The sequence below is a fragment of the Rhodococcus sp. IEGM 1354 genome (assembly GCF_030056855.1).
In the GTDB taxonomy this organism is placed as follows: domain Bacteria; phylum Actinomycetota; class Actinomycetes; order Mycobacteriales; family Mycobacteriaceae; genus Rhodococcoides.
In genome coordinates, this window is record NZ_JASHKT010000001.1 from 168,315 (window position 1) to 396,737 (window position 228,423).

The 228,423-nt window shown below is 64.6% G+C and carries 230 protein-coding genes, 1 tRNA gene, 1 pseudogene and 1 riboswitch (2 of these 233 running past the window's edge); of the genes and pseudogenes, 107 read left to right on the plus strand and 125 right to left on the minus strand.

All coding sequences use genetic code 11. The annotated features are described in order from the left end of the window. The 4 genes from recF to dnaA all read right to left on the minus strand — a co-directional run. Positions 1–326 carry the 5' end (the start) of a DNA replication/repair protein RecF gene (gene recF / locus QM588_RS00910; RefSeq protein WP_283310923.1) on the minus strand. The gene continues 907 nt to the left of window position 1, outside the view, so the window shows 326 of its 1,233 coding nt (coding positions 1–326); its start codon is at positions 324–326; its stop codon lies off the left edge, out of view. Next, entirely contained in the window at positions 327–1,253 is a 927-nt protein-coding gene (gnd, locus tag QM588_RS00915; protein WP_027494998.1) for a phosphogluconate dehydrogenase (NAD(+)-dependent, decarboxylating), read from the minus strand. Positions 1,254–1,357: 104 nt separating this feature from the next. Further along, positions 1,358–2,542 (minus strand): DNA polymerase III subunit beta, encoded by a 1,185-nt coding sequence (gene dnaN / locus QM588_RS00920; protein WP_032407801.1) that lies wholly within the window; start codon positions 2,540–2,542, stop codon positions 1,358–1,360. A gap of 649 nt (positions 2,543–3,191) precedes the next feature. Further along, complete coding sequence (dnaA, locus tag QM588_RS00925) at positions 3,192–4,724, minus strand: chromosomal replication initiator protein DnaA (protein WP_027495001.1); 1,533 nt, start codon at positions 4,722–4,724, stop codon at positions 3,192–3,194. A gap of 622 nt (positions 4,725–5,346) precedes the next feature. On the opposite strand from dnaA, the gene rpmH reads away from it, so the two are divergent. From rpmH to QM588_RS00970, 9 genes are all read left to right on the plus strand, one after another. Next, positions 5,347–5,490: a 50S ribosomal protein L34 gene (gene rpmH, locus QM588_RS00930; protein WP_026347786.1), complete on the plus strand. Its 144-nt coding sequence runs from the start codon at positions 5,347–5,349 to the stop codon at positions 5,488–5,490. 30 nt (positions 5,491–5,520) lie between these two features. Continuing rightward, positions 5,521–5,901: a ribonuclease P protein component gene (rnpA, locus tag QM588_RS00935; protein WP_032367623.1), complete on the plus strand. Its 381-nt coding sequence runs from the start codon at positions 5,521–5,523 to the stop codon at positions 5,899–5,901. Then, complete coding sequence (gene yidD / locus QM588_RS00940; protein WP_283310924.1) at positions 5,898–6,227, plus strand: membrane protein insertion efficiency factor YidD; 330 nt, start codon at positions 5,898–5,900, stop codon at positions 6,225–6,227. The genes rnpA and yidD overlap by 4 nt, the downstream gene beginning before the upstream one ends. A 4-nt stretch (positions 6,228–6,231) precedes the next feature. After that, positions 6,232–7,323: a membrane protein insertase YidC gene (yidC, locus tag QM588_RS00945; RefSeq protein ID WP_283310925.1), complete on the plus strand. Its 1,092-nt coding sequence runs from the start codon at positions 6,232–6,234 to the stop codon at positions 7,321–7,323. Between the two features lie 25 nt (positions 7,324–7,348). Next, positions 7,349–8,041, plus strand: coding sequence for a Jag family protein (locus QM588_RS00950; RefSeq protein WP_283310926.1), 693 nt, complete (start codon positions 7,349–7,351; stop codon positions 8,039–8,041). Positions 8,042–10,770: 2,729 nt separating this feature from the next. Next, the gene (gene rsmG, locus QM588_RS00955; RefSeq protein ID WP_032371601.1) at positions 10,771–11,448 is read left to right on the plus strand and encodes a 16S rRNA (guanine(527)-N(7))-methyltransferase RsmG; all 678 of its coding nucleotides are present in this window, start codon (positions 10,771–10,773) and stop codon (positions 11,446–11,448) included. A 76-nt stretch (positions 11,449–11,524) separates the two neighbouring features. After that, positions 11,525–12,526, plus strand: coding sequence for a ParA family protein (locus tag QM588_RS00960; RefSeq protein WP_027495008.1), 1,002 nt, complete (start codon positions 11,525–11,527; stop codon positions 12,524–12,526). A gap of 4 nt (positions 12,527–12,530) precedes the next feature. Beyond that, on the plus strand, positions 12,531–13,607 hold the full coding sequence (locus tag QM588_RS00965) for a ParB/RepB/Spo0J family partition protein (RefSeq protein WP_283310927.1): 1,077 nt from the start codon (positions 12,531–12,533) through the stop codon (positions 13,605–13,607). A gap of 235 nt (positions 13,608–13,842) precedes the next feature. Beyond that, positions 13,843–14,523 carry a GNAT family N-acetyltransferase gene (locus QM588_RS00970; RefSeq protein ID WP_283310928.1) on the plus strand — a complete coding sequence of 227 codons (681 nt, stop codon included), beginning with the start codon at positions 13,843–13,845 and terminating at the stop codon, positions 14,521–14,523. A gap of 38 nt (positions 14,524–14,561) precedes the next feature. On the opposite strand, the gene QM588_RS00975 is transcribed toward QM588_RS00970, so the two are convergent. The 8 genes from QM588_RS00975 to QM588_RS01010 form a co-directional block, all read right to left on the minus strand. After that, a complete protein-coding gene (locus tag QM588_RS00975; protein WP_032371397.1) occupies positions 14,562–15,755 on the minus strand; it encodes an N-acetylmuramoyl-L-alanine amidase in 1,194 nt (397 codons plus the stop codon). Between the two features lie 139 nt (positions 15,756–15,894). Next, positions 15,895–16,227: a thioredoxin gene (trxA, locus tag QM588_RS00980; RefSeq protein WP_008711582.1), complete on the minus strand. Its 333-nt coding sequence runs from the start codon at positions 16,225–16,227 to the stop codon at positions 15,895–15,897. Positions 16,228–16,273: 46 nt separating this feature from the next. Further along, entirely contained in the window at positions 16,274–17,263 is a 990-nt protein-coding gene (gene trxB, locus QM588_RS00985; RefSeq protein WP_032371600.1) for a thioredoxin-disulfide reductase, read from the minus strand. A 125-nt stretch (positions 17,264–17,388) separates the two neighbouring features. After that, positions 17,389–18,147, minus strand: a complete 759-nt coding sequence (locus QM588_RS00990) for a hypothetical protein (RefSeq protein ID WP_283310929.1) — start codon at positions 18,145–18,147, stop codon at positions 17,389–17,391. A gap of 59 nt (positions 18,148–18,206) precedes the next feature. Beyond that, positions 18,207–18,788: an RNA polymerase sigma factor SigM gene (sigM, locus tag QM588_RS00995; protein ID WP_283310930.1), complete on the minus strand. Its 582-nt coding sequence runs from the start codon at positions 18,786–18,788 to the stop codon at positions 18,207–18,209. 99 nt (positions 18,789–18,887) lie between these two features. Then, the gene (gene murJ, locus QM588_RS01000; protein WP_283310931.1) at positions 18,888–23,069 is read right to left on the minus strand and encodes a murein biosynthesis integral membrane protein MurJ; all 4,182 of its coding nucleotides are present in this window, start codon (positions 23,067–23,069) and stop codon (positions 18,888–18,890) included. Beyond that, positions 23,066–25,468, minus strand: a complete 2,403-nt coding sequence (locus tag QM588_RS01005) for a DUF6049 family protein (protein ID WP_283310932.1) — start codon at positions 25,466–25,468, stop codon at positions 23,066–23,068. The genes murJ and QM588_RS01005 overlap by 4 nt, the downstream gene beginning before the upstream one ends. Before the next feature lie 2 nt (positions 25,469–25,470). Continuing rightward, the gene (locus QM588_RS01010) at positions 25,471–26,055 is read right to left on the minus strand and encodes an NUDIX hydrolase (RefSeq protein WP_442972843.1); all 585 of its coding nucleotides are present in this window, start codon (positions 26,053–26,055) and stop codon (positions 25,471–25,473) included. A 92-nt stretch (positions 26,056–26,147) separates the two neighbouring features. On the opposite strand from QM588_RS01010, the gene QM588_RS01015 reads away from it, so the two are divergent. After that, entirely contained in the window at positions 26,148–27,614 is a 1,467-nt protein-coding gene (locus tag QM588_RS01015) for a CCA tRNA nucleotidyltransferase (RefSeq protein WP_283310934.1), read from the plus strand. 133 nt (positions 27,615–27,747) lie between these two features. Here the strand turns inward: QM588_RS01015 and QM588_RS01020 are convergent, their stop codons facing one another. Then, a complete protein-coding gene (locus QM588_RS01020) occupies positions 27,748–29,034 on the minus strand; it encodes an MFS transporter (RefSeq protein WP_283310935.1) in 1,287 nt (428 codons plus the stop codon). Positions 29,035–29,058: 24 nt separating this feature from the next. After that, positions 29,059–29,991, minus strand: a complete 933-nt coding sequence (locus QM588_RS01025; RefSeq protein ID WP_283310936.1) for an NAD-dependent epimerase/dehydratase family protein — start codon at positions 29,989–29,991, stop codon at positions 29,059–29,061. 117 nt (positions 29,992–30,108) lie between these two features. Between QM588_RS01025 and QM588_RS01030 the strand changes: the two genes are divergently transcribed. Both QM588_RS01030 and QM588_RS01035 read left to right on the plus strand, forming a co-directional pair. Then, complete coding sequence (locus tag QM588_RS01030; protein ID WP_283310937.1) at positions 30,109–30,798, plus strand: TetR/AcrR family transcriptional regulator; 690 nt, start codon at positions 30,109–30,111, stop codon at positions 30,796–30,798. Between the two features lie 54 nt (positions 30,799–30,852). Continuing rightward, the gene (locus QM588_RS01035) at positions 30,853–31,470 is read left to right on the plus strand and encodes a YqgE/AlgH family protein (protein ID WP_283310938.1); all 618 of its coding nucleotides are present in this window, start codon (positions 30,853–30,855) and stop codon (positions 31,468–31,470) included. 72 nt (positions 31,471–31,542) lie between these two features. Here QM588_RS01035 and QM588_RS01040 read toward each other — a convergent pair whose 3' ends face one another. Genes QM588_RS01040 through QM588_RS01055 form a run of 4 tightly spaced genes read right to left on the minus strand, consistent with a single transcriptional unit; the run spans position 31,543 to position 35,330 of the window. Further along, complete coding sequence (locus tag QM588_RS01040; protein WP_283310939.1) at positions 31,543–32,904, minus strand: glutamate decarboxylase; 1,362 nt, start codon at positions 32,902–32,904, stop codon at positions 31,543–31,545. 32 nt (positions 32,905–32,936) lie between these two features. Beyond that, on the minus strand, positions 32,937–33,932 hold the full coding sequence (locus QM588_RS01045; protein WP_442972844.1) for a bile acid:sodium symporter family protein: 996 nt from the start codon (positions 33,930–33,932) through the stop codon (positions 32,937–32,939). Positions 33,933–33,940: 8 nt separating this feature from the next. Continuing rightward, on the minus strand, positions 33,941–34,921 hold the full coding sequence (locus QM588_RS01050; protein ID WP_283310940.1) for a DUF1648 domain-containing protein: 981 nt from the start codon (positions 34,919–34,921) through the stop codon (positions 33,941–33,943). Positions 34,922–34,925: 4 nt separating this feature from the next. Then, positions 34,926–35,330 (minus strand): SdpI family protein, encoded by a 405-nt coding sequence (locus QM588_RS01055; RefSeq protein WP_283311764.1) that lies wholly within the window; start codon positions 35,328–35,330, stop codon positions 34,926–34,928. A gap of 68 nt (positions 35,331–35,398) precedes the next feature. On the opposite strand from QM588_RS01055, the gene leuS reads away from it, so the two are divergent. Both leuS and QM588_RS01065 read left to right on the plus strand, forming a co-directional pair. Next, a complete protein-coding gene (leuS, locus tag QM588_RS01060) occupies positions 35,399–38,221 on the plus strand; it encodes a leucine--tRNA ligase (RefSeq protein WP_283310941.1) in 2,823 nt (940 codons plus the stop codon). A gap of 123 nt (positions 38,222–38,344) precedes the next feature. Next, positions 38,345–39,583 (plus strand): lipase family protein, encoded by a 1,239-nt coding sequence (locus QM588_RS01065; protein ID WP_283310942.1) that lies wholly within the window; start codon positions 38,345–38,347, stop codon positions 39,581–39,583. A gap of 5 nt (positions 39,584–39,588) precedes the next feature. Here QM588_RS01065 and QM588_RS01070 read toward each other — a convergent pair whose 3' ends face one another. Beyond that, complete coding sequence (locus tag QM588_RS01070; protein ID WP_283310943.1) at positions 39,589–40,014, minus strand: pyridoxamine 5'-phosphate oxidase family protein; 426 nt, start codon at positions 40,012–40,014, stop codon at positions 39,589–39,591. Positions 40,015–40,105: 91 nt separating this feature from the next. Between QM588_RS01070 and QM588_RS01075 the strand changes: the two genes are divergently transcribed. Together QM588_RS01075 and QM588_RS01080 are read left to right on the plus strand one after the other, a co-directional pair. After that, positions 40,106–40,831, plus strand: coding sequence for a molybdopterin-dependent oxidoreductase (locus QM588_RS01075; protein WP_283310944.1), 726 nt, complete (start codon positions 40,106–40,108; stop codon positions 40,829–40,831). After that, positions 40,815–41,405: a cytochrome b/b6 domain-containing protein gene (locus tag QM588_RS01080; RefSeq protein ID WP_283310945.1), complete on the plus strand. Its 591-nt coding sequence runs from the start codon at positions 40,815–40,817 to the stop codon at positions 41,403–41,405. Before QM588_RS01075 ends, QM588_RS01080 begins: the two co-directional genes overlap by 17 nt. Before the next feature lie 21 nt (positions 41,406–41,426). Here QM588_RS01080 and QM588_RS01085 read toward each other — a convergent pair whose 3' ends face one another. Beyond that, positions 41,427–42,665, minus strand: coding sequence for a TetR/AcrR family transcriptional regulator (locus QM588_RS01085; protein WP_283310946.1), 1,239 nt, complete (start codon positions 42,663–42,665; stop codon positions 41,427–41,429). Between the two features lie 340 nt (positions 42,666–43,005). On the opposite strand from QM588_RS01085, the gene QM588_RS01090 reads away from it, so the two are divergent. After that, positions 43,006–43,239, plus strand: a complete 234-nt coding sequence (locus QM588_RS01090; protein WP_283310947.1) for a LuxR C-terminal-related transcriptional regulator — start codon at positions 43,006–43,008, stop codon at positions 43,237–43,239. Positions 43,240–43,461: 222 nt separating this feature from the next. On the opposite strand, the gene QM588_RS01095 is transcribed toward QM588_RS01090, so the two are convergent. Then, a complete protein-coding gene (locus QM588_RS01095) occupies positions 43,462–44,130 on the minus strand; it encodes an SDR family oxidoreductase (RefSeq protein ID WP_283310948.1) in 669 nt (222 codons plus the stop codon). A 13-nt stretch (positions 44,131–44,143) separates the two neighbouring features. Beyond that, complete coding sequence (locus QM588_RS01100) at positions 44,144–44,659, minus strand: DinB family protein (RefSeq protein ID WP_283310949.1); 516 nt, start codon at positions 44,657–44,659, stop codon at positions 44,144–44,146. Between the two features lie 107 nt (positions 44,660–44,766). On the opposite strand from QM588_RS01100, the gene ggh reads away from it, so the two are divergent. Then, a complete protein-coding gene (gene ggh, locus QM588_RS01105; RefSeq protein WP_283310950.1) occupies positions 44,767–46,104 on the plus strand; it encodes a glucosylglycerate hydrolase in 1,338 nt (445 codons plus the stop codon). Between the two features lie 10 nt (positions 46,105–46,114). On the opposite strand, the gene QM588_RS01110 is transcribed toward ggh, so the two are convergent. Then, positions 46,115–46,801 (minus strand): thioesterase domain-containing protein, encoded by a 687-nt coding sequence (locus QM588_RS01110; protein WP_283310951.1) that lies wholly within the window; start codon positions 46,799–46,801, stop codon positions 46,115–46,117. 140 nt (positions 46,802–46,941) lie between these two features. Further along, on the minus strand, positions 46,942–48,135 hold the full coding sequence (locus QM588_RS01115; protein ID WP_283311766.1) for an MFS transporter: 1,194 nt from the start codon (positions 48,133–48,135) through the stop codon (positions 46,942–46,944). Between the two features lie 139 nt (positions 48,136–48,274). Here QM588_RS01115 and QM588_RS01120 point away from each other — a divergent pair, with 139 nt between their 5' ends. Further along, entirely contained in the window at positions 48,275–49,156 is an 882-nt protein-coding gene (locus tag QM588_RS01120; protein WP_283310952.1) for a LysR family transcriptional regulator, read from the plus strand. 68 nt (positions 49,157–49,224) lie between these two features. Here the strand turns inward: QM588_RS01120 and QM588_RS01125 are convergent, their stop codons facing one another. Continuing rightward, complete coding sequence (locus QM588_RS01125) at positions 49,225–51,291, minus strand: PhoX family protein (RefSeq protein WP_283310953.1); 2,067 nt, start codon at positions 51,289–51,291, stop codon at positions 49,225–49,227. A 72-nt stretch (positions 51,292–51,363) separates the two neighbouring features. Further along, positions 51,364–52,425 carry a cellulase family glycosylhydrolase gene (locus QM588_RS01130; protein ID WP_283311768.1) on the minus strand — a complete coding sequence of 354 codons (1,062 nt, stop codon included), beginning with the start codon at positions 52,423–52,425 and terminating at the stop codon, positions 51,364–51,366. A gap of 330 nt (positions 52,426–52,755) precedes the next feature. Here QM588_RS01130 and QM588_RS01135 point away from each other — a divergent pair, with 330 nt between their 5' ends. From QM588_RS01135 to QM588_RS01150, 4 genes are read left to right on the plus strand one after another with little or no spacing between them, the layout of a single operon-like run. Then, positions 52,756–54,756: a hypothetical protein gene (locus tag QM588_RS01135; RefSeq protein ID WP_283310954.1), complete on the plus strand. Its 2,001-nt coding sequence runs from the start codon at positions 52,756–52,758 to the stop codon at positions 54,754–54,756. After that, positions 54,753–56,261: a hypothetical protein gene (locus tag QM588_RS01140; RefSeq protein WP_283310955.1), complete on the plus strand. Its 1,509-nt coding sequence runs from the start codon at positions 54,753–54,755 to the stop codon at positions 56,259–56,261. The genes QM588_RS01135 and QM588_RS01140 overlap by 4 nt, the downstream gene beginning before the upstream one ends. After that, on the plus strand, positions 56,258–57,763 hold the full coding sequence (locus QM588_RS01145; RefSeq protein ID WP_283310956.1) for a glycosyltransferase: 1,506 nt from the start codon (positions 56,258–56,260) through the stop codon (positions 57,761–57,763). Before QM588_RS01140 ends, QM588_RS01145 begins: the two co-directional genes overlap by 4 nt. Further along, complete coding sequence (locus QM588_RS01150) at positions 57,760–59,406, plus strand: ArnT family glycosyltransferase (RefSeq protein WP_283310957.1); 1,647 nt, start codon at positions 57,760–57,762, stop codon at positions 59,404–59,406. Before QM588_RS01145 ends, QM588_RS01150 begins: the two co-directional genes overlap by 4 nt. A gap of 10 nt (positions 59,407–59,416) precedes the next feature. On the opposite strand, the gene QM588_RS01155 is transcribed toward QM588_RS01150, so the two are convergent. From QM588_RS01155 to QM588_RS01170, 4 genes and pseudogenes are all read right to left on the minus strand, one after another. Beyond that, entirely contained in the window at positions 59,417–60,145 is a 729-nt protein-coding gene (locus QM588_RS01155; RefSeq protein ID WP_174557188.1) for an amino acid ABC transporter ATP-binding protein, read from the minus strand. Positions 60,146–60,150: 5 nt separating this feature from the next. Then, positions 60,151–61,866 (minus strand): annotated as a pseudogene (locus QM588_RS01160) (ABC transporter substrate-binding protein/permease). 125 nt (positions 61,867–61,991) lie between these two features. Then, the gene (locus QM588_RS01165; RefSeq protein WP_032367654.1) at positions 61,992–62,756 is read right to left on the minus strand and encodes an LLM class F420-dependent oxidoreductase; all 765 of its coding nucleotides are present in this window, start codon (positions 62,754–62,756) and stop codon (positions 61,992–61,994) included. Positions 62,757–62,828: 72 nt separating this feature from the next. After that, positions 62,829–63,338, minus strand: coding sequence for a TIGR04338 family metallohydrolase (locus QM588_RS01170; RefSeq protein WP_283310958.1), 510 nt, complete (start codon positions 63,336–63,338; stop codon positions 62,829–62,831). Positions 63,339–63,444: 106 nt separating this feature from the next. On the opposite strand from QM588_RS01170, the gene QM588_RS01175 reads away from it, so the two are divergent. From QM588_RS01175 to QM588_RS01200, 6 genes are all read left to right on the plus strand, one after another. Continuing rightward, positions 63,445–64,170 carry an ATP-binding cassette domain-containing protein gene (locus QM588_RS01175; protein ID WP_283310959.1) on the plus strand — a complete coding sequence of 242 codons (726 nt, stop codon included), beginning with the start codon at positions 63,445–63,447 and terminating at the stop codon, positions 64,168–64,170. After that, complete coding sequence (locus tag QM588_RS01180) at positions 64,167–64,928, plus strand: ABC transporter ATP-binding protein (protein WP_283310960.1); 762 nt, start codon at positions 64,167–64,169, stop codon at positions 64,926–64,928. Before QM588_RS01175 ends, QM588_RS01180 begins: the two co-directional genes overlap by 4 nt. 17 nt (positions 64,929–64,945) lie before the next feature. Next, positions 64,946–66,430, plus strand: coding sequence for an ABC transporter substrate-binding protein (locus tag QM588_RS01185; RefSeq protein ID WP_283310961.1), 1,485 nt, complete (start codon positions 64,946–64,948; stop codon positions 66,428–66,430). A gap of 3 nt (positions 66,431–66,433) precedes the next feature. Further along, positions 66,434–68,185 carry an ABC transporter permease subunit gene (locus QM588_RS01190; protein WP_283310962.1) on the plus strand — a complete coding sequence of 584 codons (1,752 nt, stop codon included), beginning with the start codon at positions 66,434–66,436 and terminating at the stop codon, positions 68,183–68,185. Beyond that, on the plus strand, positions 68,182–69,447 hold the full coding sequence (locus QM588_RS01195; protein WP_283310963.1) for an MDR family MFS transporter: 1,266 nt from the start codon (positions 68,182–68,184) through the stop codon (positions 69,445–69,447). The genes QM588_RS01190 and QM588_RS01195 overlap by 4 nt, the downstream gene beginning before the upstream one ends. 203 nt (positions 69,448–69,650) lie before the next feature. Next, positions 69,651–70,463, plus strand: a complete 813-nt coding sequence (locus QM588_RS01200; RefSeq protein WP_283310964.1) for a MerR family transcriptional regulator — start codon at positions 69,651–69,653, stop codon at positions 70,461–70,463. A 3-nt stretch (positions 70,464–70,466) separates the two neighbouring features. On the opposite strand, the gene QM588_RS01205 is transcribed toward QM588_RS01200, so the two are convergent. Beyond that, the gene (locus tag QM588_RS01205; RefSeq protein WP_283310965.1) at positions 70,467–71,285 is read right to left on the minus strand and encodes a DUF2786 domain-containing protein; all 819 of its coding nucleotides are present in this window, start codon (positions 71,283–71,285) and stop codon (positions 70,467–70,469) included. Between the two features lie 188 nt (positions 71,286–71,473). Between QM588_RS01205 and QM588_RS01210 the strand changes: the two genes are divergently transcribed. Genes QM588_RS01210 through QM588_RS01225 form a run of 4 tightly spaced genes read left to right on the plus strand, consistent with a single transcriptional unit; the run spans position 71,474 to position 74,803 of the window. Beyond that, positions 71,474–72,754 (plus strand): ABC transporter substrate-binding protein, encoded by a 1,281-nt coding sequence (locus tag QM588_RS01210; protein WP_032370043.1) that lies wholly within the window; start codon positions 71,474–71,476, stop codon positions 72,752–72,754. Positions 72,755–72,768: 14 nt separating this feature from the next. Beyond that, on the plus strand, positions 72,769–73,815 hold the full coding sequence (locus QM588_RS01215) for a carbohydrate ABC transporter permease (RefSeq protein ID WP_283310966.1): 1,047 nt from the start codon (positions 72,769–72,771) through the stop codon (positions 73,813–73,815). Then, positions 73,812–74,633, plus strand: a complete 822-nt coding sequence (locus QM588_RS01220; RefSeq protein ID WP_032367661.1) for a carbohydrate ABC transporter permease — start codon at positions 73,812–73,814, stop codon at positions 74,631–74,633. Before QM588_RS01215 ends, QM588_RS01220 begins: the two co-directional genes overlap by 4 nt. Next, positions 74,630–74,803, plus strand: coding sequence for a hypothetical protein (locus QM588_RS01225; protein ID WP_283310967.1), 174 nt, complete (start codon positions 74,630–74,632; stop codon positions 74,801–74,803). The genes QM588_RS01220 and QM588_RS01225 overlap by 4 nt, the downstream gene beginning before the upstream one ends. On the opposite strand, the gene QM588_RS01230 is transcribed toward QM588_RS01225, so the two are convergent. Beyond that, on the minus strand, positions 74,787–75,671 hold the full coding sequence (locus tag QM588_RS01230; RefSeq protein WP_283310968.1) for a LysR family transcriptional regulator: 885 nt from the start codon (positions 75,669–75,671) through the stop codon (positions 74,787–74,789). The genes QM588_RS01225 and QM588_RS01230 overlap by 17 nt on opposite strands. Next, positions 75,662–76,081, minus strand: coding sequence for an MmcQ/YjbR family DNA-binding protein (locus QM588_RS01235; protein ID WP_283310969.1), 420 nt, complete (start codon positions 76,079–76,081; stop codon positions 75,662–75,664). Before QM588_RS01235 ends, QM588_RS01230 begins: the two co-directional genes overlap by 10 nt. Positions 76,082–76,189: 108 nt before the next feature. Between QM588_RS01235 and QM588_RS01240 the strand changes: the two genes are divergently transcribed. After that, positions 76,190–76,540, plus strand: coding sequence for a nuclear transport factor 2 family protein (locus QM588_RS01240; protein WP_283310970.1), 351 nt, complete (start codon positions 76,190–76,192; stop codon positions 76,538–76,540). Between the two features lie 141 nt (positions 76,541–76,681). Here the strand turns inward: QM588_RS01240 and QM588_RS01245 are convergent, their stop codons facing one another. Both QM588_RS01245 and QM588_RS01250 read right to left on the minus strand, forming a co-directional pair. Further along, a complete protein-coding gene (locus QM588_RS01245; protein WP_032392609.1) occupies positions 76,682–77,764 on the minus strand; it encodes an inositol-3-phosphate synthase in 1,083 nt (360 codons plus the stop codon). Then, positions 77,757–78,347, minus strand: coding sequence for a PadR family transcriptional regulator (locus QM588_RS01250; RefSeq protein ID WP_027495058.1), 591 nt, complete (start codon positions 78,345–78,347; stop codon positions 77,757–77,759). The genes QM588_RS01245 and QM588_RS01250 overlap by 8 nt, the downstream gene beginning before the upstream one ends. 212 nt (positions 78,348–78,559) lie before the next feature. Here QM588_RS01250 and QM588_RS25770 point away from each other — a divergent pair, with 212 nt between their 5' ends. Then, entirely contained in the window at positions 78,560–78,685 is a 126-nt protein-coding gene (locus QM588_RS25770) for a DUF4235 domain-containing protein (RefSeq protein ID WP_283310971.1), read from the plus strand. Between the two features lie 11 nt (positions 78,686–78,696). Here QM588_RS25770 and QM588_RS01260 read toward each other — a convergent pair whose 3' ends face one another. Together QM588_RS01260 and QM588_RS01265 are read right to left on the minus strand one after the other, a co-directional pair. Continuing rightward, positions 78,697–79,539 carry a DUF1707 SHOCT-like domain-containing protein gene (locus QM588_RS01260; protein ID WP_283310972.1) on the minus strand — a complete coding sequence of 281 codons (843 nt, stop codon included), beginning with the start codon at positions 79,537–79,539 and terminating at the stop codon, positions 78,697–78,699. 25 nt (positions 79,540–79,564) lie between these two features. Next, entirely contained in the window at positions 79,565–80,380 is an 816-nt protein-coding gene (locus QM588_RS01265; protein ID WP_283310973.1) for a DUF1707 SHOCT-like domain-containing protein, read from the minus strand. Between the two features lie 99 nt (positions 80,381–80,479). Between QM588_RS01265 and QM588_RS01270 the strand changes: the two genes are divergently transcribed. The 3 genes from QM588_RS01270 to QM588_RS01280 all read left to right on the plus strand — a co-directional run bounded on the left by QM588_RS01270 (position 80,480) and on the right by QM588_RS01280 (position 85,210). After that, the gene (locus QM588_RS01270) at positions 80,480–80,911 is read left to right on the plus strand and encodes a DUF5318 domain-containing protein (protein WP_027495064.1); all 432 of its coding nucleotides are present in this window, start codon (positions 80,480–80,482) and stop codon (positions 80,909–80,911) included. A gap of 267 nt (positions 80,912–81,178) precedes the next feature. Further along, on the plus strand, positions 81,179–83,650 hold the full coding sequence (locus QM588_RS01275; RefSeq protein WP_442972845.1) for a transglycosylase domain-containing protein: 2,472 nt from the start codon (positions 81,179–81,181) through the stop codon (positions 83,648–83,650). 111 nt (positions 83,651–83,761) lie between these two features. Next, positions 83,762–85,210, plus strand: a complete 1,449-nt coding sequence (locus QM588_RS01280) for a glycosyltransferase family 87 protein (RefSeq protein ID WP_283311771.1) — start codon at positions 83,762–83,764, stop codon at positions 85,208–85,210. On the opposite strand, the gene QM588_RS01285 is transcribed toward QM588_RS01280, so the two are convergent. From QM588_RS01285 to QM588_RS01325, 9 genes are all read right to left on the minus strand, one after another. Continuing rightward, a complete protein-coding gene (locus tag QM588_RS01285; protein ID WP_228139318.1) occupies positions 85,185–86,417 on the minus strand; it encodes a TerD family protein in 1,233 nt (410 codons plus the stop codon). The two genes, QM588_RS01280 and QM588_RS01285, sit on opposite strands and share 26 nt — an antisense overlap. Positions 86,418–86,507: 90 nt before the next feature. Continuing rightward, a complete protein-coding gene (locus QM588_RS01290; protein WP_027495068.1) occupies positions 86,508–86,735 on the minus strand; it encodes a helix-turn-helix domain-containing protein in 228 nt (75 codons plus the stop codon). Beyond that, positions 86,735–87,334 (minus strand): DUF2975 domain-containing protein, encoded by a 600-nt coding sequence (locus QM588_RS01295; RefSeq protein ID WP_283310974.1) that lies wholly within the window; start codon positions 87,332–87,334, stop codon positions 86,735–86,737. Before QM588_RS01295 ends, QM588_RS01290 begins: the two co-directional genes overlap by 1 nt. A gap of 84 nt (positions 87,335–87,418) precedes the next feature. Further along, complete coding sequence (locus QM588_RS01300; RefSeq protein ID WP_283310975.1) at positions 87,419–88,153, minus strand: ESX secretion-associated protein EspG; 735 nt, start codon at positions 88,151–88,153, stop codon at positions 87,419–87,421. A gap of 2 nt (positions 88,154–88,155) precedes the next feature. Next, positions 88,156–89,553 (minus strand): PPE domain-containing protein, encoded by a 1,398-nt coding sequence (locus QM588_RS01305; RefSeq protein ID WP_283310976.1) that lies wholly within the window; start codon positions 89,551–89,553, stop codon positions 88,156–88,158. Positions 89,554–89,592: 39 nt separating this feature from the next. Further along, positions 89,593–90,396: an HAD family hydrolase gene (locus QM588_RS01310; protein ID WP_283310977.1), complete on the minus strand. Its 804-nt coding sequence runs from the start codon at positions 90,394–90,396 to the stop codon at positions 89,593–89,595. After that, positions 90,393–92,726 carry a phosphoribosyltransferase gene (locus QM588_RS01315; RefSeq protein ID WP_283310978.1) on the minus strand — a complete coding sequence of 778 codons (2,334 nt, stop codon included), beginning with the start codon at positions 92,724–92,726 and terminating at the stop codon, positions 90,393–90,395. Before QM588_RS01315 ends, QM588_RS01310 begins: the two co-directional genes overlap by 4 nt. Beyond that, complete coding sequence (locus QM588_RS01320) at positions 92,723–93,871, minus strand: HpcH/HpaI aldolase/citrate lyase family protein (RefSeq protein WP_283310979.1); 1,149 nt, start codon at positions 93,869–93,871, stop codon at positions 92,723–92,725. The genes QM588_RS01315 and QM588_RS01320 overlap by 4 nt, the downstream gene beginning before the upstream one ends. Before the next feature lie 29 nt (positions 93,872–93,900). Continuing rightward, positions 93,901–94,980: a hypothetical protein gene (locus QM588_RS01325; RefSeq protein ID WP_283311774.1), complete on the minus strand. Its 1,080-nt coding sequence runs from the start codon at positions 94,978–94,980 to the stop codon at positions 93,901–93,903. A 220-nt stretch (positions 94,981–95,200) separates the two neighbouring features. Between QM588_RS01325 and QM588_RS01330 the strand changes: the two genes are divergently transcribed. Together QM588_RS01330 and QM588_RS01335 are read left to right on the plus strand one after the other, a co-directional pair. Then, the gene (locus QM588_RS01330; protein WP_027495074.1) at positions 95,201–95,776 is read left to right on the plus strand and encodes a TerD family protein; all 576 of its coding nucleotides are present in this window, start codon (positions 95,201–95,203) and stop codon (positions 95,774–95,776) included. 126 nt (positions 95,777–95,902) lie between these two features. Continuing rightward, a complete protein-coding gene (locus tag QM588_RS01335) occupies positions 95,903–97,000 on the plus strand; it encodes a DUF475 domain-containing protein (protein ID WP_032373439.1) in 1,098 nt (365 codons plus the stop codon). Between the two features lie 31 nt (positions 97,001–97,031). Here QM588_RS01335 and QM588_RS01340 read toward each other — a convergent pair whose 3' ends face one another. From QM588_RS01340 to QM588_RS01350, 3 genes are all read right to left on the minus strand, one after another. Further along, positions 97,032–97,376 carry a response regulator transcription factor gene (locus tag QM588_RS01340; protein WP_283310980.1) on the minus strand — a complete coding sequence of 115 codons (345 nt, stop codon included), beginning with the start codon at positions 97,374–97,376 and terminating at the stop codon, positions 97,032–97,034. 151 nt (positions 97,377–97,527) lie between these two features. After that, positions 97,528–98,226, minus strand: coding sequence for a response regulator transcription factor (locus tag QM588_RS01345; protein WP_283310981.1), 699 nt, complete (start codon positions 98,224–98,226; stop codon positions 97,528–97,530). A gap of 52 nt (positions 98,227–98,278) precedes the next feature. Next, positions 98,279–99,682 carry a glycosyltransferase family 87 protein gene (locus QM588_RS01350; RefSeq protein WP_283310982.1) on the minus strand — a complete coding sequence of 468 codons (1,404 nt, stop codon included), beginning with the start codon at positions 99,680–99,682 and terminating at the stop codon, positions 98,279–98,281. 161 nt (positions 99,683–99,843) lie between these two features. Here QM588_RS01350 and rpsF point away from each other — a divergent pair, with 161 nt between their 5' ends. From rpsF to QM588_RS01385, 7 genes are all read left to right on the plus strand, one after another. After that, positions 99,844–100,131, plus strand: coding sequence for a 30S ribosomal protein S6 (gene rpsF, locus QM588_RS01355; protein ID WP_008711385.1), 288 nt, complete (start codon positions 99,844–99,846; stop codon positions 100,129–100,131). Between the two features lie 57 nt (positions 100,132–100,188). Then, positions 100,189–100,734 (plus strand): single-stranded DNA-binding protein, encoded by a 546-nt coding sequence (locus QM588_RS01360; RefSeq protein ID WP_027495079.1) that lies wholly within the window; start codon positions 100,189–100,191, stop codon positions 100,732–100,734. A gap of 42 nt (positions 100,735–100,776) precedes the next feature. Next, entirely contained in the window at positions 100,777–101,019 is a 243-nt protein-coding gene (rpsR, locus tag QM588_RS01365) for a 30S ribosomal protein S18 (protein ID WP_027495080.1), read from the plus strand. Positions 101,020–101,034: 15 nt separating this feature from the next. Beyond that, positions 101,035–101,490, plus strand: a complete 456-nt coding sequence (rplI, locus tag QM588_RS01370) for a 50S ribosomal protein L9 (protein ID WP_027495081.1) — start codon at positions 101,035–101,037, stop codon at positions 101,488–101,490. Positions 101,491–101,718: 228 nt separating this feature from the next. Continuing rightward, positions 101,719–103,998 (plus strand): SulP family inorganic anion transporter, encoded by a 2,280-nt coding sequence (locus tag QM588_RS01375; protein WP_442972846.1) that lies wholly within the window; start codon positions 101,719–101,721, stop codon positions 103,996–103,998. Between the two features lie 524 nt (positions 103,999–104,522). Further along, positions 104,523–105,917, plus strand: coding sequence for a replicative DNA helicase (gene dnaB, locus QM588_RS01380; protein WP_027495083.1), 1,395 nt, complete (start codon positions 104,523–104,525; stop codon positions 105,915–105,917). An 88-nt stretch (positions 105,918–106,005) separates the two neighbouring features. Continuing rightward, a complete protein-coding gene (locus tag QM588_RS01385) occupies positions 106,006–106,263 on the plus strand; it encodes a DUF3297 family protein (protein ID WP_032367678.1) in 258 nt (85 codons plus the stop codon). Positions 106,264–106,309: 46 nt separating this feature from the next. Here QM588_RS01385 and QM588_RS01390 read toward each other — a convergent pair whose 3' ends face one another. The 7 genes from QM588_RS01390 to QM588_RS01420 all read right to left on the minus strand — a co-directional run bounded on the left by QM588_RS01390 (position 106,310) and on the right by QM588_RS01420 (position 112,086). Next, positions 106,310–108,490: a heavy metal translocating P-type ATPase gene (locus QM588_RS01390; protein WP_283310983.1), complete on the minus strand. Its 2,181-nt coding sequence runs from the start codon at positions 108,488–108,490 to the stop codon at positions 106,310–106,312. 18 nt (positions 108,491–108,508) lie between these two features. Beyond that, positions 108,509–108,793: a DUF1490 family protein gene (locus QM588_RS01395; RefSeq protein ID WP_283310984.1), complete on the minus strand. Its 285-nt coding sequence runs from the start codon at positions 108,791–108,793 to the stop codon at positions 108,509–108,511. Positions 108,794–108,951: 158 nt separating this feature from the next. Next, the gene (locus QM588_RS01400) at positions 108,952–109,707 is read right to left on the minus strand and encodes a class I SAM-dependent methyltransferase (protein WP_283310985.1); all 756 of its coding nucleotides are present in this window, start codon (positions 109,705–109,707) and stop codon (positions 108,952–108,954) included. Positions 109,708–109,716: 9 nt separating this feature from the next. Continuing rightward, positions 109,717–110,199: a GNAT family N-acetyltransferase gene (locus QM588_RS01405; protein ID WP_283310986.1), complete on the minus strand. Its 483-nt coding sequence runs from the start codon at positions 110,197–110,199 to the stop codon at positions 109,717–109,719. Between the two features lie 15 nt (positions 110,200–110,214). Continuing rightward, complete coding sequence (locus QM588_RS01410) at positions 110,215–110,550, minus strand: hypothetical protein (protein WP_283310987.1); 336 nt, start codon at positions 110,548–110,550, stop codon at positions 110,215–110,217. A gap of 278 nt (positions 110,551–110,828) precedes the next feature. Further along, positions 110,829–110,969, minus strand: a complete 141-nt coding sequence (locus tag QM588_RS01415; protein WP_167669097.1) for a hypothetical protein — start codon at positions 110,967–110,969, stop codon at positions 110,829–110,831. Positions 110,970–111,153: 184 nt separating this feature from the next. Then, a complete protein-coding gene (locus QM588_RS01420) occupies positions 111,154–112,086 on the minus strand; it encodes a helix-turn-helix transcriptional regulator (RefSeq protein WP_283310988.1) in 933 nt (310 codons plus the stop codon). Between the two features lie 103 nt (positions 112,087–112,189). On the opposite strand from QM588_RS01420, the gene QM588_RS01425 reads away from it, so the two are divergent. Beyond that, positions 112,190–112,783 (plus strand): TIGR03086 family metal-binding protein, encoded by a 594-nt coding sequence (locus QM588_RS01425; RefSeq protein WP_283311776.1) that lies wholly within the window; start codon positions 112,190–112,192, stop codon positions 112,781–112,783. A gap of 85 nt (positions 112,784–112,868) precedes the next feature. Here the strand turns inward: QM588_RS01425 and QM588_RS01430 are convergent, their stop codons facing one another. Together QM588_RS01430 and QM588_RS01435 are read right to left on the minus strand one after the other, a co-directional pair. Continuing rightward, positions 112,869–113,330 carry a DUF6194 family protein gene (locus tag QM588_RS01430; RefSeq protein ID WP_283310989.1) on the minus strand — a complete coding sequence of 154 codons (462 nt, stop codon included), beginning with the start codon at positions 113,328–113,330 and terminating at the stop codon, positions 112,869–112,871. Positions 113,331–113,335: 5 nt separating this feature from the next. After that, complete coding sequence (locus QM588_RS01435; RefSeq protein WP_283310990.1) at positions 113,336–113,959, minus strand: luciferase domain-containing protein; 624 nt, start codon at positions 113,957–113,959, stop codon at positions 113,336–113,338. A gap of 180 nt (positions 113,960–114,139) precedes the next feature. Here QM588_RS01435 and QM588_RS01440 point away from each other — a divergent pair, with 180 nt between their 5' ends. Then, a complete protein-coding gene (locus QM588_RS01440) occupies positions 114,140–114,415 on the plus strand; it encodes a PLD nuclease N-terminal domain-containing protein (RefSeq protein WP_222073125.1) in 276 nt (91 codons plus the stop codon). Here the strand turns inward: QM588_RS01440 and QM588_RS01445 are convergent. After that, positions 114,408–115,802, minus strand: coding sequence for an aminotransferase-like domain-containing protein (locus QM588_RS01445; protein WP_283310992.1), 1,395 nt, complete (start codon positions 115,800–115,802; stop codon positions 114,408–114,410). The two genes, QM588_RS01440 and QM588_RS01445, sit on opposite strands and share 8 nt — an antisense overlap. On the opposite strand from QM588_RS01445, the gene QM588_RS01450 reads away from it, so the two are divergent. Further along, complete coding sequence (locus QM588_RS01450; RefSeq protein ID WP_283310993.1) at positions 115,801–116,742, plus strand: DMT family transporter; 942 nt, start codon at positions 115,801–115,803, stop codon at positions 116,740–116,742. The genes QM588_RS01445 and QM588_RS01450 overlap by 2 nt on opposite strands. Next, positions 116,739–117,959, plus strand: coding sequence for a pyridoxal phosphate-dependent aminotransferase (locus QM588_RS01455; RefSeq protein WP_027495099.1), 1,221 nt, complete (start codon positions 116,739–116,741; stop codon positions 117,957–117,959). Before QM588_RS01450 ends, QM588_RS01455 begins: the two co-directional genes overlap by 4 nt. A gap of 3 nt (positions 117,960–117,962) precedes the next feature. Here the strand turns inward: QM588_RS01455 and QM588_RS01460 are convergent, their stop codons facing one another. Continuing rightward, positions 117,963–118,160, minus strand: coding sequence for a helix-turn-helix transcriptional regulator (locus tag QM588_RS01460; protein ID WP_032367691.1), 198 nt, complete (start codon positions 118,158–118,160; stop codon positions 117,963–117,965). Further along, the gene (locus QM588_RS01465; RefSeq protein WP_283310994.1) at positions 118,157–118,564 is read right to left on the minus strand and encodes a hypothetical protein; all 408 of its coding nucleotides are present in this window, start codon (positions 118,562–118,564) and stop codon (positions 118,157–118,159) included. The genes QM588_RS01460 and QM588_RS01465 overlap by 4 nt, the downstream gene beginning before the upstream one ends. 178 nt (positions 118,565–118,742) lie before the next feature. On the opposite strand from QM588_RS01465, the gene QM588_RS01470 reads away from it, so the two are divergent. Continuing rightward, entirely contained in the window at positions 118,743–119,684 is a 942-nt protein-coding gene (locus tag QM588_RS01470; protein ID WP_283310995.1) for a DUF808 domain-containing protein, read from the plus strand. 14 nt (positions 119,685–119,698) lie between these two features. Next, a complete protein-coding gene (locus QM588_RS01475; RefSeq protein ID WP_283310996.1) occupies positions 119,699–120,169 on the plus strand; it encodes a GNAT family N-acetyltransferase in 471 nt (156 codons plus the stop codon). A 54-nt stretch (positions 120,170–120,223) separates the two neighbouring features. On the opposite strand, the gene QM588_RS01480 is transcribed toward QM588_RS01475, so the two are convergent. Together QM588_RS01480 and QM588_RS01485 are read right to left on the minus strand one after the other, a co-directional pair. Beyond that, positions 120,224–120,898: a DUF1109 domain-containing protein gene (locus QM588_RS01480; protein ID WP_283310997.1), complete on the minus strand. Its 675-nt coding sequence runs from the start codon at positions 120,896–120,898 to the stop codon at positions 120,224–120,226. Positions 120,899–120,916: 18 nt separating this feature from the next. Next, entirely contained in the window at positions 120,917–121,288 is a 372-nt protein-coding gene (locus tag QM588_RS01485; RefSeq protein ID WP_283310999.1) for a VOC family protein, read from the minus strand. Between the two features lie 62 nt (positions 121,289–121,350). Here QM588_RS01485 and QM588_RS01490 point away from each other — a divergent pair, with 62 nt between their 5' ends. Next, complete coding sequence (locus QM588_RS01490) at positions 121,351–121,785, plus strand: MarR family winged helix-turn-helix transcriptional regulator (RefSeq protein WP_283311000.1); 435 nt, start codon at positions 121,351–121,353, stop codon at positions 121,783–121,785. A gap of 2 nt (positions 121,786–121,787) precedes the next feature. Here the strand turns inward: QM588_RS01490 and QM588_RS01495 are convergent, their stop codons facing one another. From QM588_RS01495 to QM588_RS01505, 3 genes are read right to left on the minus strand one after another with little or no spacing between them, the layout of a single operon-like run. Continuing rightward, positions 121,788–122,597 carry an alpha/beta fold hydrolase gene (locus tag QM588_RS01495; protein ID WP_283311001.1) on the minus strand — a complete coding sequence of 270 codons (810 nt, stop codon included), beginning with the start codon at positions 122,595–122,597 and terminating at the stop codon, positions 121,788–121,790. A 30-nt stretch (positions 122,598–122,627) separates the two neighbouring features. Further along, positions 122,628–123,350, minus strand: coding sequence for a pirin family protein (locus QM588_RS01500; protein ID WP_283311002.1), 723 nt, complete (start codon positions 123,348–123,350; stop codon positions 122,628–122,630). Beyond that, positions 123,347–123,799 (minus strand): MarR family winged helix-turn-helix transcriptional regulator, encoded by a 453-nt coding sequence (locus QM588_RS01505; RefSeq protein WP_027495110.1) that lies wholly within the window; start codon positions 123,797–123,799, stop codon positions 123,347–123,349. The genes QM588_RS01500 and QM588_RS01505 overlap by 4 nt, the downstream gene beginning before the upstream one ends. 85 nt (positions 123,800–123,884) lie before the next feature. Here QM588_RS01505 and QM588_RS01510 point away from each other — a divergent pair, with 85 nt between their 5' ends. After that, complete coding sequence (locus QM588_RS01510; RefSeq protein ID WP_283311003.1) at positions 123,885–124,376, plus strand: VOC family protein; 492 nt, start codon at positions 123,885–123,887, stop codon at positions 124,374–124,376. Positions 124,377–124,409: 33 nt separating this feature from the next. Further along, a complete protein-coding gene (locus QM588_RS01515) occupies positions 124,410–125,192 on the plus strand; it encodes a pirin family protein (RefSeq protein WP_283311004.1) in 783 nt (260 codons plus the stop codon). Here QM588_RS01515 and QM588_RS01520 read toward each other — a convergent pair. After that, positions 125,189–126,754, minus strand: coding sequence for a Na+/H+ antiporter (locus QM588_RS01520; RefSeq protein ID WP_283311005.1), 1,566 nt, complete (start codon positions 126,752–126,754; stop codon positions 125,189–125,191). The genes QM588_RS01515 and QM588_RS01520 overlap by 4 nt on opposite strands. Before the next feature lie 32 nt (positions 126,755–126,786). Then, the gene (locus QM588_RS01525) at positions 126,787–127,590 is read right to left on the minus strand and encodes an SDR family oxidoreductase (RefSeq protein WP_032407909.1); all 804 of its coding nucleotides are present in this window, start codon (positions 127,588–127,590) and stop codon (positions 126,787–126,789) included. 35 nt (positions 127,591–127,625) lie between these two features. On the opposite strand from QM588_RS01525, the gene QM588_RS01530 reads away from it, so the two are divergent. The 3 genes from QM588_RS01530 to QM588_RS01540 are packed head-to-tail and all read left to right on the plus strand — an operon-like array spanning position 127,626 to position 130,006. Then, the gene (locus QM588_RS01530) at positions 127,626–128,426 is read left to right on the plus strand and encodes an ABC transporter ATP-binding protein (protein ID WP_442972847.1); all 801 of its coding nucleotides are present in this window, start codon (positions 127,626–127,628) and stop codon (positions 128,424–128,426) included. 26 nt (positions 128,427–128,452) lie between these two features. Next, positions 128,453–129,031: a hypothetical protein gene (locus tag QM588_RS01535; RefSeq protein ID WP_283311007.1), complete on the plus strand. Its 579-nt coding sequence runs from the start codon at positions 128,453–128,455 to the stop codon at positions 129,029–129,031. After that, positions 129,032–130,006 carry a hypothetical protein gene (locus QM588_RS01540; RefSeq protein ID WP_283311008.1) on the plus strand — a complete coding sequence of 325 codons (975 nt, stop codon included), beginning with the start codon at positions 129,032–129,034 and terminating at the stop codon, positions 130,004–130,006. Here QM588_RS01540 and QM588_RS01545 read toward each other — a convergent pair. Beyond that, the gene (locus tag QM588_RS01545; RefSeq protein ID WP_283311009.1) at positions 129,998–130,558 is read right to left on the minus strand and encodes a sugar O-acetyltransferase; all 561 of its coding nucleotides are present in this window, start codon (positions 130,556–130,558) and stop codon (positions 129,998–130,000) included. The two genes, QM588_RS01540 and QM588_RS01545, sit on opposite strands and share 9 nt — an antisense overlap. A gap of 10 nt (positions 130,559–130,568) precedes the next feature. After that, positions 130,569–131,075, minus strand: a complete 507-nt coding sequence (locus tag QM588_RS01550) for a GNAT family N-acetyltransferase (RefSeq protein WP_283311010.1) — start codon at positions 131,073–131,075, stop codon at positions 130,569–130,571. Positions 131,076–131,092: 17 nt separating this feature from the next. Here QM588_RS01550 and QM588_RS01555 point away from each other — a divergent pair, with 17 nt between their 5' ends. From QM588_RS01555 to QM588_RS01565, 3 genes are read left to right on the plus strand one after another with little or no spacing between them, the layout of a single operon-like run. Next, positions 131,093–132,058, plus strand: a complete 966-nt coding sequence (locus QM588_RS01555) for a D-2-hydroxyacid dehydrogenase (protein ID WP_283311011.1) — start codon at positions 131,093–131,095, stop codon at positions 132,056–132,058. Between the two features lie 54 nt (positions 132,059–132,112). Continuing rightward, complete coding sequence (locus tag QM588_RS01560; RefSeq protein WP_032370002.1) at positions 132,113–132,562, plus strand: SRPBCC family protein; 450 nt, start codon at positions 132,113–132,115, stop codon at positions 132,560–132,562. 27 nt (positions 132,563–132,589) lie between these two features. Continuing rightward, entirely contained in the window at positions 132,590–133,351 is a 762-nt protein-coding gene (locus tag QM588_RS01565) for a class I SAM-dependent methyltransferase (protein WP_283311013.1), read from the plus strand. Here QM588_RS01565 and lppU read toward each other — a convergent pair. The 4 genes from lppU to QM588_RS01585 all read right to left on the minus strand — a co-directional run bounded on the left by lppU (position 133,348) and on the right by QM588_RS01585 (position 137,333). Continuing rightward, entirely contained in the window at positions 133,348–133,947 is a 600-nt protein-coding gene (lppU, locus tag QM588_RS01570; protein WP_222075591.1) for an LppU family putative lipoprotein, read from the minus strand. The genes QM588_RS01565 and lppU overlap by 4 nt on opposite strands. A 106-nt stretch (positions 133,948–134,053) precedes the next feature. Further along, positions 134,054–135,283 carry a molybdopterin-dependent oxidoreductase gene (locus tag QM588_RS01575; protein WP_283311778.1) on the minus strand — a complete coding sequence of 410 codons (1,230 nt, stop codon included), beginning with the start codon at positions 135,281–135,283 and terminating at the stop codon, positions 134,054–134,056. 311 nt (positions 135,284–135,594) lie between these two features. Next, positions 135,595–136,434, minus strand: a complete 840-nt coding sequence (locus tag QM588_RS01580; RefSeq protein ID WP_283311015.1) for a DUF692 domain-containing protein — start codon at positions 136,432–136,434, stop codon at positions 135,595–135,597. Continuing rightward, positions 136,431–137,333 carry a TIGR04222 domain-containing membrane protein gene (locus QM588_RS01585; RefSeq protein ID WP_283311017.1) on the minus strand — a complete coding sequence of 301 codons (903 nt, stop codon included), beginning with the start codon at positions 137,331–137,333 and terminating at the stop codon, positions 136,431–136,433. The genes QM588_RS01580 and QM588_RS01585 overlap by 4 nt, the downstream gene beginning before the upstream one ends. A 160-nt stretch (positions 137,334–137,493) precedes the next feature. Between QM588_RS01585 and QM588_RS01590 the strand changes: the two genes are divergently transcribed. The 3 genes from QM588_RS01590 to QM588_RS01600 are packed head-to-tail and all read left to right on the plus strand — an operon-like array spanning position 137,494 to position 141,107. Next, a complete protein-coding gene (locus QM588_RS01590) occupies positions 137,494–138,753 on the plus strand; it encodes an HNH endonuclease signature motif containing protein (RefSeq protein ID WP_283311018.1) in 1,260 nt (419 codons plus the stop codon). 60 nt (positions 138,754–138,813) lie between these two features. Beyond that, entirely contained in the window at positions 138,814–140,112 is a 1,299-nt protein-coding gene (locus tag QM588_RS01595; RefSeq protein ID WP_283311019.1) for a lipase family protein, read from the plus strand. Positions 140,113–140,126: 14 nt separating this feature from the next. Beyond that, positions 140,127–141,107, plus strand: a complete 981-nt coding sequence (locus QM588_RS01600) for an endonuclease/exonuclease/phosphatase family protein (RefSeq protein WP_283311020.1) — start codon at positions 140,127–140,129, stop codon at positions 141,105–141,107. Here the strand turns inward: QM588_RS01600 and QM588_RS01605 are convergent. Genes QM588_RS01605 through QM588_RS01635 form a run of 7 tightly spaced genes read right to left on the minus strand, consistent with a single transcriptional unit; the run spans position 141,100 to position 143,950 of the window. Then, complete coding sequence (locus QM588_RS01605; protein ID WP_283311022.1) at positions 141,100–141,699, minus strand: hypothetical protein; 600 nt, start codon at positions 141,697–141,699, stop codon at positions 141,100–141,102. The genes QM588_RS01600 and QM588_RS01605 overlap by 8 nt on opposite strands. Before the next feature lie 13 nt (positions 141,700–141,712). Continuing rightward, positions 141,713–142,255: a DUF6286 domain-containing protein gene (locus QM588_RS01610; protein ID WP_283311023.1), complete on the minus strand. Its 543-nt coding sequence runs from the start codon at positions 142,253–142,255 to the stop codon at positions 141,713–141,715. Next, complete coding sequence (locus tag QM588_RS01615; RefSeq protein WP_283311024.1) at positions 142,252–142,644, minus strand: Asp23/Gls24 family envelope stress response protein; 393 nt, start codon at positions 142,642–142,644, stop codon at positions 142,252–142,254. The genes QM588_RS01610 and QM588_RS01615 overlap by 4 nt, the downstream gene beginning before the upstream one ends. Then, positions 142,637–142,816 carry a hypothetical protein gene (locus tag QM588_RS01620; protein ID WP_027495126.1) on the minus strand — a complete coding sequence of 60 codons (180 nt, stop codon included), beginning with the start codon at positions 142,814–142,816 and terminating at the stop codon, positions 142,637–142,639. The genes QM588_RS01615 and QM588_RS01620 overlap by 8 nt, the downstream gene beginning before the upstream one ends. Before the next feature lie 54 nt (positions 142,817–142,870). Continuing rightward, on the minus strand, positions 142,871–143,155 hold the full coding sequence (locus QM588_RS01625; RefSeq protein ID WP_283311025.1) for a hypothetical protein: 285 nt from the start codon (positions 143,153–143,155) through the stop codon (positions 142,871–142,873). Between the two features lie 19 nt (positions 143,156–143,174). Then, positions 143,175–143,465: an Asp23/Gls24 family envelope stress response protein gene (locus QM588_RS01630; RefSeq protein WP_283311026.1), complete on the minus strand. Its 291-nt coding sequence runs from the start codon at positions 143,463–143,465 to the stop codon at positions 143,175–143,177. Continuing rightward, positions 143,462–143,950, minus strand: a complete 489-nt coding sequence (locus QM588_RS01635) for an Asp23/Gls24 family envelope stress response protein (RefSeq protein WP_283311028.1) — start codon at positions 143,948–143,950, stop codon at positions 143,462–143,464. The genes QM588_RS01630 and QM588_RS01635 overlap by 4 nt, the downstream gene beginning before the upstream one ends. 121 nt (positions 143,951–144,071) lie before the next feature. Between QM588_RS01635 and QM588_RS01640 the strand changes: the two genes are divergently transcribed. The 8 genes from QM588_RS01640 to QM588_RS01675 all read left to right on the plus strand — a co-directional run bounded on the left by QM588_RS01640 (position 144,072) and on the right by QM588_RS01675 (position 152,780). Continuing rightward, on the plus strand, positions 144,072–144,629 hold the full coding sequence (locus QM588_RS01640; protein WP_283311029.1) for an RNA polymerase sigma factor: 558 nt from the start codon (positions 144,072–144,074) through the stop codon (positions 144,627–144,629). Beyond that, positions 144,614–145,072 carry a hypothetical protein gene (locus tag QM588_RS01645; RefSeq protein ID WP_032407901.1) on the plus strand — a complete coding sequence of 153 codons (459 nt, stop codon included), beginning with the start codon at positions 144,614–144,616 and terminating at the stop codon, positions 145,070–145,072. Before QM588_RS01640 ends, QM588_RS01645 begins: the two co-directional genes overlap by 16 nt. 173 nt (positions 145,073–145,245) lie before the next feature. Beyond that, positions 145,246–145,329 (plus strand): potassium-transporting ATPase subunit F, encoded by an 84-nt coding sequence (locus QM588_RS01650; RefSeq protein WP_072691966.1) that lies wholly within the window; start codon positions 145,246–145,248, stop codon positions 145,327–145,329. A 7-nt stretch (positions 145,330–145,336) separates the two neighbouring features. Beyond that, entirely contained in the window at positions 145,337–147,001 is a 1,665-nt protein-coding gene (kdpA, locus tag QM588_RS01655) for a potassium-transporting ATPase subunit KdpA (protein WP_283311031.1), read from the plus strand. Continuing rightward, the gene (kdpB, locus tag QM588_RS01660; RefSeq protein WP_032407899.1) at positions 146,998–149,010 is read left to right on the plus strand and encodes a potassium-transporting ATPase subunit KdpB; all 2,013 of its coding nucleotides are present in this window, start codon (positions 146,998–147,000) and stop codon (positions 149,008–149,010) included. The genes kdpA and kdpB overlap by 4 nt, the downstream gene beginning before the upstream one ends. A gap of 2 nt (positions 149,011–149,012) precedes the next feature. Continuing rightward, the gene (locus QM588_RS01665; protein ID WP_032407898.1) at positions 149,013–149,669 is read left to right on the plus strand and encodes a potassium-transporting ATPase subunit C; all 657 of its coding nucleotides are present in this window, start codon (positions 149,013–149,015) and stop codon (positions 149,667–149,669) included. Continuing rightward, positions 149,653–152,106 (plus strand): sensor histidine kinase, encoded by a 2,454-nt coding sequence (locus tag QM588_RS01670; RefSeq protein WP_052060808.1) that lies wholly within the window; start codon positions 149,653–149,655, stop codon positions 152,104–152,106. The genes QM588_RS01665 and QM588_RS01670 overlap by 17 nt, the downstream gene beginning before the upstream one ends. Beyond that, positions 152,103–152,780: a response regulator gene (locus QM588_RS01675; protein ID WP_032407896.1), complete on the plus strand. Its 678-nt coding sequence runs from the start codon at positions 152,103–152,105 to the stop codon at positions 152,778–152,780. Before QM588_RS01670 ends, QM588_RS01675 begins: the two co-directional genes overlap by 4 nt. 3 nt (positions 152,781–152,783) lie before the next feature. On the opposite strand, the gene ggt is transcribed toward QM588_RS01675, so the two are convergent. Both ggt and QM588_RS01685 read right to left on the minus strand, forming a co-directional pair. Continuing rightward, positions 152,784–154,706 carry a gamma-glutamyltransferase gene (gene ggt / locus QM588_RS01680; RefSeq protein WP_283311780.1) on the minus strand — a complete coding sequence of 641 codons (1,923 nt, stop codon included), beginning with the start codon at positions 154,704–154,706 and terminating at the stop codon, positions 152,784–152,786. 36 nt (positions 154,707–154,742) lie between these two features. Beyond that, a complete protein-coding gene (locus tag QM588_RS01685; RefSeq protein WP_283311032.1) occupies positions 154,743–156,965 on the minus strand; it encodes a putative bifunctional diguanylate cyclase/phosphodiesterase in 2,223 nt (740 codons plus the stop codon). Positions 156,966–157,163: 198 nt separating this feature from the next. Here QM588_RS01685 and QM588_RS01690 point away from each other — a divergent pair, with 198 nt between their 5' ends. After that, positions 157,164–157,874 carry a Clp protease N-terminal domain-containing protein gene (locus QM588_RS01690; protein ID WP_283311033.1) on the plus strand — a complete coding sequence of 237 codons (711 nt, stop codon included), beginning with the start codon at positions 157,164–157,166 and terminating at the stop codon, positions 157,872–157,874. Positions 157,875–157,883: 9 nt separating this feature from the next. On the opposite strand, the gene QM588_RS01695 is transcribed toward QM588_RS01690, so the two are convergent. Next, positions 157,884–158,873: an NAD(P)/FAD-dependent oxidoreductase gene (locus QM588_RS01695; RefSeq protein WP_283311034.1), complete on the minus strand. Its 990-nt coding sequence runs from the start codon at positions 158,871–158,873 to the stop codon at positions 157,884–157,886. A 291-nt stretch (positions 158,874–159,164) separates the two neighbouring features. Between QM588_RS01695 and QM588_RS01700 the strand changes: the two genes are divergently transcribed. Further along, complete coding sequence (locus QM588_RS01700) at positions 159,165–159,353, plus strand: hypothetical protein (protein ID WP_283311035.1); 189 nt, start codon at positions 159,165–159,167, stop codon at positions 159,351–159,353. On the opposite strand, the gene QM588_RS01705 is transcribed toward QM588_RS01700, so the two are convergent. Then, the gene (locus tag QM588_RS01705) at positions 159,350–159,508 is read right to left on the minus strand and encodes a hypothetical protein (RefSeq protein ID WP_222088597.1); all 159 of its coding nucleotides are present in this window, start codon (positions 159,506–159,508) and stop codon (positions 159,350–159,352) included. The two genes, QM588_RS01700 and QM588_RS01705, sit on opposite strands and share 4 nt — an antisense overlap. A gap of 254 nt (positions 159,509–159,762) precedes the next feature. Here QM588_RS01705 and QM588_RS01710 point away from each other — a divergent pair, with 254 nt between their 5' ends. Both QM588_RS01710 and QM588_RS01715 read left to right on the plus strand, forming a co-directional pair. Beyond that, entirely contained in the window at positions 159,763–160,650 is an 888-nt protein-coding gene (locus QM588_RS01710) for an SGNH/GDSL hydrolase family protein (protein ID WP_283311036.1), read from the plus strand. 61 nt (positions 160,651–160,711) lie between these two features. Then, entirely contained in the window at positions 160,712–161,353 is a 642-nt protein-coding gene (locus QM588_RS01715) for a LysE family translocator (protein ID WP_283311037.1), read from the plus strand. On the opposite strand, the gene QM588_RS01720 is transcribed toward QM588_RS01715, so the two are convergent. Genes QM588_RS01720 through QM588_RS01750 form a run of 7 tightly spaced genes read right to left on the minus strand, consistent with a single transcriptional unit; the run spans position 161,303 to position 169,047 of the window. Further along, complete coding sequence (locus tag QM588_RS01720; RefSeq protein WP_283311038.1) at positions 161,303–161,845, minus strand: winged helix-turn-helix transcriptional regulator; 543 nt, start codon at positions 161,843–161,845, stop codon at positions 161,303–161,305. The genes QM588_RS01715 and QM588_RS01720 overlap by 51 nt on opposite strands. A gap of 2 nt (positions 161,846–161,847) precedes the next feature. Next, complete coding sequence (locus QM588_RS01725; protein WP_283311039.1) at positions 161,848–162,351, minus strand: PaaI family thioesterase; 504 nt, start codon at positions 162,349–162,351, stop codon at positions 161,848–161,850. 46 nt (positions 162,352–162,397) lie between these two features. Then, positions 162,398–164,101, minus strand: coding sequence for an allophanate hydrolase (gene atzF / locus QM588_RS01730; RefSeq protein ID WP_283311040.1), 1,704 nt, complete (start codon positions 164,099–164,101; stop codon positions 162,398–162,400). Continuing rightward, complete coding sequence (locus QM588_RS01735; RefSeq protein ID WP_283311041.1) at positions 164,091–166,100, minus strand: 5-oxoprolinase/urea amidolyase family protein; 2,010 nt, start codon at positions 166,098–166,100, stop codon at positions 164,091–164,093. Before QM588_RS01735 ends, atzF begins: the two co-directional genes overlap by 11 nt. Further along, on the minus strand, positions 166,097–166,714 hold the full coding sequence (locus QM588_RS01740) for an urea amidolyase associated protein UAAP2 (RefSeq protein WP_283311042.1): 618 nt from the start codon (positions 166,712–166,714) through the stop codon (positions 166,097–166,099). The genes QM588_RS01735 and QM588_RS01740 overlap by 4 nt, the downstream gene beginning before the upstream one ends. Beyond that, positions 166,711–167,493: an urea amidolyase associated protein UAAP1 gene (locus tag QM588_RS01745; RefSeq protein WP_283311043.1), complete on the minus strand. Its 783-nt coding sequence runs from the start codon at positions 167,491–167,493 to the stop codon at positions 166,711–166,713. The genes QM588_RS01740 and QM588_RS01745 overlap by 4 nt, the downstream gene beginning before the upstream one ends. 6 nt (positions 167,494–167,499) lie before the next feature. Further along, positions 167,500–169,047 carry an amino acid permease gene (locus QM588_RS01750; protein ID WP_283311045.1) on the minus strand — a complete coding sequence of 516 codons (1,548 nt, stop codon included), beginning with the start codon at positions 169,045–169,047 and terminating at the stop codon, positions 167,500–167,502. Positions 169,048–169,234: 187 nt separating this feature from the next. Here QM588_RS01750 and QM588_RS01755 point away from each other — a divergent pair, with 187 nt between their 5' ends. From QM588_RS01755 to QM588_RS01770, 4 genes are read left to right on the plus strand one after another with little or no spacing between them, the layout of a single operon-like run. After that, a complete protein-coding gene (locus QM588_RS01755) occupies positions 169,235–169,936 on the plus strand; it encodes a TetR/AcrR family transcriptional regulator (RefSeq protein WP_283311047.1) in 702 nt (233 codons plus the stop codon). Next, entirely contained in the window at positions 169,933–170,598 is a 666-nt protein-coding gene (locus tag QM588_RS01760) for an SDR family NAD(P)-dependent oxidoreductase (protein ID WP_283311049.1), read from the plus strand. The genes QM588_RS01755 and QM588_RS01760 overlap by 4 nt, the downstream gene beginning before the upstream one ends. A 14-nt stretch (positions 170,599–170,612) precedes the next feature. Beyond that, positions 170,613–171,053 (plus strand): cupin domain-containing protein, encoded by a 441-nt coding sequence (locus tag QM588_RS01765; RefSeq protein ID WP_283311051.1) that lies wholly within the window; start codon positions 170,613–170,615, stop codon positions 171,051–171,053. Further along, complete coding sequence (locus tag QM588_RS01770; protein ID WP_283311053.1) at positions 171,046–171,870, plus strand: spermidine synthase; 825 nt, start codon at positions 171,046–171,048, stop codon at positions 171,868–171,870. The genes QM588_RS01765 and QM588_RS01770 overlap by 8 nt, the downstream gene beginning before the upstream one ends. Positions 171,871–171,892: 22 nt before the next feature. On the opposite strand, the gene QM588_RS01775 is transcribed toward QM588_RS01770, so the two are convergent. Continuing rightward, positions 171,893–173,245 (minus strand): 8-oxoguanine deaminase, encoded by a 1,353-nt coding sequence (locus QM588_RS01775; protein WP_283311054.1) that lies wholly within the window; start codon positions 173,243–173,245, stop codon positions 171,893–171,895. An 81-nt stretch (positions 173,246–173,326) separates the two neighbouring features. Between QM588_RS01775 and QM588_RS01780 the strand changes: the two genes are divergently transcribed. Continuing rightward, positions 173,327–173,623 carry a putative quinol monooxygenase gene (locus QM588_RS01780; protein ID WP_283311056.1) on the plus strand — a complete coding sequence of 99 codons (297 nt, stop codon included), beginning with the start codon at positions 173,327–173,329 and terminating at the stop codon, positions 173,621–173,623. On the opposite strand, the gene QM588_RS01785 is transcribed toward QM588_RS01780, so the two are convergent. From QM588_RS01785 to QM588_RS01800, 4 genes are read right to left on the minus strand one after another with little or no spacing between them, the layout of a single operon-like run. Then, complete coding sequence (locus QM588_RS01785) at positions 173,601–175,421, minus strand: bifunctional diguanylate cyclase/phosphodiesterase (protein WP_283311058.1); 1,821 nt, start codon at positions 175,419–175,421, stop codon at positions 173,601–173,603. The genes QM588_RS01780 and QM588_RS01785 overlap by 23 nt on opposite strands. Before the next feature lie 55 nt (positions 175,422–175,476). After that, entirely contained in the window at positions 175,477–177,846 is a 2,370-nt protein-coding gene (locus tag QM588_RS01790; RefSeq protein WP_283311059.1) for a lysylphosphatidylglycerol synthase transmembrane domain-containing protein, read from the minus strand. A gap of 9 nt (positions 177,847–177,855) precedes the next feature. After that, on the minus strand, positions 177,856–178,443 hold the full coding sequence (locus QM588_RS01795; protein ID WP_222090522.1) for a GNAT family N-acetyltransferase: 588 nt from the start codon (positions 178,441–178,443) through the stop codon (positions 177,856–177,858). Further along, positions 178,412–179,695 carry an MFS transporter gene (locus QM588_RS01800; RefSeq protein WP_283311062.1) on the minus strand — a complete coding sequence of 428 codons (1,284 nt, stop codon included), beginning with the start codon at positions 179,693–179,695 and terminating at the stop codon, positions 178,412–178,414. The genes QM588_RS01795 and QM588_RS01800 overlap by 32 nt, the downstream gene beginning before the upstream one ends. An 87-nt stretch (positions 179,696–179,782) precedes the next feature. Between QM588_RS01800 and QM588_RS01805 the strand changes: the two genes are divergently transcribed. Both QM588_RS01805 and QM588_RS01810 read left to right on the plus strand, forming a co-directional pair. Next, entirely contained in the window at positions 179,783–180,097 is a 315-nt protein-coding gene (locus QM588_RS01805; RefSeq protein ID WP_283311063.1) for an ArsR/SmtB family transcription factor, read from the plus strand. A 33-nt stretch (positions 180,098–180,130) separates the two neighbouring features. Next, entirely contained in the window at positions 180,131–181,300 is a 1,170-nt protein-coding gene (locus QM588_RS01810) for a macrolide family glycosyltransferase (RefSeq protein WP_283311064.1), read from the plus strand. Here the strand turns inward: QM588_RS01810 and QM588_RS01815 are convergent. The 7 genes from QM588_RS01815 to QM588_RS01845 form a co-directional block, all read right to left on the minus strand. Continuing rightward, positions 181,293–181,751, minus strand: a complete 459-nt coding sequence (locus tag QM588_RS01815) for a hypothetical protein (RefSeq protein WP_283311066.1) — start codon at positions 181,749–181,751, stop codon at positions 181,293–181,295. The genes QM588_RS01810 and QM588_RS01815 overlap by 8 nt on opposite strands. A gap of 74 nt (positions 181,752–181,825) precedes the next feature. Beyond that, positions 181,826–182,149 (minus strand): hypothetical protein, encoded by a 324-nt coding sequence (locus QM588_RS01820; RefSeq protein ID WP_032369979.1) that lies wholly within the window; start codon positions 182,147–182,149, stop codon positions 181,826–181,828. Between the two features lie 58 nt (positions 182,150–182,207). Further along, entirely contained in the window at positions 182,208–182,951 is a 744-nt protein-coding gene (locus QM588_RS01825) for an AIM24 family protein (protein ID WP_032369978.1), read from the minus strand. A gap of 9 nt (positions 182,952–182,960) precedes the next feature. Continuing rightward, complete coding sequence (locus QM588_RS01830; RefSeq protein WP_027495162.1) at positions 182,961–183,638, minus strand: AIM24 family protein; 678 nt, start codon at positions 183,636–183,638, stop codon at positions 182,961–182,963. Between the two features lies 1 nt (position 183,639). Continuing rightward, positions 183,640–184,248 (minus strand): AIM24 family protein, encoded by a 609-nt coding sequence (locus tag QM588_RS01835; protein WP_027495163.1) that lies wholly within the window; start codon positions 184,246–184,248, stop codon positions 183,640–183,642. Between the two features lie 76 nt (positions 184,249–184,324). Further along, positions 184,325–184,999: a response regulator gene (locus QM588_RS01840; protein WP_283311071.1), complete on the minus strand. Its 675-nt coding sequence runs from the start codon at positions 184,997–184,999 to the stop codon at positions 184,325–184,327. Continuing rightward, positions 184,996–186,624 carry a sensor histidine kinase gene (locus QM588_RS01845; RefSeq protein ID WP_283311073.1) on the minus strand — a complete coding sequence of 543 codons (1,629 nt, stop codon included), beginning with the start codon at positions 186,622–186,624 and terminating at the stop codon, positions 184,996–184,998. Before QM588_RS01845 ends, QM588_RS01840 begins: the two co-directional genes overlap by 4 nt. Before the next feature lie 104 nt (positions 186,625–186,728). On the opposite strand from QM588_RS01845, the gene QM588_RS01850 reads away from it, so the two are divergent. Genes QM588_RS01850 through QM588_RS01865 form a run of 4 tightly spaced genes read left to right on the plus strand, consistent with a single transcriptional unit; the run spans position 186,729 to position 190,148 of the window. Further along, entirely contained in the window at positions 186,729–187,709 is a 981-nt protein-coding gene (locus tag QM588_RS01850) for a Bug family tripartite tricarboxylate transporter substrate binding protein (protein WP_283311075.1), read from the plus strand. Next, positions 187,706–188,245 (plus strand): tripartite tricarboxylate transporter TctB family protein, encoded by a 540-nt coding sequence (locus QM588_RS01855; RefSeq protein WP_037172412.1) that lies wholly within the window; start codon positions 187,706–187,708, stop codon positions 188,243–188,245. The genes QM588_RS01850 and QM588_RS01855 overlap by 4 nt, the downstream gene beginning before the upstream one ends. Then, positions 188,245–189,762 carry a tripartite tricarboxylate transporter permease gene (locus QM588_RS01860; protein ID WP_283311077.1) on the plus strand — a complete coding sequence of 506 codons (1,518 nt, stop codon included), beginning with the start codon at positions 188,245–188,247 and terminating at the stop codon, positions 189,760–189,762. The genes QM588_RS01855 and QM588_RS01860 overlap by 1 nt, the downstream gene beginning before the upstream one ends. Continuing rightward, positions 189,759–190,148 carry a universal stress protein gene (locus tag QM588_RS01865; protein WP_283311078.1) on the plus strand — a complete coding sequence of 130 codons (390 nt, stop codon included), beginning with the start codon at positions 189,759–189,761 and terminating at the stop codon, positions 190,146–190,148. The genes QM588_RS01860 and QM588_RS01865 overlap by 4 nt, the downstream gene beginning before the upstream one ends. Positions 190,149–190,211: 63 nt before the next feature. On the opposite strand, the gene QM588_RS01870 is transcribed toward QM588_RS01865, so the two are convergent. Continuing rightward, positions 190,212–191,189, minus strand: a complete 978-nt coding sequence (locus tag QM588_RS01870) for an LLM class F420-dependent oxidoreductase (RefSeq protein ID WP_032368006.1) — start codon at positions 191,187–191,189, stop codon at positions 190,212–190,214. 59 nt (positions 191,190–191,248) lie between these two features. Here QM588_RS01870 and QM588_RS01875 point away from each other — a divergent pair, with 59 nt between their 5' ends. Beyond that, positions 191,249–191,626, plus strand: coding sequence for a VOC family protein (locus QM588_RS01875; protein ID WP_283311080.1), 378 nt, complete (start codon positions 191,249–191,251; stop codon positions 191,624–191,626). 6 nt (positions 191,627–191,632) lie between these two features. On the opposite strand, the gene QM588_RS01880 is transcribed toward QM588_RS01875, so the two are convergent. From QM588_RS01880 to QM588_RS01890, 3 genes are read right to left on the minus strand one after another with little or no spacing between them, the layout of a single operon-like run. Continuing rightward, positions 191,633–192,742 (minus strand): S1C family serine protease, encoded by a 1,110-nt coding sequence (locus QM588_RS01880; protein WP_283311082.1) that lies wholly within the window; start codon positions 192,740–192,742, stop codon positions 191,633–191,635. Between the two features lie 38 nt (positions 192,743–192,780). Then, positions 192,781–194,325, minus strand: a complete 1,545-nt coding sequence (locus QM588_RS01885; RefSeq protein ID WP_283311084.1) for a metallophosphoesterase — start codon at positions 194,323–194,325, stop codon at positions 192,781–192,783. A 10-nt stretch (positions 194,326–194,335) separates the two neighbouring features. Next, complete coding sequence (locus tag QM588_RS01890) at positions 194,336–194,722, minus strand: hypothetical protein (RefSeq protein WP_283311086.1); 387 nt, start codon at positions 194,720–194,722, stop codon at positions 194,336–194,338. A 34-nt stretch (positions 194,723–194,756) separates the two neighbouring features. Between QM588_RS01890 and QM588_RS01895 the strand changes: the two genes are divergently transcribed. Next, positions 194,757–195,590 carry a DUF72 domain-containing protein gene (locus QM588_RS01895; protein WP_283311088.1) on the plus strand — a complete coding sequence of 278 codons (834 nt, stop codon included), beginning with the start codon at positions 194,757–194,759 and terminating at the stop codon, positions 195,588–195,590. Positions 195,591–195,638: 48 nt separating this feature from the next. Here the strand turns inward: QM588_RS01895 and QM588_RS01900 are convergent, their stop codons facing one another. Continuing rightward, positions 195,639–196,439, minus strand: coding sequence for an IclR family transcriptional regulator (locus QM588_RS01900; RefSeq protein ID WP_283311089.1), 801 nt, complete (start codon positions 196,437–196,439; stop codon positions 195,639–195,641). Between the two features lie 149 nt (positions 196,440–196,588). Between QM588_RS01900 and QM588_RS01905 the strand changes: the two genes are divergently transcribed. Genes QM588_RS01905 through QM588_RS01920 form a run of 4 tightly spaced genes read left to right on the plus strand, consistent with a single transcriptional unit; the run spans position 196,589 to position 200,575 of the window. Then, on the plus strand, positions 196,589–197,449 hold the full coding sequence (locus QM588_RS01905) for an isocitrate lyase/PEP mutase family protein (protein ID WP_027495170.1): 861 nt from the start codon (positions 196,589–196,591) through the stop codon (positions 197,447–197,449). Further along, entirely contained in the window at positions 197,446–198,711 is a 1,266-nt protein-coding gene (locus QM588_RS01910) for a 3-isopropylmalate dehydratase large subunit (RefSeq protein WP_442972848.1), read from the plus strand. Before QM588_RS01905 ends, QM588_RS01910 begins: the two co-directional genes overlap by 4 nt. Next, entirely contained in the window at positions 198,708–199,259 is a 552-nt protein-coding gene (locus QM588_RS01915) for a 3-isopropylmalate dehydratase (RefSeq protein ID WP_032385138.1), read from the plus strand. The genes QM588_RS01910 and QM588_RS01915 overlap by 4 nt, the downstream gene beginning before the upstream one ends. Beyond that, positions 199,256–200,575 (plus strand): MFS transporter, encoded by a 1,320-nt coding sequence (locus tag QM588_RS01920; RefSeq protein WP_283311090.1) that lies wholly within the window; start codon positions 199,256–199,258, stop codon positions 200,573–200,575. The genes QM588_RS01915 and QM588_RS01920 overlap by 4 nt, the downstream gene beginning before the upstream one ends. Positions 200,576–200,823: 248 nt before the next feature. Here the strand turns inward: QM588_RS01920 and QM588_RS01925 are convergent, their stop codons facing one another. Next, positions 200,824–201,390: a TetR family transcriptional regulator gene (locus tag QM588_RS01925; protein ID WP_283311091.1), complete on the minus strand. Its 567-nt coding sequence runs from the start codon at positions 201,388–201,390 to the stop codon at positions 200,824–200,826. A gap of 117 nt (positions 201,391–201,507) precedes the next feature. On the opposite strand from QM588_RS01925, the gene QM588_RS01930 reads away from it, so the two are divergent. After that, positions 201,508–203,091, plus strand: coding sequence for an MFS transporter (locus QM588_RS01930; RefSeq protein WP_032367742.1), 1,584 nt, complete (start codon positions 201,508–201,510; stop codon positions 203,089–203,091). A gap of 69 nt (positions 203,092–203,160) precedes the next feature. Here the strand turns inward: QM588_RS01930 and QM588_RS01935 are convergent, their stop codons facing one another. The 3 genes from QM588_RS01935 to QM588_RS01945 all read right to left on the minus strand — a co-directional run bounded on the left by QM588_RS01935 (position 203,161) and on the right by QM588_RS01945 (position 206,526). Continuing rightward, on the minus strand, positions 203,161–203,907 hold the full coding sequence (locus tag QM588_RS01935; protein ID WP_283311093.1) for a GTP pyrophosphokinase: 747 nt from the start codon (positions 203,905–203,907) through the stop codon (positions 203,161–203,163). 421 nt (positions 203,908–204,328) lie between these two features. Further along, positions 204,329–204,484, minus strand: a complete 156-nt coding sequence (locus QM588_RS01940; protein WP_094611554.1) for a DUF6131 family protein — start codon at positions 204,482–204,484, stop codon at positions 204,329–204,331. Positions 204,485–204,576: 92 nt separating this feature from the next. Continuing rightward, positions 204,577–206,526, minus strand: coding sequence for a helicase-related protein (locus QM588_RS01945; protein ID WP_283311095.1), 1,950 nt, complete (start codon positions 206,524–206,526; stop codon positions 204,577–204,579). Positions 206,527–206,574: 48 nt separating this feature from the next. Here QM588_RS01945 and QM588_RS01950 point away from each other — a divergent pair, with 48 nt between their 5' ends. The 5 genes from QM588_RS01950 to QM588_RS01970 all read left to right on the plus strand — a co-directional run bounded on the left by QM588_RS01950 (position 206,575) and on the right by QM588_RS01970 (position 212,017). Beyond that, positions 206,575–207,288, plus strand: coding sequence for a type 1 glutamine amidotransferase (locus tag QM588_RS01950; protein ID WP_283311096.1), 714 nt, complete (start codon positions 206,575–206,577; stop codon positions 207,286–207,288). 9 nt (positions 207,289–207,297) lie between these two features. Further along, a complete protein-coding gene (locus QM588_RS01955; RefSeq protein ID WP_283311097.1) occupies positions 207,298–208,476 on the plus strand; it encodes an alpha-hydroxy-acid oxidizing protein in 1,179 nt (392 codons plus the stop codon). Continuing rightward, on the plus strand, positions 208,476–209,771 hold the full coding sequence (locus QM588_RS01960; RefSeq protein WP_283311098.1) for an alpha-amylase family protein: 1,296 nt from the start codon (positions 208,476–208,478) through the stop codon (positions 209,769–209,771). The genes QM588_RS01955 and QM588_RS01960 overlap by 1 nt, the downstream gene beginning before the upstream one ends. 73 nt (positions 209,772–209,844) lie before the next feature. Then, positions 209,845–209,937: riboswitch (TPP riboswitch) on the plus strand. A gap of 48 nt (positions 209,938–209,985) precedes the next feature. Next, on the plus strand, positions 209,986–210,747 hold the full coding sequence (locus tag QM588_RS01965) for a 3-oxoacyl-ACP reductase (RefSeq protein ID WP_283311100.1): 762 nt from the start codon (positions 209,986–209,988) through the stop codon (positions 210,745–210,747). 1 nt (position 210,748) lies between these two features. Next, positions 210,749–212,017, plus strand: coding sequence for an LLM class flavin-dependent oxidoreductase (locus QM588_RS01970; RefSeq protein ID WP_283311101.1), 1,269 nt, complete (start codon positions 210,749–210,751; stop codon positions 212,015–212,017). A gap of 9 nt (positions 212,018–212,026) precedes the next feature. On the opposite strand, the gene QM588_RS01975 is transcribed toward QM588_RS01970, so the two are convergent. From QM588_RS01975 to QM588_RS01985, 3 genes are all read right to left on the minus strand, one after another. Beyond that, complete coding sequence (locus QM588_RS01975) at positions 212,027–212,917, minus strand: alpha/beta fold hydrolase (protein WP_283311102.1); 891 nt, start codon at positions 212,915–212,917, stop codon at positions 212,027–212,029. Between the two features lie 12 nt (positions 212,918–212,929). Further along, positions 212,930–213,949, minus strand: coding sequence for a PDR/VanB family oxidoreductase (locus QM588_RS01980; protein WP_283311782.1), 1,020 nt, complete (start codon positions 213,947–213,949; stop codon positions 212,930–212,932). A gap of 83 nt (positions 213,950–214,032) precedes the next feature. Next, on the minus strand, positions 214,033–214,932 hold the full coding sequence (locus QM588_RS01985) for a metal-dependent hydrolase (protein WP_283311104.1): 900 nt from the start codon (positions 214,930–214,932) through the stop codon (positions 214,033–214,035). A 113-nt stretch (positions 214,933–215,045) separates the two neighbouring features. On the opposite strand from QM588_RS01985, the gene QM588_RS01990 reads away from it, so the two are divergent. Then, positions 215,046–215,561, plus strand: coding sequence for a hypothetical protein (locus QM588_RS01990; protein WP_283311105.1), 516 nt, complete (start codon positions 215,046–215,048; stop codon positions 215,559–215,561). A gap of 138 nt (positions 215,562–215,699) precedes the next feature. Here the strand turns inward: QM588_RS01990 and QM588_RS01995 are convergent, their stop codons facing one another. Beyond that, positions 215,700–216,167: a 2-isopropylmalate synthase gene (locus QM588_RS01995; RefSeq protein ID WP_283311106.1), complete on the minus strand. Its 468-nt coding sequence runs from the start codon at positions 216,165–216,167 to the stop codon at positions 215,700–215,702. Positions 216,168–216,396: 229 nt separating this feature from the next. Here QM588_RS01995 and QM588_RS02000 point away from each other — a divergent pair, with 229 nt between their 5' ends. Then, positions 216,397–217,599 carry an ATP-binding protein gene (locus QM588_RS02000; protein WP_032367752.1) on the plus strand — a complete coding sequence of 401 codons (1,203 nt, stop codon included), beginning with the start codon at positions 216,397–216,399 and terminating at the stop codon, positions 217,597–217,599. Between the two features lie 10 nt (positions 217,600–217,609). Here QM588_RS02000 and QM588_RS02005 read toward each other — a convergent pair whose 3' ends face one another. After that, entirely contained in the window at positions 217,610–218,791 is a 1,182-nt protein-coding gene (locus QM588_RS02005) for an alkane 1-monooxygenase (RefSeq protein ID WP_283311108.1), read from the minus strand. Between the two features lie 168 nt (positions 218,792–218,959). On the opposite strand from QM588_RS02005, the gene QM588_RS02010 reads away from it, so the two are divergent. Beyond that, the gene (locus QM588_RS02010; protein ID WP_283311109.1) at positions 218,960–219,826 is read left to right on the plus strand and encodes an alpha/beta hydrolase; all 867 of its coding nucleotides are present in this window, start codon (positions 218,960–218,962) and stop codon (positions 219,824–219,826) included. Positions 219,827–219,856: 30 nt separating this feature from the next. Continuing rightward, a complete protein-coding gene (locus QM588_RS02015; RefSeq protein ID WP_283311112.1) occupies positions 219,857–220,705 on the plus strand; it encodes a patatin-like phospholipase family protein in 849 nt (282 codons plus the stop codon). Positions 220,706–220,721: 16 nt separating this feature from the next. Here the strand turns inward: QM588_RS02015 and QM588_RS02020 are convergent, their stop codons facing one another. Together QM588_RS02020 and QM588_RS02025 are read right to left on the minus strand one after the other, a co-directional pair. Beyond that, positions 220,722–221,630 carry an amidohydrolase family protein gene (locus tag QM588_RS02020; RefSeq protein WP_283311114.1) on the minus strand — a complete coding sequence of 303 codons (909 nt, stop codon included), beginning with the start codon at positions 221,628–221,630 and terminating at the stop codon, positions 220,722–220,724. Continuing rightward, positions 221,617–222,303 (minus strand): dienelactone hydrolase family protein, encoded by a 687-nt coding sequence (locus QM588_RS02025; protein ID WP_283311115.1) that lies wholly within the window; start codon positions 222,301–222,303, stop codon positions 221,617–221,619. The genes QM588_RS02020 and QM588_RS02025 overlap by 14 nt, the downstream gene beginning before the upstream one ends. A gap of 106 nt (positions 222,304–222,409) precedes the next feature. On the opposite strand from QM588_RS02025, the gene QM588_RS02030 reads away from it, so the two are divergent. Then, positions 222,410–223,387, plus strand: a complete 978-nt coding sequence (locus QM588_RS02030; RefSeq protein WP_032367756.1) for an NADPH:quinone oxidoreductase family protein — start codon at positions 222,410–222,412, stop codon at positions 223,385–223,387. A gap of 21 nt (positions 223,388–223,408) precedes the next feature. Here the strand turns inward: QM588_RS02030 and QM588_RS02035 are convergent, their stop codons facing one another. Together QM588_RS02035 and QM588_RS02040 are read right to left on the minus strand one after the other, a co-directional pair. Then, on the minus strand, positions 223,409–224,764 hold the full coding sequence (locus tag QM588_RS02035) for an ABC1 kinase family protein (RefSeq protein WP_283311117.1): 1,356 nt from the start codon (positions 224,762–224,764) through the stop codon (positions 223,409–223,411). After that, positions 224,761–225,324 (minus strand): TetR/AcrR family transcriptional regulator, encoded by a 564-nt coding sequence (locus QM588_RS02040; RefSeq protein ID WP_045841613.1) that lies wholly within the window; start codon positions 225,322–225,324, stop codon positions 224,761–224,763. Before QM588_RS02040 ends, QM588_RS02035 begins: the two co-directional genes overlap by 4 nt. A gap of 135 nt (positions 225,325–225,459) precedes the next feature. Here QM588_RS02040 and QM588_RS02045 point away from each other — a divergent pair, with 135 nt between their 5' ends. Next, entirely contained in the window at positions 225,460–226,077 is a 618-nt protein-coding gene (locus tag QM588_RS02045) for a DUF998 domain-containing protein (RefSeq protein ID WP_283311118.1), read from the plus strand. On the opposite strand, the gene QM588_RS02050 is transcribed toward QM588_RS02045, so the two are convergent. After that, the gene (locus QM588_RS02050; protein WP_283311119.1) at positions 226,060–226,839 is read right to left on the minus strand and encodes an enoyl-CoA hydratase/isomerase family protein; all 780 of its coding nucleotides are present in this window, start codon (positions 226,837–226,839) and stop codon (positions 226,060–226,062) included. The genes QM588_RS02045 and QM588_RS02050 overlap by 18 nt on opposite strands. Positions 226,840–226,911: 72 nt before the next feature. On the opposite strand from QM588_RS02050, the gene QM588_RS02055 reads away from it, so the two are divergent. Continuing rightward, positions 226,912–226,985: transfer RNA gene (locus QM588_RS02055), tRNA-Met, on the plus strand. Between the two features lie 73 nt (positions 226,986–227,058). On the opposite strand, the gene QM588_RS02060 is transcribed toward QM588_RS02055, so the two are convergent. Both QM588_RS02060 and QM588_RS02065 read right to left on the minus strand, forming a co-directional pair. Beyond that, on the minus strand, positions 227,059–227,697 hold the full coding sequence (locus tag QM588_RS02060) for an LON peptidase substrate-binding domain-containing protein (protein WP_283311120.1): 639 nt from the start codon (positions 227,695–227,697) through the stop codon (positions 227,059–227,061). Next, a protein-coding gene (locus QM588_RS02065; RefSeq protein ID WP_283311121.1) for an alpha/beta fold hydrolase crosses the window boundary here: on the minus strand, positions 227,694–228,423 show its 3' portion. Its footprint extends 197 nt past the window's final position; 730 of the gene's 927 nt are visible here — the last part of the coding sequence; its start codon lies off the right edge, out of view; its stop codon occupies positions 227,694–227,696. Before QM588_RS02065 ends, QM588_RS02060 begins: the two co-directional genes overlap by 4 nt.

The window sequence follows — 228,423 nt, forward strand, 5'->3', positions numbered from 1 at the left end:
AAAATTTCTCGTGGACGACGCAGCGGGGACCTGTTCATCCTCGCCTTGTTCGCCTTGCCCTCGAGCAGTTCGACGTCGATGATCAACTCACGTCCGTGGTTGACCACGGCGCTGCCGACGAACGCGGTGGACGCACCTGCCCTGATCATGGGCGCATCGGTCGAGACCCGGTGCGAGGACAGCGTCGACAGATAACCGAGTGATTCCAGCAGGTTGGTCTTACCGTGTCCGTTGGGCCCGACGAACACGGTCGATCCCGGGCCCAGGTCGACGATGACGTCGTCCCAGGACCGGAAATCGTGAAGTTGCAAAGACCGGACGAACACTTACTCGGTGTTCTTCGGCGCGGGTGCGCGCAGTGTCTCGTCCGCATCCGCCTTCTTGACGGCATGACCGCCGAACTGGTTCCGCAACGCCGACACTGCCTTCATGGCAGGCGAATCTTCTTGTCGCGAAGCGAATCTCGCGAACAGAGCTGCAGAGATGACCGGGGCGGGTACGGCATGCCGAATGGCCTCCTCGACGGTCCATCGACCCTCGCCCGAGTCCTCGGTGTACCCCGAGATCTCACTGAACTCCGGATCCTGACCGAGTGCCTCGACCAACAGATCGAGCAACCACGACCGCACGACGGTGCCCTTGCTCCAGGCCCGCAGTACGCCCTGCACGTCCTGCACCAATTCTTCGGCCTCGAGGATTTCGTAGCCCTCGGCGTACGCTTGCATCAGTCCGTATTCGATGCCGTTGTGCACCATCTTCGAATAATGCCCGGCACCGACAGGGCCGGCGTGGACGAATCCGTCCGCGCGTTCCCCTTCCGGTCGCAGGGCGTCGAAGATCGGCATAGCGCGTGCAACGTGCTCGTCGTCTCCGCCGACCATCAGGCCGTAGCCGTTCTTCAAACCCCAGACGCCGCCCGAAACACCGGCATCGATGTATCCGATTCCCTTGGCGTCCAACAGTTCTGCGTTGGGCTTGTCATCGGTGAAACGCGAGTTTCCACCGTCGATCACCAGGTCGCCCGGTTCGAGAACATCCCCGAGCCCGGTGATGGTGTCCCGGGTGATCTGGCCGGAGGGCACCATCACCCACACCACCCGGGGAGCGGTGAGGGACTCCGCGAGACCGGCGAGCGACGGGGTGTCCGTCACCTCGGGCCTCGGGTCGTAACCGATGACCTCGTGGCCGTGCTCGCGCAGCCGCTCGCGCATGTTGAAGCCCATTTTTCCGAGACCGACCAAGCCCAGCTGCATGAGGAAGCGTCCTTGTCTGTGTCAGGTGTAAATCCGGTCGAGCGGGAGTGGAGTCGGCGGAACGACTCGTACGATCCCGCAGCTCCAACAGTAACCAGGCAGGATCAGCCCGGCAGCCTGACCGGCATCAACAGATAGGTGTACTGGGACTGAGGCGCCGCGAACTTACCGGAATCGTCGGGCACCAGCTCCTCGTCCGACGTCGGACGCAGCACTGCAGGCCGACTCGGGGTGGTGAAACCGAACGTGACCTTCTCGCTGTGCAAGGAGGACAGGCCGTCGATGAGGTACCCCGGGTTGAACGCAATGGTGAGCGCCTCGCCCTGGAAGTCGGCCGGCAGAGCTTCCTCGGCGCGGCCGGCATCGTCGCCGCCTGCCGAGAGCAGCACACCTTCGGCGTTGAATTCCAGACGCACCTGCGCACCGCGTTCGGCGACGAGAGCCACGCGCTTGATGGCCTCGACCAGCGACGCGATCTCGAGCGTCGCGACGGCGGTGTGCTCTGCCGGGAGCAACTGACGGAACTTCGGGAATTCCGCATCGAGCAGACGAGTGGTCGTGCGGCGCCCGTCGCTGACGATTCCGAGCAAACCGTCGCTCCCGATGGAGGAACCCGAACCGAGAGCGAGCTCGACGGGCGAACCCGCGTTGCCGCCGAGAGTCTTGGCCGACTCGGACAGGGTCTTCGCCGGAATCAGCACTGCAGTGGTGGTGTCGGCACCGGCGGGAGTCCAGTCCACCTCACGAACCGCCAACCGGAATCGGTCGGTCGCAGCCAGCACGACGTTGGTGCCGTCGATCTCGACACGGATACCGGTCAGCATGGGAAGCGTGTCGTCCTTGCCCGCCGCAATGGCGACCTGGGCAATTGCCTCGGAGAACACATCACCGGCCAGCGAACCGGTGTTGCTGGGCAACTCGGGTAGCTGAGGATAGTCCTCGACCGGCATCGTCGGCAGCGAGAATTTTGCGCTTCCGCAGTTGACGAGAACGCGAGTCCCGTCGACGGTGACGTCGACGGGCTTGTTCGGCAACGACTTGGTGATATCGGCAAGTAGCTTGCCCGACACCAGAACTCGTCCTGCGGTGGCCACTTCGGCCGAAACCTTCACCTGGGCGGAGACCTCGTAATCGAAGCCCGAGACCGTCAGACCCTGTTCGTCGGCAGCAAGCAGAACGCCACCGAGAACGGGAACGGGCGGCCGGGACGGCAGGCTGCGGGCCACCCACGCCACGGAATCGGAAAAATCTTCACGAGCAACGCGAAACTTCAAACTTCCAAGCTCCATCGCTCGGCATTTCCTCTCGTTCGGGGCATTCGTGTGCACAGTCGAGCGGTGCGACCACGATCGTCGCGGCTCCAACCGATGCAACGACGAGTCTGGCACATCCAGCGCAAGCACACCGTATGCCCTTCGAGACGAAGTTGAAAGCTCGGGCGAGGCCGCGAAGGGCACCGATGCGGTCGTCGGAAGGGGGCTGTGAACGGATCGTTCCCCAACACCTGTTTTCAAAGAAGTTCTTTCAAGGAGAAAACAGAAGTATTAATAGGTCCTGTGCAATCTGTGCATGGAGCCCTCGCGATGCTGGTGGCTAGGCGTGGTGTCGTGGGGATGAACTCGGGACCAATCTGCGGTTGACGGACGGCTGCCTGTGGACCAATCGCATCGGTGCACAGGCGCCCACATTCCATCCCCAGAACTCGACGGTTGTCCACATGGTTATCCACAGGTGTGAATCAATGGTCGACGGCTCCGAAATGTCATCCGAATCGGCCCGGAATCGGCCCGGAATCGATCCTCGATCGGCTGGGGATCGAGGATGATCGACGGCCGAGTCTGACCACAACGACCGCGATGACGGACGAGAACGGCGACGGCGCCGACCCCCGTGATGGGAATCGGCGCCGTCGCCGTCATGGCCGCAGAACTGGTGGAGCTATCGCTTCGAGCGCTGCTTGATGCGCGCCGTCAACTCCTGGACCTGGTCGTACACCTTGCGACGCTCGGTCATCTCCTTGCGAATCTTCTTGTCCGCGTACATCACCGTCGTGTGATCTCGGCCGAACGTCTGACCGATCTTCGGTAGAGACAGGTCGGTGAGCTCTCTACAGAGATACATCGCTATCTGCCGGGCCATGGCCAATGCGCGGGCCTTACCAGGCCCGCACAGGTCCTCGATGGAGGTATCGAAGTACTCGGCGGTAACGGCCATGATCGTGGCCGCGTTGATCTCCAAGCTGGACGAATCGGGAATCAGATCACGCAGGACGACCTCGGCGAGGGTGAGGTCGAGGGCCTGTCCGTTCAAGGAGGCGAATGCCGTCACGCGAATGAGGGCGCCTTCGAGCTCGCGGATGTTGCGCTCGATCCGGCTTGCGATCAGCTCCAGGACGTCGTGCGGCACGTCGAGTCGATCCATCCGAGCCTTTTTGCTCAGGATGGCGATCCGCGTCTCGAGCTCCGGCGGCTGCACATCGGTGATCAGGCCCCACTCGAAGCGGGTACGCAGCCGCTCCTCGAGGGTCGCCAACTGTTTCGGTGGTCGGTCGGACGAGACGACGATCTGCTTGTTGGCGTTGTGCAACGTGTTGAAGGTGTGGAAGAACTCCTCCTGGATACCTTCCTTGCCCTCGATGAACTGAATGTCGTCGACCAGCAGCACGTCGGTCTCGCGGTAGCGGCGCTTGAACGCCACCTTGCGGTCGTCACGGAGACTGTTGATGAAGTCGTTGGTGAATTCCTCGGTCGAGACGTACTTCACGCGCATCCCCGGGAACAGGCGCTGCGCGTAGTGCCCGGCCGCGTGCAGCAGGTGCGTCTTGCCCAGGCCCGATGCCCCCCACACGAACAACGGGTTGTAGGCCCGGGCGGGTGCTTCGGCAATGGCTACCGCGGCGGCGTGCGCGAACCGGTTGGAGGCGCCGATCACGAACGTGTCGAAGGTGTACTTCGAGTTGAGGCTGTTCGCACCCGACGACGGCGGCGTCGACTCCGGTGGTTTGGTGAAGTACGTCGGCCACGAGTTCTGGACGCTGGCCAGCGCCTCGCGCTCGTCGTCGACTTCCTCGTAATCGGCTGTCTCGGAGTCCGACGGCTCGTCGTCGCGGCTGGTCAGGACGCGGCGCCGGTACGTCGGGGAACTGACGGCATCGGGATACGTCGATCGCTCGGTTTCGAGTTTCTCGTCCTCGGGAGCGGAGATACGAACGCCGAGACCTTCGACACCCTGTCCCAGATGACGCCCGAGAGCTCCCAGGATGGGTTCGCGCAGGTCGCGTTCGATCGCTTCCTGAGCGAAGGTCGACGGGACGGCGAGCAGAGCGAAGCCCTGAGTCAACGTGAGCGGTTTGACCAGCGCGAGCCAGGCCTTCTGGCCCTTGGTCAGCGGCGACCCACTGTGTCGGTCGGACGTCAGCTCCGCGACTACCTCGGGCCAGATGCGCGCAAGCGCATCCGGATCGTCGTTCACGTCGATCCCTCCGTCGTCGAGCTTGTAGGTCTCGCCGGACTCCGACAACCGATTCGGTGCGGCGTTTCGAACCCGCGCAACCGCGTCGTCGGATAGCGTCGTCGATCGTGCGCCTCCGCGGCCGAGACCAGGGTCCTTCGGTGGACCCCGCAAGGTACGAATATGCCACCTGAACTGTGTTTCCACACAATTATCCACAGGTGTGGATAAACGACACCGATGTGAGCCCAACCGTCACCGAGTGGCGTGGTAGTACGTATACGACAGTCTGACCTGCGGCGATAGCCATTGTCAGTCGTTCGATCGCAGCAACGACCAGTTGCGCGGCGCCGCGGAACGACAGATGTCGTCGTCATTCGGCCGGCTCGAGGTCTCTGCGGTCCGGGGCCTGTGTATGAATCGTCGGGTCAGTCGGTTCCGAGCGAGTTTGACCACCGGTGACTCGATCAGTACTCTCGAACAGTCACCCAATAGCGAGGTGGCCGATGCTTGCTGGCTGCTCACAGTCTGTCTTCACTCGGATTTCTCGCTCGGGAGGCTAGCGAGTTCATCCGAACTCGCTGAGAACCTTTACAGCAGGCGCCGACAGATCGGCGTCGTCGAATCTCGAGGAGTGTTGACCGTGGCCAAGGGCAAGCGGACGTTCCAGCCGAACAATCGCCGCCGCGCGCGCGTTCATGGCTTCCGTCTTCGTATGCGTACCCGTGCGGGTCGTGCAATCGTTTCCGCACGTCGCGGCAAGGGCCGCAAAGAACTCACAGCCTGATAACCGTTCGTCCGACGCTTGGAGCTCGGGATGCTTCCTGAGCCGAATCGGCTGCATCGCGCACGTGATTTCACCGTGGTGATGCGTCGAGGACGCCGAATGGGTAGATCGGACCTGGTCGTACACGCAGTTGCGCGTCACGAGCAGGACATCGCATCCACCGTTCATGGGCCACGTTTCGGATTGATCGTCAGCAAGGCAGTCGGGCCGGCCGTAACTCGTCATCGAGTTGCGCGCCGGCTTCGGCATATCTGTGCCGAGGTGATCGACGGGCTCGCGGTGAACACCGACGTGGTCATTCGAGCACTTCCGGGTGCTGCGCATGCATCCTCGGCAGATCTACACGTTCAACTGCGTTCAGGTTTGAAGAAGCTCGGTCTACTCGAAGCTCCGAAGGGTCCGCCGTCATGACATTCATGGGCAACCTTCGTTCCATTCCTGCTCGAACTCTCGTCTACTGCATCGTGTTTTACCGGACCTATGTGTCCCCGATGCGGCCCCCTACCTGTCGCTTCTCCCCCACCTGCAGTGAATACGCCATCGAGGCGCTCCAGGTGCACGGGATGCCGAAGGGCTCGCTCCTGGCAGTCGTCCGCCTCCTCAAATGTGCTCCCTGGCACTCTGGAGGCTGGGACCCGGTGCCCGAACCCGGTAGGTGGCGCGCAACCGTCACCGAGCTGACCGAAACCGAAGAACACCACGATCTCCTGCGAGTGGAAGAACAGAGGAGTACATAGAGCCGTGCTCGACTTCATTTACTACCCGGTTGCCTGGATTCTCTGGGTGTGGCACAAGGTGTTCGGCTTTGTGTTCCAGGATCCCAGCAATGGCTTCGCCTGGGCATTGTCCGTCGTCTTCCTCGTCTTCACCCTCCGGCTGATCCTGTACAAGCCCTTCGTCAAGCAGGTCCGCACGACGCGGCAGATGCAGGAACTGCAGCCGCAGATCAAGGCGCTGCAGAAGAAGTACGGCAAAGACAAGCAAAAAATGGCCGTCGAGATGCAGAAGCTGCAAAAAGAACACGGCTTCAACCCGTTGATGGGCTGCCTCCCCGTGTTGGCACAGGCACCGGTGTTCATCGGCCTGTTCCACGTGCTTCGCTCGTTCAACCGCACCGGTACCGGTGTCGGGCAGCTCGGCCTGAGTCCGGAACAGAACCGCGAACTCTCGAATTATGCGTTCAGCGTTGCCGATGTTCAGTCGTTCCTGGATGCCCGCCTGTTCGGCGCTCCCATCTCGGCCTGGATCACCATGCCGCAGGATCAGCTCAACGCCTTCGCCGTCGGTCCCGACGCGACCATTCCGTCCACGTGGGTCATCGCGGCTGTCTCCATCCCCCTGATGATCATCGCGGCCGTCATGACGCACCTGAACTCACGTGCGTCGGTGGCACGGCAGAGCGCCGCAGCGGCCGCAAACCCGCAGTCCGCCATCATGAACAAGCTCGCCCTGTACGTGTTCCCGCTGGGTGTTCTGGTGTTTGGTGCGCTGTTGCCGGTCGCCATCTTGCTCTACTGGGTCAGCAACAACACCTGGACCTACGCGCAGCAGCACCTCGTGTTCGGCAAGATCGACAAGGAAGAGGCCGCCAAGGTAGCGGCCGCCGTCGAGAAGCGCTCGGAGAATGCGCCCAAGCCCGGAGTGAAGCCGGTCTCGACCACCAAGCCCAAGCCCGGTGCTCGGCCGAAGCTCTCGAAGATGGCACCGACAGGTGAAGAGTCCTCCACCGATGCCGGAACCACCGGGACGGAGTCCTCGTCGGGGTCGGCCACGCCGAGCAAACCGAGACCGCAGGCGAACAGGAACAAGTCGACCAAGCGCAAGCGGCGCTGACCGACACGTCGAGAGAAGGACGAACATGGCAGCGCACGCCGAAGAAGCACAGAACGACGAAGTACTGAACGCAGCAGCTGGGGATGGAGTGGGTGACGTGATGGTCGAGACCGATCAGGTGAGTGCTCTCGAGACGGAGTCCGACGACGAAGCAACCGTCGACGACGCCGTACAGAAGACGCCGTCGGTTCCCACGAGTGTCGATGACGTTGCGGACTCGAATGAAGACGATTCGGATGAGGACGACGAAGACGACGAGGATTACTTGGTCGAGGAAGGCGAAATCGCCGGCGACTACCTCGAGCAGCTCTTGGACGTGCTCGACTTCGACGGAGACATCGACCTCGATGTGGAGGGTGATCGCGCGATCGTCAGCATCGACGGCGGAGACGATCTCGCCAAGCTCGTCGGTCGCAAGGGCGAGGTACTCGACGCTCTGCAGGAACTGACCCGTCTGGCTGTGCAGCAGTCGACGGGCGAGCGCAGCAAGCTGATGCTCGACGTCGCCGGGTGGCGCGCCAAGCGACGCACCGAGCTCGGGAACCTGGGTGCCGAAGCAGCACGTCGAGTACTCGAATCCGGAGAGCGTGAAGAACTGACTCCGATGACTCCGTTCGAGCGGAAGATCGTGCACGACGCAGTCGCCAGGATCGACGGCGTTGCGAGCGAAAGTACCGGCGTCGAACCCGCTCGACGGGTAGTCGTCGTCAAGGCGTAAACACTCTCGGTAAGCGATGGCCCCCACTTCGGTGGGGGCCATTGTCGTTTGTGTCGAATGCTCAGTGTGAATTGCACAGATGTAATTTGCGGCGTGTGTAGCCGATCGGTTGGGCTCCGAGAGCGGAAAACAGTGGGTTTATCGGTATCGGACGCTTTCGTCACTGTGACGGGGCGGCAGCAGGGCCGGTTCTGTCCGTCATTCCACGTGACGGTCGATGTTTCACGTGAAACGAACGCTGAGGCAGATGCCGATCGATAGGTCGAGGCGTCTCCCCTTCTGGCGATTATGTCTAAGCAGATCACGCGACCGGATCTCGGCCCCGTTTAGTCGACAGCCGATGATCGAGGAATGCTTCACCGCTTGGTGGGGTCGAGGTGTCAACCAAGTCTTGGACCCCAGCCGATTGTGAGTAGTCGACACCACCCATCGTGCAGACGCTCAGAAGCGCCTACAGAGTTCTTTCGGCATCAACGCACGTGGTTGCTCAGTTCCAAGTCCGAGGAAGGAACCAGCCGCGGTGGTACAGCGGACGACACGACCGTCGGTTCGTTTGCCGCGATGCGCGCCCGCAGCGGGCACATCGTCACCGTGGCCCATTGCGCGACTACACGGCAGGCGGGCCTCCGTGTATCGGCCTGGCACACCGGGTTAGTTCGCGACCGCGAACTCTGCTGTCGTGTCGGAAGAAGGTGTACTCCTCAATTGCCGAAACGCGATCCGATGAAGACGTGAGCCGATCGGCGGACGGTGGGTTGTCGCTGTGCCGTGCTTGTTTCGCGAACACTCCGAGGTATGAGGCGTAGCAGTTGCCGTGTGGGCGATGATGACCTCGTTCTGGAATGCGACGGCGGAGTGTCCGGGGGCGGCGACGATGCAGGTGGTGTCGGATGATCATGGTTGGTTCGTGATGGCGCGACGGGTGGCGGGCGGCAGCGCGTAGTCGCCATCGGCCGCTTCACGCTCAGCTGGACTCACTACCCCAGCATTGGATCTCGAATATCTGCGAACGCGGGATCACTCATCGTGGGTGCATCCGGGCACCGCTTCATGGATACGACGGTGGTGTAGGGACAACCACCAACCCAGGTTGACCCGCCAGGGGTTTGGACGAGTGCGCGTGTTTCACGTGAAACAGTCACGCTTGTTGGTCAGCTGACATCTTTTCGAAACTGGGCTCGATACGACGACTGACGTCGGCTCGCTGCATGCGTCCGACCCCATTTGCTCGAGGAGGGATCGACGTTGCCGCCCTCGACCGCCGTGCAGTCGTCGTCTTCGAGTTGCGTCTGCGGGTGACGTGGTCCAACCGATCGGAGGCACCCGAGGGGCGCCTGCGAATCTGACGTCCAGACTTATCGTCAGCAGGACCCGTTGCAGAACTCAGCGCCGAGCCGGACTGACGGTTATCGAGACGACGGCGACGTCGACGGCGAACCTGACCCGCAGAGTCGGATCGTGTTTCACGTGAAACACGGTCTACGGCACGATCCTGCCGTCGAAGCGTCCGACGGTCTTGGATACGGTCCGGCCGATGCTCACGACGATATGTGGGCCCGGCCCGAGGATCAGTCCGAACCGGGCGTCGATCTTGCGACCGGTCGCTGGGTGCTCGCGACAGCCGGCCGTAACCGGGCGCGAGGAGCAGTCCGAGCCGCGCGGCGATCTTGCGACCGGTCGCTGGGTGCTCGCGACAGCCGCCGGCAGCCAGGCGCGAGCAGCAGTCCGAGCCGCGCGACATTTAGCGACAGGTTAAACGATTCCCGCAGCTGTCCAGTTGTACCGAAAGCGTGGGCACGCCAATCGCGGACGACGCCACGGCGGGTGCTCGTAAGAGCCGGTCCCAACGAGGGGTTGTGGGGTCGGCTTCGAGCTGGGTGCTGTGGGGCCAGGCGGCGGTCGGGAGTGAGTGTGACGCCTAGTGGGCTCGGTCGAGGCAACATCGATTGCGGTGTCAGTCGGGGACGAATCTGCCGACGCTGTCCGACCAGAGCGAGCTGCCCGGTTTCACGTGAAACGGCGGGGGGGCGCGCCCGACAGCACGGACACGGCTATCAGAGTTACGACTCGTCTCGACGAATTGGTTGCTCAAACCCTGGATGGATGGACGGATGCACTTCAGTGAACGCAGTCCTCGACGCCGTCCTTGGGGTGGCCTCATCGGATCGCCGGATTCTGTTGGACCCGTGATGGCGGTCGGGTCAGTGTGCCGGTGGGGTGCTTCCCTCGGCGAGCTCGCCGAGGGCCTATGGAGCAAGCGTCAAAGGCGCCCGTGCCGAGGACCCACGACGGCAGTGGGCGTAGGGAGGCGATGTACTTGGAGTCCCCAGCCTGACGCCTCCTTATCGGACGGGCGACGGGAACGGCTCCGGTACCGGATGGGTCTGGTCGTACGGGCATCTCGTCCACTATCGCCGGGACGGGAAGTCCTAGTCGATATCACTTGGTGCGCGAGTTCGTTGCAGGGCGCTGAGGACATTGGGTCGGTCGCTCCTACTGCACGCAACCGATGAGTCCCCAGCCGTCGGACCCTGGCACGGTTTCACGTGAAACACCGGCGTGCTCCGCAACGGCGAACTGGCGGGAAGGATGAACCGTCGAAAGAGCGGTCGCACGGATGGTGGCTCGCTGCGCGCGACCCAGCAAACTAGCGCTTCATGTCCCGGAAGCTCGCGACCTGTACGACTTACAGAGGTGTCGTTTGGCGATCCGTGCCCGAGCACGGGATGATGTTTCACGTGGAACAAGAAGCGTCGGATAGCACCGAGTTGATGGCCGTCGCCGAGCAGATGTTCGGAGATCGACTGGATCTCGCCCGGAGATATCACGAGTCCTTGGCTACCGCCGGGGTCGAACGGGGGCTGATCGGTCCACGCGAAGTGCCGCGTCTGTGGGAGCGGCATATTCTCAACTGCGCCGCGATCGGCGAACTGATCGACGAGGGTGAGACCGTGGTCGACATCGGCAGCGGTGCGGGCCTCCCCGGCATTCCTCTCGCCATCGCTCGACCGGATCTTCGGGTGACGCTCGTCGAGCCTCTTCTTCGTAGGACGGTCTACTTGGCCGAGTTCATCGACGAGCACGATCTGAACGTGTTGGTCGTACGCGGGCGGGCCGAACAGCCCGGCGTGAAGAAGGAAGCCGGCGGCGCGGATGTCGTCACGTCGAGAGCTGTGGCCCCGTTGGAAAAGCTCGCCAAATGGTCTCTGCCCCTCGTTCACGAACGCGGCAGGATGCTTGCGCTCAAGGGTTCCAGTGCGAGTGAAGAGATCGAACGCGACAGGACTTCCCTCACCCGTATGGGTGCTGGCAAGCTGGAGGTCGTGGAGTGCGGAGTCGGTCTTCTGCCGACGCCCACCATCGTCGTCAGGGCAGTCCGTGAGCCGCGGAGGCTCAGTCGTCACTGAGGTCCGATTGCGGGAATCGCCCCGCGTCGTTTGTATCGAACGTAGAACACATTCAGTTCCGCGCTAAGGAGCACATATGTCGGGTGGGTCGGATCCCGCTGTTTCACGTGAAACAGAGTCCAAGAAGAAGTCGTCGAACGCAGCTGCCAACAAGGCGGGGGTGACGAGTGGCTTCGAGTACACCAACTCGATCTCGACGGACGACACCCCGATCGGGGCCGCCGCGCACCGGGCCAGTCAGGTTCTGCACCCGGGATCGGTGACGCTGCCCAAGCCGGCGAAACGCCGTATGTTGACGATTGCGAATCAGAAGGGCGGGGTCGGCAAGACCACGACCGCGGTCAACCTCGCCGCTGCACTCGCGCTTCAGGGCTTGACGGTCTTGGTGGTGGATCTTGACCCTCAGGGCAACGCCAGCACGGCTCTGGGCGTCGAGCATCACTCCGGTGTGCCGTCGAGCTACGAAGTGCTCATCGGCGAAGTGAAGGCCAAAGACGCAATCCAACAGAGCCCGCACAGTGAGCGGCTGTTCTGCATCCCGGCGACGATCGACCTCGCGGGCGCTGAGATCGAGTTGGTCTCGATGGTTGCTCGGGAAGGACGCCTCAAGACGGCGTTGTCGGTCGAGGAGTTGGCCGGACTCGACGCCGATTTCATCCTCATCGACTGCCCACCCTCACTCGGTCTGTTGACAGTCAATGCCCTCGTGGCGGCAACCGAGGTGCTCATTCCCATTCAGTGCGAGTACTACGCACTGGAGGGTGTGGGGCAGCTGCTTCGCAACATCGAGCTCGTTCAGTCCCATCTCAATCCTGAGTTGCACGTCTCGACCGTCATCCTCACGATGTACGACGGCCGCACCAAACTGGCCGATCAGGTCGCCGAGGAAGTGCGCAAGCACTTCGGCGATGCCGTGCTGCGTGCCGTGATTCCGCGCAGTGTGAAGGTCTCCGAGGCGCCCGGGTACGGCATGACGGTGTTGGATTACGACCCGGGTTCGCGTGGAGCAATGAGTTACTTGGACGCCGGACGAGAGCTCGCTGCTCGCTCGGCCGGCATCGACGCACGAAAGAAGTAGGGACATGAGTCAAGCACGTAAGGGCGGTCTGGGGCGCGGACTCGCGTCGCTCATCCCCACGGGCCCCGATGCCGGACCGCGCCTCGGCAATGCAGCAGCCGACGTGATCATCGGTGCCGACCGCAACGCCAAGGACAAGCCGGATACGTCGACGAAGCCCAAGAAGGCAGCGTCATCGGACGACACAACAGAGACCGCAACGGCACCGACTCCGACGCCGCCGGTGCTGAACGGAGACGACCTCTCCCCCGTCGGTGCGGTGTATCGCGAGATTTCGCCGGACCGAATCGAGGCAAATCCCAAACAGCCGAGGCACGTCTTCGACGACGAATCCCTGGCCGAACTGGTGCACTCGATTCGCGAATTCGGTCTCATGCAGCCGATCGTGGTGCGTCGGGTATCCGGGTCCGCAGCTGCAGGAGATGCCAAGTATCAACTGGTCATGGGCGAGCGGCGGTGGCGCGCGAGTCAGGAAGCGGGCCTGGAGAAGATCCCTGCGATCGTCCGGGAAACCGCAGACGACGCGATGTTGCGGGACGCGCTGCTCGAAAACATCCATCGCGTTCAGCTCAATCCCCTCGAAGAGGCGGCGGCGTATCAGCAGTTGCTCGAGGAATTCGATGTGACGCACGAGGAGCTCGCGGCCAAGATCGGACGGTCGCGACCCGTCGTGACCAACATGATCCGTCTGCTGAAGTTGCCGATTCCGGTACAGAGACGGGTCGCGGCCGGTGTTCTCTCGGCGGGACATGCACGCGCGCTGCTGTCGTTGGACGCGGGATCGGATGCACAGGAATCGTTGGCTGCGCGCATCGTGGCCGAGGGTCTCTCGGTTCGAGCGACGGAAGAAGCCGTCACTCTGGCCAATCGCGAGGACGGTAAGTCCCCCGAACCGGCGCCGAAGCGCAAGCCGATCCAGATGCCGGGCCTTCAAGATGTGGCCGATCGCCTCTCCGATTCGTTCGACACAAGGGTGACGGTGAGTCTGGGCAAGCGAAAAGGCAAGATCGTCGTCGAATTCGGGTCGGTCGACGACCTTCAAAGAATTGTCGAGATGATGGAAGCTCAGAAGAAAAAATAGCCGCGTTTTTTCAGGACCAGTCATACCAGGTCGTAACGTCACTGTGACGTATGTCGACGACGGGTAGTTCTGAAAACGGCAAGCTGGGTCGAAAACTATTGTGATGCACTAGGTTTCGAGGATCTTCCCCGATCGTCAGGTAGCGCGACCCCGTCGCCTATTCTGGTCGAGGAGAGAATCGGCTCCCCACCGAGAATCGAGCGGTGGAACGACTGCACGGAGGCTGAGGTACGCGGTGTCGGCGATGGTGACCGGAGTGACCCTCGGCTCGTTCGAACATCTGCCGGCACATTCTCGGCGGTGTAGCTTCTGGGTCCTCGATCCCGCGTCCGACGGTGCGGCAGTGGACCTCGAATTCGAGAACGAGGTGTGGTTGTCGACGATCATGCTCGAGTGGGGATCGTGCGGACAGCTGTTGTCGGTGGACGGCAACACGATCGGGTGCGCGCTGTACTGCCCGCCGCGTGCAGTTCCTCGGGCGTCGACCTTCCCTACTTCGCCCGTCAGTCCCGACGCGGTCCTACTGACCCAGCTTCGTATCGATTCCCCGGCCGATGCGGATCTGCACTCGGCAACCCTGATTCAGGCTGTGGTTGGCGATCTCGTCAATCGTGGTGTTCGTGCCTTGGAGGCCTTCGGCATTCGGCACAATGCGGACGACGCGTCGCCGGCAATTCCCAACGCGACGGCACATGCGACGTGCTCGGCTGCGACATGCATGATCGACGCCGATTTTCTGGAGAAGGTCGGCTTCGAGGTGGTGGCGCCGCATCACAGGTTCCCGAGACTCCGCCTCGAATTGGATCGCGATCACGGGTGGAAGCAGGACGTCGAATCGGCGCTCGAGCAATTGCTGGTGGCGGCGAGTATCTCGGTGGTCGACATCGAACAGAAGTCGACGGTCGGAGCTCAGTGAACGACGGGCTCCGACCGGTGGCGCGGGGGCGCCGTCGATCAGGGACGGTCGGCGGCTGCGAGTTCCTCGGCCAGTAGTTCAGCGAACGTGAACGTGCCGGTCGGTTGGTCGTCCTGACCCAGGAGGTACAACCGTTTGACGGCGATCAGGATTGCCTCGGCGATGATGTCGCGGAATCGCGGATCGCTCAGTACTTCGACGTCGGATTCGTTGGTGAGGTAGCCGAGGTCTATCTGGATGGTCGGCATGTTGGTGAGCCGCAACAGATCCCATGTACGGCCGTGACTGCGGCAATCGAGAAGTGGTGTGCGAGCAACGATTTCGCGTTGCACGTAGCTGGTGAGGACCTGGCCGATCATCGAGGTGGATCCGTGCGAGTTACCGAAGTGGAAGCTGGCCACTCCGTTGGCCACAGGACTGGTGCTCGATGCACAGCGCAGCGAGATCATCAGATCTGCGCCCCAGGCGTTGGCGGTCTCCGCGCGGTCGGCCACCGACGGGTTTGTGCCCCGTGCACGAGAGAGGAACGTTTCCATTCCGGTCGCCGCCATTCGGCCCTCGAGGCGACTGGCCAGATCCCACAGAATTTCCGATTCGGAGACTCGTCCGAATGTGCCGTCGACGATGCGGCCGGTGTCGGCACCACCGAGATCGGGGTCGATGACGATTCGCTTACCCGTCAACTGTGGGCCCGATTTGCGTACGAGTTCTTCTTCGCTCATCGCGTGCGGCGATCCACCGGTGACGCGGGTTCCGAGGAGGTCGAGCGAACGCAGTGTCGCCGGACCACAGATACCGTCGGGTGCCAGACCGATCTCGCGTTGAAAAGACGACAGGCCCTCGTGCGTCTTCGGACCGAAGAAGCCGTCGACGCGCTCGTTGTAGAAACCGAGGTCCTGCAGGCGTGTCTGCAGGGTAGCGACGTCGTCGCCGTACAGCGGAGCGGACAGCTGGTAGATCAGCGTACGGGCACCGAGGTGGTAGGACGCTTCTTTGAGGGCGCGGTATGTGGCCGGTCCGACGACGCCGTCGACCAGTAAGCCGCGATGCTGCTGGAATGCGCGCACGGCACCGTCGAGAGCCCGGTCGAACACCGATCCCGGGGCCGTCCAGTGGCCGTCGTCCATCGGGCCGGGCGGAACCACGGCCTCGTGGAGGAAACCGAGTGCCGAGAGAGTGCCGCGGACCTCGGCGACGGCGGGTCCGGAATCGCCGTGACTGAGCTCCTGCATCCTGGAAAAACCCTCTCGATCGTCCTGACGGTCAACACGCACTTCGATGCGCTGATGTGCCGACGCCAAGCATCGGCACATCAGATGATTGTCGCAGAAAGACAGGCTTCTGCGGCAATCCACACCAAGCGTGGGTGAGTCAGATAACGCCTTCGAGGTCCTTGAGCAGCGCGGCCTTGCCCTTTGCGCCGACGATCTGCTTGACCGGCTTGCCACCCTGGAACAGGATCAGCGTCGGGATGGACATGACCTTGAAGTCCCGAGCCGCCTGCGGGTTGGCGTCGATGTCGAGCTTGGCGATGGTCAGCTTGTCCTTGTGCTCGGCAGCGATCTCCTCGAGCACGGGAGCGACCATCTTGCACGGGCCGCACCAGGTGGCCCAGAAGTCGACCAGAACGGGCTTCTCGCTGGTCAGAACGTCGTCGACGAACGACGCGTCGGTGATGGTGACTGTGCTCTTGTCGTCGGACATGTGAATCTCCTCGGTGTGGGTCTGCAACAGGTGGTGGGTCTACCGGTCAGGCGTTGACAGCGTCGACCGGCTGATCGGCGTGCTCGAGTGTGTTGGTGGTGATGTCGCCCTGCTCGGCCAGCCACCGCTCGGCGTCGATGGATGCGGTGCAGCCGGTACCCGCAGCGGTGATGGCCTGCTGGTAGACGTGATCGACGAGGTCGCCTGCAGCGAACACCCCTTCGACCGAGGTGGCCGACGTGGGCGATGCGATCTTGACGTATCCGGCATCGTCGAGTTCGACCTGGCCCTTGACCAGTTCGCTGCGAGGATCGTGGCCGATCGCCACGAACATCCCGGTGACGTCCAAAGTCGTCTTCTCGCCGGTGACTGCATGTTCCAGAGACAGGCCGGTGACGCTGGTGTCGCCGAGCACTTCGAGAACTTTGGTGTCGGTGAGGAAACGAATCTTCTCGTTCTTCTTGGCGCGCTCGAGCATGATGCGCGACGCGCGGAACTCGCTGCGGCGGTGCACGATCGTCACGCTGCGGGCGAAGCGCGTGAGGAAGGTTGCCTCCTCCATTGCCGAGTCGCCACCGCCGATGACGGCGATGTCCTGGTCGCGGAAGAAGAACCCGTCGCAGGTGGCGCATGCGCTGACGCCGCGTCCGAGGAGCTTCTCCTCACCGGGAATGGAGAGGTACCGAGCGGCTGCGCCCATCGCGAGAATGATCGCGCGAGCACGGTAGGTCTCGCCGCCCGCCGAGACGGTCTTGATCGGCCCGGTCAACTCGAGCTCCTCGACGTCCTCGGTGCGGATGTCGGCACCGAAACGTTGCGCCTGCTCGCGCATCTGCTCCATCAGATCGGGGCCCATGATGCCCTCGCGGAAACCGGGGAAGTTCTCGACCTCGGTCGTCGTCATCAAGGCACCGCCGAACTGGGTTCCCTCGAACAGGATGGGCTCCAGCTCTGCGCGGGCCGCGTAGACACCGGCGGTGTATCCGGCCGGTCCCGAGCCGACGATGATGAGATCGTGAACCTTGGGGGTACTCAATGCAGACCTTCCGATCTTGTGCGGCGTGTTCTTGGCGTCGACGCGAAAGTGCACTGAGCACTGCCTATCGACGTACATCTGGTCAACACCACCCTAGAGGCAGTTGTTCCCCGGTGAGAGATGTGTCAGCCGATATCGCGACGCGTGAGGACATCGGGGTTGCCGCCGCGGCAATCGTTGCCCACTGCCAGAGCGATGAACTGCGCCGGCCCGGCCCCGGCGAGGACGAGGAGAGTTCCCTGTCGGCCGTCGACCCGAACCTGACTGGATCCCAAGACGGCGGCGGTGGGGTCCACGCCGTTGGCGTGGAGACACGCGGCGAGGTCTGCCGGATCCGACAGGCTGCCGGGGTCTCGTTTACCGATGACGGTGAACGCGACGTTCGAGTCGAGATCGGTGGAATCGAGAACAAGGGATGAGTCGGGTGGCGTGGTCCCCGGCTCGGCTACGACGGGATCCGACTTGCCGGGGCCGTGCAGGACGGCAGCGAAGGTGACCGAGCCACCCGCGAGAAGTGCTGCAGCAGAAGCAATTCCGACGATGGCATGCCGGCGTGTACGCGCGCTACGTGGAGGTCTGCGAAGCGGAAGGACGTCGGCGGTACGGTCCGATGACGTCGGGTCGGCCAGGGTCTCGAGGGTGCGATCGATCTGCCGGGTGACGTCGGCGGGAACGGGCATCGTGCCGTTCGGATCCTCGCCCAACTCGTGCAGCCGAGCGGTGACGTTGTCCAGTGTCGCCAGTATTCGCATCGCCTCGGCGTCGGCACGCACCAACGGCCACAGCCGACTGCTGACGTCCTCGGGTAGTGCATCTGCATGCAGATCGGCCAGCAACTCGGGTGAGAACGGGGCACCGGGTAGAGCGTCGGTGTTCGACGACACGTTCCTGCCTCCCTTCGCCGAGTCTTCTTTCCCTCTCACACGGTTTAGACGCGAGGGGTCTAGATTCGGTTCCCTGCGTCCTTGAGGTATGCGAGCTGCGTCGACAACTTGAGTCTGCCGCGAGCGCATCGACTCTTCACGGTACCGGTGGGAACGCCGAGCAACGCTGCGGCGTCGGCCACCGAGTAGCCCTCCATGCCCACGACGACCACCGCCGCTCGTTGGTCGGGCGGCAGCGTCATCAGGGCCTGTCGGACGAGGATGCTGGTCTCGGATTCGGAGATTCGGTCCCGAGGCGACACCGGTTCGTGACTCTCGTTCTCGCTCAACGGAACCGACGGACGTGCCTTGTTTCGGCGAATGCGATCGAGGCACGCGTTGACGACGATCTTGTGCAACCAACTGCGGACTGCAGCGTCCGCGCGAAACGACCCGGCCGTTCGATGTGCGGAGAGCAACGCCTCCTGCAACGCGTCGGCTGCGTCCTCGGGTGTGTAGCTCGTGCGGCGTGCCGTGAGCCACAGGTGTTCCTGATGGCGATGGATCAACGTGGCGAATGCGGTCGGCTCACCGGCTGCATGAGCAGCCAACAATTCCGCATCCGTGCGCTCCCCCAGCGCCGAATCGATACGTTCGGTCATACGAAAACGGCTCCCCCCGTGTTAACGCATTGGGGGGAGCCTAGGCCATCGATACCGCGAAGTACGAAACGAACGCGATTTGCCTCTGTATCGCCGGTTTTACGTGTCGAAACCGATCCCGGAGATCGAGGTAGCGATGCGGCCACCCTGCTCTCCGAGGGTGGTGATCCACACCAGGACGTTGCCGGTGGGTTCGGCGCCGTCGAGTGCGATGTCGGTGCGGCCGTTCTGCAGAGTGGCTTCACCGAGCAGCGTGGTGTCGCCGAGGCTCGGGGAATCGTTGGGAGCGGACCTGATCTCGACGACCGTTCCCGGCGACGTCGATTCGATCCACGCGTTCTTCAACGTCGACGACGGGATGGTGACGAGCAGTCCGACACCGTTCTTCAGCGCCGGGAACTGCTGGAAGTAGGAGTCGGTGGTCCACGCCGTGCTGGGGTTGTTGTCGATCACGTTCGATGCCGTGCCCGGGTTGTCTGCAGAACCCTGCGGCGAGAAGACGCTGACATCGCTCATCGCGACGGGCCCACCCGTCGGTGCCGGGGGCGCAGCGGTGTCGCCGGCCGGCGGTGCGGCCGCCGGGGTCGTCAGTCCGAACTCCTGGCTGTCCAGCGGCGCATCGGTGTTGTCGCCCGCGATGGAGGTGAACAACCAATAGCCGGCGAACGCCAGAATCAGCACCGTCAGTGCGCCGAGAACGGCGATGGCGATGTTGGTTCGCGTCGACTTCGCCTTCTCTGCGGCCAGCTCTTCCGGGTCTGCGAGCGAGTGACCGCTGGCTCCCGGGGCACGCTGGCCCAGTCTCAGTGCCGGCATCAGGTCGGTCTTGTCGTTGACCACCGCGGCCTGATCGAGAACGTGCTGCACCGTCGCGGCGGTGCGAATGCCACTGTTCTGCTCGAGCGCTCGTACCGCGACGGCAGAGATCTCGAACGGAACGTCGGGGCGAATTTCGCGAGGCTCGCGCGGCGCACCCTTGTCGTCCCGATCGGCCGGACGCATGCCGCCGACGCTGCGCAGGGATGCCGCGTCACCGGGAACGACGGCTTCTCCGGTGGTGTCCGACAACGGCCAGCGTGCGGTGATCAGGGCGTAGAGCATGGCACCGAGACCACGGACGTCCGAACTGGAGTCGGCGTCCGCCAGAGTCGCGGGAAACGCCAGGACGGCGTTGCCGCTGGTGCTGATGCGTACGCGATCGGGGTGGTCGATCGACAGTGCGCCGCCGCTTCGGTGCGCAGCCTCGGCCGCGGCGGCCAGGACCTTGATCGCACGAGCGGCACCGGTGGGGGCAGGAACCGTATCGGCCATCTCACGCAGCGAGCGACCGGGAGTCCACTCGGCGACGACGATGCCGCCGGAGCTACCGCGCACCACGTCGAGCACCCGGGCGAGGCCGGGAGAGTTGATCCGACCGAGGCGCAGCGTCCGGGACAGGATTGCCTGCGGGCCCTGAGTGCGGTCGTTGGGTGACGCCGTGGACTGCTGATCGGCGTCGACGAACGTCAACGCGACCTCGCGGTCGAGCTTGACGTCGTGGGCCTGCCAGAACTTGAGTCCGCGAGCTCCACCGTGCGGTGCCAACAGGCGGTAGCGTCCGCCGGCCACCGACGCGCCGGGAATCAGTGTCGGTCCGCGAAGGGTGCGCCCGGGGGCGTCCGCGGTGGACTGGTCCTCGGCTGGTTTTTCGGCAGCTTTGTCCGTCGTCGGCTTCGGTGCTACTGGTGTGTCGACTGCCGCCGATTTCTTCGTCGCGTCCACCGGTGTGCTGTCGGTCTTCGGCTCGGCCTTGCTCGCGTCGTCGACCGGCAGCTTCGCCTTCGAGATGGAGACGGTCTTGTCGGACGGCTTGGCCGCCAGCGCTGCCTTGGAAATCGCGATCGTCTGATCCTTGGGAGCGGACGCTTTGGTTTCCTTCTTCTCGGTGGCCTCGGCACTCGACGCTGCCGCCGAATCAGGCGTGCTCGGCTTCTCCGAGGAATCAGGTGTTTTCGGGTCCGGTGTCTTCGACTCGGGTGCTTTCGACGCGGGTGTTTTCGACGACGCGGCAGACTCGGCCTTCACGGGCTCGGTGCGGTCCTGGGTGTCGACTTCGACTCCGCCGCTCGTTCGGTCGGCTTCGTTTGCTGGAGACTGTGCCGGCCCCCCAGCAACATCGTCGTCGGTCACTGTTACTCCTTCAGGCGAATATGCCCCGTGTTGTTCTACAAGCGGTCGACCTGCAGGGGCGTCTGCCCCCGGGTGCCGTTGACCAGGGTACGGGAGTCGATCCCGCGCAGTGTCCCATGTGGGCTCGGTTCGAATAACCGGAATCACGCTGGTTTCCGCGGCAGCCGGATCCGGCACCGAGTTGGACATCGCAGGCTCGGGCGGGGCCGGCCGTCGGAGGACTCGGCGGACGAGCCGGCTCAATGCCACGGTGACGGCGAGTACTTCGGGAATCTTGCCGAACCACAGGATGGAGAACGTGATGCCGAGCATGATGACGGCGTCCATCGCGACGCGCACGAAGTTTCCGATCCAGCCGTTCGCCATGGCGTCGAAACCGACGATCCGGTCGATGGCGAGCATGGCCGCGCCGCCGGCCAGCGATGCGATGAGAACCAGCCAGACGGTCTTCCCGACATTGGCCATCCGCAGGTTGCCGAGGCTCTTGTGCAGCAGGTATCCACCGATGACGGCACCTGCGGTGTAGCCGAGGCCGGTCGCGGTGCCGAGGAGCAACACCACTTGTTCCGGATCGGATGCGACGATCGGGGCGAGCAACGACAGGCCGATCTTGACGGCGGTGATGCCGAGGACGATCCAGGTGGGCGTCCAGGCCTGCTCGCGGGCGTAGAACACGCGCAGGTGGATCAGGACCAGGGCGTACGGGATGAGCGAGAACGCGGACCAGCTCACGGCCTCACCGAGCCGGTTGGCGTCGGGCGCAAACTTGCCGAACCCGTACAGCGCCTCGCCCACCCACGGGCCCGCGAACGTCAGGAAAACGACGATCGGGACCATCGCGACCATCGTCAGCCGAGTGGCGACGGAGAGGTCGTCGACCACCGAGGGTGTGTCACCGTTCGCGGCGTTGCGGCTGAGCCTGGGCATGATCGCCGTCAGCACGGTGACGCCGAGGATTCCGTACGGCAGCTGCAGCACGATCCAGGCCTGGGAATAGATCGTGGGGCTCGCGTCGTCGGCTCCCGACGAGATGTTGGTGGCGACGATCAGACCGATCTGACTGATGACGACATAGAGCACGATTGCGGCCGCCATCGCGCCGAACTTCTTCAGGCGCGCGTCGAATCCCCAGAGTGGGCGCAGGTCGATCTTCTCGCGGCGGAGCGCAGGGATCAGCGCCAGCACCTGGGTGATGACACCGGTGGTGACGCCGAGACCGATGATCAACAGCTGCGGGTTCGTCATGTCGACCGGGTTGACGGTGATCTCACCCGGCATCAGGAAGTAGATGCCGAACACCGCAAGTACCACGAGGTTGTTGAACACCGGGGCCCACGCACCGGGTTTGAAGTTCTGTCTGGTGTTCAACACCGCGGTGAGCAAGCCGGAAAGCCCGTAGAACATCAGCGCGGGCAACACCAGATAGGTGAAGGCGATGGTCAGGTCCTCGTTGACCTTCGGATCACCGTTGAGCATCAGACGCGCCAGCAGCGGCGCAGCGATGGTCGCGGCCAACGCCACGGTGCCGAGCAGCGCGACCGCGATGGTGAACAGGCGTCGGACGAAGTCACGTCCGCCGTCGGCGTCCTCTTGTTCTGCGCGTACCAGGACAGGAACGACGATCGCTCCGAGGACGGCACCGAGCACCAGCTCGGAAATCATGTTCGGCAGGATCGTCGAGACGGTGAACGCACTGGCCAGGCCGGCACCCAGGGTGGCCGTCATGGCTACTTGCTTGGCGAATCCGGTGATCCGGCTGACGAGGGTGGCCACCGCAATGGAACCGGAGGCGGCCAGCAACGACTTCTGAGGTCTGGGTTCGGGCTGCGGTGGTGACTCGTTGCCGCCCGGTGGAGTCTGCGGCGGAGGATTGTTTCCCGACGACGCGGCGGGTGGGTAGTCCTCGTCCCGGAATCGTGGGATGAGCTGAGTTGCGGTGTCGTCCGCTGCAGGTTGACCGTCGAGCGGGGGCGGTGCCGGATAGGAACGCATCTCCGGTCGCGGTTGCCGCTCCCAGGGGGCGGGTCGTGGGGGCGTCGTGCGCCGGAACACCTGCGCTGCGGGCATGCGTGACCGGGGCAGGTCGCCGTCGTACGGCATATTGCCTGTCATGGTCTCTCGTACCCTTCGTCGGCCGGGTCGGGTTGTCCTCGGAATCGGTGCCAGAGTCGGCGGCCTGCGAGCAACAGTAGGAGCGCACCGGCACAGGCGGTAATTATCGCGAGAGCTTGACCGTATGCGTTCGACCGCACCGACACCGTCGAGACCTCGCCGAGCCGGGTGCCGTCGAGGGTGGTGACGGAGAAGTCCACCGACAGATTGCGTTTGTCGTCCACCTCGGCGGGCACGGTGATAGTCCGCGATCCGCGCGCCGGCAGTTGGGTCACGCCGACGTCGCTGATCGTCATCTCCGGTGGCGCGTCTACTCGGAGCAGCACGTTGACCGGTACCGGTAGGTCGTTGCGGGCCACGAGCAGCAGCGGACTCTGCTCGGAGGCGAGTGTGTAGACGCCGCCCGGGGCCAGCACGGTCACCGATCCGTAGACGGTGTCGAGTCCGACGCGGGTCGCGGTGAGACGGGTGCGTGCCATGGCCGCGGCGTCCTCGCCCTCGGCGCCGGCGCGACCCGCGGTCGACAGGGCGCGGAGCATGTCCTCCCGCAGCGGGGCGGTGTACAGGCGCGGAGTCAGCGCGGACTGGGGATCCTCGACCAGCGACTGCGCCAGGGTGTCCACGCGTGCGCTCTGTGTTCGGACCGTGTCGACGGCGGCAGCATCGAGATCGGTCGGCACATCGATGCTGGTCACCGGGATTCCGGTGGGGGGCTCGGTGATCAGGCCGGGCAGCGGGCGAGGCGTCGCCAGGCCCGAACGCAACAGCGAGGACACCGTCGACAGAATTGCCGACGGTTCGTCTCCTCCCGCGGTCCAGTACTGCGGCGGTGCGACGGTCACCGTGCGACCGGGCCGATCGGTGCCGACGAGAGCATGGAAATTGACGGCACCGAGAGCGTCCTGCAGCCGTGCGGTGCGGGAGTCGGTGCCGAGGTCGAAGCGTTGATTCGCCGGGGTCAACGGCGGGGTCGACGGGGTGGTTCCGACGCCGGCCAGTGCGGCAGTGGTCGCCGAGTCGTAGTGGGTCGCGGCCAAGGTGCCGGTCGGATCGGCGGCGGTCGGCGCGGTGTCGGTGGACACCAGCAGAGACGTCGGCGACGACGTGGGTGGGCTGATGCTGTTGTCGGCGACGAGGACGGTCCCCGTTCCCGACGATCTCAGCGCGTCCGCAGCGCCCGCGTCGACGCCACCGGTGGCACTCCAGGCGAAGCCGCGTACCGAGCTGATGCCGAGGATGCCGTCGACGATGTCGGCCGGGGCGGTGACAGCGCTGCTGAGCAGCGAGGAATCACCGATATCGGCGACGGCGGCGAGGTCGGCCTGGGCGAACGGTAGGGCCGTCACACAGGTGTTCGACGCCAGTGCCTCGAGCCGCGTCAACCACTGGGCTGCGGCCCCGCTGCCGGAGCCCTCCCGCGCGGAGCTGGCCGGATCGGCCGGGTTGTCGACGACGAGGTAGCCGCGGGTCATGTTCGAGACGGTGACGAGCAGGTCGGGATCGATGCCGATACACAGGCTCGACGCCAGTTTGCCGTCGGGATCGAGACCGGGCTGCGTGGCGAACTCGAGGGCTTTGAGCAGGGTGTCGAGTCGACCACCAGCGGCGAGCTGGGTCGCGAGGTCGTCGTCGATCAAGCGCACTCGATCGTCGATGGAACCGGGGATTCCGGCCGCGAGTCGGGGAATGTCGGCGAGTGGCCACAGCACCGTCATCGCGACGGGGTTCCGGGTGTTGGGGGGCAGTGGCATCGCGTCGGGCGCTGCGGGGTCGAGCTGACCGGGATTACGCGGCAGTCCGACGACGGGTAGCAGGAAGCGGGCGTCGTCGAGTCGAGCCGTCCCGCCGTACTCGGGGGTGCCGTTGACGTTGAGCAGTAGGGGGTAGACGCCGGGAGCGTCGATCCCGAGTGAGGGCTCGGTACTGCTTCGTAACTGCATCGACAGATCGAACTGGCGGCTCTGGTCCTTCTCCAGCGACTCGGCGACCGTGACGAACGATCCGACGCGGTCGAATCTCTCCTGGTCGAGGGTCAGCGAGGTCCGCAGACCCGACGTGGTGTCGATGGCCGCGGCACCCTGCAGGCGAACGCTGACGTCGTCGACGCGCCGATCGCCGGTGTTCTTCACCGTGGCGCGAACCGTGACGAACGGATCGCTGCTGGTGGTCACCGTCGAGGGGGCGACGGTATCGATGCTCAGCGTCAGGAACGGATCGCCGGACTGCGTCATCGGGGTATCGGGGACGGCGCTGGTGGTCCCGCTGGTGTCCCCGGCGGAATCTGGTTGCGCCGCAGCGGTAGGGAGCTGTTCGGGTATCAAAGCTGCGGTACCGACGGCCGGCGCAGCAGCGAGGAAAAACGAGGTCAATGCGGCGGCAGCGACCTTCCGGGCCCGCACGATCACTTCCCGCCGGGCGTGGGTGCGTTCGTGTCGCCGCCGGTTGTGTGCTCGCCGTTCATGTCTTGGATCAGGCGGGTGGCGATAGCGGCGAGTTTGCGTTCGTCGGCGTAGGCGAGTCGGGACGGCAGTTCGCTCAGCGGTACCCAGGCGACTTCGGTGACTTCGAGATCCTCGTCGGACAGTTCACCGCCCATGAAGCGGAGGAGATAGTGGTGAACGGTCTTGTGGACGCGTCGGCCTTCGGTGACGAACCAGTAGTCGATGCTTCCCAGTGACGCCAGGACGGTGCCGCGGATGCCGGTTTCCTCGGCGACCTCGCGCATGGCCGTCTGCTCGGCGGTTTCGCCCTGCTCGATGTGCCCCTTGGGCAAGGACCAGAGCAAGCGTCCGCGCCGGTCGGTGCGGCCGATCAGGGCTGCGCAGCGGGTGGCAGGCGGGCCGTCGAGGCCGTCGACCACGAGGCCTCCGGCAGAGGTCTCTCGGACGGTCCGCAGTTTGGGTGCTTCGGTGTCGGCGCGTGCTTGACGCCGCCGCGGGTTGCGGCGGCTCCTGTTCGCACGTTCGGCAGCAGACACCCGATCCATACTAGTTGCCTCGACGCACCGCTCCGGGGTGCCGCACCGTGGCCGATGGCCGAGACGATCCGGTCGGTACTGCGCCAGTAGGCTCTTTCACCGTGGCCGATCAGTCCCTGTCTTCCGTTTCCCCCGAGCACACCGATGCCCGTCGGGAAAGATTGTTGGCTGCTGCTGCGGTGACGTTGCGTGAACTCGAGCCGGTACTGACCCCCCTCGGCTCGTTGTTCGCTGCCGCGGGCCACGAGCTCTACCTCGTCGGTGGGTCCGTTCGGGACGCGGTCCTCGGTCGTCTGGGAACCGATCTGGATTTCACCACCGACGCCAGGCCCGAGGTCGTCCAGACGCTGCTGTCCGGGTGGGCGGACCATCAGTGGGATACGGGCATCGCGTTCGGAACGATCAGTGCGGCCAAGGACGGCCAGCAGATCGAGATCACGACGTTCCGCACCGATTCCTACGACCAGGTCTCGCGTAACCCCGAGGTGCAGTACGGCAGCAGCCTCGAAGAAGATCTGATCCGACGCGATTTCACCGTCAACGCCATGGCCGTGCGGTTGGGCGCCGACGGCGTGCAGGAGTTCGTCGATCCGCTCGGCGGCATGGACGCGTTGCTCGAGGGCGTGCTCGATACCCCGTCGGCACCGGAAACATCGTTCGGTGACGATCCGCTGCGGATGCTGCGCGCGGCTCGATTCGTGTCGCAACTCGGCTTCTCGTTGCTGCCGCGGGTGCACAACGCCATCGTCGACATGGCCGACCAGATCGACCGCATCACCGCCGAGCGCATTCAGGTGGAGCTGGACAAGCTGATTCTCGGTGCCCACCCGATCGAGGGCATCGACGTGATGTGCGAGACCGGTCTGGCTCAGCGCATCATTCCCGAGGTGCCGAACATGAAGCTCGAGATCGACGAGCATCATCAGCACAAGGACGTGTACTGGCATTCGTTGACGGTGCTGAAGCAGGCCATCGATCTCGAGGACGGCGACCCCGATCTCGTATTGCGTTGGGCCGCACTGCTGCACGACATCGGCAAGCCCGACACCAAGCGTAACGAGCCCGGCGGCGGCGTCAGCTTTCATCACCACGAGGTCGTGGGCGCCAAGATGGTGCGGAAGCGTATGCGCGCGTTGAAGTATTCGAAGAAGATGATCGAGGACGTCTCGCATCTGGTGTTCCTGCATCTGCGATTCCACGGGTACGGCAAGGGTCAGTGGACCGACTCGGCGGTGCGCCGCTACGCCACCGATGCCGGCGAGCTACTGCCCAAGTTGCACAAGCTGGTTCGAGCCGACTCGACCACCAGGAACAAGCGTCGAGCTGCGATGCTGCAGGCCACCTACGACGATCTCGAAGAACGCATCGCCCGCATCGCGGAGCAGGAGGACCTGGCTCGGGTTCGGCCCGACCTCGACGGCAACGCGATCATGGAGCTGCTCGACATCCCCGCCGGTCCCGACGTGGGCAAGGCATGGAAGTACCTGAAGGAACTGCGCCTCGATCGAGGACCACTCTCGCGTGAGGACGCCGAGGCGGCGCTGCTCGAGTGGTGGCCGACGCACTAGCGCGTCCCGCGCACGTGCGCGGAACTTCGTAGCCCACTACGAGCTTCCACTCACGACGAGCGAAGCTCGGCCTCGACGAGACAGACGTTGTAGCTGTCCCACTACGAGATGGCGAAGTACAGCTCGTTCGCCGTCAGCGCGGTGCGCGCCTCGTGTCGAGTATCGCTGCGAGGAAGCCGACGGCGTAGATTCCTGCTCCGACGAACACCAGCTCGTGCGCAGTGGGGTCCTGGCTCAGCTCCGTGGCGTCGGGGCCGACGGCGAACGCGGCCGCGGCCAGGGCACCGACGAAAGCCACGTTGAACACGGTGTCCTGCAGCGCGAAGACCCGTCCACGATGCGCGTCGTCGATCTCGATCTGCATGGCCGCGTCCCCACTGAGTTTGACGGTCTGCCCGGCGATGCCGAGGAGAAAAGCTCCGAGCAGCAGACTGGTCTGGGTGAGGCCGGAGACGGCACCGACCTGAGCGGCGATGGCCAGGACGAGGGCCGTGGCGATGGTGCGGGTGCGGCCGAACCGCGGGACGGCGAACGGGGCGATGACGGCAGCGAGAAACATTCCGGTCGCCGTGGCTCCGACGGCAATGCCGAAGCCGGCGAGGCCGCCGGGCAGGGAACTCTGCGTGCTCTCCCGCAGCACCAGCACCATGATGAGGGTGTTGATGCCGAACACGATGCGGTGTGCCCCGATGCCGATCATCGCGGTGGTCACGCCCGGCGACCGCCACACCGCCAGGGCACCCGATTTCAGCCCGGCGGCAACATCTTTCAGTGGATTGTCGGTCCGGTCGTCCGTATCGGGACCGAGAGACCGCGGCGCGAACCGTGCGGCAGCGACAGCACCGACCACCGAGCCGGTCGCGGCCAGCCCGACGGCGACACCCGAACCGAGATCCCCCGCTCCGACGGTGCCGATCACCGCGACCGCCAAGCCGGCACCGGCCGCCGCGAAGCCCGAGCCGACGGTGGCCAGTACCGAGTTCATCGGCACCAGCCACGATTGCCGCACCACATGCGGCAACGATGCCGACGCGCCCGCGAGGACGAACCGACTGAGCCCGACGGTGGCCAGAGCCAACAGCAGCAGCGGCGTGGCGTCGACCCCGGCAAACAAGAGCCCGGCGGTAGCGGTGATGAGAACGATGCGAACGATATTGGCCCACAACAGAACCGATCGACGATCCCAGCGGTCCAACAGCGCACCTGCGAACGGGCCCACCAACGAGTAGGGCACGAGCAGAACAGCGAAACCGGCGGCGATCTCGGCGGGGTTGGTGGCGCGTTCGGGATTGAACAGGATGGCACCGCTCAATGCGGCTTGGAACAATCCATCACCGAACTGGCCGGCGAAACGAACAGTGGTGAGCTTGCCGACGCCCGGGGACTCACGTAGGCGGGTACGAAAGGAGGCGTCGTTCACCGACGGGACTCTATCCCGCGTCGGTCACACCGATACGGCGGGCTTGTCTGCCTTCCACCACGCGATCGTGGCGGCCGTGCCGTCGGCGAGCGGGGTGGGCTCGAGGCCGAGAACGCGCTGGCTGTGGCTCGAATCGAGGATGTAGGGGTAGCGGAACTGGTACAGGGTGTCCCCCAGCTCTTTCATCGGACCGGAAACGAGCCCCAGTGCTCGCATGACCCAGGCCGGTACGGTACCGATCTTCGGGCTCGGCAAGTGCGCTGCAGCAGAGTACATCTCGATCATCTCTCGCTGAGTCACCGCGGGAGCGGTGGGTGCATGCAGGACGGTGTTCCACGTGGACGGTTGTGCGGCCGCGACGATCATCGCGGCTGCGAAATCCGGCACGTACGTGAAGGAATGGGGTAGGTTCGCGGCCCCGATCACCCGAATGGTCCTACCGGCGAGCACATTGGCCACCACTCGTTCTCCCATGTGAGAGGTCAGTACCCGTGGGCCGTAGAAGTCCGAGGCGGCGACGCTGACGGTGGGGGTCGAGTGCGCGTCGCGTGCGGCCAGGAGTTCGGTGCGCACACCCAGCTTGCGGAACGTGGCGTTTCTGGGCGAGTCCTCGCGAATGGGCCCGTCGATCCGGCCGTAGGCGTAGAGACTTTCGGGGAACACGACGACCGTGCCCGTGGCCGCGTCGAGCACCCGCTTTTCCATCGCCTCGAGCTTGTCGCGCCACACCTTGTTCTCGTAGGCGGCGTGGGTGCAGTGATAGATGGCGGCTGCTCCGGCGACGTGCGCTCGGAGGTCGTCGGACTCGATGTCGACCGATCGCCGTTCGATGTTCGGATGCTGTGGCCCGCTGCCGGATCGAGTGAGGATACGCACCGTATGTCCCTGCGCGGCAAGCTGTTCGGCGATCGTCCAGCCGACGGGTCCGGCACCGGTGACGACGTGAAGTTCTGACATGGCTACTCCGATTCAGTGAACGAGAGCGGTGCTCTCTGTTGTATCGAGTGTGCACCTCGGATCGTAAGAAAGCAAGAGCAGTGCTCTCGGAAAAGAGCGGCAGTTACAGTAGCGTGCATGGCGAGCACTCCGCGTACCCGAGCCCGCGCCCAGACGCTGAGCGACATCACCCGCATCGGACGCGAGCACCTGGCCGCGGACGGTGCCGCAGCGCTGTCGCTACGCGCTGTCGCCCGAGATCTGGGCGTCGTGTCCTCGGCGGTCTATCGCTACGTCTCGAGCCGGGACGAATTATTGACGTTGCTCGTCGTCGACGCGTATTCCGAGCTGGGCGACGAAGTCGACGCGGCCGTCGAGGCGGCGGACGGCCCCGCCGACAAGTTCCGGGCGTTGAGCCGGACGGTGCGTCGGTGGGGACTGCGGGAGCCGGCCCGGTACGCGCTGCTCTTCGGCAGCCCCGTACCCGGTTACCACGCGCCCGCCGAACAGACCACCGGCCCGGGTACCCGGGTGATCACCACATTGGTCGCAGTCCTGCAGTCGGCCTGGGACATCCGCCGCCCGGACGTCGAACCGGCACCCACCGAGTTGGCGTCGCTTCAGGCAAGTTTCGAGGACATCCGCGCCCAGATGGAGATGGACCTGCCCGACGAGCTCATCGCCCTGGGCGTGATGGTGTGGGCGTCGCTGTTCGGTGCGATCAACTTCGACGTGTTCGATCAGTACGGCGCGACGACGTTTGCCGACCGGGACGCGTTGTTCGAGTTCCAGTTGGGGATTCTGACCAAGATTGCCGGGCTCGAGTAAGACCGAGGACTGGCCGTCGTGCTTGTGCCACATCCGGCGGTGTGCGGTGCCACAATGGCTGATGTGGCAGCGCATGCGGAGGAACCCGAGGACCGGACGGCGTCGGCACTGCACGATGTTCGCCCCGGCAGTCTGCTGGTGTCGTCCATCGAACTCGTGGAGCCCACGTTTCGGCGCACCGTCATCTACATCATCGAACACAACGACGCGGGCAGTCTCGGCGTCGTGATCAACCGGCCCAGTGAGACCGCGGTGCAGAACGTGCTGCCCGACTGGTCCGAGCTTGCCGCGAAGCCGCGGGCCCTGTACGTCGGTGGTCCGGTCAAGCGTGATTCGGCACTGTGTCTGGCGACGCTGCGCACCGGTGCGTCGATCGACGGTGTCGCCGGCCTGCGCCGAGTCGACGGCCGCGTGGTGATGGTCGATCTGGATTCCGACCCCGCAGACATCGAGCCGTACGTGGAGGGTGTGCGCATCTTCGCCGGGTATTCGGGGTGGACGTTCGGGCAGCTCGAAGGTGAACTGGACCGAGAAGACTGGATCGTGTTGTCGGCCTTGGCTTCCGATGTGATCGGCCCACCGCGCGTCGACCTGTGGGCGCAGGTTCTGCGTCGTCAGCCCATGCCGTTGGCGCTGTTGGCATCCCACCCGATCGACGTCGAACGGAACTGAGAGCGGCTGCGCCGCACGTGCGCGGAACTTCGTAGCAGGGGTCGAGTTTCCACTCACGACCCAGGACGCAACCTAGTGCGAAAAAGCCCGCGCGGTCGAGTGTCCACCTGATGTCAGTCCGTCGATCACCTCGTCGATGGCGATGCAGAGCATGCGACCCAGGTCTGCGCTGAAGCCCTCTCGGACGACAATTCGCAGTACTGCAACGTCGGTTGCGTTGTCGGGCATCGTGTATGCCGGTACCTGCCAGCCGCGGGCACGTAGTTCGTGGGACACATCGAACACGGTGAACTCGCAGTGGTCCTTCAGCATGAACGACAGCACCGGGATGGCCGATCCATTGGTGATCACCTCGATGTCCGGGTGCTTCTCGAGGTGTCGGCTGACGCGAACTGCGGTGTCGCGCAGTGCTTTCATGATGTCGGTATAGCCGGATCGGCCCAGGCGCAGAAAATTGTAGTACTGGCCGATCACCTGATTGCCCGGCCGCGAGAAGTTCAGTGTGAAGGTGGGCATGTCTCCGCCGAGGTAGTTCACGCGGAACACCAGTTCCTCGGGAAGGTCTTCCTGGGTACGCCAGAGCGCGAATCCGATTCCCGGATAGGTCAATCCGTACTTGTGTCCGCTGGCGTTGATGGACTTGACCCGAGGCAGACGGAAATCCCATTCGAGCTCCGGGTACAAGAACGGTACGACGAACCCACCGCTGGCCGCGTCGACGTGAACCGGTACGTCGGGTCCACCACTGCCGGCGATCTCGTCGAGGACAGCGCAGATTTCCTGTACCGGTTCGAGCTCACCGGTGAACGTGGTGCCGAGAATCGCCACGACACCGATAGTGTTCTCGTCCACTGCGTTCCGAACCTGTTCCGGGGTGATGACGTAGCGCCCGCGTTCGACGGGCAAGTACTTGGGTTCGACGTCGAAGTAGCGACAGAATTTCTCCCACACCACCTGAACATTGCTGCCCAACACCAGGTTCGGGTTTCCTGTCCCGGAGCCCTTCGCCCGCCAGCGCCACTTGAGGGCCAACCCCGCCAGCATGACTGCCTCACTGGATCCGATGGTCGAGACGCCGGTGGCCGACGACGGGTCCTCGCGGTCGAGGCCGGGTGCGTGGAACAGATCCGCGACGATGTTGACGCAGCGTTCTTCGATGGCCGCGGTGGACGGGTACTCGTCCTTGTCGATCATGTTCTTGTCGAACGTTTCCGCCATCAGCTTTTCGGCCTGCGGATCCATCCAGGTGGTGACGAACGTCGCCAGGTTGAGGCGTGAGCTGCCGTCGAGCATCAGTTCGTCGTGGATGTAGCGGTAGGCAGCGTCGGGGTCGAGTTGATTCTCGGGGAGTCGCAGTGCGGGTACAGGATCGGTGGCGAGCCGGCCGGTGTAGGCGGCAGAGACGACGCCGTCCGTGTGCAGTTTCCTGGGCATTGTCTTCTCCGATTTCTCGACTGACACCCAACCTAGTCCGCGACGACGGCCACTGGGCTCGGTTCCGGTCGACGCGCGAAGTGCTGAGCGATGACTGTGCACACCATCAGCTGGATCTGGTGGAACAGCAACAGCGGCAGGACGATCAACCCGATGGGCTGGCCGACGAAGAGCACGGCGGCCATCGGTAGCCCGCTTGCCAGGCTCTTCTTGGATCCGCAGAACAACAGCACCAGACGATCCTCGAGCGAGAAGCCGAACCACTTGCCTGCGTACCACGTGATCGTCAGAACGAGGGCGAGCAGCAGGATGCATACGGCGACGACGATGCCGATGCGCCACAGGGCGACCGAGGACCACACGTGTTGGTTCATCGACGCGCTGAAGGCGGAGAAGACGACCAGCAGTATCGAACCCCGGTCGACAAGTTTCGTCGATGCGCTGTGGCGGGTCAGCCAGCCCGTCACCCAGGGTCGGAGCAGCTGACCGACGGCGAACGGAAGCAGCAACTGCGCAACGATGTCGAGGATCGAGCTGGGATCGATGCTCGCCGAACCCGTGGTGGTCATCAGCGCGAGCACCAGCAGCGGAGTGACGAACACGCCGAGGATGTTGGAGAACGACGCGCTCACCACGGCACCGGCCACATTGCCCCGGGCGATGGAGGTGAAGGCGATCGACGATTGGACCGTCGAGGGCACCAGGCAGAGGAACAGCACTCCGGTGTAGAGGTCCTCGCTGATCAGACTCGGTTCGAGGATCCGCAGGGCCAGGCCGAGCGCGGGGAACAGCAGGTACGTCGACGCCAGGATCACCGAATGCAAGCGCCAGTGTTTGACGCCTTCCCAGGCGTCACGTGGGGACAGTCGCGCGCCGTAGATGAGGAACAGCAGCCCGATTGCGATGCGTGTCACCCAGCCGAGAACGTCCTCGGCGGTTCCCGACGCGGGGAAGATGCTCGCCAGCGCGGCGACCGCGAAGATGCTCAGGAGGAAGGGATCCAGGACGGTGTCGCGCAACGCTTTCACTGGGCCACTCAGTCCGCAATGGTGGTGCGGGCACGGTCGGTGAGGGTATTGAGCGTTCCCGCGATCGTGTCGGCGGCTGCGGTTCCGATGGTCAGTCGATCACCGTTGGCGAAGGTGACGAATGCCGCGGGCCCGGCTTCGGTGGCGACGGCGTAGTTACCGCGGCCCTTCGCTCGCAGACCCCACCCGCTGAAGTCCTCGGCCGGGTTCACCGTCCGCACCGAGGCACCGGTGATCTCGCCGATGTCGTAATCGAACGCCGCCATTCCCAGGCTCGAGACGTAGAGGCCGTCGCTGTCGATGTGCACGGTGAAGCGCAACAGGGACAGGATCAGGATGGTCAGCGGAACGAACAGAAAGATCGGCCACGGCGAATTCGAGAGGTAGCACGTCACGCCGGCTCCGGCCGCCGACAGTGCGATCACCGTGACTGCGGCGACGCGGCTCGCTCCGACGGGAACCACCAGCGGCAGTTCGAGGCCGCACCGAGGAAGGTCGGTGTGCAGGGTTGCCGTGGCGACGACGCGTTCGCGATGATCCCGCAGGCGCGACGCTCCGAACAGTCCGATGGCGAACCCGGCAACGGTACCGACGGCGATGGCCCAGCCGGGAATGGTGACGCTCTGCTCGGTGGGTAGGTCGAGTTCGCGTGCGAGGGTCGCGATCTCCAGCACGCCGATCGTCCCTACAACGGTGAGCCCGATGATCAACATCGTCCGACGCATGATCAGCAGCACTCGGGCCAGGGCCGCCACCGCGCTCACACCGCCGCCGACCAACACGATGACGATGGCGACGGTCCAGGCGTTGGCGAGCGGATTGGAGAAGTCGTCCGGCTCGGTTCCGCTGAAGTGAGTCGCCACCTGGTCCGGCAGGCGACCCTCCCACAGGTAGGCCAGGACGAGGCAGAGAGCGGCAACCGCGAGCGGGAGGACGACGCCGAAGACGACTCCGGCCGCATCGAAGGTGCGCAGACTCTTCTGTTTCATGCGCTCAGCTCGGCTGGCAGGCGTCCTTGAGGCTGCACGAGATGCACGATTGTCCGCATCCGTCGGCCTCGGCGGGTGCCGGCACTGCCGCGGCTGCGCGGGCACCGATGGATCCGCCGGCTGCGGCGATGAACAGCGCTGCAGCGAGGGCAACGACCACTCCGACGACCGCTGTGATGCCGTTCAGTGCGAGTGCGGCTACGCCGCCGATGGCCAGTACCAGCGCAGATGCGGCTGTGGTCGGGCCGGCGACACGGTTCGCGAGGACGAACGTCTCGTCGTCGCGCATTGCCTCGGGGGTACGGACACCGGCGAAACGATTGCGCGGGAGCCGGCCGAGCAGCGACAGGGCAGCGACAGCCCCGACGACGAGGGCGAGCACGAACAATACAACCGAGACGATGACCACCTGGCCAGGATACGGCGCAGCGAGGTCCTGGTACCAGGCGGGCCGCGTCACACTTTAGGCTGGTAGGTGTGACCGATTCCGTTGAAGCATCCACCGAGTCCGTTCCCGAGTACCGCTACACAGCCGAACTCGCCGGGCGCATCGAGGAGCAGTGGCAGGACCTGTGGGAATCGCAGGGCACCTTCGACGCGCCCAACCCGGTCGGAGCGCTCGCCGGAGACGTCCCGAAAGACAAGCTCTTCGTCCAGGACATGTTCCCGTACCCGTCGGGCAGCGGCCTGCATGTCGGGCACCCACTGGGCTACATCGCCACCGATGTCTTCGCGCGGTACCACCGCATGCAGGGACGCAACGTGCTGCATGCGCTGGGCTACGACGCATTCGGACTGCCCGCCGAGCAGTACGCCGTGCAGACGGGTACGCATCCGCGCAGCACCACCGAGGACAACATCGTCAACATGCGACGCCAGTTGCGTCGACTGGGACTCGGGCACGATCGTCGACGGTCCCTGGCGACGACGGATGTCGACTTCTATCACTGGACGCAGTGGATCTTCTTGCAGATCTTCAATGCCTGGTTCGACGACGAGCTCGGCAAGGCGCGCCCCATCTCGGAGCTGGAGGCGGAATTCGCCTCGGGTGAGCGGACCTTGGACGACGGCCGCTCCTGGGAGTCGCTGACCGTCGGTGAACGCCGCGAGGTGATCGATGGCTTCCGTCTGGTGTACGAGTCCAACTCGATGGTCAACTGGTGCCCCGGGCTGGGTACCGTGCTGGCCAACGAAGAGGTCACCGCCGACGGGCGTAGCGATCGCGGCAACTTCCCGGTCTTCCGAAAGAACCTGCGTCAGTGGATGATGCGCATCACCGCGTACTCCGATCGGCTGGTCGACGACCTCGAATACCTGGATTGGCCCGAGAAGGTCAAGACCATGCAGCGCAACTGGATCGGGCGCTCCCGCGGTGCGCAGGTCTCGTTCTCCGGGATCGAGGTGTTCACCACTCGCCCGGACACGCTGTTCGGTGCCACCTACGTCGTGCTGGCCCCCGAGCACGATCTGGTCGACGGCATGGTGGCCGAGCAGTGGCCGGCCGGAATTTCGGACAAGTGGACCGGCGGCGCCGCCACCCCTGCGGAAGCCGTTGCCGCATACCGCGCGTCGATCGCCGCGAAGTCCGATCTCGAGCGGCAGGAGAACAAGGAGAAGACCGGCGTCTTCATCGGTGTGTACGCCGAGAACCCGGTCAACGGCGAGCAGGTGCCGGTGTTCATCGCCGACTACGTGCTGACCGGCTACGGCACCGGTGCCATCATGGCCGTTCCGGGACACGACGCACGCGACTGGGAATTCGCGACGGCATTCGATCTGCCTGTGCGCGAGGTCATCTCCGGTGGCGATGTCACCGAGGCCGCCTACGTCGGCGACGGCGAGCTGGTGAACTCCGGTTTCCTCGACGGCCTACCCGTCGACGAGGCCAAGGCCGCTGTCATCACCCGACTGGAGTCGGAAGGCAAGGGCCGCGGCACAATTCAGTACAAGCTGCGCGACTGGCTGTTCGCGCGCCAGCGCTACTGGGGCGAGCCGTTCCCGATCGTCTGGGATTCCGAAGGCAACCCGCACGGACTGCCCGATTCTGCTCTGCCGGTCGAACTTCCCGAGATCGAGAACTACGCCCCGGTGTCGTTCGATCCTGACGACGCCGGCTCCGAGCCCTCCCCACCGCTGGCCAAGGCCGACGAGTGGGTCAACGTCGAACTCGATCTGGGCGACGGACTGCAGACCTACACCCGCGACACCAACGTGATGCCGCAGTGGGCCGGTAGCTCCTGGTATCAGCTGCGCTACGTCGACCCCACCAACTCCGAGGCCTTCGCTGACCCGGAGAACGAAAAGTACTGGGTGGGGCCGCGTCCCGAAATCCACGGACCCAACGATCCGGGCGGAGTGGATCTCTACGTCGGTGGCGTCGAGCATGCGGTGTTGCACCTGCTGTACTCGCGCTTCTGGCACAAGGTGCTGTTCGATCTGGGTCACGTCAGCTCGAGTGAGCCGTACCGACGTCTCTACAATCAGGGCTACATCCAGGCCTACGCGTACACCGACGCGCGTGGCGTCTACGTGCCTGCCGCCGAGGTCGTCGAACGTGACGGTGGGTACTTCTACCAGGACCAGCCCGTCAACCGTGAGTACGGGAAAATGGGTAAGTCGCTGAAGAACTCGGTCTCGCCCGACGAGATCTTCGCCGAGTACGGTGCCGACACCCTGCGCTTCTACGAGATGTCGATGGGTCCGTTGGACACCTCCAGGCCGTGGGCGACGAAGGACGTCGTCGGCGCGCAGCGGTTCCTGCAGCGCGTCTGGCGTTTGGTACTCGACGAGGTGACCGGCGAGGTTCGCGTCACCGACGCCAAGCCCACCGAGGACACGTTGCGGGTCCTGAACCGCGTGATCGACGGTGTGCACGCGGATTACGCTGCGCTGCGCGACAATACGGCCGGTGCCAAGCTCATCGAGCTGACCAACCACATCACCAAGACCTACCCCGACGGTGCTCCGCGCGGCGTGGTGGAGCCGTTGATCCTGATGCTCGCTCCCCTGGCACCGCACCTCGCCGAGGACCTGTGGAGCAGGCTCGGACACGAGAAGTCGTTGGCACACGGGCCTTTCCCGCGCGTGGAGAAGAAGTGGTTGGTCGCCGATACCGTCGACTACCCCATCCAGGTCAATGGCAAGGTGCGCAGCCGCATCACCGTCTCGGCCGATGCGACGAAGGACGACGTCGAGAAGACTGCACTGGCCGACGAGAAAATCGTTGCCCTGCTCGACGGCAAGGCCCCGACCAAGATCATCGTGATCCCGGGTCGCATGGTCAACATCGTCCTGAAGTAGCCCTCGCCTCCGCCGAACTCGAAGTCATGGATGAAAACCTGGCGATTTCCGTCCATGACTTCGAGCTCGCGGGGGTTTAATTGTTCCATGTCACTGGCTGGTAGAGGGTTCGCGGTGAGGCTGATGGCCTCGGTCGTTCTACTTCTCGGGTCCGCGTCACTTGTGAGTGTGCCTGTCGCACAGGCAGATCCGGGACCCGGCTCACCGGTTCCGGCCGACGATCCGTTCTACGATTGGGACGGCGGCCTGGACGTCTCCCCGGGAACGGTGCTGCGGTCGAGGCCCATGACGTTCCGCACCCCCACCCAGCCGACGCCGGTCACAGGCAGCCAGGTTCTGTACAGAACTACCGACCAGCAGGGCGACGGCGTCGTCACGGTCGCCACGGTGCTACGGCCCCTGGTCCCCGGGCCGACGCGGATCGTCTCGTACCACATGGCGTACGACGCCTTGGGCTCGCAATGCAATCCGTCGTACACCCTCAGCGGCGGGTCCACGAGTCCCATTGCCGGCGCGGAACAGGCGGTCGTTGCCGGTTACCTTGCAGCCGGCTACACCGTCGTCGTGCCGGATTACGAGGGCGAGGAGCTGGAGTGGACGATCGGGCGGCAGTCGGGCTACGCAGCTCTGGACGGCATTCGTGCGGCGCAGTCCCTCCTGCAGCTTCCGTCGAGCACGCCCGTCGGGATGATCGGATACTCCGGCGGATCCGTCCCGACGCAGTGGGGTGCCGAAATTGCTCCCGAGTACGCGCCCGAGCTGAATCTGGTCGGTGTGGCGGCCGGCGGGCTACCGGTCGACCTGGCTCGTAACCTTCCGTACGTCAGCGGTAACAAGCAGTGGGCGGGTGTCATCCCCGCACTGATCGTCGCCTACGAGCGTGCGTACGGCCTCGACCTGAACAGTTTCATCTCCGACTACGGCTTCGAGGTGATCGACCAGGTCGACCAGGAGTGCATTGCCCAGTTCGCCGACGACTACCCCACGCTCACCGACGCCTCGATGGTGAAGGCCCCGTACAACTCCCTGCTGGATGTACCCGAGGTGGTGGCGGCGATCGACGACAACATCATGGGTAGCCAGGGCACTCCGCGGACTCCGATGTTTCTGGCGGTCGGCCACGCCGATCCGATCGGCGATTCCGTCATGATCACCGGCGACGTGCAGGGACTGGCGTACGGCTACTGCGGCCGGGGCGTCGATGTGCAGTACGCACAGTACGACGGCTTGACGCACAGTGACGCCTTCCCGGTATTCGAGGCGCAGAGCCTGCAGTTCCTGACAGAACGGTTTGCCGGTGGGCCGACACACAGCAACTGTGTGACTATCCCGCCCGGCAATGCCTTGACCCCGACCTCGTAGTTCTCTCAGATGGCCCCGAGATCGGCAGACAGCCAATGTTCGGGGCGCAGGTAGAACACCACGTTCTCCTCGTGCTCTCGGTTGGCCATCTCGAGGTAGCCGTCGACCTTCTCCGGGGGCAGGTAGCGGGCCGCCATGGCGCGCAGCAACTCCGGGGTACTCGGCTCCTCTCGCGCGACCGGACCCTCGACGCTGACGTAGCGGATCGTCGGATCGGACTGCTCGATCATCAGGGTGAATCGCTCTGCAGTCCTGATCAATTGGGCCTTCTTCGACGTGGCACCGGTCAACACCCAGGCTTCACCGCCGGGCGTGTAGTCGTACCAGATCGGGACCGTCAGCGGGCCACGGTCCGCCCCGGCCGCTACCGAGAGGGCGGCGATATGCGATTCGGCCAGATACTCTTCGCGTTCTGTCTTCGACAGTGCCATGAATCAACCGTAAGACTTCCCCGGGCGAAGTTCCAGACCTGACTCGACGCCCTGTGTGGCTTGATCCGGGTGCGCCGTGGACAGTGGAGATGTGGCCGTCGAAAAATCGGAGATCGTGGGTAGCCCTGTGGGCCGCCGGTTAGTGCTGGGCCTGGTAGCGGCCGGCGCGGTGGGCATCGTGGGTGGGGGCGCGATCCAGAAGGGTCTCGCATCCGTACTCGGTCCGCTCGGAAATCACGATCCGACGGGACTGATCGGGCTGATTCCCGTCGGCGACAACTTTCGCTTCTATTCGGTGACGCAGGGCGCGCCGCGCAAGGACGAGAACTCCTATGCCCTGACGGTGGGCGGTTCCGTCGACACACCGCGCCCGTTCACTCTGCAGGACCTCCGCTCGATGCCGCAGACGTCGCTGGTGCGTGACTTCCAGTGCGTGACGGGATGGCGGGTACCCGAAGTGGCTTGGAGCGGAGTGCGATTGGCAGATATCCTCGATGCCGTCGGACCCACCGCGTCGGCGACGTCGCTGCGGTTCACCTCGTTCGACGGCACGTATACCGAGAGCCTGACGCTCGAGCAGGCCCGTCGCGACGACGTGCTGATCGCGTTGACGATGCTCGACGGCCCCGTCACCCACGATCACGGAGGTCCGGTGCGGTTGTTCGTCGCTTCGATGTACGGATACAAGAGTCTCAAGTGGCTTTCCGGAATCGAGTTGACCGACAACGTGGTCCCCGGCTACTGGGAGAAGCGCGGGTACGACATCGATGGCTTCGTCGGCGAGTCGAACGGACGTCGAGATGAACCGACGAGCTGACGACCGCGCACGGTTCGACCGAGTCGAGCGATACGTGCACTGGGCAGTCGGGGTCTTGGTGATCGTGTGCATCGTGACCGCGGCGATTCTGTACATCGGGTCGCTCGCGGTGCTTGTCGGCCATCGCCCGGTGGTGGAGTTCGTGCACGTGTGGTCGGGCTTTCTGCTGCCGATTCCGTTGATCGCCGGTGCGGTCTCACGCAGCTATCGCACGGACCTCGGCCGTCTCAACAGATTTGTCGCCGACGACTGGAAGTGGTTGCGTTCCAAAGCACGTCGACTCGGGGCGGTGGGGGTCGGGAAATTCAATGCCGGCCAGAAGCTGAACGGTGCCCTGAGTGCCGGGTCGATTCTGGTACTTCTCGGTACCGGCGTCGTCATGTACTTCTCCACGTGGAGTCCACTGCAGTGGCGTATCGGTGCAACATTCGTACACGACTGGTTCGCCCTGGGATTCGGGCTACTCGTCGCCGGTCACATCACCTACGCGTGGCGCGACCCGGAGGCAATGCGCGGCATGACACAGGGCACCGTGACCAGGGAGTGGGCCGAGCACGAGCATCCGGAGTGGTGATCGCAATTCTGTCCGGCGTTCTCACACCGGCCGAATCGCCACACCGGGCATCAATATTCGCAGAACACCGTGCGCCACTTCGGTTGCGGACTCCGCGGGACGTGTCAGGCAGCGGAAGAGAACGTTGTTGGTCAACATGATTGCGGCTTCGAGTGCCGGCGCGTCGTCGCTGAACACGCCGCTCTCACGTCCGCGTTCGAGTATGGGGACCACAGCGGACGGGAGGTAGAGGTTTTCGATGACGGTTGTGATGGTGCTCGGTTGTTGGAATTGCTCGAAGCTCAACGCGAGCAGCATGCCCGAGCTCATGGCTCGATTGTCGATCACGAACTCGCCCAACGAAACCAACGTGCGTTGCAGGGCGGTGGCGGGGTCGACTCCCAGACGTTCGTCGGCGCGACGGAGCCGGAGCACCCGGTCGAATTCGGGTTTCAGCGCCGCAACGATGATGTCGACCTTGCTCGGAAACAGTCGCCGAAGGTCTTCTACACGGATCTGCGCCGCCGCCGCGATGTCGGCCAGGGTGACCAGGAAGTAGCCGTTGTCGACGAACAGAGTTTCGGTCGCCGCGATCACGTCGGCCTCGAGGTCGGGCCGCAGAGCATCCGAGATGTCGCCCGGATCGGGTTGGGCGACGGTGCGGTCGGAATGCAGTGGGTCTATGGCCCACTGGAGAATCGAGTTGGTGGCCGATGCAACGTCGTCGGAGGACACGGAGCCCGGCGTGAGCACCTCTCGGAGCGCCAACCCGTCGAGCAGAGCCCCGACGACCGTCGAGAGGTTTGTCAGCGACAGTGGTTGGCGCAACGATCCGCCGTGAGCCTGCACCGCTTGGCCGATGGTGGATCGCAGGTCGGTGTCGAAGCGCTCGAACTCGGGGATTACGGCCTTTCGGGCACCGTTGTGGTCGGCAGCCAGCAGTACTGCAACGAGGCGACGTCGCATGAGGCCGGACGTGAGGTCGTCGAACAGCGCCGACACCGGAGCTTTCACGTTCTGGGTGCCCGCAGGAGCCGTCATACCGGTGTAATCCAGCGTGAGGTGGTCGAGGAGGTCTTCGACGAATGCTTCCTTGCCGCCGGACCCGCCGCCGCGTGAATTACCGGGGTACGTGTTGTGGAAAGTTTGGTGCGACAGGCCCGCGCGTTCGACGACGGCCGAGATCGAGAGCGATCGCGCAAGGTCGGTGGTGTCCATCTCACCGAGCAGGCGATATCCGGCTTGAAGGAACTGGTCCCGTGGGAGTGACTTCTGGTTCACCGACGACCGCCTTCGTCCACCTGCACCGCATTGTTTGGATTTCGAACTATAGCAATTGGATGGCTCGGATCCCGGTGTTTAGTTTCGACTAAAACATGGTGTAGCCCAACATACTTTATGGAGTAAAGGCTCGAATAAGCTTGTGTTGCATGGAGTTCGGCAACCGTGGTCAGATTCAGATCGGTCCGTAGGCCGATTGCCCGAGGAGGCCAAGATGGTAGCGACGAGTCATCGACCCCAGCTTCATTCGCGAGTCCCGGTGTCGAGCAGCGGCCGCTCTGCACTCGGTACCAGGCCCGGCGGAGCACGGCCTACACCTACGCCCACGCGGGCTGTGCCGGTGTACGCCTCACCGGGACTGACCGCGCGTGAGATCACCGTGCTGAAGGCCTGGCTGGATTCCGACTCCAAGGTCGACGTGGGCGCACGCCTTCACATCGCGTTGGGCACCGTCAACACGCACCTGACGAGAATCCGCGACAAGTACTCGCGCGTCGGACGCGCGGCTCCTACGAAGGCTGCACTCGTCGCGCGCGCCTTGCAAGACGGCATCGTGAAACTGAACGAGCTCTGAAGCGGCTCGTCCGCGTTGCTGAAACCTGTGGATGCGTTCCCGAGCTAGTTGGCAGTCGCCGCCCCACGGACCGTAAGCGATAAATCATCCGAGTGAATGAGAAGACCCCATTCGTCCACTGGCGAGGATGAAGAAGAGGGAGATGCAGTCGGTCTTGCGAACAACGCCGGGGACAAAGCTCATGTTGTGAGCGGAAACTCGACCCCTGCTACGAATTTCCACTCACCTGGTGCGGAGCACCACTTCCGTGGGATGAGCATCGGCGGGAGTATCGATTGCGTTGCGCACTGCACGGGCAACGGTGCTGGGCTGCAAGAACTTCGAGCCGTCGTACTCCCCACCCTCGTGCGCAACGATCTCTTGCTGCATGTCGGTGTCGATGCGTCCGGGGTGCACCGAGGTGACGCGCAACGACGGCTCCTCGAGGCGCAGCGCATCGGCGAAGGCGCGGAGTGCGAACTTGCTCGCCGCGTAGGCACCCCATCCCGGGTTCGCTCGGATGCCGGCACCCGAATTGATCAGCACCACATGCCCGTTGGCTTTGCGAAGGGCTGGCAGTAGCAGTCGAGTGAGTTCGACGACGGCAATGACGTTCACCTCGTACTGATTCCGCCAATCGTCCGCCGTCGACTCTTCGACCGTCCCGAGCGCCGCTACCCCCGCGTTGTGCACCAGGACGTCCAGAGAACCGATGTTCGACGCGGCTGCGGCCACCGCGTCCGCGTCGGTCAGTTCCACCGGCCACGGGGTGGACCCGGACAGCTCCGACGCAATCGGGGCGAGGGACTCTGTGGACCGACCACCCAGCAACACGTGATGGTCCGGAGCAAGCAATCGAGCGATGTGGGCCCCGAGACCCCGGCTTGCTCCGGTCACCAGTGCAGTAGGCATGACTCCAGGCTAACTAAAAGCTCATCCCCGCCTCGGACGCCCACGCCTGGGTGGTGTTCGCACCGTCGAGTTCCTCGCGGATGATGTCTGCGTGGCCGGCGTGCTGGGAGATTTCGCGGAGGATGTGCAGAACCGTGAATCGTGCACTCTGCCATATTCTTTCGGGTGCCCACGGCGCCGTCGGGACAGGTACCGACAGGTCGAGGTCCAGTGTTTCCAAGGCCGTCGAGGTAGCGTCGGCCACCTCTTCCCATTCGGTGATGAGTCCGGCGACGGTCTCGTTCTCGGCCATCACGTACTCGCTGCCGGCGCCGGCCATGTCGAATTCGGCCGTCTCGTCCAGCTCTGCGATCACTGTCATCCAATGGCGCTCGTTGCTGATCACGTGGTGCAGCAGTCCGCCGAGGGTCAGCTCGCTCGCGGTGGTGCGGGTGCGTGCTTGTTCCTCGTTGATGCCGCGGACGGTGATGAGAAAGTTCGCGCGCTGTTCGGCGAGCATATTCTGAATGTCGGTGTTCTCGGTGGCCATCGTTTTCCTCCTGGTAGCTGGTGAAACTCACACTAGGAGCGATCGCGGACACCTTCGGTCCGCAATCCAACCGAGCAGAAATCGGCCGCCGGACGCAAACTATCTGCATGGGCGATCGCGGTTTCACTTCCACGCAGCTGGCCGCACGTGCGGCGTATCTGCTCCGAGGCAACGACCTGGGCACCATGACCAGCGCAGCACCCAGGTTGTACCCGCACATGTGGAGCTGGGACGCCGCATTCGTTTCCGTCGGCTTGGCACCGTTGAGCGTCGAGCGGGCCGTCGTGGAGATGGACACCTTGCTCTCGGCGCAATGGAAGAACGGGATGATTCCGCACATCGTGTTCGCCAACGGTGTCGACGGTTACTTTCCCGGCCCCGCGCGATGGGCCACCGGAACGCTGGCGACCCACGCTCCGATGAGTCCGCAGACTTCCGGAATCACCCAACCGCCCGTCCACGCGATCGCCGTGCAGCGCATCCTCGATCACTCCAAGCGCCACGGCCGCACGACGCGAGCGGTGGCGGAGGAGTTCCTCGATCGCCGCTGGGGTGATCTGGTGCGGTGGCATCGTTGGCTCGCCCAGGCCCGCGACGTCGACGACAACGGACGCATCGCGCTGTTCCACGGCTGGGAGTCCGGCATGGACAATTCGCCGCGATGGGATTCGGCCTACGCCAATGTGGTTGCCGGAGAGATGGATCCGTATTTCCGCGAGGACAAGGCGGTCATCACCGACTCGTCTCAGCGGCCCAGCAATCTCGAGTACGACCGCTACATCTGGTTGGTGGAGGAGATGAAACAGGTCGGCTACGACGACGATGCGTTGAAGACCAAGATGAGCTTCGCCGTCGAGGACGTGTTCGTCAGTGCCATCTTCGCCGTCGCGTGCGACGTCCTCGCCACCATCGGGGAGGACCACTCGCGGCCGCGCTCGGATGTGCGCGAATTGCGCGGGTGGGCGGACAAGTTCCGCAAGGGAGTCATCGCGACCACCGACACGCGTTCGGGCGGGGCACGAGATTTCGATCTGCGGACGGGTCAGTGGATCGGCACCGAGACCATTGCCATGTTCGCGCCGCTGCTGTGCGGCGGACTGCCGCGCGAGCAGGAGCGCAATCTCATTCGAATCTTCGAGGGCACCCGGTTCTGCGGTCATCCGGATCTGCGGTACGCGGTACCGCCGTCGACGTCCCCGGTGTCGAAGGACTTCCGCGCTCGCGAGTACTGGCGTGGACCGGTGTGGCCGGTGATGACCTGGCTGTTCTCGTGGGCTTTCGCACGCCGTGGGTGGTCGGAGCGATCACTGACTCTGCGAGACGAGGGTCTGCGCCAGGCGAGTGACGGTAGCTTCGCCGAGTACTACGAGCCGTTCACCGGCAAGCCGCTCGGCAGCATGCAGCAGTCCTGGACGGCCGCCGCCGTGCTGGATTGGCTCGGATGAGCCGGAGGGGTCAGCCGAGGTAGCTGTCGACCAACGGGCCGACGACGTCGAACGAGGTGGCGTCGGGCACGAGGTACTTGGCGATCGTGCCGCAGACGAAGGGGTGCCACGCGGAACCGGAGTCGGTTCCAATCGAGGACACGGCGAGTATGTCACCGAAGTAGATGCCCGGCAGGTGCCGCTGCGCGAGTTCGTCGTTGTGCGAGGCAACGGCGAGCAACTCTTCGGCGTGGCTGCGATCGATCTCGTCGCCCATGGTTCCGAGCAGGTCGGCGCTGTCGGCGCTGGACCGAACGGGGTCGCTGTCGAGCAACGTCAGTGCACCGACGGTGACGCCGCGACTCTGCAGCTCGACGGCGATGGCGTGCGCGAGTACTCCACCGAAGGACGTGCCCAGCAGGTGTACGGCCCCGTCGGTCTGGATGCGAACGATGTCGTCGGCGTACTGCGAGGCCAAGGCGGCCAGGGACTCCGCGAGCTCTCCCGACGTCGGGACCTGGACGCCGTAGATGGGACGTGCGTCGTCGACGTGTGCTGCAAGCTCCGCATAGCAGTCGACCAGCCCGACGAGGGGGTGGATGCAGAACACCGGGTCGAGGTGGCCGGCCGTACGGATCGGTGCGATGGTCGGCACCGCGTAATCGGACGGGTCGAGTTCCGTGAGAGCCACGTGGATGCGATCGTTCACGACAGTCATGGGTGCGCCTCCGAGCCAAGAGAAGTAGTTCGTGTTTCTATGGTTTGTTCGTGCCGACTCTGGGTATGTCGCCGTCGGCAGCGTGAGTGTTACCCACGTCTCATCGAGAACGACTCAACCACGTCTCGGAACAGAACGCATTAGTGACTGTTCACCATCGTCGGCTCGGACCCACCGGGCGTCCCGCAGGTGTCTTCCCGCCGTTGACGGGCGTCCACCTGCAGATCCAGCAGCCAGACCAGCAGTGCGGCAATGGCGAACACGGCCCCCGCAGCGCACACTCCCGTCCACTCGAAATGCTTCCAAGCCAACGTTCCGACGGCAGATCCTGCTGAGGCACCCACGAAGTACGTCGTCATGTAGACGGAGTTGATTCGGGCGCGAGCAGCCGGTTCGAGGGCGTAGACGATGTGTTGGTTGCTCACGTGCACGCCCTGCAGAGCCAGGTCGAGGAGTACGAATGCGACCACGAACACCACCCAGTAACGGCCGCCCACGGCGAACATCGGCCAGAGTGCGATCAACAGAACCGCACAGGTTCCGCTGGCCCATTGCACCAGTCCGCGGTCTGCGAGTCGGCCCGCGACCGAGGCCATCAGAGCGCCGCCGACACCGGCTAATCCGATCAGTCCGATCTGGACGGCACCGAAACCGAATCTCGACGACAGCAACAGCGTCATCGTCGCGAACACCGTGCTCACCGACGCGAAGCCGAGACCGCCGAGCGCCGCACGTGTTCGAAGCCTGGGGTGGGTGCGCACCAGCCGAACCATCGACACCAGCGCCGAGCCGTAGGTGACGTCCGCCGTCACGGTGTTGCGTGGCAGCACCCGCCACAGGCCGGCCGCGGCGACCAGCATCAACACTGCTGCCACGCGGTAGACGCCCTGCCACCCCGTCACCGACGACAGCAGCCCCGAGATGCTGCGTGCCAGCAGAATGCCCGTCAGCAACCCGCCCATGACCACTCCGACGATGCGTCCGGATTGCTCCGGGTGTGCCATCGACGCGGCAAACGGCACGATCACCTGCGCCGCCACCGAGAACAGTCCAGCGATCGCGGTGCCGACGAGGAGCCAGGACAGGGCGGGGGCGAATCCGGTGATCGCCTGACCCGTCGCAGCGAGAATCATCAGTCCGACGCTCAACCTGCGGCGATCGACGACGTCGCCGAGGGGCACGATGAGCAGCAGACCGAGGGCGTAGGAAATCTGTGCGACGGTCACCGAGGTGGCTGCGGCTGTCTCGGACACGTCGAATTCGGTGGAGATGAGGTCGAGCAGTGGTTGGTTGAGGTAGTTGCCGCCGGCCGAGAGCCCGGTGGCGACAGCCATCAGGGCGACGACCGGGGTGCTCACGCCGGTGCGCGAGGTGCTTGCTGTCTTCACTTGGACAAGGGTGCTCGTTGTGCATCCAGCTGTCCAATAGAACGTTTCGCACGATCGATTGTCGAAACAGATAGAATTGTGAATCGTGGAACTCAGACACATCCGGTACGCCGTTGCGGTCGCCGAAGAGCAGCACTTCGGACGCGCAGCGGCTCGGCTACGAGTCGCTCAATCGGCGTTGAGCAGCCAGATCAAAGACCTGGAAAAAGAGCTGGGCGTGGAACTGTTCGCTCGCACGAGCCGAAGTGTCACCATCACCCCGGCCGGACAGATCTTTGTCGAACGCGCGCACAGCGTGCTCGGTGCCGTGTCCCGACTGGTGGCCGACGTCGCGCCCGATCCCGCGACCGCCATCAGGCGGCTGCGAATCGGCATGATCGCGCCTCTCGCCCGTGTCGACCTGGCCGCAGTGGTCGGCCGCATCTCCCAGCGATTTCCCAACACGTCGGTGACGTTGCTGCCGCGCCCGAGCGCCGACGTTCTCGACGGCATCGCACGCGGTGACCTCGATCTCGGAATCATCGGACTCGCGCCCGGACGCCCGCATCCCGGATTGGCGGTTACCGCCCTGTGGACGGAGCCACTGTCACTGTTCGTCGGCCCCGATCATCCCTGGGCCCAGAGGGATTCGATCCGGCTGGCGGACCTGTCCGAGACGACGATGATCGACCGGCCGGCGGGAAGCGAGGCCAGACTGCAATCCGATCATGCATTCACCCGCTCGTCGGTTCCTCGTGGACACATTCTGGAGGCCGATTCGGCCGACCTCATCGGTCAACTCACCGCAGCAGGGTTGGGTGTGACGCTGCTGCCGTCGTCCTTGGCGTCGATCCTCCCCGGGTTGCACATGATCGACGTCATCGATGCACCGACCCGAACGGTGTCGGTGGTGACCAACCCCGACCACGCGAATGCCGTGATCGCCGCGGTGGTCGAGGATTTGATCGCGTCGTCGGTGGCGCAGTGAACACGGCCCGACGCCCGTAGCCGAGTTGGTCGACTACGGGCATCGTGGCTCTGTCGAAACAGCCAGGGCTATGCGGACTTCCACACCGCGACGATGGACGGCCGCGGCTGCGTGTCGCCACCGTCGGGCCAGTGCGAGATCGGAGCGTCGGCGGTGGCGTCGTCGCTTTCACCCGGGTGCTGGACGCAGACCATGACGCGCTCGTCGGTGACGATGGGGCCGCAGGTCTCGCCGCCGGCGGGGACCGTCAGGAACTGACGTGTCTCGCCGCGACGGGGGCCGTCGAGCACCACGGCGAACAGGCCGTCGTTGGAGTCGAGGGCGTTTCCGTCGGTCGAGACCCACAGGTTGCCCTTCGAGTCGAACGCCAGATTGTCGGGGCACGAGATGGGGCTGACCTGACTCTTGTCGAATCCGCCGAAGTACGTGTCGGCCTCGTTCGGATCACCGCAGACCAACAACAGGTTCCACGTGAACGACGTACCGGCGTGGTCGTCGTCGAGTTCGAGTACCTGCCCGTTCTTGTTCTTGTTGCGGGGATTGGCCTCGTCGGCAGCCGCCTTGCCCTCGGTGCCGCGGTTGGAGTTGTTGGTCAGTGCGACGTACACCTTGCCGGTCACCGGGTTCGGTTCGAAGTCTTCGGGGCGATCCATCTTGGTTGCGCCCACGGCGTCACCCGCCTGACGGGTGAACACGGCGACTTCCTCGGCCGACATACCGTCGACGAGAGACTTGCCGCGGCCGTCCTCGCCGGTTTCGAGCAATGGAATCCACGTTCCGCTGCCACGGAATTCACCGTTGGAGGGCAGCGTGCCCGAGCCGTCGATCTCGTCGGGCGTATCACCGGTGAGGCTGGCGACGTACAGCGTGCCGGCGTCGAGCAAGGTCAGGTTGTTGCGCATCGCGGCCTGGCCGGTGCCGGGCATCATCTTTCGGCTCGAGACGAACTTGTACATGTAGTCGAAGCGCTCGTCGTCGCCGCTGTACGCGACCACCGTGCCGTCGTCGGTGACGTGGATGGTCGCGGCCTCGTGCTTGAACCGGCCGAGAGCGGTGTGCTTGATCGGTGCCGACTGCGGATCCCAGGGATTCACCTCGACGATGTAGCCGAATCGGTTGACCTCGTTGGGTTCTTGCGCCAGATCGAATCGCTTGTCGAAGCGCTCCCACTTACGTTCGCTGGCACCGCCTTCGACGCCGTAGCGCGACAGGCGCTTGGCCACAGTCGCATCCGTGACGCTTTCGGCATTGGCGAAGTACTGGTTGAAGTTCTCCTCGCCGGAGAGCACCGTTCCCCACGGGGTGAGGCCGCCGGAGCAGTTGTTGAACGTGCCGAACACCTTGGTGCCGGTGGGGTCCACGCTGGTCTTGAGGAAGTTGCTGCCCGCAGCGGGGCCGGTGACCAGGAACTCGGTGGTACCGGTGATGCGCCGGTTGTACTGGCCCATAGCGGGGGTGAGCTTGCCGGTGCCCGATTCGCCCTGCACCTGCACCACGGAAAGGCCGTGTGCCGCAAGGGCTACGTCGAACTGCTCGCGGGTGGGGTTCTCCGCGTCGTAGCCCTTGAACATTGCCGGTTCCGTGCTGTACTCGTGGTTGACCACCAACAGATGGGCGTTGGGCGTGCCCTCGATCGGCAGCAGGCCGGCGAAGTCGTTGTTGAAACCGAACTGCTTCTCCTGCGCCGCGCCGGTCTGCTTGTCGAAGTCGAAGGCCGGTGCGCCCGCGACGACGGCGTCGCCCCACCGTATGACGATGCCCTGCTCGTAACCGTCGGGAACGACGACGGCGTCCTCGGTGTTCGGTTCCACTGCAACGAAATCCACGCCGTCGACGGGCGGGGTGTCGGTGCCCGAGGTGCCGGACGCGCCAGTGGTTCCGCTCCCGGTCGCAGCAGGCTCATCGGTCGAACATGCGGCCAGCGCGCTACCCGCGCCGACAGCGAGTACGGCCATGGCCCCGCCCTTGATGACGCCGCGCCGCGACATCGCAGTCTTGACGATGTCGCCGAAGTACTGGCCCTTCGACGTATTGGGAATCTCGTGGAAACAGGCATCGCCGCACTTGTACTTGCAGGTCAACGATGATCGTTTGGAGCTTCCGTCGTGAACGGCGAACAGGGGCAGTGGCTTCATGTCACGGCACGCTGTCACCCAAAAGCGAAAGTAAAGGAACGTTCAGGTGAAGTTGGGGAGAACGAGGTTGCCCTAACGTCCGATCGTCTGCCACAGCGGATCGGCCGGTCCGATGTCGTAAGTGCAGTCCGTGGGCCGCGGATCCGGTACGAAAGCCCACAACAGCGCCCCTGCTGTACCAGCGGTACGCTGGCCGTCGATCTTCGCGACAATACCGGCTGCTCGAGAATCGACATCGCCACATGAACCGGCGAGTTGGCCGATCTCCCCGACCAACAGAGGTTTGCCCACCGCGGCGCTCTGAGTGATCCGCCGCTGCAACCCGTTCCACTGATCTCCGGGCAACGGCACGCCGTCAGCACCGTAATCGTGGTACTGCAACACATCGACGAAGGGCGACTGGGCGAGGTACTCGTACTCGTCACCCTGGCTTCCGCACTGGCCTCCGCCGGTGAGGCCCGCTGTGATCACAGTGCGAGGATCGACGGAGCGGAGCTGTTGTCCTGCAGTGTCGAAGAACGAGCGAAGCACCTCTGCAGCACCGGCCGTACACGTTCGGCTGGACCAGGAGCACGACGCATCCGTGCACGAACTCGTCTCCGGTTCACCGACCAGCTCCCACGCAGCCAACGCCGACGAGTCCTTCCACCGATTCGCAGCGGTGAGCATCCATTGCTGGAAGCTGATCTTCGCGGTCGAGCTGGGCGTGCCGGGGGCCGTCGTCCAGCCGTCGACGTACCACTGCCTGTCTTTGAAGACGTTTCCCTCGCACGCCCCGTCCTGGGGTGACAGCACCGGTACGAGGAGTTGATCGTGAGCCTCGGCGGCGGCGAAGACCGCATCCATCGGCCCGAAGTCGAGGGCACCGGTGAATCGGTTGATCGCCAATGCCTGAAAGGCGTCGAACCGGGTCAGCGAATGTGGAGGAAGCGCCTCGAAGTAACTGTCCAGGTCCACCATCGCCCCGCATCCGGCATTGACCGACCAATCGGTGGCGAGTTGGTAGGCGTTGAACCCGGTCGGCCACCACGGTCGACCGTCGAGTGCGAGACCATCAGTGCTCGCGGAGACACGAGCGCCGGCAACAGGTGCCGCCGTGGCGGTCTCGGCCATGCCCGGTACGACCGTCGACATCAGGACAGCACCGAGAACGCACTGAAGGACTTTCGACGCGATGCGCATCGCCGTAATGGTAGACGCGGATGCGGAGATTCCGAAGCCGTCGATGACGAACGGCTTCACCGAATTCGACTTCGTGCCAGAGGAAATTGTCGGCTGTTGATCGACCGAATCGACTAAGAGCGAACTGAATCGCCGTTACAATCGGAGAAACCGAATTCGACGGCGGATTTCGGCGCTGTTTACATGCTGTGAGTATCGTGATCCGACTGCGAAAGTCCTGCGCGCCAACAAGTAGCGCTATTGTCTTAACTTTCCGTTCATTTCGAAGACTGGACATTTCTCATGCGAATCGTGCGCGCTGCGTCTGTGACAGCTCTCGCCGTGGTCCCGATATTGCTTCCGGTGACCACAGCGTCGGCGCAACCCGGCGATCCGGACCGACCCACTGCTGCAAGCGCAGACGAGCTGTCTCGTTTCACCTTTCCCGAGTTGGGCTTGGGGCAGTCCACCACGGTCGACCTGACAGGACCGCGTACGAGGGTGACGGTGCCATCTCCTGCGGGGGCCGTTCCGTCGACCCTGAACGCGGTGCTGACCACGCCCGCATGGCTCGATCGCGGGTGGGTCGACGTCGAATCGGACGGGCGTCCGATCACTCGTATCGCCCTCGACGGCGCTGCCCCGACCACTCCGGTGTCGATTCCGCTGGCCGCTACGCGAACGGTCGACGGAGTGATTCCACTCGATCTGATCCCTTCCGTCATTCCCGACGATCGTTACTGCCCCGATCCCGATTCGGACGCGGTCCGATTGATCGATGCGACCGTCGACTACGCGGGAGTGCCGGCCGTCCCGGGGACCATAGCGGATTTCCTACCGGTGCTGCTGCGCAAATTGACGCTGTTCGTGCCCGCCGCGCCTGACCGCGAAACGATTACCGCAGCAACAATTGTGGCCACATCCGTGGTACACCACTACGGCGCGCAGCCGGTCCAGGTGGTAGTGCGCCCGGACAGCGAGCTTCAAGGGGCGGTACCCGACGGCTCGTTCGAGAGATCGATCGTGCTGACGAAGAACTCCGACGCCGGTGCCGAGTTGATCTACCCCGTCGAGCAGGCTCCCCCACGGTTGTACCTCGCCGGTACGGGATCGGATCTCACCGATCAAGCCCGGTTGATCACCAGTGATCTCTCCCAAATCGCAATCGGCACCTCGGCATTGGCCGGACCGGACGCACCACAGGCTCGACTCGCACCCGATTCGATCACCCTCGACGACCTCGGAATCGGAACCGTTTCCGGCACAGGAAGTTCCACGGCGACCGCATCTGTCGACATCGATCAGACGCGACTCGGACGATCGGCCGGGAACATGTCCGTGCACCTGATCGGCAGCTACACCCCGGGTGCCGGATCTGTGCGAGCCTCGGTCGACGGATCGCCACTCGAAGTCTGGGAGGCCGACGACACCGGCCGTCTCGATCGATGGATCGACATCCCGGATTCCGCACTCTCCCGCGTGGGGACTCTCGATGTTTCCGTCGACCATCCGTCGGCCTCCTCCGGCAGCTCCTGCGCTTCCGCCGCCGAAACGACTGTCACCCTGGCCGGTTCGACGCTCGTGCGATCCACCGATTCTTTGTCACCGGTGCCACTGGGATGGCGGTCGATGCCGCAGGCCTTGATGCCGCAGTTCGACATAGCTCTCGCCGACGAGTCCTACGCCGGAGTTGTCCGGGCTGTCACCCTCGCGATCGGCTTGCAGCGGCTGTCGAGCTTGCCGCTCGATCCCGAGGTCGTATCGATGGACCAGGCGCTCGACGGTAGCGCACCAGCCGTCGTGATTTCGCCCGTCGCAGAGCTTCCGGACTCGGTGACGCTGCCGCTGTCCTCGGTCGACGAGACGACCTTCCGAATCACGGACCCCGAGGCCGCGGGCGGTGCTACCGAGCTCACGGTGGATATCGCCGAGCCCTTGGCGACGATGCAGGTCACGTCGGTGCGCAGCAACGCCGTCCTCGTGGCGTCGTGGAATTCGGCACCGGACGAGCTCGACGGCATGTTGTCCTGGCTCGATGCCGATCCGGCGCGGTGGTTCGCGCTGGACGGCGATATCCTGTTCGCCGCGCAGAACACGGAGCCGATGTCGTTGTCCAGCAGTGCATTGTCCGGAGCAGACGGCGCGGCGGCGGCCACCGACGACGGGACCTCCGATCGGATGGTGGTGGTCGTCGTCGGAGTCGGCCTGGCGGTACTTGCACTCGGCGGCGTCGCGGCACTCGTGTTCACCGTCCGATCACGTCGTTCGGCGCGCGATCCGGGTCGACACAGCGGCTCGCAATGAGCGAGGACGGGCAGCTGCCGCGGTCTTTCACGCGGTTCAGGTTGTCTCGCGGCCCAATCGCCGTTCTGGTATTTCGGTGGTCCGTTCTGGTCGTCTGCGTGGTGGTGGCTTTCTTCTCCACCTGGGTGCGGCTTGCCCAGGAGGCGGCCGACGGTGCCATCACCGCATATGTTTTCGTGCTGCCGCTGCTGGCAGTGGTTGCGGCTCAGGGGGTGGCGCGGCGACGAGCCGACGAATTGCCCATCCACGACCGCCAGACCGACAACATAGTGGGCGGCATCGCGTTGTTGGTTTCCATCGCGATCAAAGCGCTGTGGCTACCCCGGTACGCAGACCAGTACGAACTAGCCCACTTGGATGTGTTGGCTGCGCTTGCCTTCTTCTTCGGCGGGGCGATTCTGATGTTCGGGCTGCGGCCGGTCGGACGATTCTGGTCTGTGTGGCTGTTGCTGTTGGCGTTGAGTCCGCTGGGCTACCGGTTGGTCGCCATCGGATTCGGTGGGAGCAGGTTTGCGTATGCGGCGGTGATGGTGCTGCTGGCCGGCATCGCAGGTGCCATTGCCGTCGGCCGAACTGCACGTCGGGGTTGGCTGGGCTTCGGATGCACGGTGTCGACCGGATTCGTCGTCGCCGCAGTCATGTTGGCCATGTGGCCGCAGGTCGACATCGTCTGGTTGCAGCTCGTCCCGACCGTCGGCGCAGCCGCGGTCACGGGAGGTGCCTTCTATGTCGTGGCCCGTCGCGGTCGGTTCGACGCCCGGCAGCCGCGCCGGGTCGGGTCGCTCACGGCGAAGTGGTCGCCGAGCTCGAAGGCTGTTGCGATCGTTGCTGCGGTAGTCCTGTTCTTCGTTCCTCTGCCCGGTCGAATGGAGTTGTCGTCGGTTGCGGGACCACCGGGACCGGTATCCGAGCCACTCGTGCCACCCGTTGGCTTCACCCGAACCGACATGCAGGAATTCGACTGGGTGCGGGCATTTTTCGGGCAGTCGTCGTCGTTGGTTCGACAAACCATGCGAGCAGACGTCGGAAATCCCGCATGGGATGTTCGTGGGCGGCCACGGACGGTGGTGGTCGACGTGTTGTCCACTGCGAATCGGGCCAGTCTTGCTGTGTACCCGGAGAGCACGCTCTATCGGCTCTCCAACACCCGTACGAGCCATCCGCTGCGTATCGATCTCGGTCGCGGAGTGACGGGCTCCTTGTACACCTCCGTCAGTGACGCTCTGTTGCTCACCTGGACGAAGCTCGTATTCGATTGGGAACGAGGCGATGTGGCGCAGCGCGTAACCATCATCAGCGTCGACAACCACGATGCCGATGCCGAGTTCCCACAACCGAAGCCCTCGATGGCGTCGAATCTCGGAACTGCAATCGGGACGTTTCTGCGTGGAAATGCGGTGTCCGTCGACGACGATCCGGAGTACAAGGATCTCGAACTGCTGACCACCTTCGGGACCGGGTTGCTTCGCCAGCAGTGGCGCTCCGGGGACGGTTCGGCGAGATGAACGATCCTCGGAGTTCGCGGCCGTCGCCGCCCCGCGTCGGCACCGAAACGGCAGAGTTCAAAGCGGCGGCGCTCGACGATGCCATCAACGGGCTCGCTGTCCGAAATCCGTTGGCTTCGGCTGCGATTGCTTTCGTGCCATGGCAGAAGTACACGGCGATCGTGGCTGCGGTGCTCCTCGTTGCCTGTGTGGTGTTCGCCCCGATCGGGACTCTGCTCGCGGTCACGGTTCTCTGCACCATCGGATATCTCCTGGCCATGATCGACCGCCTCCTGCTGTTCTCCCGCGGTCTCGACGCTGCCGCAATCGTCACCGTGACCGACGAGCAGGCGCGAGCGATTCCCGACGATCGGTTGCCGCTGTACACGATTCTGGTTCCGGCGTACGACGAGCCCGAGGTGGTGGGTGACCTCATCGCGGCGATGACGGGTCTGGACTATCCAGCCGAGAAGCTGCAGGTCCTGTTGCTGCTCGAAGAGGACGACGACGTCACCATCGAGGCCGCTGCGCGCAGCGGCGTCAGCGATCTCGTCGACGTCGTGCTGGTGCCTGCCGGCGATCCCCGCACCAAGCCGAAAGCCTGCAACTACGGCCTGCATTTCGCGACCGGGTCGATCGTGACGATTTTCGATGCCGAGGATCTGCCCGAGCAATTGCAGCTGCGTCGTGTCGTGGCGGCATTCGAGCGGCTGCCCGACACCGTGGCCTGTGTTCAGGCAAAGCTGGCGTTCCACAACGGTTCTCAGAATCTGCTGACCGGATGGTTCACCGCGGACTATGCACTGTGGTTCGGATACCTGCTACCGGGTCTGATGGCCAGCACGTCGCCGATCCCCCTCGGCGGAACCTCCAATCATCTTCGGCGCGATGTCATCGACGAGGTCGGTGCCTGGGACGGGTTCAACGTCACCGAGGATGCCGACCTGGGTGTCCGAATCGCGGCCTCGGGCTATTCCACGGCGGTGTTGGACTCGACCACCCTCGAAGAGGCGAACAGCGATCCGATCAACTGGGTACGCCAGCGGTCCCGTTGGTACAAAGGCTATTTGCAGACCTGGCTGGTGCACATGCGCAGGCCGCTCGCGACCGTTCGCGTGCTGGGACCGGTGGGCACCTACAGATTCACCCTGCTACTCGCGGGAACGCCCATCACCGCGTGCATCAACATGGTTTTCTGGTTCACCACGGCAGCGTGGATTCTCGGCCAGCCGACGCTGATTGCGCAACTCTTCCCGCCGTACATCTACTACTTCTCGTTGTTGTCTCTGGTGGTGGGCAACATCGCCACGATCTACATGTACTTGATCGCAAGCAGGGAGAGCGACAACGCCTACCTGTTGGTTCCGAGCCTCACGATGCCCCTGTACTGGGTGATGATGAGCGTGGCGTCCATCAAGGGCTGTTGGCAGTTGGTACGTAATCCGTCCTACTGGGAGAAAACCTTTCACGGCCTGTCCGGACCCGCGCCGGAGACCGGCCCCAGCGAGGAGCACACCCCATGACGTCGCGGACCCCAGCGGTCGTGTTCGGTACCGCTCTGGCGGGCTACCTGGCGGTGGGACTGACTCTGAGCATGCGGTTCGGCTACATGCTGGGGGATGCGCTGTCGCGAACCTCGGCCGCGCAGGCGGTGTTGCTCAGCCGGGATCCGCACGTCTCTGCCATCGGGTTCATCTTCACGCCGTTGACCGCGCTGGCACAATTGCCGATTGTCGCCTTCGCATCCTGGTGGCCGGGTATCACCCGGTGGAACATCTCGGGTATCGCCGTGTCGGCTGTGTTCATGGCCGGTGCAGTGGTGATGATCCACGGAATCTGCCGAGACCGTGGACTTCCCGGTCGTTACTGCCTACTGGTCACGGCGTTGTTCGCGGTCAATCCGATGATCGTCTTCTACGGAGCCAACGGCATGAGCGAGGCCGGGTTCCTGTTCTGTATGTGCTGGGCGGTGCGGCGATTGATTCGATGGGTCGGCACCGACGATGTGCACGATCTCGTTCTGGTCGGCATCGCTCTGGCTCTAGCCTTCCTCACCCGCTACGAGGGTGTCGTCCCGATAGCGCTCACCGCGGTGCTCGTGGCGGCCGTCACGGTACTCCGCCGGGGTCGAGTGCATTGGAAAGAGATGCGGCGCAGAGCAATTCTCGATGCTGTACTCGTTGCCGGCCCCGGTGCGGCAGCGTTCCTGGTCTGGATCACCACGAGCTGGTTGATCACCGGCGAAGCGCTCGCGCAGCTGTCGTCCAGCTACGGCAACGCCGCGATTCTGGCCCAGTCCGGTGGGTCCAGTGGAGACTTGCTGAGCACCGGCCTGTTCTCCCTCGCTGCAATGATTGCCTTGGGGCCGACGTTGGCGGTGTCTCTGCCGCTCGCGACGGTACTGGCGATACGTCGCCGGGATCTGGAGTTCTCGGTTGCCCCCGTGCTTCTGGGCGGGGTGCTCGCATTTCAGGCCGCGAGCTACATCACCGGCTCCACGTTCGGCTTTCTGAGATTCTTCGTGTGCGCCATTCCTCTGGCCGCTGTGGTTGCGGTGCAACTGTTTCCGGCCGGTCCAGACCTGGCCACCCGACGAGCGGGTGCGTACCGAAGGCACCGCCCGGCTTTGCCTGCCCTGCGTTCTGTTGCCGCGGCCGGGGTCGTCCTCCTCTGTGCACTCGGTCTTCCGGTCACCGGGTGGGCGATGATGCAGCCGTCGTTGTCGAGTCAGCAGTACGCGCTCGGGGCGCTCTTCGACCGAAATCCCTCGGCCGACGACCCTCGGGCTGTGGCAGCGCGGCGAATCATCGACTCGTTCTCCACCGAACGCCGACTCGCCTCGTATCTCGACAGTCAGGATCTACCCGAGGGCTCGATCCTGGTCGACACCGTCTACGGGTTTGCCGTCGTGGCGGCGTCGGAGCACCCGACCCGGTTCGTGATTCCTTCCGATCTGGACTTCACCAAGATTCTCAACGACCCGGCATCCGGAGGCGTGCGATATCTGCTGACCGTGCCGAACGAGGGCCGCGGGGTATCCGATGCGATCAACCGGCGGTACCCCACCATCTACGACAACGGCGCAGAACTGTATCCACTCGTTCTCGAAGTACCGAACGACGGTGCCGATCAACCGAACTGGCGCCTGTATCAGGTGCCCGGCTGACCGGTCGTCGCTACAGCACCTGCGAGAGAAACGTCTTCAGTCGATCGGTGTGCGGGTCGTCGAAGAGTTGCTCCGGTGTACCGGTTTCGACGGCGCTGCCGTGATCCATGAACAGGACCTTGTTCGACACCGACCGAGCGAAGCCCATTTCGTGGGTCACCACGACCATCGTCATGCCGCCCTTGGCGAGGTCGGCCATCAACGCCAGCACTCCCTTGACCAATTCCGGGTCCAGCGCGGAGGTGGCCTCGTCGAAGAACATCACCTCGGGCTTCATCGCGAGTGCTCGTGCGATGGCGACGCGTTGCTGTTGGCCACCCGAGAGGTTGCCGGGACGCGAGTCCGCCTTGTTGGCCAGGCCCACCAGTTCGAGCTGCTCCATCGCGGCCGCGCGCGCCGCATCCTTATTGAGCCCCAGCAGCTTCTGCGGGCCCAGCGCGATGTTGTCGGCGACGGTCTTGTGCGGGAACAGGTTGAAGTGCTGGAACACCATTCCGATCCGCTGACGAAGTTCGTCGGGGTTGTCCTTCAGCACCGACTTACCGTCGAGCAGGATGTCGCCCTGCTCGGGCTCGTGCAGGCGATTGAGGGCCCGCAGCAGCGTGGACTTACCCGAGCCCGAGGGCCCGATGACGGTGGTGGTCTTACCTGCGTCGACATGCAGGCTCACCCCACGCAGAACCTTGTTGGTGCCGAACGACAGGTGAATGTCCTTGCCGGTCAGAGAAACTGAAGTCACGTCGGCTACCTCTCCACCACGATGGATGTTTCGACGGGACCGAGGGTGCCCGAGGTGTCGGCCTTACCGGACCGCAGGCGTCGGTCGATGTAGTTGACCAGGTGCGTCAGCGGGATGGTCAGGATGAGATAGAACAATCCCGCGGCCAGCAGCGGCGAGAGATTGCCGGTCTGGGCGGCGGTGTCCTGGCCGACGCGGAACAATTCTCGTTGCGAGGCAAGCAGACCCAGGAAGTAGATCAGCGAGCTGTCCTTGATCAACGAGATGAACTGGTTGACGATCGCGGGCAGCACGCGCCGGATGCCCTGCGGTACGACCACCAGGTTCATGGACCGGCGGTAGCTGAAACCCAGTGCGCGGGAGGCTTCGAGCTGACCGGAGTCGACGCTCTGAATGCCGGAGCGGAAGATCTCACCGAAGTAGGCCGCTGCCATCAACGACAGCGCCAGGATGCCCAACGGGAACGGGCTTCTGCTGCCGGTGAATTGGGTCAGCGTCGGGCCGAACCCGAGGCCGATGAGCAGGATGACCACGGCGGCGGGTAGTCCACGAAAGATGTCCGTGTACACCCGCGCCGGCCACCGGAGCCAGCGGGTGCGGGAGATACCCGCAACCGCCAGCCCGAGTCCGATCACGGTACCGATCACTCCCGACGAGACCGCCAGAATGAGGGTGTTCGGCAATCCGACCGTGACCAGTTTGGGAATGGTCTCGCCGATCAGTTCCCAATCGAAGAACGTGTCGTACAGATTCGACAGAGTGCTCATGAGGTACGAGTGCCCTTACGACGCCGGCAGAACGGACGCCTTGCTGCCCGGCTTCCAGTCGGCGGGGACCTCACGGTCCGGGTACCACTGCTTCTCGAGCGTGCTCCAGGTGCCGTCGTCGACCACTGCATCGAGGCCGGCGTTCAGCGCGTCGATCAAGGGCTGGTTGTCCTTGGCGACGGCGTACGCGGTGAAGTTGGTGGTGTTGATGGTCTTCTCCAGGATGGAGACACCGTCCTCGGTCTTGACCTGACCGGTTGCCTGCTGCGACGGTGCGACCCAGGCGTCGACCTGACCGGACTTCACGTTCGCGTACGCGGTGTTGTAGTCCGGGAACCGCACCGGCTCGATGCCGAGGGTGTTGGTGACGTAGTCGTCCTGCACGGTGCCCTGCACCACGGCGATGCGCTGATCGGCGTTCAACTCGGCGATCGTCTTGATCGAGTAGTCGTTCTTCGCGACCAAGGCCATCTCGCCGAAGTCGTAACCGTTGGTGAAGCCGACGGTCTGACGACGGGCGTCCGTGGTCGAGATGGACGACGAACCGGCGTCGTAGACCTTGTTGTCGACCGCTGCGAGCAGGCCCGAGAACTCGGTCGCCGAGAATTCGACGGTGAGGTTCAGCTTGGCCGCGACGGCTTTGAGCAGCTCGTTGTCGAAGCCGGTGAAGTTGCCTGCGTCGTCGATGAAGATGTTCGGCGGCGCGTCCGACAGGGTGCCGACGTACAACGTCCCCGGCTTGATCAGACCGAGGTTCGCGGTGTCGATCTGATCGAGCGCGGTGACGCTGTCGGTCGTGTACTTGTCCAGCGAGGCCTGGTCGGAACCGGCCAGAGCGTTCTCACCGGTGCCACCCGAGCTTCCGTCGGAACACGCGACGGCTCCGAGCGTGAGTGCGAGCGTCGCAGCAACTGCTGCGATGGCACGGCCTCGTAAACGACGTGTGTTCAAGATGGAGCTCCTAGGTGCAATCGGGAGGGACGAACGAGGCTATCGTGCCGATGGAGGCACACGACAATCACATTGCAGTTGTATGAAGCAACCCGCTTGTTCCCGAAATTCCCTCACCTCAATCGCGTCTAGCGGTGTGCGTCCCGCCACGCGATGGCCTCGCCCAGTTCGGTGAGGTCGTAATCCGGTCCCCCGGTACCGACCGTGAACAGCGTGGCACCGGCGTCGACGAAGTCCTGAGCGGTGTCCGCGCCCGGCCACGAGACCGAGCGGGTGATGCCCGAGGTGTCCCGCCCGACGGTGGTGCCGTGCTCGGCGAGGATCTCGGATTTACGCTTCAGCGCATCGAGGTCGGCGAAGCTGTGCCAGATGTGGGCGTACTCGGCCACGAGCTTGAGAGTCTTCTTCTCACCGCCGCCGCCGATGAGGATCGGGATGTCGCGCGTCGGGGCCGGGTTACCGACGTCGAGGCGGTGCCGGATCCGGCCGAGGCTCTCCTTGAGCAAAGCCAGACGTGAACCGGCGGTACCGAATTCGTAACCGAAGTTGTCGTAGTCCTTCTCGTTCCACCCGGCACCGATGCCGAGAATCAGTCGGCCGCCGCTGATGTGGTCGACGGTGCGCGCCATGTCTGCCAGCAGGTCGGGGTTGCGGTACCCACCTCCGGTGACGAGGGCGCCGATCTCCACGTTCGACGTCTGCTCGGCCCAGGCCCCGAGCATCGTCCAGCACTCGAAGTGGGCACCGTCGAGGTCGCCGTACAGCGGATAGAAGTGGTCCCAGTTGAAGACGATGTCGACCCCCGCGTCTTCGGACCGCAGCACCGCGTCGCGGATCAGCTGATAGTCGGGTGCGTGCTGGGGCTGAAGCTGAACACCGATCTTGACGGTCATGTACGTCTCCTCGTCGTGTGGGCTGTCTCACCCATGATGCACCTCGTTTCCCGCGATGCACGTCGACCGAGATCAGCCGACTCGTACCCCGCTCTCGGCCATCATCGCCCTGAGGACGAACCCGGCCTCGGAGCCGACGATGTCGGCGACCAACGTGATGTAGCGATCGACGAACGCTCCGCCGTGCTGTTGCTCGTCCTCGTCACCGAAGTGGTGAGCCAGTTCGTGCAGCACCACCAGTTCGCGCAGCGCCCAGGCCCGATTGCCCTGATGCAGGGGTACCGCGATGGTCGCGGCGTCGCGTTCGTAGTGGGCGGCACCCGATCCGGATCTGGCCCGAACGGTCACCGTCCGACCGGCGTCGGGCCACGTAGTCGCGATCCAGTCCAGCGCCAGCACCGCATCGACGTAGCTCTGCACGGATTTCAACGAGGCGAACTTCCGCTCGATCGGCAGCGTGATCTGTGAGCCCAACACCGTCACGACGCGGTTCTCGCGCTCCTCGGCTCGATCGAACATGATGCGCACCATCTGTTCGGCGTCGTATACCGCCGACCGCTGCGCATCCCTCGGTCTGCTCACTCGTCCAGCTTAAGCAGGTCGAGTTGTTTCCGTACCGGCGCTCGCCTATGGTTCAAGTGACAACGATTGTCGAAGTCATTCCCACTTCCAGGCTCAGGAGTTCGTCGTGCTCGTCGTCGAGAATCTCCGCATCGACGCCGGACGCACCCGCATCGTCGACGGCGTCTCGTTCGAGATACCCACGGGTCGACGCGTCGGCCTGCTGGGCGCCTCGGGTTCGGGCAAGTCCTCCATCGCCTCGGCTCTGGTCGGATACCTCCCGCCGGGCATCACGTGTGCCGGTCGCGTCGTCGTCGACGGCCACGATGTCGCCGGTGTTCCGACCCCGCAGCGGCCGCGCACCGCGCGTCCGGCGATGGTCTTCCAGGACTCCGCGACGGCGCTCAACCCGATGGTCACCGTCGGCGGGCAACTACGCACGCCCGACGCCGCCACGCTGCTCGCGCGAGTGGGTCTGCACGACACCGCGCGTGTGCTGGCCTCGCACCCACTCGAACTCTCGGGCGGCCAGCGTCAACGAGTCTGCATCGCAATGGCATTGGCGCGCGAGAGCTCGCTGGTGATCGCCGACGAACCGACGACGGCACTGGACGTCCTGAGTCAGGCGCGCGTTCTCGACGCTCTGCGGCAGGTGCCGTCGCTGCTGCTGATCACCCACGACATCGCCGTCGCCGCGCAGTTGTGCGACCACCTGCTGGTTCTCGATTCCGGAAGAATCATCGAATCCGGTTCCACTGCAACGGTACTCAAGAACCCTCGCTCGGATCGAACGCGACAGATGATCGACGTGGCTCGGGCGGCTGATCCGTTCCGGCAGCTGGTTGCGTCGTGACCGTGGAGGAGCCGACCGGTTTGGTGGCCACGGCAGTCACGCGACAGTACGACCGGCACGGCACGTCGCACACGGCTCTGAATTCCGTCACGTTCGCAGTGCCGCCGACCGGGCGGATTGCCGTCGTCGGTGAATCCGGTTCCGGCAAAACGACACTGCTGCGCCTGCTGCTGGCCGTCGATGCCCCGAGCGGCGGAAAGATCGTGCTCGACGGACAGACCGTCCGACCCGGATCGGCCAGATCGCTGCGGTGGTTCCGCCGTCGCGTGCAGTACATTCCGCAGGATCCGGCAACCAGTCTCGACCCGCGCCGCAGCGTCCTCGACCTCGTCGCTACTCCGCTACGCCTGCTCGGTATCGAGGGTGATCGCCGAGCCAGGGCCACCGGCGCATTGTCTGCCGTCGGGCTCGATGCGCACTTCCTGGCTCGCCGTCCGGCCGAGCTGTCCGGCGGACAGAAACAGCGAGTCGCCATCGCCCGAGCTGTGGCCTGCGCGCCGCACTATCTGTTGGCGGACGAGCCGGTCAGTGGACTCGATCCCGACCTCAGAGAGCAGGTGCTCGATGTTCTTGCCGGCCTACCGGGTGCGCTGCTGATCGTCAGCCACGACCTGTCGGCCGTCGCACGGCTCTGCACCGAGGTATCGGTGATGCAGGAGGGTCGCATCGTCGAAACAGGGTCCGTCCGCGACGTTCTCACCCGGCCCGAGCACCAACACACCCGAGATCTGATCGACGCCGTCCCTCGGCTCACGTAAGAACAACAGGAGTTACATTGACCAGCAACATGTTTCGCATCGGCGCGCTCGCAGCAGTGGGCACGCTGACGCTCACCGGGTGCTTTTCCTCCAGTTCCGCCACCTCCGACGACGGCGAGAACCGCGTGCGCGTCGCAATGCTGCAGCCACCTCGATCGGGGCTGTCCCAGTTCAGTGACGACGCCTTCAAGCTTTCGCGCTGGTCCACGGCCGAGACGTTGATCGTTCTCGATGATCTCGGTGAAGCCGAGCCAGGCCTGGCCACCGCGTGGAACCGCGTCGACGACCGCACCTGGAACTTCGACATCAGGCCGGACGTCACGTTCCACAACGGTGCCTCGCTCGACGCAGCGGCCGTCGTGACCGCACTGACTGCAGCCACCCAGTCGGCACCCAAGCCGCGCATCCTCGACGGTGTCGACATGACGGTGACCGCAACCGACGCCGACAGCGTTGCCGTGACCACTGCCGACGTCGATCCCCTGATACCCCAACGACTGTCGAGCCCGCAGCTGGCCATCCTGGCACCCGAGGCGTACTCGACGGGCAGCAGCAACCCCATCGGAACCGGCACCGGGCCCTTCGTGCTGAAGGCGGTGAACGGTACGTCCACGGCCACTCTCGACCGCAACGAGAACTACTGGGGTGAGCCGGCGAAGATCTCCGGTATCGACGTCGACTTCGTGCCCGACGGTACGGCCCGGGCCGCGGCGCTGCGCAACGGCACAGCCGATGTGGTGGAAGCGATTCCGGTGTCGCAGGCTGCCAACGTCGACCAGGCGTTGGTACACGAGGTGCCCATGCCGCGCACCAACACGCTGTACCTGAACACCGCGTCCGGGGTCTTCGCGGATCCGGCGATGCGCGCCGCGGCACGCGAGTCCATCGACCGCGACCGCCTGGTCGACCAGGTGTACGAGGGCCGCGCCGACGCCGCGAACGGACTGCTCGGCCCGGCTCTGCCGTGGGCCGCCGATCGACCGGCCCGTACGCAGGCTCCGGCCGGCGACGCCGCAGGAAAGAAGATCACCCTCGCCACGTTCACGGACCGAGCCGAACTCCCCGAGGTCGCGGTGCTGCTGCAGCAGGAGCTCGAAGCCAAGGGCTTCGTCGTCGAACAGGTCGTGCGCGAATATCAGTTCATCGAAACCGATGCTCTCGCCGGCGCTTTCGATGCGTTCATCCTCTCCCGCGCCACCGTGCTCGACTCCGGAGACCCGGCCGCGTACATGTACTCCGACTTCGCCTGCGAGGGATCGTTCAACATCTCGCAATTCTGCGACCCGCAGGTCGACACCGCGCTCGCCGATGCCGCAGCCACCGATCCCGGCGACGCTCGCCGCACCGCGATCCTCGACGCCGAAAAACTGATCCTCGAAAAAGACGCCGCGGTTCCGCTGCTGCACGAACGCGTCATCCAGGGAGAATCCGAGAACGTGACCGGCGTGGCCCGCGATCCACGCGAGCGGACGCTGATCACCAACCAGACCGCCTTCGAGTAGGCAGTGAGAACGACTGCCTCACGGCTGCTCTCGGTAGCGGGCGTCGTACTGCTCGTCGGGATGCTGCCGTGGTTGTCCGACCGAGACCCCGCACTGAGCATTCTGCGGGCGCGCTCGGCCGAGCAAGAAGCGACGCCCGAGGCCCTCGCGGCCATCCGCAACGACCTCGGTCTCGACGCCGGGCCGCTACGGACCTTCTGGAACTGGCTCACCGGCCTCGCGTCGGGCAACCCCGGAACATCCTGGAACACCGGCAAACCCGTACTGCCCGGTGCACTCGAGGCACTGTCCGTCTCGCTGACCCTGATGGGTTTCGCGATGGCCGTCGCGCTCGTCACCGCCGCGCTCGTCGTCCTGCCGAGCATGCGGGCCGGGCTGCGCGGCACCCCGAAACGCACCGGCGGCAGCATTGCGGCCGCGCTGACGTCTCTGCCGGAGTTCCTGCTGGCATCGGTACTGGTGGTCGTCGGAGCGGTGTGGTTGTCGTTTCCGGCGTACGGGTGGAACGGGCCGGAATATGCGGTGCTACCCGCACTGGCACTAGGCCTTCCAGCGGGTGGCTTGATCGGTCGACTCCTCGCCGACGCGGTAGCCGTCACCTTCACCGAGGGATGGGTGATCACGTGGACGGTGGCAGGGTTCTCGCGGCGGCAGATCGCCGTCGCTGTGTTGCGCCGCGCCGTCCCCGGACTTGCGTCGCAGGTCGGTTTGATCATGGTGGCCATGACGGGCGGCGCAGTGGCCGTCGAAAAGGTCTTCGCCATACCGGGATTGGGACGATCGACTCTCGGTGACGCGCAGTCGCAGGACCTGCCTGCCCTGCAGATCGACATCCTGTTGTTGCTGGCCGTCAGTGCCGCCCTCGGTATCGCGGCGGAACTGTTACGCCGTCTACTGCTCGGCAGTGCACTGCACGAGAAGGCCATGCCGATTCCAGCCGGGGTGTTCCACCCCTCGTCGCGTCGGTGGATCGTCCCGATAGCAGCCGCATCGATGCTCGCGGTCATGGTTCTGGTGGGGCTGCCACGAGACGGCCAGATCACCACCCGTGAGAAGTTCGCTCGACCATCGTCGACGTTCCCGTTCGGAACCGACGCGTCCGGCCGCGACCTGCTCGCCCGAGTGGCGGACGGGGCTGTGCGATCGATCGGACTGTCGCTGGCAGTCACGCTGGCGGCCCTGTTCGTCGGGGTGCTGCTGGGGCTGATTCCCCGAGCGACCCGAGGGCTCGTGGAGGTCACCAATGCCGCTCCGCCCGTCGTGACCGGCATCCTCATCGCCGCGATCTGGGGTCCAAGTGCCGGCGGGGCGGCTGTCGCGGTCCTGATCGTGACGTGGGCTCCACTCGCCGCGCACACCGCGGCACTCGTCGACGAGGCGCGAGCGCAGCCCTACATCTCCATCCTGCCGACACTCGGTGCCGGTAACGGTCGAATCCTGTTCGGATCCATCGTTCGCGGAGTGCTGCCTGCCGTGTTCCGGCACGCCATGATCCGACTGCCCGGGGTCGCTCTGGCACTCGCCGCCCTCGGGTTTCTGGGCCTCGGTCCGCAACCTCCGACCGCGGATTGGGGACTGATCCTGTCCGACGGGGTAGCCGCCGTCGAGCGAGCACCATGGGTCGCGGCAGCACCGCTGGCGTCGTTGATCGCACTGGCCGTCCTCGCCGTCTCCGTTGCCAGCGCGACGTCGGGGCGGGTGAGAACGACCGGTAGCGTTGACGGCAAAGTCGATGTAGGAGGGCGCGTTACATGAGTTCGAGGACCGACAAGTCGCCGACGCGGTGGCGGTGGTCGTTTCTCGTCGACCTCGGGCGCGCCACGCCCACGGTGCGGTTGCTGGTTCTCACCCAGATGACGTTCAACATCGGCTTTTTCATGGTGTTGCCGTATCTGTCGGTGCATCTGACGTCCGATCTGGGACTCGGAGCGGCACTCGTCGGCGTCGTCCTCGGTATCCGAACGTTCTCGCAGCAGGGCCTGTTCTTCGTGGGCGGCACCCTCGCCGATCGGTGGGGCATCAAGCCGGTGGTCCTCGTCGGCTGTGTCCTGCGAGTACTGGGGTTCCTGGGCCTGGCTGTGTTCGATTCTCTCGCCGGTGTCGTCGCCGCGACGGTATTGGTCGGGTTCGCGGCTGCATTGTTCTCTCCCGCAGTGGAATCCGCGATCGCCATCGAGGCCGGTAAGAGCGAACGCAGCGGCGGCGCCACCCGGGTTCAGACCTTCGCGCTGTTGTCGGTGTGCAATCAGATCGGATCGTTCACCGGCCCGCTCATCGGATCTCTGCTGTTGTTGGCCGACTTCCGAATCGCATGTCTGACGGCCGCAGTCATCTTCGTACTCGTCATCGCCGCGCACATCAGATGGCTACCGCGCGAGCCCGGCGAACACCGCGACGATCCGTGGCTCTCGGGCTGGACCGACGTGATCCGCAATCGCACCTTCGTGCTGTTCGCCGTCGCCATGAGCGCGCAGTTGGTGGCCTACAACCAGCTGTATCTACTGCTCCCCCTCGAGGTCGAACGGGCCTGGGGATCCCAGACGGTACTCGGCTGGTTCTTCGCAATCTCCGCAGTACTCGTCGTAACGACACAACTACCGATCACCCGACGCGTCGCCGCGGTCTCGCCGCGCATCACGCTGCCGATCGGATTTGCCGTCATGGCAGTCTCTTTCGCCCTGGTGGCGGTCCTCAGCCCGCTGGAGCTGACCGGGCTCGTCGGCCTCGTTCCGGCCGCCCTGTTCGTGCTGCTGCTGGCGCTGGGTCAGATGATCGCGATGCCGCAGGCCCGGGATCTGGTGCCGCTCATGGCTGCCGAACGCCGACTCGGCTCCTACTACGGATTCATGGCCTCGCTCGGTGGGATCGGGGTACTCATCGGCTCGATCGCCGTGGGAGCGGTGATCGACGCCTCGCCCGATACCGGCTGGGGAGCAGCAATCCCATGGCTGGTCGCTGCCCTGTTCCCCATCGCCAGTGTCATCGGCCTGCGAATCGTGTTGGCTCGACTCGACTGAGTTGGTTCTGGTGTCGCCGGCTTCTGTCGGCCGCCCGCATTTTCCCGCCCCTTTCTTCCGCCCCCATCCCGCCGTCGTCCCCATCCCGCCGCCCCCATTTCCCGCAAACGCGCGCGCGTTTGCGGCGGCCTCGGCTACATCCGGCGTCACCCCTCCCCCTGGAGAGTCGAGTCTCCCCCACGGGGAGGGGCGAGAATGTGGGCATGAACGGATTGCTCACGATCGGCGAGTTCTCTCGAATCACGCATCTGTCGGTGAAGACCCTGCGTCGCTATCACGAGTCGGGTCTGCTCGAACCTGCGACGGTCGACGACCACTCGGGCTACCGGTACTACGCCACCGATCAGGTCGGGGTCGCGCAGATCATCGGTCGATTCCGGAAGATGCAGATGCCGGAGCGGGAGGTGCGGGCAATCGTGCAGACACCCGATCCCGATGCTCGCGCTCGACTGATCACCGAACATCTCACTCGACTCGAGCGCCAGTTGGACGACACCAGATCAGCCGTGACGGCGCTGCGACGATTGCTCGATCCCACTCCGCCCGCGATCGATGTCCGACGCATTCTCACTAAACAGTGCTCTGTCGCAGCAATTTCCGAGGTGGTCGACGTGTCCGACGTATCGGGCTGGTATTCGGACGCGATGGCCGAGATCGACGCGGTCGTGTCCGACACCACCGGGCCACCGGGTGGGTTGTACGAAAACGAGTTGTTCACCGACGGCCGCGGAGTCATGACGGTGTACGTGCCGACCGCAGATGCGTCGTCCGTGGGTCGGGTTCGGCCGTTGACGCTGCCTCCTGTCGAACTCGCGGTGACGGTTCACCACGGACCCCACGACGACATCGACGTCACCTATGGCGCGCTCGGCGTGCACGTGGAGACCAACGGCCTCGCCATTGCGGGACCGGTTCGCGAGGTCTATGTCGTCGGGCCGCGGGATACCGAGAATTCGACGCTCTGGCGTACCGAGATCGGATGGCCGGTGTTCACGGCATCACCGGCGGCACCGTAGAAGTCAGCGGCCCAGTTGCCGACTTGCGCCACCGATTTCTGCGTGGGCACCGATCTTCGCGTTCCGGCCCGCTCGATCGCCGGCCTTGCGTGCGCCCTCCGAGTACCCGGCGTTCGCACTCTGGCCTCGCCAGTGCCCGCGTGCGGTGGACGTCTGTCGGTAGTAGTCGCGTAGCTCGATCTCCTTGTCTCGCAACACCAGGGCGGTACCGGCACCGGAGCTCTCCTGCGCGATGGCCTTGGCCTCGGTGTCCTTCTTGACCTCCGCGAGCCGTTGACCGATGCGCGACGCGAATGCCGTCTGGAAGTTCAGACGTGCCGTCACGGCGGCGACGGGCACTTCCTCGCGTCGGGTGTAGCGGCGACGATTCTTGACCTCGGTGACGGTGCGGATGGCCGTCTCGGATTTGTAGGCACCGGACTTGATGTACGCGTCCGACGCTCGGACCATCTGAATCAGCAAAGAGGAGTACAGGGCCTCGGTGGTCTCGATGTCCGAGTCGAAACCGTAGGCGAACACCTGCGTCGACGATCTGGCGACGTCGCACTGCACATCGTTCGCATGAGCGATGGCGACGAACAGTTGAACGTAGGTCTTGAGTCCACGCTTGCCCGGTTCACCGATGGGGATGACCTTCTGGCTATGCGTCGCCTGCCGTTCGCGGGATGCGCTGTGCGAACGCGCCACCGCGAGATCCACCGACGCCGACGTGGCCAAACGCTGCGCGGCCTCCATGAAGGCCTCGGCCTCGTGGGGGTTGTCGGTGGACTCCGCCTGACGCAGCAATCCGCCGATTCGCGTCAGCATCTTGTCCGAACTCATGAGCGAAAGGGTACCGGGCACCTCCGACACGTCCGGGTTGACCGATTCAGGAACTCGATAATGACCCCTGCGCGGTGAGTTGTGTGCCACAGTACCCATCGACATATGTGTCGGGGGAGCATCACAGCACGATTCTGCGTGCCCATCTCCGGGCGCATACCACCGCGTAGAAGTAAGTGGAGAGAACAATGGCGTCTTTGATCACGAAGGTGGCAGTGGTTGCGACAGCAGCCACGCTGCTGACGCTCACCGGATGTTCGAGCGACAGCGGTTCGAGCGGCGATTCGGGTGCTGCATCCGAAAATGCCGACGGCCGTGGACCTATCACCTATGTAGAGGGCCAGGACACCACCGAGACCGGTGTCGTCCAGCAGATCATCTCGGAGTGGAACGCCGCCAACCCTGATCAGCAGGTCACCTTCAAGGAGCAGTCCGCCGACGCCGATCAGGCCCACGACGACTTCGTTCAGCAGCTCCAGGCGCAGCAGAGCGACTACGACGTCATGGCACTCGACGTCGTCTGGACCGCCGAATTCGCGGCCAAGGGCTGGCTCGTCCCGCTCGAGGGCGAATTCGCACTCGACAACGCAGGCGTTCTACCCGCGACCGTCGCGAGTGCGACCTACAACGGCAAGCAGTACGCCGCGCCGAAGAACACCAACGGCGGACTGCTCTACTACCGCAGCGACCTGCTCCCCGAGGCACCCACCACCTGGGCCGAGCTCACCGAGGACTGCCAGGTCGCTCGCGACAACAACATCGACTGCTACGCAGGGCAATTCGCGCCTTACGAGGGTCTGACGGCCAATGCGTCGGAGATCATCAACGCGCACGGCGGATCGATCGTCGGCGAAGACGGCAAGACCCCCACCGTCAACAGTCCCGAAGCCAAGGCCGGACTGCAGACTCTGGTCACCGCGTTCGAGACCGGCGTCATCCCGGCCCAGGACACCACGTTCAAGGAGTCCGACAGCCAGCAGGCGTTCCAGGACGGAAAGACACTGTTCCTGCGCAACTGGCCGTACGTCTACGGCACCGCCGCAGAAGAAGGTTCGGCTGTGGTCGGAAAGTACGCGGTCGCACCGCTTCCGGGCGTCACCGGAGTGGGCACCTCGACGCTCGGCGGATACAACGCCGCGATCAGCGCGTACTCCGAGAACAAGGCCACCGCGGCCGACTTCCTGCGATTCATGCAGGGCGAGAAGGCCCAGCGCATCATCGCCGAGGGTGCTTTGCCGCCCGTGCTCTCCTCGTTGTACGACGATCCCGCACTGATCGCCGCGATGCCGTACCTTCCCGCATTGAAGGCATCCATCGAGAATGCCGTTCCGCGTCCCGTCACTCCGTTCTACCCGGCCGTTTCGAAGGCCGTGCAGGACAACGTCTCTGCCGCCATCAAGGGTGAGAAGAGCGTCGACCAGGCGATCACGGACATGCAGGCCGGTATCGAAACCGCCGGCGCCAACTGATTTCGGGAGAACCAATGGCTGTACCTGCTGGTGTGACCAGTGGGGCCGCCGCAACCACCGCGGCCGGGGGCTCGTCCCCCGGCCGCGGTCGGCATGTGCGGTCCAAGAACAAGCGTTTCGGCCTGACGCAGGGTCGGGCCTGGCTGTTGATCGCACCGACGATGGTGATCCTCGCGATCGTCATCGTCTACCCGGTGGTCCGAGCCCTCGTGATGTCCTTCTCCAAGGATCCCGGTCTCGATCCCGCCACCGGTATGTTCGTCACCGGCGGCTCTGCCGGTTTCGACAACTACACGCACTGGATTCTGCAGCAATGCACTTCGGCGTCGGGCACGTTGGTGCCCTGCCCGCCGGGGACGCTCGGTTCTCAGTTCTGGGGCGCCGTCGGCAACACCGCGTTCTTCACGGTCGTGACGGTGTCCATCGAGGTCGTCATCGGCTTCGGAATGGCCGTCATCATGGGTAAGACCTTCGCCGGACGCGCCCTGTTGCGCGCGGCGATCCTGATCCCCTGGGCGATCCCGACGGCGGTCACGGCCAAGCTCTGGTACTTCATCTTCGCGTACGACGGCATCGCCAATCGCATTCTGGGAACCAACATTCTGTGGACCGGCGACGCGTGGCCCGCTCGTTTCGCCGTCATCATCGCCGACGTATGGAAGACGACGCCGTTCATGGCGCTGTTGATCCTGGCCGGGTTGCAGATGATTCCCGCCGACGTCTACGAGGCTGCTCGCGTCGACGGGGCGTCGGCGTGGCAGCGGTTCACCAAGATCACGCTGCCGTTGGTCAAGCCCGCGTTGATGGTGGCCATTCTGTTCCGCACCATGGACGCGCTGCGTATGTACGACTTGCCCGCCATCCTCACCGAGGGCAATCCTGCCACGCGGACCATCTCGATCCTGGTGGTGGATCAGATCCGGCAGGGCTTCAACAGCGCTGCGTCGTTGTCGACCATCTCGTTCATCTTCATATTTGTCGTGGCGTTCATCCTGGTGAAGTTTCTCGGTGCCAATGCCGTTGCCACTCAGGACAATCAGCGTAAGGGGCCCGGCCGATGAAGCAGGCTCGCATCTATCTCGGTGTCGTCGTCATTCTCGTCTGGGGACTGGCACCGTTCTATTGGATGGTCGTCACCGCATTCCGCGACCCGCGCTACACCTTCGATACGACGCCGTGGCCGACGCACGTCACGTGGGAGAACTTCGAGAACGCGTTGTCGACGGCGAACGGCAACAACTTTCTTCGTGCGGTGGGCAACAGTCTGATCGTGGGCGGCGCGACCACGCTGATCGCGTTGGTCATCGGCATCTTCACGGCATACGCGCTCTCGCGCATCGACTTTCGCTTCAAATACGTGGTGACGGGCATCATCCTGGGTGCGTCGATGTTCCCCGTCGTCGCACTGGTGACCCCGCTGTTCCAGTTCTTCACCAACATCGGCTGGATCGGCAGCTACCAGGCGATGGTCATCCCCAACATCTCGTTCGTCCTACCGCTGACGATCTACACACTGGCGGCGTTCTTCGCCGAATTGCCATGGGAACTCGAAGAAGCCGCGCGGATCGACGGCGCCGGGCGATTCCAGGCGTTTCGGCTGGTGATGCTCCCACTCGCCGCACCGGCCCTGTTCACCACCGCGATCCTGGCGTTCATCGCCGCGGTCAACGAGTACCTGCTCGCGAGCCAGCTCTCGAGTGACAAGACCGAACCGGTGACCGTGGCCATCGCGCGGTTCACCGGCAACGATCCGCTCGTAGTGCCATATGCCGCGATCATGGCCGCCGGCACCATCGTTGCGATTCCGCTGGTGATAATGGTGCTGCTGTTCCAGCGCCGCATCATCTCCGGACTGACGGCGGGCGGCGTCAAGTCGTGACGGCGCAGGACCACCTTCAGCTGCTCGCGGGGATCCTCGGGTTCTTCGCGCTGGTAGCTCTCGGTTTCGCCGTCGCCGGGATCGTCGGAGGAAATCCCGGCGTGCTGCCGTCTGTGGCGTTGCTCGGTCTGCTGGTGGCGCTGTGGTTCGTCGTCAAGAAGATTCGCTGAAACTCGTCGTCGCCACGGACACCAGTTCGGTCAGTGCCGGACTCATCGCGCTGCGCCACACCAGGGCCAGCAGGGCGGCGGTGTGCGAGTCGGTCAGCTCGACCGCGACGAGCCGGTTGCCGTAGAACTCGGCCATCGATCGGCTGAGGATCCCGACGCCGAGACCGCGAGCTGCGAGGTCGGCCACCGCGTCAGGTGCGCTGGCCTGCAACGTGATCGATGGTGACAGACCAACCCCGGCACAGTCTCTGTCGAACACCGCACGAATGCCGGTGCCCAGCGGGAGAGCGACTATCGGGTACTCGCACACCTCGGCGAGGGTCGCGTCCTTCTGCTCCGCCAGCGGATGCTTCGTCGGAACGGCTGCGACGATCCGCTCGTCGATCACCACCATCGACTCGAGTCCGGTGGGGGTCCGAGCAGCGATACCGACCAACGCAAGATCCAGCTCGCCGGATCGAACATCCGCGATGAGCTGATCCGAATTATCCTCCCGCAGAGCGAGTTCGACGCCAGGATGACCAGAGTGGAAGCGCGCCAACGCGTCGAACAGTTGTGGGACGGTGCAGGCGGTCACCATACCGATGCTCAGGGAGCCGCGCAGTAGCCCGGTTACGTCGTCGACGGACTGTTTGACGGATCCTGCTGCGGCCAGTGTGGCGCGAGCCTGCGGCAGAGCAGCCTGGCCGGCTGTGGTCAATGTGGCTGTGCCACCGGATCTGTCGATCAGCTCGGCACCGAGCTCCCTTTCGAGCGCCCTGATCTGAGCGCTGACACCGGATTGGCTGATGTGGACCCGGGCAGCGGCGCGGGTGAAATTCGCTTCCTCGGCTACAGCGACGAAATACTCGAGCTGCCTCAGTTCCATTGCTGTACTCCCAGATCGGGGCCCTCGCCGGCGTCGAGTCGGGCTATCACGCGCTTCGGTGCGGTGAGCCGGTAGCTGCAGTCGATCAGTTCGGCGGCCTCGGCCCAGACATCGCTGTCGGGATCGGACAGGTCGAATCCCACCCAGCCTGCGGGTCCGAGGTAGGCGGGATGGAAGTAGCGCGGCTCGAGTTCGCAGGCCCGCTGCTCTTCGGCGCTTTCGCACTTGACGAGGATCGACATGTCGAACTGGTCGCCGCCTTTGACGCCGCCGCCGAAGTAGACGAACACCGAGGTTGTGCGGAATGTTGGCCTGCCGTGCGAAATCTTCTCGGTCACGTCGGGATACGCGAACGCCAGAGCGCGAACGCGTTCGAGAACCGGATGCTTCGAGGTGGGATCGATGGCCACGCGAGAACCATAGCGCGTCTCGCCTAGCTGCGGCTATGAGTAAAAGTTCTGACGATCATATCGACCAACTGTTGGACTTCTGACCGGGCCGGTTCGAGACTCGAAGGCATGACACAGACACCCGAAGAAATTGCAGCAACCTACTTCGAGGCCTGGAAGGCGGAGGACTTCGACACTCTGGCGTCGATCCTGCACGAGGACGCAACGTTTCGCGGTCCACTCGGCACGGCCGACAGCGGCGAGGAATGCGTGGTCGGGTTGAAGGGAATGTCGCAGATCGTCACCGACATCGATATCGCGCACGTATTCGTCGATGGCCCGAACGTGTTGACGTTGTTCGACCTGCACACGTCGATCGCACCCCCGGCCCCCACCGCGAACTGGCAACGAATCGAAGACGGCAAAATCGTGGAAATCAGGGTGACCTTCGATCCGCGCGCCATCCTCGAGGCGGGATAGACGAACGCCCGCCGGTACTCAATGTGACATTTGGTGGCCCTTTCGGGGGTCAATGTCACATCTAGTGGACCGGCGGGCGTGTGGGTAGTGGTGCGGACGAGTGCCCCTGGGGGCACTCAATCACACCACTGCCGCAGGCACTTACGCGTCGATGATGAACGCTTCCAGCTGTTCGCGAGCGACGTCGTCGGCAAGCTGCTTCGGCGGGCTCTTCATCAGGTAGGCCGAGGCGGGGATGACCGGTCCACCGATGCCGCGGTCCTTGGCGATTTTCGCGGCGCGGACTGCGTCGATGATGACGCCGGCAGAGTTCGGCGAGTCCCAGACCTCGAGCTTGTATTCGAGGCTCAGGGGAACGTCACCGAAGGCGCGGCCTTCGAGGCGGACGTAGGCCCACTTGCGGTCGTCGAGCCAGCCGACGTGGTCGGACGGTCCGATGTGGACGTCCTTGGCGTTGAATTCCTTCTGCAGGTTCGACGTGACGGCCTGGGTCTTGGAGATCTTCTTCGATTCGAGGCGGGTGCGCTCGAGCATATTGAGGAAGTCCATGTTGCCGCCGACGTTGAGCTGCATGGTGCGGTCGAGCTGCACGCCGCGGTCCTCGAACAGCTTCGCCATGACGCGGTGGGTGATGGTGGCACCGACCTGGCTCTTGATGTCGTCGCCGACGATGGGGACGCCTGCGTCGGTGAACTTCTTGGCCCAGACGGGGTCGGAGGCGATGAAGACGGGGAGGGCGTTGACGAAGGCGACGCCTGCGTCGATGGCTGCCTGTGCGTAGAACTTGTCGGCTTCTTCGGATCCGACGGGGAGGTAGGACACGAGGACGTCGACCTTGGCGTCACGCAGTGCCTGTGCGACGTCGACTGCTTCGCCGTCGGCTTCGGTGATGGTCTCGCGGTAGTACTTGCCGAGGCCGTCGAGGGTCGGTCCGCGCAGGACGTGGACGTCCTTCGGGGGCACGTCGGCGATCTTGATGGTGTTGTTCTCGCTGGAGAAGATGGCCTCGGAGAGGTCGAAGCCGACCTTCTTGGCGTCGACGTCGAACGCGGCGACGAACTCGACGTCGCGGACGTGGTACTTGCCGAACATGACGTGCATCAGGCCGGGAACGGTGGCGTTCTCGTCTGCGTCCTTGTAGTACTCGACACCCTGGACCAGGGATGAGGCGCAGTTGCCCACACCCACAATGGCCACGCGGATTGCGTTGTTGTTCTCACCCATGGTCGGGTTCTCCTTCTGTCTTGACTGTCCTGTTTGGTGCTGTGTGGGACGGTGCTGGGTTGGGGGCGGCTTGCTCGGCTGCGATGACTTCGTTGAGCCAGCGCACCTCGCGTTCGCTCGATTCGAGACCGAGCTGGTGGAGTTGCCGGGTGTAGCGGTCGAGAGTTCCGTTCGCCTTGGCCACAGCGTCGCGGAGGCCTTCTCGGCGCTCCTCGACCTGGCGTCGTCTGCCTTCGAGAATGCGAACCCGAGCTTCTGCCGGGGTTCGACTGAAGAAGGCCAGATGTACGCCGAATCCGTCGTCGGTGTAGTTCTGCGGTCCGGTGTCGGCCACCAGTTCGGCAAATCGTTCCCTGCCGAGGGGGGTGAGCACGTACACCCGTTTTGCTCGTCTTTTCACGAGCAGTTCGGGACCGGCGTCCTCGGCGATGAGCCCGTCGGTTTGTAGTCGACGGAGTGCCGGGTACAGCGATCCGTACGAAAACGCGCGAAATGCTCCGAGCAGGCCGGTGAGCCGCTTGCGAAGCTCGTAACCGTGCATGGGTGATTCGAGAAGCAGTCCGAGAATTGCGAGTTCGAGCATGCAACTCCCCCTTCTCGAATCCAACGATCACATCCTGGCGATGCGATGAGCCACACTATCGGAGAATGTATCGCGCCGATACATGAAGTGACAAACCAATGGCCGGTTTCATCGGGTGAATCGGCATTCTCGGACGTCTTTTCCGGTGTTCTTCGCGGGTATCGACACGGGACGGCACCACCCCGAAGGATCTGCTTCGCTCCGTCCGAGAGGTGCTGATCGCGGCAGCCGTCCACGGTGCGGTGTTCGGCGTCGTCAAGGCCGCAGTCGACAGGCAGGGCTACCGAATACCGCGCCATCACGCACGAGAGCCCGAAATGGCTGCCGCAACGCAGTAAGTTCGCGCCGTCTAGCGGTCGACCGAGACGATGTTGCCCGCGAAGTCCGCTTCGACGCGGCCTCCCTGGTCGTCGTCGTTGTGTGCGGTGATCGAGATGCGCTGCTCACCGCGGGAATCGGTGATCATGACGTACTCGACGGCGGCGTCCGGGACCCCGACGGCGTCGGGCGTTCCCGCCACGAGGCCTGCCAGAACCCCGGAGTCGATTGTGGCCCAGTCGAAGAGTGCATCTTGGGCCCCGGGTGCCTCGGTCTCGTGATAGACCTCGAACCCCCCGGAGACGAACACCCGCTCTCGTCGGCCCTCTGCCGTCGGGCGATAGACATCGGCACGGTTGCCGTCCATCTGGACGAACACCTCGAGAACCTGCGAACTGCCGAAACGTTCCACGTAGCGTTCTCGAAAATCGTCGAGTCCGGCTGCGGTGTCGAAAACGAAGGGGCGGGCGATGATCGGCGTGACGTCGACCGGCAGGTCCATCGGCACGGTGGGGGCGACGCTGCGCGTCGTCGTGGACGCAACGACGGCAGCAGCCGGAACCGGTTCTTCGCCGGTCCTGGTCGACAGAAACACCACCAGCCCCACAGTCACGACGACGACCGAGCCGAGTGCCAGCACCAGCCGGTTCTTCGGTTCGGGTGTCCGCGGCGGTGGTTCCGGAAGGTCGATGTCGATTTGTAGGTCGGAGACCAGTCGTCGCAGATCGCGCAGGGTGATGGCTACCCGCGCACGTTCGCTGCGGAGCCGGTGCTCGTCGAAGGTGAGCTGGCCGTCGGCGTACGCGGAATCCAGAACGGTGGCGGTCAGCGCGCGGTCTATGTCGCGAGCGCGAAAATCGGGTCGCTGTGCCATCCTGCGGGCTTCCTTTCCGGACTGATTAGCCGAACGAAAACGGCGTGACACGCAGGAAGTTGCCTGCGGGATCGAATAGGAGAGTTCCGCTTTCCTGGTCGGTGTTCTCGGCGGACACGGATATCTGCGGGCCGTTGTCGCTGCCGCTGAAGCTCACGTTGTAGCTGTCGACGCGACTCATGTTCAGGCTCTCGGCAGCCCCCGCGATGATCCCCGCTGCCTTCGTCAGATCGACCGTCGCCAGGTCGATCTGAGGTTCGTCGAAGTCGCGAGTGCTCGAAAAGTTGTCGTCGTAGTCGTCGATGACGCCGTCGCGATAGGTGTAGCTGACTTGCTTCTGTGGCACCCCGGGTGCGGGTGCCGAGATAACGGCGTAGTCGTCGTACAAACCGAGTCGGTCGACAACAGACGTGCCGATCTTCTGTTGCAGTGCATCGACGATGTCCACCACGACTGCGGGATTCTTGTAGCCTGCCGCCCCGAGGTCCGATACGGAGTCATCTGTGTTCGAGCACGCGCGAATGCCGAAGGTGAGCGCCACGAGTGCGGCAACCGCAGGGACGGCGACTGTCATGAAGCCCAGGCGTGAGCCCTTCGCCGTCGTGATCGGATGCGCGAACTCGATCGGGTCGGCCATCGGCGGTAGATCGGTGTCGTTCTGAAGGTCCTCGATGAGGGCGTGCAGATCGGCGATCGTTTCGGCTTCCTTCGCCAGATCGATCCTTGCTGCGTGCTCGAAATCGGACAGCTGGCCGTCGGCGAGTGCCTCGTCCAACGTGGCGCAGGTATCGGTGCGATCCGCATCACGCGCTCGCGTACTGGGTGACAGTCGCGTCTGCACAGGTGGAGCATAGTTTCTCGGCCGGGAAATGGGGGTCGTTCGTCGTCCAGGCGGGGATCGCAGGTCTCCATCGACACGGCCGCACGTACTCTGGTTCTCGTGCGACTTCAGCGACAGGTGGTGGACTACGCCCTTCAGCGTCGGTCGCTGCTGGCCGAGGTCTACTCCGGTAGGACGGGCGTGGCAGCGGTCTGCGATGCAGATCCCTATCTTCTTCGTGCCGCCAAGTTCCACGGTCGCGGCAGCGACGTGGTGTGCCCGATCTGCCGAAAAGAACAGCTCACGCTGGTGTCGTGGGTGTTCGGTGAGAAGCTCGGACCCCTGTCCGGCTCGGCGAGAACGGCCGACGAACTCGGTCGGCTGGCTGCCACCCAAGAGGAATTTTCGGTCCATGTGGTCGAGGTCTGCCGCTCGTGCAGCTGGAATCACCTCGTCCAGTCCTACGTCCTCGGGGCCGTGCCCGCACCCAAGCAACCCCGTCGCCCACGATCGGGATCACGTCAACCGAACCGTCGAACTGCGAGTGAATGACACAATCGCTTCGCTGAACCCAGCCACCGAGAATTCGACGCGGCCGCCGAGATTACTGGAGATTCGTACGTGAGTTCCCCCTACGACAACAACCCGGGTAACAACGAACCTGGCCGTAGCGACTCCGGACGGCGCCCCGACGTGCCCGGACCACCGCGCGGCAGCCGCCATTCCGATCCGCCCGGACGTCGTCCGGTACCCCCACCGGGCCAACGTCCGGTGCCTCCTCCGGGTCAGCGCCCCGGCCCTCCTCCTGGGCAGCGTCCGATGCCACCGCAGGGTCGACCGCCGATGCCTCCTCCGGGACAGCGTCCGGGACCGCCTCCGGGCCAGCGCCCCGGCCCTCCTCCTGGGCAGCGTCCGATGCCACCGCAGGGTCGACCGCCGATGCCTCCCGCCGGCCAACGCCCGGGTCCGCCTCCGGGCCAGCGGCCGATGCCACCGCAGGGTCGCCCGTCCGGTGACGGTCGCTACGCCGCGGCAGGTGTCACCCGATCGGGATCCGTCCCGCCGCCACACGAACCGAACGATCCATCAGCTAGTTCCTCGGGCAACGAACCGCCCGAGCCCCCCGAAAGAGGTTCCGCCGCGAAAACGAAGAAGAAGTCCAAGTGGCGGGTAGTTCGACGCACGTTGTATGCGTTGGTCGCCTTGTGCCTGATAGTGCCGATTCTGCTTTTCATGGTGGCGTACACGCTGGTGGACGTCCCGCGGCCCGGTGACCTCAGGACCAATCAGGTTGCGACGATCTTCGCCTCCGACGGGTCGAGCGTGCTCGGCAAGGTGGTGCCACCCGAGGGCAACCGAACCGATGTCACGATCGACCAGATTCCGGAGCACGTACGTAACGCCGTGCTCTCGGCGGAGGATCGCGACTTCTATTCCAATCCCGGGTTCTCGGTGACCGGCTTCGGCCGTGCTCTGCGCGACAACGTGCTCGGACGTGACAGCGCGGGCGGCGGTTCCACGATCACCCAGCAGTACGTCAAGAATGCGGTGGTCGGCTCCGAGCGGACGTTGACGCGCAAGATGCGGGAGCTGGTCATCTCGTCGAAGATGGCTCGCCAATGGTCCAAGGACGACATTCTCGCGGCGTATCTGAACACCATCTACTTCGGTCGCGGTGCTTACGGCATCGCTGCCGCGTCGACGGCGTACTTCGGCAAATCCGTCGACCAGCTCTCCGTCGAGGAAGGCGCAGTACTGGCTGCGACCATCCAGCAGCCGTCCGGACTCGATCCGGAAGTCAACCCCACCGGTGCGCAGTCCCGGTGGAACTACGTGCTCGACGGCATGGTCTCGCAGGGCCAGCTCGATCCGACTCAGCGAGCGGCGATGCAGTATCCGCAGTGGGTCCCCATTTCTCAGGTCGATTCGGGTGATGCCGCCGACGCAGGTCCCAACGGTCTGATCAAGGCGCAGGTACTGCGTGAGTTGTCGGCTGTCGGGGTCAGCGATCAGGATCTGAACACCGAGGGTCTACAGATCACGACGACGATCGATCCGAGGGCGCAGGCCGCCGCGGTCGAGGCCGTGGACAACAACCTGCAGGGTGAGCCGTCGGAACTGCGGACGGCCTCGGTGTCGATCGATCCGCGCAGTGGCGCGGTCCGCTCGTACTACGGCGGCGCAGACGGTCGAGGATTCGACTTCGCGCAGTCCGGGTTGCAGACCGGATCGTCGTTCAAGGTGTTCGGCCTCGCCGCTGCCTTGGACCAGGGAATTCCGCTGTCGAAGATGTACGACAGTTCCTCGCTGGACGTCAACGGCATCCAGATCAGCAACGTCGAGGGCGAATCCTGTGGCACGTGCACCATCGCCGAAGCCCTCAAGCGGTCGCTGAACACGAGCTTCTACCGCATGATGCTCGGCATGGACAACGGCCCGCAGGCAATCGCGGACATGGCACACAAGCTCGGTATCCCGCAGGAGATCGAGGGCGTCGGCCCCACGCTGACCGAGCCCGACAACGCGGGCCCGAACTACGGAATCGTGCTCGGCCAGTACCAGTCGCGGGTGATCGACATGGCCTCGGCCTACGCCACACTCGCAGCCTCCGGCGTCTACCACACCCCGCACTTCGTGCAGAAGGTCGTCACGGCCGACGGCACGGTGTTGCTCGATCGTGCACCCGAGGCAGGTCAGCAGGTCGTCTCGCCGGCGGTGGCCGACAACGTGACCTCGGCGATGCGTCCGATCGCCGGGTACTCCAACGGTCACAACCTTGCGGGTGGTCGTCAGTCGGCGGCCAAGACCGGTACCGCGCAGCTCGGTGATACCGGGCAGAACAAGGACGCCTGGATGGTCGGGTACACCCCGTCACTGTCGACGGCGGTGTGGGTCGGTACCGAGCAGGGCTTGCCGCTCGAGAACAGTTACGGCGGTCCGATCTACGGATCGGGCATACCGTCGGACATCTGGAAGGCGACGATGGACGGCACGCTCGAGGGCACCTCGAACGAGACGTTCCCGACGCCCGAGGCCATTGCGGGGCAGGCAGGCGTCCCGCAGTACTCGGCACCGGCCGCGCCGACCACGACGGTGGCACCGTCCGCGCCGCCGCCCGTGACTCTGCCGATTCCGACGGAGATCTCGCCGCCGGTGGTCATCACGCCGCGGCAGGTCGAGATTCTGCCGGGCGTCACCATTCCGCTGCCGGGTCTGGCCCCGGCTCAGCCCGCACAGCCACCGGCAGCCCCCGAGCCGGCAGCCCCCGAACCGGCGACTCCCGGCCGGTAGCACCGAACGGTGACGACCGAACCCGAGCGCAAGGGCAGAGCCCTTGCCAGTCCTGGTCGCCTGGACACGGCGAGTGCAACGGACCGTGACGCACCCAGCCGTACCGATCCGATGACCGAGGAACTGTCCTCGGTCATCGGCGGGCCGGTGGGCGCGCACGCTCTTCTCGGTCGGCAACGATGGTTCACTGCGCTGCGGGTCATCCTGTTGCTCGCGGTGGTCTTTCTCTGCTTCGGTTGGTTCGCCAAGGCGGCGTGCATTCAACAGGCACCGGTGGGTCCGAACGGTGAACTCGGACTCGACTGGAGCGGCAGTCGCCAGTACGTGGCGATGTGCTATTCGGACACCGTGCCGCTCTACGGTGCCGAGCGGCTCGACCAAGGCGCGTTTCCGTACAAGAAGTCCTGGGAAGAAACCAAGGCCGACGGGTCGAGTCAGATCCGGTACATGGAGTACCCGGTGATTGCCGGCCTGTACCAGTACGGTTCGATGGTCGTCGGAAAGGCTTGGAACTCATTGAGTTTCCTGCCGCAAGCCCTGCCTGTGGTCGTCTACTTCAACGTCGTTGCTCTGGGATTGGCCGTCGCGTGGCTGGTCACCGTGTGGGCGACGGCGATCTCGGCGGGACGACGCATCTGGGATGCTGCCCTGGTAGCTGCCTCACCGCTGGTGATCGTGCATGGATTCACGAACTTCGACGCTCTCGCAACGGCATTCGCTCTCACCGGTCTGCTGGCCTGGGCCAAGAAGCGGCCCGTACTGGCCGGTGTATTGCTGGGCCTCGGCGGGGCCACCAAGCTCTACCCGTTGCTGTTCCTCGGGCCGCTGCTGGTGTTGTGCTGGCGGGCCGGGCGGATGCGCGAGTGGGGGCTGACCGCAGTGGCTGCCCTCGGTGCCTGGCTTGCGGTCAATCTTCCACTGGCCCTGCTGTATCCGACGGGGTGGTACGAGTTCTTCCGGCTCAATTCCGAGCGCGGAGCCGACCCCGACTCGCTGTACAACGTCGTCACCTCCTTCACCGGATGGACGGGCTTCGACGGCCCCCTCTATCCAGGGGACAAGCCGCTGGTTCTCAACGCAGTCACGCTGCTGCTCTTCGCCGTGGTGTGTGCGCTGATCGCATACATCGGTACGACGGCTCCGACCCGGCCGCGGCTGGCCCAGTTGGTGTTCCTGGTGGTGGCCGGGTTCCTACTGACCAACAAGGTGTGGAGTCCCCAGTACTCGCTGTGGCTGGTCCCTCTCGCGGTGCTGGCTCTGCCGCACCGTCGAATCCTGTTGGCGTGGATGACAATCGACGCGTTCGTCTGGTTCCCCCGGATGTACTACTACCTGGGCGTGGACAACAAGGGGCTGCCCGAACAGTGGTTCACCGCCACTGTGGTCGTGCGCGATATCGCAGTGATCGGCCTGTGCGCGTTGATCGTTCGGCAGATCTACCGGCCGTCGGAGGATCTCATTCGAAACGGCAGCGCCGTCGATCCGCTCGGTGGCGTGCTCGACGGCGCTGCAGACCGACCCGGTCGGCGTGCGGTCACATATAGCGGCCGAGCTGCTTGACGGCTTCACCGGCGTGCTTGGCCTGGATGCCGTCGCCGATGGCCTGTAGCTTCCATTCGCTGCCCTGGCGGTAGACCTTCGCCATCACCAAGCCGGTGAAGGGCATGCCGCCCTGGAGGGTGAAGCGGGCCAGCTCGGTGTTGGTGGTGTTGTCGACCAGCCGGCAGAACGCATTGGCGACCTGCTCGAACGTCTGGCCGCGGTACGAGGTGACCGTGAAGACGATGCCGGTGACGTGCTGGGGTACTCGCGTCAGATCGACGACGATGACCTCGTCGTCGCCCTCACCCTCGCCGGTCAGGTTGTCTCCCTTGTGCGTGATCGACCCGTCCTTGGCGTTGAGCTGGCCGTAGTACACGACATCGTTGACGTTGCGATCTGCCAGCATGATCGCCGACGCGTCCAAGTCGATGTTCGCCGCACGGCCCCCGCCGCCGAACAGTCCACCCTTCTTCGGGGTCGTCACCGGGTCCCAGCCGAGGCCCATGCGAATCACCGTCAGGGCCACGCCGCCGTCCTTGCGGAGAGTGACCTTCTGGCCCTTGGACAGACTGACGGGCTTGGACTTGGTGAGGCTGACTTCCGGAGCCTCGGAGCGAACCGGGGCGGGAGGCGCTGCAGGCGGAGCGGGAGGCGCGGCCGGGGCAGGTGGTGTCGGAGGCGCAGGCGGCGGGGTGGGTGCGGGAGCAGGCGCGTCGTCCACGGACACACCGTGATCGGTCACCAACGCGGCGAAACCACCCGCGTAACCCTGCCCGACGGCACGAACTTTCCAGCTCCCCTGACGGCGGTAGATCTCCAGTGCGATGACGATGGATTCGGAGCTCAGGCCGTCGATCGTGTACTCGTACAACACATTTCCCGCTGTGTCGCTGACTCGCGCGACCGGGGGTGCGGATCGGCCGAAGTTGCTCGACGCGTCGTCGAGGGTGATGACCGCACGGATCTGCTCGATGTCGGACGGAACAGCGCCGAGCGAGACGGCGAGCCGCGCCGGCCCGCCCTGCCCGGGTTCGAGGCGGACACCGGGGCCGGTCGGCTGATTGAAGAACACGAAATCGGCGTCCGTGCGCACCTTTCCGGCGTCGGTGACCAGAAGTGCAGACAGATCGGCCGGCACCGCCAGGGCGATGGACACGACGACGTCGCCGACGGTGAGGGGGCCGTTCTGACCCTTGGACAACGGTTGACCGGCCGGAGCAGACAATGTGGTGGACTCTCTCTCGAAGTGCTGGTTACCGTCATCCAATGTACTTGGTCGATTTGTCCGACTGATGTGACCGCGAAGGCCTATCGGTCAGATCTGGCGGAGAGTGAACAGGTCGCCAGGGGTGCAGCCGAGCACCCGGCACACCGCGGTCAGGGTGGAAAATCGGATGGCCTTGGCGCGGTCGTTCTTGAGTACCGACAGATTCACGACGCTGACCCCGGCGAGACGCGACAGCTCGGCGAGCGTCATGCCGCGGGCTTCGAGGATCTCGCCGAGATGACACACGACGAGATGGTCGACGAACTCCTCGGCCATCAGACCAGACCATCGGCATCGCGAGCGAGCTTGGAGCCCTGACGGAGCACTGCGTATACGAACTGCAGGACCACTGCGACGATCACGGCAAGCCAGAATGCGCCGAGGCTCCCTGCGGTATCGGTGACATCGGTCGTTTCGAGCGCGCTCTGAATGGCATTGGTACTCATCACTCGTAGGCCCCCGGTAATGACCGGGTACAAGACCAGGCAGACGGCAACCACAACCAGGTCGACGCTGGCGCGGGTGCTGAACGGAGTTTCCTCGATCACGTTGAGGAAGAACCGGTATGCGAAGAAGATCCCTATCAGAATGACGATTCCGCCGGCCACGATCTCGCCGTATCGCATGAAGTCGATCATCCCGATGAGCCTCTGGACGTCACTCTTGGCAACAGCGAGTTCGACGGCGTTGCCCGGCTGCAGCCGGCCGCCGAGCAATTCGATGGTCGGCGAGTTGTAGCGCGGCGTGACCACTGCGCTGACGTAATCCGAGGAGTGGTACTTCCAGGCCTTCCAGCCGGACCAGACCACTGCCGCTCCTGCGTAGAACACCATTGCCCATTTGTTGGCTCGTGCCGAACCCAGTCCGTATGCCATCCCGCCGCCTCCATATCGATAGTCGATAACAACGAATATCGATAACCTATCGAAAATCGATACGGTGTCAAGGGGTGAGCGGTGTCATCGGCGTAGGGCCGTCTCCAATTGCCGCCCGATTTCCGCGACGAACCGGGTGTGATCGGCGGGTACTACATCGATCGATGCGTGGGAACGAACGAGGTAGCGGCCGTCCCCGTCGAAGTCCATCCAGAAGAACGAGACGGCATCGGTATCGCGGCGGTGGTCGTAGGTGGCACCGCGCGCGACGATCACCTCGCCGACTGCCGATCGCGGTCGGGCGAAGAACGCCTCGAACTTCTCGTCCGCAGTCGCGTTTCGAGTAGCCGTGGACAGGATTGCGCCGCTCGATGTGGTTGCGGTGCAGGGATGTTCGAGCGTGTCGGCCGCACGGCGTCCGGCCTGCACGGTCGGCACGGAATCGGCGATCCGTACGGGGGCAGATGTCGGGGTCACCGTGTCGATCGTGACCGAACAGTCCGGCCCAGGTCGTTGGGTGAGGACAACCGCGAGATCGTGGGTCACCGCCGCATGAATACGTACCGGGCTCTGCCCTAGAGCGTCGGTGTCGCTTCGGCATTCGATGCGGACAACGGGGTCGATCACCACTGCGATGGCTGCCTCGAGCCGCTCGTCCACCAGCGTGTCGAGCCTTGCCGACGCTTCATGCCGCAGCCGTCGGAGCTGATCCTCGGTATCGACGTCGACGGTGACGGCCAGAGGGTAGGGCAGCCGATCCCGTCCGAATCGAGTGCAGAGCATCGCGAAGTCCATGCCGCGCATGGTCCACTGCGTCACCGTCAGCCGCCGAGCACCGGGGGTGCGACGAGTGGCAGGTCACCGATCAGTTCGCTGCCGTTGCCGACGTCGATCAAGTAGCCCGGGGTGGCGTGTTCGCCGTCGTTGTCGCCGGTGCCACGACCTCCCGCCGCGCCCATACCGCCCACCCCGGGCATACCGTGAGCCCCTGCTCGACCGGCCGCTGCCGCACTCGCGCCGCCCGGGCCGCCGCTGGAACCGCTGGAACCGATCGGCGACCCGAGAACAGAGCCGCCGTAACCTGCACCGGAACCCATACCGCCACCGGATCCGCCGCCTGAGCCGTTGAAGCTGGAGCCGCCGTAGCCCGAGCCGCCGTAGCCGGAGCCGCCGTAGCCCGAGCCGCTCTGACCTCCACCCAGGGAGCCTGCCCCCGAGGATCCGCCGGCTCCCACGTTGCTTCCGAGTCCCCCGGGTGCACTTCCGGTCCCCGGGCCACCGGCCGCGGCTGCCCGGGTTTCCCCGGACCGATCTGCAGGCGGCAACGTTCCGGATGGACTCGAACCCGATACCCCGGGGCCCGATTGTCCGGGCGCAGCGGCGCCGGCACCGGTCTGCTGCGCAGCCGACTGCGCTTCGGGATCTACGGTTCCTGCCGAGCCTGCACCCCCACCGGACGTCGCACCGCCGCTGCCGGCCGGAAAACTGCCTGCCGGGAAACCGCCTGCCCAGCCGCCGGTGGAACCACCACCTCCGCCGTCGACGGGATTGTGCGCCGTCGGCAGCACCGGAACGTTGGTGTCCGACAGCACCACGCCCGGTACGTACACCGATCGCATGATGCGACGCGCTTCGTTCTGCTGTTCCTCCTGCACTGCCGTCGCCGTTTTGGTAGCGAACGGAACGGGGAGCAGGGAACCGATCAGGGTGCTGCTCTCGGACGCGACGACCGGCGGCATTCTCGACTTGGTCTGCTCGAATCCTGCGTGTGCTTCGAGCAGCTTGTTCCCGATCAGACTCATCGACGTGGCCAGCGCGGACGCGGACGAGACGTAATCGCCTACGCCGCCGCGAACGGCGTCGGACATCGGCCCGGACCAGCCCGACGCCATGGCCGCCTCGATACCCGTTCGGAAGCCGTCGGATCCGGAGCCGGCGGCGGCCGAGAGGTCGTTCCAGTTCTGGGACGAGGTCGCGATGGGACCGATGGCCAACGACCCGACCATGCCCGCGATGTCCTCGTGCGACATCACCTCGAACGGTTCGGTGATCGTCACTTCGTTGGGTTCGTAGTCACCGCGGTAGTCGAATTCCCCGTTCGCTTTCTCGAACGCCTCCCCCAGCATGGTGCCGACGAGCTCGGGCCCCACGGGGGTGACGAATATGTTGGTGACTATCCCGTCGATCGTCGCTTCGAGTTCCTCGTACGGATTCGCCATGCCCACCCCTTGCCACGCGCCTGTCCCCCCGACGAACTGTTAGACGCGGTGCACAGTGGTTCGGTTCCGCAGCCACTCGAGAATTTCCTCGCTGGCCCGCACGCCGGAGGAATCGGTGACTGTCAACCCGGGCCGGGTGAACCCCAGCAGTTCGAGCTCGCCGTGCCGCGGCCGAACGGCCTCGTCGGCGGCCATGAGCATCTCGGCGTCGAGTGCGCCGTCACCGGCAGCGAACACGCCGGCCTCGGCATCCAGAGAACCGTCCTGAACCAGCCTGGAACGGACCTCGGCGACCGCAGAGCTCTTGCACACCGCGTTGGGCATCGTGTAGATCTTGCGACCCTGCTGGGAGACGTTCCAGTCGCGTGCCGCGCACCACTGCGACCAGTCCGAGACGAAGTCCGGCGGGACGGCGGTGACGTCGACGACGAGGTAGCAGAACAGGCCGTCGGCCTCGCGGTACTTGAGTACCCAGTCATCGGAGACCCTCGATCTCAATTCTGCGCCGATGCCGGCCAGGTCGAGATCGAAGCTGTTGCGCCAGGAGGTATCCGGCTCACCGTCGACGAGAATGTTGCCGCCGTTGCTGGTGATGGCGTACCGCCACGGGGCCCCCGGCAGGTCGATGCGCTGGAACTGTTCGATGGTCCGGGTCGTAGTCGGAACCACGGTGACGCTCTGGCTCAACCCGCGGAGCAACGACATCGACCGAGTGCTCATGTACGACAACGGTTTACCCTCGTACACCTCCACGCATTCGAACGTCTCGTCCAGTGGCACACCGAGCGCGCCCTCGGAGAAGATCATCGTGCGATCGAGGTCGACGGCGACGAGGGCGCTCACGAGGCATCCTCGGTGGAGACGTTCTTGATCAGACCCATGCACGAGTAGGCGAGGTCGGGTACCACGTCGACCGGTACTCCCCTGGCTTCGGCGAGCATCCGAATATGTTGGTGCTCGGGATCATTCGCGTCGCGTACCAGCACGCGCCACGGTACTCGGCGTAGCAGCACCCGCGTGGTCTCGCCGACGCCGGGCTTGACGAAGTTGACGTGCGAGATGCCGTACTCCTGGAGGACCTTCTCCACCGATGCCCATCCCGACCAGGTGGGGGTTCTGTCGGACGCGAGCACCGACGACACCGTCTCCGCGACCTCGTCACGCACGTCGTCGAATCGAGCTGCCACCGCGTCGAGTAGATGCCGTGAGACATCGTCGGGGGCGAGGTCCGAATAGTACTTCGCGCCGTGGAAGTCACCCGGCCGGATGAGACTGTCGTTGAGGACTGTTCGCGAAACGAGGCCCGAGACGGTCGAATTCAGGCAGGCCGACGCAATGAGAAAGTCGTCTCGGGTGCCGTAGGTGCGAGCGCAGTGTCCGGGATCGGCGAGCACGGCCAGATCGTCGTCGAACTCCGCCCCCGGGAAGTCGCGCAGCGCCGCCGTCAGTTCGCGTGCGATGGCACCTTTGCCGGTCCAGCCGTCCACGAACACCACCGAGCGTGAATCGTGGTGCTCGGCGAGGTAGCGCAGAGCGACGCTGTCGATACCCCGATCCCGCACGATGGAGACGGCGTAGTGCGGTATCTCGATGCCGTGGGCCGCAAAAGCCCAGCGCCGCATCAGAATTCCCACGGGAGTACCGGCCCGGGCCAGTGACGCGAGCACGATGTCGTGTCCGCGCTCGGCGAGCACCACCTCGGTGACGGTTCCGACGGCGACCGCCAGCCGCGCTGCACTCTCGTGCAGTACCTTCTCGAACAGTTCGCGATACGCAAGATCGGGTTGGTATTCCACCGGCAGCGATTCGGCGTAGTGCGCAGTGCCGGCCTGAATTGCCTTCTCACGCTCTGCCGTTGCCGCTTCCAGCGAGATCCCCGACAGGTCCTTGAGTAACCAGGTCACCTCGTCCGGCGCGTACGAGCCGAACTCGGGCCCACGCAGCGGGCGGGCACGCCTGGCGATCTCGAGCGCCCGCGGATCGGCACCGGTCACGACCACCACCAGCACGTCGGTGCCCGCCGCCGCGAGTGTCTCCGCCGCGGCGGTGAGTGCGTCGGTATCTGCGGGGGCATCGGCGACGAACACCAGGGTCGAGCCGGCCGCTGCGTCGGCGTTGTAGAGGTAGCGCAGAGAGGATTCGTCCTCGGGCGCTGCGAATTCGAAGCCCCGACGCAGTGGGTAGCCCGCCACGTCGAGTACGTAGGCGGGCGAACGGGTGGATGTCTGGAACAGTGCGCTGTGTCCGCGTCGTTGCAGCGCTTCCGCCAGGCGCAACGGTAGGTACATCAGCTCTTCGTGGCCGACGACCACGACCGCGCCCGAGTCGGGGAGTGACGCGTCGACGGTGGCCGCGACTGCCTCGATCGCGTCGTCGAACCCGGCCGCATCCGACCGGAGAAATCCGTGACGACCGCCGTCGGGTAGGGCTGCGGGCCAGTGCGCGTCGATGCGGCGTACCGAACCGGGCTGTGCAGCAACCGGATTGAACGTCGGGTCGGGCAGGTTCAGTACCGTCTCCACGAGCCCGGGTGCCAGCTCTACCGATCCCTGCGCGAGGCTGACGTTGTCGATCACGACGCCCAGTTCGGTGGCCGCTGCTGCGGTAGCGTCGAGATGTGCGGCGCTACGCATGTCGACCAGGGAGGCGATGACGTAGTGGGAACGCGCAGCCGTGGAATGGATCTGGCGAAGAGCGTCGAGTGCAGTGGCTCCGGTCGAGATCTCGTCGTCGACGAGAACGAGTGGTAGTTCGCCGCCGAGCAGATCGGCCGAGGTCGGCATCAGCAGATGGTCGGTGGCGTGCGAGTGCCCCTCCTCGAACTCTCCGTGTACCACCATGCCCGGTACCGTGCGGCGAGTCGAGTGCAGGTAGCAGCGCGCATCGAGGGCGGTTGCCACGGTGTGGCCCAATCCCGTTGCCGTTTCCGCAAATCCGAGGACGTCAACCTCCGAGCCGCCGACTGCCGCAGCCACCAGGGCGGCCAATTGCTCGCCGGCACCGATGACGACCTCCGGATCGACGGGTATGTGTTTTCCGAGCACAGTGGACACCAACAGGTGCGCTCGTCGAGGATTGCGGCGCAGGCCGGGACGCACCAGTTGCCGTGCCGTCCAGGACGACGAGGAGCCGGTGTCGGTCAGGACGATGCCGTCGGCCGGGTTGTCGGTCATCGCTGAGCCAGCGCTGTCAGGAGGTCCACGAATGTGATCCCTTCGTTGGTGACTCCGAACGCCCGGGCCCGGACCAATGTCTGCTTGGCCCAATTGCGGTGTGGCCCAAGCTCGTTCATTTTGTTCCGGTATCCGGAGGCTTGTGCGCCGCCCTGGTCGGACGCCAAAATGTCGAGGGCGTCGTGGTATTCCTCGTGCGTCACCGCGGACAATGCGTGGACGGCCGGAACGTGGGATGGATGGATGACGGTCTTGCCCTGGATGCCGTTGGCGCGGTCGAGGGCGACCTCGCGCAGCAGCGCGTCCAGGTCGCTGCTGACCAGTTGCTGCCGGAAGCGCACGGCTTCCTGATCGACGAACGGCGTCTGCCGCAGCAGTGGACGGAACATGCGTTCGTGGTCTGCGAAGTACTCCCACACCGGCCCGGTGATGACGAACCCCGATCCGTCGTTGCGGCCCAAGTGGTTGACGATGGCGCTGATGACGTCGGCGACAACACGAACGTCGTAGATCGTCAGGTCGCGGTCACGGCGAATACCGAAGGTGCCGCACATGTCGGTGGCTCCGATGCGGACGGCCAAGACGATGTCTCGGTACTGTGCCAGTAGCTCCCGGATGGCAACGAGTTCGGCGTCGCGTGTCTCGCGGTGGACCACTTCGGCCGACTCGAGAACCGGCATCGCCAACAAGCGTGTGTTGTGCGCGGTGGATGCGGCGAGTATCTCGTCGAGGTACTCGGCTCCGGTTGCGGAGGTGAACTTCGGCACGACGAATCCGGCAAGTCCTGCGGCCCCAGGAGCCAGGCCGGCGCAGACCGTCCGAATCTGTTGGGCCGTGCGGGCTCGGACGAACACCAGTGCTTCCGACCCCGAGAGTTCGTTCAGAGTTCGAATGGTGTTTTCCACCGCGTACTGCAGATCATGATCTGCGACTGCATCTTCGAGATCGATCACAATCGATCGAACGCCCTCGTCGGTGCGCTTGTGCACCGTCGCGGTCAGGTCCGCGCGGGTCGCGGGAATGTACAGCGTCGCGCCGAGTGCTGTTGCTACGACGTTGTTTCCGTCGCTGACCGCGATGTACTCCGGTTGCAGGAAGAACACGCGTTCGCGGGTGTCGGCGTCGAGATGGCGAAAGTGTTGCACCTTGATCCTTCGTGTGAATGCGGTCGGTGCTAGCTGCGCATGCGTTCGATCACGCCTGCGATGAAGTCCGAAATGGTAGCCAGATCCTGCAGATATGACCAGTAGTCGGGATGGGTACCCGTCAGTGCGTTGCTCGCCCTGTCGATCCGGGCGAGCTGAGCATCCAACACCGAGCCCCATTCGGCAACCAGACCGCGATTGATCGCGAGTTGTTGAGCGTCACGAAGTTTGAACCGGACCTTGTTCTCGGTCTCGCTCGGATCGGCTTTGACTGCGCGCAGCAGGCGAACACGATCGGTGACGGCATCGACCAGGTGCTCGGCATCGGTCAGGTGCGACCGGGCCTGGGCGACGAGATCCAAGGCTTGCTCGGGGTTGCCCGTGTCGAGAGCCGAACGTGCCGCTCGTAGATCCTCGTCGGCCTGCTCGATGTGGCGTGTGCTCGATCGTTCGTTGTGCGATAGATCTGCCGAGCTCTTGGCATTGAATTCGCGAAGCAGGCTCGAGAACGCCGGCGCGATTCCCTCGGATCTCGTTCGTACGGCTTCGATTCGGGTCCGCACCGAGACCAGTGCGGTTCGGGCCTCCTGCTGGCGTCCGGGAGCCGAGCGAACCGCCTCGCGCAACGCAGTGGACCTGTCACGGACGACGGCGGCCTGCTCTCGCGCTCGCAGCGGATCCCGTCGAACATCGTGCAATTGTGTTGTGGCGGAGTCCAGTTCGTTCCAGGCCTGCCGCAGTGATGGATAGGCGGCGTACTGTTCGTCGACCGTGGACCGCGCAGCGTCCGCCTCGGCCAGAGCGGCCTCCACCAGGCGCGGGGTGGCCGCGAACTGTGCCGAGGCGTGCTCGAGAGTATCGCGATGAGCCTCGTAGAAACGATCGACGGCGATGCTCGCGTCGTGGAGCAGCCGCGTCGCGTTGTCGAATGCCGACCTGGCCGTGGCAGTGGTGATTCCGTCGAACTGTTCGACGGCAGCGAGATACGCCGCTCCGGCGTCGAAACACAGCTTTTCGGTGTCGACCCATCGGCGGGCGAGTCCGTCCGCCGGACGCAGCGCGGTGGATGCCTCGACGCCGGCGGACGCGATGGACTGTCGCTTGTCCATGTCGAGAAAGGCGGCGACAGCGGCGTCCTGGGAACGACGCGCGGCGGCGTCCGATTCGGAACCTCGGCGAAACACCCCAGGCCAGCGACTTGTCACCTGTTCGATACTACCGACGGGAACCTCCGCATCACCGCGCTCGTTGGTCGAGTACGTCCAGAAACCGGACATTCCCACTACGGTTGTACCCGTAACGGGAAACCAATTGCGAAAGGACCTCTCAATGGGCGTCAGCCTCAGCAAGGGTGGCAATGTCTCGCTCACCAAGGCAGCACCGAACCTGACCGCGGTCGTGGTCGGCCTCGGTTGGGACATCCGCACGACGACGGGCACCGACTTCGACCTCGATGCCAGCGCCATCGCATTGAACTCGACGAAGAAGGCCCTGAGCGACGGGCACTTCGTGTTCTTCAACAACTTGAAGTCTCCCGACGGCTCCATCGAGCACACCGGGGACAACACGACCGGCGAAGGCGACGGAGACGACGAGCAGATCAAGGTCGATCTCGCCGCTGTGCCGCCGGAGATCGAGACCATCACGTTCCCCGTGTCGATCTACGATGCGGACGCTCGCTCGCAGTCGTTCGGTCAGGTGCGCAACGCGTTCATTCGCGTCATCAACCAGGCAGACAACTCCGAGCTTGCTCGCTACGACCTGAGCGAGGATGCCTCGACGGAGACCGCAATGGTCTTCGGTGAGCTGTACCGCAACGGCGCGGAGTGGAAGTTCCGTGCTGTCGGTCAGGGCTACGCGTCCGGACTCGCAGGCATCGCCCGGGACTTCGGAGTAAACGTCTAGTAAAGGCACTCCCAAGATTGGGGATACCCCCGCCTCGTCATTCATGATGGGCGGGGGTTTTTCCGTTTTTGTCCCCCAACTTGGTCGCGCCTGCGGGCTCTGCTCCTAGCCAGAAAGGCCACTGACGTGGTTATGAGAATCTTCGGCTGGTCGATTGCGGTCACCATCGTGTCCGTCATCGTGGCCTTCTTGTACGGCGGACTCGAGGCGATGATTCTAGTCCTCATCCTCGGCGTGCTCGAAGTGTCCCTGTCCTTCGACAACGCCGTCATCAACGCCACCGTGTTGCGACGGATGAGTGAGTTCTGGCAGAAGATCTTCCTCACCATCGGCATCGTCATCGCTGTGTTCGGCATGCGGTTGCTGTTCCCGTTGGTCATCGTCTGGGCTGCGTCGGGCCTGGGTCCGGTCGCCGCCATCGACCTGGCGCTCAACCCGCCCGCCGACGGTGCCGCGACCTTCCCGGACGGTTCGCCCAGTTACGAGACGCTACTCACCGACGCGCATCCGCAGATCGCAGCGTTCGGCGGCATGTTCCTGCTGATGCTGTTCCTCGGCTTCATCTTCGAAGATCGTGAGATCACGTGGTTGAGCTGGCTGGAGAAGCCTCTCGCCCGGATCGGTCGCCTCGATCAGCTCTCCGTTGTCGTCGCGGGCCTGCTGCTCGTGCTCAGCGCCGAATTCCTCGCCGACGACGACAAGATCTCCACGGTCATGGTCTCCGGCGTGCTCGGCATGATCACGTACATTGCCGTCAACGGTCTCGGCGAACTGTTCCACATCGAGGAAGAGGGCGAAGAGTCCTCCGGCGGCCCGAGCGAACTGGCGAAGGCGACCGGCAAGGCCGGCTTCTTCCTGTTCCTCTACCTCGAGGTCCTCGACGCGTCGTTCTCGTTCGACGGTGTCATCGGAGCCTTCGCCATTACCGCGGACCCGATCATCATCGCGCTCGGCCTCGGCTTCATCGGTGCCATGTTCGTTCGCTCGATCACGGTGTTCCTCGTTCGCAAGGGAACGTTGTCGGACTACGTGTACCTCGAGCACGGCGCGCACTGGGCGATCGGTGCCTTGGCCCTCATCTTGCTCGTGTCGATCGGCGTCCACATCAACGAACTGATCACCGGCTTCGTCGGAATCCTCTTCATCGGTGCCGCACTGATCAGCAGCATCCGGCGCAACAAGCGTCTCGAGAGCGAAGGTGTGGACACCGAAGTCCACGTCTGACCTTCACTTCGAACCACAACAGCTCGAAGACTTACAGCTCCGAGATGTCGACGAGTCCGTCCTGCAGGGCCCTGGCCACCAATGCGGCCTTGGTCGGGGCGGACCGTCCGACGGAGGTGTATTTCGCGCGGATACGCGTCAGGTGGGTGTTGACGGTGCCCAGCGACAGAAACAGTGCCTTTGCGACCTCCGTCTTGGAGTCGAGGCGAATCCAGCAGAGCAGTACCTCGATCTCACGGTCGGTCAGGCCGGGCCGCGTGGGGAACTTCTCTTTCTGCTCAGCGGGCGGCACCAGGCTGATCAGACCGCGAGCGAGCGGCGCGGCCGAGATGGAGTCGCCGTGTTCCGAGGGCATGGGATCGAGCAGTGCGGACATCAGTTCTCCCGAGGGCCGAGGCAGGTTGAGACGGTCTAAACCTGAGCCAACTCATTCTCACAGGTCGATCACAGACTCGCTGCCCTGATTTCTATGGGCATTTGAACCGTCAACTCCGAGAATGCGTCATGAGTCGCGCTCGAACCGGTCATCAGTCCTGCGAGGGGAGCTCGGGCATCGGGAGCCACCCGTCTTCGACCGCGCGTTTGTACAGATCGGTTTTCGTCGGTGCCGGACGCCCCGCCTCGGCGTATTTGTTGCGGATACGCACGAGGTAGTCGTTCACGGTCTGTTCCGACAGTCCGGCCAGGCGGGCGACGCGTCCGGCCTTCTCGCCCGACGCGTAGAGGGCAAGCACCTCGCGTTGACGTGGGCTCAGACCGACGTCGGGCAGTTGGGGATCGCCGTCGATCGCCGCGGCCCAGTCCGTGGTGACCACCTGCCCGCCGCTCGCGGCTCGCCGGATCGCGGACACGATGGCCGATGCGGGCGCGGACTTGCGCACCACGCCGAGCACTCCCGCGCGTGCAGCGGACCGGACCAGGAATGCGTTCTCGGCACCGGTGTACACCAGCACTCGTGATCCCGCGGCGTGCAACTGTTCCACGTTCGAGCGCGGAGACGATCCGTCGCCGAGGCGCAGGTCGAGTACAACCAGGTCGAGCGTCTCCCGGTGGGCGAGCAATTCGTCCACGGTGGAGGCCATGATCACCAGATCGAGATCGGGTTCGTCCGCCAGCATGGCCTTGAGGCCGAGCGCGACGGATTCGTGGTCCTCGATCAAACCGATCCGACGCACCGCGGCGGTGCTGTCGTCGGTGCTCCCCTGCGATTGCGACACCTGTGCCATGTCCCCGCCCCGCTCCGCGCCCTTGTCCCCAGCGCCCTGTTTTCCCGGAGCTCTAGTGCCCCGGTGATGCCGTCACAGATGTCGTCGACGGACGGGGCGACGTTACCGACTGCGAGTCGGTTTCGCCCGGTTGGGCAAACCGCAGGCGAGCGCGGGCGAACATCACGAACAGCACCACCAGCAGCAGCGCTCGCCCCCAGACTCCGACGAGTACGAAGAACTCCTCGTCGTTGGCGTCGACGCCGGAGGCCAGTGCAGCGAAGTACTTGAACACGCCGATCCCCATCGACAGATCGACCATCAAGTAGGCGGCGACGATTCCCCATGGGACCCGAAGCAACACGAGGAAGGGAAGCAGCCACAGCGTGTACTGGGGTGAGTGCACCTTGTGCAGCAGCATGAAGCCGCACAGCATCGACCCGCTCACGGCAACCCAGGGATAGGTGCCGATCACGTTGGCGCGCCGGAAGCCGAGCCACAGCGCGAGCGCGAACGCGACGAACACCAGTAGCGGCGAGGCCACGTCGACGACCTTCTGGAACGACGCTTCGGCGTCGCTGTACACGTCGGGGGTCATGCGGTCGTTGACGTACAGGTGGCGCAGCCCCCAGTACCAGATGGAGTTCGTCGTCAGATCCGCCTGGCGCAGCGACTGGAACGTGAAGGACGCACGCCAGCCCTCGTAACCGATGACGGCGAACGGCAGGTTGACTGCGACGACGGTGGCGATCGCGGCTCCCGCGACCTGCAGGCCGCCGCGTATGTCGTAGCGGCCACGGACGGTCTCCGGTTTTTCTCGACCGTTCGTTCCGCCGGTGACGACGTAGGCAATGAGCGGGAGCACGAACGCGCCCGGATAGATCTTGAGACAGAAGCCGATCGCCAGCAGTACCGAGGCCACAATGGCCTTGCGTCGCAATGCAATCGGCAATGTCATGACGAAGATCGCACCTACCGCAGAGGCGACGACCGGTAGTTCCCAGTTGTGGAAGGCGTACATCACCAGGGGTGGGGAGATGGACCACAGCAGCGCCGGCCACCCGGCCATCCGCCCGAGCATCCAGGCGGTGAGAAGACCGAACGGTGCAAGGATCAGTGCCGACGTCAGCAGGAACTGCGCGTCGGTGTGGGCCGGGATCGCGCCGAGCCACATCAGCAGACCGCTCAGAACCGGGTACTCGACCGTCCCTCCGGTGAGGATTCCATCGCTCGTGATGGCCCCGTGGATGTAGGGAAATATGTGATTGTCGATATCGCGCCCGAGCCACAGGAACTGGATGTCGGAGTAGCAGACGGACGAGTCCTTGATGGCGTCGAACACCGTGCTGCGCCCGGACTCGTCGAACGGTGCGACGGCGCAGCGGGCCTTGTTCAGATATCCCAGAATCAACCCGATTGCTGCCATCGCGACGACCACGACAACCGTCGTCGGACTGGCGCGGACCCCGGATCGCATGGTGCAAGAGTATGACGAGCGAATGCCCGACTGTGCGCCCAGAGGGAATTAGCAGGTCAGGGCCCTGTCGTGTATCTTCGAGGGGTTGCTGACGCAACGACCCTCCTGCCACGGATAGTCCGTGGCCGTTTTCACTAGTCCACAGGAGGTGATGAGGTCTTATGCGTCATTACGAATTGATGGTCATTCTCGACCCCAATCTGGACGAGCGCACTGTCGCTCCGTCGCTCGATACGTTCCTCAACGTCGTTCGCAAGGATGGCGGCACCGTCGACAAGGTCGATGTGTGGGGCAAGCGTCGTCTGGCTTACGAGATCCTCAAGCATGCCGAGGGCATCTACGCCGTTGTGAACCTCAACGCCGAGCCTGCCACCGTCAGCGAGCTGGATCGTCAGCTCGGACTCAACGAGTCCGTGTTGCGTACGAAGGTCCTGCGACAGGGCAAGTAATTGTCGGTGTCCGGCCCTAGGCTGGCACTCACAACGCTTACTACTGAAAGAGGAACCATGGCAGGCGAGACCGTCATCACCGTCATCGGAAACTTGACGGCTGATCCAGAACTTCGATTCACCCCCGCCGGTGCGGCAGTTGCCAACTTCACGGTTGCATCCACCCCGCGCACATTCGATCGTCAGACGAACGAATGGAAAGACGGCGACGCGCTCTTCATGCGCTGCAACATCTGGCGCGAGGCAGCGGAGAACGTTGCCGAGAGTCTGACCCGAGGCTCACGAGTGATTGTGAGCGGACGGCTGCGGCAGCGTTCGTACGAGACGCGCGAGGGTGAGAAGCGGACAGTCGTCGAGCTCGAAGTCGACGAGATCGGACCTTCACTTCGCTACGCCACCGCAAAGGTCAACAAGGCCAATCGCGGTGGAGGTGGCGGCGGAGGCGGCTTCAACTCCGGCTCGGGTTCCTCCGGCGGATCGGGCGGCGGCCGCTCGAACTCCTCGTCCAACTCCGGTTCCGGTGGAGACGATCCCTGGGGCAGTGCCCCGGCGGCGTCGGGCTCCTTCGGCGGACGTGGCGGAGACGAAGAGCCACCGTTCTAGATCCTTCGATCGAGAACAACCAGATGTAACGGAGAAAGACCCATGCCCAAACCGCCATTGCGCGACAAGGTGCTCAAGAAGAAGGCGTGTTCCTTCTGCAAGGAAAAGAACACGGCGATCGATTACAAGGACACGACGTTGCTGCGTAAGTACGTCAGCGATCGCGGAAAGATCCGTGCTCGCCGTGTCACCGGCAACTGCGTCCAGCATCAGCGTGACGTGGCCGTTGCCGTGAAGAACTCGCGTGAGGTAGCACTGCTGCCTTACGCCGCGACGGCTCGATAGAAAGGGGCGATTGGTATGAAACTGATCCTCACCGCTGATGTGGACAACCTCGGTGCGCCTGGCGACACCGTAGAGGTCAAGGACGGCTACGGCCGTAACTTCCTGCTGCCCCGCGGATTGGCCATCCAGGCCACCCGTGGAGCTCAGAAGCAGGTCGACGGCATTCGCCGCGCTCAGGAAGCTCGGGCCGTTCGCGGTCTCGAGCACGCCAACGAGCTCAAGCAGGCCATCGAGGGCCTCGAGTCCGTCACGCTGTCTGTCAAGACTGCCGGCGACTCGGGCAAGCTGTTCGGCTCGGTCACCGCGTCGGACGTCGCTTCTGCACTCAAGGCTGCCGGTGGACCGGTCGTCGACAAGCGCAGCATCGATCTGCCGAAGGCTCACGTCAAGAGCACGGGCAAGCACGACATCGTCGTGAACCTGCATCCCGACGTGACCGCCAAGTTCAAGCTGGAGGTCGTCGGAAGCTGATTTTCAGCTTTCGGCCCGAAACGGCTGCGAGAAACCCCACGAACTTCGGTTCGTGGGGTTTTTTCGTGCCATGTCACAAAATTCAACTGTCACAACGGTTTCCAAATTGTGAAGGATCTCTCTCGGTGCCATCTTCAGCCGAGGTTTGCGTACCCTTTACTTGGGGGCGACATTCCAAGCCGGAACACGATCGACCGACCTGACGCCTAGACGCCCGGAGGAACTGCCGTGACAACGACAGCAGAGCACGATTCAGAACCCAGTCCGAAGACCCGATCCGAGCCACCGTCTCGGGTCGGGTCGATAATGAAGTACGACCTCCCGGCCTCGTTGGTCGTTTTCCTTGTGGCAGTGCCACTTTCGATCGGTATCGCCGTCGCCTCCGGCGCTCCCATCATGGCCGGCCTCATCGCCGCTGTGGTCGGCGGCATTCTCGCCGGTATTCTCGGTGGATCGCCGATGCAGGTCAGTGGTCCGGCTGCCGGCCTGACTGTGGTGGTCGCCGAATTGGTCAACCAATTCGGTTGGGCTACAACATGTGCCATCACGGTATTGGCCGGCCTCGTCCAGGTTCTGCTGGGAATGAGCCGCATTGCTCGTAGCGCACTTGCCATTTCACCGGTGGTCGTCCACGCGATGCTCGCCGGCATCGGTATAACCATTGCACTGCAACAGATTCACGTGCTGCTCGGTGGTGAGTCGGAAAGCTCCGCGGTACAGAACCTGCTCGCCATTCCGCGTTCCGTGGCCGACGGCCAATGGCCGTCCATCGTCGTCGGCGGCATCGTCGTCGTGCTGATGTTCTCGTGGCCGCGACTGGCAGGAGTGTCCAGTGTGATGGCCAAGATCTCCAAAGTGCCTGCGGCACTGGTTGCAGTGGTCACTGCTACCGCGGTCTCGATCTTCTTCTCGCTCGACGTCGAGCGAATCGAGTTGCCGGGCAACCTCATCGAGTCTCTGAGCTTCCCGATCATGCCCGACGGTCACTGGGGCGCCTTCGCCACCGGTGTCATCACCATCGCGCTGATCGCCAGCGTCGAGAGCCTGCTGTCCGCTGTCGCCGTCGACAAGATGCACAGCGGCGAGCGCACCAACTTCGACCGCGAGTTGATGGCGCAGGGTGCGGGCAACATGGCCTCCGGTGCCATCGGTGGGCTGCCGATCACCGGCGTCATCGTGCGTAGTGCGACCAACGTCAAGGTCGGTGCCAAGTCTCGGGCGTCGGCGATTCTGCACGGCGTGTGGATTCTGATCTTCTCGGTGCTGTTCATCTCGATCGTCGAGCTCGTGCCGTTCGCGGCGCTCGCTGGTTTGCTCGTGATGATCGGTGTGCAGCTCATCAAACTGGCCGATATCAAGATCGCCAACAAGACCGGTGACATCGCTGTCTATGCAGTGACGGTGCTGGGTGTCGTGGCGCTCAACCTGCTCGAGGGAGTGCTGATCGGCCTGGCGCTCTCGATCATCCTGGTTCTGCGACGCGTGGTGCTGGCGAAGATTCGGGCCGAGGAAACGGTCGACGGAACCTGGCGGGTGACGATGGAGGGCTCGCTGAGCTTCCTGGCGCTGCCGCGACTGACTCGTGTGTTGGCCACGGTGCCCGCAGGCACGTCGGTCACCGTCCACCTCGGAGTCGACTTCCTCGACCATGCTGTGCACGACGCGTTGAACGAGTGGGTCCGTCAACACGAAGCGACCGGTGGTTCCGTGCGGGTCGAGGAGGTGGGCACGGCGTCGATGGCTGCGGCCACCGAAGGGCCACCGCGGCGCGGATCTGCGACGGTGCGCAGTTCGTTGGCACCGTGGCGAGCGTGGCAGCTCAAGAGCGACGACACGCAGGAGGATTCGCCTGCCGCTCTGCGTCCGGTGTTGAGCGGAGTGGCCGAGTATCACCGCACTCACGCCCCCAACATTCGTCCGCACCTGGAAGGTCTCACGGAGTCTCAGGACCCGGACACGCTGTTCCTCTGCTGCGTCGACTCACGCGTCATGCCGAACACCATCACCAGCAGCGGCCCCGGTGATCTGTTCACCGTGCGCAACGTCGGCAACATGATCCCCACCCAGGGTCAGGATTGCTCGGTGGAGGCTGCTCTTGCCTTCGGCGTCGACGAAGTGGGTACGTCGTCCGTCGTGGTGTGTGGCCATTCCGGTTGCGGTGCCATGAAGGCGATTCTCGGCGGGGCGGAGAACGCCGCCGACCCTTCGGTGGCCGAGTGGCTCGGGCACGGGAGGGCCAGCTTGGACGCGTTCCGCAGTGGGCACGCGGTGGGCCGTCAAGCGGCGGAGCTGGGCTTCGGGGAAGCCGATCAGCTGGCGATGGTCAATGTCGCGGTGCAGCTGCAGACGTTGACCCGCCACCGGGTGGTGGGACGTGCGAACGCGGAGGGTCGTCTGCGGATCACCGGCCTCTTCTTCGACATTCCGTCGGCGCGGGTCCTGCAGATCGGTACGAAGGAGATCACGGTGCTCGACCCGGCGCTCTGCCCGCAGAAGGCCGATCTCTGACGTCCAGTTCGAGCTACGTACGAGGGCCCGATTCCCAGACGGGAGTCGGGCCCTTCGGCTCGAAAACAAGCTTCAAGACTTTTTCGGTGCCGATTTCCAGCCAGTGTGACGTACTTCACCGTGGAGTTCACCCGGCATTTACTCAACACGCCCGAGTTGTCAATTCGGCCGACACGCCGCCCCCAGAACGATGCACAGGCAAAAAACTTTATGTACACGCCTTGACCTGCGTGAATAGTGCAAAGCCCGAAAGTTATACCCAGGTTATCCCCAGACGGTCAACACCGTTGTTCAACATCGTCCACATTTCATCCACAGATCCATCCACAGGCTGTGTTGTGACTCCTGCCGATACCGCTTAACGTCCCTCCAGCGTCTATCTCGAAGCCGTCGAACGGTGCCGGGGCAGCGTGGATCCGGTGCCGAACAGGACCTGTCGGTGCCCGGGGGTAGAACTTGCTTGACCGCACGTCCGGGTGTTATCCGGCCGTGCTCGGACTATGGGGAGAGGACGGCCGGTTCGCGTGGCAGTTGTGGACGATCGAGGACAGTCCGACTACTCCGGCTCCTCCTCCAGCGAAGGTCCGGGCGAAGACTTCGGGCGACAGCCGCCACAGGACATGGCCGCCGAACAGTCCGTGTTGGGCGGCATGCTGCTGAGCAAGGATGCCATCGCCGACGTGCTCGAAGTGCTCCGTCCGGGCGACTTCTATCGGCCGGCGCACCAGAACGTCTACGACGCCATTCTCGACCTCTACAGCCGCGGTGAGCCTGCCGACCCGGTGACCGTCTCGGCCGAGCTGGATCGACGCGGAGAGCTCAAGCGCATCGGCGGTCCGCCGTACCTGATCACGCTGACTCAGACGACGCCCACCGCCGCCAACGCCGGGTACTACGCCGAGATCGTGGCGGAGAAGTCCATTCTTCGGCGGCTCGTGCAAGCCGGTACCCGCATCGTGCAGTTCGGCTACGCCGGAGCAGACGGTCAGGACGTCGCCGAGGTCGTCGACCGCGCACAGGCAGAGGTGTACGAGGTCACCGAGCGACGTACCTCCGAGGACTTCCTCCCCCTCGAAGAGTTGCTGCAGCCCACGATGGACGAAATCGACTCCATCGCCAGTCGCGGCGGCATCTCCCTCGGCGTGCCGACGGGATTCGCCGAACTCGACGAGATCACCAACGGTCTTCACCCTGGTCAGATGATCATCGTCGCGGCAAGGCCTGGCGTGGGTAAGTCGACGCTAAGTATGGATTTCATGCGTTCGTGCTCCATCAAGCACGGCATGCCCAGTGTCATTTTCTCTCTGGAGATGAGCCGCACCGAGATCGTCATGCGTCTGCTGTCCGCAGAAGCGAAGATCAAGCTCGGCGACATGCGTTCCGGAAAGATGACCGACGACGACTGGACCAAGCTGGCCCGTCGAATGAGCGAGATCAGCGAAGCACCGCTTTTCGTCGACGATTCGCCCAACCTGACGATGATGGAGATTCGAGCCAAGGCGCGACGTCTCAAGCAGCGCAACGGGCTGAAACTCATTGTGGTGGACTACCTTCAGCTGATGTCGTCCGGCAAGAAGGTCGAGTCGCGTCAGCAGGAGGTCTCGGACTTCTCCCGTCAGCTCAAGCTGTTGGCCAAGGAACTCGAATGCCCGGTGGTCGCGGTCTGCCAGCTCAACCGTGGTCCCGAGCAGCGAACCGACAAGAAGCCGATGGTCTCGGACCTCCGTGAGTCCGGCTCACTCGAGCAGGACGCCGACATGGTGATTCTGTTGCACCGCCCCGACGCCATCGAGCGCGACGATCCCCGCGGCGGTGAGGCCGACCTGATCCTCGGCAAGCACCGTAACGGTCCGACCGCCACGATCACTGTGGCGCACCAGCTGCACCTGTCCCGATTCGTGGACATGGCGCGGGGCTAGGGACAGCGGCGCTGGTCCAACGCTAGTCGCGTATTCTTCATGGGGTTCAGACTCCAGCACCCAACGCAGCACATCGACGAAAGTAATCATGCCCGAGGACCAGAACACAGACGTTCCACCGAATCATCTCTCGATCGATCCGAGCAGCCGCTTCTACAACGAAGAGGTTCTTCGCCGCGACGTGGGCATTCGCTTCAACGGCGTCGAGAAGACGAGCATTCGCGAATACAACGTGTCCGAGGGTTGGGTACGTGTCGAGGTTCCGACCGCGAAGGATCGCTACGGAAACCCCATGCTCGTCAAGCTCAAGGGCACAGTCGAACCGTACTTCCGTGACGCAAAGTAGCGCAGTAGGTACCGAACACCTCGCCCTGGCGTTCGGTACCTACTGATCAGAGTCGATACCGGATCAATCGCGAACTGTTGCCGACCACCGCGACCGACGAGGCGTTGTGCAGGATTGCCGCCAGCACTGGGGACAGCGCACCACCGGCGCTGACCGCCAAGCCGAGAGCGTTGACAGCAATGGACATTCCGTAGTTCTGCCGGATGACCGACACCGAATGCCGGCCGAGGTCACGCACGTCGAGCAGACGCGACAAGTCGTCGCTCGCCAGAGCCACGTCCGCGGTCTCGACGGCAACGTCGGTGCCCGCCAATCCCATTGCGATTCCGATATCGGCGACGGCCAAAGCAGGGGCATCGTTGGTGCCGTCACCGACCATCGCCACGACATAGCCTGCGTCCTGCAGTTCACGGACTGCTTCGAGCTTTTCGTCAGGCATCACTTCGGCCCGCCACTCGGTGATACCGAGTTCCGCGGCGACCGCCGCCGCCGTCTTCGGGTGGTCGCCGGTGAGCATGATGATGCGTTCGACACCGTCGGCACGGAGCGCGTTCAGAACGGCGGATGCGTTGGTACGGACTTCGTCCCGGAGACTGATCAAGCCGACGAGTACCCCGTCGACGGCCAGCAGCAGCGGAGTCTCGGCCTCGTCCTGTAGCCGCGAAACCCATTGCTGCGCATCCTCGGACACCGCGACGTCCTCGCTGCGGAGGAGAGATGGACTGCCCAGGAGCAGTGTCCGTCCGTCTGCGACCGTCCGCATGCCGAGTCCGACGATCACCTCGCACTCCTCGTGCGGAGGGATGACGATGTGTCGTTCCTCGGTACTTCGAATGACAGCCTCTGCCAGAGGATGTCGAGAGTGGATCTCGGAACTCGCTGCGTAGGCCAGCACCTGCTCCGGTTCCCAATCATCCTGGAACGACACGACATTGGTCACCACGGGGCGTCCGACCGTGAGGGTTCCGGTCTTGTCGAACACGAAGGCGTCGACCCTGCCGGCCTGTTCGAGGTGCGATCCGCCCTTGATGAGAATGCCTCTGCGAGCACCGTTTCCGATGGCTGCGCTGATGGCGGTCGGCGTGGACAACCCCACCGCGCACGGGCACGCCACGAGCAGCATCGTCATGGCACGTCGAACATCGCGGGTGACGACGAGAGTCAGCGCCGACAGGATGAAGGACGCGGGGACGAAGCGTCGTGAAAAGTTCTCTCCCACAGTCTGAATCGGTGCACGATCTTCCTGCGCCTCCTCGACGCGAGAGATGATGCGGCCGATCGTGGTGTCGCGACCGACGGCGGAGGCACGCACGACGAGGCGGCCACGGACGACGACGGATCCCGCATGAATACGGTCTCCGGCGACGATCGACACCGGCAAGGTCTCGCCGGTGATCGCGGACTGATCCACCACCGCGTCACCGTCGACCACGGTGCCGTCGACGGGAACGCCCACGTGGTCGTGCACGACGACCTCGTCGCCGATCTCGAGTCGATCGACGTCGACGGAGATCTCGGAGCCGTCGGGCAGCCTGATCCAGGCGGTGTCCTGTGTGCCGGTCAACAGATCGGAGATCGCGCGTCGAGTTCGCTTGAGGGTCAATTCCTGCAGGTACTCGCCGATGTTCAGGAGCCACAGCACGGTGAGGGCGACGACGTTCTCGCGCAGCACGAGGCTGGCCACGGTTGCGGCGCTGACGAGTGCGTCGGTTCCTGCCGTCCTGTTGCCGGCCAGCGAGCGCACGGCTCCCTTGAGAAACGGGTAGCCGGTGAAGATCGTTGCGCCGGTGGCAACGAGACGGCTGGTGGGGCCGAGGATGGGCGGCCGACGGAACGCGTAGCGGCGAAGGCCGAGAAGGACCAGTGCCGCGCCGCCGATGGTCATCCGCAGGACGTCGCCGCTGGTCACGTCAGCTGAGCGCGGACTACGGACCGGGACCAGGGCCCAATTCGTCGAGCGCCCGGCATTCACCGCGTCGAAGAGCTCGGTCCTGTCGATGCGTGTGCGGGAGTACCAGATGACGACCGACGCCGTCCGGGGGTACGCGTGAACGGCGCGCACTCCGCGGATCTTGTCCACGTGGTCCTCGACCGCAACAGCACGGCCCGGACTGGAGCGGAGCCAGTCGACGCGGAGGCGAATGCGGCCGGCAGCGTCGGAGAGGATTTCGATGCCGTCTGCGTGTGTCGCGTCGATGTCGGCGGGGCGTTCGGCGAGCGTCGTCATAGTCGGGAGCAGTCGCGGTCAGTGCGCGTGGCCGTGGCCCGCATCGGAGGCCGTGGGCGGCTGAACCTCTTCGCCGATTCGGTCTCGGGCCTCGGCGACGACGTCGGATACGGCCAGTCGGGCCGATTCCGCGCGAACCTCGGCTTTGCGCGCTGCGCGTAGACCGAGCTCGGTGGCCGACACCGCAGCCTTGCGGACGGGGGCCTTCTCGTACAGCTTCTTGGCACCGTTGTACGCGGCGACGCCGACTGCACCCGTCACGACCGTCGATACTGCCTTCGCGACGATGATCGGAAACGCCATGATTGAACTCCTCGGGATCGATCCGGTTACCACTTATTGAGAATCATATTCGTTTCTATCGGCTGTGGCGACTTGCAGGTCGCACGGCCACCCACACGTCGATCGGGCCGGAGTGTCGTTCGGCGAGCCACTCGCACACGCCTCGGTCAAGGTGGATGTCATCGGTTCGGCCTTGTGGATCGGAAAGCCCTGGTCACGTAAGGCAGGTCGATGGTTGCAGACCCATGCAGCCCTAGCTCGTCGAACAAGGTGGCGAGATTCTGATCTATGCGGTTGCGCTCGTCGGCCGTCGCGGTGATGTAGAAACTGCGCGATCGAACCAGGTCGGTCAACAGCGATCGGTTCACCGTGCGAGGCCACGCCCATCGTCGCTCTTCGAGATGGTCGAAGGGCTCCGCTATCGGCGGCGGACCGTCGTCGAACATGGCCATCGCTCCGCCGCGTGAGACCACCGAGTTGAGGCGTCGAACCCAGGGGTGTGACTCGTCGCGAATGTTCCAGATCAAACCGAGCACGCCGCCCGGACGCAGGACCCGTCCGATCTCGCGTGACGCGGCCACCGGATCGACCCAGTGCCAGGCCTGTCCGAGCAGCACTCCATCGAGACTCTCGCCGTCTGTTGGGAGGGACTCGGCAGTGCCGACCAGGGTCGGGACACCCGGTACCGCGATGCGCAGGGCGTCGAGCATAGCGGGATCAGGGTCGACTGCAATGGCGTCGCAACCAGCGGCAACGATGCTGCGGGTGAGCTTGCCCGTGCCGGCACCGACGTCAGCGACTCGTGGACGACGATCGGACGCGAGAGCGGGCTCCAACATCCACGCGACTGCGTCCGACGGGTATTCGGGACGAGCAGATTCGTACACCTCGGCGGCGGTCCCGAACGACGTCGAGCTGTTATCTCGGCTAACCATAAGGTCACGTTACCCGTCCGGTTCGAGCTCGAGTTCGTAATAGAGAGCCTTCGGTCCCTCGCCGCGGCCTTCGTGGCAGTCGAAGCCGCGCTTCTCGTACACGTGGCGCGCTGCCTCGTCGTCTTCCGAGGTATTGAGGTCCATATAGGTCGCACCCCTGCCGCGTGCGTGCGCGATCACGTTGTCGAGAAAGATTGTGCCGTAGCCCTTCCCGCGTAGACCAGGCTGGACGTAGAACTCGGCGAGATAGGCCTCGATGTCTGCGCTGAAACTCCCGATCCGAAAACGCAGAACTGCTACACCGATGGCGGGAGTCCCGAACGTCAGCACGCTGGTGTCGCCGGACTTCACCAGAGTGTCGAGATGTGATGCAAGCCAATCCGGCTCGGGCACCGGGTAGTCGTACTCGCGATTGAAATCGATCAACAGAGTTGCGGCCTCGGTGAATTCGGCAGCGTCCTGGACAGGACGTGTACCGCTGACCGATGTCATCGACTTCTCCCCCCGTCAGTGATCCGGTTGAACGAGATTCTTGGCGTCGCGCAGTCCGAGACCGGGATGCATCTCTCGCAGCGCTTTCATGGCGTAGACAGTTCTGCCGCGTTCTTCGACTACCGCCTCGACATCCTCGGCAGGTACGGATTCGGGACCGATCTTCTCCGGAGCCGTCCAGGACCGGCGCTCTCCGTACCAGATACACACAGAGGCTACAGCCAGCACGGCCAGCTTCGACCAGTTCCAGGCAGATGGATCGGACACGATGTCGGTGATTGTCGAGAACGCGAGAAAGGCCAGCAAAGCGGCAAACCCGTAACGCTTCCAGGGTCGTTCGTGTGCCGTCATGCATCCATGCTGTCACCACACCCCGATGGAGGCAACGGCTCAGCGTCGCAATTCGGTGTCGAGTTGGACCAGTAACCCACCGAACCTCGTGCGCCCGTTGGCCGGTGGCGGGAAGCGGCGAAAGACCGAACGCAAGGTTGCGTCGGCTCGATCTTGGATCCATTCGCCTGCCCCACAACAGGTCTCCGCACAAAAGCGCAAGATAGAAGCGAGCGAGGTCTACCGGTTCGGGGCAGTCGATGGATATCCCTGCTACGTCGAGGTGTGGACGCGACATGTCACGAGAAGACGGTGGCCCCCAGCGTGACGACGACGATCACGAAGACGACCAGGAGTAGCCAGCCCTCCCAGGTGTGCGGGCTGATTCCCCAGCCGTACCGTTTCGGGCCGAACCACGTTCGGGGTGGATTGAAAGCCATAGCGCCGTCCTGACTGTTCGGAGTCGCGTTCACCCTACGAAATGATCAGGTTATTCGCAATGGTAATGACCTGGTCATCGGTGGTGCGCTGAGTGTCCATAATTCGGCTCGAGAATCGGGAAAGCGTGTCGGCCTAGTAATAGTGGACACTGAGCGCACCTTCCCAGAAGATCCAGCCGCGACGTCAGCTGTACAACCGCGCCGTTGCGGTAGCCCGTTGAGCCAGTTCGTCTCGAATTGCGTTGGGCTGCAGCACTGTTACCGCAGGCCCGCAGTGCCACAACGCCCCCACGGCGTGATTGTGGCCGGAGAACTCGATGACTGCGAGGCGTCGTCCGTCTTCCTGTACTTGGTCGCTGATCACTCGGACGACGTTCTTCGTCAACGACATCCATACCGATTCTTCTGCGACGCAGGTGATTTCGATGTGGGCCAAACTCGCGCGAAAGGATGCCCAGTGTGCCGCGAATGCCGCTTCCAGATCCACGACGGCACTGCGATGGGCAGGCTCGTCGAGGACGGTCAGGGAATCTATGCGGGATACTCGATAGACACGTTCGATTCCCTCTCGGGCGGCGAGCAGGTACCAATGATCGCCGGCGTAAACGAGCCCGACAGGGTCGAGGGTGCGATCGGACAACTCACCGCCGCGGTTGCGATACGACACCCGTATGCGCAGACCGTCGATGACGACACGTTGCAATTCCGGTAGATGGACCTCGGACTCGTGGGGATACGCGAAACCGTCGGGCCGGACCAGGATTCGTTGTGACGCAGTGCTTGCCGCCGCGCGGTGAGCGTCGGGTATCGCGGCGATCACCTTGCGCATGGCGCTCGCAAACGCTGGGGTGGCGACGCGTCCCGCGCCGGAAGCGAGCAATGCCGTCGCCTCGGCGGCCGTCAGACCGGTCAGCTCGGTGCGGTAGCCCTGCAGCAGGCTGATGCCACCACCGCGACCGCGATCGGTGTAGACCGGAATGCCCGCCGAGGACAAGGCTTCGATGTCGCGCAATACGGTGCGCGTGGACACTTCGAGCTGCTCGGCGATGTCGGCAGCGTTCAGTCTGCCCCGATGTTGGAGCAGCATGACGATGGACAACAACCGGTCTGCGCGCACCCGAAAAGTCTCTCACCAAAACATGACAGAAGATGTCATGTTCACCCGATCTACTTCTACCCAGCAGGCCACAACCGGCGGCCGCGAAACGGAAGGCGCAACAATGGACACCATCGAGACCACGCAGCAGACGGATCCGCGCGAGGTGTACTTCACGTCCGCCGCTTGGGTGAGCGGTCTGATCGGTGCGGTGCGCGCCGACCAACTGGACCTTCCCACCCCGTGCGACGAGTTCGATGTTCGAACGCTGGCCGGTCACCTCGTGGCCACGGTCCGAAGGCTGATTGCGATCGCCGAACTCGGGAGTCCGGACTCTGTGTCGCCCTTGTGCTCCGATCATGACGCCGCGTCCTTCGACACGTCGGTGACACAAGCCCGTGCCGCGTGGGCCGACGATGCATTGCTCGACGCCCCGGTCGCGGTCCCGTGGGGTGAAGTCCCAGGGCGATCGGCTGTGTGGGGATACACGCGCGAGCTACTACTGCACGGCTGGGACCTAGCGGTGGCGACCGGCCAGCCCGCAGAAGTGGACGACACTCTCGTCGAGCCAGTAGCAGCGGAATTCCATTCGATGCTTCCCGCGGATGCACGGGTTCCGGGAGTGCCGTTCGGCCCCGTCGTGGAACCGAGGCCGGAAGCGGGTTCACTCGAACGCCTGGCGAATTTTTCCGGTCGGTCGTCGGACGGTTGGGTGTAGTCACGAGTACTGGCTCTTGTGAATGACTTTCGACGAGACAGCGCAACATATGGCAATGCGCTGACTCAACGCCGAGCTGCTCATGTCACTTGTGGCGGCGCTCGAATCGTGTTTTCGCGGTCTCGTAGGCCGATCGAAGCAACTCCTCGACGTGTGGCTGCGTTCCAGATGCCGGATTGACGACCGATATCCATCCGGCAGTGCCGTATTGGGGATGCGCTGCGAGGGTGTCGTCGGCATCGGCTCGAGGCGCACGGTCGGCCTCGCGTGGCACTACCCCCAACAGTCTCTCGAATTCGTCCTTCGCTACAGGGACATTGACGCGGAAGGCGTCGGGACGATCCAGCCGAGACAGTTCGTCGCCTGGGTAATTCTTGGTCACGACGGTGGCGAAGGGCTGAGTACCGGTCGGGATGGTCCCGTCGGGTGAGTAGTAGAAGAACACGTCGCCCCAGGCGAGTTCGGGGGTTCCGTCGCCCTCGCAGGGACGCTGCGCCACTGTTCCGTCGAAGCTGCCGACCAGGTCGACGATGTCGTCGAGAGTCATGTTCTTCACCTCGTCGAAGTAGCTGTCGCGCGATGGATGATCTGTTCGATTCGATCTGCGTCGTCGGAATTTCTCGGTGCGTAGAGGAAGACGTAGGTTTCGGGAAGTCCGAGGCCAGGGCGTCCGGCGAGGGGGTGTAGTTCACCCCAGCCCGCGGAGATGACGGTCTGAGCATCGTCGGGCTGCATGACGACGTGCATCGATCCTTCGGTCTCGTGGACGTGGAGTATCTCGCCGTTGGTTCGCGAAATCCACGGTGCAGCAGCGGTGACATCCGTCAGATACAGCGCGTCCCCTCGCCTCTCGAAGTGGCTGCGCGCCAGGTGGTATCGATTGTCCGTGCGCGCTTCGGTAGCAACTGCGCCGGTGATCCTGACTGTCAGTCCGGGCGTAGCGCGGTCGGTGAGCTGGCGATGTGGAATCGGGTAAGGGGCGATCGTCGGACGCGGTCCTCTGCGTGGCTCGAGGTGCCAGTGCCGGCCTGCGCGCGACGCGCCGGCGACGGTCATAAGGTCACGTCGGGACAACGGTCGTAGCGCGGCGGCGATCAACCACCCACCGACGTTGGCCGGTAAGCCACCCGGCCCCAAGGCCCTCCACGTCTTGTAATCGTTCTTGACGGTCTGCACAAGTCCCCCCAGGTCGGATACGTCCGCACCACGGTAACCGGGTGACGACTCCGGCGGTAGACCTACATCGTCCGATGTACGACGAGATGCACGTGCAGACCGATGTGCAGGAACATTCGGGCCCATAGCGTTGTGGTCGTCAACGAAACAGCGAAGAACAAGCACAGCAGAGGAACCGTCATGCACGCCGCAGTACTACTTTCACAACAACATTCGACCACCGAGCAGGTACTCGGGTTCGGGCTTGGAACCATCGTCTTGGTGGCGGTGCTCGGCGCGGTCGTTCTGTTCGTCGCCGCGCTCGTCAGCATCCTTCGCTCACCCAATTACATTGTCGCAGGCCGTGCAGTGTGGATCTTCGTCGTGCTCGCGTTTCCGTTCCTCGGGCCACTGGTCTGGTTCGTGTGGGGTCGCACGTCGACGTTCGCCGTCGAAGCGTCGAACAGTCTCAGATGACCGATCCGATCGTCCGTGCCGCGTCCGGGAACTCACCGGCGTTCGAGCCCGCGTAGTTCAAACGCAGGAACTTGCCGGTGGGTTCGGCCGGGAAGTAATCGTCTCCCGCTCCGACGATGACGCCCGCCGATTTGCATTTGTGCACAACGTCTTCCAGGTCGATGTCGTCACGCAGGCGCATCCACAGATTGAGTCCGCCCCGGGGGATCCGATCGAGATGACCGCGAGGAGCGAACTCGATCAGGCTGTGGGCCAGTAGGTCTCGACGCGCTTCGAGTTGCGTGCGTAGGCGTCGTAGGTGTGTGCGCCAGGCGGGTTGGGTGACGACGTCGAGAGCGACGGTCTGCAGGATGCCGCTGACGTACATCGATTCGGCTCCCGTGTCGGCGAGGATACGTTCGTGGGCCGGGCCACGAGCGATCAAGCCTGCCAATCGAATCGACGGTGATACCACCTTGGTCAGCGAACGCAGGTACACCACATGTCCGCCGTCGTCTCGTGCGGCCAGTGGGCTGGGTTCGGCGGTGATGCCGAAATCGTGGGCGGAGTCGTCCTCGATCAGGAACGCGCCGTGTCGTCGAACGATGTCGAGCACACGTTCGGACAGGTCCGGAGACCACTGTGCTCCGGTGGGGCTGGCGAAGGTCGGTTGAGCGTAGAACGCCCGCGCGCCGGACTCGGCGAATGCCTGCTCCAGCGCGTCCGGGTCGGGTCCGTCGACCCCGGTGGGGACCGGGACCACGCGAACGCCCGCCTGCGTTGCCGCCAGAATTGCTCCCCAGTACGTCGGCGATTCCATGAGAAGTGGGCGTCCAGCACCGACGAGCGCCCGAAAAGCCGTGCTCAGGCCGGTCTGGCTGCCCGGGATGATGACCACGTCGCTGGCCGAGGGCGGCGTGACGCCCAGCGGGGTGGAAGCGCCCAGTTCAGCGGCGAACCAGGCTCGAAGCTCGGGCAAACCTGCGGTCGGCGGGCGGGCAATCACTGCGTCGGTGCGTGAGGCTCGAGTGAAAGCGGCGTGAACGAGTCGCTCCGGCAACAGCTCTCGGGCCGGGTAACCGGAATGCAGAGCGATCACGTCACTCGACGTGGACTGCAGTGCGGCGGGGAGTTGCAATCTGTTTCCGGGTGCACCGAGCGCGGCAGTCTGCCACCCGTAGTCGTTCGGGCGGGCCGTGTGCACGGTCTTGACGAATGTTCCGACGCCAGGCCGTGTTTCGATGACACCCTGCGAAATGAGGGTGCGCAGTGCTTTCTGCACCGTCACGGGGCTGGCCGAATGCTGGGCCACCAGCGCACGGGTGGACGGCAGCTTCGCCTCGGGAGGGGCGGTTGCGATCCACGTTCGCAGTGCAGACACGATCCGGGAACTGCTATCGTCGGACATGACACAGCATAGTAGCGCTACCCAGCTCGCGCCGGGTCTGCTATCCCGAGCCGGCCTCCTGTGGGGACTGGCGGGTGTCACGGCGTTCTCGTTCACCGTGCCGCTGACTCGGATCGCCGTGACCGGAGGACTGTCGCCGCTGTTCGTCGGGTGCGGACGCGCCGTCGTCGCCGCGGCCCTCGCTGCTGCCGCCCTGGCTCTGACCTCGCAACGGTTGCCACGCGGACGGCAATGGGTTCGACTGGGTGTCATCGCGGCCGGGGTCGTCATCGGTTTCCCCGTGCTCACGTCGTTCGCTCTGACCACCGCCTCCGCCGGCCACAGTGCCGTCGTCATCGCGCTTCTGCCGGCTGCGACCGCGGCCTTCGCCGTCGTCCGCGAGCGGCAACGCGTCCGGCCGATGTTCTGGTTGGTTGCGGCCATGGGTGCTGCGGTCGCTGTCGGATTCGCGGCCGTGCAGGGCGGCGAGGTCGCCGGACTGGGGTGGTCGGATCTGCTTCTCCTCGGAGCCGTCGTGGCGGCCGCGGTGGGATACGCGGAGGGCGGGCTGCTTGCGCGTGAACTGGGAGCGTGGCAGACGGTCTCGTGGGCGCTCGTCGTCTCTGTTCCGGTGACTGGAGCGATGACGGCGTTCGCGTGGTGGCATCAACCCACGAGTGGAGGTGTCGCGGAGTGGGCTGCGTTCGCCTATCTGGCCGTCGTGAGTATGTATCTGGGGTTCTTCGCCTGGTATCGCGGGCTGGCCATCGGCCCGATGTCGAGCGTGAGCCAGGTGCAGCTCGTTCAGCCGGTGCTGACGATCTGCTGGGCCGCGATTCTGCTCCACGAGGGACTGACGTGGCCGGTGGTCGTGGGTGGAGCCGCGGTCATCGTGTGTGCAACAGTGGCGGTCCGAACCCGGATGTCGCCGTCCGTTCGACAGGAGGAACTTTCGTCATGACGCGATCGATCGATCAGGCACGCAAGCTCGAGAATGTTCGCTACGACATTCGTGGCCGCATCCTGGACAAGACCGAGGAGCTCGAGGAGCAGGGGCACAAGATCCTGCGCCTCAACGTGGGCAACCCGGCACCGTTCGGTTTCGAGGCACCCGACGAGATCATGATGGCGATGATTCGCAATCTGCCTACCGCGCAGGGATATTCCGACTCGCGCGGCCTGTTCTCGGCGCGCACCGCGGTGGTGCAGTACTACCAGACCAAGGGCCTCAGCGACCTCGACGTCGGCGACGTCTATCTGGGCAACGGGGTCTCCGAGCTGATCACCATGACGATGCAGGCGCTGTGCAACCCCGAGGACGAGGTGCTGATCCCCTCCCCCGACTACCCGCTGTGGACGGGTTCGGTTGCTCTCGCCGGAGGCACTCCGGTCCACTACTTGGCAGACGAGACTCAGGACTGGGCTCCGGACTTCGAGGATCTGGAATCGAAGATCACCACCCGTACCCGGGCCATCGTCGTGATCAATCCCAACAACCCCACCGGCGCGGTGTACTCACGCGACGTTCTGCAGCGTTTCGTCGACCTCGCGCGCGAGCACGATCTGATTCTGCTCGCCGACGAGATCTACGAGAAGATCGTGTACGACGGTTCCGAGATGACCAATCTTGCAACTCTCACCGGTAAAGATGTGCTGTGCCTGACCTATTCGGGGTTGTCGAAGGCCTACCGAGTGTGTGGTTTTCGTGCCGGCTGGCTGGCGATCACCGGTCCGCGACGCCGTGCGGCGAGTTTCATCGAGGGCATCACGTTGCTGTCCAACATGCGCATGTGCGCGAATGTGCCTGCACAACATGCAATACAGACGGCGCTCGGCGGCCGCCAATCGATCGAGGATCTCCTGCTGCCGACGGGCAGATTGACCGCGCAGCGGGATCTGGCGCATCGCATGCTGAACTCAATCGACGGAATCAGCTGTGTGCAGGCTGCGGGCGCGCTGTACATGTTCCCCAAGCTCGACACCGACCGTTTCGGGATCGTCGACGACGAGAAGTTCGTCCTCGACCTGCTCGAATCCGAGAAGATCCTGGTCAGCCATGGGCGGGCGTTCAATTGGGATGTGCCCGACCACTTCCGGCTCGTCACCCTGCCCAACGTCGACGATCTCTCGACTGCACTCGAGCGGCTCGGTAACTTCATGAGTTCGTACTCGCAGTAGTGCTCAATTCGAATCCGGCTCGAACAATTCCTCGATCGTGCAGTCGAATGCTGCGGCAAGGCGGAAGGCAACGGGCAGGCTCGGGTCGAACCGCTCCTTCTCGATGGAGATGATCGTCAGTCGGGTGACGTCGATTCGCTCGGCCAATTCGCTCTGAGACCACCCCTTCTCGGTGCGACGACGTCGAACGTCGTTCTTCACTCGGACAGGGCCCGGTAGCGCGCGAACGCGTACCGCGCAGTGAACGATGCGAATGCCGCCAACAGCAAGCCCGTCAGCAGCAGCGTGGCCGGGGGATCGACGCGGGCGATGGACACCACCGCAAGAGTCAGACCCAGCACGGTCACGAGATCGGTGGCCGTACCGCTGGACGCGGATGTCGTCCAATGGCTTTCGATGCTGTCGCCCGAGGTGTAGGTCTGGTCGGCGGTGACCGGCGCGACGAACAGTATCCAGCCCAGCATTGCACCGAACGGGAGTGCGGTGAACCCGAACACCACCGCCGCGACCCCCGGTGCGACGGGCGAGACGAGCCAGGCGAGCAATGCCGTAGCCAAAGCCGTGGCAAGGCCGACAGCGGCCACCGAGATCCATCTGAGTGTCATCGATATGTCCTTCCGTGAATAGTTCACTATACGTATAGGAAACCATACATCCCGTGCCGATGTGTGGTCCACAGCGAGTTACTGGCGGTATGGTTCGAGCACGTGGATTGCCGGATTTCGGCGTCGTACCCAGCCCTAGGAGCCTGATCGTGCATTCGTCTTCACTCGGAGATCACTGATGGCCGGCGGACTGGTAGCCCTGCTCGACGACGTGGCCGCGCTGGCACGGCTGGCGGCAGCATCGATCGACGACGTGGGAGCCGCTACCGGCAAAGCGACGGCCAAGGCCGCCGGTGTCGTGATCGACGACGCAGCGGTGACCCCGCAGTACGTTCGCGGCCTTGCGGCCGAGCGGGAACTCCCGATCATCAAGCGCATCGCCGTCGGCTCGCTTCGCAACAAGCTGCTGATCATTCTGCCGATCGCCCTGCTGCTCAGTCAGTTCCTCCCATGGCTGCTGACGCCCATTCTGATGCTCGGTGGCTGCTACCTCAGCTACGAGGCAGCGCACAAGATCTGGGGAGCACTGTTCGGTCACGGCGATCATCACACCGAGGCAGAGGACGAGCCGCGGGACGAGGACAGCGTGGTGTCCGGTGCTGTGCGGACCGACCTGATTCTCTCCGCCGAGATCATGGTCATCGCCCTCGACACCATTGCGAGCGAGGGATTCTGGAGTCGCCTCATCATCTTGGCAGTGGTCGCGGTGGTCATCACCATCGTCGTCTACGGCGTCGTCGCACTCATCGTCAAGATGGACGACATCGGTCTGAAGCTGGCCGAGGGCTCATCCGGGTTCGTCGAGAAGTTCGGCCGCGGACTGGTCAAGGGCATGCCGAAGGTGATGGCAGTGCTGTCGGTCGTCGGCACCGCGGCCATGCTCTGGGTGGGTGGGCACATCCTTCTCGTGGGCATCGACGAGCTCGGCTTCCACCCCATCTACGAGCTGGTGCACCACGGTGAGGACGCGGTGCGCGGGGTCGCGGGTGTCGGTGGAGTGCTGGCGTGGATCGTCAACACTCTCGCGTCGGCAGTCATCGGTGCGATCGTCGGCTGCATCATCGTTGTTGCGCAGCTCGGGATCTCGAAGGTGCTCGCCAAACGGGCCGCCGCGAAGTAGTGCCTGTCTCGGCGATGTTCGCCGTCGTCCATCCCTCGTCGGAGCCGGCGCACGACATCCTGTTTCGCTACTACGCGGATGTCGTCGGCCGCTTCCATGGTCGGCAAGCGTCGGACGAGGAAACGCGTCGAGCGATGATCGACGAGCCGAGTGACGATCTCGTGGGTGATTCGGGGCTGTTCGTAGTCGCATACCTGGGCTCGACACTGGTCGGTTGCGGTGGTGCTCGTTTCGTCTCCGACGACATCGCAGAACTGACGCGGGTCTTCGTCGACGCGCGCGCCCGTGGAAACGGCGTCGGGGCGTCGGTCGTCGAGTTCGTCGAAGGTTCGGTCCGGCAATCGCGCCGCAAGACAATGCGATTGGATACGCGAGCGGACCTCGTCGAGGCCCGGGGCCTGTACTCCAAGCTCGGCTATCGGGACGTACCGGCGTTCAACGCCGAGCCCTACGCCGAGGTATGGCTGGAAAAGCGACTCCCCTGAACAGCTTTCGTCACCGACGGGCCAGCTCGAGGACCCGTCGCTCGGATCCGGAAATCAGTCCCGCCAGATGGCCGTGAATTCGTACCACGGACCGTCCAGGTGCGTGGCGGTGAAGTCGTCGAATCCCGCGGGCGGCCCACCTGGGGCGTAGGCCCATCCGGAGGAGCTCATGAGCGAGAAGCCGCTGTCGTCGGTGAAGTAGACCTCGCCGCCCGATGTGGCGCGTGCCGAGCTGATGTCGAACGGACCGATCTCGATGTGTTCGCGGCTACTCGAGGGCTGTGTACTCAGTTCTCGCGCAGCGGCCTCGAACTCGTCGCGATGGTCCAGCATGGAGTCCTGGGGCAGCAGTACCAAAACAGCCGCTGCCAAGGCCACCACCACCGGAGCCGGCGCTATCCACCACGACCATCGTCGATCCTGGCCGACGACGTGGAGGGTGCGAATCGCCCAGATGAGCCCGACGATCAGCAGCACCAGGATCGATGACGCTCCGGCGAGGAGCGGATCGAACCAGGCGAACGGTCCGTAGGGCGAGGGCCACCAGTTTCTGGACACGCACACCCACGTGACGGCGGCGATCGTGGTGAGCGCCAGCAGGATCGGTCCGGGCGGTTTCGCAGCTTTTCGAGGTGCGTTCGCCGACTCGATGAGGCGGTTCTTCAGTCGCTCGATGATGGTCGTGTTCCCTACGTGTCGGAGGTGGCATCCGCGCTCAGGGTCCCACATCTGTCGATGACCTCGGGACTAACTGTTGTGCACGGTGACGGCGTATCCGTCGGGGTCACGTAGGACGAAGGTCTTTCCGAAGGGGCCGTCGAAGGGCGCGGTCACGATCGTTACGCCAGCGGCGACGAGATTCTCGTGGAGCGCTTCGGCGTCGTCGCATACGAGCCAGAGGGCAACGCCGAGTCCCGGCTGCCCACTGTCGAGATCTGTTCCCGGAGCTGGGTTTCGGACCGCGAACGGTATCGGTGAGGTGGTGAACACCACCGCGCCGGGTGGTGCCTGGGGTGCGCGGACGAGGCCCAGCTGCGTTTCGTAGAAGTCTGCACTGACGGCGAGGTCGCGTACCTGGAGGGAGAGGAAGCTCGGTCCGGAAACGGTTGCAACGGTCATGTCGGGTCCTTTCGGTGGTTCGTCAAGATCTTGACGAGCTGAATGTATGTCAAGATATTGACATGAGTCAAGTGGACGTCGACACCTCCATCGGTCTGGCCCTCAAGCGAGCCACGTCAGCGCTACGTTCGGCGATGGACGAAGCGCTACGCGAACTCGACATCACGGTCTCGCAGTACTCGAGCCTCGAACACCTCGCGCACACGCCAGGCCTGTCCAACGCCGAACTCGCGCGCGCGGTGTTCGTCACCAGGCAGGCAACCCATCAACTGTTGGCCGGTCTCACACGCGGCGGTTTAGTGGAGATCGAGGGGACAGGTCGAGATCAGCGGCTGTACGTGACAACCCTGGGCAGGGAGCGCCTGCGGCAAGCGTCGGCCGCTGTCGCCGCTGTGGAACACGCTATGATTGCGTCGCTGTCCAAGACTGAGCGAGAAGTGTTGCACCGCAACCTTGTTACCTGTGCCGAGGCTCTGGACGAGCGCGAGCAGTCGTAACCTCAGTCGATCGAGTCGAGGAATTTCAGCATCGCCGCATTGAACTCGATCGGCCGGTCCATGTTGGCAGCGTGACCGCAGTTCTCCAAGACCACGGATCGACCACCCGAACTGAGTTTCGCGGACTCGGAAGCATGTGCAGCAGGCCAGAACTGGCTGTCGCGTCCGGCGATCATGAGGTACGGCCTATCGGTACCGGAGATGGTTGCGCGCCAGTCCTGCGCCGCATGATCGGCCAGTAGCGCCTTCATCGGGGCCGTGTCGGGTGATGCCATCTTCGGCATCGCGCGCAATGCAAAGGCGAGTTTCAGCAGTGCAGGCACGGACTTCCACTGCGGTCGGCCGTGTCCCGTATCGGGTATTCCGCTGTCGAAGAACGACGTTCGATTGCTGTCGGTCAGACCGTAGAAGCCGTTCGACCACTCGTCACTGTTCACCATCTTCGGTGTCTGATCCACCGACACGATGGCTCTGACGCGGTCGGTGCCGAACTGCGAGACGTACGACCAGATGGTGTTGGCCCCCATGGAACCTCCGATCAAGACGGCCTCGTCGACGCCCACCTCCAAGAGGAAATTCGCGATATCGCGTCCGTGCCGCTCCATCGACGCTCCGTGTGTCGGTGCATCGGAGGCGCCGTGACCCCGTCGATCGAGGGCCAGAACACGGTATCCGGCTCGCACCAACGCTTTCTGTTGCAAAATCCAGGTGGTCGCCGGTGCGCAGAAGCCGGCAATGAGAACCACGGCCGGGCCGGCGCCCTCGTCGAAATAGTTCAGGGAGACGGCATCGTCGGTGACAACGGTTGGCATGGTGAATCTCCCTGTGTCAGAAGAACCCGGTCAGGCGAAGCCGGCGTGCATTTCCCAGATCAAGATTTCGCTCGCCGTCGATGCTGTCACACGGTGACCTCCGGTGGCGGTGAGTCGGACTGCGTCACCCTGGGCAACGTCTCCGACGGCCTCGAACACTGCGGAACCGTCGGCGACGAAGACGTGACCGTACGGCGCGTCCGGGACGGTGACGGACTCCCCCGGTGCCAGTCGGGCGGCATGCAGCGTCGCGTAGCGGTTGCCGATCCGGACGCCGCCCCGGCCCGGCCTGCCGGACGCCACCGGAACCAGCTCGCCGCTCGCCAGCTGGTCCTGCACGTCCAGCTCTTCGTAGGAGGGGTCGGTTCCATCGGTGTCGGGTGGGATCCACATCTGCACCACGCGCAGCTTTTCTCGGCTGGTCCGGCTCGACGCATTGGTCTCGGTGTGGCGAATTCCGGTTCCGGCACTCATGCGTTGAACGAGACCGGGGTAGACCAGTCCCGAATTACCCTCGGAATCAGTATGTTTCAGCGTCCCCTCCAACACCCACGTGACGATCTCCATGTTCTCGTGCTGATGGGAGTCGAACCCTTCGCCGGGAAACACCGTGTCCTCGTTGTGCACCATCAGTAGCCCATGTGCATTGGCCGCCAGGTCGTAATTGCCGGTGGCGGGAAACGACTGCTTCGAGTCGAGCCACTCATTCCACCAGTGATGGCGTTGCGCACCGGGAACGAGAGTCGCGGTCACGACGCGTGGTTCCGCATCGCCGTGAAAGTCCGCGTCAGAGCCGCGAGATCGTTGGGGTCCACCAGGTCGAACATTTTCTCTCGCACTGCTTCGACGTGTCCCGGGCTGGCGGCGGCGAGGGTGTTCATGCCCGCTTCGGTGAGTTCGGCGGACATTCCTCGCTTGTCGTCGTCGCATTTGACGCGCGTGACCCAGCCGTTGTCGACCAGCCGACTGATGGCTCTGGTGACGCCGCTGCGAGTCGTGGTGACGGCGTCGGCCAGTTCGCTCATCCGTCGGCGACGGTCGGGTGCTTCGGACAGCACGACCAATAGCTCGAAGTCGGTGAAGGAGATCCCGGAGTCGCGTGTGAGTTGATTGTCGAGGTCGCGCAGCAGCAGCCGCGTCGCATCGAGGTATGCGCGCCAGGCCTGCTGTTCGTCGGCACCGAGCCACCGTGGGGAGTCCATGCCCCCATGCTAGTTGACAACGCAACTAACGGGTGTACTGTTCTCGGTAGTTGACGAAGCAACTACTTGACCGGAGGCTGAAGCGATGACCGAGACAGATCCACACACCACAGAGCGGGACCGCATCCGTCAGCAGTACATGAAGCCTGCTGGCGAGCGTCCGGCATCGTCGGCCCGCGGACTACACCACACTGCACTGGTCAGCAGCGACGTCGAGGCGACGGTGCGGTTCTATCAAGACCTGCTCGAGTTTCCTCTGACCGAGCTCATCGAGAACCGTGACTACCCCGGTTCTTCGCACTTCTTCTTCGACATCGGCAACAGCAACCTGCTGGCCTTCTTCGACTTCCCCGGACTCGACGTCGGTCCCTACGCGGAGGTGTTGGGCGGCCTGCACCACGTGGCCATCAGTGTCGAGCCCGCCCGCTGGGAGCACCTGCGCACCAAGCTGATCGACGCGGGAATCGAATTGATCGAGCACAGCGAGGTCTCGCTCTACTTCCGCGACCCCGACGGTGCACGGCTCGAACTGATCGCCGACCCGCTCGGTGAGATGTACGGCTCGCACGTTCTCTGAGAACCCACCTACTTCGAGATTCGAGGCAATGACATGACCTCTGCAGCAACCACACTCGACCTCCGCCGCGCCGACGACCGATTCAAGACCAAGATCGGCTGGCTGGACTCCAAGCACTCCTTCTCGTTCGGCAACCACTTCGATCGCGGTAACACCCACCACGGCGTCCTCATGGTCAACAACGACGACATCGTCACCCCGGGAATGGGATTCGATACCCATCCGCACCGCGACATGGAGATCATCACCTGGGTTCTGCAGGGATCGCTGGTGCACCAGGACTCGATGGGTCATTCCGGCGTCATCTACCCCGGCCTCGCGCAACGCATGAGCGCGGGCACTGGAATTCTGCACTCGGAGAAGAACGATTCCTGGCGACTCGGCGATACTGCCGGCTCGTATGCGGGTAAGCACGGCGATCCGGTTCGCTTCGTCCAGATGTGGGTCGTGCCCGACGAGCAGGGCATCACGCCCGGGTACGAACAGCTCGAGATCGACAACGAATTTCTCAGCGGTGGTTTGGTTCCCGTCGCCTCCGGCATGCCCGACCATGCTGATGACGCAGCCATCCGCATCAAGAACAAGTACGCCGCCATGCACGTGGCGCGCCTACAGCCCGGGCAGGCTCCGGTGGAGATCCCCGACGCACCGTTCGTGCACATCTTCGTGGCCGAGGGTGAGGCGATGCTCGAGGGCGTCGGACCCCTCGCGCAGGGTGACGCCGTGCGCGTCACCGGAGGTGGCGGCCAGAAACTGAGTACCGCGAGCGGTGCGGAAGTGATCGTCTGGGAGATGCACGCCGCGATCGCCGGTTAATCGGTCTCTCGGTGTGGCCGGAACGAGTGCTCCTCGTGATCGAGTTCGTGTTCGAGACTGCGCATGCTGTTGTCCGGTAGCCGGCCGACATCGCGCCAGCACAACAACTCTTCTCGCTCCACATCGAGGATTCGGCGGCGCGTACTCATCGCGGCAACCTGTTCCGGTGAGATGACCGCGTCGCCGACGTCTGTCTCGTCGAGATGATCGAGTCGGCGGTGGTACCGGTCGATGCGATGCTCGAGCTCGTTCCGAAGGATCTCGCGGCCCTCGTCATCGAGGTTCTCTTCGTCGGCGATGCGATCCAGTTGTGACAGTGCGGCTTTGGCCGATCCCTCACGTGCTTCGTTCCGCAAGCGGGCTTCGGCGGCGGGGTCCGCGACGACGTTCAACGCGCGCACCAATGGCGCGAAGGTAAGCCCCTGGCCCACCACGGTGACCAGTACCACCAGAAAAGCGCAGAACAGCAACAGGTCTCGGCTCTCGAACGGCTCGCCCGAGTCGATCGTCAGAGGGAGCGTGAACACAGCGGCGACGGTGATGACGCCGCGGGTGCCTGCCCAACTCATCACCACCGCCTCGCGTGGGGACAGCCCGGTCGTGAGCAACCACAGCGGACGCAGCAGGAGCACGCCGGCGAGCGTGACCGTGACCGCGAGAGCGATGGTCGTTCCCGAGTACGCCGAGAGGCCGCCGACCACAGTGGGCAACTGCTCGCCGATGAGCAGAAATACGAAGCCCTCGAGCAGCAGATCTATCAGTCGCCACACGGCGCTGGTCTGCAGTCGGCTGGCTCCGGAGATGGCGTGGCGGGTGTGGTGCCCGATCACCAGAGCCGCGACGACCACGGCGAGAACACCCGAGGCGTGAACTTCCTCTGCCGCCAGGTAGGCCACGAACGGCGTCGCCAGCGACACGATGTTGAGCAGCAGCGAATCGTGAAGGTAGCGCTGCACCAAACGAATCAGCAGGGCGACCACCAATCCGACGATGATGCCGCCGACTGCAGCCAACACGAACAGTCCGCCCGCGTGGACGAAGGTCATGTCCTGACTGGATATCGCCGCGATCGCGACGGTGAGCATCGTCAGCGCCGTCGCGTCGTTCAGCAGTCCCTCACCTTCGATGAGGGTGACGAGTTTCGGTGGGATGCCGGCGCGACGACCCACGGCAAGGGCAGCGACCGGGTCCGGCGGCGCAACAGCAGCACCGAGCGCCATGCCGGCGGCCAGCGTGATGCCCGGAACGAGCAACCACAGGCCGACGCCCACGAGGGCAGCGGTCGCCACCACGAGGGCAACCGACAGACTCAGGATCGTCCAGACGTTGCGGCGGATCGCGATCAACGAGGAGTTCAGCGCGGCGCTGTAGAGCAGCGGCGGAATCACCAGAGTCAGCACGATTTCGGGGTCGAGAACGATGTCGGGCAACGCCGACGCCGAGACGGCCAGGCCGGCCAAGGTCAACAACGCTGCCGCGGGCAGCGTCGTCTTCTTCGAGATCACCTGCGCGGCGACGATCAGACCCGTGGCGGCCAGGACCAGGCCGAGAGTTTCTATCACCCGGCTGTATTCCACCAGGTCAGGGGTTCAAACTATCTCTTCAGTCCGAACATCTTCGCGATCGTCTTCTCCATGAATGTCGCCGGCAGCAACCGTCGCGCCAGAAACACGACCGGTGCGTTGCTTCCTCTGGCGTACAAGGGTTTCGGCTTGTCGGCCTCGATGGCCTTCAGTACTACTTCGGCGACGTCCTCGGCGGAGATTCCGGTTCCCTCCTTACGATCCAGTGACGAGATCGCTGTGTGGAAATCGTCTCGGTGGACCGAATCCGCGGCGATGTACTTGGTGCGGCGTTCGCTGATTCCGGTGTTGATCGATCCCGGCTCCACGGTGGTCATCCACACGCCGAAGGGCGAGAGTTCCAGACGCGCCGCGTCGGAGAAGCCCTTGATCGCCGCTTTCGTCGACGCGTAGGACGAGCGATAGGCGAGGGGGAAGCTGGCCAGCATCGAGCCGACCATCACGATGCGGCCGTACCCGCGCTCGCGCATACCGGGAATAACATTCTGCGACAGCGTCACTGCGCCGAAGACGTTCAGTTGGAAGAGTCGTTCGATGGCGTCGGTCGGCAGTTCCTCGAACGGTCCCGACTGGCTCTCGCCCGCGTTGTTGACCAGAACGTCGACGGCGCCCAGCTCGGCAACGAATGCGCCGATCGACGTGGTGTCGGTCAGGTCCAGAGCTCGATACTCGACGCCTGCTGCCCGTTGATCGGAGGTCATCGAATCCGGATTCCGAGAAGTGCCGATGACTCGGTACCCGCGGGCGACCAGCGCCGACGCGACGGCCCTTCCGATGCCCGACGAAGCTCCGGTGACCACTGCGGTGCGATTCATGCCCAGATGGTACCGGTGCAGTCGGTTCGTAGCGCATGACGAAACCGCCCATACCGGCTAGTCTGTTACCCGTGCAAACGAATCCTCCCGCTTTGCTGCTCGAGCACATGTGCATGGCCTTCGGCCCCAAGATTGCGGTCGACGACTTGTCGTTGATGGTTCCGCCCGGGTCGATGTTCGGGTTGGTCGGCCCCAACGGTGCTGGTAAGACGACATGTCTGTCCATGGCGGTCGGGCTGCTCAGACCGCAGTACGGCCGAAGCCTCGTTTTCGGGCGTGACGTCTGGGCCGATCCGATCGCGGCGAAGGAGCTGCTCGGCGTGCTGCCCGACGGACTGACCTTGCCCTCCCAGTTCACCGGCCACGAGCTACTGACCTACATCGGCCGACTACGCGCGATGCCGGAGGACGTCATCGCGCAGCGTCGAGACGAGCTGCTGGACGCGTTGGGTCTCGCCGATGCCGGCGGGACCGTCATCGCCGACTATTCCGCCGGAATGACCAAGAAGATCGGACTGGCCTCGGCGTTGTTGCACGGGCCTCGGCTCCTGGTGTTGGACGAGCCCTTCGAGGCCGTCGATCCCATCTCGTCCACGACGATCCGCAACATCCTGATTCAGTTCGTTCGCTCCGGCGGCTCGGTGATCCTGTCCAGTCACGTCATGGCCCTCGTGGAACGGCTGTGCTCCCACGTCGGTGTCATCACCGGTGGTCGAGTCGTGGCGGCCGGAACGGTCGACGACGTGCGCGCCGGTGGCACCCTCGACGACGCCTTCGTGCGCCTCGTCGGTTCCCGAGATCAGAACCCGGACGGCTTGTCCTGGATGCGCTCGTGATGTCGGTCGGTCGCACCGTCCTGCAGATGCGAATCACGCTCTACCGCAGGCAGTTCAAGGGTGGACAAGCGGTGATCAAGACCGTGTTCGGAGTGCTGGGGCTGGCCTTCGCGGTTCTCGCATGCGTGATGGCGGCTCGAACCGACGCGTCGCAGGTACTGGTGGGCGGCACTGCAAGCCTCGGGCTGACCCTGACGGGCCTGAGTTGGGTGCTCTTCCCGGTGCTGTCGGGTATCTCCGACGACAACATCCAGCCTCGTCACTTCCAACTGCTGTCCGTCGATCCCACGCGCCTGGCCCGTGCGCTGCTGACCACGTCGGTGATCGGCATGGTGGTTCCGCTGACGATCGTCGCGACGGCGTCCATTCCGATCTACGCTCTGTCGCGGTCGGTCGCAGCAGTGCCTCTTGCGCTCGTGGCCTGGCCCGCGACGGTGGTGTTCTTCGTGACGCTGTCGAGGGTGGTGACGCTGGCCATGTCGCAACTACTCAAGAGTCGCCGGAGCCGCGAGTTCGCCCTGCTGGCGTTCGGCGCCGTCTTCGGAGGCCTGTACTTCCTGCAGTTCCCCATCACGCAGAATCTCGATCGTGTGCTGTCGGGTTAGGTGACGTGGCCGCTGACACTGGCTCATTCGATTCCCTTCGGCTGGGGCATCACCGGCGTCGATGCTGTGCTGGACGGCAATTGGCTGTTGGCGATCGGCGCGGTGGCGGGATTGCTGCTGCTGGACGTCGCATTGGTGTGGGCATGGCAGCGACTGGTTCTTCGCCACTTCGAGGGACGTGTCTCGACGTCGTCGGGATCGACCCGCAAGCAGACGTCAGAGAAGGGGCGTGACGGTGCAACAGGGTGGCGAGCAACGCGGGTCGGCGCGGTAGTGACCCGAGAGCTGTCCCTGTGGCGCGGTGATATGCGTCGTCGAAGTCAGCTGCTGTCGGTGCTGATCTTCGCAGTGCTGGCCGGCATCGGCCCGCTGGTGACCGACTCGATTCCGTTCAGCGCAGCCTGGGGTGCGTGGATCGCGATCTTCATGGCTATGGGTGCGGGATCGAATTCGTACGGTCTCGACGGCGGTTCGATGTGGCACCTGGTGATGATTCCGCAGGCTCTCCCCGACGACATCCGTGGTCGGCAGATCGCCTGGTTGATGGTTGCTACCCCCTTCGCGGTCGTTCCGGTCCTGGTGGTTCGAGTGTTCGGAGACCTAGGGCTCGACCGATGGGAGATCCCTGTCGCCGTGACGATCTCGATGCTCGGAGTCAGCGCCGGACTGACCGCCGTGAACTCCGTACGCGGTGCCTACCCGGTGCCCGAAGCTACGAAGTCGTTTTCGATGAACACCCGGGGGTCGTTCACCGGCAATGCATTCGTCTTCCTCATCCTCGGGATAATGGTCCTGGCCGTATCGGTCGTGCCCGCGCTGCTTCTCGCACTGCTGCTTCCGGGAGCGTGGGCGTATCTGTCGATCCCGGTGGCCGTAGCGATCGGCTGGCTGGGGATGTGGTGGGGCGCGCGGATGGCAGTCGGCACGCTGGTTCGTGATTCCGACAGAATCCTGAATTCGGTGGTCTCACGGTAGTGCGCGGATCGCCCGGCACGGGTTCCCTGCAGCGAAGGTATGCGGCGGTACATCGCGGGTGACGACACTTCCGGCTCCGATGACAGAGTTCTCGCCGATCGTGACTCCTGGACAGACGATGACGCCTCCGCCCAGCCAGACATTGTCCCCGATGGTGATGGGAAGAGCGCTCTCCCAACGAGATCGACGAGCGTCATGGTCCTCCATGGGAGGCAGCGCAGTCAGTAGCTGCGCGCGTGGACCGATCGAGACGTCGTTTCCGATCGTGATCGGAGCGCAGTCCAACAGAATCGCGTCGTAGTTCAGAAAGCTGTTGGACCCGATGGAAATGTATGTGCCGTAGTCGCATTGGAATCGTGGCATGATCCACGAGTCCTCGCCGATGGAACCGAGTAGTTCCTCGAGTAGGGCGCGGCGCTCGACGGTCTCGTCCGCGTCCGTCGCATTGAAACGATGCAGCAACTTTCCACCGGACACACGCGAGGCAACCAGGTCGGGATCGCCGTCTCGGTAGAGTTCGCCGCGCAGCATCCGATCTCGGTTCTCGCTCATGGCGGACACGCTACAAGCCGGTCGGCTTCTCGAACAGCGCCACGCTGAACCACGAACTGTCGCTGTCGAAGTCGCGACGGCCGACGTACTGGAAACCCTGCCGAAGGTAGTAGTTGCGTAGATCAGTGTTGGTCTCGGCGCAGTCAAGCCGTAGCAGCCCTCGCCCTTCCTGTCGGGTCCGCTGCGACGCCCACTCGAGCAACGACGTACCCAGTCCCGTACCGGCTTCGCTTCTGTCGATCACCAATCCGTGCACGTAGCCGGCGAGCACATCGGGGTCGGGCCAGATGCTCGAATCGGCCCAGATCAGTCGCAGGGCTCCGACAACCGGGCCACCGGGGTGACGTCGAGCGACGTAGAACTCTCCCGCGTCTACCTGGGCAGCAACAGTCGACAGCGGTACTTCGCGCGGTGCCCACTGATCGATGCTGCGGGCGGCCAACCAGTCCTCGGCGGCGTGCCGGAGGTCGAGTATCGTTGCTGCGTCGGCGGCAGACGCGAGTTCTACGGTGAGCACCCTGCCATCGTACGGAGGTGACGAGTCCTGTGGTGAACGTGCTTGTGGTCGAGAGTGATTCGGACCGAAAAGCCTTCCCGTCGATCGATGGAGTTCAGTTCCGGAGCTGCGCGATCACCGAACTCGTCGACGCTGTGTCGTGGGCGGAGGTTCTGCTGTTTCGCACGTTCGAGACAGTCGACCTGCGCAACGTGTGGCCGCACGCCGACAAGCTTCGCTGGATTCATGTGTCGAGCGCCGGGGTCGATCGGGTGCTCGATCCGGTTCTGCGGGAAACCCCCTGGATACTGACCAACTCCGGCGGCATTCTCGACCGTGCGATCGCCGAGTACGTCGCTGCAGGCATTCTGGCGTCGATGAAGAAGCTGCCCGAAGCGCTTCGGCGACAACGTGAGCGGGTCTGGGAGCATCGACTCACCAGTGGAATTCACAATCGGAGAGTGCTGGTCGTCGGTCCGGGCTCGATCGGCCGCGCGATCGGTCGTGTTCTCGGGGCACTCGGCATGCGTGTAGATGCGGCCGGCACATCCGAGCGGCCGGGAGACGCGGAGTTCGAGGAGATTCGTTCGGTGGACGGGTTAGCCTCTTACGCAGATGAATACGACGTGGTGGTGCTGGCAGCGCCGCTGACCGAGAAGACTCGCGGTCTGGTGGATGCGGAGGTCCTCGGGGCAATGCGTCACGACGCGGGGCTGGTCAACATCGCCCGTGGTCCCGTTGTCGACGAACAGGCCTTGTGTGAGGCGTTGGCTTCCGGGGCGATCGGATGGGCCGTGTTGGACGTCTTCGAGGTCGAGCCACTTCCGACGTCGAGTCCGCTGTGGGAGCTCGACAACGTGATTCTGACGGCGCATCTGGCCGGTGACGCCGACGACTTCGCCGATCGGCTGTGGACGCTGTTCGAGGACAATCTCGATAGGTACCGGCGGAACGAGTCTCTGGTCAATGTGGTGGACAAGCAGGCGGGCTACGTCCGCCGGTAGAAGCCGACGCCAACTTATGTGTAACATGCCGTCGCGTGTATTAGTGTCGGTGGAATGCGTGAGATAAACCATTCGGCGGTCGCGTCGACACCCCGCGATGCGGCTTTCGCCTACCTCGACGACTATCGAAACGTCCCGCGGTGGATGTTCGGGATCACGCGGTTCGAGCCGAGGAGTGAGACCACCTCCGGTCTCGGGGCGACGTACGACGCAACCATGCAGATCGGCCCCAAGTCGTTGAATTCGATCGTGCGCGTCACCGAATGGGTCGAGAACGAGCGACTCACGCTCGAATCGGTCGAAGGCCTGTCCAACTCCTCGACCTGGTCTTTCACGGACCTGGATGAGGGCCGGACCCGTCTCGACGTCATCTTCCGTTACAGCTTGCCCGGGGGCATCGCCGGTAAGGTTCTCGGTGCCGTCGTGGAGCCCGTCGTCGGGCAGGCAATTCGGCACACCGAGTCCACTCTCCGATCGCAGCTGGAAGCGGCCGAACATCGGTAGTCCCGAATAATCGGTACTCTGGCTAACGTGACGGACGAGCCGAAGCGACCCCGCGGATTGACCTTCGGCAGAGTCGCCGAGGACTACGACCGAGCTCGCCCCGGGTACCCATCGGCGCTGTACACGGATGTTCTGGCTGGCGGTGCAACGCGGGTGCTGGAAGCGGGAGCCGGGACCGGCAAAGCCACCGTCGCGTTGGCCGAACGCGGCGCTTCTGTGGTTGCGGTCGAGCCGGACCCGGGTATGGCCGAGGTGATCCGACGCCGCACCGAGAACATGGACGTCGATGTTCAGGTCTCCCGGTTCGAGGACTTCGTCTGCGCGCCGTCATCGTTCGATGTCGTCGTGGCCGCTCAGGCGTGGCACTGGGTCGACCGCGATCGAGGAGCCGCGGTGGCGGCTCGTGCACTGGCCCCCGGGGGATCACTTCGGTTGTGGTGGAACATGCCCGGTCAGCTCGACGGGCCGGTGTGGGAGTCGGTGCGGGCTGCGTACATCGCCACCGAGCCGGGCGCCGCACCGCTGTTGGCGCACTCCCTCGGCGTGCAATCCGACACCGCGGTACCCCGCGCGGCCGGCTTCGGCCCCTGGTCCACGTCGACGTACGAGTGGGTTCAGCGTTACTCCGCGGACGAATTCTGCGCGATGGCCGCGACATATTCGAGTCACCTGATTCTCACCGACACACGTCGGCAGGAAGTGCTCCGAGCGGTCCATGCGGCTATCGACAGCCACGGCCACCTGACCTATCACTACGTCACGCAGATGATGACGGCGACTCGCGACTAGGACACCGTCGTGGTGCAGACGACGAATTGCCGTGCTTCGTAGGCGAATCCGCCTTCGGGGCAGTCGTTGGGGTCCGCGGTACCGGTCTTGATCTCGGTGACCTTCTCGACGCTCGTCGCGCTGGGGTCTGCGCAATCGACTCGGGCGGGCTCGTCCATTCCGGTACTCGGCACGCTCATGCAGCCGTCGATCACCCAGTCGACGTCGAGGCACAGTGCGCCCTGCTCGACACCGTTCAGAGTCTCGTAGTACGTCTGGTTGACGTCGGTGGGGCACTGCTCGTTCTCTGCGGCTTTGGCGATGACCTTGTAGTTGGACTCCATGCTGCCGCATTCGGCGTTGTCGATCTCGGCGGCCGTCATCGTGCCACCGAGCTTGACGCACTGACCGATCTCGACGTCGATATCGGTGGAGCCACCGGCGTCGATACCTTCCTGGCCGGACACGTTGTCGGTGGTGGTGGGGGCTGCGGAACTGCTGGAGGCGGTGGTGTCTGCGGCAACGGCAGTGCCGGCGTCGGACGACGAACAGCCCGCGGCGAGCATCAGCGTGAGGGCTGCACCCGCGGCGAGAAGGCCTCGAGATAGTGCGTGCATCGTGGCATGACCTTATGGACTCGTCCAGACGAAGGAGTACTCCTTCGTCGGCAGCCCCGCGGGCCACCGATGAAAGATTCTCGACCATCCGGGCGGTTTTGCAAAGTCACGAACGGAACACGATGCGCGCCACCCACTTGGTGTTGTGCACACCGGGAAGCGCGGGAACGATGACGCGTGCCGGGTAGCCGTGATCGAGCGAGAGATCGACGCCGTTGACTTTCAGTGCCAACAGCGAATCGGGATGTAGCGCTTGATTGCCCTGCAGCACAGCACGACCGAAGGGGCCACCCTGTTCTATCGAGATGACTTCCGCGGACCTGGGTGCGGGTACACCTGCCAATGCTGCGAGTTCGGCCAATGGAACGCCCGTCCACCTCTGCGTGGTCGACCATCCTTCGACACAGGCAATGGGAAGCTCGGCGGTGTGCTGAGTCATCGACATCAGCCTGCCGCGGGAGAGCACCACCGGTTCGGTGTTCTCCGAGGTACTTTCGACGGACAGGGTCCAGTCTGCGCCCGTCTGTGCTTCGGTGACTCCGGCCGCCTCGGCAGTGCGATTGATCTGAAAGTCGTTGGGCCCGTCGCCGTACGACCGCCCACGCGGAAGGAGAATTGCCGCCTTGCGTAGGACGCCGCCGACGGTCTGCCCCACCGTCAACACGGCCACGAAACCCATTCCGGCGGCGACCAATCCGATCGCACCGCGTCGGCTCATGGTCTGGTGTGGCGGGGACGGCGCTTCGTTGCGGGCACGCAGGACGTCCATCAACGACTCGGAGCGAAGGGTCCGCCACATCAGCGGTACCTTGAGGCAGAGGTGCACAAGGAATCCGGCGATGAACACCCAGGCACCGAAGTAGTGAGCGGCGTAGAAGTCGAAGCCGAACACGTAGTCGTACTGGATGTTCAGCACGCCGGTCACTATCTCGAACAGCAGACCTCCGACGAGTGCCAGCAGCGACAGTCGCTCGAGTGCATGTGCCGGCGACCGCACCGGCGGCAGTTCGACGAGCTTGGGCATCACCGACCAGAGCTTGGCGATCACGAGCGGGACGATGATCAGGCCCAACCCGACGTGCAGGCCCTGCGTCAGCTGGTACAGCCAGGCCGGATTCGTCGGCCAGTCGAAGAACGGTAAGCGCAGCCACCCGACGGCACCTGGTTTGGCCTGGCCGAATTGCGGTCCGTACGCACTGTAGGACAGCAGGCCCGTCAGGATCACGACAGGCAGCGCTATGAGCAGCACCGCACCGAACAGCGACGTCAACCACGTGCTGCGCAGCGGACTGCGAAAGCGCGCGAGCGGGTTGGGGGCGTCGGCCATGTACGGCATTCGCTGCCCGACCCGTCCCGGATGTGTGGCGGCGAGTTCCCCTTCCTGTTCCATAGCTCGGTAGAAGGCCTCGGCATCCTCGGCCGTCGACACCTTGGGGCGGCTCGACGCCCATCGGCGGAACAGCATTTCGTATCGGTCGCCCAACGCCGAGGGCAGTGCCGGATAGCGTGCCGCGATCTCGGCCGCTCGCTTGGTCAGCAACGCCGCTCGAACAGTGTCCACTGTCGCAGAATCGAATTCGGCGGGCAGCGGCCCACCTGCCACGAGAGCGCGCACCAACTCTTCTTGACGGCGCGCCAGGTCGTCGTTCACCTCGTGTACCCGGACGTCCGTACCCCGGTGATGCGATCGAGTCCCGCGGCATCCGCGATCGCATCCAGTTCTGCGAGTAGCTCGGCCTCGGGTGGATAGTGACCGTCGCGTTCGAGCATCAGGGGCGTGCGATGCCCAGCCGTCGCAAAGGTCCGTAGTAGTTCGAGGACTTCGTCGGGCACGGGTGCAGTGTGGGTGTCGTGGTAGATGCCGCCGCGGACCGTGCCACCGGCGATGTGGCAGTAGGCAATTCGATCCAAGGGCAGGCGTTCGAGTTCACGCCACGGGTCGCGGGCACGATTGATCGCGTTCGCGTACACGTTGGCGATGTCGAGCACCAGACTCACGCCGGTGCGCTCGACGAGTTCTGCCAGGAACTCGCTCTCGGTCAACTGGTCTTCCGGCCAATCGAACAGGGCTGCAATGTTTTCCACCGCCAGCGGAACTGGCACACCGTCCTGTGTTCGTGCGATGTTTCGCGCGAGCGCCGTCAGGGCTTCGCGGGTGCGTGGTACCGGAAGCAGATGACCGGCCTCGATGCCGTCGGCGCGGACGAAGGCGATGTGCTCGCTCACCAACGGGGATCCGAGCATGGAGGCCACTCGTGCCAGCCGGTCGATACGGTGCTGTTCCACTGGCTCGGCACCACCCAACGACAACGAGATTCCGTGCGTGACGACGGGGACGCCCAGTGCGACTAGGCGATCGGGTGCCTGCTCACCGATCGATTCGGCGATGACCTCGCAGAACGCCAGCCCCGGGAGCCCCGAGACGATGCCGGATATCTCCGAGCGCCAACCGATTCCGAGCCCGACGGGCACTGCGTCGATGTTCAACCTCCACACCCTCCGCCGCCGCAGCCCCCACCGCCACCGCCACAACTGCTACTGCCGCCGTCGCCTCCGCTGCCACCACTGTCGCCGCCGAAGCCGAACGACGCGGCACCACCGGCCTGGGCGGTGCCGTAGCTGAGTGCACCGGCCATCGCCGGATCGAGCATCAGCAGGGCCCCTGCTCCGAAGATGGCTGCCGACATTCCGGCACGAGTCGGCCCGTAGGCGGTGAAGGACGGTCGCGCCCGGGGTGAAAGGTAGTCGTTCTCGGCGCGGAGCCGGCGCAGTTCGGTGTCGCCCGCAGCTGTTCGCCGGCGTCGACGAAGCAGAATCGGCAGCGCCGCGAACAGGACGAGCACGATCGCGAAGAGGAACCAGACGGGCTTGCCGTTCGCGGTTCCGGCGACGATGCGAGCAATTCCGACTGCGATGACGAAGAGCACCGGGAACACCCGTGTGCCGGCGGAGCCGCGTGCGCCGTGCAGCAGACCCTCGTCGACGAGAGTGCTCCGCAGTTGCGCACATGTGCCGGACATGTTCGCCACCAGTCGGGAGCGAACCAGAGGGGCCTTACCGCCACCGAGGCGTTCGAGAACGGTGCGGGTGAACCAGTCCAGCTGTGAGCGCTCGATGGCGCTCAGCTCGCGGCGCTTTCTTCCTTGCGAGTCGATGATCTCGGCACCGCGAAGTATGGCCAACGACGCCATCACTGCCTGGGAGTCGCTGGTGAGCACACCTACTTCGGGTGGCGTGAGCACGCGGCCTGCCGACGTCACCGGGGCCGATCGGTGAGCGGCTATCCAGTTCCCCGCCATCGTCAGGAGTATCGCGAGAACGGCCGCGAGCAGGTACCAGCGGAGAAAGTCTGTGCTGGGGATGCCCCAGGTGTCCGAACCGTTCATGGCCACACCCACTTTCCGTCGGATCCAGCATCTGCTGCTCAGTATCGGGCCCGTGGGCGAGAAAGCAACCCCGACAGCGTCCCCGCGGGGACGGGTGCGTCGGTTCCTCGGCGTTCTTGTCGGTACCTCGTCGTACTGTCGTCGAACATACATTCGACGGGTGGGGGCATTCATGGTCGAGATTGCAGACATCGAGACGGAGATATGCGCGCTGGCGGGCCAGATCGCGGCTGCATCTGCGCAGTATCTGATCCTGGTCGGTGAGTTCGATGCTCGACGTGGGTGGGCCGTGTGGGAGACGAGGTCCTGTGCGCACTGGTTGTCCTGGCGCGCCGGAGTCGATCTGCATACTGCCCGTGAGCAGGTGCGGGTGGCCAAGGCGATGCGCGAGCTGCCGTTGATCACCTCTGCGTACCTGAGCGGCACGGTGTCGTACTCGAAGGTGCGCGCGATGACCCGTGTTGCCACCGCCGACAACGAAGCGTCACTGCTGCAGAAGGCGCTCGATGCACCCGCCGCGCACATCGAACGTCTCTGCCGTGGTCTGAAGAAGGCGATGCGGCCGACCAGAGGCAACGGCGTCGACCTCGATCCGTGTGTGGGACGGTGGCGCTGGGACGACGAGGACGGCTCGCTCGTGGTGACGGCGCGCTTTCGGCCCGAGGACGGCAAGCGATTTCTGGCCGCTGTGACCAGGGCCGAGTACGAGCGCACCCGCACCGAGGTGGAATCCGAGGGTGACCGGTCGGCCCCGGCACCGGCGAATCCGGTTCCTGCGCTCGTCGCGATGGCGGAGATGGTGTGCGACGCCATCGATTCACCGGTCGTCTCACCTGCCGCGGACGTGTTGGTACACCTCGGAGACAGCACCGAAGCCGGGTGCGATCATGCTCATTTCGATGACGGGCCCGGGCTCGACGACGAAACTCTCGCTCAGGTGTTGTGTTCGTCGGTCATGCGAGTCGTCGGTCACGGCCGGTTGGGAAAAACGGTGCGGTGGAGTACTACTGCCAAAGCTCCGAGCCGAACCCAGCTGCGTCAGTTGATCATTCGCGATCGATGCTGCTCGGTGCCCGGATGCGGGCGCACCCGATTTCTGCATGCTCACCACGTCACCTACCGCTCGCGGGGAGGTGCGACGTCGCTCGACAACCTGGTTCTCCTGTGCGGCGAACACCATCGAGCACTGCACGACGGCTACTTCTTCATCGAATCCCTCGGCCACCAACGATTCACGTTCCGGCACCCATCGGGAGGAGAGATGGTTCACGCGCCGGCGTTGTCCGGAGATGCCGAGGTCCTCCGGCGGCGATATCAGCACATCGAACCCGACGCCATTGTCCCGAACTGGGGCGGGGAAGGCCTCGACCTGAGCTACGCGACCGACGTTCTGATCACCAACTGGCAGCAGGCTGCATGAAAAGGGCCCGTTCAGGGCAAGTTAGTGTGACGAAGAGACTCGGACAAGAAGCGGTGGGATATGAGCGTCGACAGATCGATGGCGGACGAACAGTCCTGGCCGGTGGAACCATGGCCGAGCTGCGAGGATGCAACCAGGCCTGAGAACGACCCGTTCTACGCCGCGCCCGAGGGTTACGAAGCAGCTCTACCGGGGACGATCCTCAAGGTGAGGCCGGTCGAGGTCGCGATGTTCGGCCACGTGCGCCAGCGAGTCGACGCGTGGCAGCTGCTCTACCGAACCGCCGATCTGGGCGGTTTACCGCAGGCCAGTGTGACGACGGTGCTGAGGCCGCACGATGGCGAACCGGTGTTGCTCTCGTACCAGTGCGCCATCGACGGCGTCGCGTCCTCGTGTTTTCCGTCCTACGCGCTTCGACGCGGCTCGAAGGCCCTCGGCGCAGTTCCTCAGTTCGAGTTCCTGCTGGTTCTGCATGCCCTTCGCCGCGGATGGACCATCTCGATCCCCGACCACGAGGGACCGGACGGACATTGGGGGTCGCCGCAGGAACCAGGATTCTGCACACTCGACGCAATCCGCGCGGCGCTGTCGTTCGAGTCGTTGGAACTGCACGAGAGCACACCCGTCGCATTGTGGGGATATTCGGGCGGCGGGCTCGCGACGTCGTGGGCCGCAGAAATGGCCCCCGAGTACGCGCCGGAGCTCGAGCTCGTCGGTGCCGCCCTCGGCTCCCCCGTCGGCGATCCGGGTTCTGCGTTCACCAGGCTCAACGCGACGCTGCACGCGGCTCTGCCGACGCTGGTTGTCGCGGGACTGCGACGCACCTACCCCGATCTCGATCGCGTGGTGCGTCAGTACGTCAGCGAGGACGGAATGCGCATTCTCGATTCCGTCGAATCCATGACGACCGTCCGCGCCGTCCGACGCCTGGCCCGGCACGACCTGGACAACTACATCGACATTCCGCTCGCCGACCTGCTCGCGTTGCCCGAGATCGTGCAGGTGTTCCAGGACATCCAGCCCGGTCGCACTGCGCCGTCGATACCGCTGCTGGTCGTGCAGGCCGTGCACGACCAGATCATTGCCGTCGACGACGTCGACGGCCAGGTCGACCGGTACCTCGAAGCCGGCGCACACGTGACCTACCTGCGAGATCGATTGAGCGAGCACCTGTCGCTGCATCCGCTCAGTGCGCCCCTGACCCTCGATTGGCTCGCGGATCGATTCGCCGGGCTTCCCGTCGCCGAGCCGGCGACCAAAACGGTGTGGTCGACGGCGTTCTCGATCGCGGCAGTACGGGGCTTGATGTCGCTGACCTGGACAACCGTCCGAGCATTGACCGTCGGCGTCAGGGCGTAGCTACTCTCGGTGCGATGCAGCGAACCTGGATACGGATTCTCACCGGAACGATCGCGACGCTGGGCATCGTCACCGGATTGGTCGCGATGGGCGCGTACTACACCGATACCCGCATCAACGTTCTGATCGCGCTGGCATCGTTCGTTCCCCTGATGCTCATCGCTGTCGTGGTCGGTGCTGTCGTCGCGCTGATCGGCAGGCAATGGATTCTGGCGGCGGTATCCGCGGTCGTGTTGGCAGCAGCCGCAGTGGCGTACGCACCTCTGTACATGGCCGACGCGGCATCCCAGGACGACGCGAGCGGCGATGCCGTCCGGCTGCGGGTGATGCAGGCCAACCTGATGGTGGGTAGCGCGGATCCGTCGGTCGTCGTCGGATCGGCACGCGACAACGCCGTCGACGTCGTCACAATCCAAGAGCTGACCGATGCGTCGGTGATCGGGCTACGGGACGCCGGCATGGAGCAGCTCTTTCCGTACAGCTACCTGCGCGCGTTGCCGACGGGCGGCGGAGGAGCCGGAATCTACAGTCGCATACCGCTGTCCGACAACCGCGAACTGGACGGCTACGGGCCGGTGAACCTGGCCACCGCCATCGACGTTCCCGGATCGGAGCCGGTGACGCTGCTGGCCGTCCATCCCGGCCCCGCGTACATCACCCCGGCCGATATCTGGACCGCCGAACTCGACACGCTCCGTGGCGATCTGGAGGCGGTGTCTGCCAGCGGCCCCGTCATCGTCAGCGGTGATTTCAACACCACGTATTCGCACAAGAAGTTCAGGAATCTGCTCGACGCCGGATATTCCGATGCCGCAGCACAATTGGGGATGGGGCTGATTCCGACCTATCCCACGGACAAGGGAACTCCCGCTGTTGTCGGCATCGACCACATTCTCACCAATTCCGGGCATGCCCGATCACTGGAAAGAATCGACCTCCCGGGATCGGACCACCACGGTCTGATCGGGGAGATCGAGTTCTCCGGTGTCAGCTGACGCGCGTCGACTGCTTGCGAGACTTTCCGCACTGCAACAGGATTCGAACCTTGGCTGGAGTTCCGTCGAGCGCGGTCACGATATCGTCGCGGGTCCGTGCTGCGGCGTCGGACACCCGCTCGAGGGACGTGACGGCCGGATCGAGCGTGGCGACGATCTCTACCACTCGCTGTCCCCTGTCCGAGACCGAACGACCCGAGGCCGTGACAACGCCGTCGTGACCTGCCAGCGACTTTGCTGCACTACGGGCCGCGGTGCCCAGGTCGACGCTGAGCCTGCCGTCGACATGCTCTCCGTCCATGTTCGCGACGTCGGCCGACGTGGATTCGAAGGCCACGGTCCCGACCGATCGTCGCGGCAGGTGCGCGAGCAACCACCACAGACCCAACAGGATCAGCACGACCGCGGCCACACCGAGAGCCCAGGGCCACCAACCGGCGTCGACGGCGGTGTCGACGAACGCGGCGTCCAGACGGTCGCGGCCGGTAAGCTCGCCGCGTTCCCACGCGATGGCTCCGCCGCCGAGAGCGATCAGAGCAAGCCCGACGACGGCTGTGCCGGTGCGGTCGAGCGATGCGGTTGCGCGTTTCACAGCTGCCGTCCTTTCATGAGGCCTGTCCTGTCGTTCGCACTCGGGTGCGGACCTTGGGTGCCGACGCGAGTGGGCGGAGGGCGTTGTCCACCGACGTCACGACCGCGGACTTCAGTGCCGAGGTGTCGGTACCGTCCACGGTGGATACGGCGACGGTGACCTTCTTGTTGCCTGCCTTGGCAGAAGCTGTGTCGACGCCGACAGAGTCGAGGGCGGCAGATCGAGCTACGGCAGCGACGTCGCCCTTACGAAGCCAGACGCCCTGTTCGGTGAGGGCACGGTGCGTACGACGACGTGGGCGAAGTGCCACGAACACGAGAACGAATCCGACGACGACCGCGGCGATACCGGCGGGCAGCATCCACTGCTGAGCGGTGAGCCCATCGAGGTTCGACGCGGCCGGGCCGACCCACTCGGAGCCGTCGAGAGCGCCCAGCTTCAGCAGCGCCTCGCGGCCGAGCACGACTCCGGCGGCGATGAGAACGAGAGCGAACAGGACGGCCGGAACAGCTGCGGTGGGGTTGGCCACCGGCTTCTTGCTGGCTTCGTCTTTCACTGCACTCTCCCTTCTTCGCTGGTGGGCTCGGCCGGTACGCATTCGACGGTGACGTCGACTCGGTCGACGGTGTAGATACCCAGTTCGGACAGATCTCGGGCTACAGCGGCGCGAACGTTCGCAGCCACCTTCGCCAACGGGGAGGGCCAGGTGACTCCGACGGAGACCTTCGCTCGCACGCGCTCGCCGGTGATCGTCACATTGGCCTTCGGCAGATCACGCCCGCCGAGGAGGTGCAGTCCGGGCTGGCGGTCGGTGACGGAGTCGGTGCCTCGGGCTGCCAGGACGGCCAGGCGTTCGACTGCTTTGTGCTTGATTTCGAGGGAACCGCGCTCGCCGGGGTCCGCGAGCGTCCCCGGGGCTGCCGGTGTCTCTGCTGTGTCAGTCACGACCGCGACCACGCATGATCGAGTTCAGGTCGAGTTCACCGTCGATGTAGCGGCCGACGAAGAAGCCGAGTCCGCCGAGGACGATGGCGATGAGGAAGCCGGTGAAGCCGCCGGCTGCTGCGGCGATGGCCAGCAGAAGTCCCACGAACAAACCGATGGTTGCAGTGGTCATGGTCTTGATCTCCAGTCAGAGTGTTCGGAATCCGAGGTGTCGGATGTCGAGGGTTCAGATGTCGAAGTAGTTGCGTCGAGTGACGCGTTTGCGGAGCCGGGCGATGCGTTTCGGCAATGTGCGCAGTGGAGTCGGTACCGAGGACGAACGGAACGCTGTCGGTGCGCTGGCAGTGTTGATCGGAGTCGACGGAAGTACGGCGAACCGGCGGTCGACTTCGGCCAGCTCTGCCATGTACCGGGCGGGATCACCACCGATGTCGGGGTGGTGTTCTCGGGCCACAGCGCGCCGGGCCGCCTTGTACTCGGCGGCCCGGTCGCGCGCTGAATGCTCGTTCACCTGGTCAGACTCGCACAATTCAGACCCGCACGACGTCCTCGACGGTGACGTGCACGGGCCCGTCGACCATTGCCGCGACGGTGCTACGCACTGCCTCGGCGGTCTCCCGTACGGCGACGCCGAATTGGAGAGTGACGTGTACCTCGGTGCCGTCGTCTGCGATCCGGACGCCGGCGACGCGGCGTCCGGGTAAATAGGTCGCAGCCTCGCCGAACATGCCGCCGTGCAGCCCGACGACACCGTCGATCGCCAGTACGGCGTCGGCGATGTCCTCGGACTTGTCACGGTCCGTCGGGTTCGGGTCGGTCACTGCACTCGGGTGGAGGCGGTCTCGGTGGTCTCCTCTTCGTCCGAGCCGTCGTCGAGGAAGATGTCGTGAACGACGATGTTGACCTCGGTGACCTCCAGGCCCGTCATACGCTCGACGGCGTTGATGACGTTGCGGCGGATGCCTGCTGCGAGGTCTGCGATGGAGACGCCGTAATCGGCGACGATGTCGATGTCGACCGCTGCCTGACGCTCGCCGACCTCGACGGAGACGCCCTGCGACTGGTTGACGCGGGCACCCGGGATGCGCTCGCGCAGGGCACCGATCGCGCGGCTCGCGCCGCCGCCGACGGCGTGTACGCCCTGGACCTCACGGGTGGCGATGCCGGCGATCTTCGAGACGACGGTATCGGCAATGGTGGTGCGGCCCTGCGAGCTGACGAGCACGGAATCCGACTTCGTGGTGATGTCGGTCTTGCCTTCGCCTGCTGCGGATACGGTTGCCTTGGTGTCCGTCGTGGAGCTCATGACTGCCTCTCTTCGCTGAGTAGTGGTGCACAGTGTGTGTCAGGAGTTGGTCGTAGCTCGATCACCGAAACGCACGTACAAATAAAGTGACCTACGTCATAGATTACGTCTGGGGGGCCCGATGGAGTGGAGAGATGCGTCGGACCGCGTACTCGTCGGCGCAGCCGCGCTCGGCGAGACGGATGCGTTCGAGGAGATCGTGGGCCGATACGGACCGGAGATGTTTCGGTACGCCCGAAACATGCTGTCCGATCAGGGTGCAGCAGAGGAGGTGGTGCAGGACGCGTTCGTCGCAGCGTGGAAGGGGCTCGACAACTTCCGTGGCGATTCGGCCCTGCGCACCTGGCTGTTCTCGTTGGTCTCGCACAAGGTGATAGATCATCGTCGGCGTCGTAGCGTTCCTCCTGCGGAAGACTGGGTATTCGAGCGCAAGAGCACGGGCGCGGGAAGTGATCCCGCGGCGGACGTCGAAGCAGACAGCTTCATGACCGAATTGGGTGTGGCTCTCGCGGAGTTGCCCTATCGGCAGCGGGCCTGCTGGTTGCTTCGGGAGGTCGAGGGCCTGACCCATCCGGAGATCGGCGCGATCATGACGTTGTCCGCAGGAGCAGTACGAGGTCAATTGACCAGAGCACGAGCAACATTGAGCGAAAGGTTGGCGACATGGCGAACCCGGTAGAACCGAATGCGGTTCTCGCGCGTGCTGCCACCGAGCTTCGGGAGGCACCGCAGGAACCGAATTGGGTGGACATCAGCTCGTCCATCCTTGCGAAGGTGCGCAATACGACGCGTCGCACCTGGCCGATAGACAGCGCCTTCCCGGTCGGCTCACCCGCCGATCCACGGGACTCGCTGCGGATCAGCGATCACATCGTCAAGACGACGCTGCGCCGTGCTCTCGCGGGCGTACACGGGGCGCAGCCCACCGAGATCGATCTCGATCTCGACGATCACGCCTGCACAGGTCTGTTCGTCGCGGTGATCGGCGTGTACGGCGACGATCTGCAGGCGGCGGGCGAAGAACTGGCATCTATCGCCATCGACGTGGTTGCGGACCTGCTCGGCGTCACCCTCGACAGGGATGCGGTCGAAATCCGCGTCGACGACATCGAGGAGCGCTAGCGGATCGCGGTTGTCCGAGGAGCGCTAGCGGATCGCGGTTGTCCGAGGAGCGCTAGCGGATCGCGGTTGCCCGAGGAGCGCTGGCGTAAAAACTCCGTCATGACCGCAGGTCGTGAGCGTAGGAAAGCGTAAGGAACGCGTTTTCGCTCGGTGGTGGGATTCAAGATCGAGCAATGACCGAATTGCTCTGTCTCACGGTGGCTGCGTTCGTCGCGGTCTACCTGTTCGTCGCTCTTCTCGATCCGGAGAGGTTCTGACGCCGCCATGAATCCTGCTCTTTTAGCCGGTCTTCAGATCGCTGTGGTCATCGTCGTGTTGGCGGCGGCGTACGTGCCGCTCGGTGACTACATGGCCCGGGTGTTCGGTTCGACCCACGACACTCGAGTCGAGAGTCTGCTCTATCGGGTGGCCCGGGTGAACTCGTCGTCGGAGCAGACCTGGGTCGGCTATTCCACCAGCCTGCTGGGGTTCTCGTTCGCCGGGGTCGTATTCCTGTTCGTACTGCAGCGAATTCAGGGTGTGCTTCCGCTGAACGGCGGCCTGTCGGGGGTGAGTCCGGCGATGGCGTTCAACACTGCGGCGTCGTTCGTCACCAACACCAACTGGCAGTCGTACGTTCCCGAGACCACGCTGTCGAATCTGACGCAGCCGCTGGGGCTCGCGGTGCAGAACTTCGTCTCTGCTGCAGTCGGTCTCGCGGTGGCGATTGCCGTCGTGCGCGGCTTCGTTCGGGTGTCGACGGGCGGTGAGCTCGGCAATTTCTGGGTCGACCTCACGCGTGGGACGCTCCGCATTCTGCTGCCGCTCTCCGTTCTCGTCGCGGTGATCATGCTGGCTCAGGGCACGGTCATGTCGTTCTCGACCGGCTTCACCTCCACCGGCCTCGATGGGCAGACGGTCACCAATGCGCTTGCGCCCGTTGCCTCGCAGGAGGCGATCAAGGAGATCGGCACCAACGGTGGTGGCATTCTGGCGGCCAACTCGGCGCATCCGTTCGAGAACCCGACACCACTGACCAATATCGTGCAGATCATCTCGTTGCTGCTGATCCCAGTGGCCCTCACTCGTACGTTCGGCACGATGATCGGTAACCGTAAGCAGGGACTGACTCTGTTGGCGGTGATGGCAACGCTGTGGGCCACGCTGTTGGCGGTGACGTTGTTCGCCGAATCCGGTACCCGTGGAGTCGCAGCAACAGCCGCGGGCGCGATGATGGAAGGCAAGGAAGTTCGCTTCGGCATCCCGGCGTCGGCACTGTTCGCGGTCTCCACCACCGGAACATCCACCGGTGCAGTCAATTCGGCGCACGACAGTATGTCTGCGCTGGGCGGCGGAGCCGTGTTGCTGAACATGTTGTTCGGCGAGATCGCACCCGGTGGCGTCGGCACCGGCCTGTACGGATTGCTGGTGCTCGCGGTCATCGCCGTCTTCGTCGGTGGTCTGCTCGTCGGCCGAACTCCGGAATTCCTCGGTAAGAAGCTGGGCCGACGGGCGATCACGATGGCCGCGCTCTCGGTTCTCGTGATGCCGATCCTCGTGCTCGTCGGCACGTCGATCACGGTGATACTCGAATCGACGACGAGCTACCAGGGCAACCCCGGCATCCACGGATTCACCGAGGTGCTCTACGCCTACGCATCGGCATCGAACAACAACGGCAGCGCTTTCGGCGGCCTGACGGTGACGAGCGACTGGTTCCAGATCTCCCTCGGTATCGCGATGCTGCTCGGCCGCTTTCTGCCGATCGTCTTCGTACTGGCCCTGGCCGGTTCGCTGGCGACGACCAAACGCAGCGCGCCCAACGCCGGCACCCTGCCCACCGATGGACCGTTGTTCGGCACGCTGCTGATCGGTACCTCGATCCTGGTCGCGGCCCTCACCTTCTTCCCCGCACTTGCTCTCGGACCCATAGCAGAGGCCATGCAATGAACCTGTCACTGAACACCGCTCTACCCGGCGCGTTCCGCAAACTCGATCCGCGCCACCTCGCCCGAAACCCGGTCATGTTCGTCGTCTTCCTCGGTTCGATCGTCACGACGATTCTGTCGATCGCTCAGCCGTCGGTGTTCGCCTGGTTCGTCACCGGCTGGCTGTGGTTCACGGTGCTGTTCGCGAACCTCGCCGAATCCGTCGCCGAAGGCCGCGGAAAGGCGCAGGCAGCCAGCCTGCGAAAGGTGAAGCAAGACACTACTGCTCGACGACGCACGGCGTCGGGAACCGAGTTCGTGATCACCGAGGTGGCCGGTGCCGAATTGAAGGTCGGTGACGAGGTCGTCGTCTCGGCCGGTGAGGTCATTCCCGGCGACGGCGACGTCATCGAAGGGATTGCGACCGTCGACGAATCGGCCATCACCGGTGAATCGGCTCCCGTGGTCCGTGAATCCGGAGGCGACCGGTCGGCCGTCACCGGCGGTACGATCGTGCTGTCCGACGAGATCGTCGTGAAAATCACTGCAGCACAGGGCGAGACGTTCGTCGATCGAATGATCGCACTCGTCGAGGGTGCCGCGCGGCAGAAGACGCCGAACGAGATCGCCCTGAACATCCTGCTCGCGTCGCTGACCATCGTGTTTCTCTTCGCTGTCGTCGCCATCGGTCCTATGTCGAATTACTCGGGACAGCAACAGGATCCAATCCAGCTGATTGCCCTGCTCGTCTGTCTGATCCCCACGACCATCGGGGCACTGCTCTCGGCCATCGGTATCGCGGGCATGGACCGGTTGGTGCAGCGCAACGTCCTCGCGATGTCCGGCCGGGCCGTGGAGGCGGCGGGCGACATCGACACCCTGCTGATGGACAAGACCGGCACCATCACCTTCGGTAACCGCCGCGCCACCGGCCTGCATCCGGCGACGGGCATCGACGCCGCCGAATTGGCTCGTGCGGCTCGGCTCTCGTCGCTGGCCGACGGCACCCCCGAGGGACGCAGCATCGTCGAACTGGTCGAGCGAGACTTCGACTCCGTCACGGCAGAAGGCGAATCCGAGCGTGGCGAGTTCGTGGCGTTCACGGCGCAAACTCGGATGAGCGGATTGGATCTACCGGGCATGGAGATCCGCAAGGGTGCAGCGGATTCGGTCTACAGCTGGATTCGCGACGGCGGCGGCACCGCGGATCTGGACGGTACCGTGCACGAGATCGCCCAGAACGGCGGCACTCCGCTGGTGGTTGCGGTACGTGAAACCGGTTCTGCAGCTCGCGCTCTCGGTGTCGTCGAGCTCTCGGACGTCGTCAAGCCCGGCATTGCCGAACGGTTCGCTCAGCTGCGGGCCATGGGCATCCGAACCGTGATGGTGACCGGCGACAATCCGTTGACCGCCAAAGCCATTGCCGCCGAGGCAGGTGTCGACGACTACCTGGCCGAGGCCACCCCGGAGGACAAGCTCACGCTCATCCGACAGGAGCAGGAAGGCGGCAGGCTCGTTGCGATGACCGGCGACGGCACCAACGACGCCCCGGCTCTCGCGCAGGCCGACGTCGGCGTCGCGATGAACACCGGTACCTCGGCCGCCAAGGAAGCCGGCAACATGGTGGACCTCGATTCCGACCCGACCAAACTGATCGAGATCGTCGAGATCGGTAAGCAGTTGCTCATCACTCGCGGTGCTCTGACGACGTTTTCGTTGGCCAACGACCTGGCGAAGTACTTCGCGATTCTGCCGGCGATGTTCTCCACCGTCTACCCCCAGCTGGGCGGGCTCAACATCATGCACCTGGCGACCCCGGAATCGGCGATCCTGTCCGCGGTGATCTTCAATGCGCTCGTCATCGTGGCGCTGATTCCGTTGGCACTCAAAGGGGTTCGATACACCCCGGCGTCCGCAGCTGCGTTGCTGCGGCGGAACCTGCTCGTCTACGGCGTCGGCGGCGTCATCAGTCCGTTCGTCGGTATCTGGCTCATCGACCTGCTCGTTCGACTCATTCCAGGGATTGGCTGACCATGCGTTTCGTACAGGGATTTCTCCGTCAGGTCGTCGCCGGCTTCGCAGTGCTGCTGGCGCTCACCGTGATCCTCGGCATCGCCTATCCGGCTGTGGTCTGGGGCATCAGCCGCATCGGCACCGACTCCGCCGAGGGGTCGCCGCTGCGTGACGCACAGGGCTGCGTCGTCGGAAGCTCGTTGATCGGCGTCGATCCGCAGGTTGCTCCGGGAGAGCCGGATCCGTTCTTCCACACCCGCGTTACGGGCTCGGTATCGGACGACGATGCGTTCGCTCCCGGTGATCCGGCCGCCGCACTGCCGACCAATCAGGGCCCGTCGAGCGAGGTACTCGCGTCGTTCGTCGAGCAGCGCCGGGCCGCGATCGCCGCCCGGGAGAACGTCGACCCGTCCGTGATTCCGGCCGACGCCGTCACCGGCTCCGGATCCGGTATCGATCCCGACATCAGTCCCGCCTACGCGGCGCTCCAGGTCGCCCGGGTGGCGCAGGTCAACGGCGCGCCGGTGAGCGAGGTGGAGGCTCTGGTCGACCAGTACACCCGCGGCCCGCAGTACGGTGTACTCGGTGCCGAAGCGGTGAATGTCCCGGAGTTGAACCTGGCACTGCGGGACGCATACCGGCCGGGTGAGGAGACAGGCTGTGGCGGACAGGGGTGAGCTGCGGATCTACCTCGGTGCCGCACCCGGCGTCGGTAAGACTTTCGCCATGCTCGGCGAAGCTCGTCGGCTGCAGGATCGCGGACGTGACGTGGTCGCGGCCGTCGTCGAAACCCACGGGCGGGCGCGAACCATCGAGGCGCTCGAGGGAATCGAAGTCCTGCCGATGGCCACCGTCCGTTACCGAGGAGCCTCGGCGCAGGAACTCGATCTCGACGCGGTCCTGACGCGTCGTCCCGAGGTGGTGCTCGTCGACGAGCTGGCGCACACCAACACTCCGGGCAGCGTCCACGACAAGCGTTGGCAGGACGTCGAAGTGCTGCTCGACGCGGGCATCGATGTCATCTCCACCCTCAATGTGCAGCACCTCGAATCTCTGAACGACGTGGTGCAGCAGATCACCGGTGTTCCGCAGCGAGAGACGGTTCCCGACAGCGTGGTTCGGGCCGCCGACGAAGTCGAGCTGGTCGACATCACACCCGAGGCGCTGCGGAGCAGGCTGCGGCACGGCAACGTCTACGCCGCCGACAAGGTGGACGCCGCGCTGAGCAACTACTTCCGCGGCGGCAATCTGACGGCTCTGCGCGAGCTCGCACTGCTGTGGATCGCCGATCAGGTCGACGCCGCATTGGTGAAGTACCGCAAGGACAATCGCATCACCGATACCTGGGAGGCGCGCGAGCGGGTGGTGGTCGCGGTGACGGGCGGCCCCGAGTCGGAAACCCTGCTGCGGCGGGCGAGCCGGATCGCCTCGAAGTCGAGTGCCGAACTGATGGTGCTGCACATCGTTCGCGGAGACGGCCTCATGGGCGTGTCCGCACCGCAGATGGGTTCCGTGCGTAAGCTCGCCGCCGGCCTCGGTGCGAGTGTGCACAGCGTCGTCGGGGACGACGTGCCCACCACTCTGCTCGATTTCGCCCGCGGAGTGAACGCCACCCAGTTGGTGATCGGTACCTCGAGACGGTCACGCGCCGCCCGCATTCTCGACGAGGGTATCGGCGCGGCCGTCGTGCAGAACTCCGGAAAGATCGACGTGCACATGGTCACTCACGCCGAGCAGGCCCGTCGGCGGAGTCTGCAGGTCGATTCGGGTCGTCGACGGGTGATCGCCTGGCTCGCCGCGGTGCTGGTGCCCTGCCTTGCCGCGGCGGTGCTGAGCACGGTCGGTCCCGATTTCGATTCCAGCGGTGAGAGCGCCCTGTTCTTCATGGTGGTGCTGTGTGTGGCGCTGCTCGGAGGTGTTGCTCCGGCAGCACTCTCGGCGCTGATCGCAGGATTTTTGCTGAACTATTTCTTCACCACACCCAGATACAGCCTGACGATCGCCGAGCCGGACAACTTCGTCGTGACCGTCGTGCTGCTGTTGGTCGCTGTCGCGGTGGCGGCCTTGGTGGATGCGGCTGCTCGGCGGACGCGTCAGGCACGGCGCGCGACGCAGGAAGCCGAACTGTTGACCCTGTTCGCAGGGTCCGTCCTTCGCGGTGCCGATCTGGGCGCGCTGCTCGAGCGCGCACGGGAGACGTATCGCCAGTCCGGCGTCGCACTGTGGGACAACCAGTCCCGATCCATCGTGGGCAGCTCGGGCGAACACCCGCCGACCGATCGCAACGGGGCCGACACCGAAATCGACGCGGGCGATTTCACGCTGCTGCTCGTCGGCGAACGTACCCGCGCCCACGATCGCCGCGTCCTCGCAGCCGTGGCCAACCAAGCCGCGGGCATGGTGCGCCAAGCCCGGCTCGCCGAGGAAGCCAGCCGCGCCAACGCACTCGCCGAGGCCGACGCATTGCGTCGAGCATTGCTCTCGGCCGTCAGCCACGATCTGCGGACGCCGCTGTCGGCTGTCAAGGCAGCGTCGTCGTCGCTGCGCAGCACCGACGTTCAGTTCTCGCCCGAGGACACCGACGAACTGCTCGCCACCATCGACGAGTCGGCCGACCAGTTGACGGCACTGGTGACCAATCTGCTCGACTCGTCGCGGCTGCAAGCCGGTGTGGTGCAACCGAGTCTGCGTCCCGTCTTCGTCGACGACGTACTGGCAGGCGCGCTGGTGGGGGCCGACGAGCGGGTACGGGTCGAGGTGGGCGACGTCGAAGTGCTCGCCGATCCGGGACTGCTCGAACGAGTGCTCGCGAACCTGGTGGCCAACAGTGCCCGCTACGCCCCTACCGGCGAGATCACCGTGCGTGCCGCAGTGCACGGTGATCTCGCCGCCATCTCCGTCGTCGACCACGGCCCCGGTATCACCGTCGGGGCCGAGGCGACGATGTTCGACGCGTTCCAACGCCTCGGCGATCGCGACAATTCGGTGGGCGTCGGACTCGGCTTGTCGGTGGTGCGAGGATTCGTGCGGGCCATGGGCGGTACCGTCACGGCGTCGGACACCGTCGGCGGAGGGCTGACGATGACGGTCGAGTTGAAGGCGGCGAGCAGGTGAAGGTACGGGCGCTCGTCGTCGACGACGAACCGCAGATCGTGCGGGCGCTGCGGATCAATCTGAACGTCCGCGGATTCGAGGTCGTCAGCGCGGCTACGGGTGGGGAAGCACTGCGGGTGGCCGCGAACTTTCATCCGGACATCGTGATTCTGGACCTCGGTCTGCCCGACATCGACGGGATCGACGTCATAGCAGGTCTGCGCGGATGGACCGATGTGCCGATTCTGGTGCTCTCGGCGCGCACCGACTCGGCCGACACCGTCGAGGCGCTCGATGCCGGAGCGGACGACTTCGTGACCAAGCCGTTCGGCATGGACGAGCTGCTGGCGCGGCTACGCGCGGCCCTGCGCCGCGGACCGCAATCGGTGCCGGACCCCATCGTCGAGACCGCGGACTTCACCGTCGACCTCGCTGCCAAAACCGTTGTTCGACAGGGCGAGAACGTGCACCTGACGCGCACCGAGTGGGGAGTGTTGGAGCTGCTCGTCCGCAACGAAGGAAAGCTGGTGTCGCAGAAAGACATTCTGCGTACCGTGTGGGGGCCCGGGCACGAACGCGAAACACATTATCTGCGCATCTATCTCGGCCAACTACGCCAGAAGTTGGAACGAGACCCAGCGGCACCGGTGCATCTGATCACCGAAACCGGCATGGGCTATCGATTCGTGAGCTGAGCGCTACCCACCCAGTACCTCGCCTTCGCGGCGCGGATCCGCTCCGCCGATCCAGCCACCATCGGTGCGTTGCAACGCGCTCAGCCCGCTCGACTGGTCGGCAACCGAGACCTGATGGCCCATCTCGCGCAGCTTCACCACGACCGGATCGTTCTCTCCGGACACGTTGGGATGTTCGCCGCCGTAGTTGGTGGACGGGGTGTTGGCCGCTCCGAAGTCGACCATCGACACCGCCTGCTGCGGGTCCATTCCCCAATCGAGAAGTCCTACCAGTGTTTTCACGACGAACTGGATGATCACCGATCCGCCGGGTGAGCCTGCGACGAGAACGAGATCTCCGCGTGTGCCGTCGTCGCTGCGGTCGAACACCAGGGTCGGGGCCATCGAACTGCGCGGGCGCTTGCCTGGCTCGACACGGTTGGCCATGGGAGTTCCGTCCTCGGCCACCGGCGCGGCCGAGAAGTCGGTCAGCTGATTGTTGAGCAGAAAGCCGTCGACCATGTGGAACGAGCCGAAGGCCGACTCGACGGTCGTCGTCATCGAGGCTGCGTTGCCGTTTCCGTCGACGATCGAGATGTGGCTGGTGCCGTGCTCGGGATCGGTGGACGAGGCGAACTGCACCGGCCCGAAGTCGCCCGGTTTCGCGGTGCCCATCGACGTGCCTTCGTCGATCAGTCCTGCTCTGCTGCTGAGGTACTCGGGATCGAGCAGGGTGTCGGGCGAGCCGCCGGGTAGGGGTACGAAGTCCGGATCCGCGACGTACTTGTCGCGATCGGCGTAGGCCAGACGCTCGGCCTCGGAGATCAGGTGCACGGCCTCGGCGGTCGGCTTGCCGCCGTCGGCGTCCATGTCCGTCGGGGCGTACTGCGCCAGATCGAAATTCGACAGAATGCCCATCGTCGACGCCACCGCGATTCCACCGGAGGACGGCCCCGGCATTCCGCAGATGTCGTGATCGCGGTACGGCGTGCACACTGCGGTACGGGTCTTCGGCTCGTAGCCGGCGAGATCGTCCACCGTGATCTGCCCCGGGGTACGGCCGGCGGTGGTATCTGCTGCCGCGTCGACGATCGCCTGGGCGATGTCGCCGGTGTAGAAGGCATCGGCACCGTCGGTTGCGATGGTGGACAACGTCTTCGACATCGCGGGATTGTTCAGCACTGTGCCGGCAGGCTTACCGGTTCCGTCGGGCTGCAAGAAGTAGTCCTTGGACGCCGGGTCGAGTGCCAGCTTCGGTGCCGAGTCCGCGATGGACGAGGCCATGCGCGGGCTGATCTCGATTCCGTTGTCTGCGAGCTCGATCGCGGGTCGGAACAGATCCCCCCACGGCTTGTCGCCGTGATCCTCGTGGGCCTGCTCGAGCATGCGCACAACGCCCGGCACACCGATCGATCGGCCACTGGACCGCGCATCCGGTTGCGGCACAGTGCGGTTGACGTCGTCGATGTAGCGGAGGTAGTCGCCGGTGGCACTCATCGGCGCGGTCTCGCGACCGTCGTAGCTCTGCACCTCGCCCGACGCGGCGTCGTAGTACATCAGAAACGCTCCGCCGCCGATTCCCGACGACTGGGGTTCGACGAGACCGAGCACGGTCTGCGCCACGATGAGGGCGTCGGCCGCGGTGCCGCCGTCGCGTAGTACCTCGCATGCGGCCTCCGTGGAGACCGGGTTGGCGGTGGAGACCGAGTACGACGGCGTCTCGACCGGAGTCATGTTCGACCGATATCCGGTCGCCACTTCCGGATTGGTGGAGATGTCACCCGAGCCGGTGCTCGGGACCTTTCCTACCGGGGTGCCGCCACTGGCACCGAGTACGCAACTGTCCGCCGCGGCGGTCTCGGTACCGGCGTCGTCGCTACTGCTGCATGCGACGAGCGGCACCAGCAGAAGAGCACAGGCGAGGGCGGTGTAGCGAACAGGGCGCATTCCGGTTGCAGACACCGCTCGACGCTAACACCGTGCTTACCGTTGATGCGCTGATTCGAGAAGCCAATGCGCGATGGGGGCGGGCCTGCCGTAAAGATAACCCTGCGCGAAACGGCAGTCGAGCTGCTCGATGATCGCGGCCTGTTCCTCGGTCTCGACCCCCTCGGCCACGGTCGCCACGGGAAGTGCCGACGCCATGGCAGTGATCGCGCGGATCAACTGCACGTCGGAATCGGAGTCGCCGATCTCGTGGACGAAGGACTTGTCGATCTTGAGCAGCGCAATCGGCATCTCGCGCAACCGGTTCAGCGACGAGTAGCCGATGCCGAAATCGTCGAGCACGATGAGTACTCCCATGGCGGCGAGCCGATCGAGCACGGTTTTCGCGGCTCCGATGTCGTCGATCAGAACACCTTCGGTGATCTCGAGCGCCAGATCCGCACCGGTGACACCGAAGGTGTCGAGCACCCGTTGGACGATGCCCGGCAGCGAGTCGTCGCGCAACTGCATCGGCGAGACGTTGACCGACATGGTGACGTCCTGCCCGTTCGCGCGCAGTGTCACCAGATCGGAGATCGCGGTGCGCAGTACCCACTCACCGATCTCCTCGATCAGATTCGTTGATTCGGCGATCGGGATGAACTCGTTCGGCGTCCGTACTCGGCCCTGCCAGTTCCAACGTACGAGCGCCTCGTAGACAACGGTCTTGCGGGACTTCGTCGCGACGATCGGTTGGTAGTAGACCTCGAGTTCCCCGCGCCGGATCGCGCCGCGGAGCGCGGTGGCGGTCTCGATCGCCGATGTTGCTCGCGCACGCAAGGACTCGTCGAAGAACGCGTAGCGAGACGCCCCGAGAGATTTCGCGTGATACATCGCGGTGTCGGCCTCGCGGATGGCGTCGTTCAGTCGTTCGGCGTCGGCGATGCCCACCGAGGCCGAGACGTAGGCGGTGGCAGCACTGAGCGGGAACGGCTCGCTCAGTCGCTCGATGATGCGGCGCGCCAACAGTTCCGAACCCGAACGGTCGCGGCGGGTGAGCACCACGAATTCGTCGCCGGCATACCGAACGACGGTATCGGCAGCACCGACGGCCGCGCGGATGCGACGTGCTGCGGCGACGATCAACTCGTCTCCGACGCGGTGGCCGTACGAATCGTTGACCATCTTGAAGTTGTCGAGGTCGACGAACAGCGTGCAGGTGCGTCCGGGGCGTCGATCGCGTTCGTGTCGGGCGTATTCCGCGTCGAGCGTCGTGCGGTTCGGCAGGCCGGTGAGCAGATCGTGTGCCGCGAGGTAGCGGGCATGCTCCTCGCCGGTCTGCACTCGGGCCAGGGCGCGTTCGCCGCGGAGGAAAGCACCGACCAGGATCGAGGCGAGCAACAGCGAGCGGACGATCAGGTCGCCGGTGGAGACCGCCGAACCGAGCAGCGGCACGGTCGCGCAGACCACCAACAACAACACCACGAAGACCACCCGACGGCTGCTGTGGGCGGGCGCGGGGGTCTGCCGGTGCGACACCGTGCGCATCGACGGATCGAGCGCTGCCATCGCCAACGACAGGTACGCGAACAGGTAGATGCCGTCGAGCAACCCCGAGGACGGAGCGTCGTCGGTCGTCGCCGCGAAGGCGTAGGACACGTCGCCGACGAACGTAGCCACCAGGGCGAGCAGCGCCCAGAACAACGCGGCGGAGCGGGGTTTGGAGGAGAAGAGCAGATATGTCGTCAACGTGATCAGCGCCGCGTCGATCGCCGGATAGATCCCGTTCATCACCGTCGACACGGGCGAACGCGGCAGGGCGAGGGCCGGGGAGATCAGCAGCAACCACGACAGGAACAGCGTGCCGAGAAAGATCAGGCCTGCATCGACGAGTGGGGTGATGTCGTCGATCGACCGGCGGTCTCGGATCCACCGAGACAGGGCGTATCCCACCAGGGCGTACCCGGTGAGAGTGAACAGATCCGGGAGCAGCGAGAACGATCGATCCAGTGCGTTCGGGTCACTGCGAAAGGAGACTCCGAACATGAACAGCACCGAGGCTCCGAACAGAGCCCACCAGCAGCGGGCGTCGGTCGGACGGTAGCGACGAATTGCCGCACTGATCGCCACGACCGATCCGACGGCGACGACAGCCAGAACGCCGGCACGCACGTCGGCACTGCCCTGGACGAACACCGTCACCGCGACGACGGCCACCGCAGCCAAGAACGCGGTCCGCACCGACGGCACGGCGAAAGGTGCAGCGGCCTTCGCATTCATCGAAGGACCCCACTTCCCCTCGCGTGCGGACTCGCACCGTCCCGACTGACGCCATCATCGGTGAATATACGTCTTTGCCTGCACAAACGGTGATCAGGGTCACTATTTGCCCTCGAACAAACCGCGACTCCACCGCCCCCGGGGAACAGTCGTCAACCAAGGGTTGACGATCGACGACCGTCAACCTAAAGTTGACGCATGACAGAATCGACGAAGATCACCAATCCAGTCCGACTCGACGACCTGATCGCCGCCATCGAGAAGGTGCACACCGACGCACTCGATCAACTCTCCGACGCGGTGATCGCCGCCGATGCGCTCGGCGACATCGCCGACCATCTGATCGGCCACTTCGTTGATCGTGCGCGCCGCTCCGGTGCATCCTGGACTGCCATCGGAGCGTCGATGGGCGTCAGCAAGCAGGCGGTACAGAAGCGTTTCGTGGCCAAGGGCGGCGACGACCCGGCCGAACTCGACGCCAGTCAGGGCTTCTCGCGCTTCACTCCACGCGCACGCAATGTGGTGGTGGGGGCGCAGAACGAGGCCCGGGCGACGAGCAACGATCGCATCACCACCGGGCACCTGATCCTCGGCCTGCTCGGTGAGCCCGAGGGCTTCGCCGCGAAGCTGCTGGGTGCCCTGGGGCTCACCGACGAGCGGATCCGTACCGCGGTCACGGCGACGCTGCCGGAACCGGCAGATCCCCTGCCGGCGCTGATCCCATTCGACGCCGGTGCCCAGAAGGCACTGGAATTGACCTTCCGTGAGGCGCTTCGGTTGGGGCACAACTACATCGGCACCGAGCACATCCTGTTGGCGCTGCTCGAGAACGAGGATGCCACCCTGACCGAACTCGGGGTCCGCAAAGACGCCATCGAGAGCGCACTGGCAACCGCGCTGGGAAGCTGATGTCCGATGTCAGGAGGCCATTGCTTCGGCCTGCTCGACGGCGAACCGGACGTCCTCCTCGATCAGGTCACTGTTGATCGCGGCACCGGCCTTCACGCCTGCCGCCGAGGCCGCGACGACGGTGTCCATGGGTGCCGCCACGTTGCCGGCCACCCACACCCCGGGCACGGACGTCGCCCCGACTGGGTCGGCCTCGATGTAGGTGCCGAGGACATGACCGTTCATCACCATCTCGGTCGTGTCGAGTCCCAACGATTCGAGAACGTCTGCACGGGAAGCGAAGTTGGGGCCGACGACCACGGCGTCGAGCGCGACGGCGACGCCGTTCGCCAACGTGACGCCGACGATGGCGTCGTTCTCGACGTCGACTCGCGTGATCTCTTCTTCGACCACGACGATCCCGCGGGCGCGCATCCGCGTCAGCTCCTCGGGGCTCAATCCCGTTGCGGTGTGGGTGAAGACGGTGACGTTCTCCGACAGTTGACGCCACATCTGGGCCTGATGTCCGGACATGACGCTGCCGATGATGCCGATCGCCCGGTCTCGGACTTCCCATCCGTGGCAGTACGGGCAGTGCAGTACATCTCGGCCCCAGCGCTCGGCGAGCCCGGGGATGCTGGGGAGAATGTCGGTGAGACCGGTGGTGACCAGGAGGCGACGGCATCGAACGACGGTCCCGTCGGCGAGGGACACCTCGAACCCGGAGTCGGTCCGCGCAGCCGAGGTCGCGCTGCCGTCGACGATGCGGACGCCGTAGTGCTCGGCCTCGATACGGCCGAGACGAACGAGCTCGAGCGGAGATTCGCCGTCGCGCGTCAGGTAGTTGTGCGAATGGGCGGCCGGAGCGTTGCGCGGATCGCCGGCGTCGATGATCGTCACGGATCGGCGCGAGCGTCCGAGAGCTACCGCGGCGCTGAGCCCGGCGACTCCGCCGCCGACGATGATCGCATCGACGCGGACATTCTCGGTGGGCGCTGGGTGTGCGTTGTCTGAAGTCATGTCTGCAGTGTGCGGACATACGCGGCCGTTTGGCAAGGGAAATTGCCAGTACGGCAAATTATGGAAGACGAAAATACCGTGACGCCTGCGCGTGCGCACAAAACGAGGTAGCTGCCCTGTTTGTCCCCGCGTTGGCAGGGCCGACGGTCGCCATCGGTCGCTGTAAGCGCGGATCTACCGCTTGAACAGGCAGTTCTGGTGCGGAATACTGATCGGCAGGAACACATTGGGGGCGCTATGGGGCATTTCGAAATCGGGGATACTGTCGTCGCGATCCGAAATCTGGGACGCGTGCGTTGGCGAAGCGGCATTCCCCAGGGAACCGTGGGGATCGTCGTGGGCATCGACTGGCTCGGCGATGCCCGCGTGGACTTCACCGCCGACCCAGCGATGCGAGCGCGCGGAGAAGCGGTGGAGCACATCGTGTCCGACGGTGACGTCCGAACGGTGCGATCTGCGCCTCGCCGCTTGTTCGGCTAGTTGCTGTCGGTTCGCTCGTCGTCGGTAGCCGGGCCTGTTTCGATGGCCCCGCCCTCGCTGGACCAGTCGTTGGAATCGGTGCCCGCAGCCGGGTCGGACTGCACGTCCTTGTCGGCGTCGGGGGCAGAGTTCTCGTCGTGCTTCGGATCAGTCATGTGTGCGGTGTACCCGTGCGGTGCCGGACGAACCGTCGGCACCGCACGGACAGCGATGGGAGCGGTCTCTACAGTCCGAAGGGCAGCGTTCCCGGTGCCAGTTCGAAGCCGCTGCTACCAGCGGAAATGGAGCCGAAGCCGGCCAGGATCGCGTTGATGAAGTTGGTGATCATGAGATGTCTCTTTCCTTCGATGTGTAGACGTACTCGTGGGACAACCCGGTCGAGGTTACCGGCCGCGGTAGCGTCGAGCCTGTGAGGAACCCAGGGATCTACGTCGGGATTGCTGTTGCCGTGAGTCTGCTGGGGGCGTGTTCTTCGCCCAGCGCACCCGATACGGACGTCCCGGATGCCCCGGCCTCGGCTGCACTGAACTATGTCGCGTTGGGAGACTCCGCTGCATCGGGGCCACGAATTCCGGAGCCGGTGGGTGTACCGGGCTGCGAGCAATCCGACTCGAACTACCCGCACGTCGTCGCCGCTCAGCTCGAGGTCGCATCGTTCCTCGACGTCACGTGCGGCGGAGCCGTGACCGAGAACCTCGTCTCGACGCCCCAGAGCACGTCGAGCGGTGATCAGCCCGTCCAACTCGACGCGGTGACGCCCGAGACCGATCTGGTGACGGTGACGATCGGTGGCAACGACATCGGGCTCGTCTCGACCGCGGTGGGCTGCCTGACGTTCGCGGATTCCTCGACCGGCAACGTCTGCAAGGACCGGCTCACCGCCGGCGGTGTCGACACCGTCGCCGCCGCCATCGCGGACAAGGCTCCGGGTTGGGGCGCGATGCTCGACGCGGTGGCCGAGCGTGCGCCCGACGCGCGGATCCTCGTCGTCGGATACGGAACGTATCTCCCCGACGGCGGCTGCTTCCCCACTCAACCGGTTCTCCCCGAGGACGCCGACTACATCCAGAGCAGCATCACCGCCATGAACCAGGCGCTGAAGACACAGGCCGAGGAGCACGGGGCCGAGTTCGTCGACACCGAGGCGCTCAGCGTCGGCCACGATGTCTGCGCGGCAGTCGATCAGCGGTACTTCGAGGGCGTCATCCCGGAGAACCCCGCTGCGCCACTGCACCCGACGGCAGCCGGCATGGCCGCCATCGGTGACGAGGTCGCCTCGATCGTGCGAAGCGAATAGGTGTCCACAAGAGGGTAATTGGCTCTACCCGGGCGTTCCACTATCGGGAAGTGTCGACCGTATGGTCTCGTGGTCTGCAGTATTCGGCGTGTTCGCCGTCGCCCTCGTGTTGGTTCTGACACCGGGTCCCAACATGATCTACCTCGTCTCGCGCAGCATTTCGCAAGGCAGGCGGGCGGGGATGGTGTCCCTCGCAGGTGTGGCTGTCGGCTTTCTGGTCTACCTGACGGCGACCAATTTCGGCCTGGCAGCGGTGTTTACGGCCGTGCCTGCGCTGTACACGGCCGTCAAGCTCGCCGGAGCGGTCTACCTCGGTTGGCTTGCCGTGCAGGCCCTACGCGGAACGGCATCCGCCTTCGAGCCGACTGCGCTGCAACAGGATTCGAACCGGCGACTGTTCGCGATGGGTCTGGTGACCAATCTGCTGAACCCGAAGATCGCGATCATGTACATCTCGGTCATTCCCCAGTTCATCGATCCCGCGGCCGGACGCCTTCTGCTGCAGGGCTTCACGCTCGGCGGCGTGCAGATCGCCGTGGCGGTCGCGGTCAACCTATCGATCGTCGTGCTGGCCGGATCGATTGCCCGATTCCTCGCCGTCCGGCCCACCTGGCTGAAGCTGCAGCGCTACCTCATGGGCACCGTGCTCGGGCTACTGGCGGTGCGTGTCGCCACCGACGGCAGCAGGCCGCTCCCGGCGTGATCGACGCGCGGCTCGCATATCCGGGTCCAGCCGTTGCCGTACGGCTTCGGATGCAGCCGGGCCCGGCAGGAACTGCGCGTGGCTCTCGCGCAGAGTCCTTCCCGTCTCGCGATCGACGAGCACCGGATCGATCGGTCGGCCGTCTCCGTCCACCAGGACCACCCGCCGATCCTGCTGCGGCACATGCTTGTTTCCCCATGCATACAGGGCGACGATGACCGGGCCGAGTTCGCGGGCCCGCGCCGTCGGCACGTACTCGTGGCGCGCGGGGCGCTCGCTGTATTGCACCTTGGCCAGGAGCCCGCCGTCGACGAGGCCTTTGAGTCTGCGCGCCAACATGTTCGGAGCGATACCGAGATTGGACTCCAGCTCGTCGAACCGAGAGAAGCCGTCGAGCACATCCCGCAGTATCAGCAACGTCCACCATTCGCCCACCTGCTCGAGTGCACCGGCGATGGGGCATTCCATGTCCGCAAAACTACGACGCTGCATTGCTACTTTCCGGCGATGACCAGCAGGGAGCTCGTCCCGGTTGCGACGACTCTGCCGGTGTTGTCGACCACCGAACCCTCGGTGAAGATGACTCGCGAGCCGTTCTTGACCACGATCCCGGTGGCCGTCAAAGGTCCGCTGTGGGAGTGCACCGGGCGTTGGTAGCTGACGTTGATGTCGATGGAGGTGTACCCGGTGCCTGCCGGGAGCGTGGTGTGGGCCGCGCAACCGAGGACTGTGTCGAGAAGCGTGCACACCAGACCGCCGTGCACCATGCCGATCGGGTTGTAGTGCGCCTCGGACGGTTGGCACTCGAACACCACCTTGCCGTTCTCGACCGAGACCGGGGAGAACTGCATGAGCGCTGCGATGGGCGGAGGTGGCAACTCGCCGTTCGCCAGCGCACGCATGGCGTCGAGACCGCTCATGGTGGACGCAGTCTTCAGCACCTCGGCGGGGTCGACCCACGAGAAGGTCTGCGATCGTCGTTGCTCATCAGTGATCATGTGTCTCGCCTGTCCTCGAGTAACTATCACGATGATAGTCAGCTGCTCAGGATAGTAACCCCTGATCGCGGTAGACACGCCAACCGCCGTACTCGGTGATGTCGGTGCCCTTCTCGGCCGCGTCGTGGGCGCAGCAGAACCCGGTGACCCAGCGTCCGTCCGACAACTCGACCGGCCCGAGGCCCATCGGCGCGGGCAACCCGGCGAGAAAGGTGCCGAGCGCCGCAGCGGACATTCGGTACAGCTCTCCGGCAATGGGTGCGCCGTCCCGTTCGCGGCGCACCAGACCGGGCTTGGGCGGTGTGGTGTGCAGATCCACGAGTCGATAGTCCGCAGACGTCGTCACCTCGCCGCTGAACCGTGCGCCCCGATCGGTCAGCTGGCTGTGCACCGGGAACCCGCGCAGGTGTGCCCCGACGGCCAGCACCTCGATGCCGTCGTCGATCAACGAGGGTGATTCTGTCTCGCTCAGCCGAGCAGCGAGGTCGACGGCGATCTGATCCTCGAACGCGGGGACGACGAACATGACTCCGAATGGAGTGCCGTCTGGCGTCGGGGCACCGGGGACGGCCACCGCAGCCATGTCGAGCAGGTTGCAGAAGTTGGTGAGCGTGCCGAGGCGTCGGTTGATTCCGACCGGATCTGCCTGCACTGCAGCGATGCTCGGGTGCTCGGTGGTGGTGGGCAGCAGCAGACCGTCGACGTCGCTCAGTAGCGCGCAGGCCGCGGTCTTCGCTCGCGCGAGAGTGTCCAGATCGTCCACGTACCGGTGCGCGGACGGGCCGGCTGCAGCGCGGACGATGGCAGCGACCGTGGGATCGGCACCGGTCGGCGCGGTGTCGAGAAACTCTCCGATGGCCGAATAGCGCTGCGCCACAATGGCTCCGTCGTACAGCAGTGTGGCCGCATCGAGGAGGTCCGAGATGTCGACTTCGACGTGGGTGAAGCCCTTGTCGGCCAGGCCTGCGACCGTCTCCTCGAATGCCCGACGGTATTCCGGGCTCAGCGATACCAGATCCGCGGCACGTGGAACGGCGACCCGGGGCTCCGGCGACGCGGCCAGTCGAACGTCGGCGGGCCAGGCCCGGCTGCGCGGATCGGTGGTGGTCGGACCGGTCATGACCTTCATCGCCGCCGTGGCACTGTCGAGATCGTGGGCGAGCACGGTGACGCAGTCGTAGTCGGCGCAGGCGGGAACGACGCCGGTGTTCGGCACAATCCCGAGTGTCGCCTTGATTCCGACGAGTCCGTGGAACGCGGCGGGGACTCGCCCGGATCCGGCTGTGTCGGTGCCGATTCCGATGTCCGCGATCCCCAGTGCCACCGCCACTGCCGAGCCGGAACTGGATCCGCCCGAGACCAGCGTGGGGTCCCAGGCACAGCGCACTGCTCCGTAGGGGCTTCGGGTGCCGACCAGTCCGGTGGCGAATTGGTCCAGGTTGGTCTTGCCGAGTATCAGTGCGCCCTGGCTCGTCAATCGTTCGATGGCGACGGCGGAGACTGCTGGTGTGTAGGCGAATTCGGGGCACGCCGCAGTAGTGGGCAGACCGGCGACGTCGATGTTGTCCTTGACGGCAACCAGCACGCCGGCGAGCGGCAGATCTGCACCTGCCTCCAGTGCACGTTCGAGCGCCACCGCCTCGGCCAGTACGTCGTCCTCGTCGCGCAGGGTGATCCACACTTCGGGTCGGTCGACCTCCGCGATTCGCTTGTAGGCCTGCAGAACTCGTTCCCGTACCTCAGGCAGCATCGATCTTGCCTCTCTTGTCGAATTCTCCGGCGGCCGACCACGCGTCCCGCTCGGCCCCGAAGGCCACGGCCTGGGTCGCGCGGAACTCGGCGATGGATTCGGCGTTGGTCTCGAGGAAACTCTCGTGCTCGGCGAGCGAGAACTCACCGTCGGTGATCTCGACTCCACCGCCGCGACCTGCTGCCAGATCGGCGCGCAGGTCCATCAGCTCCTCGGGTTCGACCGAGTACCAGGAGATTCGGTCGAAGAACCGCAACAGCCACGGGGTTCCTTCCTCGAACGGCCCGCCGCTGTAGGCGGCACTGTGGTTCCACACCTGCGTGGTTCGGCCGACGAACTGGTATCCGCCGGGACCCTCCATGCCGTAGATGCACAGGTATGCCCCGCCGATTCCGACGGCGTTCTCCGGCGTCCACGTGCGTGCCGGGTTGTACTTCGTCGTCACCAGGCGGTGGCGCGGATCCAGCGGGGTCGCCACCGGGGCACCGAGGTACACGTCACCGAGCCCGAGAACCATGTAGTCCGCCGCGAACACAGTGTCGAACACGTCTGCGACGGAATCGAGTCCGTTCATCCGCCTGATGAACTCGATGTTCCAGGGACACCACGGGGCGTCGGCGCGAACACCGTGCATGTACCGCTGGATCGCTTCCCTGGTCGACGGGTCGTCCCACGACAGCGGGAGCCGAACCTGGCGGCTGGGAACAACGAGTTCCGAGGCTGCGGGCAGATCGTCCTCGACCTCGCCGAGCAGGCCCATCAGCGAATCGATCGACAGCACATCGGGATTCACCTTGACCTGCAGCGAGCGGATGCCGGGGGTCAGATCCAGCAGGCCTCGGGGCGCGATGGCCTCTACCCGCTGGTGCAGCGCGTGTACCCGTGCTCGCAGTGTGAGGTCGAGCTTCATGTCGCCGTACTCGACGAGCACGTTGTCGTCGCCCGATCGCCGATAGGTGACGCACGTATCGGCGTCACGCCGAGCGATGACGCCGTCGTCGCCGTCACCGCCGGCGGAGAAGACTGCGGGCAGTGATGCGCGCCGAGCGAGGCCGAGCGATCCCAGCGGCGCGGTGGCTGCAGCTCGAACCGGCACGAATCGGATAGTGTCCCCGGGACGAAGTTGACCGAGCTTCCAACGCTCGGCCGCGACAACGGTGACAGGACAGACGAATCCGCCGAGACTGGGGCCGTCGGGGCCGAGCAGGATCGGGGTGTCACCGGTGAAGTCCAATGCGCCGACGCTGTAGGCGTTGTCGTGGATGTTGGACGGGTGCAATCCGGCCTCGCCGCCGTCGGCACGCGCCCACTGCGGCTTGGGTCCGATCAGCCGAACTCCGGTGCGATCGGAGTTGAAGTGCACCTCGTAGCGGGTGGCGTAGAGGGTGTCGATGTCGTCGCGGGTGAAGAACTCCGGTGCGCCGTGCGGGCCCTCGGTGACTGCGATGTCCCAGCTCGACGTCAGCACCGGCAGGTGTTCCATCGGGATCGGCCCGAGGACGGAGGAGTCATCGGAGCGGCCGGCCAGTCCGATGATGTCACCCTCGCCCAGGATACCGCCGCGATGTCCGCCGAACTTACCGAGCGTGAATGTGGCTGCGCTGCCGAGGTAGTCGTCGACGTCGAGGCCACCCTGGATCAGGACGTACACCCGCAGCCCGTGGCCGGTGGTGGTGCCGACATCGAGGGTGGCACCGGCGGGAACCAGGACCGGTTTCCACTGCGCGGCCGATCGGCCGTCGATGCGCACCGGAACCGCTGCACCGGTCACACAGACGTAGGTATCGGCGTCGAACGTCAATGCCGGCCCGGCCATGGTCGATTCGAGACCCGGTACACCCTCGGGGTTGCCGAGCGCGGTGTTGCCGAGCCGGAACGACAGATCGTCCATCGGTCCCGACGGCGGCACGCCCACCTTCCAATAGCCGACCCGTCCTGGCCAGTCCTGCACCGTGGTGATCATGCCGGGCCGCTGGACGGTCATCTTGGTCGCGGTCATGATCGCGTCACGATCATCTGCACCGCGGTGGGGTCGAATCCGTTGCAGGGGTTGTTGATCTGCGGGCAATTCGAGACCAACACCAGCGTGTCGATCTCGGCACGCAACGAGAGCGTCTTTCCGGGAGCCGACAGACCGTCGACGATGCCGAGGGTGCCGTCCGCGTCGACGGGGACGTTCATGAAGAAGTTGATGTTGGGGGCCAGGTCTCGCTTGCCGAGACCCCACTTGGAACCCTCGATGAGGAAGTTCTCGACGCACGCGTGCTGGTGCTGGGTGTGATGGCCGTAGCGCAGAGTATTCGATTCCTTGGAGCAGGCACCGCCGACGGTGTCGTGGTTGCCGACCTCATCGTCGATGATCGTCATCAGAGGTGTCGAATCATCGCTGCGCAGAACGGTTCCGGTGGTGAGGAACAGGTTCCGTTGCGCGGTGACCGTCGCGGCAGCGGAGTACCGGAGCGAATGATCGTGCGCGCCGTACAGCAGGGTGTCGACGGCCTGGTTACCGTAGAGATCGACGATCGCCAGGACGTCACCGGCCTCGACGACTGCGGACCAGGGCCCGAACGCGGGGGCGATCTCGTCTCTGATGATCACTGCACTGGTAGTCATTGCGCTGCCTTCCATGCGTTCTCGGTGTTCTGCACTGCGCGTTGGTATTCCGGCTCGGTGTTGTCGAGTGTGAGCAGCTCCTCCGGTGCGCGCCATGCCAGTACATCGAGCGTCGTCGTGGGGTACTCCGGGCTGGGGTCCAGTGGGTGAGCAGTGTTCGCGAGCAACACGATCACCGGCAGATGGATCAGCAGATCCACCGAGCGGCCCGGTCCGCCCGAGCCGGTGCTCACCAGAGCGCCGTCCCCTGCGACGGTGACGCCGTGGAAGAACGACAATGACGGTGCCACGTCCCGCGGTTCCAGTCCGTGCTTGGCTGCGGCGAGGGTGAACAGTTCACGCCCTGCCGGTGCCGACGAATGTGGTCCGCTCACTCCGTATTTGGCGGTGTTGGTCGCCGTGGACGTGGTACCGCACAGTGCGTCGTGGTGACCGGAGGTGTCGTCGACGATGGTCGCCAGCACCCGACCCTGGTCCGAGAGCAGGGGGTGACCGGCGCTCAGATACGCCTGCCACGGAACCTTGACGGTGTCGGCGGTGTTGAGCCGTTCCCACGGTGCGTCGACGCGATAGAGCAACAGATTGGCGCAGGCAGCACCGTCCACGTCGACGAGACGCAGTCGGCTTCCGCGGGCGAGGACCTTGGTGGTGTAACTTCCGCCGGGCACCGATTCGGCCCAGTTGAGTTCCGAAATGCCCTCGGGTGCTGTGGGTGCGGGCGCGACGGTGGCCTGGGATCGCGCGTGTTCCTTGGCGGAATACGTTGTTGCCGTGCTCATGGTGGTTCAGGCTCCGATCGTGACGGGCTTGGGGTGGGCTTTGCCGTGGGGAAGGCAGGCGATACCCACGACGATCACTGCGAGGACGGTCAATGGTGCGGCCCACCGCAGCAGCGGGAATTCGCCGGTGGGGTCGAAGATCTCGGCCCGCGGCCACGACAGGTTGATCACCATCAGGCCCCCGTACAGAACTGCGGCGATGTTGACCGGCAGGCCGAGTCGGCCCAGGGTGAAGAGCTTCTCGCCGTCGGCGTCGTGCATGACGCCGCCGTGCGGCCAGCCCTTGAGTCGCTGGATCAGCAGCGGGACGGTCACCATCATGTAGGCGAGGTAGATCAGCACGATGCAGACGCTGGAGAGCGTGGTGAAGATCGCGGAGTTCCCGACGTTGACCGCCAGGATCGCAACGCAGGCGAGACCTATGAGCACCGAGGGTGCAATGGGGGTTCCGGTGCGCGAGTTCACCTTCGCCAACGCAGCGGAGGCAGGCAGTCGGCCGTCGCGGGCCATCGAGAACATCAGCCGCGAGGCCGCGGTCTGGATCGCGAGGGTGCAGATGAACACGGCGATCGCGACGTCGATGAGCAGGACCTTGCCCCACGGCGACGTGAGGATCGAGTCGATGACGTACGGAAGTCCCTGCGTCGCAAGCTGACCATCGGTCAGGCTGGGTGCGGCCATCAGAGCGCCGACGATCATCAGGCCACCGCCCAGTGCCGACGCCGACAGTGCGAGGCGGATGGTGCGCGGTGCGACGCGTCGGGGGTTGCGGGTTTCCTCGGCGAGTTCGCCCGCCGATCCGAAGCCGACCATGACGTAGGCGGCCATCAGGCCCGAGACGATCCAGGCGCCGATGTAACCGGGATCTGCTCCGGCGCTGCCGGTATCGAAGACGACCTGCGGTCCGCGTTCGGCATGGGTGAAGAAGACCAGCACGAGGGCGATGACACCCACGATCTCGCAGGTGACTCCGATGCTGTTGATGCGCGATATCCAGTTCACGCCGATGCAGTTGATGGTGGTCGTGAGTACCAGCAGAATCGATCCCAGCACAACGGCATTCGCAGCTCCGCTCGACGAAGTGAGAGCGGTGTCCTCACCGATCAACTGGAATCCGCCCCAGATGCTGGGCAGCACCACCTGCAGTGCGATTGCGGCGGCGGAGGCGGTGACGATCTGCGCGATGATCATGAACCATCCGGCGAACCACCCGACCAGTTCACCGCCCATGCGCCGCGACCAGTGATAGATGGCACCCGAGATGGGATAGCGGGCAGCGAGTTCCGCGAAGTTGAGCGCCACCATGAACTGGCCGAGGAACACCAGCGGCCAGGTCAGGAAGAAAGCCGGTCCGCCGAAGCTGAAGCCGAGGCCGAAGAGCTGGAAGATGGTGGTGAGGATCGAGACGAACGAGAAGCCGGCAGCGAACGACGCGTACTTGCCGAGACTGCGGTGCAGCTGCTGGTCGTAGCCGAGGGCCGCAAGATCCGAATGGTCGGTGGTGGACGTCGGTTCCGAACCCGAGCCCGGGGCCGGCAATGTTGTCGAGCTCATGTTCACTCCTACGGGCGAGGTGGGTGGTGAGTGACCGCCCGCTGCATCGCCGAGGCGGGTTTCTGTCAGTTGATAGTTTTCGGCACCGCCGTTCCCGGGCGGTGTCCGTCGTGAAACAACCTCGTTTCGTCTATTTCGATCAGATGACAGAAATCTCACCGTCACGTGGACCTGACAAGATGCAGTCATGACCGGCGCAGGCAGACCACGGCTGAGCACAAAGAAGAGGGCAGGAGACACCGCCCGCGAGGAAATCCTCGACGCGGCAGCCGAGCTGTTCACCACTCGCGGCTTCACCAACACCTCGACCCGCGTGATCGCCGACGCCGTCGGATTGCGTCAGGCCTCGCTGTATCACCACTTCGCCACCAAAGACGACATCCTCGACGCGCTGCTCAGCGGTACCGTCGACGCGCCGTTGGCCGTTGCGCAGCGAATTCGTGATTCCGGGGCCGAAGCCTCGACCCAGATGTATGCGCTCGCGTACTTCGACGCCGGACAGCTCGCCGCGTCCACCTGGAACCTGGGCGCGCTCTATCTGCTGCCCGAGCTGCGCAGCGAGCGCTTCGAGACATTCCGCGACCATCGGTACACGCTGATGAGTCTGTATGCGGCCATTGCGTCGGACACGCTGGTGCAACTGGGCTCCGAGCGCAGACCGGGGACGGAAGACCTGCCGTTTCGGCTGGTGGAGACCGTGGTGAACGCGCGAGCTGATCGTGAGAACGGACGCCGCGACCCGACGGTGGATGCGGCGGGGATCGCGGAGGCCGCCCTGCGGGTGCTCGGCTGGACCGCGGATGTCACCGCGTTGCACCGGAATGCGGAGGCCTTGCTCGAGACGGTCGTCGGAATAGTCGAGGACCATCGATCCTTGAATCCGACATGACTTCTATTGCAATAGTCGGAGCAGGTGCAGGACTCGGAGCAGCAGTGGCGCGCAAGTTCGGCGCTCAGGGCTACTCGGTCGGCCTCATCGCCCGCAACCAGGCCCGTGTCGACGCACTCGCTGATCAGTTGGCGGCCGACGGTGTGTCCGCGAAGGGCTTCGCCGCCGACGTGCGCGACCCGGCCTCGATCGCCGCAGCCTTGGAGCAGGTCACCGAAACGCTCGGTCCCATCGAGGTGCTGCAGTACAGCCCGCTCCCGCAGAAAGACTTCATGCGGCCCGTGCTCGAAACCACCCCGGCCGACATGGTCGGCCCGGTCGAGTTCTCCATCTACGGACCCATCGCCGCCGTCCACCAGGTGTTGCCGGGCATGAGGTTCCTCGGCAAGAACAAAGGCACCATCCTGTTCGTCAACGGCGGCTCTGCGGTGAAGCCCGGTCGTACGGTCACCGGCACGTCCATCGCGTTCGCCGGCCAGGCCGCATACGCGCAGCTGCTCAACGAGGAGTTGGCCGAGGAGGGAATTCAGGTGTCGCAGTTGATCATCGGCGGTGCCATCGACGGCAGCGATCCGAAGAAGAGCCCCGAGGCTCTCGCCGAGCAGCTGTGGAGCCTGCACACCGAGCGCGACAGGTTCCGGGTTCAGGTCGCCACGGACTGACTAGGCTTGCCGGCATGACGTCGTTGCCCGACTGGGCTCAGAGCCTGGACCTTGCACCCCACCCGGAGGGTGGTTGGTTCAAGGAGACCTGGCGCAGCGAGGTCACGATTCCACAGACATCTCTGCCCGACGGTTATCCCGGCCCGCGCGCAGCAGGTACGGCAATCCTGTTCCTGCTGATGCCCGGCCAGCAGTCGGCCTGGCACACCGTCCGTGGCACGGAGATGTGGCTCTACCACCGTGGCAGTCCAGTGCAGCTCGACCTCGGCGGTGCGGGGACCCAGCCGGGGGCCGCGACCTCGTTGCTGGTCGCACCGGAGTCACCGCAGCAGATCGTGCCACCGTCGGTATGGCAGCGGGCGCAGCCGGTGGGCGACGAACCGAGCCTGGTGAGCTGCATCGTCACTCCCGGCTTCGATTTCGCGGACTTCCGGCTGGAGGACTCCCGTGGGTAGGAAGCGGGCGTCGGCAGCGGTCGGATCTTTGCAACCCGGGGTGTTCGAAATCGATTCGGGTACCTGCGAACTGGTTCGCGACGCTTTCTCCGACGACGGGTGGGTCGTCAACGTCAACGACGTGCCGAGTTCGCATATAGACATGAACGATCCCACCGTACTCGAGTTCGAGTACATGCGGTGGATCTCGAGCCTCGTTCGAGCGCAGTGGGATTCGACCTTCCCGCTGCGTGCGCTGCATCTCGGGGGCGGGGCCTGCACGCTGGCGCGCTCGTTCACCGCCGAGTTTCCCGGTGCGCGTCAGGTGGTCGTGGAGCTCGATGGAAAGCTCTCGGAACTGGTGCGCGAATGGTTCGACCTACCGCGTGCACCTCTACTGCGCATCCGTGTCGGCGAGGCTCGGGCGGTCACCGAAACTCTCAGCGAGAACAGTCGCGACCTGATCGTGCGAGATGTGTTCGCCGGAGCCACAACTCCGGCCCCGCTGCTCACCGCCGAATTCACCACGCATGTCCGACGCGTCCTCTCACCCGGCGGCATGTACGTCGTCAACTGTGGTGATCGACGCGATCTCTCGCTCGCGAAGCAGGAGGCGTCGACCATCGGAAGCATATTTCCGCACACGGCGATCGTCGCGGATCCGGCGATGCTCAAGGGCAGGCGTTACGGCAACATCATCATCGCCGGCAGCGACGTCCCGATCGGGGATTCCCCGGCTCTGGCGCGGGAGCTTCTCGGCGGAGCAGTTCCGGCCCACGTGTGGTCGACCGACGAGGTCACAACGTTCGCGCGTGATGCAAAGGTGTTGCGGGATTGAAGTATTGGGTTCCAAGACCTGCTCACAGCACGTCCTGCGCGAGTGTCATCAGGCGACGGTGCGCATCGGCTCCGGCGCGGCCTATTTCGTCCTGCGGTGCGCTGATCAGGACGTCGTTCTCGACGATCGTTCGACCGCCCACCATCACGCGCGCCAGCGGCGGTGTTTGCCCGTACGCGAACGCGACGACAGGGTCGTCCACGGCCGCGTAGAACCCGTCGGTGCGCCAGATGGCGATGTCGGCCAGCTTGCCGACCTCGAGCGAACCGATCTCGCTCTGCCGTCCCAGTATCGTTGCACCGCCCAGCGTTCCGATCTCCAGCGCCTGACGTGCCGTGAGCGCAGTCGGTCCGTATTTGGCGCGCTGCATGTACATCGCTTGCCGCACCTCCCCGGCCAGCGGCACCATCTCGGCCGAGGCGGAACCGTCGACACCGAGGCCGACGGGGGCACCGGCCGCGAGCAGATCGGAGATGCGGGCGATGCCTGCGCCCAGGCGTGCGTTGGAACTCGGGCAGTGCGCAGTGCCGGTCCCGGTGACTGCCATTTTCGCGATATCGGAATCGTGCAGGTGCACTGCGTGGGCGAACCACACGTCGTCACCGAGCCAGCCGACCTGCTCCATGTACTCGACCGGGGTGCAGTTCATCTGAGCGAGACAATGCTCCTCCTCGTCCAGAGTCTCGGCCAGATGAGTATGCAGCCGAACACCTTTGGCGCGAGCAAGCCCGGCGGACTCGACGAGCAGCTGCTTGCTGATCGAGAACGGGGAGCACGGCGCGACGGCGATGCGGAGCATAGAGCCGAAGGAGGCGTCGTGATAGGTGTCGATGGCCTCGGCGGTAGCGGTGAGGATGTCGTCGAGCGTTTCGACCACCTCGTCGGGCGGCAGACCGCCGTCGGACACACCCCGGTCCATCGAGCCGCGGCACGGCTGAAATCGGACGCCGATGCGTTGTGCGGCGTCGATCTCGGCGGCGAACAGGTCGCCTCGACCCTTGGGGAAGATGTAGTGATGATCGGTGCTCGTCGTGCACCCCGATTTCGCCAGCCAACCGAGGCCGGCAGCAGCTGCGCCGCCGACGACCTCGGCATCCATCTTGGACCACGGTTTGTACAGCGCCACAAGCCATTCGAAAAGCGTGTCGTCCTTGGCGAGACCTTGAGAGGCCCACTGGTAGAGGTGGTGATGGGTGTTCACCAGTCCCGGCGTGACGAGGCAGCCGGCCGCGTCGATGTTCTCTGCCCCGGCGAGGACCGGTGCCGAGCCGGAGCCCACGGCGCTGATCTTCGCTCCTTCGATCACGAGATAGCCGGAGGGAATCTCGTCGCCGACAATGGGGGCGATATACGCATTGGAGATCACGGTGGTCATGTGTCGTCGGCCTTTCGAGTTGCTGCGACATCGTAAGCCCGCCGGAGCGTCGGCGCAGTGGAGCGGGTCTAGGGTGACGGTATGGCTCTCATTGCACTGTTGGATCTGACGTTCAAGCCCGAGTCCCTCGCCGAGGCGCGGGCGCTGCTGCGGACCGTGCTCGCGGACACCCGCGCGTTCGAGGGATGCCTCGGCGTCGAGGTGTGGGTCGACGAAGAGAACGAAGCGCACGTCGTCGCGCACGAGGCCTGGGAGTCGGCGGAGGCCGACGCGAAGTACCGCGAGTTCCGCGCCGGACCGGGCAAGATCGTCGAATTGCCGCCGCTACTGGCCGCGGCTCCGTCGTTGACGAAATTCACCGTCGATTCTTCGGTGTAGCGGATTCGTCGGTCCGGCCACGGTCCACCGTGGCCGGTTGTGGTCGACCGGTGAGGAACCCCTGCACCATGTCGGCACCGAGATCTGCCGCGACCCGCAATTCCGCGTCGGTCTCGACACCCTCCATGATGACGCTGGCACCGATCTGTCGGGCCAAGTCGATGATCGCCGTGGCCGCGGCGCGACGGAACGAGTCCCGATCGATTCCGTGCACGAGTGCGTAGTCGATCTTGAGGGTGTCGGGCCGAAGCTCGACGATGTGGCGCATACCGGCGAAACCGGCTCCGACGTCGTCGATGGAGATCTGAACTCCGGCGTCGCGCAAGCTCTCGATGGCGCGGGTCACCGCACGGTAGTCGTCGACGCGTTCGTGTTCGGTGATCTCGAGGTGGAAGGTTCGTGATACCAGATGTGGACGCAACCGGTCCAGTAGGTCGGTCGTGCGGATGGTGTCCGCCGACGCGTTCAGCGACACGAAAGGTCCCGGCGGCAGAAGATGAATGTGCGCCAGCGCCCGTTCCAGCGCTGCGCGTTCGAGCCGTGGACCGACGCCGGCGTCCGCTGCGTCGCGGTACCACGACAGAGGCGATCCGTGGCCGAATGGGAATCGCGACAGTGCCTCGTAGCCGACGGTCGAACCGGTGACCGTATTGCAGATGGGCTGGAAGAAGATGTCGGGCCCGCCGGCTTCGATGAGCGCATCGATTCTCTGCCTTGCCTGCTCGCGGGTATCTGCTTCGGACAGTCCGGTCTCCGGGAACCTTCCCGAGGTCCGTGCTTTGAAGCGATACATCTCGATGTCGGCGAGTGCGATCAACCGTCGGACCAGTACGTGTAGGCCGGTGTCGGTGGGCGACGTCTCCACGGCCGATCCCACACTGGTGGTGAACGGCGGGCCGTCGAACGATTCCTCCAGCGCAGCGCGAATCCTGTTGTCCGATTCGGTGATCGACTCTCGGGTTCCGACACTGACGACCACGAACTCGTCGCCGCCGAGTCGTGCGATCGCGGACTTGTCCCCCACCGCATAGGACAGGCGACGGGCGACCTCAACGAGCACCGCGTCACCGGAGGGATGGCCGAACCTGTCGTTGATGTGCTTGAACCGATCGATGTCGAGGACGGTCACCCCGACCGCTTGCTGTGCACGATCTTCGGCTGGGGACAGGCGCAACGAGTCGACGGTATCGAGCAACCCACGTCGGTTCCACAGGCCGGTCAACGGATCTCGCAGTGCTCTCGCCGCGCTCGTTCGCAGCTGACCGATGTACGACTTGATCATGAAGGGTGCGGCGTAGAGGGATCCGATGGTTACCATTCGAGAAGTGGTGGACCATGGATCGGCACCCTCCGAGACAGCCAGAGCGGCAAGCCCTGCGAGGGTGAGTGCGCCGATTGCCAAGTGAATCAACATGACACGGTGCGAGCTCGCGACGACGATGAACGCTGCGACGATCGAGAACATCGCGCAGCCCGGCATCGCGTCGAAGTGCGTTTGGAAGGAGAACAGAACGGTCACGATGCCGACGTCGGCGTAGAGGATGTAGACGATCGCCATCCTCGTCGACGCCCACGGCCGTGCGTACCAGGCAATCGCCACCGGCACCGTGGTGACGGACGCGAGCAGTACGGCGATCGACATGGTGTCGGAGAACTGACCGGCGGGGACCATCAGGGCCCCGGCGAGGCCGAATGTGAGCGTCATTCCGCTGATGAACAGCCGCACCCAGCGTTCCTGCGCGGTGGGTGCGAAGTCTCCCGGTTCGGAAATGGTGACGCCCTCCGTAGAACCAGCCACTAACCTGCGTGAACGCTAGCACTCACACCTGGTGTCGTAGTGGGGTTGCAGCCGTTCAGACCATGTCGTGCTTGGTGAGCCAGCGCAACGTCGGCCAGCCGAGAAACACCGGTAACCAGCAGGTCAGTACGCGGTAGAGCAGCACGGACGGGACTGCGATGGACGCGGGGAGACCGAACGCGGCAAGCCCACCGATGAGGGCGGCTTCCACGGCCCCCACACCGCCCGGCGTCGGGGCGGCCGAGGCCAATGTGCCACCGATCATCGTCACCACTGTCACCGTCACGAACGTCGTTCCGCCGCCGAACGCTTCGATACTCGCCCACAGGGCGAGCGCAGCACCCAAAGTGGTTGCGGCACAACCGAGGATGATGATCGAGAACCGTTTCGGGTCGCGGGCGAGTTCGCCGAGCTCGGTGAGTACTTCGGCAACCTGGGGCCGCACGGCCACTTTGAGCCACAATCGCAGCTTGGGTACGAACATGAAGGTCCCCACGACCCCGAAAGCTACGCCGGCGATGAGGTAGAGCACGGTGTTGCCCGGCACCATGTTCGACAGCCCCGACGACGTTCCGGCGACGACACTGAAGAAGATCAGCAGGCTGACATGGGTGATCACCTGAACCGACTGTTGCAGTGCCACAGCGGCCGTCGCACGGACGGTACCCAATCCGCCCTTCTGCAGAAAGCGGACGCTCAGAGCCAGACCGCCGACGCCCGCGGGTGTCGTGGTCGCGGCAAAAGTATTCGCCACCTGCATGATGGTCAGATTTCTGAAGCTGACCTTGCCGAATGCGCACGCCCACAGTGCGGCGCCGGCACCGATGTAGGTCAGGGCGGAGACGGCCAGACCGAGCAGTGCCCACCACCAGTCGACCGAGCCCAATTCGACGACGAACGCGGGAACTGCACTGATGAACGGGTATGCGACATAGACCAATCCGATCAGCAACACGAGCGAGATGATCTGATTGCGGGTGAATCGAGTGACCTGCTCGGCCTCGATGCTCGCGGCACCGGTCTGATCGAGCACTTCGAGCCGGACGGACTTCATCGTCTTCCCTGCATCGGCAACCGACTGGCGAACCCGAAGGGGGATGGCGGACTTGGTCAATCGACCGGAAGCCGCGATCACGACGTCGATTCCCAGTACCTCGACGGCCGTGGCCACGGCTCGGTGTGAGCCGAAAAGGTCTGCGGTGGTGAGCAACAGCTGTGCGACGTCGGATTGCATCTGAGCGTCCGATGCGCCGAGTTCCGCGTGCCCGAAACCGCAGAACAACGCCGCACCGTCGTGGATTCGAAGCTCACCGCGATGCAGGTCACCGTGCGAGATCTGGTTCTCGTGCAACGTGTTCAAAGCCGACCACAGAGCCCTGAGCGCAGCGTCGTCGAGCTCGGCCTCGATGGGGTCGCCGATGGGCTGGCTGTGTGCGTACAACGTCCAGCCGCGGTCGAGTGCTGCCACCGCCAACGGGTCGCTGCCTGCGGCGTTCACACCCTTGATGGCCAAGCCCATCAACGCGCGGTGCTCGACGGCGCGGCGCATGGACGCGTGCAACGGCGCTGTCTCGCTGCCGCGTCGGGTGATCCATCGCCAGAACTGGCGTAGCGCACCGCCACTGCGCTGGTTCTGCCCGTAGAGCTCGACCACCACATCGGCGTCCGGGGTGTGTGCGTTCAGCACCAACGGGCCCGGGCCTGCGGGTCGCACGACGGTGAAGCCGCGGACGTCGACGCCCCGGCTGCGGAACAGGCGCACGGCCGCGTCGAGAGGAACCTCCAGTGCAGGGGTACCGACCAGCAGCACGATGATCGCACCGACGAGCCAACCGACGGCCAGCCCGAGCAGCGAACGGGCCGGGACCACCGTGGACACCACCAGGTGTATCGGTACGAATGCGAGCAACAGTGCCCACCATGCTCGACGCCACCGCGCGGGCAAGCCCGGGCCGGACACCGTGAGCGCCGCGGCGAGCATGGCGATCCAGCGCGAATCGTCGAGGAATTGCGACAGGAACGTGTCGAGCCGGTCGGGCACGTCCAGATCCCACGTCGGAGTCGAGATTCCGGTACCGGTGATGGACAGAGCCAGCGCGGCGATCAGCGCTGCCGCCGCGTACCCGGCCAACAGTTTCCATTTGCGTCCGGCGATCAGCCCGATCAACACTCCGAACGGGAGGGCGAGGATCGCGACGCCGTAGACGATGTAGACGGCGTTGGACTGATCGGGGCTGAGCACGCCGACGATGTTGGACACCGATTGTTCGAGTGCGTCCCACTGATTTCGGGTGATGAGCGAGCCGGCGATGACCAGGCTCAAGAACACCGAGGCGGCAACGACCCGAATGATGTCACTGGTTCTTCTCACCAGCGGCTGCAGCAGGTTTCCCGCTACGGGAACGTCCCGCCCATCCACGCGCATGGGCTCAACTTACCGTGCGGTACGCCGACGGAGTTCGTTGCGCACGGCGGGCCATTCGGATTCGATGATCGAGAACACGACGGTGTCGCGCAGTGAACCGTCGGCCATGCGTTGGTGATTGCGCAGAATTCCGTCCTGCTTGGCTCCGAGTTTCGCGATGGCCGTCCGCGATTGGAGGTTCATCCAGTGGGTGCGGAATTCCACCGCGATACAACCTAGTTCCTCGAAGGCGTGCGTCAGCAACAGCAGTTTGCTCGACGCGTTGGTGCCGGTTCCGTGGGCGGAGCGCGCATTCCAGGTGTATCCGATTTCGACGCGGCGGTTGTTCGCGTCGACGTTGCAGAAGGTCGTCGCGCCGAGGATCTGTCCGGTGTCGTTGCGCCGCAGAGTGAATGGAAGCATGGTTCCCGCGTCGAGCAGTCCCAGCCGGCGATCGATCTCGGCGGCCATGTCTTCCGGTTTCGGAACGCTCGTGTACCAGAGTTTCCAGAGCTCGCCGTCGCGGGCGGCATCGCACAGCCCCTCGAGGTGATCGCGGCTCAGCGGCTCGAGGGTCACGAGGTCGTCAGTGAGGGTCACCGGTTGCAGAAAGGACATTGGCCGACGATACGTCCCGGCGTGGTGTTCGCAACAGCGAGAAGATCACCGTCGAGGTCACGACGAGAGCTACGACGACGACGGAGACGACCTCGGTGAAGGCGTGTGCGTAGGCGTCGGCAAATCCGGGGCGTCCGGCTGCTGCGGCGTCGGCGTCGGCTCGGTCGGGGACCTCGCCGCGGACCAGGACAGTCAGCAACCAGGCATATCCGGCCACCATGAGAGCCTCGCTGCCGATGCGAAACAGGTTCAACACGCCCGCCGCGGTACCGCTCCTGTGCGGCGGCACAGCGGCCAGTGCCGCGCCGTCCACCAAGCCGATCGGGAGCCCGAATCCGAGCCCCAACGCGATCATCGGGACCACGACGGCACCGAGCGGGACACCTGGTTGCAGCGCCAGCATGCCCAGATTGCCGAAGACGAGGCAGCCGAGGCTGACCAGCACGACCCGAGTGGGGGTGACGGCGTCGAACGCGCGGCTCAGGCGGGCAACGGTCAGCGGAGCGGCCAGAACGGGGACGGTCATCGCGAGCATGAACACTCCGGCAAGCCCCGGCGTCAGCGACGCGACGGCGCTCAGCGCAGCGGGTAGATACGTGAGCAGCGTGACGAATCCGATGGCCCCGGCCACCGGAACGAGGCACAGGGCGAGGAATCTGCGGTTGCGCAGTAACGAGAAATCGAGCAGGCGGTGCGCCGTGGATTCCGTTCGCAGAGCCGGCAGAGCCAGGGTGCCGATGGCCGCCGCAGCCAGGACGACCGCCTGTGCGGCGAACACGCCCCGCCACTCGAACGCCGCGACGAGCAGCCCGGAAATGGTGGGCCCGAGTGCCAGACCGAGACCGTTCACGGTGCCGAACAGTGCGAACGCGGTTGCTCTGGCCGCGCCGTGGAAGTGAAGCGAGAGAATGGAAGTGGAGCCCACCAGAACCGCTGCGGCTCCGATGCCCGCGAACACCCGCGCCACATCGAGCAGGTACAACGACGGCGCGACGGCGCTGACCGCACTCGCGACGGCCGTCAACACGACCCCGATGCGGAACGACGTGCGGTGACCGATCCTGTCCGACACCGCGCCCCAGACCACGGTGAACAGCGCGAATGCGAGGTTGAAACCGTTGACGACCCACTGCAGAGGCGTCGGATCGGTGCCGAGGTCGCCGGCAATGACCGGAAGGGCGATTGCAGTGCCCGAGATCGACATCGGTACGACGAACTGGGCCGCGAATACGACCGGTAGCACTGCCTTCATGTGGCCCCCTGAATCATAGGTACGATGGTTTTCGTACTAGACCAGTTTTCAAGGTACGGCGCAAGTCGTACCTCATAGGAGGTGTGCATGGCAGACAAGGACGGGCATCCCGAGCCCGAGGAAATGCAACTGGGTGCGGTGCTGTCCGCGCTGGCGGACCCGTTGCGTCGCCAGGTGGTCACCGAACTCGTCGGTGACGACGACGGAGCCGAGCGAACGTGTATGTCGTTCGAGCTGGGTGTCACCAAATCGACTCTCACGCACCACTTTCGAGTGCTACGTGAGGCAGGTCTGGTGTTCCAGGTCGACCGCGGAAACAGTCGTAAAGTGACGCTGCGCCGCCACGAGCTCGAGGATCGGTTCCCCGGTCTGCTCGATCTGATCGCCAACGAAAATCCCTAGCCCTGCGCCCTGTCCGCGTCCTACGGTGGCGACATGCACATCGCGATGATCGGCACGACGGCACCGAGTCACATCTACCCCTCGCTCGCCGTCGTCGCCGAATTGGTCCGCCGCGGGCATCGTGTCACCTATGCCGTCGGTGAGTCGTTGCGGCACGTGGTCGAACCCGCCGGTGTCGAGGTGGTGGCGTTCCCGTCGATTCTTCCCGACGGGGAGGGCTCCTGGCCGGACGACCCGGCGTCGGCGATGCAGGTGTTCCTCGACGAAGCGATTGCGTCCTTTCCCGTGCTCACCGCGTTCTACGACGACGATCAGCCGAATGTGATCCTCTACGACATCGGCGGCCTGTCCGCTCCCGTCCTCGGCGTCCGGTACGGAGTGCCGGCCGTACAGCTCTCCCCCACATACGTCGCCTGGGACGGCTACGTCGAGGATCTCGGTGATGGAATCACCTCTATCCGTGAGTCGACAAGCGGCGTTGCGTATCGCGATACCTATGCAACCTGGTTGCGAGAGAACAACATCGACGCCGACCCCTGGGAGTGGATCACGTACCCGGCGCACTGCCTGTCGTTGATCCCGAAAGTGATGCAGCCGAACGCCGATCGGGTTCCGAGTTCGGTGCAGTTCGTCGGCCCGTGTCTCGATCCGGTGCGCCTGCACGACCGATCGTGGTCCGCGCCCGAGGGGTCCGTCCTCTACGTATCGTTCGGCACCGGGTACAACGAACGCCCAGACTTCTACCTGCTGTGCATCGAGACGTTCGCGAACACGGACTGGCACGTGGTGATCTCCATCGGCCGACGCGTCGACCCCACTGTGCTCGGGGAGCTACCCGCAAATATCGAGGTACACGAACACGTTCCGCAGCTCGCGGTACTCGATGCCGCCACTGTGTTCGTCACCCACGCCGGAATGGGCGGGTGCACCGAAGCCCTGTGGTTCGGCGTACCGACAGTTGCCCTACCGCAGGCGGTCGACCAGTTCGGCAACGCCGCGATGCTCGCCGAACTCGGCGTCGGAGTGCACGTCGATTTCGACGAGGTGACGGCGACGGGACTGCTCGACGCCGTCGAACAGGCCCGTGGACTCGCGCCGCGCGCACGTGAGATCAGCGCAGAGGTACGCGCGCACGGCGGCGTGGAGCACGCTGTGAATGCCATCGAGACATTCGGCGTCGATGCTGTCGGAACGGCTATGTAGCCCGGGTCGTCAGTTCCTCGAACGTCTCGGCGTACGTGTCTCGGACCTGATCCCAGGAGGCCGTCATGTCCACACTCTCCGGACCGGCGATCGGCAGCGCATAGCCGTACTGCGAGCGCGGCACCGGGCTACCGGGCAGAACGAGTACCTGCGTGAACGCTGCAGAGTCAGGATTGAACGTCAGAGTGTGCGAGGCGACGTTGCGGCCCCAATCCTCCGACGGCCACGACAGGAAGATCACGTGCCGAGGACTCTCGGCGGGGTCGGTGTACGAGACATAGCTGCCGTAATGATCTTCTCCCGGAGACATGATCTTGTACGCGCCGTTGTCGGTGTAGATCAACAACGCCTCGGCGAACGGCTTCTGATCGAACAGTGCGGTGTACCTCAGCGCCTGAACGAACACGGGCCGACCCAACGGAATCGAGATTGCATCTTGCTGTGTGGTCACGAGAATCAAAGGTACCGACGTCGAGAATCCGGTGCAGCCAGCCGCGCTGACGAGCGCGGTCAGCTGCACCCGATTCAGTCCTCCAGAACGCTGACGCTCACGCCGTAGGGCAGGAAACGAACCCGTCGACGCGGGTCGGTGTTGTCCTTGTGTGCCCGCAGCGCATCGAGTTCGGTGGCGTAGAGCTGATCGATCTGCGCCGAGCCGGCATCGTCGACGCTGTAGATCGCCCAGACGCCATCACCCTTCTGGCCTGTGGTTTCCGGCTCGGGCGGGGCTTTGGGTGCTCCCGTATTGGCGAACAGCGAGCCGACGACCTCGCGCAGGCCCTCGGTTGCTTCACGCGCGAACTTGTCGAAGTCGTCGGATCCGAATCCGAAGGGTCCCTGGTTGGCCATGGCGCTACCTCCTGAGTGAAACTCCAGTATGCGCGCCTTCTTCCGAACGGACGAGAAGCTACTGCTGTAGCCGGGCCCCGATGGTGTTGTGCAGTGCCCGCAGTGAGTTCTGGCCGAGCGAGACCGTCTGCGATTCGATGTGCCGCAACAGATGGGTGTCGTTCAGAACCTTTTCGCTCGACTGGATCAGCACCGTGCCGGCGCCGGTGAAATCGAACTGACGCTCTTCCCCACTGTTGGCCCCGAGGAATCCGCGTGCTGCGCCGAGGAAGTTCTGCATCCAGTCCGCGTCGAAGTGATGCGAGGGTGACGGGCAATCCGCCCAACCGACAAGCGCTTCCGGGTCGATCCGCAGCGGCGGCTCGGCGAACATGACCGTGCCGTTGGAGGAGGCGAGGAACTTGCCGGTACCGAGCAGGGTCAGGAAGCCGGGCACGATGGACTGTTTGAGGTCCAGAGTGGGCTCGAACGCCAGCAGATTCGCGGCTCGGATCGTCAGGTTGCCGTCGTCGAGGTCGTAGCTGTTGATGTTGAATCCGCGATCGCCGAGGATCAGCTTGCCCTGGCCCTGCGCCAGCACCCAGTCGTTCGAGTACAGCGGAGACGAGAAGCGCGCGGCGACGATGGCGGGCATCGACGTCTGCCCGAGCGGTTCGAAGCGAATGTTGCCGTAGTACGCGATCATCGCGCCCTTCGACGTGAACCACGGCTGGCCTGCGAGTTCGACGCAGAACGCGTAGTCGTTGCCGGGCACGTTGTCGTTGACCGGCAGGGTGTACGGGGTGTGAATCTCCAAACTCATTGCCGCTCCCTAGAACTTCTGCTCGGACGCCTGCACCCACACGGTGCCCATGCCGGTCATCTTCAACTGGATCGCCTCGCCGCTGCCCTTGCCGACGGCGTCACGCCACCCGACATTGGCGGAGATGTCGACGTTGATGTTGCCGATGTGGCACACGTACGCCTGCGGATCGACCACGACCATGGGGTTGTTGGGCCCGACCTGCAGTGGAGTCGCGCCGCCGTGCGACAGGACCGCGACGCTGCCCTGACCGGTGAGTTGCGTCGTGAACAGACCCTGCCCGGTCATGGCACCGCGCACTGCTCCGCGAACGCCGCCCTGGGAGGTGAGGGCAACGATGGAACTCTGCAGGTAGCCGTCGTGCACCAGCAGGCGATCGGCTTCGACGGTGAGCATGGACGAGCCGTCGAGATGAATCACTTCGACGTACAGCCCGGCGTGGCCGTAGAAGACCTCGCCCTGACCCTCGGCGGCCATCATCGCCACATGCTCGCCTGCCATCATGCGCCCGGCCATCCCTGCGACACCGCTCATGCCGGGCATGGCACCTGCGCCGCCGCCCATGGAATGCGGGACGAACCGGACATCGCCGGTGTAGTAGAGCATCGATCCGCGCCGAGCCAGCACACTCTGATTCGGTGCCAGAACGGATTTGACGACTTTGCTGTTGACGAGTTCGAGTGGCACGTCAGCGCTCCTCGGGTTGGATGTAGACGACGCCCTGGCCGTCGAAGCGGAGGGAGAACGCCTCGCCGCTGCCGCCGCCGATGGCGGAGCGCCACGTGACGTCGGTGACGAAGCTCTGGTTGAGCTGTCCTCGATGCGCGACGAATGCGTCGGGGTCGACGACGAGCGGATACTGCGGATCGACGGCGAGCGCGATGATCGGCCCACCCTTCGACAGCAATGCCACCGTCCCCGAGCCGCTGACGACGGTGGTGAAAAGCCCCTGCCCCGACGTCGCACCACGAAGGCCGGAGAACTTCACGTCCGTCTTCAATTGACCTGTGAGAGCCAGCAATTGAGACGATTCGACGTGCAGGTTGTCGCCCTGGACCTCCACGAGCGTGATGTCCTGGGCGTCGACTGCGAAGTACACGGTGCCTTTGCCGGACACGTCCATCAGCGACAACGACTCGCCGGTCACCTTCTGTTTGAGCGCGGCGCGGAAACCGCCGCCACCGCCCATCCCGGCGCTCTTGAAAGCAACATCGCCCTCGTAGGCCACCATCGAACCCGACATCGCGCGCAGGGAGTCGCCGGTCAGGTCTGCGACCAAGACACGGTGCCCGTTCATCCTCAGCTGAGCCACGGGGGAACTATGCCACTGCTCACGCCGTCGTGGCTACTGCTGGAGGTATGCCGGCGTGCCACTATCGACGGCGATACAGCCGTTCGGGTCGCCCGGCCCTGCCGTACTGCAGCCGGATATCGAGAATCTCGTGTGTCAGGTAATGCTCGAGGTATCTGCGTGCACTCACGCGCGAAATCCCGACGAGATCGGCACATTCACTCGCCGACAATTCGGTTCCCGGCGTGATGACGTCGAGCACCGACTTCCCTGTCTCGGCGGACATTCCCTTCGGCAACTGCACGCGTTCGGCGGCGGCGGTTCCACGACCGAACAGAGCGTCGACGACACCCTGGTCGAGCCGATCCGTGGACAGAGCCTTCCGGCGCGCCAGAAACGCGTCGAGCTTGTCTCTCAGGTTCACGTACTCGAACGGTTTGATGAGGTAGTCCGTGGCACCACCGGTCAGCGCGGCATTGACGGTATCCAATTCGCGAGCGGCGGTGATCATGATGACGCCTACGGCGTTGTTCTGCGCGCGTAACGTTCGGAGGACGTCGAGCCCAGATGCATCCGGAAGATGGACGTCGAGCAAAATCAGATCCGGCTGTAGTTCGGCAATGGCAGTGAGTGCTTCCGCTGCAGTACGAGCTACACCCACTGCCCTGAAGCCGTCTGTCCGGTCCACGAAGCGACGATGAATGTCGGCCACCATGAAGTCGTCGTCGACCACGAGGACGGTCGTCGATGCGGTCATCGTTCTCCTGTGCTCTCTCGCTCCGGCAACGGGATTCGCACCCGGAATCTGGCGCCCCCGGTAGCGGCGTCGTCCACCATCGCTGTTCCGCCGTGTTGCGTACTGACCAATCGGACCAGAGCGAGACCGATTCCGCGCCCGCCGGGTTGGTCGGGTTTCGAGGTCACTCCCCGTGAGAACACGGATTGTCGCATGTGTTCCGGCACCCCTCGGCCCGAGTCGGTGACATCGATGACCAACTCGTCTGTGTCGTCGATGACGACCGTGATGGCACGCTCGCCGCATTCGCGCGATGCGTCGAGTGCGTTGTCCACCAGATTGCCCACCACCGTGATCACGTCCGTCGACATCGCGGGGTCGAGCGGTCTCAGGTTGGATGCGGGGTCGAGAGTCAGGCGCACACCGATTTCTGCGGCCAACGACGTCTTCGCAATGAGTAGCGCTGCCACCGCTGGATCGTGGATGTGTGCGGTGATCGATTCGCTGATCTCCGCGCGCCTACGGGTGAGGGTGCCGACGAGGGCTGTCACCTCGTCGTAACTGCCCAATTGGGCCAAGCCGGAAATGGTATGGAGTTGATTGGCGAATTCGTGAGTCTGGGCGCGGAGCGTGTCGGTGACACTGCGGTGTGACGTCAGCTGACTCTGCATCGACGCGAGCTCGGTGCTGTCACGCATCGTGGTGACGGTGCCGATGTGTTGTCCGCGGCTGGTGGCGGTGCGGCGGTTGAGTGCGAGCACCCTGTGCGCGGTCGTGACGATGAAGTCCGCCACCTCTCCGTCGGACTTCAGAACGTCCAGTACCCCGTCGTCGATGCCGACGTGGTCCACCTGCTTGCCGACCACGGTGGGATCGAGCCCGAGAAGTGTGCATGCGCTGTCGTTGATCACGGTGATGGTGCCGTCGTTTCCGATGGCGATCACCCCCTCACGGATACTGTGCAACAACGCTTCTCGATGGTCGGCGAGGCTGGCGATCTCTGCTGTCTCCAGGCCGAACGTGTGTCGCCGTATCCGGCGAGAGAGCAACCACGACCCCACGGCACCCAGACCGGCACCGATTGCCAGGTACAGAATCAATCTCGCTCCGGACTCGGACAACAGCGTCCACGTAGACGGGTAGCGCTCCGCCACGGTCACGATGGCGAGCACCGAACCATCGGGTGCCAGGACGGGGACGTGGCCGGCAATGGACCGGATGCCCGCAGCTTCGATGTCACCCGACCACCCGCGGCCGTCGAGGACGTCGCTGTCCCCCAGGGCGGCTGAGCTACCGATTCGGGTGGGATCGGTGGACACGATCACAGCACCGTCGGTGGACACTATTTCTGCCAGCGATGCGCCGGAGAGCGCGACCGCCCGATCTACGTCGGGTGCGAGCACTCGTTCGACCAATGGCGCGTCCAGCTGATCACGAACGACGGGAGTCGACGCCAGATTCTCGGCAACGGAAAGCATCCGAGCTCCGCGCAGGTCGCGAAATTCGTCGGTGGACTGCTCTATCGATATCGCGGCGACGGCACCGAGTACGAGGGCGAGGACGGCGAGCTGCAACACCAAGTACTGCCCGGCGAGGGTGAGGGTGTGTCGTCGGTTGACTGCTCGTCGACTCTGTCGTGACCACAAAGAACTTAACTTCCATTGGTTTCTCAAAAGTGACTCGCATCACGTTGGAATCGATACTTGCTACCGATCACAGTCTCACAGAGACCGAACCGAAACGAGGACCGATGCCCAGAAGGCTGACAGTGGTGTTGGCACTGATCCCACTGCTCGTGCTGGCGCTCGCATCATGTGGCGTCACCCGAGGCGACGAAGGCGAGGGGCTGCACCGCATCCGGATGATGGTGCCCAACAGTCCCGGTGGGGGTTACGACCTGACCGCGCGAACCGCAGTGAAGATCATGGAGGAAACCGACATCACCGGCCGCGTCGAGGTCTTCAACGTCATCGGAGCAGGCGGAACCGTTGCCATGGCTCGATTGATGAACGAGGCAGGCAACGACGACCTGATGATGATGATGGGACTCGGTGTCGTCGGCGCGATGTACACCAACGGCTCGACCGATCGAGTCTCCGACGCCACCCCGCTCGCCAAGATCGTCGAAGAACAAGAGGGAATTCTCGTCCCCGCGGATTCGCCGTTCCAGACCGTCGCCGACTTCGTCGAGGCGTGGAAGGCCGACCCGTCCTCGGTGACGATCGGCGGAGGATCCTCTCCGGGCGGGCCCGACCACCTGTTTCCGATGGAAACCGCGCGCACGGTGGGCGTGGATCCGACGGCCGTGAACTTCGTGTCCTACGACGGCGGCGGCGATCTGTTGACGGCCCTGCTGGGCAACAAGATCTCCGCGGGCACGTCGGGGCTGGGCGAGTACATCGATCAGATCGAGGCCGGACAGGTGCGAGTGCTGGCCGTGTCGGGAGCCGAGCGACTGCCCGGCATCGATGCACCGACCCTGACCGAAGCCGGTATCGATCTGCAGTTCACCAACTGGCGCGGTGTTCTCGCACCGCCCGGAACACCCGAAGACGTTCGTGCACAGATGGTTGCGGCGTTGACCGAGCTGCACGGCACCGAAGAATGGAAGGAAGCGCTCGTGACCAACGGATGGATCGACGCATTCGAGACCGGACCTGCTTTCGAGCAGTTCCTGCGAGATCAGGACGCCCGGGTCGAGTCGACACTCACAGAACTGGGACTCGTATGACCGCCACGGTCGACCGCACCGACGATAGCGGTGAGACTGGGTCGGAGAAGGTCGGTCCGGACCGCGCGCAGCTCCTGGTCTGCGCGGTACTACTGGTGGTCGGCGTATTCTTGATCGTCGACGCGCTTTCTCTCACAGCGGAATTCGCCAAGGTCGATCCCGTGGGTCCCAAGCTGATTCCCATCGTCGTGGGGATCGCGATGCTCGTCTGCTCCGTCTTGCTCGCCGTGGCAACCCTCAGGGGTAGCCGAGGTGAACAGGACGGTGGTGAAGACATCGACACCTCTACTCCGGCCGACTGGAAGACCGTCGGACTGCTCGTCGGGCTCTTCGTGGCAACGATCGTGCTGGTGGACACGCTGGGCTGGGTGATCGTCGGGGCGATGCTCTTCGGCGGGGCCGCAACGATTCTCGGCAATCGACACTGGATTCGTAACCTGGCCATCGGGCTCGTTCTCTCACTTCTGAGCTTCTATGCGTTCTACGTCGGGCTCGGGATACCGCTGCCTGCAGGCATTCTGGACGGAATACTCTGATGGACAATCTGAACTGGCTGATGCAAGGCTTCTCCGAAGCCGTCACCCCGATGAATCTGCTCTATGCGTGCATCGGAGTGCTGTTGGGCACCGCGGTGGGTGTACTGCCGGGAATCGGCCCGGCAATGACCGTCGCACTGCTCCTTCCGATCACCTACAACGTCAGTCCCAGTGCGGCATTCATCATGTTCGCCGGTATCTACTACGGCGGCATGTACGGCGGCTCGACCACATCGATCCTGCTCAACACTCCGGGCGAATCGTCGTCGGTGATCACCGCTATCGAAGGCAACAAGATGGCCAAGGCCGGGCGGGCCGCGCAAGCACTCGCCACGGCCGCCATCGGATCGTTCATCGCCGGATCGATCGGAACCATGCTTCTGGTGTTGTTCGCCCCCATCGTCTCGCGCTTCGCGGTGTCGTTGGGAGCGCCCTCGTACCTGGCAATCATGGTACTGGCCTTGGTCGCTGTGACTGCGGTACTCGGCAGCTCGAAATTGCGCGGATGCATCTCTCTGCTGCTGGGACTCGCCATCGGACTCGTGGGAATCGATTTCCTCACCGGCCAACCCCGGGCCACCTTCGGTGTCGCTCAACTTTCCGACGGAATCGACATCGTGGTCATCGCTGTCGCCGTATTCGCACTGGGCGAGGCCCTGTGGGTCGCTGCGCATCTGCGCCGCAAGCCGGCCGAGGTGATTCCCGTCGGGCGCCCATGGATGGGCAAGAGCGATTGGAAGCGATCGTGGAAGCCGTGGTTGCGCGGTACCGCATACGGATTCCCGTTCGGCGCGTTGCCCGCCGGCGGGGCGGAGCTGCCGACGTTCCTGTCGTACATCACCGAGAAGAAGCTGTCCAAGCATCCGGAGGAGTTCGGCAAGGGTGCCATCGAGGGTGTTGCAGGTCCAGAGGCAGCCAACAACGCTTCTGCGGCAGGCACTCTCGTGCCGATGCTGTCGTTGGGTCTGCCCACGAATGCCACTGCAGCAGTCATGCTCACCGCGTTCGTGTCATACGGAATTCAGCCCGGACCCACGTTGTTCGACAAAGAACCGCTGCTGATCTGGACGTTGATCGCGAGCTTGTTCATCGGTAACTTCCTGCTGCTCGTGCTCAACCTCCCGTTGGCACCATTGTGGGCGAAACTGCTGCGCACACCGCGGCCGTACCTGTATGCGGGAATTCTGTTCTTTGCCGTGCTGGGTGCCTACGCCGTCAATCTCCAGTGGCTCGATCTGGTACTGCTGCTGATCTTCGGATTGCTCGGACTGATGATGCGGCGCTTCGGACTACCCGTCCTGCCACTCATCATCGGTGTCATCCTCGGTCCACGGGTGGAGCGTCAACTGCGCCAGACGCTGCAGCTCGGCGGCGGCGAATGGAGCAGCGTCCTCTCCGAACCCATCGCCATCGTGGTCTACGTCGTCATCGTTGCGCTACTGGCTGCGCCGTTCGTGGCAAAGCTCGTACGGCCCCGTACTGCACCCACCCTCCAGAAGACGAAGGAAAATGCATGATCGTCGTCGGCTACACCCCTGACAAATTCGGTGCCGCGGCACTCGAGCACGGAATCGCCGAGGCCAAGTTCCGCAACACCGGCCTCAAGGTCGTCAACACCTCCACCGGCGACTCCTTGGCCGATCCGCGATTCGCGGATTCCGCGGCCGTGACGGAGTTGCACGCCACCCTCGATCGCTCCGGCGTCGAGTACGTCCTGGACCAGGCTGTGGTCCCGGATACCGTCGACGCACTGCTCACCGTCATGGACGGCGACGATGCCGACGTACTGGTCATCGGAATCAGACACCGGTCAGCAGTGGGCAAACTGCTGATGGGCAGCTCCGCCCAGCAGCTGCTGCTCTCGTGCCCCAAGCCGGTGCTGGCAGTCAAACCGCCTCGATAGCACCGGTTGGGTCCTGCTGTTGTCGCCTGCTCCGCCACACGTGCGGAGCAGGCGACAGCCTTTTCAGACGAGAGGCTTCAATGCCTTTCCTGCCAGCTCGACGGCTCCTGGCTGGTGCCCGTTGGTGATCAGGTTGATGATGACGCCGTCGATGCCCTGATCGAGGACGCGCTTCTGCACCTGCTCGGCAACATCGTCAGGGGTTCCGCAGAAGTGGCGATCGGTGGCCTTCGCCGCGTCCTCCTCGGACAGGTTCGTCAGATCGAGGCCCTGCTTCAGCACGAACTCGCGCTGCAATTCCTTGGCCTTGTCGCCGTCCTCGTCGATGATGACGAACGCGAGGAAGCTCGTTTCGAGATCCTTCGGGTCGCGGTCGACTTCCTCGCAGCGGGCCTGAACGGCCGCCATCTTGCGCGGCAATTCGTTTGCGTCGCAAATGATGTTGAGGTGATCGGCGAACTGAGCGGCCAGGCCGAAGGTCTTCTTCTCGCCACCGCCGCCCAGCATGATCGGCAGGTCGTCGCGAATACGCGGCTCGTTCATCGCGTTCTCGACCTGGTACCAGAGGCCGTCGAACGTGGGACGCTGGCCGCGCAACATGGGTTCGATGATCTGCAGGGCCTCGTCGAGACGCTCGAACCGATCAGTGAAGGTGCCGAATTCGAGTCCGAAGCTCTGGTGCTCGAGTTCGTACCAGCCGGCTCCGATGCCGAGGATCGCGCGACCGCCGCTGACGACGTCGAGCGTGGTGACGGTCTTGGCCAGGATCGCCGGATTGCGGTAGGTGTTTCCGGTGACCAGGGCGGAGAGCTGGATGGTGTCGGTGGCGGTCGCAAGGGCGGACAGCGCGGAGTAGGCCTCGAGCATGGGCTCGTCGGGCTTGCCGATTCCAGGGAGTTGGTAGAAGTGATCCATCACGAACGCGGTGTCGAACCCGGCCGCTTCGGCCTCGCGCGCCTGCGCGATGACCTGGGGAAAGAGTTCTGCGACCGAACCGTCGTAGCTGAAGTTGGGCATCTGGTAACCGAGGCGAATAGTCACGGAAGCCACGCTACTCGGATATCGGCCCATGGCACGTGAGAGAGCGCGATAATTCGTCCATGACCACCATCGATCTGGCCCGAGCACCGTTCTCCGGATTCGCCGTCGACGACCTGCCTGCGGCCCGCACGTTCTATGCCGACACCCTCGGTCTCGAGGTGACCGACAACGAGATGGGGATGCTCGAACTACACCTGGGAGCCGCGACGGTGCTGGTCTACCCTCGGCCCGGCCACGTGCCGGCGCACTACACAATCCTCAACTTCCCGGTGGTCGACATCGAGGCTGCAGTCGATGTGCTGACCGCAAAAGGTGTTGCGTTCCAACAGTATCCAGATATGGGGACCGACGACAAGGGAATCTTTCGACACGGTGGGCCGTTGATCGCCTGGTTCACAGATCCGGCGGGCAATGTGTTGTCGGTGTTGCAGGCCTGATCGCCCTCAGGCGCTCGGGGTTCCCTGGGCGAGAGTGACTGTGCTGGTGGTGGTTACGCCTGCATCGTCCACCCACTCCACGACGGCGGTATCGCCCGGGATGCGACCGACGAGTGCCTCCGACAGATCCGCGGAGGACTGCACGTCCGTTCCATCCAGCGAGACGATGATGTCTCCCGCCGACAAGCCGAGAATCTCCGCGGGAGAATCGGAGTTCACCGAGACGACGGCTGCACCCATCGCCGGTTTGTTCTCGAAGACCGACACGTCACGCACCGAGACCCCGAAGTACGGCGTCGGGCCCACATGTACTGTGCCGCCGGATCGCCCGGCCAGCACCTGATCGAGTACGGCAACCGCCTCGCCGATCGGGACGGCGTAGGCCTCGGGTGCCTGTGGCGGTGTGAACTCGGTGCCGTTGCGCGCCTCGTCCGACAGTCCGGCGGTGTTCACACCCACCACCCTGCCCCAGGCGTCGAACAGTGGCCCACCCGAATCTCCCGCTCGCACATCGGCATCGACGCGAATCATCTTGTCCAGCGTGTTACGTGAACCGTCCACCGAACTGCGAGTGCGCACCTGCTGATCGAGGGCGGTCACAGCACCGGGCGCCGGTACCAATACCCCTGCACCCGAAGCGTTCCCGATGGCAGTGACCGCATCACCCACGTCGGGAAGTGGGTCCGGGGCCAACTCGACCACTGGCAGGTTTGCCGCGGTGATCAATTGCACGACCGCCACGTCACGAGATTTGTCGTAACCCAGCACGGTGGCGTCGTAGATCAGTCCGTTGCCCATGTTCACTGCGCTGAGGTCGGCGGCGTTTTCGACGACGTGGAAGTTGGTGAGGACGATCCCGTCGGGGGCGACGACGAAGCCGGTGCCGGCAACTCCGGAGTAGCCGGCCGACGCCGTCAGGGTTACGACGGCCGGATCGACCCGAGCGGAGAGTTCGTCGAGCGTCAGCGGTGGTGGTTCGACGACCGGGGCAGCGGGGGGAACCGGTGCCGGCGCGGAAACGAAGTCTGCGGTTCCGGGATCGAGAGGTGGCGTCGCGAACAGCCACATACCGGCAGCGACCAGCGTCAGAACTACCGCTCGTCCACCCGACCGCATGGACATCGATTATGGCCCGGTGGAGTCCGCGGTGCCAGCTAGTTGGCCATCACGGCCCGGGGAACGTCGGCGCGCAACGTGAAGTCGGTGACGAACTCGCCGTCCTCGGGACCGTATCGGTTCTTGATGTCGTAGTTCTCGACGTCGAATGCGTCGAGCGAGGGCGAATGGGTGGTGACGGCCATGGAGCCACCGTCGACGTCGAACTGGAGCAGCCGTTGGAAGCCGGTACTTCGTTCCCCGTCGACCTCGAAGTACTGGTAGTCGGCCAGTAGCTGTACGACGGTACGGTCGCTGTCGCCGACATTCTCGTCGACCACGGCGAACTGGCCGTCCACGTGCCCGGACAGTACGAGGAACACCGACTCGTGGGGTACGACGAGTCGGTTCCAGATCTGTTGCCCCGAACTGGATCCGATGTCGCCGAACCCCATCAGCTTCTTCTCGCCGAGTTCGTCGAGGTAGTAGTGCGTGCCGATGACGACGTTGCGATCGGGGTTGTCGTCGAGAACTCGTTCGGCCCATTGCATGACCTTCTCCGGCGGGTTGTAGCCGATGAAGAGCATCAAGAATTTTGCGCCGGCGATGTCGACCAGATCGTAGTGCGCCGAATTGTCTTCTTCGGTGAACGATCCACCCCAATACGGCTGATCACGATAGCGCTGCGGGCCGAAGTACTCGTTGTAGAGCGCGTGATTCTTCTCGTGCTCACCCGGAACCAATTTGCCGGCGACGTTCCAGATGTTGTCGTGGTTGCCGGGCAACACGCCGTGTGCGATGCCCGCTTCCTCGAGGATGTTCATCGACTCGCTGGCTACCTCGAATTCCTTGCGGGCCTGCGTATCCGGGCGACCGGGGCTGATCCAGCTCTGAATGAGGTCGCCGGTGTGCATGCTGTAGTCGATCTTCAACTCGTCGGCGTTGTCGGCGGTCCACTGCGTCATCTCCGAGTACACGCCCGGGTCGTCGCGCGAGATGTACTGGGTGTCGGTGATGTGTTGGAGCGCGAAGTCGTAGGTGTCGGCGTTCGCGAAAGCCCTGTCCGGGGTGGAGTTGGTCTCGGCGAACGAACGATCCGCGCGAGGACTGTCGATGACGAGAACCTCGACAGTGCCGCTCTCACTGGCTACCTCCGCGCTGAGCTGGATCTCCCCGCCGGGTGTGGCAGGTGCTGCGGCCGCGAGTGCCGGGCCCCACTCGTCGGTCTTGTCGTTCCATACGTGCAACGCGAGATCGTTGGTGTTGACCGATCTACCCGACCAGGTGAGCGTCGTTCTCTGGGTCCCCGGTTGCACCGAGACGGTGTAGCGAAGATACGGAAACTCGTCCCACCCCGATGTCCGCACCTCGGAGGTCGATGATTCGACACCGACCTCGTGCGTCGTCGGATCCGACTCTGCAGCAACTCCCGCCACCATGGATGTCGTGATCGCGGCTGGTTCCGTCGTCAGCCCGACACCCGGTACCGCGGCGGCCTGGCGCGGCGTCGGCTGGTCGTGACGCTCGGCTGCTGCGTCGGCGCAGCTGACGGCGAGTAACGCGCAGACCAGCGCCAGGGAGCCGAAAGCCGATGGGCGCTGCATGCCATCGAGGCTACCGATACCAGCGCCAGAGCCGCGGCGTCGCGAGGACGAGGAGTATCGCGAGGGCCGTCACCACAGCCTGGCCGACGCGGCCGGCCGTCACGCCGACGGCCGAGTCGTGCGGTGGGTAATTCACCACGGCGTTGGCCGCCGCGTCGAGCAGCAGTGTGGTGGAACCGAGCAGCAGTCCGATCCTTCTGCGCTGCGCGATGAGAACCGCCGCGAGCGGATCGAGGACGACCAGTGCGACGAAGAACCATGCGATGACTGCGGGTACACCTGGATAGGGATCTCCGCCGCCGACGGCCAGTTGGACGAGATGCACGACCGTCCCGTAGGCGAACACGCCAGCGAACAGGAACGTCGGTATCCGGACGTGTCGTGGGGCGGATCGCACAAGGACGACGCTACTGCCCGTCTACAGTCCGCTCATGTCCGCGCAGCATCGCCCTCGGGTTCTGATCGGTATCTCCGGCTGGACGTACGCGCCGTGGCGAGGGGATTTCTACCCGAGCGGTCTCGCGCATCGCAGGGAACTCGGGTACGCGTCCGAGCACCTGACGTCGATCGAGATCAACGGCACGTTCTACGCGATGCAGAAGCCGTCGAGCTTCACCAAGTGGCACGACGAGACTCCCGACGACTTCGTGTTCTCCATCAAGGGTGGGCGGTACGTCACGCACATCAAGCGGCTCGTCGGTGTCGAGTCGGCATTGGCGAACTTCTTCGCCACCGGGGTCCTCACCCTCGGCGACAAGCTGGGGCCGTTCCTGTGGCAGCTCCCACCCAATCTCGAGTTCGACGCGCAGAAGATGGCGGACTTCTGCGCCCTGTTGCCCAGAACTGTTTCTGCTGCAATGACTTTGGCGGAGTCTCGGGACGACAAACTGGCCGAGGATCGAGTGCTGTTGCCGGCTGCGTCGTCTCGGCCACTGCGGCACTGTATCGAAGCCAGGCATGCAAGCTTCGCCTCCGACGAGGCAGTGGAACTGTTGCGCGAGAACGATATTGCGATCGTGGTTGCCGACACCGCCGGGAAGTACCCGTACATCGACACCCCAACAGCGGATTTCATGTACGCCCGGCTGCACGGGGACGAGGAGTTGTACGCCAGCGGCTACACCGACGAGGCCCTCGATCGCTGGGCCACCACGATCTCCGAGTGGACGTCGGCGGGCCGGGACGTCCACGTGTACTTCGACAACGACATCAAGGGCTACGCACCCTTCGACGCCATGAAACTCATCGAACGCGTCGGTAGGTGAGTATTCATCTCTCTAGGCTCGAAGCTAGAGGGATGAATACTCGTATAGCTACTGACTCGATGCAGGTAGAGCCTCTGCGACGCGTGAGAGGCTGCGCGCCGCCGCGAGAATCGTCTCCACCTTGTCCGCCAATGCGTCGCCCTCGAAGGTCTCCACGCGTCCACCGACGCTGATCGACGCCACGACCACTCCGTCGCGTCCGAGAATCGGTGCGCCCACTGCCGCGACGCCGGTCAAGTAGTCGGAGTTGCTCAGCGCATATCCCTGCGTCCGGATCCGGTCGAGATGATCCATCAACTGGTCGGGTGAGGTCAGTGTTCGGCTCGTGTATGCAGCAAGCTCTCCGCCGAGCCAGCGGTCGCGAATGCGAGCGGAGAACGCGAGCATCGCCATCGGCCCGGCCGTGGCGTGATACGGAAGAACGGATCCGATCGAAATACCCGCTACCACAAGCGGATTACTGCCCTCGTGGCGGTCGATGCACACTGCGCCCTCGTCAGCGGGAACCATCAGATAGGCGGTGTCGCCGAACTTTTCGGCGATCTCGGACAGGTACGGTTGGGCGGCGCCGCGGATATCGAGCTGTGTCAGCGCGGACGATCCGATCTCGAACACCGGCATGGCGATCCGGTACGAACCCTCCGCCGTTCTGTCCACCCAGCCGGCATGGATCAACGTCGTCATCAGACGATGCACGGTGGTCTTGTTCATTCGACTCGCCGTCGTCAGGTCGTTGAGCGTCCACACAGGATGCGTCGTGTCGAAATGGTCGAGCAGAGCGCATGCCTTCACGACGGCACCGACGATGTCGCGGCCGGCCTGAGCGTCGGACTCGGTGGGAACTGCCACGTGTTGTTCCTTCCGGTCGGGTGGAGCGTCGTCGCCATCCTACGAACCGACGCGCGATGCGCTATCGATCGACGGGTGTTGACTTGTGATCCGAGCCACTCTAAATTCGGAAGGCGTTCCGCAATACGAAACGGAGAGTGCTCGTGACGATGACTTTGAGAGGCCTGACCGAACAAGGCCTGGTGTATGCGCCCGGCGTCTGGGACGGGTTGACGGCCAAGCTGGCCGAGCAGGCGGGCTTCTCGGCGCTGTGCGCGTCCGGCTTCGCCGTGTCGGCTGCGCTCGGACTGCCCGACGCCGAGCTCTACACGATGACCGAGAACCTTCAGGCGGTCCGAACCATTCGGGAGGCATCGTCTCTGCCCCTGGTCGCGGACATCGACACCGGCTACGGAAATGCCGTCAACGCCGCGCGCACCGCTACCCGGTTCGCCGAGGCCGGCGTTCAAGGCGTTTTCATGGAGGACCAGCTGTCGCCGAAGAAATGCCCGATCTGCGTCGGCGAGCCGGTGGACTTGATCTCCGTCGAGGAGGCGTCGGGCAAGGTTCGGGCGGTGCGTGATTCCATGCCGGACGACGTTCTGCTCATCGCACGTACCGACGCACGTGGCGACGAGGCGATCATGCGTGCACAGGCCTATGTCGACGCTGGAGCCGACATGATCATGCCGGTGACGAAGACGTTCGAAACCGTCGAGCAGTGGGAGAACTGTCACCGAGCGGTCGGCGTTCCGCTGATGGCCACGCTCACCGCGTCGACCTGGACCGAGCGGGAGTTCACTCCGGAGGTTCTGGCGCAGATCGGAGTGCGGCTGGCCCTGCTGCCCACGCAGGTGCTGATGGCCGCAACCGGTGCCGCACGCGAGACCCTGCGGCGCCTGGCCGCAGGCGAGGCTCCCGCCGACGTCAGTGCCGACGCGCTGCAGCACCACGAGTTCGTGGACCTTATCGGTTTTCCCGAAGTCGAAGCGCAGCAGCGTAAGTATCTTCCCGCGGAGGCGAACCGATGACATCGGCCGCGTTCACGATGGTCGAGAAGATTCTCGGTAGAACCTGTGGCGGTGATCCCGTGCGTGCCGGTGGGAATCATGCGGTACGGCCGGCTCGAATGATCGCGTACGACTTCCCCGGGTACACCGATGTGATGTTTCGGCAGATGCGCGACGACTTCGGCATCACCTCACTCGAGGACCCGTCTCGGTACGTCGTCTTCATCGATCACATGTTGACCAAGCGCAACGACCGGGAACAAGAAGTCCACCAGGTCACCCGAGACTGGTGCGAGTACTACGGAATCGAGTTGCACGAGGGCCGCGGCATCGGGCACCAACTCACCGCCGAACTCGGCCTGGCCATCCCCGGTGACTTCCTCGTGCACTTCGACGGCCACATCAGCGGGATCGGGGCGTTCGGTGCGTTGGGCTGGGGTATCCGCCGCGATCTGATCGAGGCATGGGTGACCGGCCAACTGTACGTGGATATTCCAGCGACGACGCGGTTCGACCTGTACGGAGAATTCGCGCCGGGAGTGGACAGTCGCGATCTGGTGCACACCATCATCGATCTCGTCGGGGCCGACGGGTGCGCACACCAGGTGATGGAATTCGGTGGCCCCGGTGCCCGGTCGATGAAGATCGATCACCGGCAGGGGTTGTGCGGCATGGCCATGTTCACCGGAGCTGTGTCTGCGATATTCGAGCCGGACGAGACCTCGCTCGCCTACGCCAACGGGGTTGCGAGGCAGTCGTTCACGCCGGTCCACCCTGACTCCGATGCGACCTACGCAGCTCGGCACACCATCGATCTCGCCCAGATCGTGCCGCAGGTCGTGCAGCCCGGCTCGGCGCGTGCAGCCAACACCCACACTGCAGCCGAACTCGCCGGCACTCCGATCACCAGGGCGTTCATCGGATCCTGTGCCAGTGGACGAATCGAGGATCTGCGGGCCGCGGCACTCGTGCTCGACGGACGCACCGTGGCTCCCGGTGTGGAGCTCAATGTCGTGCCCACGTCGCAGAAGGTGCACGATCAGGCAGAGCAAGAGGGGCTGCTCGACGTACTGCGCGCGGCCGGTGCGCACATTGCAGTGTCGAGCTGCGACTTCTGTTTCGGCTATCAGAAGCCGTTGGCGGCGGGCGAGAATTGCATATCGACCGGCGTGCTCAACATCTCCGGCCGGATGGGTAGCTCGGACGCCAACATCTACATGGGTTCTCCGTACACCGTCGCCGCCAGCGCGCTGGCCGGCACGATCCAGCAGGTGGGCTCGTGAGCGCCTACCCACCCCCGCCCGACGTCATCTCCGGCCGAGTTGCCTGGGTCTTCGGCGACGACTTCGACATCGATCTCGTTGTCGGCGTTGCGAATATCAAGTCGTACGATCCCGAGCATCTGAGGTCGGTCTGCATGACTGCATACGATCCGGGTTTCGTCGATCGCGTTCGGCCGGGCGACATCATCGTCGGTGGCCGGAACTTCGGCTACGGTCACCCGCACTATCCGCCGATGGTGGCTCTGCGCAACGCCGGTATCCAGGCCATCGTGGCCGAGTCGTTCTCGCCGGGATTCTGGCGCGGAGAAACATTCAACGGGGTACCCCTCATCACCATTCCGGAAGTCTCCGGCGCGGTCGTCACCGGTGACGCCGTCGAACTCGATTGGCGACGAGCAGCATTGACCACTGCCGACGGTCGATCTCTGGTGGGTAGTGCGCCCAGCCCTCGTACTGTCGCAGTCATCGAGGCCGGCGGATCGTACGAACTACTTCTGGCCGAACACCGAAGCAAGCAACCACTCACAGGACAGGGAACAGCGCGATGACGAACGTCGACCAGCCTTCTGCGGTCACCAGCGCACCGAAAGCCGACACCACCACCGCGCGCCGTGCCGCGCTCGCCGGTGGCGTCGGCACGCTCATCGAGTATTACGACTTCGCCGTCTACGGATTTCTCGCCGTAGTCATTGCGCCACTGTTCTTTCCGTCCACGAGCCCCGGCGTGTCCATCCTCGCGACCCTGGCGGTATTCGGAGTCGCATACGTCGCACGTCCGCTCGGCGGAATCTTCTTCGGACGCCTCGGCGACAGAAAGGGTCGCCGTCAGGCCCTGGTCGTGACGGTGGTCTGCATGGGCATCGCCTGCGGAGTCCTGGGAATGCTGCCCACACATTCGAGTGTGGGCGTACTGGCACCGATTCTGCTCGTCGTCATCCGACTCGCCCAAGGATTCTCTGCAGGCGGTGAAATCGGCGGTGCAGCAACCTATATCGCAGAGTCTGCACCGCCGAACCGTCGCGGATTCTTCGGATCGTTCACGCCGATCGGTTCCACCCTCGGATTCGCCGTCGCCGCCGCGGTCGTCGGTGTGGTCGCCCTCGTCACCACCGACGACCAGATGTCGTCGTGGGGCTGGCGCATTCCGTTCCTGCTCGCACTTCCCCTTGCCTTCGTCTGCCTGCGAGTGCGCTTGAAGCTCGAGGACAGCCCGGAGTTCGAGGAGATGGCGGCGAAGAACGAGGTCGCGAAAAGCCCGTTGAGCGATGTCGTGAAGAAGCAGCCGTGGTCGGTGTTGCGCGTCGTGGGCATCGCCATCGCCATGAACGGATCCGGCTACATCGGTCTCACGTACTTCAGCGTGTACCTGATCAACGACCTCGGATTCTCCAAGGACTCGGTCTACTGGACATCGGCGATCGCAATTGCGTTGGCCTGTGCGACCTTCCCACTCAGCGGCATGCTCACCGACAGATTCGGTCGCAAACCGGTACTGCTCAGCGGCTACGTCGCGTATGTCGTCATCGCGTTGCCGGTGTTCATGATCCTCGGTGCGACGTCGTCGATCATCGTGGTGGGCTGCGTGTACTTCGTCTACATGGTTCTCAACGGAGTCGTTCAGGTACCTGCGTTCCCACTGTTCACCGAGCTTTTTCCGCGGGCGGTTCGATACACCGGAGTGTCGTTGGGCTTCAACATCGGAACCATCGCCGCGGGCGGAACAGCACCGTACGTTGCCGCTCAACTGGTCGAGTCGACCGGCAACGCCATGTCACCCGCCTACTGGGTCATGGGTGTCTGCGTGATCGGCGTACTCACGGTATCGACAATCAAGGAAACCGGACGCGAGAAACTTCCGGTGTAGTGCCGTAGTTCGAGACTCGCCCCACCACGTGCCACCCGGCGTGGTGGGGCGTCCCGCGTGTGTGCGGTCGAGGACGCAGCCGACCGGGGTGACAAACGCGAGCGCACTTGCCAGATGCGCGCAGAATAGCGACGTGATCGGTGTCTACTTTGTGCGCGTCTGGCAAACGCGCGCGCGTTTGCGGAAATGGGGGCCGCTACCCCAGTATTCGGCATTCTTGCACGAATACTAGATATGGATAGACACCGCTACGGAGCGCAGAGTCGACGCACGGCCGCTTCGATTTTCGACGCCCGACGCTGAATTTCGGCGTCGTCGGCAGGCTCGCAGTCCCTGCTCGGGGCGGTCATCCACGCCGAGGTGATGCCGAACATCATGGTGATCAGATCCTCGACGGTGAAGGCGTCGGAGATCAGTCCGTCTCGCTGGGCGTCGGCCACGGCCCTGTGTCGCTCGGCGATGACCGAGTGGATGTCGTCGGTGCCCGAGGTCGCCATACCGCCCTGAAGCTGAGTCCACAGCAGCAGTCGGTGCTCCTCGGGATGCGCAGCGAGGTGCAGGTACTCGCGCGCTGCGTATCCGCCGAGGTCGTCGACGGCGAAGGGTACTTCGTCGATGAACCGCGCGAACCCGTCCTCGACGACGGCCCGGAACAGCGCTTCTTTGTCCCCGAAGTACGCGTACAGACGTTCCTTGCTGGCCTTGGCCGCGGCCGCGATCCGATCGACGCGGGCCCCGGCAAGCCCGTGTACCGAGAACTCGTCCCGGGCGGCGACGACGATGCGGGCGCGGGTCGCACTGGCGTCAGGTTTCATGGCGGTCACCATACCCCCAACCAACTAGTTCGTTTGACTATTGGTTCTGGGTCGCCTACCTTTTTGCTCGGGACATTTTTCGTGCCCAGAATCAACGAGTACGAGTGGGGTACAAGCATGTCGCAGCACTCCGAGCGCGAAGCGCCGGATCTGAATCCGAACTACGAGCGCCGATGGCTGGTGCTGTGCATCGTCGCCATCACGCAGCTCACGATTGTGCTCGACGGCACGATCGTCAACATTGCGCTGCCGCAGGCTCAGCTGGACCTCGGCATCAGCGACAGCAGCCGCGCCTGGGTCATCACCGCCTACGCGTTGTCGTTCGGCGCACTCCTGCTGCTCGGCGGACGCATCGCCGACTATTGGGGACGCAAGCGCTCGTTCATCGTCGGCATGGCAGGCTTCGCCGTTGCCTCCGCTATCGGCGGACTCGCCCAAGAAGGCTGGCAGCTGTTCATCGCGCGCGCCGGCCAGGGTGTGTTCGCTGCGCTGCTCGCCCCGGCAGCACTGGCCATCCTGACGGTGACGTTCACCGACACCAAGGAACGCGCCAAAGCGTTCGGCGTCTTCGGCGCCATTGCCGGTGGCGGCGCAGCGGTCGGCCTGCTCCTCGGCGGAGTGCTCACCGAATACGCGAACTGGCGCTGGTGCCTGCTGGTCAACATCCCGGTCGCAGTGTTCGCCATCGCTGCAGCGGTGCCGCTGGTGAAGGAGAGCAAGGCTCACGGAGACACCCGCTACGACCTGCCCGGCGCGATCCTCGTCGCTCTCGGTCTGGCATCGCTGGTCTACGGCTTCACCGAGGCCGAAGACGGCTGGGCGACGGTACCCACCATCTCGTTCATCGCGCTCGGCCTCGCTCTGCTGGCCGCGTTCGTCGTCGTCGAATCCAAGTCCGCCAATCCGCTGCTGCCCTTGAGTGTGCTGCTCGACCGTGACCGCGGTGCCGCCTACATCGGCTCGGCCGTCATCGGCGCTGCCCTGCTCGGTGGCACGTTGTACCTCACGTTCTACTTCCAGATCGTGCTGGAGATGAGCCCGGTGATCGCCGGCGTCGCGTCGCTGCCGATGACCGGCGGCATTCTGATCACGGCCGCGCTCGCTTCTGCACTCGTGCCGAAGATCGGACCCAAGCCGCTGATGGCCGTCGGTCCGGTCGTGTCCGCAGTCGGCCTGCTGCTGCTGACCCAGATCGGCGTCGACACCTCGTACTTCACGCACGTCCTGCCGGGCGTCGTACTTCTCGGTCTCGGCCTCGGTCTGCTGATGGTGCCGATGCAGAACGTCGCACTGATCGGCGTTCCCGATCACGACGCAGGTGCCGCATCGGCGCTGATCAACGCCACCCTGCAGGTCGGCGGCGCACTCGGTGCTGCGGTGTTCACCACCGTCTACACCTCGTCCAAGACCTCGTACCTGGCCGAGAATCCGGCACCGACTCCGCCCGCCGGAGTTCCCGCGGAAGCTCTAGCCGGCCAGGAAGTGCCCAGCGACGAGATGTTGGCCGCGCTGCCGGAGCCGATCCGCAACTTCGTGCTCGCGACCATCGACCACGCGTTCTCGGCCGAGGTCTCCGGCTACGCCTGGGCATTCGGTACCGCCGCGATTCTCGTCGCGCTGGTGAGCCCGGTCGTGCTGCTGCTCGTCCGTGCGAAGAAAGACGACCTGCCCGTCGGCGACACGCCGGTACACATCGGATAACGCAGGTACGAACGAGAACCCCGCTGCTCAGCCGTCGAGCAGCGGGGATGACGTTCTTCGAACGCATCGTCAGTCCGGGTCGATCGCTTCGGCCTGGGCGGTGAGCAACATGTGCAGCAATTCGGGAGGCAAGGCCATCGGAGGCATCGCACCGAGGGTGATGGAGTTGTCGGAATCGCCGTTCAGTTCCTCCACCTCGTCGTGCAGGCTTTCCATCTTCTCGTCCAGCTTGTTGGCCGTCTCGGCGGCCTCGGTCAGCTCGGCCAACAGGGTGGGCGGAATCTGGCCGCGGTACTTGTAGAAGATCTTGTGCTCGAGGCTCGCCCAGAAGTCCATGGCAATCGTGCGGATCTGGAGTTCGACCAAGACCGGTTGGACGCGATCGGACATGAACACCGGGATTTCGACGATCAGGTGCAAGCTCTTGTAGCCGTTGGCTTTCGGGTTCGCGATGTAGTCCTTGACCTCGACGACTCGAACGTCGGTCTGACTGCTGAGCATGTCCGCGATGCGGTAGGTGTCGGAGATGAAGCTGCACGTGATGCGGACACCTGCGACGTCCTGGATGTTCTCGCGAATGGCGTCGAGCGTCAACGCGCACTTCTTTCGCTGAGCCTTGTCGACGATGCTCTCGGGCGTCTTCAGTCGCGACGAGACATGCTCGATGGGGCTGTAGCGGTGGATGTGGGTGAATTCCTGCTTCAGGATGTTGATCTTGGTGATCAGTTCGTCTATTCCGAACTTGTAGCTCATCATGAAGCGCGTGAAATCGTGCCTCAGCTGCACCAGGTCGACGACGGCTTCACTGTTGCTCATGCCCCCGATTGTCCACGATCGCCGGCCGTGACCGCGCCGCGCGTGAATCGAAGCTGGCGTCGCTGCACGTGGGACCGAGTTCCGGGGTGAACCGCACGAGATTACAACTCTGGCACTGATGGGTACGGTGATGCCCTCGCTCACACGAGCAGGCCCGTGAACCCACCAATACCGAACCGGCGACGAGTGGATGGCCGTTGGTGCAGTGAGTAGGTGCTCGTTCTGCCCACCGATCGCCGACGCGGTAGAGCGATCCGGCAACCGGGTCGGTGTCGCGCTCGTCGGATGCCATCGCGCGCAACCGCCTTCGACACTGTCTACCGCCCGATATGGACCGCCCGAAGTGGCTCCGCTGGCCGCATCGCCAACTCCGGGGGCCTGCTCATGTTAGCAGTTATCGAACGTATGTTCTAACTCCTGGCTAAAACCACGTCTTGCGGCCACCGACTGCGCGCCCCATAGAACCGAGCAACGTCAGAACCGCGCCGACGACCACCAGAATGATGCCGATCGTCGTCAAGATGGAGATGCCGGCGAAATAGCCGATGAGGGCGAGGATGATTCCGAGAACGATCATGACTACTCCTGGTGCCACAGTGAGCCCACTACCGACGAATGTCGATGGGACCGAACCTACTCGGGCATGTGGAGGATTGCTCACAATTGTCGCTATTTTCCGGAATCCACTTTCGCGGCGAGGAATGCCTCCGGATCGATCAGATCCGACTGCCCCACGATCGATCCCAGATCCGCGATGCGCTCGATGCCGGTGAGCACCATCTCCTCTTCCACGGTGCCCTCGGCGTAACCGTAGTAGCAGGTCGACGTCGTGTGGTTGTGATCCTTGTCGATGCGGTTGGCGCGGCCCTCGATCTGCCTGATGTCGATGGGTGTCCACCGAGGATCGTGAATCAGCGTCACGCGCGGGGCGAGAGTGGAGACCGTCCCCTCCGGGAGCAGTAACTCGTTGGTGTGCAGGTTGATTGCGCTGGTGGTGGTCGAGACGATGACCGACGCGTCGCCGGTCTGAAAGCGTCTGATCGACGCCTCCTGCTCGGGGCTGCTCATGCTGCCGTCGACCACGGCAACGTCGAGTCCCTCGTCCCGCAGAGTCTGCGCCAGTGCCGCAACCGACTCGCGGTAGAACATCGAGACGAACACCTGGTTACCGGCCTTGACCCACGTCCGTACCTGGTCCGCCGACGCGGGAATGCGCAGATACGAACACTTCTGGCGAAATCGCAGTGTCGCGGCGCGGGTGCTGGGGTTCTTCTGCAGCACCCGCCTTCCACCGACGGCCTTCCAGATCGGTAGCCCGACTTCCTTGCGGTAGTCCACCCATGCAGAGTTGTACAGCCGCTTCTGCGCGGCGGTCAGTTCCTGGCCCAGTGGTTCCCGCGGAGTCGGTGGAGACGGCCGCGAAATCGACCACGGCACGGCACCTCCCGACAACCAGCCGTGCACCGATGCAATGTCGCTTGCCCGTTTGGCCGCGTCCTCCGGTTCCCACCGCCACGTGGTCAACCCCGTCGTCGCCTTGCCTGCCTTGACGGCGAAGCCGGACTCGATGAGGAACTCCGCCCACTTCATCGTCACGGCATAGCCGAGATACTCGTCGTCACCGAGAATCTCGACGCCGCGGCTGCGTTCGACGGCACGGGCCATGTACGCGAAATGCAGCGGCTGATAGCCGGGAGTGGCAGACATCCACACCACGGATCGGGCCGCCTCCTGATATCGCCACAGAATCTGCGACTGCTGCGACTCGATGTTCATCAACGCATGCGACTCGTCGGCGATCACCACATCGATATCGAACCGCAGCTCTCCCAGAGAGATGGTCCGCTTGTTCTGCGTCCGTTTACGTTTGCCCAGATCGGTCTCGGGCGGAACCGACAGCAGTTTCTTGGTCGACTGATAGGTGATCAGCAACCAACGTTTGCGGTCGGACGGTGCGATGTCCGCCTCGCTGTCTGCAATGGTGCGACGCCACCCCGGCAGCGCACCCTTGGGTGCCACCACCAGAACCGTGCCGATCTCGGCGGCCGACATCTGCCGCACGGCCTCGCACACGGCCAACGTCTTACCCAGACCCGTCGAGTCCATCTGCGCGAAGTACGGGAAGCCGGCGTCGAGCGCGGCCAAATGGCGTCGGACCGATTCGAGTTGGGTGTCGCGAGGCTGCATCGCCCGTTCGCGCACCTCTTCGTCGCGCCAACTGTCGTTCGCGTCGTCCTCGAGCCACCGCTGCAGGCTGTACGGCATCGACTCGTACGGCTGCAGGTACTCGGGCAATTCGGTTCCGTAGTACGCGAACACGCGCGGACCGGGATACCAGCGCGCGCCGGCTGCGCCCGCCGCGGACCGATCCTCGAACGGCACGTCCAACACCCACACGCGCTCGCCGGGATCGGGCACCCGAAGATCGGGGGCGGCGGACTTGCGGGGCGAGGTCTTGCGCGGGGCTGCTCTCTTGCGAGGTGCGGCCTTCTTCGGCGCAGCTTTCTTCGCCGCAGGCTCACCGTTCTTCGCGGCCGCGAACTTTCGCGCAGCGCTGCTCTGCCCGGCCTTGACGGTGCGGGCAGTGGTGGATCGGGCAGTGCGTTTACGAGGTGGCATCGGATCCAGTCTGTCGTACGGTGTGCACGAACACCGTAAAGGAGCCCTGTGACATACCCGAACGACCCGCGCGCCGTAGTTCTCGTCCACGACCGGGACCCGTCCCTGGCGCGTCGCGACATCGGCACCCTCGCCGCCGAATTGCGCACCAGGGGTTTCCGGTTGGACGTGCATTCCTTCGACCACAGTCCCGATGTCGCACCACCGACGCTGTCCGACGCGCAGTTGGTGGTGGTCATGGGCTCACCCGACGCTGCGTACGACGACACCCTGACGTGGCTCGCGCCGGAGATCGCGTATGTGCGGGACGCGATCGACACAGGTGTTCCGATCCTCGGCGTCTGCTTCGGCGGCCAGTTGCTCGCCCGGGTGCTCGGTGGATCGGTACGCAAGTCCGAGCATCCCGAATACGGATTCGTCGAGGTCGAGACGTCCGATCCCGAGCTCATCGCCCCGGGCCCGTGGATGGAATTCCACGGTGACACGTTCGTCGCACCGCCGGAGGCGACGGTGATCGCCCGCAATGAGGCAGCGCAACAGGCCTTCGTTTTCGGTCCGCACCTCGGGTTGCAGTTCCACCCCGAGATCGACCTCGATACCTACGATGCATGGGCGGCCGCGTGGGAGCGCGACGGCGTCGAACACGGGGTGGACAGCCGCGAGATCAGGCAAGACATTGCCGACTCCGAAGCGGCAGCTCGGGAACGGTGCTCGGCGCTGCTGGACGCCTTTCTCGCCCGATCCTCGGCGGTGCCCCGGTAGGGTCGAACGATGACCGAGGCCAGGCCCAGCAACTTCAGCGATCACCAACTCGGCATCTACGCCGCGGGGATGTTCGCTCAGCAGACACCGTCGATCACCACCAACCTGGCGCGGCTGGAGGACCAGGCTGCCGAGAAGCTCTCGCCCGAGGCTCTTGGTTACATCGTCGCCAGTGCGGGCAGTGGCTCGACGGCGCGTGCGAACCGGGCCGCCTTCGACCGGTGGTCCATCACGCCGCGGATGCTGCGCAGCTCGGCGGCCCGTGATCATGCGTGCACCGTGCTCGGCACCGATATGCCTGCACCGCTGCTGATCGCTCCGGTAGGTATTCAGACTCTCGCGCACCCCGACGGAGAGCTCGCCACCGTCCGCGCAGCCGCGGAACTCGGTGTGCCGTACATACATTCGACGCAGGCGTCGCATTCGTTCGAGCAGATCGCCGAGGCGGGCGGAGATGCGCCGCGCTGGTATCAGCTGTACTGGCCGACGGACGAATCGGTTCTGCTGAGCTTTCTGCAGCGCGCGAAGGACACCGGATTCACCACGTTGGTGCTGACGCTCGACACGACGTTGCTGGGATGGCGGCCCGCCGATCTCGACCGTGGGTACCTTCCGTTCCTCGCCAATCTCGGCATCGAGAACTACCTGAGCGATCCGGCGTTCCAAGCCGGACTCGCTCAGCCGGTCGAGGAGAATCCCGTTGCGGCCGCCATGCATTGGGCTCAGATGTTCCCCAACCCCGGGTTGTCGTGGAAGAACCTGGCGTTCCTGCGCGAGCACTGGAGCGGTCCGATCGTGCTCAAGGGAATCTGCACCGTCGGCGACGCCCGAGAGGCCGCGGCCCACGGAGTCGACGGCATCGTCGTCTCCAATCATGGCGGACGTCAGATCGACGGTGCCAGGCCGTCTCTCGACGCACTGCCGTCCATCGTCGATGCGGTCGGTGACGAACTGACGATCCTGTTCGACTCCGGTGTACGGACCGGCGCGGACATGGCCAAGGCCCTTGCCCTCGGGGCCGATGCGGTTCTACTCGGCCGCCCGTTCCTCTACGGCCTCGCGCTCGGCGGGCAAGAGGGTGTAGCCCACGTATTGCGTTGCCTACTGGCCGAATTCGACTTGGTGACCAGCCTGTCCGGCCATACCGGTGCGGGCGAGCTCGGTCGCGATTCGATCGAGGCGTCCTGATGGAGTGGACGAAGCACGCCATCTGGTGGCACCTGTACCCGCTCGGTTTCACCGGCGCTCCGGTGCACGGGTGGGACGGTGAATCCCAATCGGATCTGCACCGGCTCAACAGAATCGAGAAGTGGCTCGACTACGCCCTCGAGCTCGGGGCCTCGGGCATCGCCCTGGGGCCGATCTTCGAGTCGGAGAAGCACGGCTACGACACGGTCGACTACTACCACGTCGACGGTCGGCTCGGCACCGACGAGGACATCGACTCCCTGATCGCGGCGGCGCATTCCCGCGGCCTGAAAGTGATGTTCGACGGGGTCTTCAACCATGTCGCGCAGAGCTTCCCGAAGTTCCGTGAGGCTCTGGCCGAGGGCCCGGATTCCGAGGCTGCAGGGTGGTTCCACCTCGACTGGTCCGGCGACGAGCCGACACATCGCAACTTCGAGGGCCACGACGAACTGGTGGCACTCAACCACGAGAGCCCGCATGTGCAGCAGTACGTCGTGGACGTGCTGTCGCATTGGCTCGAACGCGGCGTCGACGCCTGGCGGCTCGACGCGGCCTACGCGGTACCGCCACGCTTTTGGGCCGCGGTGCTGCCGAAGGTTCGTGAGAAGCATTCGGACGCATACTTTCTGGGCGAAGTCATCCACGGTGACTACGACCGGATCGTCTCGGCCTCCACGTTGGACTCGGTGACGCAGTACGAACTGTGGAAGGCGATCTGGAGTGGGCTGAGCGAGCTCAACTTCTTCGAGCTCTCACACGCCCTTGAGCGCCACAACGGGTGGCTCGACGCCTTCGTGCCCGCCACGTTCGTGGGAAATCACGACGTCAATCGCATCGCCAGCGTCATCGAGGACGAGCGGCATCTGCTGCACGCGTTGGTGGTTCTGTTCACCGTGGGCGGTATGCCGATGATCTACTACGGCGACGAGCAGGCCTTCCGCGGTATCAAGGAAGATCGGGTCGGCGGTGACGACGAGGTGCGTCCGGAATACCCGGAGACATCCGAGGATCTGGCCCCGTACGGCTGGCCGGTGTTCCGAATTCACCAGGAGCTCATCGGTGTACGACGTCGCAATCCGTGGTTGTACTCCGCGCGCACCGAGACGCTCGAGCTCACCAACACTGCGCTGCTCTACCGCGTGTACGCGGACGACAATTCGATGACGGTGGCGCTCAACCTCGGCGACGATGCCATCGACTACCCGGTCCAGGGCGACGACGTGCTGGCGGGCGAGGCACACCTGAACGGTGGACGAGTGAGCGTTCCAGAGCACGGCTGGGCGGTCATCGGTTGATCGTTGCATACGGTTGTGTTCGACTGTCTACGTCGAGCGCAAGAAAGCGGTAGAGAGACCTACAGGTACAGTCGACCGCGACACGGGGTGCCCGGCAGGGCTGAGATCACACCCGTCGAACCTGATCTGGTTAGGACCAGCGAAGGGAATGTCGTGACGTTTCGGTATTCCTGTCTCTCGTGACGGTCCCGACCTCGAACGAGAGGCGAGGCGCATGAAATTCGACGAGCAGACGGTGTTGGTCACCGGCGGTGGGCGCGGACTCGGGGCAGCGATCGCCGCGGCGTTCGCCGGTCAGGGTGCACGTGTGGTGATCGATTACCGCACCAGCGAGGAGGCCGCCGAAGCGCTGGCGGACCGGCTCGGCGAGAACGCGATAGCAGTGCAGGGCGACGTCACCGACGAGAGCGCAGTTGCCACGCTGTTCGATACCGCACGAGCGCATTTCGGCACCCCGATCACCACGGTCGTCAACAACGCACTGGCCGACTTCTCGTTCGACGGGGATGCTCGACCGAAGGCCGACACCATCACCTGGGATCGGTTCGACGCCCAGCTACGAGGCAGCGTTCGTGCGGCACTGCTCACCACACAGGCGGCCCTGCCGGGAATGCGCGAGGTTGGCTTCGGTCGAATCATCAACGTGGGCACCAATTTGTTCCAGAACCCGGTGGTGCCGTACCACGACTACACGGCCTCCAAGGCAGCCCTGCTCTCACTGACCCGCACTCTGTCCGCCGATCTGGGCGCGGACAACATCACCGTCAACATGGTCTCGGGCGGACTGCTGCGCACCACCGACGCCAGTGCCGCGACCCCGGCCGCGGTGTTCGACTTCATCGCGGCCTCGACCCCGCTGCAACGCGTCACCACGCCCGAGGAGTTCGCCGACGCCCTGCTGTTCTTCGCCTCCCCGTGGGCGCGGTCGGTGACCGGTCAGAACCTCGTTGTCGACGGCGGTTTGGTCAAGAACTGATATGCACCTCAACGCGTTTCTGTACGGCTGCGGACATCACAGTGCAGCGTGGCGGCATCCCGATTCGCGCGTGGAGGATCTCGGCGACATCGCGTACTACGAGGAACTTGCGCAGCTGGCCGAACGGGGAAAGTTCGACGCGGTGTTCTTTGCCGACGGGCATTCCGTTCGCGATCCGGCCGGTGCTGGAACCTGGTTCCTCGAACCGATCACGGCGCTCGCGGCCATGGCTCGAGCGACCACCCACATCGGTCTGGTCACCACGGTGTCGTCGACGTTCTACACCCCGTTCCATGCCGCGCGCATGCTGGCGTCGTTGGATCACATCAGCGGCGGCCGGGCCGGCTGGAACGTCGTCACCTCCATGTTCGACGCCGAGGCACGCAACCACGGGATGGATGTCATCCCGGCTCGCGAGGAGCGCTACGCACGTGCGGCAGAGTTCGTCGATACGGCTCTGGCGCTGTGGGATTCGTGGGATGCCGATGCGTTGACGCTCGATCGCGCCGGGATGTACGCCGACCCGGCCAAGGTCCATGCCATCGACCACGACGGCACGCACTTTCGAGTCGACGGCCCGCTGACGGTACCGCGGTCGCCGCAGGGCAGGCCGGTCCTGTTCCAAGCCGGGGCGTCGGGCCCGGGCCGCGACCTGGCGGCGAAGTACGCCGAGGCAATCTATGCCGTCGCCTACGATCTCGTTGCAGCGCAGAGCTATTACGACGACGTGAAGTCGCGGATCGCCCACGCGGGCCGTGACGGTGCGGTAGTGGGCATCATGCCGGGTTTGGTGACGTACATCGGATCGACGATGGAGGAGGCTCACCGGAAGAAGGCCGAACTGGACGTCTTGCTGCCGACGGAACAATCCCTGGCGATGCTCTCGACGTTCGCCGGCCAGGACTGCGCTGCATGGGAACTCGATGCTCCAGTGCCGCCTCTGCCCCCGGCTGCAGAGTTCAGCGGGCCGCAGGGTCGGTACGAGACCATCCTGCGCATCATCGAAAAGGATCGCCCGACGGTGCGGGAGTTGCTCGGCACCCTCGCGGCCGGCGGCGGGCACGCCACGATGATCGGCACGCCGGAGTCCATCGCCGACGAGATGGAATCGTGGATGGGCCGCGGTGCCGATGGATTCAACCTGATGTGCCCGCGCTATCCGGACTCACTCGCCGACTTCGTCGAACATGTGGTCCCGATCCTGCAGCAGCGCGGCCTCTTTCGATCCGAATACACCTCGTCCACGCTGCGCGGGCATCTGACCGGATGACCTGAAGGTTCAGTGCAGCGAGTCGATGAATTCCGTTGTCAATCGGGCGATGTCGTCCGCATGCGAGATCGGCGACCAGTGTCCCGCCGGAATGTCGTTGCGCGTGAGGTTCTTCACCCACTTGCCGGTGTCGTCGTAGTGGTACGGCCGAACCGCGACGTCCTCGGTGTTGACGATGAGGTGCACGGGGATGTCGATGTACCGATCTCGCGGATTGGTCAGAATCGGAATGATGTTGGCGCGGTATAGGTTGGTGCCGTTGGTCGCGTCCGACCACAGCGTGGGGTTCTGGGTGACGAGCGCCGGGTCGACTCCCGAGAACTCCTCGAGGAATGCCGGCCAGCCCTTGGCGAACTGCCGTTTGATCCGCAGGTTGGCAAGGATCGGGACATGGAAGGTGGCGGTGTACCAGGACGCGCGTACCTGGGCGAGCACCTGCTTGATGCCGGTGAGAGTAGGTTTGCGCAATCGCGACTGCGACCACTTTCCGAGATGGTCGAGATTGGGTCCCGAAACGGAAGTGTAGGAACGGATTCGATCCTTGGCCTGTGGTTGGGCCGCAGCCTCCCACACCTCGACGGCACCCCAGTCGTGCGCGAGCACGTGCACGGGAGCGTCGGGGCTGACCGCATCCGCCACGGCATAGAAGTCTGCCGCCAACCGGGCCAACTTGTACGCCGACTGCTCGGCAGGCACCGAGCTCTCACCGGCTCCGCGCGAGTCGTAGCTGATCACCCGAAACCGGTCTTCGAGTTGCGGGACGATGTGGCTCCACAGTTCGTGAGTATCGGGCCACCCGTGAACGAGGACGATGGGTTCACCCTCGGGGTTTCCGCTCTCGAACACCGCCAACCGAATGCCCTCGTTGACGACCGTCGTACGAAATGCGTTGCTGCTCACTGTCTTTCCGTTCTATAGATCGAGCACGAGACGGGCGCTTCGAGCGCGCGAGACGCAGATGAGCATGTGATCGCGCTGCTCTTCCGGCGTCAGCCGTGTTTCGAGGTGCTCGGGTTCGCCCGAGAGCACCCGAACCTTGCAGGTACCGCAGAAGCCCTGCTGGCACGAGTACGCGATATTGGGCTTCTGCTCTTTGACCGCGGTCAATACGGAGGCGTCGGCGGCTACGTCGAGCACGGCTCCGCTGCTGATCAGCTGCACCTGGAAGGGTTGGCCATCGAGAATCGGTGGAGGTCCGAATCGCTCGAAATGCAATGCGGTGGAGGGGCACTCACGGAAGTCGCGGCGGACGGCGTCGAGCATCGGGGTAGGTCCGCAGCAGTAGACGGCACCGCCGGCCGGGGCGCGCTCGAGCAGTTCGCCCTCACCGGGGTATCCGTGCACGTCATCGGTCCGGACGAACACGCGGTCCGACTCCCAGCTTTCGATCTCCTCGAGAAAGGGCATCGTGTCGCGGGAGCGACCGCAGTACACGAACTGCCAGTCCATCCCGAGAATCCGTGCCGCGCGGACCATGGCGATGATCGGGGTGATGCCGATGCCGCCGGCGATGAACAGAGCACTGCCCTCGGCGACGAAGGGGAAGCCGTTGCGCGGGCCTCGAACAACAACCTCGGTGCCGGGCTCGAGTGCATGCATCTCGATGGAACCGCCTGCGCCGGTCGGAATTCGGCGCACTGCGATGCGGTAGCAACTGCGGTCGGACGGATCACCGCACAGCGAGTACTGCCGACGGCGACCCGACGGCAGGTGCAGATCGAGGTGGCAGCCAGGATGCCAGGTCGGCAATTGCTCCCCCGTCGGCGACGCGAGGGTCAAGGCAGCGACATCGTTGTCCTCGGCGACTATCTCGCGGTCCACGACCACCAGCCGCAGTGCGGAATCAGGATTGTGCCCGGCGACGGCGTCGTCGTACTCCTTGCCCGCCGTCGCATGCATGTAGCCGTTGAGGAATGTACCGAGCATCTGCATCGAGCGATCGGGCCGGGACCGTCCGCGCAGATCCGGCGGCGGATCCTTGGGTAGCAACCGCGGAACGCGGCGCGTCGAGAGTTTCACCGCGCCGCAGCCTGCGCGGCCGGGGACGACGCCAGGTAGCGCACGGCCTGAGCGGTGGAGCCTTCCTGGCTCGGGTGGTACGACTTCTTGAGGTAGCGCGACATGCTGCGGCCGACGTGCGTCAGCGCGGGCAGGGTGCCGCGCTTGACCGACTTTCTCCACAGTGCGGAGCGCGGCTTGCGGACGGACTTCGGCGCGGTCTGCAGCTCGGGGTCGTTCTTCATCAGGAAGATGATCCCGCGCTGCCAGATGTACGCCATCAGCGGCACAACGACCACGAATGTGCGCAGACGACGAACCTCGCGCTTGTCGAAGTAGCGCAGGGTGTCGTACGCGACCGAGCGATGCTCAACCTCTTCGGCACCGTGCCAGCGCAACAGATCGAGCATCGTGGGGTGGATGCCCGCGCGGTCGAGGCCGTCGGCGTTGAGGACCCAATCGCCGAGGAATGCCGTCACGTGCTCGATGGCGGCGATGAGAGCGAGCCGCTCGACGAGGTTGTTCTTGGAGCGCAGGCTGGTGACCGAGTCGGCTCCGAGTACCTTGCCGAAGGTCCAGTCCATCTGGTCGGTGAACGGCTTGGGGTCGAGTCCGTTGGCCTCGAGATGTACGAGGACGCCGGTGTGGGCCTCGGCGTGTACGGCTTCCTGGCCGATGAACCCGATGACGTCGTCACGCAGCTTCTCGTCGTCGATGTAGGGCAGAGCTTCTTTGAACGTATCGACGAACCAGTGCTCACCGGCGGGAAGTATCAGGTGCAGCACGTTGAGAACGTGTGTGGTGTACGGATCGCCCGGCACCCAATGCATCGGCAGATCGCTCCAGTCGAACTTCACGTTCCTGGCCTGCAGCATCACTTCGCCCGGATCCGATGCGACGGCGTTGCGCTCGTTCATCGACTCGACCTCCTCCACGTCCACGATGTGGCCGATGCCACAGTGCGCGACTTAGTATAAACATCGGTTACAGGTAAAAGGAACCTGTCGGTAGACAGTGGGAGACTTCTGCGATGACCGACCCCTCCCCAGCGGCTGTTCCCCCGAACAGCGTCCCCATTGTCTGGCCCACCGAATGGCCCGCCGACGTGCGAAAAATCGCCGACGCCACCGTCGAGGCCCTCGCCGCGGTTGCGACTCGAGATCCGGTGGCATTCGAAGACTCCGTCGACATGCTGGACCGCTCGGACCCGGCCAGGGCCGGGCGCGTGCATGCAGAAATGGTACGGAGTTTGCTCGAAGAGGTATATAGCGACGGTTTGACCGGCGAGAACGTCCAAGAAGTACTTGCTCGAACAGTCAAGGGCGCGGGATGGTTGCCGAACCTGGACATCGCCGGATTCGTCGAGGTGCTCACCGGCGCGCTGGGCGTGACGGACGTCGACGAACAGACACGTTCGAGGCCGCGGCCTGCGCACGCCCTGCTGGTGGTGGCGGATCTGCTCGCTGTTCGCAAGGGCAAGGCCGAAACGTACGTGCGCCATGCACTGGCGGAAATTCACCGCGCTCAGACAATCGAGATGCCCTAGCGAGATCTTCGACTGTATTGATCGAGCGCTAGATAGGCGAAGAAAGCGCTACCGACGCGGGGGCGTGTCGAGATCGCAGTTGTGCAGGCGAGGAGGGCGTTTTGGCCTACACAACTGCGAACTCGGCACTGGTCGGGGCTACCGATGCAGCAGATTGGCACCGGCGATGATGGCCCGGATCGACGACAGGGTTGCGTCGGGCTCGATGGCCATCGACCATTCGCGGCGACCGTCGTGCTCGGTCAGGACGAAGGTGGCGGTCTCGTCGCCGATGCGCTGCTGGTGGAACGAGAGGATCTCGATGCGGAACCCGGTGTCGTGGAGCATCGACGTCAACGCCTCGATCGGTCCGTATGTTGTTGCGGCACAAGCGAAGATGGTGTCACCGATGCCGAAGGTGGCGTCGAACGACATCTTGCCCCCGGTGGCCCCAGTGCCGGACCAGGAGCCCAGCCGAAGAGGCCCGGTCGTGGGCGAGAAGCGGTCGACGAAGGCCGTCCACGACACGTGTTGCCCGGTGATCTCGTCGCGCATCGTGCGCGGCAGGGCGCAGCCGAAACGGGCGTGGAACGGATCGGTGGCGAAAGAAGAAGCAAATGCATTCATGGGAGTGGTCTTCCGAATGTGAAGGGAGGACCGAGGTAGCACGAAGACCCGCAGCGAAGGGGTCGGTCCGAATCAGACCCCGCTACGGCGGCGTACTACGAGAATGCGCTTCACACCACCGAACCTAGCTGCGACCTGAGCGATTGCGCAAGTATCGAGTGAATACAGATGTCTAGGACACGAGCTAGATGTCCGCATATATCGCACGATTCGCTGTAACTTTGGCCCCATGGACCCCGTGCGTAACCCTTACGCTCCCGGCGCAGGCCAGCGCCCACCCGAGCTCGCAGGTCGAAAGAAGCAGCTCGACGCCTTCGATGTCGTCCTCGAACGGATCACCCGAGGCAGGCCGGAACGCAGTGTCGTTCTCACCGGTCTGCGCGGCGTGGGCAAGACGGTGCTGCTCAACCACCTCCGATCCGCGGCCATCGCGCGCGGTTGGGGCACCGGGAAGATCGAAGCTCGTCCCGACCAGGAACTGCGCCGGCCCCTGTCGTCGGCGCTGCACATGGCGGTACGCGGCATTGCGGCCTCGCATCGAGACCCCGAACGCGTCGACGAGTTTCTCGGCGTCCTCAAGGCCTTCGCGCTGCGCGCCACCGCGGACAAGGGGATGCGCGAGCGGTGGCAACCGGGCATCGACGTCCCGGCGAAGACCGGCCGCGCCGATTCCGGCGACATCGAGATCGACCTCGTCGAGCTGCTGCTCGACGCCTCCGCACTGGCCGGCGACGTGGGTGTGGGTATCGCCATCTTCATCGACGAGATGCAGGACCTCGGTCCCGCAGACATCTCCGCACTGTGCGCGGCCTGCCACGAACTCAGTCAGGACACCGCGCCGCTGATCATCGTCGGGGCCGGACTACCGCACCTGCCTGCCGTGCTGTCGGCATCGAAGAGTTACTCCGAGCGCCTGTTCAGCTACCACCGAATCGGCAGGCTCGAGCGAGCCGCAGCAGATCTCGCGTTGATTGCGCCGGCCGACCGCGAGGATGTCGAATTCACTCCCGAGGCACTCGACGCGCTGTACGCAGCCGCCGATGGCTACCCCTACTTCGTGCAGGCCTACGGCAAGGCGACCTGGGATCTCGCCGCCGACAGTCCGATCTCCGCCGAGGACGTGCGCGTCGCCGCTCCGACGGCGGAGGAGGAACTGGCCGTCGGATTCTTCGGTTCGCGCTACGAACGCGCGACACCCGCCGAACGTGAATACATGCGAGCGATGGCCGAACTGTCGGTGGACGACGGTTCGGTGCCGACCTCGGCCGTCGCCACCGAACTCAAACGCAAGCCGGCATCGCTGTCGCCTGCCCGGGACGGCTTGATCAAGAAGGGCCTGATCTACTCGGCCGAGCGCGGCACGATCGCGTTCACTGTGCCGCATTTCGGGCGCTACCTGCGAGCGCAAACCGACGAGCCCGCCGCGGTCTGAGGCGTCGACGCTACGACTGCGCCCGCGCCCCGCTCAGCTTGTCGAGGCGACGGACCGCTGTGCGATCGGTGCGGTCGACGTTGACCAGGCTCGGGTCGCCGTCGTAGAAGTCCATCAGGCGCTGATCCATCACCTTGCGCCACAAGGGCGGAACCATCGAGCAGAAGATCATCACCGCGTATCCGGCCGGGAGTTGCGGAGACTCGTCGACGGTTCGTAGCGCTTGGTAGCGGCGCACCGGATTGGCGTGATGGTCGCTGTGGCGCTGCAGGTGGTAGAGAAACAGGTTGCTCCACAGGTGATCGCTGTTCCAGCTGTCCCGGTGCGAGGGCTTGGCGTAGCGCCCGTCCGGACGCTTGGTGCGCATCAGGCCGTAATGCTCGAGGTAGTTCGCCGCCTCGTACAGGACGATGGCGATGGCGGCCTGAATCAGTAGGTACGGCAGCACGATCCAACCGAACACCGCGATCAGTACCCCGAACAGAACGACGCTCATCGCGGCCGCGTTGAAGAGGTTGTTGCGCAGCGTCCACGGTGACGAGCCCGAACGCGCGAGTCGACGGGATTCGAGATCCCAGGCCGAATGAAGTCCGTGGAACATGGTGCGCGGCAGAAACTTCCAGAACGATTCACCGAATTTCGCCGACGCCGGATCCTCGGGGGTGGCGACGCGTAGATGGTGGCCGTGATTGTGCTCGACGTAGAAGTGGCCGTACAGCGTCTGCGCCAGAGTGACTTTGGAGAGCCACCGCTCGACGTTCTCCCGCTTGTGTCCCAGTTCGTGCGCGGCGTTGATGCCGACGCCGCCGACCACGCCCACGGTGACGGCCAGACCGATTCTCTCCGGTGTGCCGAGTGGTCCGTGTGCCCACAGGTAACACGCGGCCACCAGACCCGCGTATTGCAGCGGCAGGAAGAGGTAGACGCACCACCGGTAGTACTTGTCTTTGTCGAGTGCTGCGAGAGCCTCGTCGGGTGGGTTGCTGCGATCGACGCCCGCGAACTTGTCGACCACCGGCAGCGCAATTCCCATGATCATCAGCCCGAGGGCCCAGAACGCGCCGGGTCCGAGGAGTGTCACCAAGCCCCACGCCAGGAACGGGCTCAGCGGAATCGTCAGGCCGAGCGGCCATAGATAACGCTTGGGGTCGCGCCACGTCGGCGAGGCCCGAACGGCGTGGTTGTCGAGCATGCGTGAACTCACTCCTGATCTTCGAGACTGCCCACGCGATACGAGGGTGGTGCGGTGGTGGTCTGTCACAAGTACATCGCCACGCCTCTGAGGATAGTTACCTAGACGAATCTGTGGGGTTCGAGCGATGGGCCGTCGCAGGGGTCGCGGTCCTTGTACGGTGACCGAATGCAGCATGTCGAGTCGTCGTTCGCCGGGGTACACGGAACTCGCGTCGTCTACGACGTCTGGACCCCGGACGTCGCCGCCGGCAATCCGCCGACCGGCGTTCTGGTGCTGGCTCACGGCCTGGCCGAGCACGCAGGACGGTACCGACACGTGATCGAGCGGCTCGGCTCGCTCGGCCTCGTCGTCTACGCACCCGACCACCGCGGGCACGGGCGATCCGGTGGCAAACGAGTCTCCTTGGCGAAATGGTCGGACTTCACCGACGACCTGCACACACTGTTCTCCATCGCGGCCGAGGAGCACCCCGGCAGCCGCACATTCCTCCTGGGACACAGCATGGGTGGTGCCATCGCACTGTCCTACGCCCTCGACCATCAGGGTGATCTGGACGCACTGATGCTGTCCGGGCCTGCGGTCAACCCGTCCGTGGGCCAACCGAAGGCACTGGTCGCGGTGGGTGCAGTACTCGGCAGGTTCCTGCCGTCGCTGCCGGTACTGAAACTCGACCCCAACGACGTCTCCCGCGACAGGGCCGTCGTCGACGCCTATGTCGCCGATCCGCTGGGCTATCACGGCAGCGTCACGGCCGGGCTGGCAGCAGCACTGTTGCAGGAGAGTCGTACGTATCCCGCCAGATTGCCGTCGCTGACCATTCCGGTGTTGCTGCAGCACGGAACCGCGGACCGGTTGGCCGATGTCTCGGGCAGCGAACTCATCGCCGAACTGGCGGGCTCCGAGGACCTGACCTTGAAAACCTATGACGGGCTGTTCCACGAAGTCTTCAACGAGCCGGAGCAGGAGCGCGTGCTCGACGACCTGATCACGTGGTTACGGCCGCGGGTCGGCGGCGGGGCTGTAAGTTCCTGACGGGTCCAGCGGAAGAACGGGGTTACGACCATGGCCAGACGAGCGCTCGTATTGGGCGGCGGCGGTGTAGCGGGCATTGCGTGGCAGACAGGCGTCCTTCTGGGACTGGCCGAGGCCGGGGCCGATGTCAGCGACGCCGAGATGTTGCTCGGAACGTCGGCCGGTTCTTCGGTGGCCGCTCAGATCTCGAGTGGCACTCCGATAGCGGAGTTCTTCGAGCGGCAGGCGGACGAGTCGAAGCAGGACAACGAGCCGCACGCCGAGGCCACCATCGACGAGCTCGTCACCATGCTGGCCCGAGCCGCTCAGAACTCGGACGGCAGTGCGCTGGACACGCGCAGGCGCATCGGTGCCGAAGCTCTGGCGACATCGACGATCACCGAACGGGAACGACGAGCCATCATCGCCCGCCGATTGACGAAGCACTCGTGGCCCGACCGCGATCTGCGGATCGTCACCGTGGACGCCCTGACGGGACGCCATCGAGTACTGGACCGGGGATCGGGCGTCGAGCTCATCGACGCCGTGGCCGCGAGCTGCGCGATCCCGGGCATGTGGCCGCCGGTGACGATCGGCGATCACCGCTACGTCGACGGCGGTATCCGTGCGAGCGAGAACGCCGATCTGGCGGTGGGTTTCGAGAAGGTGCTGGTGCTCAAGGTCGGCGCGCTCGATCTGGAAGGCGACCCCTTCGAGGTCGAACGTGCGAAATTGGTCAAGGGCGGCTCGAAAGTGGAAGTCATCGTTCCCGACGCGGATTCGTCGGCTGCGATCGGACCCGACCCCACCGACATCGCCGTGCGCGCGGCGGCAGCGATCGCGGGCCGGGCGCAGGGCACCGCCATCGCCGAGCGTATCGCCGAATTCTGGGTGGGCTGAGACCCGCGAACGGGACTCAACCGAACAGGGCCGCGCCGTTGCTCCAGCACACGGCGCGGACCCACTCGTCACCGAGTCCGAGACGGCTCACCGCCTCCAGCGCGTCCAGGTAGGGGTACGGGATGTTCGGGAAGTCGCTCCCGAACAGAATGCGATCCTGCAGGTCCAGCAGGCGCGGCATCTCGTGCCGGGGAAACGGTGCAGCGGCCTCGGAGAAGTCCGTGAAGGCCATGGTGGTGTCCAGGCGTACGTTCTCGTATCGATCGGCCAGATCGAGAAAGTCCACGTACTCGGGCATGCCCATGTGCGCGACGATGAGCGGTAGCGTCGGAAACCGCTGCAGCAGAGCGGCGATCGGCTCGGGGCCGGTATACGAGCCGGGTGCCGGTCCGGAGCCGCAGTGGATGACCACCGGAATCTGCGCATCCGAAATGGTGCCCCAGACGCCGTCGAGCAGCGGGTCGTTGGGCGAGTAGTTCCCGACCTGAATGTGCGACTTGAAGATTCGCGTTCCGTTCGTCACCGCCTGCTCGACGTACTGCGTCGCTCCGTCCTCGGGATAGAACGTCGCAGTCTGCAGACAATCGGGGGTGCGAGCCGCGAAGTCCGCACCCCAGGAGTTCAGCCAGGCCGCCATCTCAGGTTTGTGCGGGTAGATCATCGACGTGAATCGCCGCACGCCGAACCCTCGAATCACCTGCAGCCGTCGGTCTTCGGCGAAGCGGTACGAGATGGGCCAGACGCTGCCCGTCAGCGGGCCTGCGCTGTCGAAGTAGCTCCACACCTTGTCCATCACGTTCTTCGGCATGAAGTGCGTGTGGACGTCGAACAGACCGGGCAGCGCCAGCTCGGTCCAGAAGGCGACGATGCGTTCGGTCTCCTCCGCGAGTTCGGCGTCGGAGCGAGGGTGCTCAGCGTGCGACATGCGCGTCGAACCACTCGAGGGTCTTGGTCCACGCGTCGCCTGCGGCTGCGGCATCGAACACGGCAGGGCGGTCGTCGCAGTGAAAGCCGTGCTTGCCGTGGGGGTATCGGGTGATCTCGGTGCCGACCGGTGCCGTGGCGGTGATCTCCCGCAGTGTCTCGACGTCCTGGAACGGAATGCCATCGTCCAGATCTCCGAAGAAGCCGTGCCACGGTGTCCGGAGAGCGTCGCCCACTGAGGCCATCGCGGGATAACCGAAGCGGCCCTTCGTGATCCCGCCTCCGTAGAATGTCGCTGCCGCACCGAGTTGCCGTCGAACCGCGGTATGGAAGGCCACGGTTCCGCCCATGCAGAAGCCGACGATCGCGATGGACGAGGGCTCGAACCCCAGTTCGGCCAGCGCACTCGCCGCCGCGTCCACGTCGGAGTCCACCTCGTCCGCCTCGAGTTTCCCGATGGCCGCCATGGCGGAATCCATGTCCGAGTAGTCGAGCACGCTCACACCCTCCTGCCGGTGGAACAGATGCGGAGCGACGGCGACCCAACCTGCGGCCGCGACCCGATTGCAGACGTCGACGATGTGGTCGGTGACGCCGAAGGCTTCTTGGATGACGATGACGCCGCCGCGGGCGGTGCCGTCGGGCGAGACGATGGTGAGGGGAGTGGTGTTCACCCCTCGATTGGAGCACATCACCAGGAGTGGATGCCGGTAGCGGCGGTGAGTACGGCAGTTTTGTACCGTGGCAGGCAGGGAACGATCCCGACCGAGAGGACACTTCATGCGCGCGGTACAGATCTCCAGTCTCGACGGACCCGATTCGGTGACCGTTGCCGATATCGACGAACCCACCGCGCGTGATGGGTCGGTGGTCATCGAGGTCAGGGCCGCGGGCGTCGCGTTTCCCGACGCGTTGCTCACCCGTGGGCTGTATCAGTACAAGCCCGAGTTGCCGTTCGTTCCGGGCAGCGAGATCGCCGGCATCGTGCGGTCGGCTCCGGCGGATTCGGGCTTCGCGGCCGGAGACCGCGTGGCAGCGTTGACGGGGCTCAGCGACGGTATGGCCGAGGTCGCCGTCGTCTCGCCCGACACGGTGTTCGCGTTGCCCGAGTCCGTGTCGCTCACTGCGGGTGCAGGCTTGCTGTTCAACGATCTGACGGTGCACTTCGCGTTGCGCGAGCGCGGCCGCTTGGCGCAGGGCGAGACGGTGTTGGTGCACGGCGCGGCCGGCGGGATCGGAACCTCCGCTCTGCGAATGGCTCCGGTTCTCGGGGCAGCACGGGTGATCGCAGTGGTGAGCTCGGAAGCAAAGGCAGACATCGCGCGCGCCGCCGGAGCCACCGACGTCGTACTGGTCGACGGCTGGAAGGATGCGGTCAAGGAGCTGACCGGCGGCCGTGGCGTCGACGTGGTCGTCGATCCGGTGGGCGGTGACCGGTTCACCGACAGCATCCGTTCGCTCGCGCCCTCGGGCCGAATCCTGGTGCTGGGCTTCACCGGTGGCGAGATCCCGACCGTCAAGGTCAACCGTTTGCTGCTGAACAACGTCGATGTCGTCGGCGTCGGCTGGGGTGCGTGGTGGATGACGCGCCCGGGCTACCTGGCCACTCAGTGGGCCGAGATCGAGCCGCTGCTCGCGGACGGTTCGCTCGTGGCTCCCGAGCCGTCCGTCTTCCCCGTCTCCGATGCGGCAGCAGCGATCGCCTCGCTCGAAAACCGAACGGCAGCAGGGAAAGTGGTTCTCGACTTCAGTCTGTGATCGGGTGCGCGGGCTGTCGGATCACTCCGGCAGCTCGATGCCCCGTGCCTCGGACAGCGCCGCGATCTCGGCGGGAAAGACGTTCTTGAACACGAACGGGTCGGTGCCCAACGCCCAGTTCGGTGCGAGTTCGATGGCATACCTCTCGAAGTAGCCGAGCTGCTTGGCCACCAGGATCAGTTCCTCGGGGCTGGACGTCTTGTACTGCTTGCCCATGCCGACCAACGCCCGGATGAAGTCCGCCAGGCTGAAGTGGGCGAGGGTGGTCGAGAGCATCGGCGCGAACACCGACTGCAGAATCGCGCCGACTTCGGCGTCCGAACCCATCTGCGGGGCAACGATTCCCAGACGTTTGACGGTACCGGCGAGGCGGGTGAAGTCGCCGTCGATCACCGTGGCGTGGAAGAGGTCGAGCAACAACGCGCGCCACTGCTCGTCCACCTCGCCCATGACGCCGAAGTCCAGAAAGGCCACTCTGCCGTCGTCGAGCACCCAGACGTTTCCCGCGTGCACGTCGCCGTGGAACAGGCCGTGCAGTACCAGGGCCTCCATCCAGACCTTGGCGGCACGGCGGACGATCAGCTCCGATTGCTCACCGGGCCGGTACCGGTCCAGCGGAGAGCCGTGCATGCGTTCCATGCAGATCACGCGTCCACCGCAGTAGTCGAGAAACACCTCGGGTGCGGTGACGTGCTTGTTGTCGCCGAATGCCCCAATTGCACTGCGAAAGCTGTGCTGGCGCTTGGCTTCCACTGCGCTGTCGAGTTCTGCGAACGTCGCGGCGTGCAGGTCGACGATGATGGCCGACGCGTTGGCCGTGGCGAAGAACGGAATGAACTTCTCGAGACCGCGCGCGATGAGATACGCGATTCGCAGGTCGATTTTCATGCGGTGGTAGATGCCTCGCCGCTGCACCTTCATGACCACTTCGCGGCCGTCGTCGCGGCGCACACACAGGTGTACCTGGGCGACCGACGCCGACGAGAGCGGTACGTCGTCGAACGAGGAGAACAATTCGTCGACGCTCCGGCCCAGGTCTGCCTCGATCACTGCGCGAGCCTGCGACCCGGGAAACGGCGGCACCTCGTCCAGGCATCGCAGACAGGTGTCGGCGAGGACCTTGGGAAACAGTCCGGGCGACGAACCCATCAGTTGCCCCACCTTGACGAAGGTGGGGCCGAGCACGAAGAACGCGTCGACGACGGCCTTGGAGGCGTGAACCGGCCAGCCGCGCCGCGGCGCACGAACCCAGCGGCCGACTGCGATGAACTGAAAGTACGTCAGCACCGATCCGATCACGATGAGTCGCAACAACTCTCGTATGCCGAAGGTCTTCAGCTCGGGTGCCGGCTTCGGCGTCGTGTCGTCAGGTGTCATGCGTGCACTCCCGCCGACACGCGTGCGGCCGAGGCTTCGAGTCGGGCCAGTACCCGGTCGAATCGTGTGGCATCGTCGAAAGCCCGTGCCAGCACCAACGCCCCCTGGATTCCGGCGACGATCTCTTCGGCCAGCTCGGCCGCCGAGTCGCCGTGTCCGAGCCGCTGCAGCACCGGAGTGAGTGCCTCGATCCACTGGGTGAAATGCGCGGCGACACGGCTGGAGAAGGTGGCACGCTCGAGCCCGAGCGTGAACGCGCCGAACAGGCACACCAGGCGATTGGACCGAAAATAGCGGGCGGTCTGCTCGAACATGTCGTGGGTCGTCGACGCCGCGTCGTCTCCGTGCCGCAGCGGCTCGAAGACGTTGTGGTGGAACCACAGCTCGACGTCGTCGAGGACTGCCTCGGCCATTTCCTGCTTTCCCCGCGGAAAGTAGTGGTAGAGACTGCCTTTGCCGAGTCCGGTGCATCTGCTGATGACCGCGAGGGACGACCCGTCGAACCCGTGGTCGCGGAACACTCCTGCGAGTATCGGCACCACGTCGTGGCGATCGCTCATGAGCCGGTACTGTACCAATCGGTACAAGCCCGGTGCATCGGGGTGGCCGGGAGTGGAGCCTGCGGAATGACCCAGCTCTCGGGAGTGGAGCCTGCGGAATGACCCATCGGGTATCGGGCGGTGAATACTGCAGTGGTGAAGCGATCCACAGTTCTGGCCGCCGCGGCGTTTCTCGTCGGTGGGTGTACCTACCTCGCAGCCGAAGTCATCTCGGCGCGCGGCTGGACCGACCGACCGTACAGCTACGCGCGCAACAACATCAGCGACCTCGGCATCCCTGATCTGTCGCCGCTGCACACTGTGATGAACACCGGCTTCGTGGTGGACGGGGCTCTGTTCGCCCTGGCGGGTCTGGGGCTGTCGGTGTTGTTCGAGGGTCGAGCGCGCTGGATCGTGCTGGGCACGTCGGTCGTGCACGGCGTCGGCAGCATCGTGGTCGGGCTCGCGCATGCTTCGGTCGACGGAGCATCGACTCCGCATGCAGCGGGCGCGGGTATGGCGATCATCGGTGGAAACCTGGTGCTCCTGGCTGCAGGCCGGTACGGCGGCCGCGTCGGCGCACCTCGCTGGTACACGACGGCCAGTGTCGCGGCCGGTGTTGCGGGGCTGGCCGGTTTCGCACTGTTTCTCGCCGATACCGGCATTCTCGGCGGCGGAGCGTTCGAGCGTATTTCCGTCTACACCATCATCGGATGGGAGATCGTCACCGGCGCAGCACTTCTCGCGCGGGCCCGGCTATCGAAAGTTCGGTGACTCCTTGGCGAGGAAAGCCCGTACGCCCTCTCGGCCGTCGGCCGACTCGAAGGCTTCCTCGAACACCGGCAGTGCCCGTCGTGCCGGTTCGTGCGGTGACTGCCCGAACGTGAGCGCGAGAGCTCGTTTGTTCGCGTGCACGGCCGAGCGGGACTTGGCGGCCAGCACGCGCGCCAGGTCCAGTGCCACCGACAAGGACCCACCGCGGGGAGCCACTCGATTGATCAGACCCCACTCCAGTGCGGTCTCGGCAGAGATGGGCTCGCCGAGCAAGACGAGTTCGGCTGCGCGCGACTGACCCACGCGCCGTAACGCACGCATGGTCCCGCCACTGCTGGGGACGAGCCCGAGATCGATCTCGGGCATGCCGAGGCGGGCACCCGCGTCGGCAACGACGAGATCGCAGCACAGCGCCATCTCGAGTCCACCGCCCAGGGCGAATCCGTCGATTGCTGCGACCGTCGGCAGCGGTAGGTCGGCCAGCAATTCGAGGGTCGCGTTCTCGACGTTGCTCTTGCTTTCGAGGACGTCGCCTGCCGCCTGCATCCCGGGCATTTCGGAGATGTCCGAACCTGCACTGAACATCCGGTCGCCGGTCAGCACGACCGCCCGGACGGTGGAGTTCTCGGCCAGTTCGCGAAGAATCGCCCGCAGCCGTCGCGTCGCAGGCCGGGTCAGGGCGTTCACCGGAGGGTTGCTCAGCGTGATCTGTGCGACGGACCGGTGTGGAAAGGACAGGATGGGTGACGACTCGGTGGGCATGAAAGAACCGTAGAGCGTTGACCTGGCGATTGGGAGTCTGCCGCGACGGCATGTACCGTTGGTATCACCCGACGCGGGGTGGAGCAGCTCGGTAGCTCGCTGGGCTCATAACCCAGAGGTCGCAGGTTCAAATCCTGTCCCCGCTACTACAAAGATCAGGCCCAGCACCTATGGTGCTGGGCCTGATCTCTTTTCTGGGTTGGCCTGGTCCCGGTCTCGTCAGGGCTGAAGTCTGAATTGCACGACGGCCGTGACGTTTTCGATTGCGTCGTCGAGCGCCTTCAAGCGTGACGGGGCATCCGGTGCCGAGAGGATGTCGAGTCGGTCGGACTGCCCCATCGGAATCAGCGAGGCCAACGACCAGATCTTCTCGGCCGCCGAAATCGGCAGGCTCAAGAAGTCCGGCACACCCGGCGTCACGATTTCCTCGGCGGATTCGAGTCGACCGATCAGCTCGTAGAGATCCTCCACTTTGGCCCAGGTGGCGGCGAACTGCGTATCGGCGATGACGGCGTCGACGTCTGCGTCGGGCCACGGGCGGACGTCGGCCAGTGGATACGGGTCGTCCGGTAGCCAGGCGTCGATCCGAATCCGTTCACCACCGACGCATTCGAGCAGATACCTGCCGTCGCCGATGGCCTCGTGGCCGATGATGTGGGCCAGCGTGGCCACGTCGTGTCGGACGTCGCCGCCACCTGCCTCGTGCCCACGGGCGATGAGGACCACACCGAAACTGGGATCGTCCTTCTTCAGACAGTCCTGTACCAGCGCTTGATACCGCGGCTCGAAGATGTGCAACGGCAGCCGTTCTCCGGGAAGCAACACGCTGCCGAGGGGGAACATCGGGATGACGCTCACGGGCGCTGCAACGGCATGACTGCCGGGGTGATCTCCGTCGGCGCGCCGCTGTCCGCGTCACTCGAGTCGGTGTTGGCAGCCAAGAACTCGTCCAGCAGCCGGAAGAAGAAGTCCGGCTCGTCGAGCTGGGGGAAGTGGCCGGCGTCCGGGAAGATCTCCACGTGACTGTTGGGCACCTCGCGTCGGATGTTGTCAGCGTGCTTGGCGGGAATCATGCGATCTTTGCCGCCCCAGATCAGCAGCGACGGAATGGACTCGAACTTCTCGAAATGCTGCTTGGCGCTGACGGTTTGGCCGCGGGGGCCGACGACGGCCCGAGTCGACGCCAGAAATGCCTCTCGCGTCGACCGGTCGGCGACCGAGCGGAACGAACGCCACGTCTCGGCCATGCTGGGTCCGGGCTTCACCGGAAGCCCCCACTTGCCCAACTGTGCCAGCGCTCCCTCGGTGTTCTTGCGGAACCAGTCCGAGGCCAACATCGGAAGCACCAGTTCGCTGCCGGGCAGCGTCGCGGCCTTGAGCAACAAGCTCACCTCCGGGCCGAGCCCGCCGCTGCTGACCAGTACGAGGCGATCGACTCGCTCGGGAAACAGGTACGTCATCTGCATGACGATGCCGCCGCCGAGCGAGTGGCCCACCAGCGGCGCGGAGTCGATGTCGAGGTACTCCATCAGGTCCCGAATGGTGGCCGAGTGCGAACTGAGCGAATAGTCGCCGGACGGCTTG

Bases quoted from the DNA above. Each gene is read 5' to 3' on its own strand.
- gnd (WP_027494998.1), bottom strand. From the start codon at position 1,253: ATGCAGCTGGGCTTGGTCGGTCTCGGAAAAATGGGCTTCAACATGCGC.
- dnaN (WP_032407801.1), bottom strand. From the start codon at position 2,542: ATGGAGCTTGGAAGTTTGAAGTTTCGCGTTGCTCGTGAAGATTTTTCC.
- rnpA (WP_032367623.1), top strand. From the start codon at position 5,521: ATGCTTCCTGAGCCGAATCGGCTGCATCGCGCACGTGATTTCACCGTG.
- yidD (WP_283310924.1), top strand. From the start codon at position 5,898: ATGACATTCATGGGCAACCTTCGTTCCATTCCTGCTCGAACTCTCGTC.
- QM588_RS00950 (WP_283310926.1), top strand. From the start codon at position 7,349: ATGGCAGCGCACGCCGAAGAAGCACAGAACGACGAAGTACTGAACGCA.
- rsmG (WP_032371601.1), top strand. From the start codon at position 10,771: ATGTTTCACGTGGAACAAGAAGCGTCGGATAGCACCGAGTTGATGGCC.
- QM588_RS00960 (WP_027495008.1), top strand. From the start codon at position 11,525: ATGTCGGGTGGGTCGGATCCCGCTGTTTCACGTGAAACAGAGTCCAAG.
- QM588_RS00965 (WP_283310927.1), top strand. From the start codon at position 12,531: ATGAGTCAAGCACGTAAGGGCGGTCTGGGGCGCGGACTCGCGTCGCTC.
- QM588_RS00975 (WP_032371397.1), bottom strand. From the start codon at position 15,755: ATGCAGGAGCTCAGTCACGGCGATTCCGGACCCGCCGTCGCCGAGGTC.
- trxA (WP_008711582.1), bottom strand. From the start codon at position 16,227: ATGTCCGACGACAAGAGCACAGTCACCATCACCGACGCGTCGTTCGTC.
- sigM (WP_283310930.1), bottom strand. From the start codon at position 18,788: ATGACCGAACGTATCGATTCGGCGCTGGGGGAGCGCACGGATGCGGAA.
- murJ (WP_283310931.1), bottom strand. From the start codon at position 23,069: ATGACAGGCAATATGCCGTACGACGGCGACCTGCCCCGGTCACGCATG.
- QM588_RS01010 (WP_442972843.1), bottom strand. From the start codon at position 26,055: ATGGATCGGGTGTCTGCTGCCGAACGTGCGAACAGGAGCCGCCGCAAC.
- QM588_RS01025 (WP_283310936.1), bottom strand. From the start codon at position 29,991: ATGTCAGAACTTCACGTCGTCACCGGTGCCGGACCCGTCGGCTGGACG.
- QM588_RS01030 (WP_283310937.1), top strand. From the start codon at position 30,109: ATGGCGAGCACTCCGCGTACCCGAGCCCGCGCCCAGACGCTGAGCGAC.
- QM588_RS01035 (WP_283310938.1), top strand. From the start codon at position 30,853: ATGGCTGATGTGGCAGCGCATGCGGAGGAACCCGAGGACCGGACGGCG.
- QM588_RS01040 (WP_283310939.1), bottom strand. From the start codon at position 32,904: ATGCCCAGGAAACTGCACACGGACGGCGTCGTCTCTGCCGCCTACACC.
- QM588_RS01050 (WP_283310940.1), bottom strand. From the start codon at position 34,921: ATGAAACAGAAGAGTCTGCGCACCTTCGATGCGGCCGGAGTCGTCTTC.
- QM588_RS01065 (WP_283310942.1), top strand. From the start codon at position 38,345: ATGGCCTCGGTCGTTCTACTTCTCGGGTCCGCGTCACTTGTGAGTGTG.
- QM588_RS01070 (WP_283310943.1), bottom strand. From the start codon at position 40,014: ATGGCACTGTCGAAGACAGAACGCGAAGAGTATCTGGCCGAATCGCAT.
- QM588_RS01080 (WP_283310945.1), top strand. From the start codon at position 40,815: ATGAACCGACGAGCTGACGACCGCGCACGGTTCGACCGAGTCGAGCGA.
- QM588_RS01095 (WP_283310948.1), bottom strand. From the start codon at position 44,130: ATGCCTACTGCACTGGTGACCGGAGCAAGCCGGGGTCTCGGGGCCCAC.
- QM588_RS01100 (WP_283310949.1), bottom strand. From the start codon at position 44,659: ATGGCCACCGAGAACACCGACATTCAGAATATGCTCGCCGAACAGCGC.
- ggh (WP_283310950.1), top strand. From the start codon at position 44,767: ATGGGCGATCGCGGTTTCACTTCCACGCAGCTGGCCGCACGTGCGGCG.
- QM588_RS01110 (WP_283310951.1), bottom strand. From the start codon at position 46,801: ATGACTGTCGTGAACGATCGCATCCACGTGGCTCTCACGGAACTCGAC.
- QM588_RS01115 (WP_283311766.1), bottom strand. From the start codon at position 48,135: ATGGCTGTCGCCACCGGGCTCTCGGCCGGCGGCAACTACCTCAACCAA.
- QM588_RS01125 (WP_283310953.1), bottom strand. From the start codon at position 51,291: ATGAAGCCACTGCCCCTGTTCGCCGTTCACGACGGAAGCTCCAAACGA.
- QM588_RS01130 (WP_283311768.1), bottom strand. From the start codon at position 52,425: ATGTCGACGGTCGTACCGGGCATGGCCGAGACCGCCACGGCGGCACCT.
- QM588_RS01135 (WP_283310954.1), top strand. From the start codon at position 52,756: ATGCGAATCGTGCGCGCTGCGTCTGTGACAGCTCTCGCCGTGGTCCCG.
- QM588_RS01140 (WP_283310955.1), top strand. From the start codon at position 54,753: ATGAGCGAGGACGGGCAGCTGCCGCGGTCTTTCACGCGGTTCAGGTTG.
- QM588_RS01145 (WP_283310956.1), top strand. From the start codon at position 56,258: ATGAACGATCCTCGGAGTTCGCGGCCGTCGCCGCCCCGCGTCGGCACC.
- QM588_RS01150 (WP_283310957.1), top strand. From the start codon at position 57,760: ATGACGTCGCGGACCCCAGCGGTCGTGTTCGGTACCGCTCTGGCGGGC.
- QM588_RS01165 (WP_032367654.1), bottom strand. From the start codon at position 62,756: ATGACCGTCAAGATCGGTGTTCAGCTTCAGCCCCAGCACGCACCCGAC.
- QM588_RS01195 (WP_283310963.1), top strand. From the start codon at position 68,182: ATGAGTTCGAGGACCGACAAGTCGCCGACGCGGTGGCGGTGGTCGTTT.
- QM588_RS01200 (WP_283310964.1), top strand. From the start codon at position 69,651: ATGAACGGATTGCTCACGATCGGCGAGTTCTCTCGAATCACGCATCTG.
- QM588_RS01205 (WP_283310965.1), bottom strand. From the start codon at position 71,285: ATGAGTTCGGACAAGATGCTGACGCGAATCGGCGGATTGCTGCGTCAG.
- QM588_RS01210 (WP_032370043.1), top strand. From the start codon at position 71,474: ATGGCGTCTTTGATCACGAAGGTGGCAGTGGTTGCGACAGCAGCCACG.
- QM588_RS01215 (WP_283310966.1), top strand. From the start codon at position 72,769: ATGGCTGTACCTGCTGGTGTGACCAGTGGGGCCGCCGCAACCACCGCG.
- QM588_RS01220 (WP_032367661.1), top strand. From the start codon at position 73,812: ATGAAGCAGGCTCGCATCTATCTCGGTGTCGTCGTCATTCTCGTCTGG.
- QM588_RS01230 (WP_283310968.1), bottom strand. From the start codon at position 75,671: ATGGAACTGAGGCAGCTCGAGTATTTCGTCGCTGTAGCCGAGGAAGCG.
- QM588_RS01240 (WP_283310970.1), top strand. From the start codon at position 76,190: ATGACACAGACACCCGAAGAAATTGCAGCAACCTACTTCGAGGCCTGG.
- QM588_RS01245 (WP_032392609.1), bottom strand. From the start codon at position 77,764: ATGGGTGAGAACAACAACGCAATCCGCGTGGCCATTGTGGGTGTGGGC.
- QM588_RS01250 (WP_027495058.1), bottom strand. From the start codon at position 78,347: ATGCTCGAACTCGCAATTCTCGGACTGCTTCTCGAATCACCCATGCAC.
- QM588_RS01260 (WP_283310972.1), bottom strand. From the start codon at position 79,539: ATGGCACAGCGACCCGATTTTCGCGCTCGCGACATAGACCGCGCGCTG.
- QM588_RS01275 (WP_442972845.1), top strand. From the start codon at position 81,179: ATGCCACCGCAGGGTCGACCGCCGATGCCTCCTCCGGGACAGCGTCCG.
- QM588_RS01280 (WP_283311771.1), top strand. From the start codon at position 83,762: ATGACCGAGGAACTGTCCTCGGTCATCGGCGGGCCGGTGGGCGCGCAC.
- QM588_RS01290 (WP_027495068.1), bottom strand. From the start codon at position 86,735: ATGGCCGAGGAGTTCGTCGACCATCTCGTCGTGTGTCATCTCGGCGAG.
- QM588_RS01295 (WP_283310974.1), bottom strand. From the start codon at position 87,334: ATGGCATACGGACTGGGTTCGGCACGAGCCAACAAATGGGCAATGGTG.
- QM588_RS01305 (WP_283310976.1), bottom strand. From the start codon at position 89,553: ATGGCGAATCCGTACGAGGAACTCGAAGCGACGATCGACGGGATAGTC.
- QM588_RS01315 (WP_283310978.1), bottom strand. From the start codon at position 92,726: ATGACCGACAACCCGGCCGACGGCATCGTCCTGACCGACACCGGCTCC.
- QM588_RS01325 (WP_283311774.1), bottom strand. From the start codon at position 94,980: ATGGACAAGCGACAGTCCATCGCGTCCGCCGGCGTCGAGGCATCCACC.
- QM588_RS01330 (WP_027495074.1), top strand. From the start codon at position 95,201: ATGGGCGTCAGCCTCAGCAAGGGTGGCAATGTCTCGCTCACCAAGGCA.
- QM588_RS01340 (WP_283310980.1), bottom strand. From the start codon at position 97,376: ATGTCCGCACTGCTCGATCCCATGCCCTCGGAACACGGCGACTCCATC.
- QM588_RS01345 (WP_283310981.1), bottom strand. From the start codon at position 98,226: ATGGCACAGGTGTCGCAATCGCAGGGGAGCACCGACGACAGCACCGCC.
- QM588_RS01350 (WP_283310982.1), bottom strand. From the start codon at position 99,682: ATGCGATCCGGGGTCCGCGCCAGTCCGACGACGGTTGTCGTGGTCGTC.
- rpsF (WP_008711385.1), top strand. From the start codon at position 99,844: ATGCGTCATTACGAATTGATGGTCATTCTCGACCCCAATCTGGACGAG.
- QM588_RS01360 (WP_027495079.1), top strand. From the start codon at position 100,189: ATGGCAGGCGAGACCGTCATCACCGTCATCGGAAACTTGACGGCTGAT.
- rpsR (WP_027495080.1), top strand. From the start codon at position 100,777: ATGCCCAAACCGCCATTGCGCGACAAGGTGCTCAAGAAGAAGGCGTGT.
- rplI (WP_027495081.1), top strand. From the start codon at position 101,035: ATGAAACTGATCCTCACCGCTGATGTGGACAACCTCGGTGCGCCTGGC.
- QM588_RS01385 (WP_032367678.1), top strand. From the start codon at position 106,006: ATGCCCGAGGACCAGAACACAGACGTTCCACCGAATCATCTCTCGATC.
- QM588_RS01390 (WP_283310983.1), bottom strand. From the start codon at position 108,490: ATGACGACGCTCGCCGAACGCCCCGCCGACATCGACGCGACACACGCA.
- QM588_RS01395 (WP_283310984.1), bottom strand. From the start codon at position 108,793: ATGGCGTTTCCGATCATCGTCGCGAAGGCAGTATCGACGGTCGTGACG.
- QM588_RS01400 (WP_283310985.1), bottom strand. From the start codon at position 109,707: ATGGTTAGCCGAGATAACAGCTCGACGTCGTTCGGGACCGCCGCCGAG.
- QM588_RS01405 (WP_283310986.1), bottom strand. From the start codon at position 110,199: ATGACATCGGTCAGCGGTACACGTCCTGTCCAGGACGCTGCCGAATTC.
- QM588_RS01410 (WP_283310987.1), bottom strand. From the start codon at position 110,550: ATGACGGCACACGAACGACCCTGGAAGCGTTACGGGTTTGCCGCTTTG.
- QM588_RS01415 (WP_167669097.1), bottom strand. From the start codon at position 110,969: ATGGCTTTCAATCCACCCCGAACGTGGTTCGGCCCGAAACGGTACGGC.
- QM588_RS01425 (WP_283311776.1), top strand. From the start codon at position 112,190: ATGGACACCATCGAGACCACGCAGCAGACGGATCCGCGCGAGGTGTAC.
- QM588_RS01430 (WP_283310989.1), bottom strand. From the start codon at position 113,330: ATGACTCTCGACGACATCGTCGACCTGGTCGGCAGCTTCGACGGAACA.
- QM588_RS01440 (WP_222073125.1), top strand. From the start codon at position 114,140: ATGCACGCCGCAGTACTACTTTCACAACAACATTCGACCACCGAGCAG.
- QM588_RS01450 (WP_283310993.1), top strand. From the start codon at position 115,801: ATGACACAGCATAGTAGCGCTACCCAGCTCGCGCCGGGTCTGCTATCC.
- QM588_RS01445 (WP_283310992.1), bottom strand. From the start codon at position 115,802: ATGTCCGACGATAGCAGTTCCCGGATCGTGTCTGCACTGCGAACGTGG.
- QM588_RS01455 (WP_027495099.1), top strand. From the start codon at position 116,739: ATGACGCGATCGATCGATCAGGCACGCAAGCTCGAGAATGTTCGCTAC.
- QM588_RS01465 (WP_283310994.1), bottom strand. From the start codon at position 118,564: ATGACACTCAGATGGATCTCGGTGGCCGCTGTCGGCCTTGCCACGGCT.
- QM588_RS01470 (WP_283310995.1), top strand. From the start codon at position 118,743: ATGGCCGGCGGACTGGTAGCCCTGCTCGACGACGTGGCCGCGCTGGCA.
- QM588_RS01475 (WP_283310996.1), top strand. From the start codon at position 119,699: ATGTTCGCCGTCGTCCATCCCTCGTCGGAGCCGGCGCACGACATCCTG.
- QM588_RS01480 (WP_283310997.1), bottom strand. From the start codon at position 120,898: ATGTGGGACCCTGAGCGCGGATGCCACCTCCGACACGTAGGGAACACG.
- QM588_RS01485 (WP_283310999.1), bottom strand. From the start codon at position 121,288: ATGACCGTTGCAACCGTTTCCGGACCGAGCTTCCTCTCCCTCCAGGTA.
- QM588_RS01490 (WP_283311000.1), top strand. From the start codon at position 121,351: ATGAGTCAAGTGGACGTCGACACCTCCATCGGTCTGGCCCTCAAGCGA.
- QM588_RS01495 (WP_283311001.1), bottom strand. From the start codon at position 122,597: ATGCCAACCGTTGTCACCGACGATGCCGTCTCCCTGAACTATTTCGAC.
- QM588_RS01505 (WP_027495110.1), bottom strand. From the start codon at position 123,799: ATGGACTCCCCACGGTGGCTCGGTGCCGACGAACAGCAGGCCTGGCGC.
- QM588_RS01510 (WP_283311003.1), top strand. From the start codon at position 123,885: ATGACCGAGACAGATCCACACACCACAGAGCGGGACCGCATCCGTCAG.
- QM588_RS01515 (WP_283311004.1), top strand. From the start codon at position 124,410: ATGACCTCTGCAGCAACCACACTCGACCTCCGCCGCGCCGACGACCGA.
- QM588_RS01525 (WP_032407909.1), bottom strand. From the start codon at position 127,590: ATGAATCGCACCGCAGTGGTCACCGGAGCTTCGTCGGGCATCGGAAGG.
- QM588_RS01530 (WP_442972847.1), top strand. From the start codon at position 127,626: ATGACGAAACCGCCCATACCGGCTAGTCTGTTACCCGTGCAAACGAAT.
- QM588_RS01535 (WP_283311007.1), top strand. From the start codon at position 128,453: ATGCGAATCACGCTCTACCGCAGGCAGTTCAAGGGTGGACAAGCGGTG.
- QM588_RS01545 (WP_283311009.1), bottom strand. From the start codon at position 130,558: ATGAGCGAGAACCGAGATCGGATGCTGCGCGGCGAACTCTACCGAGAC.
- QM588_RS01560 (WP_032370002.1), top strand. From the start codon at position 132,113: ATGCGTGAGATAAACCATTCGGCGGTCGCGTCGACACCCCGCGATGCG.
- lppU (WP_222075591.1), bottom strand. From the start codon at position 133,947: ATGCACGCACTATCTCGAGGCCTTCTCGCCGCGGGTGCAGCCCTCACG.
- QM588_RS01575 (WP_283311778.1), bottom strand. From the start codon at position 135,283: ATGCCGTACATGGCCGACGCCCCCAACCCGCTCGCGCGCTTTCGCAGT.
- QM588_RS01585 (WP_283311017.1), bottom strand. From the start codon at position 137,333: ATGAACGGTTCGGACACCTGGGGCATCCCCAGCACAGACTTTCTCCGC.
- QM588_RS01595 (WP_283311019.1), top strand. From the start codon at position 138,814: ATGAGCGTCGACAGATCGATGGCGGACGAACAGTCCTGGCCGGTGGAA.
- QM588_RS01600 (WP_283311020.1), top strand. From the start codon at position 140,127: ATGCAGCGAACCTGGATACGGATTCTCACCGGAACGATCGCGACGCTG.
- QM588_RS01620 (WP_027495126.1), bottom strand. From the start codon at position 142,816: ATGACCACTGCAACCATCGGTTTGTTCGTGGGACTTCTGCTGGCCATC.
- QM588_RS01635 (WP_283311028.1), bottom strand. From the start codon at position 143,950: ATGAGCTCCACGACGGACACCAAGGCAACCGTATCCGCAGCAGGCGAA.
- QM588_RS01640 (WP_283311029.1), top strand. From the start codon at position 144,072: ATGGAGTGGAGAGATGCGTCGGACCGCGTACTCGTCGGCGCAGCCGCG.
- QM588_RS01645 (WP_032407901.1), top strand. From the start codon at position 144,614: ATGGCGAACCCGGTAGAACCGAATGCGGTTCTCGCGCGTGCTGCCACC.
- QM588_RS01650 (WP_072691966.1), top strand. From the start codon at position 145,246: ATGACCGAATTGCTCTGTCTCACGGTGGCTGCGTTCGTCGCGGTCTAC.
- kdpA (WP_283311031.1), top strand. From the start codon at position 145,337: ATGAATCCTGCTCTTTTAGCCGGTCTTCAGATCGCTGTGGTCATCGTC.
- kdpB (WP_032407899.1), top strand. From the start codon at position 146,998: ATGAACCTGTCACTGAACACCGCTCTACCCGGCGCGTTCCGCAAACTC.
- QM588_RS01665 (WP_032407898.1), top strand. From the start codon at position 149,013: ATGCGTTTCGTACAGGGATTTCTCCGTCAGGTCGTCGCCGGCTTCGCA.
- ggt (WP_283311780.1), bottom strand. From the start codon at position 154,706: ATGCGCCCTGTTCGCTACACCGCCCTCGCCTGTGCTCTTCTGCTGGTG.
- QM588_RS01685 (WP_283311032.1), bottom strand. From the start codon at position 156,965: ATGAATGCGAAGGCCGCTGCACCTTTCGCCGTGCCGTCGGTGCGGACC.
- QM588_RS01690 (WP_283311033.1), top strand. From the start codon at position 157,164: ATGACAGAATCGACGAAGATCACCAATCCAGTCCGACTCGACGACCTG.
- QM588_RS01695 (WP_283311034.1), bottom strand. From the start codon at position 158,873: ATGACTTCAGACAACGCACACCCAGCGCCCACCGAGAATGTCCGCGTC.
- QM588_RS01705 (WP_222088597.1), bottom strand. From the start codon at position 159,508: ATGACTGATCCGAAGCACGACGAGAACTCTGCCCCCGACGCCGACAAG.
- QM588_RS01715 (WP_283311037.1), top strand. From the start codon at position 160,712: ATGGTCTCGTGGTCTGCAGTATTCGGCGTGTTCGCCGTCGCCCTCGTG.
- QM588_RS01720 (WP_283311038.1), bottom strand. From the start codon at position 161,845: ATGCAGCGTCGTAGTTTTGCGGACATGGAATGCCCCATCGCCGGTGCA.
- QM588_RS01725 (WP_283311039.1), bottom strand. From the start codon at position 162,351: ATGATCACTGATGAGCAACGACGATCGCAGACCTTCTCGTGGGTCGAC.
- atzF (WP_283311040.1), bottom strand. From the start codon at position 164,101: ATGCTGCCTGAGGTACGGGAACGAGTTCTGCAGGCCTACAAGCGAATC.
- QM588_RS01735 (WP_283311041.1), bottom strand. From the start codon at position 166,100: ATGACCGCGACCAAGATGACCGTCCAGCGGCCCGGCATGATCACCACG.
- QM588_RS01740 (WP_283311042.1), bottom strand. From the start codon at position 166,714: ATGACTACCAGTGCAGTGATCATCAGAGACGAGATCGCCCCCGCGTTC.
- QM588_RS01745 (WP_283311043.1), bottom strand. From the start codon at position 167,493: ATGAGCACGGCAACAACGTATTCCGCCAAGGAACACGCGCGATCCCAG.
- QM588_RS01750 (WP_283311045.1), bottom strand. From the start codon at position 169,047: ATGAGCTCGACAACATTGCCGGCCCCGGGCTCGGGTTCGGAACCGACG.
- QM588_RS01755 (WP_283311047.1), top strand. From the start codon at position 169,235: ATGACCGGCGCAGGCAGACCACGGCTGAGCACAAAGAAGAGGGCAGGA.
- QM588_RS01760 (WP_283311049.1), top strand. From the start codon at position 169,933: ATGACTTCTATTGCAATAGTCGGAGCAGGTGCAGGACTCGGAGCAGCA.
- QM588_RS01765 (WP_283311051.1), top strand. From the start codon at position 170,613: ATGACGTCGTTGCCCGACTGGGCTCAGAGCCTGGACCTTGCACCCCAC.
- QM588_RS01775 (WP_283311054.1), bottom strand. From the start codon at position 173,245: ATGACCACCGTGATCTCCAATGCGTATATCGCCCCCATTGTCGGCGAC.
- QM588_RS01780 (WP_283311056.1), top strand. From the start codon at position 173,327: ATGGCTCTCATTGCACTGTTGGATCTGACGTTCAAGCCCGAGTCCCTC.
- QM588_RS01790 (WP_283311059.1), bottom strand. From the start codon at position 177,846: ATGCGCGTGGATGGGCGGGACGTTCCCGTAGCGGGAAACCTGCTGCAG.
- QM588_RS01795 (WP_222090522.1), bottom strand. From the start codon at position 178,443: ATGTCCTTTCTGCAACCGGTGACCCTCACTGACGACCTCGTGACCCTC.
- QM588_RS01800 (WP_283311062.1), bottom strand. From the start codon at position 179,695: ATGAAGGCAGTGCTACCGGTCGTATTCGCGGCCCAGTTCGTCGTACCG.
- QM588_RS01805 (WP_283311063.1), top strand. From the start codon at position 179,783: ATGGCAGACAAGGACGGGCATCCCGAGCCCGAGGAAATGCAACTGGGT.
- QM588_RS01810 (WP_283311064.1), top strand. From the start codon at position 180,131: ATGCACATCGCGATGATCGGCACGACGGCACCGAGTCACATCTACCCC.
- QM588_RS01820 (WP_032369979.1), bottom strand. From the start codon at position 182,149: ATGGCCAACCAGGGACCCTTCGGATTCGGATCCGACGACTTCGACAAG.
- QM588_RS01825 (WP_032369978.1), bottom strand. From the start codon at position 182,951: ATGAGTTTGGAGATTCACACCCCGTACACCCTGCCGGTCAACGACAAC.
- QM588_RS01835 (WP_027495163.1), bottom strand. From the start codon at position 184,248: ATGAACGGGCACCGTGTCTTGGTCGCAGACCTGACCGGCGACTCCCTG.
- QM588_RS01840 (WP_283311071.1), bottom strand. From the start codon at position 184,999: ATGACCGCATCGACGACCGTCCTCGTGGTCGACGACGACTTCATGGTG.
- QM588_RS01850 (WP_283311075.1), top strand. From the start codon at position 186,729: ATGCCCAGAAGGCTGACAGTGGTGTTGGCACTGATCCCACTGCTCGTG.
- QM588_RS01855 (WP_037172412.1), top strand. From the start codon at position 187,706: ATGACCGCCACGGTCGACCGCACCGACGATAGCGGTGAGACTGGGTCG.
- QM588_RS01860 (WP_283311077.1), top strand. From the start codon at position 188,245: ATGGACAATCTGAACTGGCTGATGCAAGGCTTCTCCGAAGCCGTCACC.
- QM588_RS01865 (WP_283311078.1), top strand. From the start codon at position 189,759: ATGATCGTCGTCGGCTACACCCCTGACAAATTCGGTGCCGCGGCACTC.
- QM588_RS01875 (WP_283311080.1), top strand. From the start codon at position 191,249: ATGACCACCATCGATCTGGCCCGAGCACCGTTCTCCGGATTCGCCGTC.
- QM588_RS01880 (WP_283311082.1), bottom strand. From the start codon at position 192,742: ATGCGGTCGGGTGGACGAGCGGTAGTTCTGACGCTGGTCGCTGCCGGT.
- QM588_RS01885 (WP_283311084.1), bottom strand. From the start codon at position 194,325: ATGCAGCGCCCATCGGCTTTCGGCTCCCTGGCGCTGGTCTGCGCGTTA.
- QM588_RS01895 (WP_283311088.1), top strand. From the start codon at position 194,757: ATGTCCGCGCAGCATCGCCCTCGGGTTCTGATCGGTATCTCCGGCTGG.
- QM588_RS01905 (WP_027495170.1), top strand. From the start codon at position 196,589: ATGACTTTGAGAGGCCTGACCGAACAAGGCCTGGTGTATGCGCCCGGC.
- QM588_RS01910 (WP_442972848.1), top strand. From the start codon at position 197,446: ATGACATCGGCCGCGTTCACGATGGTCGAGAAGATTCTCGGTAGAACC.
- QM588_RS01920 (WP_283311090.1), top strand. From the start codon at position 199,256: ATGACGAACGTCGACCAGCCTTCTGCGGTCACCAGCGCACCGAAAGCC.
- QM588_RS01925 (WP_283311091.1), bottom strand. From the start codon at position 201,390: ATGAAACCTGACGCCAGTGCGACCCGCGCCCGCATCGTCGTCGCCGCC.
- QM588_RS01930 (WP_032367742.1), top strand. From the start codon at position 201,508: ATGTCGCAGCACTCCGAGCGCGAAGCGCCGGATCTGAATCCGAACTAC.
- QM588_RS01935 (WP_283311093.1), bottom strand. From the start codon at position 203,907: ATGAGCAACAGTGAAGCCGTCGTCGACCTGGTGCAGCTGAGGCACGAT.
- QM588_RS01940 (WP_094611554.1), bottom strand. From the start codon at position 204,484: ATGATCGTTCTCGGAATCATCCTCGCCCTCATCGGCTATTTCGCCGGC.
- QM588_RS01945 (WP_283311095.1), bottom strand. From the start codon at position 206,526: ATGCCACCTCGTAAACGCACTGCCCGATCCACCACTGCCCGCACCGTC.
- QM588_RS01955 (WP_283311097.1), top strand. From the start codon at position 207,298: ATGACCGAGGCCAGGCCCAGCAACTTCAGCGATCACCAACTCGGCATC.
- QM588_RS01960 (WP_283311098.1), top strand. From the start codon at position 208,476: ATGGAGTGGACGAAGCACGCCATCTGGTGGCACCTGTACCCGCTCGGT.
- QM588_RS01965 (WP_283311100.1), top strand. From the start codon at position 209,986: ATGAAATTCGACGAGCAGACGGTGTTGGTCACCGGCGGTGGGCGCGGA.
- QM588_RS01970 (WP_283311101.1), top strand. From the start codon at position 210,749: ATGCACCTCAACGCGTTTCTGTACGGCTGCGGACATCACAGTGCAGCG.
- QM588_RS01980 (WP_283311782.1), bottom strand. From the start codon at position 213,949: ATGCAGATGCTCGGTACATTCCTCAACGGCTACATGCATGCGACGGCG.
- QM588_RS01985 (WP_283311104.1), bottom strand. From the start codon at position 214,932: ATGAACGAGCGCAACGCCGTCGCATCGGATCCGGGCGAAGTGATGCTG.
- QM588_RS01990 (WP_283311105.1), top strand. From the start codon at position 215,046: ATGACCGACCCCTCCCCAGCGGCTGTTCCCCCGAACAGCGTCCCCATT.
- QM588_RS01995 (WP_283311106.1), bottom strand. From the start codon at position 216,167: ATGAATGCATTTGCTTCTTCTTTCGCCACCGATCCGTTCCACGCCCGT.
- QM588_RS02000 (WP_032367752.1), top strand. From the start codon at position 216,397: ATGGACCCCGTGCGTAACCCTTACGCTCCCGGCGCAGGCCAGCGCCCA.
- QM588_RS02005 (WP_283311108.1), bottom strand. From the start codon at position 218,791: ATGCTCGACAACCACGCCGTTCGGGCCTCGCCGACGTGGCGCGACCCC.
- QM588_RS02010 (WP_283311109.1), top strand. From the start codon at position 218,960: ATGCAGCATGTCGAGTCGTCGTTCGCCGGGGTACACGGAACTCGCGTC.
- QM588_RS02015 (WP_283311112.1), top strand. From the start codon at position 219,857: ATGGCCAGACGAGCGCTCGTATTGGGCGGCGGCGGTGTAGCGGGCATT.
- QM588_RS02020 (WP_283311114.1), bottom strand. From the start codon at position 221,630: ATGTCGCACGCTGAGCACCCTCGCTCCGACGCCGAACTCGCGGAGGAG.
- QM588_RS02030 (WP_032367756.1), top strand. From the start codon at position 222,410: ATGCGCGCGGTACAGATCTCCAGTCTCGACGGACCCGATTCGGTGACC.
- QM588_RS02035 (WP_283311117.1), bottom strand. From the start codon at position 224,764: ATGACACCTGACGACACGACGCCGAAGCCGGCACCCGAGCTGAAGACC.
- QM588_RS02040 (WP_045841613.1), bottom strand. From the start codon at position 225,324: ATGAGCGATCGCCACGACGTGGTGCCGATACTCGCAGGAGTGTTCCGC.
- QM588_RS02050 (WP_283311119.1), bottom strand. From the start codon at position 226,839: ATGCCCACCGAGTCGTCACCCATCCTGTCCTTTCCACACCGGTCCGTC.